Here is a 230,686-nt window from a genome sequence, read left to right as displayed (position 1 = left end):
TGCGCAACAGTATCTGGCCAAAAAAAATGTGGATAACGCGTGGAAAGTTCTACTCGCAAAACGATAGATATTCCTTAGATTTACACCTTTAAATTACGATACGATGGAAGTACAAGGAAAAGTAAAAATGATAGGCGAGACTCAAACTTTTGGGAGCAACGGTTTTAGAAAGAGAGAGATAGTCGTGACAACAGAAGAGCAATATCCTCAGCACATTATGGTGGAGTTTGTTCAGGATAAAACAGACCTTTTAAATAATTATCAAGTAGGTCAAAACGTAAAAATAAGCATCAACCTTAGAGGGAGAGAATGGGTAAATCCTCAGGGAGAGACAAAATACTTTAACTCGATCCAAGGATGGAGAATAGAAAATGTACAAGCGGCAAATGCTGGAGGTTCTCCAGACCTTCCGCCTATGCCTCCCGCAGATTCCTTTGAACCTGCGAGCAACTTAAATACAGAAGATCACGACGATTTACCGTTTTAAAACGATAAAGTGAACTAATTAATTTATTTAACCTTGAACAGATATTATTTGTTCAAGGTTTTTTATTTTCGGTGCGTCCATACTTTTTTGGCGTTTATGAGAATATTTGGTATTTGTAAAAGTTGTAAAAACTATCTCTACTTAGAGACCTCCTTTAAAACTAAAGAGCGTCTTTCAAGTAGTGTAAACACACCGATTTTTATAAAATGTCAACGCTGTGGAGTTTCTAATCACTTTGAAGTCCAAAAATTAAGAGCAAAGTACTCTCGCACTCCATTTAAGATTGCGAGAACAGCACTCCTCTCGCTCACACCATTAATTCTCGCTTCCTTTTTCTTTTTACCTTACGACCTTGCACTTGTAGGACTTTCTATATTCTTAACCGCTATAGGCTTCCTTTTTATCATCCTTAAAAAATTAGAACTCAACAGGATTTCCAAGTTCAACGGTTGATGCTTGCTGGCAATTGTAATGCTATTTACCTTTGAGGAGTGTTAGAACTTCCAGAAAATCATCCGTGGGATAATGGCCCTTGGTTCCCAGACCATCATCTAGCAGATGAGGAAGGGTTACTTATGGTAGGTGGCAGTCTTGATAAGGACTGGCTACTACTTGCGTATAACTCTGGCATCTTCCCGTGGTACAATGAAGGGCAACCCATACTGTGGTGGACACCAGACCCTAGGATGGTCGTAAAACCTCAGGATGTCTATGTTTCAAAATCTATGCGCAAGATCTTGAAAGACAACACCTTTAAGGTAACTTATAACCAGAATTTTCTTGAAGTCATTCTTGCCTGTAAACGTATAAAACGAGATGGTCAGAACGGTACTTGGATTACAAATTCGATAGTTAAGGCCTATCTCAATCTGCACGAGTTAGGACACGCCATTTCTGTAGAAGTCTGGTATGAAGATGAATTAGTAGGAGGATTATATGGTGTAGACTTAAAAGACAAAGGAGTTTTCTGTGGGGAAAGTATGTTTACTACTGTGAGCAATGCAAGTAAAGTGGGGTTTATTACGCTTTCGCGAAAGCTTACAAAACAAAATTACCATCTCATAGATTGCCAGATGTACACGGACCATCTCTCCAGCCTAGGCGCTGCCGAAATTCCTAGAGAAGAATTTTTAAAATATTTAGAATACCCTTCAATGTAGCTAGATTCGACCTACAAGGGGTTGTTAAAGACTACCTTATAGGTCTGCCGAAAAAAATGTAAAGTCATTTCTCAGGTAGCATCGAAAATTAGCTTTTAACCTGCTCGTATCTAAAACACCCCACCTCGTGATCATTTACCATCCCAATGGCTTGCATAAAAGCATAGATGACGGTACTACCCACAAACTTAAAACCCCGCTTTTTTAAATCTTTTGATATTTTATCACTTAAAGGCGTATTTGCAGGACAATTCTTATAGTGCGACCACGAATTCTGAATTGGTGTGTTATCTACATAGGCCCAAAGAAACTTAGAAAAAGAGCCAAATTCCCGCTGAATATCCATAAATAACTGGGCATTTATTACTGTACTACGCACTTTTAATTTATTCCGGATGATTCCGGCATCTTGGAGTAACTCCTGAATTTTATTCTCATCGTATTGCGCAATGCATTTATAATCAAAATGGTCAAATGCCACTCGAAAATTTTCTCGCTTCCTTAGGATTGTGATCCAGCTCAAACCCGCTTGAAAAGTCTCAAGTACCAGAAATTCAAATAGTAACCCGTCATCACGTAATGGTGTCCCCCACTCATTATCGTGGTACCTTTCATAGAGGGTATCTCCTACACACCAGCCGCATTTGTGTTTTGACATAATCCAAAGTTTGTTTAAGGAAAGATAGTAAGTTTGCACAAAACTCAGCGACATACGAGTTATGGAAGTTATGACAAAAACACAATTAATAGAAGAAGCACTATCTGATGCTATCTCATACCAGGACTACAGAGCACTTACCGAAAAGCACGCTTTAGAAGGCACTAATACGGGCCAGGAAATTACCGATGCGCTTGCAAACTACACCCTGCTTAACCATAAACGTATGAAACGGCTAGACAAGACGCTCAAGATTTCTCCAGAGATGAGGCAGCAGGTAGAAAACTATGATAGAAAAGTTACTTGGCTCGTTTTAACCGAAAGCTGGTGTGGCGATGCTGCTCAAACAATGCCTATGATGCAAAAGTTTGCAGACCTTAATAAAAGTATCGATTTTAAAGTGATTTTAAGGGATGAGCATCTGGAGCTTATGGATGAATTCCTTTACAACGGCGGTCGCTCCATTCCTAAATTAATTGCTATTGATACTACGACTAGGGAGGTCATAGGAAATTGGGGCCCTAGACCATCACAAGCAACGCAGCTGGTAGATGATTATAAAAGAACTCACGGAAGTCTTACGCCTGAGTTTAAAGAAGATTTACAAGTCTGGTATAATAAGGACAAAGGACAAAACACAGCTAGAGATTTAATTAAACTCTTGAAATAACTTAGAAAATCACTTTATTCTCAGGAGAAGTTTGGGGTCTTTTTACCCCTGAAAACTATAGATTACAGTTCCCTCTTGTTCAGCGAGGGATCCATTATCAAAATAAGCCCTATTGAGGTAATCTAGAGCTTGATCTATAAGACAACCGTTAGATGAGGAAGAGGCTTTTTTATTGTATTCCTTTTTTACAATCGTCCCTTTATCATTAACCGTGATATTAATTACAATTATACCAATCGCATCACAAGTATACACTGGATTCGGAATCCGGATAGCCTCGCGCCCCGGAAGATTGTAAGTTACCGTACTACTACTATTTCCCTTTTTAGTATTACGAGCGGCTTCCCGTGCTTCAATTTGCGCCTTTAACTGCTCTCTTTTCGAGGCAAGTTCTATTGCGCGTTCCTTTTGCTTTTCAGAAAGATAGGTGTCATTTTCTGCATTAAGTTCACTTATACTACCACGTTGCTGCTCTTCTATAGCCTTGCGCACATCGTCTTCTTCTTTAAACAGTTGCCTGCTCTCGTTGCGTAATGTGTTTGCATTATAAGCTTGATTAGAACGTGAAGTTTTCTTGGTAAGAGCAACTTCTTGGGTTTTCTCTTCTTTTTCTAGCTCTGGGCTTTCGGCTGCAAGAGGTATTTCTATAAATTCTTCGACGATTTCGCCTTGATAAGGTTTTACGCCTAAAAAGAAGAAAACGAGCACCAGAAAACAAGCACCAGTAACGGTGATCAACAATGCTTTATCTGAATGTGAAATCTTCATCTGTAACTAAAATAATAAAAAACTACAGTCTATATGATGTGGTTAGTGGTCTCTAACTATAGCCAAAACTTGCCTCAAAGCCTTCGATAGTCTGTGCTGTATCTACGGAAAAGTCACCTATTTTGGTTCTGCGTAGTTCAGTAAGGTGTGCCCCACTCTCTAGTCCTAGACCAAAATCATAAGCTAGAGAACGGATGTAGGTGCCTTTACTACAGCGCACCTTAAAGTCTACCTCTGGCATTGAGATGCGAGTAATTTCAAAAGACGAAATGTGGATTTCCCGTTTTGGAATTTCTACTTCCTCACCTGCTCTTGCAAATTCGTATAGGCGTTTTCCATCTTTCTTAAGGGCAGAAAATATGGGTGGACGTTGTTGTATTTTTCCTTGGTACGCTTTCGCGAAAGCGTAAATAGCCTCCTCAGTAATATGCTCCGTAGGAAATGTTTTGTCTACTTCAGACTCCAGATCGTAACTGGGCGTCGTTGCGCCCAAAACTATAGTCCCAGTATATTCCTTTTCCTGACCCATAAATTCACTGATGCGCTTAGTAAACTTTCCTGTGCAAATAATCATCAATCCAGTCGCTAGTGGATCCAGCGTTCCCGCGTGACCTACTTTTATCTTTTTGATATTCAGATTTTTACGGATGAGCCAGCGTACTTTATTCACGAGCTGGAACGAGGTCCATTCCAGTGGTTTGTCAAAGAGAAGCACTTGTCCATCTTTGTAATCTTGGTCTGTGAGCTTAATCATATAGCGCTATTTTTCGACAATTTTACACCAAAGTGCTGGATGTTGAGCTCCCAATAATTGATTGACACGAGTATTCCCATTAATATTAGCTGTAAAGGTTTTTAATGGTGGTAAAGATTTGCTCTGTTCTATGGCTTGTGCAGTCAAAATATCTCCTTTTTTAAAATCACCATCTTCACATCTTGCTAAAAAGGTTACTCTCTCAGGTAGATGCGACTTTAAAGGTTTTCCAATAAGAACACCATATGGCGTTCCTCCTTCTGTAAAACAATATATCTCCGTAGGATAATATTCTAATAATATAAACTTTACCTCAAAATCAACCGTCATAAATGAATACTCCATTGGAGTTGACCAGTATTCTTGCTTCTTGTCTGAATTATTGAGAGTAGAACAACTTACTAATAATAAAACAAGTACTCCAGACAAATGTTTCTTTAGTTTAACCATAAAGACAAACTCCTATAGCAATAATCCCAACCACCAAACAATACACGGCAAACCAAGACAATTTGCTATTCTTAACCAGCTTAATCATCCACGTACAGGCAAAAAGACCAGCAATAAATGCAGCAAAAAAACCTATCACCAGCACAGATACATTGCCAGATTGCGTCGTGAGATCACCACCCACTAGATCCTTAGCAATTTTTCCCAAAATAAGTGGGATAACCATTAAGAATGAAAAGCGCGCTGCCTTACTCTTATCATTACCTAATAAAACAGAGGTTGAAATAGTGGCGCCACTTCGCGAGATACCCGGTATCATTGCCACCGCTTGAGCAATCCCAATAACGAAGGCATTAGGAAAGGAAACTTTCTTCTGAGTGTCCTTAGCCTTATCTGCAAGCCATAATAGTACCGCGGTGACAATAAGCATACAACCTACGAGCAGTATATTCCCGCCAAAAAGCGCCTCAAGTTGCTCTTCAAAAAGTAATCCCACAATCACTGCAGGAAGCATAGACAGTAAAATCTTTGCAGAAAACTGTGTTTCTTCATTCCATTTAAAAGAAAGTAGTCCTTTGAAAATCGCGACTATATCTTTTCTAAATACAAAGATGGTAGAGAGTGCGGTTGCAAAGTGAACAACCACCGTAAACATTAAACTTTCTTCGGGGACAGAAGTATCACCCAATATCGCTTTACCTAATTCTAGATGTCCACTGGAGGAAACAGGCAAAAACTCTGTAAGTCCTTGGATGATTCCTAGGAGAAGTGCGTCGAGATTATTCATTACCGCAAGAGCGTTATAACATTAACGAGGAAGTGAAAGTTACTTCTTAGCATTTGGATTGAGTAAGATAGCATAGACCTCAATACCAAAACCTATAAGAATGACTGCTGGGGCAAGACGTATACGTCTCCAAGAATATATATCTGGATTAAACACATTAGGATCATCACTACCGCCACCAGACATTAATATGAACCCGAGTGCAATAACTCCAAGACCTATAAGCATCCACTTGTAGTTTTTCTTGCCAAAGATAAATTCGGTTTCTCGTGCGGCTTCTTTACGTTTTTGTTCTCCCATTGTAGTACCCGCAAATGCGGTAATTTTCAATAAATATCTTGAAAAGTGAATATCTAATTAATTCAATTCACTGTAAATTATATTGTCTCCTACTTGCATTTGATGAATGTGTTTAGACACTCCCGCAAGTTTTTTTGTAAGTCGCAAAGTTACCGATTTATTTAGAAGTTTCTCTTCAAGACCAGATAGCGTGAATCCTTGTTCAAGACCGCGATTTATATAGTAATAATCACCATTAGGTGTTTCAAAAACTATATCCTTCACTCCACCTTCATATATTTTTGAAATAATAATGTCCTGAGAGATGGCAGCTGTTGTTGCTCCCGAAGCGTTGATATTATGTGCAGCCAGAAAAGTCATTAAAAATAGACAGGCAACCCCAAAACAAATTCCAACAAGAGTGTATACTTTTCTCATACCCATAGGATTAATGCTCTTTCAACGTAAAATATAAGGTTTTTAGTATGGAAAGCGCAGGTCTAATAATATAACTCGTCTGTTCTTAAGTTTAAGAAACGTTGTGTCGCAAGAAAGGTGCTGAACCATGTAATTACGATTCCTAGTAAGAAAACCCCTAAAAATAATCCTCCGATAATTAGTGGATCATCTAACAAAGCGAGCTGTGGGAAGGTCTTATTTGCATAATATAAAACGCCTGCCATTCCAGCAAGAGCAATTACAGCCCCTATCATCCCCAATCGTACACTTTTCCAGACAAATGGTCTCCTAATAAAACGTTTTGTTGCACCCACCATCTGCATCGTTTTAATTGTAAATCGTTTTGCATAAACTGAAAGACGGATGCTACTATTTATAAGCAATACGGCAATAAATGTGAATATCCCAGAAATGATCAAAACCCATAAGCTTATTTTTTTAATATTATCATTAAGTAATGATATTAATGGTTTGTCATAAGTTACCTCCTCTACAAATTCTTTTGCGCTAATTTGAGTAGCGATCTCATCTACTTTTTCTGCCGAAACGAAGTCAGCGTTTAAATATAAATCAATACTATTTTGGAGCGGGTTCTCCCCTAGGTATTCTACAAAGTTTTCGCCTAACTCTGCGCTATGTGCCTCGGCAGCTTCTTCTTTGGACACAAATTTTATCGATTTTGTATAATCGGCAAGCGCAAGAGATTTTTCGAGTTGTTTCATCTCCACCTCTTTAGCCGTATCCTTAAAGTAAATACCAACAGCGACGGTTTCTTTAAAGTAATCTGCTACTTTCTTAGTATTAAGAACGAGTAGCCCTAATAGCCCTAATAAAAACAATACCAAAGCAATGCTTACCACCACAGAGAAGTAGGAAGTAATCAATCTACGTTTTTGATACTTTTCAAAAGAAGAACTCATTCGTCAGGTTTTGCGTAAAAATAATAAATAGTCTGTTCTCCGCTTATGAACGGTCGATTATGAATTGTATTTTTATGAACAAGATTTTTTACGCTTTATGTGAGATAAACTCAGGATAAATTAAAAAATAGGACAAAGTCGCGTAATCCTGGTATGAGCATTAAAACTTGACACTAACACGGCACGCTTCAGTCCTTATTTAATAATTAATATAAGCTACATATATGAATATTTTAATTTATGGCACTGGCGGTGTAGGCGGATTTTTTGGCGGTAAACTTGCACTCAGTAAACATAAAGTCACTATGATTGCTCGTGGGGCACATCTAGAAGCCATACAGAAAAAGGGGCTTCGAGTAAAAAGCATCACCGGAAACTTTACAGCATATCCTGAGCTAGCGACAGACGACTTATCAGAAATCGAGACTCCAGGCCTAGTCATCTTCGGAGTAAAATCTTGGCAGTTAGAAAATGCGATAAAAGATATATTGCAATATTGTAATGATAACACAATATATCTACCACTACAAAATGGAGCTAATAATTTAGAACATCTTAACACCGCCGTTCCAAAAGAACAAGTCCTCGCTGGGCTATGTAGGATGATAAGTTTTATAGAAAGTCCTGGCGTTATATCAAATCCAGATATTCCCCCTACACTGCTCTTTGGAGAACAAGACAATGCAGAGACAGAACGTGTTCAAAATATTCTTAAAATCTTCAAATCGGCCAAAATTGATGCGGCTATTCCTGATGATATTCAGCTTGCTATATGGGAGAAATTCTTGTTTATCACTACTGTTAGCGCCATAGGAGGCCTAACTAGAGTAGGCATAGGCACAATGAGAGAGAGTGATTATATAAATGAGCTCATGCTCAAAACAGCTCAAGAAGTTTGTGAGGTTGCTCTTGCCAAAGGGATAAAACTCCCTATAAATACAATAGAAAATACGTTTAAAGCAATTAACAGACAATCGTACGAAACCACAGCTTCCACCCAACGTGATATTATGCAGGGGAAACCCAGCGAGCTTGAGAATTTTAATGGTTACATAGTAAAGGAAGGGAAACAACTTGGCATAGCAACACCTGTAAATAAAATGATTTATGAGCTCTTACTCCCACAAGAGCGTAAGACTAGGCAGCAACAAGTAGTCTAATAGAGTACAATGATATTATGTTCCCTAGTCCTAGACGCTTTTGCAAAATACCCTGAGTTTATCAAACGAAAAGCGTTAAAACCCTGAACCCACTTCCGTCCTAGTAGAGAATTGCTTAATTTTCTTCTCAAGATAAAAACCAACAAAAAAATGAAAATCAATTTCCTCCTTTTATTCCTCGCTATATGGTCAGGAATCTCTTTAGAAAGTATTGCACAAACCCCAGATGAGTCTAATTATGAAGCACTCCAATACCGTCTCATCGGTCCTTTTAGAGGTGGACGTAGTGCAGCCGTGACTGGGGTACCTGGACAACCAGACTTGTTTTATATGGGAAGTACGGGCGGTGGCGTGTGGCGTACGATAAATGGAGGTAAGGAATGGGAAAATATCTCTGACGGATTTTTTGGTGGAAGTATAGGCGCGGTCGAGGTCTCAAAAAGTGACCCAAATGTCATTTACGTAGGAGGCGGAGAAAAAACCCTACGCGGTAATGTTTCATCAGGATATGGTATTTGGAAATCTGAAGATGCTGGAAAAACGTGGTTTGAATCAGGCTTAAAAGAAAGCCGTCACATCCCTAGAATACGAGTACATCCTACAAATTCTGACATCGTATATGCAGGTGTTTTAGGAAATATATATAAACCTACACAGGAGCGTGGAGTTTACAAGAGTACAGATGGAGGTAAAACTTGGAGAAGAACTCTATTTTCTAACGAAAATAGTGGAGTCGTAGATTTAATTATAGACCCAAATAATCACAGAGTTTTATATGCAACCACTTGGAACGCACGACGTACACCTTATAGTTTAAGTTCTGGAGGAGAAGGCTCTGCACTATGGAAGAGTACAGATAGCGGAGAAACGTGGAAAGAGATTTCTAAAAAAGAAGGCTTTGCAGAAGGCACTCTAGGTATTATGGGCATTACCGTATCCCCAGCAAACAGTAATCGTTTGTACGCTATGGTTGAGAATCAAAAAGAAGGTGGTCTTTACACCTCTACAGATGCAGGAAATACTTGGAAAAAAATAAACGATGAGCGTAAATTACGCCAGCGTGCTTGGTACTACACAAGGCTATATGCAGATACTAAGGATGAAAGTACAGTCTACGTGCTCAATGTGCGCTATCACAAATCTACAGATGGCGGAAAAACCTTTAGCACCTACAATGCTCCTCACGGTGACCATCACGATCTATGGATTGCTCCAGAAGATCCTAAGCGTATGATTATAGGTGATGATGGTGGAGCACAGGTTTCTTATGATGGTGGTCGTTCTTGGAGTACTTATATGAACCAGCCCACAGCACAATTTTATCGAGTGACCACAGATAATGCATTTCCTTATAGAATTTATGTCGCGCAGCAGGATAATAGCACGATCAGGATTCCCCACCGCACGGAGAACAGAAGTATAAGCGAAGATGATTGGGAAAGTACCGCAGGAGGAGAATCTGCACATATTGCTGTAGATCCAGAAAATAATGAGATCGTTTACGGAGGGAGCTACGACGGTTTTTTAACCCGGGTAAATCACGATAAAAACACGGTACGCTCGGTTTCTGTCTGGCCAGACAACCCTATGGGGCACGGTGTAGAGGATATGAAATACCGATTCCAATGGAATTTTCCTATTATTTTTTCAAAGCATAACCCTGACCGTCTGTACACTTTTTCTCAGAGCGTACACGTGAGTGAGAATGAGGGACAGAGTTGGAAGGTCATAAGTGGCGACCTAACAACAAATGACCCCGAAAAAATGAAATCTTCGGGTGGACCCATTACACAAGACAATACCTCGGTAGAGTATTACTGTACCATTTTTGCAGCAGCAGAGTCACCTCTTAAAGAAGGATTACTTTGGGTAGGAAGTGATGACGGTCTCGTACATATTACTCAAAATGGTGGAACGAGCTGGGAAAACGTAACACCTAAGGGTATGCCTGCAAATATGATGATAAACAGCGTGGAGCCGAGTGCCTTTGATGAAGGAACGGCCTATGTAGCAGGAACACGATATAAATTAGGTGATTTTACGCCCTATTTATATAAAACGACCGATTACGGAAAATCTTGGAAAAAGATTACAACCGGTATTCCTGCAGAACATTTTACGCGTGTTTTACGTGAAGACCCTAAACAAAAGGGGCTACTCTATGCTGGAACAGAAACGGGTATGTACATAAGCTTTGACGACGGCAAAAATTGGCGTTCATTTCAACTTAATTTACCTATCGTTCCCATTACAGACCTTACCATAAAGGATGATAATTTAATTGTAGCTACTCAGGGACGTAGTCTTTGGATTATAGATGACTTAGGGATGTTGCATCAGTCCGCTTTCGCGAAAGCAAAAACAAACAAACTCTTTAAGCCTAAACCCACCTACCGAATGGGAGGCTCTAGTAGTAAAAAAGCAAGCCTGACCGAAGGAACAAATCATCCTGCAGGAGTAATCACTTATTTTAACATCCCTAACTACGACAAGAAAAAAGACACCATAAGCTTGACTTACACGCGCAAAAGTGGAGACACATTAAGATCTTTTAGTACTGCTGCAAAGAAAAAAGAGGATTCTCTCGAAGTAAAAAAAGGAGGAAATATGTTTGCTTGGGATACTAGAATCAAAGGAGCAGAGGAACTCAAAAAAATGATTTTATGGTGGGCAGATCTTGATGGTCCTAAAGCCACACCAGGCAAGTACAATGTCTCTTTAAATATTAATGGGGAAGTACAAACCGAATCTTTTGAAATACTCGCAAATCCTAATGCCGAAGCTACCATTGCAGATATGCAAAAGCAATTTGACTTTATTGCAGATGTCAATAAATCTGTAAACCGCGCACACCAAAGTATTAAAAAGATCAGAAAAATTAATAGTCAACTTAAAGCTTTTACCACCCAATATAAGGACGATAGTCGTACGACAGATTTACGTAAAAAAGCAGAAACGATGCAGGAAGAATTTGGCAAGATTGAAAAAGAACTTTACCAAACCAAAAATCGCTCAGGTCAAGATCCACTCAATTTTCCAATCAGGCTTACCAACAAATTAGGACATTTAAACAGTCTCGTAGGGATGGGGGATTTTGGCCCTACAGACCAAGATGTCGCTGTAAAAAATCAGTTAACCGCCGAAATCAATACACAGTTAGAAGCTTTTGATAACATGCTGGACGGCGAGGTGGCAAAGTTTAATGATGAGTTTAATAGTTTGAAGCTGGATTATTTGTTTGTGGAGGGAGAGGAATAAAGTGAAATCTGATACTTAATAAGTGCTGTGTTATGCCGTACTTAAATTTTTACACTCCTTCGTATCTTTGATACTATGTCCGAATACTACCTATACTTCAAATCACTACACGTCATCTTTATCGTTACTTGGTTTGCGGGGCTTTTTTATATGCCAAGACTTTTTGTATACCAAATAGAGGCTTCAGAAAAACCTTCGCCAGATAAGGAAATCTTAGGGAAGCAACTAGGATTAATGGCAAAACGACTTTGGAAAATCATTACAGGTCCCTCTATGGTTCTAGCGACAATTTTTGGATTACTGATGTTTTATGTCAGCCCAGGATTATTAGAACAACCGTGGATGCAAATTAAATTAGGTTTTATCATTCTTTTATTCTTTTATCACGCACGGACTTGGAAAATTCACACACAATTACAAGCTGGTAATTTTAAATATACTTCTCAACAAATGCGCCTCTGGAACGAGGGTGCAACGCTCATACTCTTTGCTGTAGTTTTTCTCGCTGTGACAAAAAGTGCTACAAACTGGCTTTATGGATTTTTAGGTCTTATCGGTCTGGCAGTATTATTGATGCTAGGGATACGATTATATAGGAAAATCCAAAAGAATAATCCCGATGCCTGATATGTTTAAGTTCAGTCGTAAGTCTTTACGGTCTAATATTTTTACTTCGATGCTACTGCTTGTAGTCATAGCATTTGCCCTTATTGCAGGCGTTACTTACTTTCAGTATAAGGAGCAAATTAAAGACTACAATGAGGATAGGCTAGAGCGCAAAGAGTCTTCTATAAAAAAAACAATCAACTTTGTTTTGCGTAGCACAAGCTACGAGCTTAAAACAGACAAGCTAGAGTATATCTTTAGACAGGAAATTTTTGAAATTGCAAAAGTCCAGGGAGAAAACCTATCCATTTACGATTTAGATGGAAATCCATTAATCTCCTCTACCGAAACACTATCTAGCGGAAAGGTAGAACCGATGTCTCAAGAAATTTTAAATAAACTTGAAAAATCCCAAGAGAAACGCTACGTAGACCAAAGAGAGAACGAAAATATTTCTCAACAATTTTCCTATTCATATATAGACGACCCTCGATTTAAACCGTTGGGTATTCTCGAGATTCAGTATGAAGATAGCGATGCTTTTATCAATAAAGAGATGCGGGAAATCTTGTGGCGACTCGTGGCTGTAAATATCATTATGGTTATTATAGCCGTTATCCTAGCGTATTTCCTTGCTCGATACATTACAAGAGCTCTTAAAGCAGTAGAAAATAATATCAAAGAAACGCAGCTGGACAAGCGCAACGCAAAAGTCCAGACCCAAGAACTCCCGCTAGAATTACTTACCCTGGTAAATGCATACAACAGGATGATAGACGAGCTTGAGGATAGTGCCGCCCAGCTTGCTCAAAATGAACGTGAAGCTGCCTGGCGTGAGATGGCGAAGCAGGTTGCACACGAGATCAAAAATCCGCTTACGCCTATGCGACTTACGGTACAAAGTTTTGAACGCCGTTTTGACCCAGAAGATCCTGAAATACATTCTAAAATTAGGGAATACAGTAACACGCTCATCCAGCAAATTGATACCATGAGCAGCATTGCCAGCGCATTTTCAAACTTTGCAGATATGCCAGCCCAACAAACCGAAATACTTAATGTTCCTAAAATTGTAAAGCTCTCTATTGATATTTTTAATGAGCGATACATAGACTTTTACTGCGAGCAGGAAGAGATTATGGCAACCTTTGACCGGACGCAATTAATACGCGTGGTAACAAATCTTGTAAAAAATGCAGTCCAAGCCACAAAAGACATAGAACAACCCAAAATACTCGTTGAAGTAGCCCAAAATAGTGATAGCGTCATCATCTCCGTAAATGACAACGGACTGGGAATTACAGAAGAAAACAAGTCAAAAATTTTTGAACCTAAGTTTACAACAAAATCCAGCGGTATGGGCTTGGGTCTTGCAATGGTAAAAAATATTGTAGAAACCTATGGCGGAAACATTACTTTTACAGCATCTCCCGAGGACGGCACCACATTTACGGTGATATTCCCTAAGTAGTTGAGGAGACTTTTTACGCTTTCTGTGAGATAAACTCAGAATAAATCCCGAAAGCGGAAGAACCAATAGTATAATAAGCGATGAGCGGGATGAGATTTCCGCCCACGCAGAAATTAAATAAATATGTCATACAACAACATCCTATCCGAAACGGCAAACGGTATCACGACCATTACCATAAACCGTCCCTCTAAACTCAATGCCTTAAATAGAGAAACGATTGATGAGTTGCATAACGCTTTTGCAAAAGCAGACTCGGATACAGACACTAGAGTGATTATCATCACAGGTTCAGGCGAAAAAGCTTTTGTGGCGGGCGCAGATATCTCTGAGTTTGCCCACTTTGAAGTAGCCGAAGGTGCCGCGCTTGCTAGAATAGGGCAAGAACAACTTTTTGATTTTGTCGAAAATCTAGGAACTCCGGTAATTGCAGCTATAAACGGTTTTGCGTTAGGAGGTGGCTTAGAACTAGCGATGGCAGCTCATTTTAGAATTGCCAGCGACAATGCACGTATGGGACTACCAGAAGTGTCACTTGGGGTTATCCCAGGATATGGAGGAACGCAACGCCTACCACAACTGGTAGGAAAAGGCCGCGCAATGGAAATGATAATGACCGCAGGAATGATAGACGCAACCGTAGCATTAGATTATGGGCTTATAAATCATCTAGTACCACAAGATGAACTAATTACTCTTGCAGAAAAGCTTGCCAGTAAAATTATGCGTAATTCGCCAGTAGCCATTGCTGTGGCAATAGGCGCAGTAAATGCAGGGTTTAAAGACGGTGTAAACGGTTATGAAGCCGAAATCGAGGCTTTTGGAAACTGCTTTGGGACAGATGATTTTACCGAAGGAACAACAGCTTTTCTTGAAAAAAGGAAGGCAAATTTTAAAGGAGCTTAATCCTTGAGTTATAGAATAAATTCTAAAATGACTGACGGGCAAGATTCCCACCCCCTGAAGAAATAAAAATACATATTATGAAAACACAAGAATTCTTAAACCTACTAAAAGAATATCAAGGCAAATCCTTACTCTTTCAATATGCGCCAAACCTTCTTGTAGGAGCAAATTATCATATTACTGAAGTTAAGCATATTACAGTAGATTCCGTAGACTGTGGTGCAGGAGTAGATGCTTGGAAAGAAACAATTATCCAACTGTGGGAAGACCCTAATGAATTAGGAAAAACGGAATTTATGAGTGCTTATAAAGCAATGGCAATTCTCTCTAGAGTAGGCAAATTGAAACCGTATGTTATAGATGCAGAAGTGAAGATTGAGTACAGTAATGCAAACTTTCACACGGCGCAACTTTTTGTTAACGATTACGAAATACGTGGCACAAATTTGATGTTTAAATTAGCCAGTATCCCAACAGATTGTAAAGCAAAAGAAGCTTGCGGTATCCAGCCAGAGAATGTAATAAAAGCACAAGGCAGTTGCGCCCCAGGCAGCGGTTGTTGCTAGAGAATGAAAATGGATTATACGATACGAGAATTTGAGAAAAGGGATTTCCCTACTTGTGCTATAATTTATCAAGAAGGACTAGACACTGGAATAGCCACTTTTGAAACAAAAGTGCCGGACTACCAGCAGTGGAATACTAAATATTTAGAACAGTGCCGCTTTGTGATTTTGAGCAAGGACGAAGTCCTTGGCTGGATTGCATTGACACCTTTTTCCAATCGTAAAGTCTATAGTGGTGTTGCAGAAGTAAGTCTTTACATTTCTAAAACCGCTAGAGGAAATGGTTTAGGAACCGCATTACTTAAAACCTGTATCCTACAGAGCGAGAAAGAAGGTTTCTGGACCTTACAAGCAAAAATTTTCCTTCAGAATAAGGGAAGCTTACATTTATTTGAGACGTGTGGATTTAGAAAAGTAGGCGTGCGTGAAAAACTGGGAATGAGAAACGGTACTTGGTACGATAATATCTTACTAGAACGAAGAACTCAAACTGCTTAAATATAAATCGATGAAAAGAAACATACTAGTACTTTGCACAGGAAACAGCTGTCGTAGCCAGATGGCACACGGGTATTTACAGAAAGTTGCTGGTGATAAGCTTAATGTCTATTCTGCAGGAATTGAGACGCATGGTATTAATCCTGGAGCCGCTGCTACGATGAAAAAGGATGGCATAGATATCACAGGTCATACCTCAAATCACGTAGATGAATATCAGGGCGTTTCTTGGGATTTTATCATTACCGTATGTGACCACGCTTATGAAAACTGTCCATTTATCGCTGCGCCAGATGCCGTACGGTTACATCACAACTTTTACGACCCTTCAAAACTAGAAGGAACTGAAGATGAGAAGGAGGCCGCTTTCGCGAAAGCGAGAGAAGAAATAAAAGCATATTGCAAAAACTTTATTGCAGAGCACCTAAGTTAGGACTTGCGCGTAATTCCTAAACCTTTGTGAAACCGTCTATATTCTTGTGCGTTAGGTTGTAAATTGATAAACAACCAAAAACCAAGAAGATGAATTTAGATTGGAAATACTTTGTACAAGGAATAGATATGTTGCCGGAAATCTTTCTCGCGGCTATTGGAATTTATATTGTCATACTCACGTATACTCAAATCTTTGGGCTTAAGAGTTTCAGCAAGATGACTGGCTTTGACTTCCTTAATACCATTGCCATTGGTAATCTTCTTGCGATGAGTATTGCCACGGCAAAACCTGGTCCTGCGCTGGGCGCATTAATTATTGGAATTCTTTATCTATTTAATTATCTCATAACGATTGCTCGATTTAAAAGCAAGACTGTCGAACAGGCTATCGATAATTCACCTATACTCCTAATGCGTGACGGAGAAATCCTGCACGATAACCTCAAACAAACTAAAATCACCGAAGATGAACTGCGTGGAAAATTAAGGGAAGCAAACGCCTTCCGACTAAGTCACGTACGCGCTGTAATTCTGGAAACTACGGGAGACGTTAGTGTGATGCATACTAGCGAAAATCTAGAAATAGAAGATTATATTTTAGAAGGTGTACGCTCGTAATTTAAAACTAGTAAGCTATGTCACAAAAACCAGATTTTTCCAACCTTAAAGCATTATTTATAAACTGTACTCTTAAACAGTCTCCACGTATGAGCCATACACAGGCACTTATGGATGTTTCTCAAAACATTATGAGGTCGGAGGATGTTACCGTAGAGAACCTCCGCTTTGTTGATCACGATGTAGCCTTTGGCGTCTATCATGATATGACCGAACACGGAGCGGGAAAGGATGACTGGCCAGCAATATGGGAAAAAGTAGATGAAGCAGATATTCTGCTTATTGGTACGCCTATCTGGCTAGGTGAGAAATCATCGGTCGCCACTCAACTCATAGAAAGACTGTATGCGGAAAGTGGAAAGCGCAATGATAAAGGACAATACTATTTTTACGGCAAAGTGGGTGGCTGCATCATTACTGGAAATGAAGATGGGATAAAACACGTTGCGATGGGAACGCTTTATGCATTACAACACATAGGCTACAGCATCCCACCACAAGCAGATTGTGGATGGATAGGTGAGGCAGGCCCTGGGCCAAGTTATAATGACGAAGAAAGTGACGCAAAAAACAATGACTTTACAAATCGCAACACCACCTTTATGACATACAACTTATTACATCTAGCCGCAATGCTAAAAGCTCAAGGAGGTTATCCTGCCTATGGAAATTCTAGGGGAGATTGGGATGATGGAACTCGCTGGAATTTTGAAAATCCTGAGTATCGATAAGCTTAGTATGTTTTTTACGCTTTCGCGAAAATTCTAAATACATAAAAATCTGTTTCTAATCTAAAAAACTATTAATTCAGCGATTGTAATCGCATAATTAATACTAAATTTGCGATTACAATCGCTGAATTTATGATTTTAAGAAGTATTACCTCGTTGCTAGAGCGTAAAATTAATGACCGAAAGATTATTATTTTACTGGGACCGAGGCAGGTGGGCAAAACTACCTTGCTTAAAAATTATTTTACAACCCCAGATACTCTTTGGCTTAATGGCGATGAATCTGATGTACGCACTTTACTTACAGATGCGTCCAGTACGGCGCTCAAACGGATAGTTGGCACAAAAAAAAGACTAATAATAGATGAAGCCCAGCGTATTCCTAATATAGGTTTGTCCCTTAAATTAATATATGATGAGATACCACACGTCAAAGTAATTGCTACAGGGTCTTCATCTTTTGAATTATCAAACCAAGTTAATGAACCCCTCACGGGTCGTAAGTGGGAGTATCACTTATGGCCACTAAGTCATAACGAGATGGTTTCACACACTAGCTTTCTGGAAGAAAATAGACTTTTAGAGCAACGTTTGCTCTATGGCTTTTACCCAGATGTAATTACAAATAGTGGCGAAGAACAAAGCATTATAAAACAGCTTTCTGATAGTTATCTATACAAAGATATTCTAGCGTGGCAAGATATAAAAAAACCACAGAAACTAGAAGCATTATTGCAAGCTCTTGCCTATCAAATAGGTCAAGAAGTTTCCTACCAAGAATTGGGAAGACTTACAGGAATGGATAATCAGACAGTAGAGCGATATATAAATTTACTAGAAAAAGCTTTCGTAGTTTTTAGACTACCGTCTCTGGCTAGGAATTTACGCAACGAACTTAAAAAAAGTCGTAAAATCTATTTTTATGACTTAGGAATACGTAATGCAATTATAAATAATTGGAAACCGCTGGCATTACGACAAGATACAGGCGCGATGTGGGAGAATTTCTTAATTGTTGAACGCCTCAAGTTTAAAGCCTACAATAGTATTTTTACAAACGATTATTTCTGGCGTACACACGCCCAACAGGAAATTGACTTTATAGAAGATTATCAAGGAAAATTACACGCCTATGAATTTAAGTGGAATAATAAACGCTCAGTTAAATTTAGCAAATCATTTACAAGTGCGTATCCTGATAATAAACTAATGGTAGTAAACCAAGAAAACTACTTCGATTTCATAAGTCAGACTTAGCTAGTTCTAATTACTCCTCATCGTCCTGAGACCGCCCGTATTTTTTCTCAAGCTCTGCCTGAAATTCTTCCATAACGGGTTTTACGGTACTCTCGGGCAAGTCGGCGATTTTAATGTACATCAGGCCGTCTATGGCATTGTTAAATAGTGGGTCCACATTAAAGGCAATTACCTTTGCGTTTTGTTTAATGTATTTTTTAATGAGAACAGGCAGTCTTAGGGAACCTGGCTCCACTTCTTCTATAAGTTTATCAAACTTATTAAGATCTGCCTTACTCTCGTCAAAAACAAATTCCTTATCCTCATCTGTAAGTTTTACCTTAAACTCTTTTTTAGGTCTTATATACTGCGCGATGTACGGGTCGTAATAATGCGACTTCATAAACTCAATCATCAGGGACTTTGAAAAGTTTGAGAATTGGTTAGAAATACTCACACCTCCTATAAGGTATTTATGTTCTGGAAAACGTAGTGTTGTGTGCACGATTCCTTTCCAAAGCAAGAAAAGAGGCATCGGTTTTTGCTGGTATTCTTTAGTAATAAATGCGCGCCCCATCTCAATGCTCTCACTCATCATCTTATGCAGCTCCGGCTCAAATCGAAAGAGGTCTTGCAAGTAAAAACCATCAATACCGTATTCCTTATAAATTTTTGCACCTAATCCCATACGATAGGCACCTGCCATTTTTTTTGCATCTGCATCCCACAGAAACATATGGTAGTAATAGCGATCAAACTTGTCTATATCTGTAGCCTCGTTCGTCCCTTCCCCTATTGCGCGGAAGGTGATCTCCCGCAAGCGCCCTATCTCCTGTAGGGTACTGGGCATTTCTTCAGCTGGAGCGAGAAAGACTTCGTAATTTTTAGATTGTAGGAGGCGGCGGTCATTTTTGCGCAAGCGGTCTATTTCGCCCTCTATGAGCGCGTGACTAGTTTCTCTTACTATTTTTTTAGGCTCTTTTGGAACTTTTAAGGTTTGAGGGATGTTGCTTAACAGTCTCTTTTTCTCAAAGGTTTTTGCTAGCATATAGGTTTTCTTGCGCAGAAACTCTGTAAAATCTTCTAAGCTTTCGTGTTGCTTTTGAGCTTGCACCTTAATCGGATTTCCTATACGTACTTTAATTACTCTATGTTTTTGCGTGAGTAGCTCACTAGGAAGTTTTGCGGTACGCAGCGTATCGCTTAAGCGTGATAACTGGTAAAATAATCTGCTGTTTTTTGCGTGAAAATAAATAGGAACTACAGGGACTTCTGCTTTTTTGATAAGCTTCATCGCTGCCTCTTCCCAAGGCTTATCGATAATGAGTTTATCGTCTTTATAAGTTGACACCTCTCCCGCAGGAAAAACACCTAATGGATGACCGTCTCGTAAATGGGAAATAGCACTTTTAAAACCTGCAATACTAGACTTTGCATCTTTGTTATTTTCAAAAGGATTTACAGGCATTACGTACGGCTTAAGCGGCTCGATACGGTGTAGGAGAAAATTTGCTATAATTTTAAAATCAGGACGCTGCTCGAGCATAAGTTTGAGCAATAAAATGCCGTCTATACCTCCGAGAGGATGATTTGAAATCGTAATATAGGCCCCATCTTTAGGAAGTCGTTTAAGGTCTTCTTCTGGAATTTCAAATTTAATTTGAAACTCATCTAAGAGTGCGTTCAGAAAATCAAGGTCACTCAGGTGCTTGTTACGGTCGTAGATTTCATTAGCCTTAGAAATCTTGAGTACTTTCATTAAAGACCACCCCATAAAAGTGCCCAAAAAGCCGAATTTATCGACCTTTATGGCGCGGGCAACTTCTCGAGCAGTAACAAGACCCATATTGATTTATAAGTTAAGTAGGCAAATATAGCGATTATGCATTTTTTTGCGGTGGTGTCCTTACAAAGACCATCTATAATTAGTTTTGTGTCACAAGTTGCACGGTGTTTTGAGCAACTTGTTTGAGTAGGACTGTTCTATTTTTTTGAAAAATATCGAGCACCTTTGGCGTAAAGTGCCTTATGGTATAAAGGGATACTCCCTCTATTGTCTGTACCTTAAACTTCCCTTTGAGGTGATTTACTAACTCATCTAAATGTTTAAACTTATTATCTACACAGACTGAAAAGCTGATGGCAGAGTTCTGTATGAGATCTACTTTCATTTTATATTTTGCCAGTAATTTAAAAACCTCGCCTATATTATCTTCCATCATAAATGAAAAATCTAGTGAAGACAGCGATATTAAAACTTGACCCTTCTTAACGATATAACATGGCACGTGCGGAACAAGAGTTTGACCTTTACTTACTGCTGTTCCTCTTTCTGTAGGATTAATAAATGATTTTACAAATAATGGAATTTCCTTACGTTGTAGGGGTTGTAGCGTTTTGGGATGGATTACAGAGGCTCCGTAAAATGCAAGCTCAATAGCTTCCTCATAGGAAATCTGATGGAGGAGTTCTGTGTTTTCAAAAACTCTTGGGTCTCCGTTAAGAACACCAGGAACGTCCTTCCAAATGGTCAGACTCTCGGCATTAAGGCAATAAGCAAATATTCCTCCAGAATAATCTGATCCCTCCCGCCCTAACGTTGTAGTAAAATTATTACTGTCTGATCCTATAAACCCTTGTGTGATGGATAGTGCTTTAAGGTTTACCTTTTCTTTTATCGCTTTTTGTGTTGCATCCCAATCTACACGCGCATCACGATAACTATCGTCCGTTTGTATTAGATCTCTAGCATCAATCCAATTATTTTGCAGACCGTTTTCATTAAGGTATGTACTTACCATTGTTGTAGAAATGAGCTCCCCGTAACTTACAACTTGGTCATAAACAAAGTCGTATTTGGGTGATTTATTCCAAGCAAGAAACCCTTTAAGTTCGCCAAAAAGTTCTTTAACGCGGTCGTATACTGCGTGACCTTTAGGAAATAGGCCGTCTAAAATTTCTTGATGATAGGTTATAGATTTATGGATTTGAGCTGGCACCGTAGTTTTATCACCAAAATAAGCGTGAATTACGTCTTCCATTGCATTTGTCGTTTTTCCCATTGCAGAGATAACGACAAGTTTTTCTGTGGTTCCAGTGGTTAATAGAACCTGCAATACATTTTTTACTCCCTCGGCATCTTTTACTGATGCTCCTCCAAATTTGAATATTTGCATTTGATTTGATTAAGTTGCTTTTGCAAAATTTATTGTAGTATGACTTATAAATTAGGATGTACTATTATCTACTTTAATTTGAGTTGTTACGCTTTCGCGAAAGCGTAAACTAAAACCTTATAATTGTTTTACATACTTTTTTAAACGATCATCATCCATCTGCACGAGATACCAATCCTTGAGAAACTGAGCACCGCTACGATCATAAAAATCTATGGCCTCTTTATTCCAGTCTAGAACAACCCACTCTACACGTTTTACATCTTCCTGTGCTCCATACAACATCACTTGATCGTAAAGTCCTTTGCCTATTCCCTTACCGCGATGTTCCTGTTTTACAATAAGGTCTTCTAGGTGCAAAGATTTACCTGCCCAAGTAGAAAATCTAAAATATACCAATGCCATTCCCACAATTTTATCACCTAGCGTTGCCACAAAACAAGTAAAAAGCCGATTTTCTCCAAAACCTGAGTCTACAAGCGTTTGTGCATTAATCTTTACGGCATCGGGTTCTTTCTCAAAAACAGCGAGCTCTGTAATAAGCTCCAAAACTGCGGGCATATCTGCTGGTTGTGCTTTTCTAATTGTAAAACCCATAACTTAAATTTTATCGCTGTGCTAAATTATAGAAATATGCGGAGTATTAGTTTACGAAAACGTTGTAGTAACGCGGAATTAATCTATTTTTGCGCAAACAGCAAAAAAATAGCCTTGTGTCACGAAAAAATCAAACTTTAGGGGAGTTCATTATTGAAAATCAATCGGAATTTCAATATTCCTCTGGCGAACTTTCAAGACTTATCAATTCTATAAGGCTTGCAGCAAAAGTCGTTAACCACGAAGTAAACAAAGCGGGACTCGTAGACATTGTAGGGGCCGCAGGAGAAACAAACATTCAGGGTGAAGACCAGCAAAAACTAGATGTGATGGCAAACAACACCTTCATATCCACCCTTACAAATAGAAATATTGTATGTGGGATTGCTAGTGAGGAGAATGATGATTTTATTACCATTGAAGGGCAAGGAGAGGACCACAAGAATAAATATGTTGTCCTGATGGACCCACTAGACGGTTCTTCAAACATTGATGTAAATGTTTCTGTAGGTACTATATTTTCTATTTATAGACGTGTGACACCTCCTGGTTCTCCAGTTACTTTAGAAGATTTTTTGCAACCTGGACGCAATCAGGTCGCCGCGGGATATATTATTTATGGTACAAGCACAATGCTTGTATATACCACGGGGCACGGAGTAAATGGCTTTACACTCAATCCTGCAATAGGAACCTTTTATTTATCACATCCCAATATGCAGTTTCCCGATATGGGAAATATTTATTCTGTAAATGAAGGAAACTATAATCACTTTCCAAATGGTGTAAAAAAGTACATTAAGTATTGTCAAGAGGAAGCAGAAAATCGTCCATACACCTCGCGATATATAGGTTCCTTAGTTTCTGATATACACCGTAACATGATTAAAGGTGGAATTTATATCTATCCCAAAAGTTCTAAAGCGATGAACGGCAAATTGCGTTTACTTTATGAATGTAATCCTATGGCCTTTATTGCAGAACAAGCCGGAGGAAAAGCAAGTGATGGTTTTACTCCGATTCTAGACTTAAAACCTACAGAGCTACATGAGCGAGTTCCATTCTTTTGTGGCAGTAGACTTATGGTGGAGAAGGCAGAGTCCTTTATGAGTAATTCATAGTGTTTGAAACAGCTTTAAGGCTGTATTTTTTTTATATTTGAGAGTTGACAATCAAGCACCGACCAAATTATGGCTAAAAAGGCAAAAGGAGCAAGCGAACCAGTTCAAGACGCTGCTGCAAATTCTAAGATAGAGGCGATTAAAAATCTCATCTTTGGAGAAAATATTCAAGAATACAATCACGAGTTTGATACCCTAAAAACGGACATAGCAAATAAGCGTGAAGAGCTTATGGAGTATGTAGATGATGCCCGCAAGGAAATAATGACAGCAGTAGATAATTTAAGTACTGATGTAAATATACGTATTTCTGACCTTGAGCAAGCGCTGCACGATAAGGCACAAGACCTTGATAATCGTAAAGTAAGCAGAGACAGTCTAGGTGATATGCTGATTCGTCTAGGAGAGAATATCAAGGCATAATTACTTCTTGCAATCTGCCTATGACTACTGACGAACGTCTAGAAATCTTAAAGGAACTTTTACTCACAGATGAGCAAAAGCCAGAGAAAGACGTTTACAAAAAAATTAAAGCTCTCGAAGACAAACAAGAACATCTTTCAGAGAGAGTAAATCCTCTTATGGATGCTCGACTGAATGCGTTTGTTCAGGAAATCCCAAAAACACTAGGACCTACCATTACCGAAACTCTTAAAACGGAAATCAAAAAATCCCAAGATGCGGTTGCAGAGGCACTATATCCCGTTATGGGAAAAATGATCAAGAAGTACGTTCAAGCAGAAATTAAAAAACTAAACGATGACATAAACCAGAAATTAAATAAGACATTCTCGTTTAAAAACTGGTTTAACAGCAAAAATGACCATCAGAAAAATGCAGCAGCTCTCATGGCCGAGCTATATAGAGCTCGTATAGAACAGATAATGGTTATTGAGAAAGGCTCTGGATTGCTTAAGGCAAACTATTCTAAAACCCAGAGAATGGACGAGGATATGGTTGCAGGAATGCTCACAGCCATAAAGAGTTTTGTAGAGGATGCCTTTACTGGAGAGAAGGAAATGATGTTAGAGCGTATAGATTACGAATTATTCACAATTCATCTCCAAAACTTTTCAAAGTATTATATTGCGGTTGTACTTACGGGTATTTATGATGATGAGTATAAGAGCAAACTGGAGGATGTTCTTCTAGACTTTGCTCAATTTGTTATTAATGAGGATGATTTAATCCGACCCAATCAATTTAACAGAAAACTAAAGGAATATTTTACAGATGAGCGTATCTAAGAAAATTGTCTTATTAGGTCATTTTGGAGTAGGTAAATCTTCATTACTTCGGAGATTCGTAGAGGATACGTTTTCTGAAAACTATATTGTGACCATAGGGGTTCATATAATGAAAAAAGAAGTAAGTATTGCCGGTGAGCAGGTAACACTTATTATTTGGGATGTAGAGGGTACAGACGACTTTACAAAATACAGACCTTCTTATCTAATGGGAGCAGCTTCATTTATATACGTATTTGATGCTTCGAGAGAGGTTACTTATAGTGACCTTAAGTATAATTTAGAACACTTAAGTGAGAAGTATCCACACGTTCCTGTGCATATCATCGGCAATAAAGTGGATTTAGTCGATGCCAATATACTTCAGGAAAATCTTTTAAGTCAAAATATCAAGCCTGACTATCTTTCAAGTGCAAAAACTGGAGAGAATGTCGAACAGCTGTTTGAAAACGTAGCAGCGCAAGTGCTTAAGAATGATTGAAGAACTAAGAAAAGATTTTGTTAAAAATACCACGCAGATTATTGTTTCAGATACGGAAAGTAGAGTTTTACAATCTGACAATAATATCCTGAGCATTCCCACAGGAAATTACTTGACAAGCGTACACCCTTTCTTCTACACCATTTCAAACCTTTTGGAAGAACCCTTAGATGAAAACTATTTCTACTGTGTTCAGATAGAAAACTTAGGAAAAAATTACTTTTTTGATATAAAAACTAAGATTTATAGGAAATCAGGGCAGGTTGCACTTTTTTTAATTGATTTTACTGAACACTACAAGAGTGTACATAAAATTAAGCAAGCAAGAAATGAATCTATAATAGACTTTAACATTGCCCAGGAGCTTAATAACGAACTTCAAGTACAGCGGGGTTTCAAAAATAAATTTCTCGCAAATGTAAGCCACGAGATAAGAACTCCTTTAAATAGCATTGTAGGTTTTATTCAGGTGTTACAAAATACAGGGCTTAATAGAGAACAACTTGATCTTGTGAATATTGTAAAAAGTTCATCAGAGAATCTCAAGTCAATAGTGAATGATCTTTTAGATATTTCTAAAATAGAAGCGGGAAGGTTAGAAATAAAAAACAAACGCTTTAATCTTCACTTACTTCTAGACGAACTTGTAAAAGCACATCAAATTCAAGCTGAAGAAAAACGTATAACATTTCAATTTGAAAGAGGAGAATCACTTCCTCGATTTATCGTTTTAGACAGACTACGCCTCAATCAGGTTTTAGTTAATTTACTGGACAATGCCATAAAGTATACACAAGTAGGAAATATTACATTTAGTGTAACTACCCCATCAAAAAATAGACGTAAAATTCCTATAGTTTTTGAAGTTAAAGATACTGGAATAGGTATAGACGCAGAGAATGTTACGACTATATTTGAAAGTTTTACACAACTAGAAAAAAGAGGTCTTTTTGGAGGGACAGGTCTCGGGCTCAGCATCGTAAAACAGCTTTCTGAGCTAATGGAAGGTAAAATAGAGGTTGAAAGTGTAAAAGGAAAAGGAAGTATTTTTAGATTTACGGTAGAAGCAGGTGTCTCCCACGATCAAAAAGCAGAGAAAAAACTTAGGTCACGAACATCTAAAAGTAAGGAGTCTAAAAACTCTAAATATCGCGTACTTTTAGGCGAAGACATAGAAGTAAATCAGTTATTACTCATGCGCATTTTTGCAGACCACCCCGACTATAGCCTTGATATTGCAAAAAACGGAGAGCATGTTTTAAAATTACTGGACCACTACAAATATGATTTAATCCTGATGGACCTCACGATGCCTATAATGGACGGATTTGATGCAACCGCACGTATACGCAATCATAAAAATAAACACATAAGTAAAATTCCCATCATTGCTTTGAGCGCTAGATGCTCTGATGAAGATATAGAAGAGAGTAAAGAAGTAGGAATGAATGGATATCTTATAAAACCTATAGATGAGCGAGAGCTTTTTCAGACGATGGAAAAATTAATTCAACGCTATAAACGTAAGGGCCAAGGGGTGTCATAATTCCCAATATTGTTTACATTTGATCCTACCCTAAATTATAATCATGGACACTTTTTGGTTTTATTTTAAAGAAGGATTGTACCACGTTTTAGACTGGAAGGCTTACGATCACATTCTTTTTTTAATTGTACTCACGGTCCCGTACTTATTTTCTAACTGGAAACGGCTAGTTACACTTGTAACCATTTTTACGATAGGTCACACGCTGGCACTCGCACTCTCCGCGTACGGTGTAGTTTCTGTAAAAAGTAGCTGGATTGAACTATTGATCCCTATTACTATTCTCATCACAGCGCTATACAATATCTTTACGGCCGGCAAGAAAGCGCGTAAGGAAAGCGTGGGCATTTACCTTATTACGACCTTATTTTTTGGACTTATACACGGTCTAGGCTTCTCGACTTATTTTAAAATGATGACCGCAAGCACAGAAAATAAGTTGTTACCCTTACTTGAGTACACATTGGGTATTGAGGTTGCTCAATTAGTCATTGTTATCGTAGTGCTCATTTTTAGTTTTATAGGCCAATCTCTATTTCGATTTTCGCTACGCGATTGGGTGATGGTAATTTCGGCAATTGTTGTGGGTATGATAATTCCTATGTTATTCGGTGCCTTTGGTGTCATTTAGACCTTTTTTGGTTAAAAAAATTCAAATACATTGTTTTTAAAAGATGAGCCCCTTACATTCGTTTAGGAGTGGACCCTTGTTTTTATGCTTTCGCGAAAGCGTACCTAAAATCCATTCACATTATTCTATTTTCTAAAAGAATTTATGCCAGATAAACAAGCAAAATATGACAAAGCTTACCTCCGAATGGCACAGGAGTGGGGTAAACTCTCCTATTGTAAACGCAAGCAAGTAGGTGCTATTATTGTAAAAGGCAAAATGATAATCTCTGACGGTTACAATGGTACACCTACTGGATTTGAAAACTTTTGCGAGGATGGTGAAGGGTATACAAAATGGTATGTCCTGCACGCTGAGGCAAATGCAATACTTAAAGTAGCTGGATCTACACAGTCCTGTCAGGGAGCGACTTTGTATATTACACTCTCACCTTGCAAGGAATGCAGCAAACTAGTACATCAAGCAGGAATAAAGCGGGTAGTTTTTAAAGAATCATATAAAGATAATAGCGGAATAGAATTTTTACAAAAGGCCGGCGTTGAAGTAGTACATCTCCCTGAGATACACATATGAAAATAAAGAAAAAATACACTCCATTACTATTTGCCATAGGGATTGTCCTAGGGATAATGCTGGGCAGTAAGCTCAATTTTGGCCAGGCAGATGGAGGTCTTTTTTCTAGCAATGCAAAAAAAGAAAAACTCAATCGCCTTATAGATTATATAGACTACGAATACGTAGATGCTGTAGACACAGACAGTATTGTAGATGTTACTGTAAACGGGATTTTAGACAATTTAGACCCTCACTCGGTATATATTCCTAAAGATGAACTTCAAGATATTGAAGAGAGTATGAAAGGCGACTTTGTGGGAATAGGAATTAGTTTTTATCCTTATAAAGATTCTATTGCCGTTATTCAAGCCATAGAGGGAGGCCCTAGTCACCGCGCAGGCATAAAGGGAGGTGACCGTATTGTATATGCAGATAACATCCCGCTTTTTGGCGGATCTATTTCTGATGACTCCCTTTCCAGTATCTTAAAAGGAAAAATAAATACCCCAGTAACACTTAAGGTTAAGAGAGATGGAGTAGATGATCTCATAACTTTTGATGTAAAAAGAGGCCGCGTACCTCTTTCTAGTGTGGTTGCAGCTTATATGCTTACTGATAAAATGGGCTATGTTAAGATTAACCGTTTTGCAGAGTCTACACACGACGAGTTCATAATCGCAGTAAAAAAATTACAGCGTCTAGGGGCAACACAACTCACACTAGATCTACGTGATAATCCAGGAGGATACATTTCTTCTGCAGAAAAAATTGCAGATGAGTTTCTAGAAGAGGATAAACTAATCCTATTTACTAAAAATAAAACAGGTAAGATAAATAAAACCTATGCAGAGGACGATGGTATTTTTGAAGACGGGGAAGTATTTATTTTAATTAATGAAAACTCTGCATCTGCTAGTGAGATTGTGGCTGGAGCTCTCCAAGATAATGATAAGGGTCTTATTGTAGGTAGAAGATCCTTTGGAAAAGGTCTTGTACAAAGAGAAATGGCACTAGGAGATGGTAGCGCAGTACGACTTACCATTGCTAGATATTATACCCCTACAGGGCGTTCTATTCAGAAATCCTATGAGAACGGGAATGATGCCTATTTTCAAGATTATAAAAATCGCTATGAAAATGGCGAACTGCGAAGTATAGATAGTATAAAAGTAGCAGACTCATTGATGTTTAAAACTCCTTTAGGCAAAATAGTATACGGTGGCGGCGGTATCATACCAGATATTTTTGTTCCGAAGAACACAGACTATGAAATAGAACACCTCAATTATGTCCTACGACAGGGGCTTATGAGTCGTTTTGTTTTTGACGTACTAGAGAAAGATAGACCTTATTACAATAAGCTGACAGAGGAGCAATTTAAAAATGAGGTTGTTGTAACAGACAAAATTGTGCTAGATTTTATATCTTTCGCCCAGTATAGACAAATTAATTTGCGTGCTCGTGCATATATGGCTGAGTATAAAAGATACTTAAAAGCTACTATGGCGCAGCAACTTTTTGGCAATACTGCTTTTGAGCGTATGGTTAACGAAGACGATGCAATGCTCAATAAAATTAGAGAAATTACAAACTAGGAAGGGGGTCCTATGCTAATAATTGCTTCTGTATTTGTATTTATAATCGCTGTTATATTCCGACTTTTGGATAATAGTGCCGGATTACTCATATCTAATGGTATCTCCGTAAGCCCATTTTATCTTGCTCCCGAAGTTGTAAAAGATGAGATGGAAAAAATTAAAGACGAGCGCCTTAAGAGAAAACTACGCAGGACACTCCTGTTCCAAAAATTACATAAGATTTTTACCGTAGCTGCAATAATCACCCTTATAGTAGGTATCGCTTTTGAGATTTACGAACCACAGTTGATTTATCTTTTCTAAGAATTCCCCTTAGCTCTTTCGGCTATTTTTTTGCTGCTCCTTAAGATTAACAAAAGTACCACTACGCACGCACAACCTATTACTCCTATTGCCGCAACGGCATTATCACCTTTAAAAGACTGGTCTAAATTAATTTGAGTAGCATTAAAGACCCCTAATACTATCGCCAAAATTATCAATACAATAAGTGCCTTTTTCATCTATTTTCTATCTAAAAAGTTCCTGAATATTTGCCGTAAACAACTTTACTGCAATCGCTAGCAAAATTACACCAAAAACTTTGTGTATCACAGCAATCCCGTTCTTTCCTAGAAAGCGCTCTATATGTTTAGATGTCTTAAGAACCACATAAACAAGCAGGATATTGAGAGCTACAGCTACAAGAATATTCATCAGTTCATATTCGGCACGCAAGGCTAGCAACGACGTTAGCGTTCCTGGACCAGCAACCAGCGGGAAAGCAAGTGGGAACACAGATACTGTTTTCTTGCTCAACGTCTCATCATCTTTAAAAATACTCACCCCGAGAATCATCTCTAGTGCTATAAAGAAAAGGATAAACGACCCCGCCACAGCAAACTCATAAACATTAATCCCAATAAGACCTAGTATACTCTCTCCTACAAACACAAAAAGAATCATTACCACAAGCGCCACGAGTGCGGCTTTCTCGCTTTGGATGTGACCTGCTTTCTTGCGCAGTTTTAGGATTATAGGAATACTACCTATAATATCGATCACAGCAAAAAGAACCATTGTAGCTGTAAGAATTTCTTTTAAATTAAACATAGTCTAATGTGTATTTGAAAACGGCGGCAAAGGTACCTCTAATATGATGATCAGTCTTGTACATTATGTATGAATAAATTGTAAAATATAGGTTACGCTTTCGCGAAAGCATAACTAGGAAACTTGGCACTACTATAAGTTTTATCAATCATTCGTTTAATTAATTAAATGAAAAACTATGAATGCTACGTTTATAATTAAATACCTTTAAGAATTCTAAAAAGACAATAAATCCGAGATCGATGAAAAATACAGAAACCTTTGACCTAAATGATCCATCTAAAGTTGCCAAATGTCCTTTTATGGGTGGTGCAAACAAGCAATTTGCTGGCGGCGGAACTACAAACCGAGACTGGTGGCCCAATGAGTTAAGACTAAATATTTTAAGACAGAACGCTACAAAGTCCGATCCTTTGGGAGAAGATTTTGATTATGCAGCGGCCTTTAATAGTGTGGACTTTAAGGCTCTTAAGCAGGATACTTTAGACCTTATGACAGACTCACAAGATTGGTGGCCTGCAGATTATGGTCATTATGGAGGTTTTATGATTCGTCTTGCTTGGCACAGTGCAGGAACCTACCGTATAGGTGATGGGCGTGGTGGAGCTAGTTCTGGGACACAACGTTTTGCGCCTCTTAATAGCTGGCCAGATAACGGAAACTTAGATAAGGCTCGCTTACTGTTATGGCCTATTAAAAAGAAATATGGTAATAAAGTCTCTTGGGCAGACCTCATGATACTAGCAGGTAACTGTGCATTAGAGTCTATGGGCTTCCCAACATTTGGTTTTGCCGGAGGTCGTGAAGACACTTGGGAGCCAGAGCAGGACATATATTGGGGAAGTGAGACAGAATGGGGAGCAAACGATGAGCGTTACTCAGAAGGAGAATTAGAAGCACCTTTAGGAGCAGTAATGATGGGATGGATTTATGTAAATCCAGAAGGTCCTAACGGTGAGCCGGACCCTATGGGATCTGCCGCAAACGTGAGAGAAACCTTTGGACGTATGGCAATGAATGATGAGGAAACTGTTGCTCTTATTGCTGGTGGGCATACTTTTGGAAAAGCACATGGAGCTGCAGACCCAAATAAATATGTAGGTACAGAACCGGCTGGAGCATCTATAGAAGAAATGAGCACAGGATGGAAAAATAGTTTTGGCACAGGAAAAGGCGATGATACAATCACTTCGGGAATAGAAGGCGCTTGGACTCCGAACCCGACACGATGGGATGCAGACTATTTTGATGTATTATTAAACTACGATTGGGAACTTACAAAGAGTCCTGCTGGTGCTCACCAATGGACACCTACAGCAGCCTCTAATGCAAAAATGGCACCTACGGCCGGAGACGCATCAAAGACACAACGTCTTATGATGACTACAGCAGATATTGCATTAAAAACAGATCCAGAATATTTAAAAATATCTAAAAGATTCCACGAAGATCATAAGGCTTTTGAAGATGCCTTTGCTCGCGCCTGGTATAAACTCACACACAGAGATATGGGGCCGATCGAAAGATATTTGGGACCTGAGGTTCCTAGTGAAGAATTATTATGGCAGGACCCATTACCTAAAAGAAATGGATATACACTTAATGATGCACAGGTTGCCACACTTAAAAACGCAATTGCAGATAGCGATTTAACCGTTTCAGAAATGGTGTCTACAGCTTGGGCAAGCGCCTCGACTTTCAGAAATTCTGACAAACGTGGAGGAGCAAACGGAGCTCGTATTGCTCTTGCACCACAATCACATTGGGAAGTAAATAACCCAGAACAGCTTCATAAAGTGCTTGTCTTCTTGAGGGATATTAAAGAAAATTTTGACGGAGAAGTTTCTCTAGCAGACTTAATTGTACTTGCAGGATGCGTAGGTGTAGAGCTTGCAGCAATGGAAGCTGGCCACGACATCATAGTTCCATTTACACCAGGACGTACTGATGCTACTCAAGAGCAAACTGATATTGATAGCTTTGGCTATTTGGAACCAAAAGCTGACGGATTTAGAAACTACGTGAGCAAAAAACAAAAAGCAACTGCTGCAGAGCAGATGCTCATAGACCGTGCACAATTATTAAACCTTTCTATCCCAGAAATGACAGCCCTTATAGGGGGAATGCGCGTTCTAGGTACTAATTATAACGGATCAAAAGTAGGAGTCTTTACAGATAGAGTCGGTCAACTCACAAACGACTTTTTTGTAAATATTCTAGACTTTACATACACTTGGAAAGCGCTTTCATCTGACGATACGTTATTCTCGGGAACAGACCGTCGTACTGGTGAAATGAAATTTACAGGCTCTAGAGCAGATTTAATTTTTGGCTCAAACACAGAGCTAAGAGCCGTTGCAGAGGTGTATGGAGCCAGCGATGGTGAAGAACGCTTTGTACACGACTTTGTGAAGGCATTTGTAAAAGTGATGAATGCAGATCGTTTTGATGTGAAATAGATTTTTTACGCTTTCGCGAAAGCGTAATAACCTCAAAAACTGGTTCAACATTGAGCCAGTTTTTTTATGCCATTACTTAAAACGAATATAGATATAAACACTTAGTTTTTAAATAATTACATTTATTGAATGTAAATTTAAAATATTAAGATGGTTCATTTTCAACACAGTCTCGCCCGTATCGCTGTATGGAATCTAGCAGGGTATAATCCAAAAAATACAAGCTTAGGTATAGACCCGACCAGCAAAAGAGCGGCAAATCAAGCAGAAGGTCTTGCCCTTCTAGATGCAGAACTTGTTACCCTCGTCGAAGTAAGTCCTATAAGTCACATAAAAACGCTCGCAGATATGATTGCTAGCGAGTATGGCATCATTTATAACTATACAATTTTAGAACAACCAGATGGGCATATCCATATTGGTTTTTTACATAAAGAAGGTGTACAAGTTTCTAATGCACAACTCATCGAAGGTTCACAGGGTGATTACGGGCGTGGCCGTCGCGCTGTACGTGTAGACGTAAAAATTAATAAGTTTAAGGCAGTTCTCATAGGCGTTCATCTTAAATCTGGTCGCGACAGACCAGAGCAACAACTGCGGGATAGTCAATGTAAATTTATTGGAAACTATATCACAAAGCTGAGAAACACATCTGGTTTTAAACGACGTACGATATTACTTATGGGAGATTTTAATATGATTCCTGGGCAGGACGTGAGCAATTTTCATCATCTGGGCGGCGATGATCTTATGGATTTTGTTTCCTGCTGGGATTTACAGGATCGGTTTTCTCATATTTTAGAAAAAGGACGGGCAAATCTTTTGGATGGCTTTGCGGTATCGCGTACCTACGCAACAGATTATGTAAAGGGGAGCTTACGTCTTTTCCCAATGCATTGGACGATGAACCTAGGCCGTGAGGCTTTTAAGAAACAAGTTTCAGATCATTTACCCTTTGTTGCAAGTTTTAAGATATTTTAAAAAACTCAAATTACTAGAGCTTATGTTTTTAAAACGACGCTTCCCAATTCTTTCCAAATAGTATGCTCTAATGATTGTGTAGAAAACTGAATAATTATAAAGGTCTGCTCTGAATCCTTATCAAACTGCTGCCTCGCACGTATGTTGAGCTCTATAATTTTTCCCGTATGAAACCCATCAAAAACGACTAATTTACCCGTATAAGTTGTAGTAAAATCATCTTTGCTCAGCATATCAAGATAAACTATAGGATCTGGAAACTCGGTGGCCCAATGGTTAGGTTTCATTAATCCATCATAATAATATTTTAGGTTTTCTGAAATTAATCGTGTGTCTAGCGACTCCCTAGCCTCTAATTTCCACCCCATTACTAACGACCAAAAACAATCGCTTTTTGGGTCTGACCAGCCTGGGGCAAAAAGTAGTTCTTCATAACCCGTAACGGTCATCCCAGGAGCCCAATCTACGGGAAGTACGATAATTTCTGAACTCCAGTCATTATCTGCTTTTAGAAATGAAGGATGACTTTCTTCCTGACAAACTACTTGAGAGGAAACGGTCAGAGATACTAGGATAGTAAAAAATAGATAGTTCATTATTTAAAAGTCAATAGCACATCAAATTCAATAGCATCACTTATCGCTTGGTCTTTGAGTTTATGGTTATAAATGATTCCCCAGCGGGTTCGGTCTATTTTAAATTTTGTTTTAAAAGTATTGTTCTCTCCGCTTGCTGTAGCATAAAACTTTTGCGACTTTGTAATTCCCTTTATTGTAAGATCTGCAGTTACCTCGTGCAAGTTTTTTTCTTTGATGTAAATCACATCTGTAATTTTAAGCACGGCTTTTGGAAATTTTGAAACATGAAAGAAATCCTCGTCGCGCAAATGTTCTATGGGACTCTCGTGGTCTATATCTGGATCATTTGCAATAGTGGTCATATCGATGGTAAATTCGCCCCCTGTGATCATATTGTTCTGGGTCTTGAGCGTTCCCTTTTCAAATTGTACGATGCCCGGATGCTCGCCGAAGTTAAAAGAGTAACTCCCCTTCCACTTAATGATACTTTTATCTGTATCCAGCGTGTAATTAGTATCTAAAAATTGTGCGTTACATATAGCGCTACTTAAAATGATGATGGTGATAATGAGTTTTTGCATCTTGTTTTTATTTTCGAGTAAAACTAGATGCGGCTGGGACTTTCAAGTGTCAAAATAATGTAAAAGAAGTGTCAACAGTTGTAAAATCTCGGTTAGAAAGCGGTTATTTGCATCATAATGAGCACAAAAAAACTACAGATCATTACAGCAATCATTTGCTTGCTTACCATATCGTGGATGGTTCCCTTTCATGAAGAGCCTGACAATAAACTACCCGAACGTGTAAAAATTGCTTTACGTCAGGTTGGGAATGAACTTTTATTATCTAACCAGGACAGCACTTCGATTATATTACCTGTCATTCAGCTGGAGCCTCTTAAATACCAGCTCTCATTTGAGAAGGAACTCACGTTTTTTCCTGATAGCCTTGTTGCGATTCTTGATAAAAATTTTGCAAAAGCGGGATTACCAGAAAATTATATTGTCGAAGTTCTCAGGTGTGAAGATCGCGAGGTATCCTACAGTTACGAGATGAATATTGATATTGAGCAAACGATCGTACCTTGTTCCGGACGGCAGGTGCCGGACGCTTGCCATACCATCGAAATCCTTTTTATAGAAGAGGCTGCACCGCTTTCTACCACTAAGATCGCTATTACGTTATTTGCATTTGGAATTTTGGGACTTGTGGTTTTCCGCTCCCGAAATGAATTCGGAACAAGTTTTCGCGAAAGCAAAAAAGGGACACCTCTATCGCCTTTACCAAATGAAAATTATGAGAAACTAGGAAGCTTTCACTTTTATCCTGAACAGAACAAACTTGTAAAAGAAGCAAAAGAGTTGCCCCTATCGCGCAAAGAGTGCGAGCTCCTAGCCATATTTGTCGCCAGACCTAATGAGATTATCAAGCGAGAGGAGCTTACAAAAAGCGTTTGGGAAGACAACGGCGTCATTGTAGGCCGAAGTCTGGACACCTACATTTCAAAACTCCGCAAAAAGCTGAAAGAGGATGACTCTATCAAAATTGCAAATGTGCATGGGGTGGGCTACCGACTGGAAATCAACTAATTAATCATATTTATAGCTAGACTATGTTAAGGTTTTAACAAAACCCACTGACAATGTTTAATCTTTGTCTACTTTGGTTAAACATTTTAAAAATAGCTATGATGAAAGCAATTCTCTTAACCATAACATTATTCTTTGTCACGTTGCCTATGTCACTTCAGCCAGAGGCTCAAGAGTTTCAGGGCAAGGCCTATTATGCTTCTAAATCTAAAATGGAATTAGGAAGCTGGGGCGCGAGAATGAGCGAGGCTCAGAAAAAAGAGACCTATGCAAGACTCAAAAATCGCCTCGAAAAAACTTATATTCTAGATTTCAATAAAACGGAATCAGTTTTTAATGAAGAGGTTAAAATGGATGCGATGTCTGGAGCTACAGACACTTGGGGAGCAAATTTCGCCAGAGGTGAGCAATATAAAAATGTAAAGGAAAATCAACTTGTGCAGAGTCAGGAGTTTTACGGAAAGAAATTCCTCGTAAAAGACAAATTACAAGAAATAGACTGGCAAATGGGTTCCGAAACCAAGCAAGTTGGGAAGTACACTACCTTTAAAGCAACCGCTTCTGTTCCTACTGCAGATCTTACTTGGTACGATTTTTCTTGGGGAGACCTTAGAACTGCTCAGGCATCTGACACTGCAAGTGCAGACGGAGAAACCGCTGAACCAGAAGTACCAATGACAGAAGTAGAGGCGTGGTACACGTTACAAATACCCGTGAGTCACGGTCCAGGGGAGTACTGGGGCCTTCCTGGATTAATCTTGGAAGTAAGTGCAGGTAATATGACAATGTTATGTTCTAAAGTGGTAATTAATCCAGGAGAGAGCATCGTAATAGAAGCACCTGATAAAGGAAAAGAAATCACAAAAGCAGATTATCAAAGTACCGTACGCACAAAAATGCAGGAAATGAGAGATAATCGTGGACGAAGAAGAGGGTAATACGATCACTATTTTTCCTGAAATCACTAATCTTCAAGACACCTCTCAATGCGAAACATAATTACTATTACAGTATTATTTGTAACCCTAGCCTCAACTGCACAAATAAAACTTGAGGGCGTTGTAAAAGATAGCTTAAACAATGGATTAGAACTTGCAAATGTTGTAGCCTTTAATCAAGCTACAAATGCCTTAGAATCTTACGGCATAACAGATGAAAAGGGAAAGTATTTACTTAAACTCGCTGTTAATAGCACATATAAAATTCAAGCGAGTTATATAGGAATGTCTACCTATGAAGAAATCCTTGAGACTAAGGAATCCAATATTATAAAAGACTACACCTTAAAACCAGACAACTCCCTTAACGAGGTAGAGCTTGTATATGAGATGCCTGTCGTGGTGCGCGGAGACACGCTTATCTACAATGCAGAATCTTTTAATACTGGCTCTGAACGTAAGCTAGAAGACGTACTAGAAAACCTCCCCGGCGTAGAAATAAACGAGGACGGGCAAATAGAAGTAGAGGGAAAAGTCGTCAATAAACTAATGGTAAATGGTAAAGACTTTTTTGACGGAGACACAAAACTTGCTACAAAAAACATTCCGTCTAATGCCGTATCAAAAGTTCAGGTTTTACGCAATTATGCAGAGGTAGGTCAACTGAGTGGGGTACGCAATAATCAAGACAATGTTGCCATAAATATTAAGCTCAAAGAAGGGAAAGAAAATTTTTGGTTTGGAGATATCACTGCTGGTGGAGGTACATCGCCAGATAACGAGTTATATGTATTACAACCCAAGCTTTTTTACTACAGTCCTAAATACAGTATTAACTTTATAGGAGATCTTAATAATACTGGAGAAGTTGCACTTTCTAGAAGAGATATTAGAGGTTTTGGAGGAGGTTTTAGGTCTCCTAGCAGGAGTAGTGGTACAGACATTAACTTAGGTGATAACAGTCTCAGTTTTTTGACAAATCAAAACAATGCTTTAGAAATTGAAAACCAGCTGGCTACGGCAAACTTTAGTTACGCACCTAACCCTACCCTAGACCTGAGCGGTTTTGCTATTTTTAATAGCAGTCGTATTATTTCCAGAGAAACAAGCTTTATACAATACACAAATACGGATTTAGGAATTCCGGACGAAGTCACAGAGCAAAGTACAAGAGAACGATCTGATCAAGGACTTATGAAGCTAAGCGCTTCTTACCAACCTAATTTGAATAATCAAATGGATTATGATATCCTAGGTCGTATATCACAGGACTCTCAAGACCAGAACCGTTTTTCTTCTGTAATAGGTAATACAAATCAACTAGATGAAGTAACACCTTTTAGTCTTAATCAAAGTCTCAACTATTATTATACACTAGATGAGAATAATATATTTGCTTTTGAAGCACAACATTTATTTAAAAATGAGGATCCTTTTTATAATGCTTTTCTAGACAATGATCCAGAGGGAGAAGATGCATTTGATAATACGGCAATTGCGTTAGGACTGGACACTTCTCTTGATAATTACAACGTAGGGCAAGAACGTCGTATAAAATCAAATCAGCTAGACGCAAAGCTTGATTATTTTCATATTCTCAATAAGCGTAGTAATATAAATTTCACTTTTGGAACGATATTGAGTCGTCAGGAGTTTAACTCCAATATTTTCCAATTTCTTACAGGGGGTGAAATCTTAAATCCCACGCCTAATTTTAACGCCGGCCGTGCCTCTAATGATACCGAATATAATTTTCGGGATATTTACCTTGGAGCACACTATAGAGTAAAAACTGGAATTTTCACCTTTACTCCTGGCTTTTCTGTACACGCTTATGGCAATAAGAATATCCAGTTTGGAGAAACTTTTGAAGATAATTTTGTGCGCATCCTTCCAGATTTTGAGACGCGTATCCAGTTTAAAAAGAGTGAATCTCTTACGGCGCGTTATGAACTGCGTAACCAGTTTACAGATGTGACTAGGCTTGCTCAGGGTTTAGTGCTTAACGATATCAATAGCATACAATTTGGAGAACCAGACCTACAGAACGCACTCTCACATAACGTAAGCTTACTCTACAGTAGCTTTAATTTATTTAATTATACAAATGTCTTTGCGAGAGCTGCCTATTCCAGCAATGTAGACCAGATCCGTAGCTTGACCAGTTTTGACAATGTGATACGGACAAGTACTTTCTTTAATTCTAATTTTGCAGACGAAAATGTAAGTGTTTTTGGTCGTGTGCAGCGCACTTTTGGGAAGATAAGAGGAACGCTTAACGCAAGTTTTAATTACAGCAAGATAAACCAGTTTATTCAGGGCACGCAATCTCTTAATGAAGGATTTACGCAAACATACACCCCAGGAGTACGCACTAATTTTAAAATAGCACCTAACGTGAGCCTGCAATACCGCTATAGTGTGACAGATAATAATCAGGGTAATCGCAAAACAACGTTTGTGACAAATGCACCATCTATAGAGGTAGATGCGTATATCTTAAAAAAGTTTACTTTCCGTACAAATTACAGTTACACAAATCAAGACATAGGTAATGGCCAGTCACAATCCTTCCAGAATTGGGATGCAAATCTTTCATATCGTAAGGACCGCGATGCAAAATTTGAATATGAAATTAGAGCAACGAACTTATTAAATATCGACTCTCAGGTACGCAATAGTGCAAATAACATTTCGGTTTTTAACGCCGAAACGTTTATACAACCACGTTTCTTGACTTTTAGAGTGGTCTATAGTTTGTAGGGATTTTTTTACGCTTTCGCGAAAGCGTAACTATACAAAATGCCATTATAAAGAGAATGCTTAAACGCCCATATACTTTTAGTGTTGCTACTGCACCGTATACTTGCCACTCGCAAATGCCGAAACAATCCCGCTATTAGGTGTTTTACAGTTGTTGGGGTAGTCTGAAAAGTAGATACATTCGGGAATACCATTTTTGAAGGTGACACGCACATTGTTTTTTTGTGTTCCTAAAAATCCTTTGTATTGATAACTACCGCCCATAACGACAATCTTCCCAGTAGTGTCTTTACGTTCAAAGATACTAGAAATGCTACCCGGCACATACCGGTTCATTGCCCAAGTTCTGGATTGGTCTTTTATAAGGTCGTCTAGTAGTTTCTTTTTGTTCTGTGTCGCGGTGGGACCCCCGGCTTTTTTCATCTTAGTATACTTGCTTTCTGCGTTTATACGTACTGCAGGCTGGTTGAGGGCAAAGCGTTTTAGATTTTCTTCAAAGGCGAGGATCGCAGGACTATTACAGGGATTAAGTTTAAAAAAAGTAAGCATATCAACTTTAAGCCCTTGCATTTTATGTATCATATCGACCGAGTTTCCCATAGCATTAGGGTCTGTTAGGATTTCAAATGTGACTTGTAATCCTTTTTTTCTAAGCGCATTTTCTGAGGTTACTTTTGCATTATATAAGTCGGGTTTTGCGTACACCCCAGAGCCTATCCAAACATATTCCACACAATATCTATTTGTTTCTACTCCGTAACCATCTGTGGTAACACTTTCTGTCTTGCAGACCTGTTTCTGCATTTCTACTTTATTATCGGGTAGATATTGAGCACATTGACTACCGAAAGTATACAGATATTCACTAAAAATAGACAGAAACATAGGGTCTTCAGACGTCATTTTGATATGCTCAAAATGCCCTCGAAAGATGTAGTCATAAAACTCAGCATAATAAAGCCCATCGGTTACGATTTCTGTGGGTGCTGTTTTTGTTGAGGCCGTTGTTATATCGGGAGCAAACACCGTTATAAAACTTATAAGAAGCAAAATAGAGTGATATCTTTTCATAGCATAAGATTTTAAAGTGCTAATAGTCAGATAAATATACCAATTTTTTTAAACCTAATAAAGGCTAGTTTTAGAACTCCGTCTCCAGAAGCGCAAGACAAATCTTAATCCCTTGTCTGATATTGCCCACACGTATATTCTCGTTGGGATTATGCTGGTTATTATCCATATTTACCATAGGCAAAATAACCGTAGGAATATCCAGCGTATTTATCAAGGGTACAATAGGTACGGTGCCGCCCATAATGCGGATAGTCACGGGGTTTTCGCCAAAAGCTTCTACCAGACGTCCTCGGATGTTCTTACCAAATTCAGAATCAGTTGGCGTTCTAAAGGCATTTACAGATGTCTTTCCTGTAAACTTTGCAATTTTTGCGTAGGTCAGACGCTCCTCCTCGGTTGGGTCGCGGTCTATGACGTAGTATCCTTCGTCCTTGATATGTTTTTTGATTTTTTCTAGTTGGCTATCGCCGTCGGTTTCTGGGACGAGTCTCACATCTATGTTTGCAACAGCATATTCTGGCACGACGGTTTTAAGGCCTTCGCCGGTCCACGAAGTTCCAATCTGGCGAATGTTTAAGGAGGGGAATTGTAGCGCTTTTTGATAGGTATCCCCTACTTTTTCTGCGGAGTGAATCCCGAGAGCGGCATTAAATTGAGCTTTAGAATAAGGAACTGAAGAAAGAACTTCGGCAGCTTCTGGAGTGATTTTAATCCCTTCATAAAAACCATCTACAAGCACTCGTCCATCTTCATCCTTCATACTAGATAGTAAATGTGTCAGTCTAAAGACTGGATTTGGCGCATAGTTTCCGTAATGTCCGCTATGCTGCGGTAATCGTGCACCATAGGTGGTGATGGCACAGGTCGCTATCCCGCGACACCCAAAGGTGAGCGTAGGCTTATTAGAATCGTGCGCCGGACCGTCCATCACCACAAAATAATCTGCAGCGTAGCGTGCTTTATAAGTAGCTAAGGTAGAAAGTAACGCGCTAGACCCATACTCCTCTTCGGGGTCAAAAATGATTTTGACATTAAATTTTGGTGTTTTATTTTGCTGCTGTAATACTTCTAGTGCCGTAAGAAATATGGTTATTGGCGCCTTATCATCTGCCGCAGCACGGCCAAAGATGCGCCACTCATCATTAATGTTTCCATCCAGTTTACTCCAGTCTATCGCTTGCCAATTTCCAGCTGCATCTTGTTCTTTAAGCACGGGCGTAAACGGGTCCTCTTGATTCCACGTCATGGGATTTATGGGTTGACCGTCTATATGGACGTAAAAGAGCACCGTTTTGTATTCTGGATCGTAAACTTTTTCTGCAAGAAGGATAGTAAGTGTGCTTGATTCTAATAAGCTGGTTTTAAAACCCAGTGCTTTATATTTTTCTTGTACCCAAGAAATGTTTTTAAGCATCAAGTCAGGATCTGCTGGGAGGTTTGGGATACTTACCAGTTCGCGGTGTTGTTTTAGAGTTTTTGAGAGAACTTCGTTTATTTGAGTGTCGTAGTTGGTTTGGGCTATCGTTAGGAATGGTAGTGAGAGGAGGAGCGCAAGGAAGGTTTTCATCTAATCAAGTTTTGACAGGTTTCTTTTGCTTTCGCAAAAAAGAATTTTTAGTATCACATCAAGATACGGATTTTGAGGGTTTCCTTTTTTCTGAGATAAGATAATTTTTAGGAAGAAGCAGATTTGTTATGAGTGGATGGGTCTGAGGGTATGTTTTGTTTTATGCTGGTGTTGTAGGCAGTATTTTATGTCATTTGAAACGACATTTTAATATCGTTAAAGTTTTTATTTTCTAAATCTGTTTTTGATAGTCCAAAATAATAAGTTCCACTTCCACCAAATTTTGTCAAATCAGAATTTATATCATAACAGTCAAATTGTAAAAGCAATTCAAATGTTTTTGATAATTCTAATATATCATTCCATCTCTTTTTATATTCCGAACTATCAACTCCATAAAGTCCTAATTCTTTTGAAGCAAAATCATAAACAACGCTCGATTGAATTGACCTGTCATATCCAAGAATCTGATGCATATTATCTGAATCTTGATATAATTCCTCTGTTATAAACTCCTCTGTTGGTTGATAAAAATAGAAGTATAAATCATCGTACTTTTTATTGAGTTCAAAAAATCTGTAATTCTCGTCATCTGGAATTGTATAGAATTCAAAATACTCGATTAAAGCTGTATTGAAAGATTGATTTTCTTCAAGGTCTTCTGGGAATTGCGTTCTGGTGAGATTTTCAGATTCGCTGTAGATAAATTTAAATTCTTGATTTACTCCATTAAATTCTTTCCATTTCTCATCAAGACTTAAAAAGATATGAAAGAAACCTTTATTCGGCAAAATATTTTCTTTGTCAAATCTCTTCAGTTCAGACAAATTATATTGAGCACAAAATAACATTGGAATATTATTCGCTCTTGGCCATTCAAAGTCTTTTGGCAAATCAGGTTTTCCACCAATTTTAGATTTTCCAACTTTTAAGTTTTTGTCATCACTCGCTTTTGTTTTAATTCCAATAGTTGGTCTAATCATTTTGATTAGTTTTTCCTTGTCCGCTTTTTCAATTTCGATTTCTTCCGAATTCCGAATGAATGACTTTATTTTCTCTAAATTACTATTTTTTAAAACTAAACATTTATTTCAGCGTAATGTTTTTGGGATATTGCGTACAACTCGTTATATAATCAATTCTATTATTCTTATACCTTAAGAGAACACAGATTAACAACAGTTTTCTCTTATCGATACATCGTAAATATAACCATCCTACCTCCTAACTAAACACGGATTCCCGTAAAAGCCACTAAAAATTTACCCTCTTATTTTTCTTAGTTCTAATTCTCATACCCATTATCTTTGCAATCTATGTTTCAACTTAAGGACACCATCGTATCAGAAGACATTATCGAGAAGGATTTTGTTTGTAATCTTAATGCTTGTAAGGGCGAGTGCTGTATTGCAGGAGAAGCTGGTGCTCCTCTAGATGAGGACGAGACAGAAATTATGGCTGCTATTTATAAAGATGTAAAGCCATTTTTGAGACCTGAAGGAATCGCTGCGATTGAGGCACAAGGGACACACATTGAGACCGACCTTGGGGATTTAGAAACTCCACTTGTAAACGGGAAGGAATGTGCTTATGTAACCTTTAACGACAAAGGCTGGGCAAGTTGTGGAATAGAAGATGCGTATAATGCTGGCAAAGTAGACTGGCGCAAACCTATTTCTTGTCATTTATATCCAGTTCGCGTTCAGAAGTATAGTTCCTTTTCGGCTGTAAATTACCATCGCTGGCCTATATGTGATGATGCGTGTACACTTGGGCAAGAGCTCAAAGTGCCTGTGTATAAGTTTACGAAAGATGCTCTCATACGTAAGTTCGGAGAGGCGTGGTATGCCGAGTTAGAAAAGACTGCCGCAGAGATGCAGTAAACCGTTGGCTTCCATTTTAAACGAAATGCTAGCGATACATAGGTCGTACTTCCTTCCCAAAAAAATAAGATACCACAAGAAGAATCAAAGCAACTAATGTCTGCGTAATACTATCGCCTGCGTAATGATGTGCCGCTGCGGCAAGGACAATATCAAAAAAGAACCCTGCGTACGCCCACTCTGTAAGCCACGGAATGCCGCGCCACAGTAGCATCAAAACCCCGCAAATCTTAAGAATTGCTAGCGGTATCACGACATACGTAGGATGATTAAAACTCTGGAAGAAACTCTCAATCATTTCTGTATTCATAAAATACATACTTGCTGAGTATAACATTAAAGCACAGAAAAGTCCTGTGGCAATCCAGTAAATGATACGTTGTGCTTTCATATTTAGCTATTATTTAGATTGGAAAAATTGATCTAGTCTTACCGCAAACTCCTATTAAAATTATCAATTTCCCCTTTTAATCTTTTTGCTTCGTCGTAAGTAATTCTAAAAGCTTTTAATGAAAGCTGTGAGATTTTACCATCAGCATTAATTTTAAGACTTTCCTTTATACTATCGTAGTCTATAGATTTTATATGGACAAAAGTTTTATCAAAAACAATTTTGTTTTTTAATTTAAGACGAACCGTGTTTTTTGAAAAAATAATACTGTCAAATTTCTTGTTTCGTAGGTGCGTTATTAAAAATGGTAAAATACCAGATGAGTTTAATAATAGTGCCTCTCCTACAGAGGGCTCAGACCTTTTTTGAAAAATAATAACAGGGCGATCCATATAGCGTTATTCGATAAGCTAACGATTACAAGCTAAAGACTACACTGCCATTCAAGAATACCTCCCCTCCACAATCTCCATAAACCGCTCTTCCTGCACCTCTTTTCCTTCCCAGTTGTTATAATCTGGTTTTATCATTTGGATTATAAATTGTCTCGCTTCGGTGGCGGTTTGGAAAGTTTCTAGCTGGCTGAGCACTCGGTTGTAGTCTGAGGCGCTCCCATTAAATAGGTGCTTTATAAAAGACAATTTATCATTCAGACCAATTTTGAGTCCTGTTTTTAAGCGGTCATTTAGGTTTTTTGGTTTGTCATCTACCTCCTCTATCGTGGTGTCTTTACGTTCAAAAATGGGCATTTGGTATTCGTTGCCTATCTCAAAACTATCATTTTTTCCCACGGCGGGTTGCTGTGGTATGATGGACTCGATAACCTTGTCTATTTCGGCGGCCTCTGGAGTCATCTCTGGCCACATATCTTTTATCTTTTCGATAACAGGCTCGTGTAGGGGTTCTTCTTTGTTAAACTGCGTTCCGTCTGGACGATGCCTGTCTGCCTCGTCTGTACCTTTTGCCTTTTCGTACCGTGCTTGATTTTCGGCGCGGATTTCGGCTGGGGTTTTTGACTTCTTTTTGATAGCGGGAGCTTGCTCTTTTTTTGGCGCAACTTGCGTCGCGGGTTGCTCTTCTATTTCCGCAACCTCTTCTGGTATGGTATCGTTGTTATCACGCTTTCGCGAAAGCGTAATCTCCTCCTCTATCTCCTTTAATCCTATGGTGGGCATTCCCATTTTTTCCAGCTTCTCTGCATAGGCAAGAATGGTGAGTTTGTCCTGCAGTTCTCTGGCTTGGGTTGCCATCTGAGCATAGTCTGCAGTATCGCGCAGTTGGAGTATTTTGTGTGCTAGGCTTACGAGTTCGGCCTTGATTGTTTTCTTCATAACTTTGAGATTGTACGGCAGAGTAGTAGCTTTTTTTGATACTTTTACCGCTCCCGAATCGTCGGGGCTAAATAAAAACGGGAGATTGCCCGTTTTGGTGTAGAAAAGTACAAAATGTTTCTCGAAAAAAGCATTTGCCCCAGCCCTAAAGGGTGTACTTTTTTTATTGTTTAATTTTCGCTCCCTTTAGGGCCGGGAACTGAAAATTGAACCAATTACAGTTTAATGTTTCTCGAAAACACGGTAAATCATAAAGAGCAATTTGGCTGGATTGAGGTCATTTGTGGGTCGATGTTCTCTGGTAAAACAGAAGAGCTCATCCGCCGGCTCAAGCGCGCTCAGTTTGCAAAACAAAAGGTGGAAATCTTTAAACCTGCTGTAGACGTGCGTTATGACGAGGAAATGGTCGTCTCACACGACAGCAACGAGATACGCTCCACACCCGTTCCCGCGGCGGCAAATATTCCTATCCTGGCAGACGATTGTGATGTGGTGGGGATTGATGAGGCTCAATTTTTTGACGATGAGATCGTGCAGGTATGCAATGATCTGGCAAATCGTGGCATAAGAGTGATTGTAGCCGGTCTGGATATGGATTTTAAAGGAAATCCCTTTGGCCCGATGCCCGCACTTATGGCCACGGCCGAGTATGTGACTAAAGTACACGCCGTATGCACCCGCACAGGAAATCTAGCCCAATACAGCTACCGAAAGGCAAAAAATCAGGACATCGTGATGCTGGGAGAGACCGAAGAATACGAGCCACTTTCTCGAGGAGCCTACTACAAAGCAATGCTGCGTGACAGACTGAGAAAAATGGACGTAGCAGATGCCCAAGAAATCGCTCCAAAATCTGAAAAGGAGTCTAACAACTCATAAAATATGGCGATTACCCGCTTAGAAATAGACCTCGAGGCCCTGCGCCACAATTACCAATATTTACGTTCTAAACTTACCGATGGTGTACGAATGATGGCCGTGGTTAAGGCTTATGGATATGGTAGCGAGGCTCAAGCGGTCGCAATAGAACTTGAAAAACTGGGTGTCGATTATTTTGCCGTGGCCTATGTTTCTGAAGGAGTCGCACTGCGAGATGCAGGAGTCCAAACGCCCATTCTTGTATTGCATCCTCAGCCGGATAATTTTGAAGAAATGGTCGAGCGGTGCCTGGAGCCAAGTATTTATAGCGCGAGGATGATGGAGCTTTTTTCCGCTTTCGCGAAAGCGAAAAACCAAACCAACTACCCCATCCATTTAAAATTTAACACGGGCCTTAATCGGTTGGGATTCTGGGAGTCTGATGTGTCTTGGATTTTAGACCGCTTGCACGAAAAAAACAGCATAAAGGTAAAATCCATATTCTCACACCTAGTTGCCAGCGAAGACAAAGCCGAGGAGGAATTCACCCTCAATCAGATCCTGAGTTTTACAAACATTTCAAAAGAACTCTTGGAAGGATTGGATTACGTGCCATTCCTGCACCAGAGCAATACTTCGGCTATAATTAACTATCCTCGGGCGCAGTTTGATTGTGTACGTTCTGGCATCGGGTTATATGGTTATGGCAATTCTGAGGAAGAAACTGCACGATTAAAACCCGTGGCGCGATTAAAATCTGTCATTTCACAAATCCATAAGATTGCGCCAGGAGAAAGCGTGGGATACAACCGTGCCTTCAAGGCCTCGGACTATATGACCACCGCCACCATCCCGATAGGCCACGCAGATGGTATTTCAAGAATTTATGGAAATGGAGTTGGTTATATGACCGTACAAGGGGAAAAAGCACCCATCATAGGCAATGTCTGTATGGATATGACGATGATAGACATAACAGGCATAGATTGTAAAGAAGGTGATGAGGTAGAAATCTTTGGAGATATTACGGGTGCGGACACTTTGGCTCAAAACGCTGGGACCATTTCTTACGAATTACTCACCGCTGTTGGCCAACGGGTAAAGCGAGTTGTTTTAAAATGATTGCGTATTCTTAAATTTTTGTTAACCTGTTTTGGTTTTTTCAGTATCTTAGTTCATTACTAACTTAAAACCAAACATCAAAATGTTAAAAGAATTTAAGAATTTTATAATGACGGGGAACGTCATAGAGCTTTCGGTAGCCGTAATTCTGGGTGCCGCCCTTAATGAAGTTGTAAAAGGATTTACCACTAATATTATGATGCCCATCATAGGATACTTTACAGGCGGAGTCGATTTTTCAGACAAGAAAGTCGTTCTGGCCGAAGCAGTACTTGCCGCAGATGGGACAGTAGCTACTCCAGAAAACGCAATCATGTACGGAGCGTGGATTAATAGTATTATAAACCTTATCATAGTAGGTTTTGTATTATTTATGATCATAAAGGCATATAATAAGACTAAAAAACCAAAAGAAGAGGCGCCAGCTCCAGATCCAGGACCAAGCGAAATAGATCTTCTTAAGGAAATAAGAGACGAGCTCAAAAAGCAATAAAAAGAACGTAGCACCGCTATGCTACATATTTTAACCCTAAACCACCTTGTGTATCTAGCAAGGTGGTTTTTTTGTATTTGTAATTTATAATTGAAGAATAATCAAATATAGACCGAACTTTTGTCATTTCTGCAACAGTTTAATCCATTGTTCCTTGCTAACTTTGGGGCTTTTTGTAAGTGCGCTTTCGCGAAAGCGTACTAATCCTCTCATTATAATTTTATCTTATGAAAGTAGCAGTTGTAGGCGCCACCGGAATGGTAGGCCAAGTCATGTTAAAAGTCCTAGCCGAACGTAATTTCCCAATTACAGAATTAATCCCTGTAGCATCATCACGATCTGTTGGAAAAAAAATACTATTTAAGGAGGGGGAATACACCATTCACTCTATGGATGATGCTATTGCCGCGCGTCCGGCTATTGCCATCTTTTCAGCTGGAGGAGATACGTCGCTTGAGTTTGCTCCTAAGTTTGCTGCTGTCGGGACTACGGTTATAGACAACTCTTCTGCGTGGCGTATGGATGCAAATACGAAGCTGGTAGTTCCAGAAATAAACGCAACATCACTTACCAAAAAAGATAAAATTATTGCAAACCCTAACTGCTCCACGATCCAGATGGTACTTGCTATGTCCCCGCTCCACCGAGAGTATGGAATTAAGCGTCTGGTAATCTCAACCTATCAATCTATCACGGGAACTGGAGTAAAGGCTGTTCAGCAACTAGAAAACGAATATGCTGGAGAAAAAGGAGAAATGGCGTATCCATACCCAATACACCGTAACGCAATTCCTGCTTGTGATGTCTTTCAAGAGAATGGATATACTAAAGAAGAACTTAAACTTGTAAACGAAACACAAAAGATACTTGATGACCGCTCGATTGCCGTTACGGCAACTGCCGTGCGTATCCCAGTCGTAGGAGGTCATAGTGAGTCTGTAAATGTGGAGTTGCACAAAGAGTTTGACGAAAAAGACATTCGCAAGATTTTGAACGAAACCTCTGGAGTTACCGTTCAGGACAACCCAGATACAAACACTTATCCGATGCCTATTTATGCCGAGGGTAAAAATGATGTTTTTGTAGGGCGCATACGCCGAGATTATTCTCAAGAAAACACCTTAAACATGTGGATTGTTTCCGATAATTTAAGAAAAGGAGCCGCAACAAATGCAGTTCAGATTGCAGAGTATCTTGTTGGGAATGGGTTGGTTTGAGAACACGACTAGTTTTTATATATTGTGCGCCAATTTAAAGTTTACTAAAATGAGAAAAGTTATCTTTATGAGGCTTTTTTTGCTCTGTTTAGGGTTGTTAGTCTCAAGCTGTAACCTCAATAAAAAAAGCAATGACAAAGCTGAATTTAATCTTAAAGACCAACCACTAGGAGAAAATAACGTAGCCTACAAGTGGGGAGAAATAGCATTGCTTGCTCAGGCTAATGATACTGAACGATATAAGCCGCGACCTACAGTTACTTCAAGATACTTGGGGCTTATTTTTACTTCCGTCTTTGACGCTTGGTCACGATATGATGACAAAGCAATCCCCGTTTATTTACAAAATGTGGATCGAGTTGGAGAAAAAGAAAGGACACTAGAAAACAAACAAATAGCAATAAGTTATGCTGCCCTTAGAACTCTTATGGAGTACTATCCAGCAGACAGTCTTGTGTACAAAAAGAAGATGGTCGAGTTAGGGTATGATCCAGAAAACACATCTACAAACACCAGTACACCACAAGGTATAGGTAATCTAGCTGCAGCTACAATTATTGCAAAGCGCAAAAATGACGGTGCAAATCAATACGGAGAAGAAGAAGGATCTAATGGTGTAGCTTATTTTAATTACACGGGATATGAACCCGTAAACGATCCAGATACTAACATTGATCCTAATAAATGGCAACCCAAATACTTTTCTGACGGAGAAGGAGGATTTGTTGCTCCTTCCTGTCTCACTCCTTTTTGGGATAAAGTAACTCCTATAGCCATGGAGTCTGGAGATCAATTTAGACCAGGACCACCACCTATGATTGGGTCAGAACAACTTAAAAAAGAGGTTCAGGAAGTCATCGAGCTACAAGCAACTCTTACCGATGAGCAAAAGGCTCTCGTTGAGTTTATGAGGGATGGACCACAATCTGTACAGCAAGCCGGACATTGGCTTAAGTTTGCTCAAGAAGTATCTAGAAGAGACCAGAATGACCTAGATACGGACGTAAAAATGTACTTTTTAAATCAAGTTGTAGCCATGGATGCTTTTATAGCCTCTTGGGATTCAAAAATGTTTTATGACTTTGCAAGGCCGTATGCCCTTGTGCACGAATACTACGACAAGCAAAAAATTCAAGCGTGGGGTGGCCCTTATAAAGGCTTAGTTACTATGGACGGAAATAAGTGGCGACCTTATTCACCTGACACTTTTTTATGTCCCCCATTCCCGAGTTACGTTTCAGGGCATAGCACAATAAGCGGTGCCTGTGCAGAAGCATTGAGACTTTTTACGGGTAGTGATACATTTGGGTCTGAAGTTACTCTTGTAGCTGGAGCACTTACTGAGCCCAAAGCCTTGGGAGACACTATAACTCTTAAGTTCCCTACGTTTACAGAAACGGCTAATATGGCTGGAAAATCAAGAGTATTAGGAGGATATCATATCGAATCAGATAATAGTGCAGGACTCAAGTTAGGTCGTGATCTAGCGACGTATATTTACAATGATTTTTACCTAAAACATATCGGTACTCTTTAATTTTATTATTCATATTGAAACAAAAAATGCCCGGAACATCGTGTTGCGGGCATTTTTTTGAACGGCTAATTCATAGTTATACTTGTTTTAAGTGTCGTTTAAAACAAGCTAGCCGCTCTCTAACTTGCGCCAGCTCAGAATAAAAGAGCTTCTCAAAGGCGCACTTGGGAATACCAATACGTTCATAAAAATAAGATTCGGTTAATACTCCTTTAGGAGTAGATGTGGATTAGGCCATAAGGTTGCGTTGTTCGTGAGGTTATTTGACAATTTAATTTGTTAAAAAGTATTCCGCTTTCGCGAAAGCGTACTCCTATACTTGTTTTATTTTTACGTTCCACTTATAAAAAATGAAGAAGCTATGAGCAGCGAGAAAGATGCAAAACTAAAAGCACTAAAACTTACCCTGGACAAAATGGACAAGACTTACGGCAAAGGCGCCGTAATGAAGATGGGAGACCAGGCAATTGTCGATGTAGAGTCTATACCGACGGGTTCGCTCGGACTAGATGTTGCTTTAGGAGTAGGCGGTTATCCTCGTGGTCGCGTGATCGAAATATACGGACCAGAATCTTCTGGTAAAACCACCCTAACCCTACACGCAATTGCCGAGGCTCAAAAAGCAGGTGGAATCGCAGCATTTATTGATGCCGAGCACGCCTTTGATCGCTTTTATGCAGAAAAACTAGGAGTAGATATAGATAACCTCATTATCTCACAACCAGATAATGGTGAGCAGGCCTTAGAAATTACAGATAACTTAATACGCTCTGGCGCAATTGATATTGTCGTCATTGACTCGGTTGCCGCACTTACGCCTAAAAGTGAAATTGAAGGCGAGATGGGAGATTCAAAAATGGGATTGCACGCGAGATTAATGTCACAAGCGTTGCGTAAACTCACAGGGTCGATAAGTAAAACAAATTGTACCGTAATCTTCATTAACCAACTTCGTGAGAAGATTGGAGTTATGTTCGGGAATCCAGAAACTACTACTGGAGGAAATGCGCTTAAATTTTATGCCTCTGTGCGACTTGACATACGTCGCTCCACCCAGATAAAGGATAGCAATGCAAACGTAATGGGGAATAAAACCCGTGTAAAAGTTGTCAAAAATAAAGTTGCACCACCATTTAAAACGGCCGAGTTTGACATTATGTATGGCGAGGGTGTCTCAAAAGTAGGCGAGATTATAGACATAGGTGTAAACTATGAGATTGTTAAGAAAGCAGGGTCTTGGTTCAGCTATCAAGACACGAAGCTGGGACAAGGCAGGGACGCTGTAAAAGCACTCTTACTCGATAATCCAGATCTTATGGAAGAACTCGAGACTAAAATACACGCGGCAATTAAAAGCTCACAAGAATAATCTTGAATTCAAGATAAATTATATCAAAAACCTTCTGATTTTTTCAGGAGGTTTTTTCATTTAAGACGCAACCTTTTACTTTACAACGTATCTATAGTGTGTATTACCCTAGATACGTAAAAGATGAAAAAGATTTTAATAGTTTTAGTTTTGGCGTTTGTTGCTATGAGTTGTAGTGATGATGATGCCCAGATGTTTTTCTTTGAACTTGTACCTACCGCTAGTGTAGAAAACGTTCCTGAAAAATTTATTTTGAACCAAGCAGACACCCTTGTGGTAAGATTTGCACGCCCTTCCATTTGCCATAGCTTCCAAGGTTTCGAATTTGAAAGAGAAGGAAATACTCGCAAGATCGCAGTTGTAACACGTGTATTAGAGGGTGGAGATCAGTGTGTCGATCCAGATGAAGAAGATCGTGTCGTTCCCTTTATCTTTAGACCAGAAGCGACCGGAACAGTCGTTTTAAGATTTTTTCAAGGAGATGATGCTGATGGAGAGCAACAATTTTTAGATATTGAAGTGCCTATAGAAGAAGAATAGGCCTAACCTATAAAAGCCCTGTGTGAGTCAAGAAGAACTCATTACGAATTGTAAAAAGAAGAATGCAAAGGCTCAAGAAGAACTTTACAAGCGATATGCCAGTAAACTTTTTTCAGTTTGTCTTAAGTATTCTCCTAATTATGCAGACGCCGAGGACACGCTGCAGGATGCTTTTATTGTGATTTTTGACAAAATAGGTCAGTTCAAGGGAAAAGGTTCTTTTGAGGGTTGGCTCAAGAGAATTGCCATAAACACGGCTTTGCAACGCTATCGCAAGCAATCGGTTTTAGGTATCATAAATGAGGAAGCGATACAAGAAGTAGAGGTCGAAGTAGATGAAACTAACATCCCTCTCGATTTTTTACTTCGAATCATTCAAGAATTACCAGATCGGTACAGGTTGGTTTTTAATCTTTACGTGCTTGACGGTTATTCTCACAAGGAAGTAGCGAGTATGCTCAATATTTCAGATGGCACTTCTAAGTCTAACTTAGCACGTGCTAGAAACATATTAAAAGATAAAATAGAGGCAATGAACGTTCAGCCTCTGCGACAAATGCAGACACGATGAAGGAGAAAAAAAATATAGATCGTCTGTTTCAGGAGAAATTTAAAAACTTTGAAGCGCAACCTAGTGATGCGGTTTGGGAGAAAATTGCTCTTGCAAAAGCAGAAAAGGAAAATAGAAAAGTCGTTCCCTTATGGTGGCGCCTAGGTGGTATAGCCGCAGCCCTCGCACTCCTAATCGGACTAGGGAGCCTATTATTTAATCCTACCGAAGGTGAATCTACGATCGTAGACACGACTACCGAGAATGCTGCAAAGGAGAACGAAGATAAGAATTTCTCAAATACCGAAGAGCAAGTTGCGCAAGAACAAAGTAATGAGAAAGAAAAAAATGCCAATACGCAACAAAAAAACAACTTTGTAACAACTGATAACATTGCAGGTGTAAATACTGACACTAAAGCACAAAAATCTGAACAACGCAATAGGACTACAAGCAATAATAGTTCTCAAAACAATAGCATAGTTACAAGTCAATACGCAAGTAAGGTTAATAATGATTCCCCTGACCAAAAAAACAATACTAGAACGTCTGGTAATTTAAACTCAAATACCGCTGTTGTTTTTACCGATAATACATCTATAAATGAGGAAAATGTGCTCTCTAATAAGTCTGAAGATGCAAATAATAACCGCGTAACTAACCCCAACATCACAACACCTCAAAAAGGCGAGACAACTACAATCGCTCAAAACAATAGTGAGGAAGTAAAAGGCGACGAGGGAAAATCGTTGATTGACGTTGCCCAAGAAATAGAAGAAAACAAACTAGATGAAGCGATAACAATAAACGTTGACACTCCTAATAACAAACGTTGGGATGTAGGAGCTGTAGCTGCTCCTGTGTATTACGGAGATTTTGGGGGGTCGGGTATTGATCCTAAATTTAAGGATAATGGAAAGAGCGGCGATGTAAACTTAAGTTATGGTGTCCAAGTAAGTTATGCTGTGAATAAGAAGTTCAAAGTACGTACCGGAGTGAGTAACGTAGATTTAAGCTATGGGACAAACGATATTTCATTTACGCCAGACATAAGCGCCACCCTACTTTCTGGAGTAGATTATAATGATAATGCTCGTTTTCTAAGTGTTACTGATCGAGTTAACACTACTGACGAACTCTCAAGCATAGAAGCCGATAACTTTCAAGGAGGCACGAGCGTGTCCAATGGCTCGCTCCAGCAGTCTGTGGGCTATATTGAAGTACCCGTGGAAGCAGTTTATACTATTTCAGACAAGAGACTTGGCATAGAGGTCATAGGTGGGATGAGTACACTCTTTCTTAATGACAATGAAATTGCTATAGAGTCGCAAGAAGGATTACGCACGCCGATAGGAGAGTCAAACAGTCTTAATGATGTGAGTTTTACCACGAACGTAGGAGTGGGCGTAAATTACAAGGTTACAGATAAAGTAAAAGTAAATGTAGAACCCACGCTTAAATATCAGCTCAACGCATTTGAAGGTGCTGCGGCAGATTTTAAGCCTTACTATATAGGGCTATATACAGGAGTGAGTTATCGCTTCTAAACGATTTTAAGTTAGGTTAATTTTTTTAGTTGGTTAGGTTAGTTATTGCGCTTGCAATGATGACGAAAGGCTCTGGTGGTTCGGAGCCTTTTTTTTATGCCTGCGAATGCAAATATCTCTTTTTCAACAAATAGTGGCTCAGCAATTTATCTTTGCTTAGGAAAGACACTCGTCTATTGGGGTCTGTTTATTACGCTTTCGCGAAAGCGAACTCCCATAAATATTTTTTTTCTATCACTTTATAGCTAGAAAATCAATCCCTCTTCTCTAACTCCCCTAAAATAACCTCCCGGGTATTGTCTCTCAATGCTCTCTTATCATCCTGAGTTAGACCTAAAGTTTGGATAAAATTGTGCACTCGCGCACGCATCTTCCCAGGACTTCCTTTAAAAAAGAAATAAGGAAATCGCTCCTTATTATCGTAAAAGGTAATAGGAACTATAGGAATCTGATGGTCTATGGCAAGTCTAAAAGCACCATCTTTAAAGGTATCAAGCACTAGGGACAAATCATTAGGAACGCCACCCTCAGGAAATATACAGATGCTCATTCCCTGTGACAGCCTACGTTGCGCTTGGTCAAAAACCTCCTTGCGACTACGAGCGTTTCCTCTATCGACCAGAATACAAGTACGCTTATAGAAAAACCCAAACAATGGAAGTTTTGCAAGTTCCGCTTTACCTACAAATACAAATGGATTTTTAGCCACGTGCAACATCATCATTATATCCGTCATCGATGTGTGATTAGACACCAGCATGTAACTCTTGCCTCTCACAAATTTTTCATCGCGCACGACCTTAGGGTAAAAACCCATCCCAAGCATTATGACGCGTGCCCAGATTTGCGTACACCTAAAATACAGCGGGTACCAGGATTCCTTCAAAATCCCAATAACGAGAAACGGGAATAGTATGATAATCATCACAAAAATGAGGATGTAAAACCACACCTTCCACAAGGCAACCGCAACTTTCTTTAGAATACTCATCCCACCAAAAATAGGGAATTGTCTCAAGCCAATGCGCAGAAAACGGTAACTTTGCTTTTTACTTTTTTTTATGTCTAGAATACTTACAGGTGTACAAAGCACCGGAACACCACATTTAGGAAATTTACTAGGAGCCATAATTCCTGCAATACACATGGCAAATGACCCTGCAAACGAGTCGTTTCTTTTTATTGCAGATATGCATTCTCTTACCCAAATAAAAGATGGCGACCAGTTGCGCCACAATACATATAGCACGGCTGCAACGTGGCTCGCTTTTGGGCTAGATGTGAACAAAACGGTTTTCTACCGTCAGAGCGACATCCCCCAAGTGACGGAGTTGTCCTGGTATTTGAGCTGTTTCTTCCCGTATCAAAGGCTAACGCTAGCCCATAGTTTTAAAGACAAGGCAGATAGATTGGAAGATGTAAACGCAGGACTGTTCTCCTACCCGATGCTTATGGCTGCAGACATCTTATTATATGATGCTCAAATTGTTCCCGTAGGAAAAGACCAAGCGCAACATATAGAAATGACGCGCGATGTGGCCAGCCGTTTTCACGCGGCGACAAAAAGTGAGGTATTTGTACTTCCCGAAGCGAGTCATAACGAGGAGACCATGTATATTCCCGGAACGGACGGAGCCAAAATGTCCAAATCCAAAGGAAACATCATTGACATTTTCCTTCCAGATAAAAAATTGCGCAAACAGATTATGGGCATAAAAACGGACAGCACCCCAATGGAAGAACCTATGGAGACAGAAGGTTGCAACGTCTTTAACTTATATAAGCTACTAGCCACTCCAGAACAAGTATCCCGCTTACGCGAAAGCTACGCCCGCCCAGATTTTGGCTACGGCCACGCAAAGCAGGCGGTGTACGAAGTAATCATAGAAAAGTATGCCGTACAACGTGAGAAATACCAATACTATATGGAAAACCCCAACGAGATAGACGATGCGCTGGCAATAGGAGCTGGAAAAGCTACTGCAGTGGCTGACGAGATTTTGGGGAGAGTTAGGAAAGTTGTGGGGTATTAAGCGTAATGAAAGTTGTTTTTGGTATCGTCCTAATTACCTCAGGAATTTGGCTGTTTTTAGAAGAAGGCAAAAGATATAAGGCTCTACGAAAAGATCAGTATTTGCAAAAATCATTTTTTACAGAATCCTTCGTTCTAGCCAGTACACTTATAATTATCGGTTTTGGTTTTATTATCAAAGGACTAATTTCAATTTTTGATTAATTTAAAAAAGTAATAACTCTTATGGACATAATGAAATTCATCTCTGGCAACGGCCTTTTCCTTTTACTGGGAATCATACTGATTGTCGTAGTTTTGTATAAGAAGTTCAGAAAATAGTTATGGTTTAATGGGAACCTTTCGCGAAAGCGGAATTCATACAAAACCTCAACAAAGCATCAAACCAATGTCAAAAATTCGCATTACAAAACAGTTTACATTTGAGACCGGACACGCGCTGTACGGTTATGACGGGAAATGCCGTAATGTGCACGGGCATAGTTACAAACTCAACGTGACCGTAATTGGAACACCCATAAGTGATACAGATAATGTGAAATATGGGATGGTTATCGATTTTAGCGATTTGAAGAAAATTGTAAATCGAGAGATTGTAAACGTATTTGACCACGCGACTGTTTTTAATAAAAATACGCCACACGTAGAGCTGGCTAAAGAACTCTCAGACCGCGGTCACTCTGTCCTTCTGGTAGATTACCAGCCCACGAGTGAGATGATGGTCATAGACTTTGCGTCTAAAATTAAAGCGCTACTTCCAGAAAACATACAATTGCACTCCTTGCGCCTATCAGAAACGGCAACGAGCTATGCAGAGTGGTTTGCAAGTGATAATTCATAAATGAACGTTACGCTACCTAAAGGCAAGAAAATTTATTTCTCGAGTGACAATCACTTGGGCGCTCCCACGATTAATGAGAGCCGTCCTCGCGAGCGCAAGTTCCTGCGCTGGCTAGAAATGGCTCGCAAAGATGCGCAGGCCATTTTCTTGATGGGAGATCTTTTTGACTTTTGGTTTGAGTATCGCACCGTGGTACCAAAGGGTTTCGTACGCACCCTAGGCAAACTCGCCGAAATGCGTGACGAGGGCATTGAGATTTACTTTTTTGTAGGCAACCACGACCTGTGGATGAATGGCTATTTTGAAGATGAGCTGGGCATTCCCGTCTTTCACGACCCAGAAGTTTTTACCATAAATGACAAGAAGTTTTTCTTAGGTCACGGCGATGGTCTTGGTCCCGGAGACAAGGGATATAAGCGTATGAAAAAAGTATTCCGCGGAAGGTTTTTTCAATGGCTTTTCCGGTGGGGGCATCCAGATATTGGGATGAAAATCGCTCAGTATTTCTCCGTTAAGAACAAGCTCATTTCTGGGAATGATGACCATATTTTTCTAGGTGAGGAAAATGAATGGCTCGCTACGTATGCAAAGCGTAAGCTAGAAAAAGAACACTTTGACTATTTTGTCTTTGGCCACCGGCATCTTCCTATGACCATAAAAGTGGGCGAGAACTCAACCTACTACAATCTGGGTGACTGGATTACCCATTTTACTTATGGCGTTTATAATGAGGAATCTGGATTTGAGTTAAAGGAGTTTGAGAAGTAGGTTTTCCCATATTTCTCTTAAACTTACTGCACTAAGAAACGTTTCCTTTTATATTTAGTCAAAACCTTAAAAATGCGATTATTACTCTCCGCACTCTGTGCGCTCCTATTATTTTCCTGTAAACCGTATCAAAGCACCATTATGAAAGAAGGACAAGTGACGTATGACCGCTTTCGCGAAAGCCAAAAAATCTTCAACTCCACAGATGGTGACATTGCTTACATAGACCGAGGAACAAGTGACAAGGTAATCGTCCTAGTGCACGGTGTGCCCACATCGGGATGGCTCTACCGAAAAATGATAGACCCGCTCGTTGCCGAAGGATTTCGTGTTATTGTGCCAGATATGCTGGGTTTTGGGAGCAGTGCAAATCCAAAAGGCTACGACATATACTCCGAAGAAAATCACGGGAAACGATTACTCGCGCTTATGGATCATCTAGGTATCCAAAACTGGACACACGTGATGCACGATGCAGGAGGGTTATGGACGTGGGAACTTATAGAAAAAGATCCAACACGCATTGAAAATCTCGTCATCCTTAACACCATCATTTACGAAGAAGGTTTTGACCCGCCGGTGCGAATGAAAAAAGGCTTTTTTGCCCGCACGGCGATGTGGGGGTATCGTAATGGGATCACCACAAATATGTTACTCAAAGGACTCTTTAAATCTGGACTTAAAGAAAGCACCCTTAATAAAACAGATGTAGCTGGATACAAAACCCCATTAAGAGAAGGAAAAACACGCGGTATGTATTATTTCTTTACCCAAACCTGTAATGCATTACCCGACTACCAACCGATGATTCAAAAAGTCGATATTCCTACAACCGTAATCTGGGGTACACACGACGAGATGTTGCTTTGGGAACCCCAGAAAGAACAGGTAATAAATGACCTGAACGTAAAACCAGAAAATGTGCATCTTATTGATGCTAAACATTTCGTTCAGGAGGAAAAGGATAGCAAGATTATTACGCTAATCAGCTCTTTTTTAAAAGAATGAGTCACTAAGGGTTTGTACTGGCAAGCTGCCTATCCCAAGCATCTAGCGAACGAGCAAAAGATGCCTGCGCATCTTCGAAGCTCTCGATAGTGAAATATTCGTAACAAACTATGATTGCCGCAAGTAAGCAAATACCTAAAACAACAACTTCTAAAACGTCCTGAAATTGCTTATTGTCTTGTGAGTATCTCATAGTATTTAATTTTGTTAACATAAATTTAAGAAATCAAAATTAATTTCACAAATTTTTAACAAAACTAAGTATCTCACTTAATGTCTTTAAGCCTCAACTGTAAACTTACCTCACCATTCCATACATTCTCATCTATTGCATAAGCTGCCATAAACGGTTTTTGGTCTGTTATGAAATCAAATTTATCTCCCAAATTAAATCCTATACCACCTATGCGCTGTCCTTTTCCATTTTGGGTAACGGTAATTTTGAGATGCGTCTCATCTGCTCCTACTTTTTTACCATAGCCTGTATCTACCAAGTCTTTGGTCATAAACGTGGGCGACATATTGCGTGGCCCAAAGGGTGCAAATTGCTTGAGAATACGGTGAAACTTGGGTGTAATATCTTTTAAGTCTATCTGCGCATCTATCGTGATTTCTGGAACGAGCAAGCGTTCATCACAAGTTGCGGCGACTACCTCTTCAAATTTGGCTTTAAAAGCTTCATACTGCTCTGGCTTTAACGTAAGTCCGGCTGCATATTTATGTCCACCAAATTGCTCAATGTGCTCAGCGCATTCTTGTAGTGCGTTATACACATCAAATCCCTTTACAGACCGCGCCGATGCCGCGAGTTTGTCTCCACTTTTTGTAAAAACCAATGTTGGCCTATAATATGTTTCTATTAAGCGTGAGGCGACAATCCCGATCACACCCTTATGCCAATCCTCCTGAAAAACCACACTTGTTTTTCGCCCTTCTTCTTTATTTTCTTGAATCTGAGCTAGCGCTTCGACAGTAATGGATTTGTCTGCATCCTTTCGGTCTGCGTTGTACGTTTCTATCTCGATCGCGTACTTGCAGGCCGCGTCCCAATCTTCTTCTTTAAGTAACGTCACAGCGTGATTACCGTGCACCATTCTTCCCGCAGCATTTATACGTGGTGCGATGATAAAAACTACATCTGTAATCGTAAGGGTCTCTTTCTTTACTTGCTGAATGATCGCCTTAAATCCCGCTCTGGGTGCAGTATTAATTACTCGCAAACCGTGGTAGGCAAGGATTCTGTTCTCGCCTATGATGGGAACAATATCTGCGCCTATCGCTGTGGCGACAAGATCTAAATAGGGAATTAGGTTATTAAAATCAAAGTCTCGTCCTTCGGCGATGCTTAGGGTTTGTTCTAGGGCGGTGATAAGTTTAAATCCTACGCCACAACCACACAATTCGTCAAAGGGATACGAGCAGTCCTCCCGTTTTGGGTCTAAAATAGCAACGGCATCTGGTAAGGAATCGCCTGGTCTGTGGTGGTCACAGATGATAAAATCGACGCCTTTTTCTTTCGCGTAAGCTACCTTATCTACTGCTTTTACACCGCAATCCAAGGCAATAATGAGCGTCATATCATTGTCTACCGCATAATCTATTCCCATATAGGAAACGCCGTAACCCTCTGCATAACGGTCTGGTATGTAGGTGGCAACGTTGGGATGATAGGTCTCCAGATAGGAGCTCATAAGGGCAACACTCGTCGTCCCATCTACATCGTAATCGCCAAAAACCAATATGTTTTCCCCTTGCTCTATCGCTTCCTGTATGCGCCTCACAGCCTTGTCCATATCCTTCATCAAGAATGGATCGTGCAAATCCTCAAGAGATGGACGGAAGAATTTTTTTGCTTTCGCAAAAGTATCCACACCACGCTGTATCAAAAGTGAGGCTACAGGGTTTTCTACACCCAATTCCTGAGCAAGTTGCTTTACGGCTTCGGGGTCTGGTTTTGGCTTAAGTGTCCAGCGCATCTATTCCATATTGATTTTGAGCATCCAGGCTTTATCCAAGTCTTTCTCTAATCTTACTTGTTTGAGCTCTTCATAAAGTGCAGGCAAATCTGTCCCGCTGTTTAAGAAAACGTAAAAAAGTCCATTATCAGGTCGGAGCATCGTTTGTGGAGTAAATCCTCTTTCTGTCAAGGTTGTAGACCATTTTTCGGCATTCTCAAGTGTTGAGAACACGTTAGTCACAATGTAAAATCCCTTTCCTATTTCTGGAATAGAAACCGATGGTTTTTCAAGTATTCTTGTGACTTCTGGATCTTTTATAAATGGACTTGAGGGCTTGTCTACTTCTTCTTTTTCTTCGGCTTCTTCTGTGTTTTCATCAACACGATTTAAAACATCTATAGTGATGGGTGTGTTTTCCTTTGCTTTGACTGCGATTGCTATATCTTCTTCTACACTAGGTTCTACCTCAGTTTCATTTTCTTTCGCGCCAAGCGAACTAAAAAACGCCTCGCTTATCGTGGTTTGAAAAGCTGTGAAAAACAAAAAGTAACGGTCTGACCTTGTTTTGAATTGCATTTTTACTCCGCTGGAACTGTTTGCAATCACAGCATTTTCAGTATTTGGAATATTGAGCTTTGCTATGTCAAAACCTAGTGTGTTTCGACTGGCAGGATTTCGTTTTGTAAAAATGGTGTCGTTTATCGTTATCGTACTGTTAAAGAAGTTATCTGAAGCCCGTACCCGGTTGTCCAACGTGATAAATGCATCCTCTTTTGGGTTGTAAATCCCTATTTGATCGCGGGCAAGTGTAACGTCTCCCTCTAAAGCTCCTACCGTTACAGCGGTGCGCACCTCTCCTTTTTCATCTGATTTAAAATTTCCAAATTCCACCTCCACAGGTTGCTTATTTATAAATTCAAACCCGTGATAGGTCGTGATGTATTGTAAAGGTTCGGTTTCCTGCTCATAAACGACATATAACATCCAGCCTGCAGAGCTTCCGCCTAAGATAAGTCCTTCGGTAGCGCTTACGTTTGCGACGGTGTACATTCCCGTTTTCTTGTCTTGACTCTTAACAAGCGCTGTCACATCTGCCACACAGGCATAGGGCGATCTGGAACTAAGCATCTTGTTGCGAGATTGCTCACCGTCAAAAATGAGTGAACCCCGTACGTTTTCATAGCCACCCTGTGGTAAAGCAAACTTCACATCCTGAAAATCGTGAGCGCGCTCTTCTTTCTTTTTGTAAAAAGTGCGGTTATCCTTAAATTTTTTCACACCTTTCTCACCGTAGTATGTTGCTGTCCAATACAGCCCTGCATAAACAATGGTAGCATCATCGTCTATATCCAGATACGCACTACTCGAACTATATGTGCTCTCATCGTTATCGATATCTACATATTGCATTTTAAACTCGTCGTTTACCCTGTCATCTTCGTCAAATGGCTTAGTCGCATCCTTGCTCAAAATATTATTACCAATAACTTTTGTATTCCCGCGTATGTAAAATTCCTTATCGCGAGTAAAGGTTTTGGAATCCTGCGCAATAGCTAAAATGGGTAGTAATAGAATTAAAAAGAAATAGTTTTTCATATAATTTTTATGTTTCACTTTCGTGAAAATGGACTCCTATTTTCAAATCGCAAAACTGTCGAAACATTTCCATAACCCCACAATACTGCTCTGCCGAAAGGTCTACCGCTTTTTGGATTTTATCTTTCTTCAGGTCTTCTCCATAAAAGTGGTAATCCAGATGAACGGTGTGATATGTTTTAGGGTGTTCTTCGGTAAGTTCACCTTTTACGACCATTTCAAATTTTGGAATATCTGCTCGCATTTTATTTAGCACAAAGACAATGTCTAATCCCGTACAACCTGCAAGAGCCGAGAGCATCATACCCTTGGGACCCAGTCCTTCATTATTTCCTCCATTTTCTGGAGATGTATCTATTAATGCTTTATAACCCGTAGGGCTATCGGTTTCAAACTGCATTCCTTGTTTATAAACGGTGGTAACGATGTGTTGTGCCATTGTAAATTTGCTTTGTGTCGAAAAGTACGAAATACTATCGGAATGGATAGATTTTTTCATTGCTGGAGAGACCTATTATCCAGAGGTTCTCTGAAATTCAATGTTTTAATCTCTTTTTTGTATTTTACTATCACTCTTTTAAAAACGAGTGTTCTTATGAGAATTTTTACTTTACTTGTCATATTCATCTTTACCCAGTTTTCCTTTGCTCAGGATGGTCAGTTTGATGCGTCTTTTGGCAGCAACGGGGTTGTTGAGCTTGAAATTTCAAACGAACAGGAGGAAGTTTATGATTTTGCCATAAGTCCTGCAGGAACGATTTACGTTTTAGGAAAAGTAGGCCAAAATAGCGATAATCCTCTGAATTATATTACCGCCATAAGAGATGACGGTAGTGTAGAAACAGATTTTTCTACAGATGGACTGTATACCTCAGCAAGTACTAACTACAGACGTATTTATGTTCAAGAAACGAATAGGATACTCCTTTATGAATCTGATGGCACTATGGTTTCTTGGAATATTGACGGCTCATTAGACACCTCTTTTGGAAATCAGGGAACTCTTACCATAGTTCCCACAGATGAAGGTTTGAGTGATATCCAACTCCTAGATGACGATTCATTCTACGTTTTCACTATCAAAGATATCCAAGGGCAGATCACAGTTATGCAAAGAAAATATAGCGCAAATGGTGATTTAGATACCACTTTTGGAAATGATGGTGTAAAACTCTTTGAATTAGATGAGGCTGAAAATTTCGTCTTTTTACGACAAATTGTGCTAGACAATGACAGGCTTATCACACTTCACACAAATGGAGATTACGAAAATCGTGAACGGACTATCACACGCTTTCTGAGCGATGGTGGTCTAGACAGTTCCTTTGGCAACGACGGGAAAGTGAATATAGAGGATGGACCATACAATTTTTGCAGGCTAAGTGTTTTTTATGATGGTAGTATACTCGCAGGATGCAATTTTTATAGCAATGAGGATCTTACCACGATAAGGACTACCCGTAAATATAGTCCGAGTGGTGCATTTATGGACAATTTTGGTGATGACGGTATTGTAAGTAACAGTGCGGGAGCTCTCATTCAAGAAAATCAACGCTTTATTGGGAACAGCTCCTATTCAGATTTTGAAGGAGGATTTGTTTTGGGTTATCAACGATTTTTACCGGACGGGATGGTAGATGACACCTTTAGTTTTGACCCGTTTTATGAAGAATTAGGGACTGCCAGATTGAAATTAGATAGGCAGGGAAGAATGCTTTTTGCAGTTTCCACCATTTGGTATAATGGTACAGAAAGAGCACTACTATTGCGCTACAACAATGACCCGCTATCTGTTCCCGAAAATGAACGCGAACAATTCAAAGTTTTTCCTAATCCTAGTAGCGGTCTATACAATATCCAACGTATTCCGGACACTTCAAACTATTCATTGTTTAACTTACTGGGTAAGAAAGTAAAAGAAGGCTTGTTTAGACAGTCTGAAGATATTTTAGACATTAGTGACTTACCTCAAGGTATTTATGTTCTTCGCCTAGGTGCCACAGCGCAACGTTTGTTGAAGTTTTGAATTTAAGGACAGTTTTCTACACTTTTCAAATTGAGTCCCTCCTAAAAACGTTTTTATGGAAGCTTATCTTTGAATCATATTTGAGTATCTTGCTTTCGCGAAAGCGTAAAACCAATTAAAACAATTCCATATAGGAAGGACAAGATTCCGTCTATTTAATTTAAATCCCTTGCGCGCAAGCGGAAGACTCACTAAAATAACAACAATTGCGAGTGGCCTAGATGAGATTTCCAGGCCTTCGCCGAAATTTAATTAGAACTATGCCATTAGTAACACCTCTCTCTGCCGAACACGATGAAACCACAAAGGAACTCGCTTTGTTTTTTAATGAGACCTTGGGTTTCTGCCCAAATTCTGTACTTACGATGCAACGCCGTCCTGATATCTCACGTGCGTTTATCAATTTAAATAAAGCTGTAATGGCAAATCAAGGTCGCGTGACTTCTGCTTTAAAAAGAATGATTGCTTGGGTATCGAGTAACGCAACAGGATGTCGCTACTGTCAGGCTCACGCCATAAGAGCTGCAGAGCGTTATGGAGCAGAGCAAGAACAACTGGACAACATCTGGGAATACCGTACGCATCCCTCATTTTCAGATGCAGAGCGCGCAGCCCTAGATTTTTCACTCGCCGCCTCACAAGTCCCTAATGCTGTAGATGCAAAAATTAAAGAAGCATTGTACAAATATTGGGATGAAGGAGAAATTGTTGAAATGCTGGGCGTGATTTCACTTTTCGGCTACTTAAATCGCTGGAACGATTCTATGGGAACTACGCTAGAAGAAGATGCAATAGATTCTGGTAATCAGTATTTAGGTAAACACGGATTTGAGGTTGGGAAGCACGTTTGATTTTTAAGGAATTTGTAAAAAACCTAAAAGCCGAAAATAAATGAAGGTTAGTCTGCTTATTACTGCTTTACTATTTGGAACAGCTAGTCTATTTGCTCAATTAGACATCGAAGATGAAGATTTAAAGATTGAAATCCTCAGAGTTAAGAAAATGTCTAAAACTGTAAGCTGGGATCACTCTATGTCTACTGTGGGTAAAAATAATGACAGGATTCAAGTAAAAGTGGCCTTAGCGTTTGAAAATAAAAAAGGAGAAAATATTGATTTCAATAAAATATCTTTGATTGATCCAGAACATAGGTTACGATACAGAATATTGGATATGACTTTGAAAAATTCTTTTGGAGGAGCCAGTCCTGCAGATAAATTGGCAAAAAGGTCTAATATTAAAATGCCTAGTTTTTGGGTGTCTTATGACGAAAAAATTCCTGACACCTTTCCTGAATATAGCTTAGAGGGTTTTCAAAATGTTGAATTTGTAATTAAAACCTCAACGGGGAAGAATAACAAATCTGTTTTGTATCTCGCCCCCGTAAGCAGAAAAGGTTTAAAGAAGGCAAATCTTTATTTCGGAGTTTCAAAAACGAACAAGCCAACGTTATATAAACTTTATTACGAGAAAGAAGAAATTGGTAGTTTCACTTATTAAATCGATTATTTACCTGTTGTTGCGCTCCACGTCCTTTATAACTCATCTCCCTGCTGTAATGGCGGTCACCTTAGTTTCCTAAATTCTTTTTTGTTTTATTCCGCTTTCGCGAAAGCGGAATCTCATCTATAATTAGCATTTATTCCAAATATAAGTAATATTTCCATAATAATTTATATCAATTCCTTTTAATACCTTTAGAAAGCAATTAAAGCTTTAACTATGAAACGTCGTTCCTTTATTCAAAAATCAGCAGCTGCAGGGGCTGCATTTTCTATTGTTCCCAGTTTTGTTTTGGGTGGTGTGCATACTGCTCCTAGTGACACCTTGTATATAGCCGCGGTCGGCGTAGGGGGTCGCGGTGGTGGCGTAGTGCGAGATCTCACTCAGTACGGAAAGGTCAAATTTGTAGCTATGTGTGATGTTGATGACAAAATGGGAGCTACAAGTTATGCGATGCATCCCAAGGCAAAAACATACCGAGATTTTAGAAAATTATATGATAATCATATTAAAGATGTAGATGCCGTAATGGTAGGGACTCCCGACCATACACACGCCACGATTGCGTTACCGTTTATGCGAGAAAAAAAACACGCTTATGTAGAAAAGCCACTAACTCATAATATTTATGAAGCAAGACTTATGGCCGAAACTGCCGCAGCACAAGGCATCGTGACGCAAATGGGAAATCAAGGTGCTTCTGGAGATGGTATACGCATTGCTCAAGAATGGATAAATGCAGGAGTTATAGGTAAAGTGCACCGCGTAGATTGCTGGACAAATCGACCTGTATGGCCGCAAGGGTTTAAACATATTACAGAGGGACAACCAGTACCCGCACATTTAGACTGGGACCTATGGTTAGGGCCGGCAGCGTATCGCCCTTACAATGAGAATTACCTGCCTTTTAAGTGGAGAGGTTTTTGGGATTTTGGCACAGGGGCAATGGGAGATATGGGATGTCATATTATGGAAACACCATTTAAAGCACTACAACTAGGCTTCCCTTATGAGGCCGAAGCAAGTTGTACTTCCATCTGGTCTGGTGATTTTGTAGAGGCAGATTATAGTGAGGCCTGTCCGCCCAGTTCTATTGTCCGTCTAAAGTTTGATTCACCATCGCAAGGAGATGTTTCTTTAAACTGGTACGATGGTGGAATTATGCCTGATTTACCAAGTGAATTAGGAGAAGGAGAAAAACCAGGAGACGGTGGTGGCGGAAGCATTTTTCACGGGACAGATGGTATTATGATTACAGATACCTACTCTGCAAACCCGAGATTACTCCCGTCAGAAAGAATGAAAGATTTCAAGAAACCAAATGAAACCATTCCAAGAGTTAAAGTATCTCACGCAGGAGAATGGGTAGAGGCTTGCCTAAACGGAAAAGAAACGTCTTCTCCATTTTCATACGGCGGACCACTTACCGAAGCTGTCCTTATGGGTAATCTAGCCATTAAAGCCTTCCAATATAAAAAACTCAAAGAAGGGAAAAAACTGGGTGATTGGGATCCCTATAATTATCCCGGACGTCGCACAATAAAATGGGATGGCGACGCTATGAAAGTAACGAACTATGACGAGGCAAATGCTTGGGTAAAAAGAGAATATCGTGAGGGATGGGAGCTATAAAATAGTGTAATTTTAAAAGAACAAAAGCTACTCTGGAGGAGAACGATTAAGACTAGAAAAATCAAGACCTATGAAAAAGAGTATTGTTCTTCTTTCCATCATATGAATGGTATTTTCAAGTTGTGAGACAGATGATAATGATGACTCAAGCGGATGATTTGAATTTACTGGAATTGAGGTAGATGGTGGCACCTCTACCAAACAAGTTCGGAATGGCAGTTTCAGGGCTAGGTTTTAGTTTAAAAGTTAGTTTAATAGTCTAATTAAAAATACGCTTTGAGAGAAACCACATTTTTAGTCCTGCTCTTTTGTATACAAAGTTTTGGCCAGTCTGGGGATTTTGACAAAGGCATTCTGCATTTCAGGAACGGCGACTCTCTGAGTGGCTCCATAAAAATAGTGTGGCACTCCAATGATATTATTTTTAAGAAAAGTGAATCCAAAAAGCGCAAATCCTACAATTATAGAGCGGTAAAATATGTCCAAATGACGGGTTATGATTCTAATACTTATGTTTACAAGATTGTAGATGGAGCAGGAGGTGTCCCAAGGTTACTTCAGGAAATAATTCTCAATCCTAAATTGAGCTTGTATATGGATTCTAAACAGCGTTTCAAAGCGAAAACAAGAACTGGAAATCCTCTTAAAATAGGAAACGTAAAATTTGTTGCAAAAACGACAACAATTGAACCCACATTAGTCCCTATTTGGTTTTCTAATATAGGCGCGTCTGATTATGTTACGCCATTGCCCTCAGAAAGAGATGAGATCATTCAAATATTTAACGATTGTCAAGCTGTAGTTTTAAAGTATAGAAATTTAGAAGATGAGAATTTTTATGTCCCAGAATTTGTGAGATTTTATAATAAGGAGTGTTACTGACAAGGTCTGTTTAAATAACAGTTTCGAAAAAAAAATGGCCATTTTGTCTTCTGATGTTACTATCATTGATTGATACTCTAAGACATAAAAAAATTAACTCCCAGCTACCCCTCTTATTTTATCAAGCAGACCCACCATCTCCTTTTCCGAGGTAAATGGATGCATAAATGTCGTTCTCAAAAAATATTTACCTTGTAATGTAGTAGCGACAATGTAATACTCACCATCTTCCAGTAGGGTATTTCTTATCTTTTGATTTATCTCGTTTATATTTTCTTGTTTGCCTTTTGAGTATCTAAAACATACGATGTTTGAAATAGGTTGTAGGGCAAGTTCAAAGTCTTTTTGCTGATCAATCAGTTTGCCAAAACTCCTTCCGGCATCATATAATGTGGTCACAAAATCATCAAAAAACTTCAATCCATAGGCATTAATAATCGCATAAAACCTTATACTCATCATACTCTTAGTGCACTCAAAAGTACGCTTCGCTAGGTTGAACCAATCTGGGTCATCATTTTTTTCCCAGAGGTACTGTGCTTTTTGCTCAAAGGTGGCATAGCTCGCCACACTTTCTTTAAAAATAACCGCTGTGGTAATTGCACTTGTTCCCATCATTTTATGTCCATCTATTATGATAGAGTCTGCATTTTCAGCACCCTTGAGGAGGTGTTTATATTTAGACGAAAAGATGGCGGCTCCCCCGTGGGCTGCGTCTATGTGAAACCATAGGTTGTGCGCTTTTGCAAAAGCAGAAATCCCCTCCAGATCATCATAAACTCCAGTACTCGTACTCGGGGCACTTCCCACGATGGCGATCACTTCAAACCCATTCTCTACTGCCGAACGGTAGGAAGCCTCCAATACATCTAGGCGCATCTCAAACTTCTCGTTTGCTGGTACCTTAATGATCCCCGCCTCACCCAATCCCATAATGCGCGCACTACGATCCACGCAATAATGTGCTTCTTCTGAAACCAATATTGCAAGTTTCTGCCCGTGACCCTCATTCCAAACATCGGTAGAGGATTTAGCCCTACGTGCAGCAAGTAGCCCTGTGAGATTTGCAAGTGTCCCACCAGAAGTAAGGAATCCATCTCCATTCTCAAAGCCGAAAGCCGCAGTAAACTGCTCGATAACAATACGCTCCAGAGCCGTACTGGCAGCACCCATCTCGTATACTGCCATCCCGTTGTTGAGTTGTGCACTCAGTAAGGTCGCCAGAGCAGAAACAGGGACCGTAGGAGCTACTTGATGACCTATATATTTGGGATGGTGTGTGTGAATAGAGCGCGCAATAACTGTTCTAAAAAAATCCTCAGAAGAATGGGCTTGTTTGTTATAATTCTTCCAAAAAACATACTCCTCTTCTGGTTTTGTCCAGGATATAACCTGACTGGAAGTTCCAGATATTGTTTTTTCCAGATGCTCGCTTATTTGTTCAATAAGGTCGATCCCTTCCTTTCTGAAGGTCTCAAAATCGTAAGCTTTTCGTAAGAGCGGAGTACCCATAATTTTAAATACATTTTGCTTTTGTTGCGTCAAAAAAGTCCTGAAAGAGTTGTTGGGCTTGTTCCCATTTCCTTACATCAATACTGTAATATTGTGCCTTCCCTCGAAACTGACTTTTAAGAATCCCTGTCTTTTTAATCACTTGTAGGTGTTGGGAAGTTGTAGGTTGGGAGAGTCTTATCTTTTCAGATATGTCTTGACAGAGGCAACCGTCGCAATCTCCTATGTATTCTATGATTGCAACCCGAGCTGGGTTTGAAAGAACTTTTGCGAGATCTGCTATCTGGTTTGCTCGCATCGAGTGAATGTGTCTCTTTGTAACTCCCATATTTTTAATTATTTAGTCCTGTTGTATTGATAAGATAATGTAAAAATAATAAAATAATTGTAATATCGCAATATTGCGATATTATAGCCCATAAAAAACGCAAAGACTAGCTTTGCGTTTTTCTATTCTAGAACCAAGCTTTCTTATTCGCCTGGTAGGTCTGATAAAATTCTTCGTCTGTTTTTGTTAGGTAAATTATTCCCTCTATAAGTCCTATTATTCCTGTCGCGGATAATATGATGAATCCAAGTCCCAACAAACAGATGGTTAAATACCCAACAACACTAGCTACTAAGAGGATAATTCCCTCATTTTGATAACCTAGCACAAATTTATGAATACCTAATGAACCTAAAAAAATAGCTAGAATCCCTGCAAGCACCTTCTTATTATCCGTATTACTATTTGTCATTCTATTCCACTCTTCCTTCATTTCCTTTGCAGATTCCTTTGCTTCACTGGCAAACTCATTTGCTGTAGATTCGGCCTTATTTGCCATATCTTTTGCATCATTGCCTATTTTATCTCCTGGAATTTTTTCGTCGTCTGTACTCATATTATGATTGTTAGTGTTCGTGGTAATAAAACTACAAAAGTATTTCTTCCGTACTACGTTCTATTCTTCTTTTTCAAATACACTATCTATAGGCTCCCAAAGTTCAATCTTATTCCCCTCCGGATCCAGTATCCATCCAAATTTCCCGTAATCATATTCCTCTACTTCGCCCACAATAGTCACGCCTTCCTGTTTTAAAACTTTGAGCAACTCTAGCAAATTTTCAACCCTAAAATTGAACATAAATTGCTTTTTACTGGGCGAGAAATATGTTGTATCTGCATTCATCGGGCTCCATTGTGTTGAGCATTTATTCCCATTTTCATCGCGCCACCAGAAGGTCCATCCATACTGATCTGTAGGTATTCCCAGATGTTTTTTATACCATTCTTTTTGTGCGTCTGGATCTTCACTTTTAAAAAACATCCCGCCTATTCCTGTGACTCTTTTCATAATTTACTTTTCTTCAAAATGAATCCAGAGATTACCGTCACAATTGCTCCTAACACAAAGGTCATAAAGAACATCATTGCCCCTCCCAGAAATGACAGTGCTGTGGGATTTATCTCCTCATAAAGTTTATTGCTTTCTTTAGCTTGCTCTACGAGAGCGCTATTCCCGCTTTCTTCTGCCATCTGGATCTGATAGGCGCCATATTCTGCAAAGAAGTTTGGATTTATAAATGTGGTAAAGAAAATATCTATAAGCGCCATTCCCAGAGCTCCAAGACCTGCGATGAGTAATCCCGTTTTAAGTGCTTCCCCAAAGGTGAGTTTTCCTCCATTTACAGAATCACGATAGTATGCAATACCAAAATAGACCAGTGCCACCGTCATCCCCATCACTGCATATCCTATAAGTTCTTGGGTACTGTAATTCATCTTTTGTCCAAAAATAAGTGCAATACCAAAACCTATCGCACCTACTAAAAATGCAATCCAACCGAATTTACGTACTGCTATGTTCATAGTTTAAGGGTTTAAGGGATAATAAATTTCTTCTACCAACTCCTGAATTTAAGAAAATTTGTCTAAAATCTTATCGACAATAGTCTGTGCTAGCTTGCGCTTGCTCTCGACTGTCCATCCTGCGATATGTGGAGTTAGGAGGACGTTATCAGCCCGTATTAAATATTGTAGCGGCATAGGCATCTCATCTTCAGTAAAGAGGTTTTCGAAGGATAGTTTTTCGTATTCTAAAACATCAAGACCAGCGCCCAGTATTTTCTTTGATTTTAGTGCCTCGACAAGATCTGCCGTGACAACACTGTTTCCTCTTGCGGTGTTTATGAGGTAGAACGCTTTCGCGAAAGCGGAAATAAAATCTGCGTCCACCATCTTATCTGTCTCCGGTGTCCACGGGGTGTGCAAACTTAGTACATGGGCTTTCTCTTGCAGCTCCTTAAGGGAAACCTGTCTTGCATTTCCATCACCTACACCGTCCAAAATATCGTAGCACAGCACCTCACAATCAAATCCCTGTAGTTTCCTGGCAAATGCCTTTCCCATATTGCCGTACCCAATGATTCCAACTGTTTTCCCTTCCAGTTCGACCCCTCGATTTTCCTCGCGATTCCAGTGACCCGCTTTTACTTGAGCGTCTGCACGATTGAGGTTATTAAAAAGGCTAAGTAACATCCCCAGTGCTTGCTCACCTACGGCATTTCGGTTGCCCTCTGGTGCGCTTATGAGGTAGATGCCTTTACTTTCGGCATACGGAATATCAATACTTTCCAGTCCTGCGCCCACCCGTGCGATAAACTTAAGATTTGTTGCCGCATCAATGAATAGCCTATCAATTTTAAACCGACTCCGAATGACAATCCCGTCATACATCCCGATGATCTTCTCCGTATCTGACTTTGATATGGTGTAGTTTTCATCATTTTGGTGACCCGCATCTGCAAGTTGGTCGATTAAAAGCGGATGGTTTCTATCTAGATGGAGAATTTTCATTGTGAGAGATGTAATATATTAAGTTTGAAACGTTCGACTAAATCTTAGGGTATTCCGATTGTGTTTTCTCGTGCTTGACATCTCCCGTGTGAGCCGTGTTCAATTTTTCAAAAAGAAGCAAATGCACTTCCTCGCCTTCTTGAGTCGTAGGGCAATGTTCCACTCCCTTAGGGACGACGATAATTTCGCCTTCGTTTACGGTTTCAGACCATTGATTTTTGGGGTTTCCGCTTTCGCGAAAGCGTATTTCTAAAACTCCTTTTTGTACATAAAATAACTCGTCCTCATCTTTATGACTGTGCCAAACAAACTCGCCAGATATTTTGGCCAAAATCACCTGCATATCATCTACCGTAGCAATTTGATGTGGATGCCATTGCTTGTCAAATTTTGAAAACTTTTCTTTGATGTTGATGGGTTTCATAATGCTATTTTATGTCGTCTGTGAAATGTCCTTTATGAGTTCCTTGATCAAATTTTTTCTTGTTGAATGCTTGAGAATCCCCTTTTGGGATAGAAAGGCTTTTCCAGTGATCTCCCTTAGCCATCCTACCTATATAGACTATTTGTCCCACGTGATAGGCATAGTGCATCATTTGTCTATTTATAGCTTCTGGGATGGTGTGTTCTTGGTTTCGAATAAAAATCTTGCTGTTAAAATTCTCGGCATTAATGCTTCTAAGTGCGCTGAAAAGGATGTCCCAACCTTCATTCCATTTAGTTGAAATATCTTTTCTCGTATTTAAGATTTCCTCAAACTCCATATCTCGATTTCTCCAAGATTTTTCGCCATCGGCCGTAAGGAAATCTGTCCATCTCGATTTCATATTACCAGAAAGATGATTTACAATCACAGCAATGGAGTTACTCTCTTTATTATAATTCCAGAATAAATCCTCGTCAGACAGTTGTTCAAACGTTTTCTCACCGAGTGTTTTGTAATACTCAAATTGTTTCAGAACGCTTTGTAAATAGGACTCTTGCATTTTTTCTCAACAAGATACGAATTAGAACAAAGCGATAATCTCCTGAGGAACGCGCATCGGTCTTGCGTCTGGCATTTTCAGTAGGCACCAGTTTGTGACCGCGGTCACTAAGATTTTATCCTCTCCTTTTTTTCGAATTTGTGTATGACGTTCTGAAGTTGCGCCCGAAATATTCTTTACTGTAGTAGTCACAACGATTTCATCTCCTTCCATCGCTGGGGTCTTATATTCTATGTAGTGATTCATAACCACCCAAGCCATTTTTTCTATCCCGATGCGTTCTGCATTTTGGTCTGAGTCCTTAAAATACTCTTTGGTAGCGTGGTTCCAATGTTTTGAAGCAGCGATTTGTACCCAATCTAAATATACCACATTGTTTACGTGCCCCAACACATCAATAGCACCAGCTGGAACAGTAAGATAATATTCAAAAGATGAAGACATTATATTCCTAGAATAAGTTTTGCAATGTAGAGGTAAATCAAAATTCCAAAGATATCGTTGCTCGTCGTAATAAATGGTCCCGTAGCAATTGCTGGATCAATGCCTCGCTTATGAAGAAACAACGGAATAAAGGTTCCTATAATTCCTGCAACAATAATCACTACAAAAAGTGAGATGGAAATAGATGCGGCATAGTTTACAGCGCCTTCTGACACCCATACAAAAAAGAACAATACGATTGCCAGTGCCGCTCCATTGAGCATTGCAAGGAGCATTTCTTTGAGCAGCCTGTTCCCTATACTGCCTTTTACATCATCGTTTGCAAGTCCCTGTACAATGATTGCACTAGACTGTACGCCCACGTTTCCAGCCATTGCAGCGATAAGCGGTGTAAATAATAGGAGGATGACGTGATTTTGCAACACTTCTTCAAATCCACCCATTATTGCAGCGGCTCCTACTCCTCCTAAAAGCCCTAAAAACAACCACGGCAATCGTGCTCGAGTTAGTGTGAGAATACTGTCTTCTGTATCAACATCTTGCGAGATACCCGCTGCCATCTGGTAATCCTTATCTGCCTCATCCTTTATAAAATCTACGATGTCATCTATGGTAATTCTACCTAATAACCGTTTATTTTCATCGACCACGGGTACGGCCTCTAGGTCGTACTTCTGCATTAATTTTGCAACGTCTTCGGCCGGGTCATTTACGTTTACAAAGTCAACTTTAGGGATATAGATTTCGGATATTTTTGTGGTTGTTGTGGAGGTAAGAAGGTCCTTAAGGGAAAGTCTTCCTATAAGTTCGTCATTCTTATTTACAACATACACAGAGTGTACTCTTGTCACTTCTTCTGCCTGCCTGCGCATCTCGCGTACACATCCGGCTACCGTCCAGGTTTCCTTAACACGAACGAGTTCTTTTGCCATTAATCCTCCTGCACTATTTTCATCATACTGCAGCATCTCGCGGATGTCTGCCTTGTGTTCTTCATCTTCTATCTGATCGATTACAGCCCGCTGGATATCGTCGTCCAGCTCTGCAATCATATCTACCGCATCATCAGTATCCATCTCTTCGATTTCTCCAGCGATTTCCAGCGGTGTGAGTTGATCGAGAAGTTTCTCGCGCACATCCTCGTCCAGCTCCATAATAGCCTCAGACGTTTGCTCACTATCTAATAATCTTACGAGGTAAGTTGCCTCATCACCATTTACCTCATCTAAGATTTCGGCAATATCTGCGTGGTGCACATCGTGCAGTAACTCTTGCAATCCCTTATCATCTTTTACGTTTATAAGGGCTTTAATTTGGTCTATAAGTTCGCTGCTGAGTAAGAATTGCATAGAAGTGATTTTGTGCGTTGCACAAATATAGGAAAAGCGATGTGGCTCACCTTAATGACAATGCTCGTGATTTTATTCAATTAGACTATAATTATTAATCCTGTACTTTAATTTTAGAAGTAAAAACACCCATTTCCCCATTTTCATCTATTCCTTCTATTTCTAGGTTGTATGTAGATAAAACATCTGAGGTGTAAAAGTCCAGTTCAACCCATCCTTCTTCGTCTGGTATAACTAGAGGTGCCCATAGTAGCGTTTTGCGATAGTCAGGCACATAAAATTCATCGGGTTCATCATAATTAGGCATATAAAATAATTTGTTAGGATAAAATCCTCTGAGAGCAACAAATTCTTCACTAGGCTTAGAATCATCGATCTCTTCTGGAAATGGAGCCCTATACGTTACAGTTTGTCCCGAATTAGTTCTGTAAATATTACCTATAAGAGGTTTCGAACCGCTAGAGTGATTTACACAATTTAATATCTGATATAGACATACATAATCTGTTGTTTTAAACTCAAATTCGGCATTATAAGGATTTCCTGTATTACGTTTTTTAGTTTTATAGCCTGTTAGTACTACTTCCTGAAGGGCATTTACTCTATCAAAGCCGAAAGAATTATCTAAAAACTTGACTTTCTGATTACTTAGAAAACGCTTAGCGGCTGTATATTTAAACAACGATTCTGCTCTGACTTTGTTTATAAAGTCAAAAGAGTTTTGAAATTTTAATACCCCTTTTTTAGAAGGCTTTACTAAAAAAGTTTGTCCTTGATGTTGCTTTAAAACACCTTTAGAAAGAGTAAATGCTCCTCTTATATTAGTTGTTATTGGAATAATTCCATAGGTAGAGGCTACTTGAATCACCGTTCTTCCTCCTGGGTCAAGCAAACCTTCCTTTGATGGGAGATAAAAACTTCCGTATAGATCTTCTTGTAAGGACCCCACAACATCCAATTTTTTTATCTTAGAAAGATTTAATTTGTTCCAACGATATGACCTCCAACCCTGTGTCATCAAAAGTAGATCTAAATGCCTCTCTCTCAGCAAGTCCTGCTCTTTAAAATAATATGTAGGATGATGTATTTTTCCTTTGATATCCGTTTTCAAAAATTGATGCGTAATAATATTTTCTTTATGAATACTGTCGCTATATCTCTCGCTGTAAATCCGTACCCCTAAGTTAGGTCTGGCAACTTCATTCTTATAGCTACCAACCTTAAACTTTAAATTAATCTTTTCCCTGCGCCTAAAAGGGGCTAATTCCTTGTTTGCAAGTTCTATATTTAAATTTTGAGCATAATGTGCAAATATGAGACGTTCTACTATAGGATTATTACTGCCGTCAAAGACTGTAATCTCTGCGATTCCTTGAGGTAATCTATCCATAGGGATCGTAAAGTTCAATTTTAACTTATCAAATTTACCTTTTGCCAGCCAATGAACAACCCCTCTAGATTGAGCCCTCACATAGATATCTCTTATTTGAAAATCTTTAGACTTCTCTAGAGTAAAATGTGCTTTATTATCCCTGATTTCTTTCGCTCGTAAAACCATTCCTTTGGACTCAATATCGGGCAACACATAAATACTATCGCTCCCAGGAGTGTTCAATCTAGCAGTATAATTCATTCCCGGCCTTGGTTTAAAGCGCACCACTCCCATACCGTTGTGTTCACTATTAAATTCTAAGATTGATTTAGCACCCTCGTAGATAGCCCCTTGAACAGCAATAGGCAGACCAGCTTCATCTACCGCTTTAAAAGCTAAATTATTCTCCATATCCCCCACAAGATGGCCACCCTCTGGAAAGAAGCCTAATTGCAGGGTTCTATTACTTTCTCTAGGAATGATATATGAAAAACGCTCCTCAAAATCATTATGATTTACAATCACATCTAAACTGGAGTAGAGCCTTTTAGAAGTAGGTACAATTTCTAACGAAATCAATCCTTTATCATCTGTATTCTCTCTCCACACCTTATCCTTCCTATCTCCCTGCATACCAGAAATCTTAACACGAGCATTCTCTAGTGGCTCTCCGCGCGGACTGTATACCTCTAGTTTAAATCTTATGGTGTCTTGAGCTTGATAGTCATTCTTATCAAAATCTAAGTGAGAAATAATTTTAGGTACAATACTCTTCTTAAACTTAAGAGCTTTAAAAGATGTAATTTCCGCATTGTTATTAAGCAATGAGAATTTTGTATGACCCATCAGAGTATAACTACCCTCCTCCCATTCTTCCGGAATAAAGATATGACCTGTTGCTATTCCATTTTGGATCTCAAAACGCTCTTCTACTAAGACTTCTTTTGAAGTATTATCTAAAAGCTGTACAAATAAAACATACGCGCTGTCATCTAGCTTTTTAGTTTGTGCATCTATCACATAACTTTTAAACCACACGTCTTCTCCCAACTCGTAAATATCCTTATCTGTCTGTATATAAATATTCTGACTAGGCATTTTAAGTGCCTCCTCATTAAGGTTTTTAATAAGCGCTTTTTCCGTCTCTGGAGCTATCACTTTTTGAGCAATACAATTAGTTACAGTTCCAAATAAGAGGGTTAAAAAAAGAAGGGCATAAACTTTCATCTGTAGGTAGTAAATACTTACCTAAATATACAAGAAAGAACTAAGTCGGAAAAACTACGCAATATCCTGAGCGATAGCCCCAGTAAGTGTTATGAAATCTTGAACAGACAGCTGTTCTGGACGTTTGTTTAATATTTCGCTTTCGCGAAAGCGGTCACTCATCTCCATTCCTTTCAAGCTATTACGGAGCGTCTTTCTACGCTGTTGAAAAGCCATTTTTACCACTCTAAAGAGCATTTTTTCGTCACAACCTATGTCCGTATAATTCTCCTTGCGACGCAATCGAAGTACCCCGCTATCCACCTTAGGCGGTGGTATAAAAACTGTGGGAGGCACGGTAAACAAGTACTCTGCATCATAAAAAGCTTGCGCAAGCACCGAAAGTATGCCATAGGTTTTGCTCCCGTGAGAAGCACAAATACGCATCGCTACTTCTTTCTGGAACATACCTGTAAACTCCGGTATTCGTTCTTTATGTTCTAGAGTTTTAAAGACAATCTGTGTGGAAATATTATAAGGAAAATTCCCCGTAATTGTAAACTGCTCGCCTGGAAACAAAGTATCCATATCATACTTTAAGAAATCTGCTTCCAGCACTTTAAATTTCTCATCATTATTAACCTGATGTTCTAACTTAAACGTAGAGTTTAAGTGCTCAATAGACTCACGGTCTAAATCCATCACAACAAGATTTAAAGGCTTTTCAACAATATATTTTGTAAGTACGCCCGTCCCTGGACCAATCTCAAGAACATTCGTATATCCTTCCAGAGTGAGGGTATCACCTATATCCTGAGCTACAGACTCATCACCTAGAAAATGTTGTCCCAGATGCTTTTTTGCCGTAACTCCTTGATCGTGATGCCCATTCTTAGAATGAGGTTTATCGAATTTACGTTTTGAGTTCTTTTTGGTTTTTGACATATTTACCTCATCTCCTAACCCCTTCTCCCAAAAAGAGAAAGTGAATAAAGAAATATTTTATTAATGTTGCGAGATGACTTCCAACTCTGTTCTAAAAGCGACAAATTTTCCTGCAAAGCGATTACCTTGAGCTCTCAGACGGTCTGCATCATTGTCATAATAGGACTGTAAATGTTCTTGACTTGGACATCCATATTGCACAGAGTATGTCACCCCTCCCATTTCCTCATCTACACGAACTTTTGTCATTAGTGCTTTTTCAAATTTTCCCGTGGCAATCATCTCAGGGATATGTTCCTTCTGCATCCAGGCAAGCCATTCTTGCTCTACTGATTCTTCTATGTTTATGGTAACGTTGTATATGAGCATTCTGTTTAATTTATAGCATCCCCCCGCAATGCGCGGAATTTCTTCTGTGCTTCCACATAGTAAATACTGTCTTGAAAGTCAAAAATGATACGTTCGTAATGTTGTTTTGCTTTATCAGGTTCGGCGAGTGGTCCAGCATACAATTCGGCAAGGCGGTAGTGGGCGTCATCTGCCAGGATCCCGTCGCTAAAAAATGCAATGATGAGGTTGTAGTTTTTTTCCGCTTTCGCGAAAGCGGACTTCCCCTCAAACAACTTAGCCTGAGCCAGCAAAGCCTCGTCTTCCATACTCTCTCCTTTATGCAAGGTTACTATTTCTCCATAAAGACTAATTGCTTCATCATCTTTACCTTGGAACGCCAAAAGGTCTGCTCGTGCATACTTTTTAAGCGCAGTCTGTGTACTATCTTCCTGAGAATTGTCTCGTATCGTAAGTAATAGCTCAAGTGCATCGTTTGCAATGAGCTGGGTCGCTCCACCCTTGAGTACATCAAGTTGCGTCTCTGCCCAAGAAAAATCACCTTTATAATAACTTGTTTTTGCCACTTTAAAGCGCGCTTCTTGAGAGATCACGTTATTCTTTATACTATTCTGCACCTGACTAAAATAAATAAGCGCCTGATTAAACTTCTCCTGCGAAACCAAGATGTCTCCTAGTTCCATTTTGAGCCGTGCTTCTGGAAATCTTGATCTCTGGTTAGCAATCTCTTTCTTTAAATAGTCAACCGCCTGTGATGCCTCATTGTTTTGAAAAGCAAGAAAGTGGGCATAATCTATTTTTAAAGGGATTGCATAATCCCAATTCTTATATTTATCGACCAGGAACTCATATCGCTCCTTTACACTCTTCTTTTGTTCTGCTGTATTTGCTTCTTTAGATTCTAGAAGTAAAAGCTTTGTCTGAGCGTCCAGCTTTGTAGTATCATCTATCGCATTATCTATGATATACAGCAAAATCTCCTTTGATATTTCGATGTTACCTTCTTCTATAGTAATCCCTGCCAGATCTACGATGCCCTGAATCTCGCCGTCATTACGCTTAAAAATAGCCTTCTCCTGACGGAACGCTTTGTCGTACTCTTTCTGCTGGATAAATAGCCAACTGAGCAACTCATTGTACATTACATTTTGCTCTGTTTGGAGTTTTGTGAGCAGCAGTTTTCTGAAGATGATATTTGCCTCATTTGTACCATCGTCGGTTATATATTGGCTAAAGTTACGCTGAGCGACCCTGATATATCCCGCGTTCTTATTTACAAGCGCAAGATAGCTGTCAAACATTTTTTCTACCTCTCCCAGCTCTCCGTATAAACGGGCAAGTTGTGCGCTATAGTTTGCACGAGGATTGAGCTCCATTCCTGTCTCATACGTTGCGACGGCTTGTTCAAGAAGACTATGTTCCTGAAAAGCTTTACCTACACGGTATGCATTATTAGGATTTTCACGCACAAGATCTTGTGCTTTCTCATAATAAAGTTGTGTGAGAGAATCTTTTTGTTGCAATTGGTAATTATAACCCATTTCAACTAACAGCGTTCCTGTGTTCCGAGGATCTCTTAATCTATTTGCAATAAATTTTTCTACTTCATCGTAGGCTTCAAGTTGTTGCTGGGTTTGAATAAGACCCAATGTTGCATTTATGTTGCTGGGTTCTTTTTTTAGGATTTTCTCGTAAGATGAACGCGCTTTTTTAAACTCGCCCTGGTCGTAGTAATTTTGTGCGAGCTGGGAGGATTGCGCTACTGCAAAAGCGCAAAAATACAACACACATACAACCACCAAAACAATCTTCTTCTTCATAGGACTAAGATAACGAAAAGCGTGCCACAGGAATTGCCATAGCACGTTTCTTATTTAATTTGTGAAGTGATGAACTAATCTATCATCTCAAACCCGCAATAAGGCACAAGTGCTTTTGGGATTTTTATCCCTTCAGGCGTCTGGCAATTTTCTAAAATTCCTGCGAGCACTCTCGGTAGTGCAAGTGCACTTCCATTGAGGGTGTGGGCTAGTTTGTTAGAGCCATCCGTATCCTTAAAACGTAATTTTAAACGGTTTGCCTGAAACGTTTGAAAGTTAGAAACTGAGCTTATCTCCAGCCAGCGGTCTTGTGCTGTTGAGAACACCTCGAAGTCGTAGGTAAGATGTGCTGTAAAGCCTAAATCACCACCACAAAGTCGTAAGATTCTATATGGTAATTCCAGCTCATCAAGAATGGCTTTTACGTGCTCGACCATTCCATCCAGCGCAGCTGCGCTTTTATCTGGATGCTCGATACGCACGATTTCTACCTTGTCAAACTGGTGTAACCTATTTAAACCTCTCACGTGCGCCCCATAAGAACCAGCCTCACGACGGAAACAAGGGGTGTACCCTGTACACGTTATGGGTAGTTCACTATGCGCAATCAAATCACCACGGAACATATTAGTCACAGGAACCTCTGCCGTGGGGATGAGGTATAAATCGTCTGCCGTGACGTGGTACATCTGCCCTTCTTTGTCTGGAAGCTGTCCCGTACCGTAGCCCGACGCCTCGTTTACAAGATGTGGCACTTGATATTCTGTGTAGCCAGCGGCTGTATTCTTATCAAGAAAATAAGCGATGAGCGCTCGTTGTAATCTTGCACCTTTGCCTTTGTACACAGGGAAACCTGCTCCGGTAATTTTAGTTCCCAGTTCAAAATCTATGATGTCATATTTTTTGGCAAGTTCCCAGTGCGGTTGTGCATCGCCGTGCAGTACGGGGATGTCTCCTTTTCTGAAAACTTCCTCATTATCTTCATCACTGTTCCCCTCTGGAACACTCTCATTTGGGATATTGGGAATATTATAAAGTAGTGCTTGCAACTCCTCTGTAGCATTATTGAGTTGTTCCTGCAGTGTCTTGCTCTGTTCTTTGAGTCCTGCAGTCTTCTCCTTGAGGATATTAGCCTTTTGAGCCTCACCATTTTTGAAGAGTATCCCTATTTCTTTAGAAAATTTATTGCTGTCTGCTAGTACCTCGTCCAGTTGTGCCTGCGAACTGCGACGTAGCTCGTCTGCTGCGATGACTTTGTCCAGCATCTCGCTGGCGTCTATGTTTCTTTTTGATAACGCTTTCGCGAAAGCGTCCTTATGCTCACGTATTTGTGCTACTTCTAACATGGTGATTGTTTTGTGAAGGGCAAATTTAGCGAAATGGGAGCATTATCGCCGAATTACTCCAGCAAATAAACCCCACTATCCTCCAGCCAAGGATTATGCTTAAAAAATTCCCAGGGAACAGATGCCAGGTCAACATCCTTCTTAATGAACTGTCGCAACTTGCGACCGTTTACTTTGATCTTACAGTCTACATAGATGGCTACATCTTTGCCCTCTGCGGCATATTGCTTTTTTAGGCGTTGGGCAAATTGCCAAATCATATCTGGCTTAGATCGTATGTTGCGCTGTTGCTTTTTAGAAAGATAATCTCTGTATGGTATAATTTCTCTTTTACCAGTCGCTTTATCTTCTAAATAAAAAATGACGCTACCCGTTTTAGAACGTAGCATCATACGCCAACTTAGACGGTGACCTTCTTCCGTCCATAATACATTATCCTCTATGAACCAGTGGCGCAAGGGTAATCCTATTTGAAATATAAAATAGATTGCTAAAATTGCTGTCCAGAAGTTTTTATATTTTGGGATTATGACTTCCTCCACCCTGGCGGGTTGTAATGTGGTGTTTGTGGTTTGGGCGATTGAGGTTTCTATGTTTTGCGAAGCGGTCGTAGATTTTGGAGCCCCAGAGACTACTTCGCTGCGCTTGTAGAGAGGCTTCCATCGTTTAAGGAAAATGCTGTGTATGGTTTTAGCATCAAAAAAGAACAATGTGAATGCCAGAGACATATATGGAAAAATCCCAATCTGAAACACAATGGAATTAAAGAGATGAAAGAAAATGGATATAAAGAAGGCAAATTTCCTTGTGGGCCTCCACAGTAACATAGGAATAATTAATCCGTCAAATAAAATTCCTACATACGATATCGTATAATGTGCCCACCGCTGTTGCAAAACGTCACCTATAAGCCAGTAATCTGCCCTACTCTTCATCAATATTTGAGGTACTGTGGCATTGAGCCAATCTGGATACAGCTTTGCAATAGACCCGTAGGTGTAAACAATCCATAACTGGATGATGATTAGAACGACGACCCAGCGTGGCATACTGATGCGCTTTATAGCAGGATTTTTCCAAGCGTCTACAGAAATATTGCGAGCCGCAGGAAGCAAGGCCATCATCCCGCAGAGAAGCATTAGTAAATAGTAATGATTATTGTAAGAGGACTTCTGCATTAAGTATACAGCGCTCCACATTACTCCGTACCCTAAAATGGCAAATCGATATTTATATCCTACCATTACCATTACCCCAAAAACACCCATCAAGGCAAAATAAGCATACATATGAGGCCCTGTTCCCGGAAAAACTTGTAGAAAATCAAACCCTATGAAATTAAAGGTGAACTCTGGCTCCACAAAAACACGCCTTAACCATCCTGTAGCAATTGCACCCCACGCTTCTGCAGTTATTAAGAAACCAAAAATAATTCTAAACACCACGAGTGAACTATTGTCCACTCGAGCAAAAAGATATGTGTTTAACTTTTTGAGCATTATAAACTTTCAATATATGCTCTAGAGAATGACTCGTCTTTTTTCATCGCTACAATTAGCTCCTCTACAGAATTAAAATGCTTCTCTTCCCTTATTCTTTTGAGCACCTGTATTTCTATATCCCTACCATATAAGTCGGCATCAAAATCAAAGAAATAGGTTTCTACGGTTTGATCGTGACCTCCCACAGTGGGATTCGTACCTATATTCATCATTCCGTATATATTTATTCCTTCAATAAACGATTGAACAATATACACCCCTTGTGCAGGAATCAATTTATAGCTTTCTGCAATGGCGAGATTTGCGGTAGGATACCCTATGGTTTTTCCTATGCTCTTGCCTTTTACAACCGTTCCCGAAAGCATTATGGGCGCTCCTAAGTATTGATTTGCTTGTGCAATATCTCCAGCTTCAAGTGCTTTTCTAATTTTTGTGGAACTCACGGCAACATCTTCTAACTCTTGTTTTGAGATTTCCTCCACCTCAAATCCAAACTGCTCGCCAAAGCCTTTTAAATCCTCAATATTTGCATTACGATTACGACCAAAACGGTGGTCGTAGCCTATAATTACCTTTTTTGCATTGAGTGCTTTTACAAGAATATTTTCCACAAAAGCCTCCGCGCTCATTCTCGAAAATTCCATAGTGAAAGGATGAATGATCAAGTGATGAAGTCCTAATACGTCCAGCAGTTTTGCCCGCTCATCTATGGTGTTGATAAGCTTAATTTCTGAGTCCTTCTGCAGCACCATCCTAGGGTGTGGAAAAAAAGTAAGCACGGCAGATTCCCAGTCGTTTGCTTGAGCATTTTCGACGAGTTTCTTGATAATTTTTTGATGTCCTATATGCACCCCGTCAAAGGTCCCGATAGTAACCACCGTCCCTTTTTCTGTATTAAAATGTTGTGCACCTTTATGTATGATCACCTTACTTTCCGTTGTAGTTGTTCATTGTATTTGTAATTCCGCCACTTACAAATGAGGTGATTACCTCGCAGGCCATATCTAGTCGTTCGGGCAATGCTGCTTCTTCGTCAGTGCCCCATTCGCCTAAAACATAATCTACTTGTCGTCCTTTTGAGAACTGTGCGCTTATCCCAAAACGGAATCTATTGTATTTCGTTGTATTGAGTTGTGCTTGTATATCTTTTAAGCCGTTGTGACCACCGTCAGAGCCTTTCATTTTTACGCGTATAGTCCCAAAGTCTAAATTGAGATCATCTGTAATAACCAATAAATTTTCTAAAGGGACTTTCTCCTGTTGCAACCAGTATCTTACCGCCTTGCCACTTAGGTTCATGTACGTGTTCGGCTTTAGGAGGATGACTGTTTTTCCTTTAACCTTGATTTTGGCAATATCGCCTAATTTTTCGGTTGACCATTCACATTGCGCTCCTGCCTGCCTGCAGGCAAGGTTAGCAAAAGCGTCCACCACCTTAAAACCAATGTTATGGCGGGTGTTTTCATATTTGGGACCAATGTTGCCCAGACCGACGATGAGAAATTTTTTCATAGGATCTACTGCTGGCCCTTGTGGCTTCTTACGATTGAAAATACGTCCAAAGAATGCGAGCATATTGTTGTTATAAGATTTTGAGAAGTTTCATTATTAAATTAAATTTCCAAACTAGTTCGTCTGAAATTACTTAATGACTTGTACAGCTTTTCGGATTTCTAAAATGTCCTCCATACCAAATTCGCATTTTTGTTTGGCATCAGGCAGTTTGTCTGATATAAATGTATTGTAATCCTCGCAAGTTCTAAAAATATTAAACTCTCTATTCACAAAGTCCCATACAACTCCTTTTCCTTTGATCGTACTTATAGCATTATTAACTGTATTTTCACCAGTATTTAAGGCCACAGCGTAACCCCATTTATTTACAATAGGTGCTTCAGCATAGAGATAATTTTTACCACCTATAATAACTTTTGCAAATCCATTCTTCGAGTTTGAATCTTGAGCTCTATCTTCTTTATTTCTATTGTCTAGGATTGCTCTTATTTGAAAATAAAGATCACCTTCGTACGAAATAGCAAAGACTTTTTTGATCTTCTTATCCTTATTTGAATCATAAAAAAATGGAGGTATGATGAGACCGTCTGTGCGGTTTTGCCCAAAATCTTTTTTTACTATTTTCAAACTACTGTCGGGTGTTTTATTAAGGAAATCTTCTTTTGATTTATAAATCCCTTCTGGATAATCAATATCTAAGATTTTTCGTCCAATGTCTTCCCTTGAATTCTGTTGGCAAAGTAGCGAAGAAGTAAAAAATAAAATTAAGTATAAAAAGTTCAGTTTCATAACGCATCTTACTATTAAATGAGAGTCTTTAAGCTCTACATCAATATTGCATAAAAATAAAAAAAGCATCCCGAAGAACGGGATGCTTTGTGATATAATGTTTGTTTCAGATTTATTCTGCTACTGCTGCCGTATCATCGGTTTCAGTTGCTGGAACATCTCCTGCATCCTCATCATCATCATCTTCATCATCCACAACCGCGGTACGAGAAGTTCTTACTTGACACACCACAAAGTTGTCTGGGTGCATCACAGTATAATCATCACTTGCAAGAGCACTTACATATAACTTGCTTCCTATCTTAAGGTCAGTAATATCTGCTACAAGATAATCTGGAAGATTCCCTGGTAACGCTTTTACACGTAACACACGGTTCGTCTTACGTAAGACTCCACCATTACGAACACCTTTTGCAGTTCCTTCAAAGTGCACTGGGATATTCATAACTACTGGTTTATCCTCAAAGATTTGATAAAAATCTATGTGTAAAATACGATCTGTTACTGGGTGAAACTGGATGTCTTGAAGGATAGCGTGTATCGTCTGTCCATCTACATCAATCTCCACAGTATGCGCATTAGGAGTGTAAACCAAATCTTTAAACGCAAGTTCTGGTGCGTTAAAGTGTACTGGTTGATCCCCTCCGTATATTACGCAAGGTACCTGTCCAGCATTACGTAAGGCTTTTGTTGCTTTCTTGCCCACGCTTTCTCTTTTAGATCCGTTGATCGAAATTGACTTCATTTTAAATATATTAAATGTTAATTAATTACATAATAAACTTGGACGCGATACTCGTGTTACTGTTTACACGGTGCATTACATCTGCAAAAAGTGGTGCACAAGACACTACTTTAATTTTTTTACTTTCTTTCTTAAGCGGTATAGAATCTGTTACAATTAATTCCTCAAGCGCACTTGCTTCTAGACGTTCATAAGCATTACCACTTAAAATAGCGTGTGTACAAATTGCACGTACGCTCAACGCTCCTTTCTCCATCATCAGGTCTGCTGCCTTTGTCAAGGTTCCTGCAGTATCTACCATATCATCTGCAAGAACTACGTGGCGACCTTTTACGTCCCCTATGAGTTCCATATGAGATATCACATTTGCTTTTGCGCGTTGCTTATAACAGATCACAACCTCACTCTCTAGCGCCTTGCTATATGCGTAAGCTCGTTTACTTCCTCCCATATCTGGTGAGGCAATTGTCAAATTTTCAAGATTTAAAGACCTTAGGTGTGGCAAGAACAGCGTAGACGCAAATAAATGATCTACAGGACGTTCAAAAAATCCTTGAATTTGATCTGCGTGAAGGTCCATCGTAATGATACGTGTTGCACCTGCAGTTTCAAGAATACTTGCAATCATCTTTGCGGCAATAGGAACTCTAGGTTTATCCTTGCGGTCCTGTCTCGCCCACCCGAAATATGGTATTACAGCTGTTATATGTCTAGCAGATGCACGTTTTGCAGCATCCAGCATTAACAACATTTCCATAAGATTATCACTAGACGGCATCGTACTTCCAATGAGGAAAACACGTGAACCACGCACGGATTCTTCAAAAGACGGCTGGAACTCTCCATCACTATAGGTTGAAGTGATGATTTTTCCTAGTTCTTGACCATACGCTTTCGCAATTTTTTCGGCAAGTTCCTTACTCTGTGAACAGGCAAATAACTTGGGTTGCGGTACCGATTGTGACATCTTTAAACGGGTGTTAAATCGTTGATTTCTTTAACCTTCCTAAAAAGGAGGTGCAAAAATAGTGATTTAAAAGTGGATGTCTATATAAAAATGAGCGTTTTATAACTATCGTGTCTAATTATTCTTTAATTTTGTGCTCTATTAAAGCGACAATCGCTTTCCATTTGCCGAAATGGCTCCCGATAGTAATCGGGATGTTAGCATTAATTGCCGAAATGGCGGAATTGGTAGACGCGCGCGACTCAAACTCGCGTTCCTTTGGAGTGTGGGTTCGATTCCCACTTTCGGTACTAGAACCTCAGTCTTTATTAAGATTGGGGTTTTTCACTTTAAACGGTGGTTGTTTTTTTAAGTTTTGTAACTTTTCTACAAAACTTAAAAAACTTTGCGTTAACGTGACGTAATTCCCACTTTCGGTACGAGAACCTCAGTCTTTATTAAGATTGGGGTTTTTTCTATTTGCCCCCAAAGAGTCTTTCATTTATTTTATTATTACTTTAATTGTTTGCATACCTCTTTGCGACAATCCTAATACTTGCATAAAATACATTCCTGATTCTAAATTTGACACATTAACCTGATTCTTCTCTCCCTCAATTACAACTTGACCCAGCGTATTATATAGCTTATAACTTTTAAGAGACTCCGTGTCAATAAATATTGTCGAACTAGCTGGGTTAGGGTATAATTTAACACCTATCGGTTTAAGATCATTTATAGATAATGCTTCTTCGACTGTAAGATATGTTGTGACGATGCTGTCATTATATTGCTCTGAATCTAAGATTCGCTCATAAGTACCGTTAACCGTCCAGCCGTTGTACTCCTCCCCTTCTAAAATTGTAATGTGTTCTTCTGTAAAAATATCTCCAGTATACAATGTAGGGTTTGGAATATTCGCTGTGATAGTAGATCTTCCTTCTGTATTTTGATGGTACGTATTTACATTTGTTTCCTGTAATCTGTCTTCTGTGGTTGTCAAATCTTGACTTAAAATAGATAAGAACTTAATCTCATTATCAGATAATGTTGACTTGTTCCCCGTAAAGGTTAGGAAAAAATTATTTGGCTCTGCCGCATCTAGAAATGGCGCGTCTCCAGCGTCATCGAGCATATCACTTTTTGCCTGCTCTAATTGCTCACGATCAATTTCTATGAATGATTCATAATACCTTCTTTCCCCTACTAGAAAGTTAGTTTGAGGATCAATCACTTCCTCAACAGCATAAATATTGTTTAAATATGTTAGCGGAAGATCAACCTCATCTATAGTAATAAGCCCCATAAGATACTGCTCAAAATCGTTAAAGATTTGTTTGTCTTTACTTTGGTCTATCTCACCATTGCACAATTCATAGTTTGACGTATAGTCTAAATAAACAAAAGTACCTTGATCATCTTCTTGTAAATTATTAATAGAATTCTCACAATAAATACCATTTACCCGTGACCAAGATGAGTATAGAAATCCAGAAGTGTTTTTGAAAATATTAGGATGATGATTTGTATTATTATAAAGAGTCTCCTCACCAAAGCCTAAATAACCATTTATTCTAGGGATCCAAAGGTGTAAAATCTCGTGCGATTCAACCCCCGACAAAGAATTTACGTGAAGGGCTATATCTTGACCAATGAGAAACTGACCGTGAGGCTGAATAAAATCTACTTGCATATACAGATTTTTATCCATTTGACTATTTATAACCTCTTCACCCCAGTAATCATAGAGTAAGCTTTTGGATATCACGTATGATGGATCGAGAACTCCTCCTATTTGGTTACATAACAACTCACCCCAATTTTCATACTTATTTACAAAAATGAAATTTTCAGAAAACAGATAATCATCATTATTAAATCTGTGAATATTTGGAATTTCTATTGTATTTAAAAAACTGGTGTTTATTGAAGTATAATCAGGAGTAAATATATCATTGTGTACTTGGTTTCCACTGTCATTATATATTACATCTAAAGTTGAAAGGATTGGAGTATACGTATTTGTCTCTTCGTGCTGAATTAAAATTTCATCACTTGTAAATATTTTATCTCCAGCACTAATATCTCCGTGAGTACCATCATCAAACATTTGATATGTCGTGTACTGCCATCCTACACCGGCAATATTAAAAAATTGTCCAAAAACGATTTCTATGTCTGTAAAATCATATTCATCTTTAAGAACTAGCTGTATGGTTTCCATTCTATCTTCAGTAACTATAAAACTTGTAGTGATAGGAGGTCGTTTGAGGTAGTATTCTAAATTTGGATTAGCACAAGCCTGTGACCTTGTTTGATAGGAATGGACTTGATCATAAGAAACTTGACAATCGTGTTGTAAAGAGTTTACGCTTTGAGCTCGTATCATTAGAAAGGAAAACAAAGCTAAATAAGGCAATAAATGTTTCATAGTTATCTATTTAGAGTCGAAAATTAACATTTTTTTATAATAAAAAAAATACCCATTACTAGGTATAAATCGACTTATATATAAGCCATCATTAGCAATTTTAAATTCACAAACCGTTAAGAACCCCTCACAAACTATTATTAAAGAAAATTAAAAGAAGCTTAAGGCGCGCTATATTTATATAGAACAATAAAATTTGTTCATATATAAATCTAAAATCAACAGCTTATAGCACAAAAATACACCTACTATGAAAACTTTAATTTTAATCTTCAGCATCTTTACCTTGGGCTTTACCACCGAAGAATTATCAAGAAACGACGAAATCAATGTAGAAACCTTTATTTATGATGGTTTTGAAGGAGGCTATTACTTTTTTACAGACACGTCTAGAAAAGCTGTCATTCTCGAAGCAGATAATGAGACCACAATAAATAAAAATCTACTTCAACGCGATGACGCTATCGGAAAACGTTTTGAAGTACGGTATAAAAAGAATAAACAGCAAGATGATTCCAGCCAGGGCATCTTAGTCCATTTGGAACAAGCTTAAACTGCAAACAATCTCTCAAAACCTCTGCTACTTGCGGAGGTTTTCTTTTTTTATGCTTTCGCGAAAGCGTAATTCAAAACAACCCCGTCAGCCATAATTGGGTAACATATCATCCTAAATTGCATTCTCACTATATTTGACATTAAATAAGACGTCATACTTGTAACAATACAAGGACTTTAATGTCTTATCTACCGTAATTAAACAAAACCTTAATCAATGAAAATAATCAAAACTGTTGCACTCACAGCGAGTTGCGTCATTGCACTTGCGAGTTGTAAAGAAGAGGCAAAAGAAACAGCTTCAACCGAAGAAAAAATACCGGGAATCATCCTTGCAAATATGGACACGACCGTTAGCCCTAAAGATGATTTTTACAACTACGTAAATGGCTCGTGGCTTAAGAATAATGAAATCCCAGAAGACCGCTCTATTTGGGGAGGTTTTAGCGTACTGCGTAAATCTACAGATGCAGATGTGCTTAAGATTCTTGCAGATGCTAAGGAAAGCGGAAAATATAGTGCAGGGACAGACCAAGCTAAAGCGCTTGCAATATATGACACAAAGCTGGACACCGTTGCTAGAAATAAAGCTGGGCTGACCCCGTTGCAACCAGCTCTAGATGATATTGCGAGCATTAAAAACCTCAACGATCTACAAACTGTTGTCGCTACAAATCCTGCTATTTCTACACCTTTTTTAAGCATAGGTGCCGGAGCAGACTTAAATGACAGCTCTATGAATACCGTATATTTAGGAGCAAACGGTCTCGGACTTCCAGATCGTGATTTCTATATTCTAGACGACACCAAGTCTAAGGAAATACGTGAAGAATATAAGATGTACGTTTCTAAAATGTTACAAATGCTAGGAGATGATCCTGCAAAAGCTGTTGCTGATACAGAAAAAATCCTCGCAATGGAAACAGAACTTGCGAAACCTCGCCTGGATAAAGTAGAAAGCAGGGATGCTCGTAACTTTAACAATCCAAGGTCAGTGGCTCAGGCAGATGCAATGCTATCTAACATCGACCTCAAAAAGATGATATCCGATCTAGGAATCACTAAGAAATTTGATACGCTCACAGTAACACAGTTACGCTATACTGAGGCACTTGATAAATTTCTTGCAGATACTCCTATAGAAGATATTAAGACGCTTGTACGCTGGGATACTTTTAATAGCGCTGCAGGAAGACTAACTACCGAAACTGAAACTGCAAGCTGGGAATTTTACAGTAAATACCTCAATGGTGCAAAGAAGCAACGCCCAGCAGATGAGCGTGCGCTTGCAACTGTAAATGGTACTGTAGGAGAAGCGTTAGGTCAACTTTATGTAGATGCTAAGTTTCCGCCTGAGGCTAAAGCCAAAGCCGAAACAATGATTGCAAATGTCATCGCGGCATATCAAGATCGTATCCAGAAACTAGACTGGATGAGTGCAGAGACAAAAGATAAAGCGGTCGAAAAACTAAATAAGTTTACAGTGAAAATCGCATATCCAGATAAATGGGAAGACTACTCAGATATGGAAGTAGCGGCAGACAAGACATACTTTGAAAATATGACTGCTGTTTCTAAGTGGGCTCAAGATAAGAACTATGCAGACATTGGTGAGCCGGTAGACAAGACGGAGTGGGGAATGTCTCCACAGACGGTAAACGCATATTTTAATCCGCTTAATAACGAGATTGTATTTCCAGCGGCAATTTTACAACCACCTTTCTACAATTATACTGCAGATGAGGCAGTAAATTATGGAGGTATAGGAGCTGTGATCGGTCACGAGATTTCCCACGCATTTGATGATAGTGGTGCGCGTTTTGACGGTGACGGAAACCTTAAAAACTGGTGGACAGAAGAGGACCTCGCTGCATTTACAGAGCGCGGAAATCAACTTGCAGAGCAATACAGTAATGTAGAGGTTCTCGATAGTGTTTACATAGACGGGAAGTTTACTTTAGGTGAAAACATCGGAGATTTAGGTGGTGTCTTGGGCGCTTATGATGGTCTTCAGAAGTTCTATGCAGAAAATGGACGTCCAGAAAATATAGACGGATTTACACCAGAGCAACGTTTCTTTATGTCTTGGGCAACCGTATGGAGAACGCTAAGCCGTGATGAAGCCTTAAGAAATCAAGTAAAAACAGACCCGCACTCTCCAGGAATGGTACGTGCAACACAACCGCTTTTAAACATCGATGCATTTTACGAAGCGTTTGATATTAAAGAAGGAGATAAAATGTATCTCGCACCAGAAAAACGAGTGCGTATTTGGTAAATTTTTATAGTTACGCTTTCGCGAAAATTAATCCGAATTTATTTCGGTAGCGTAAAAAGCCTCAAAACCGTCTTCTCAACAGAAGGCGGTTTTTCTTTTACCCTGAACTCGTTTCAGGGTCGTGCTGAATTTATTTCAGCACCCATCCATATTTGTAATAGCATTAAACAGTCTACTTACAATATCTTTAATGTAAATTGAAAATTTTAAAGAGCAAGACCCAAAAAGCTAACGTATATTTATATAAACACAGTACTATGCGACTTCACCTCATACTTATAATATGTGCCCTCTCCGTGGCAATCTCCTGCAAGGACACAAAACAAGCTCCAAAAAAGGAAGCCATACCTCCAGTAGAATCAATGCCTACACCAGCAGAACCTAAAGAAATTCCAAAAACTAGCACCTTTGGAAAATTGCAAGGAAAATGGCAAAGCACTGAAGACCCTAAGTCTTTCCTGATTTTTGAAGGCACAAAACGTATAGCGTTATATCAAGGACGAGAACCAGATAGTCAGCCATTTAAACTCGCAGCAAACTGTGATGACGAAAAAGCTACTTACAGTAAAGTGAAGACGCTCTATATTCTATCAGATGGAATATGTTGGTCCATAGACGCGATTAACTCAGAACACTTAGAATTAACTTACGTTGATAGGGGAAATATTCTTACTTATAAAAAAGTGACTCAGTAAAACATTAATAAGGTAATGATTAGGATCATCACCAAAAATATAGGCCAAAAGGTCGCCTTCACAATGAGATTGTTTTTGTAACTAAAAATTTTATGGGGTCCTCTAGAATAGGCTATTAGATTGTAGGTAGAAATCAGAATCATAACATAAGTCACAAAGTAGAAGTACTCCATATAAATAAGTTCAGCCGTATCAATATTCTTACGTAGGTCTATGTGCGAGAAGATAAGCACAAAGAAAAATGCCGTCATCGCCGAGACGATATTTCCATCCACCTCTTTTTTCTTGTTCTTCTTTATAGTGTACAATAACATATACATCATAATAAGCACTACAAATATGGGGATGAGATAGGTTACAAATGCAGTAATTAATACTCGTTTGAGTTTGATATTAAAGTATAGCTCTGGAACCTCTGCACTTTTTCCTTTTACAGGTGCTCCAAAATTGGCATCATACGCATAGTAATTATAATTAAAATACGTTTCAAGAATGTTGCTCCCTGAAAGTTTTATTTTCTTACTCACTCCACTTTTTTGAGAAGGGTTTGTGTAGGTATAACTTTCAAGATCAGGTACAAACATCAACCTATCCTTAAAAGATAGTGGCTGAAAATACAAATGGATATTCCGTCTGTCAAAAGGATAATCCCCATATTCAAAATTGAGCCTAAACGTATTCCTAAAAGAATAGGTTATCAAGGTATAGTCATCATATAACTGCCTACCTATTTCTTCTATCAACTGAGCCTCAGCAAAGGGTGCCGTTTGCGGAAATGCAAATCCAGTCGTCACACTATCTATAATTGCGGTAGGATACTTTTGCCATACTTTACCACTGATGCTTACATTATAGGAATCTTCAAAATAAAGTCTATCCACGTAAACACCAGTTGGAATAATTGTTCGGGGGGATTGCTGTGATTTTTCGGCGAGTAGTGCTTGTTCGTTTATGATGCTGTTAAGTGTTGTAACATCTGCAATGGGTGGACTTTCGGATAAATCTTTTTCGGTGTGTACAGCTGTGTGCTGGAGGTAGCCTATGAGTACAATATTTGCAAGTAATACAAACCCAGCAAAAAATCCCAACTGCCATATCTCCTTTTCCGAAAGATAATCACGATTAAAAAATGCCGCCATTAAAAAGAACAGAAGCAAACTTACTACAAGTGCAATAATGATGTATTTCTGTCGCACTTCGTTTTCGCCCCCGAGCAAATCATTTTTAAAGAAAAGCACCCCTATACGCCAGTCTGCAGCAAGAACGTGATCATAAAAGAAGATAGTTTCTTGCTGTTTTATCGCATCTATATAATCTACGTTTCCCGTTTTGCCTTGCATTAATCCTACATAAGCCTTTTGTAGGGCTGGAATTTCAGTTTCTGCGCTTAGTTCTTGTATTGTTTTCTTTCCTACGTAACTTCCTACAGGATGTGCAAGAATAGTCCCTTTGCTCGAAGCCACAAATCCATATCCTGTTTTACCTAAACTTAGTGCGTGTATTAATTCTGTAAATCCATCTAAAGAAATCGTCATTGAGACTACTCCTCGTATTTGCCCCTTTTTGGGTCCTGAAGTGTAATAAAACGGAATCCCGTAATCAGAAATAAATGCTTGGGCTCCCTGTCCATAATAGGGTTCTACCCAGCCTTTCCCATTTTTGAGAACATTGGTATACCAGGAAGATGTTTCTAATTGCCCATCTGTATAGTTATAGATATTCTGGAGCGGGATTATCTCTTTTTGCTTCTTATCAAAATAGGGTGCATAAAGAGCGGTGTTTTCATCAAAGCCATAAGGTTGATATGCGACCGTAACACCAAGAATCTGGTCTAACGCTAGGGAACGCTCTTTTATAAGTGCAATAAGTTCCTCATTAGAAGGCGATGCGTTTTCTAGCTGTTGTGCAAGTGCTTCTCCTTGCTGCATCACCTCAGTAAGCAAGTCGTTTACGTCTCCCCTTAAATCATTTGTGGTCTTTGCCCCTAAAGTTACCGCAGTAGCTTGTCGGTTTTTATTGAAACTCACTAAGTCAAAAACGACATAACAACACGCCATAAAAAGAATTACGGTTATACCGTACAATACTTTCTTAACTACAGGCCGTGTTTGCATCCTTTAAAGATAATTATTTTAAAGACTTACTTGAAATGTGTAGCCCAGAACGTCCTTAATATGAACACTATGTACCTCCTTAAAATCTTCGTCTCCTTCGTCTGAATATTGTGGTGGTTCAAGCCCAAGCTCTTTTGCCTGTCGTGTGTAATAATCGCGCTTTGAAGGGTGTTGCGGTGCCACCGCATTAAATATATGCCCAAAAGCATCCTCCTTTATAATCCGAATCAGAATCCCGATACAATCATCACGATGTATCATATTCACACTTGCGTTTCCATTACTCAACCCTTTGCGGCCCGCAAGAAACTTTATAGGGTTCCGACTGCCTCCAAATAATCCTCCAAAACGGACAATCGTCGTTTGAAACGCTGGACTGTTAAAGAAAATCTGCTCAACATCATACAATTGTTTGCCAGCATCAGTTTCTGGCTGAGGCACATCTTTTTCAGTAACTACTCCTTGTTCATCTGAATATACGGAAGTACTACTCACAAGAATTACTTTCTTAATACCGCTCTCCTCAATAACGTGTAAAAAATGAGCCATTTTCAAAGCATAGTTTGCCCCGGTATTCTTGCGCAATCCCGGCGGAATCATAATAATTAACACATCAGTATCTGCAAGGAAAGTATCTACCATTCCGCCCACGCCACTCTCTGCGATGATTAGTGGGAATGTGGCGATACCGCCTTTGGTTTGATCCTTAGCTTTTTGTGCATCTGTGACACTTCCCTTAACGCGATATCCTAACAGTTGTAAATGTGTGGCGAGAGGCTTCCCTAGCCAGCCTAAACCTGCGATGGTAATGTTTTTATTCATAAATTATTCTGCAATTATTTGGGGTTCTTTTCTTCAGTCGTTTCCTAAATTGAAGCCTTAGTTAGAAATTAGATTAAGTTCTACCGAATCTTTTTCCGCTTTCGCGAAAGCGTACTCATCCACATTTATCTTTCTATCCACAATGATGGCATCATTTACTACAAATGGCTTAGGCATCGTGTACTCTGGCCTCGCCGCTACAGTAAACTTAGGGTTTTCCAGTAAGTCAAACGAGTATTCCCGTATTAACAGCTCGGGGTCTGCTCCATCTAAAACCGTATAACTGAGCGTTAGACTATCTCCTGGTGTAACATAATAACTTAAAAGGCTGTTTGTACGACGTTTTTTATAGATCGTTTCCGTGCTATCTGGCGTGTTGCGCTTTCCATTAAAACTAAGTTCAGAAAACACAACATCCTTATTTGCAAAAAGTCGAATACGATTCACATTGCGTTGTGGTTTTAGTGTTAGGGAAACTGCACGATCCCCCGAAATGACAGTATCCTTGTTAATGGCAATCTGACTTTGAGCAAGGTCAATCACAGGGGTCGCCTTTGCATATCGAAAATTCATATTGTATTTACTCCCAGAAGCATTAGAAATATAGTCGTTCGCAGGATCTGGATTTTTTCCCAAATAACTTTCTACCCAAGGGTCTAGATGATTATCATACGTTGCCCAATAGGCACTTTCTTTTCCCTCTTGATGATAATATACTAGACTATTAGGCTTTTGGCGCTCTGGAGAATAATCAGATTTAAAATGCGCGATAGCAAAAAAAAGGAGTGCAAGAACCAATCCTGCATATCCTAAAAATTTCTTGTTGCGATAATAGCCCAAGACAGGAATTAAAAGCCCAAAGAGCAACACAGCAAAGAGCATACTCATCCAGTAAGCTTCAGGACCAAGTCCTACGGGTAAGAATTGGATAAGCGGTGTAAATATGAAGATTGCCGGTGCACACAACAATACCATTAACAGCATGCTAGGTCGTGATTGTTTAAGCATCACATAAAAAGCAACAAGTCCAAACAGCAATGGAATTACAAAATACGCAGCCCCTTGTAATTTAATCGCTACAGTAATATTAATTACAATCCAAAAGAAAAGTGGCGCCACCATTAGACTTGGTGTCTTTTCTGCTTTGGAGAATTTGCTATACAGTCCGAAACATAGCGACAACATGAGCACTACAAAAGCAGCAGTGTACCAGTGCCCATTATACAAAAACACAGGAAGCATATCTTCGTATTGAGGATATAAAACAGGACTCAATCCTGCATATAAAAATCCAGTTCCTACAACTACAAGTAATAACACTAGTATTATGAGAAATCCTTTTCCTATAGACGCTCCGTGTAGTTTTTTATTTCGAAATCCTAAAATCAAAAGTCCTATAAAACCTAAAACCGCAATAATGACCATAGGCCATATCCACGTAAAGGGATAGGTTACAAACTTGAAAACTGCGGTGTCAAAATACACAGACTCTGCATCTGTTTTAATTTGCGATAAATCTATCTGTGCAAAATGCTTGAGCAACGGCATTAAATAACTTCCTTGATGCTCAAGCGTCTCTGGATTAAGGTTTTGCCACGTATCATTTGCCGTATGATAATTAAAATGATCATCTATAAACGCAAAGAAAAACCCATCTATGTCGCCTTCTTCTCGCAATACTGTAGAGTCTGTATCATTAGGAAGCATTTTGTAGATACTATACATTAAAGAGGATGCGACTGGATAGTCTGGAGAAGCATTTTTAAATTCTTTTATGAGATTGGCATTTCCGCCATTAGTTTCCACAATCATATTTGAAGGACCGCCACTTCCTCGTGCTTCAAAATTGAGCGCTACTCCTACGTCTTTTGCCCAACGGTGTTCTTTAGTAAAAAGCGTTGCTCCGTCGAGACCGAGTTCTTCAGAGTCTGTAAAAAGGACAATAATATCATTCTTTGGTTTTTCTGAGCCTGCAAGATAAGCGCGTAGACTTTCTAAAACAGTTACTACTCCAGAACCTGCATCACTCGCCCCGTAAGATTTGCTATGTGGTGCGCTATCATAATGCGACATAAGCAATAGCGATTTGGTGGGCGCGGTTCCCTTATATCTAGCTACTATATTTTGAGGTTTTACAAGTGTGCTGGAACCCCACCAACTATCAAGCACAAATCCTTCCTGAATTTCTGGCTCCAGACCCAGTTTACGCAACTCCATCATAATATAATCTCTCACCTCAGCGTGCGCCTCTGACCCTACATAATGTGGTTTTTCTGAAATTACCTTGAGTTGTTCTAAGGCTCTTTCGGTGGAGAATTCAGTAAGGGGAGCGTCTGCTTTAGTCACTTTCTTAGGCAATAGCGAGTAAAAGCTGAGCCAGGTGAGAAGTAATAGTAAAACAAATGAGACGATGTGGCGAAGGCGTTTCATAAACTAGTTGGTTTTGGTTGAATTTTAGTCAACGTAAAATACGATTTTTAGGATGGAGTACGCTTTCGCGAAAGCGGAAACATAAAATATCAACAAAATTCATTAACTTCAAGAATTCAAAACCAGACAGTTATGGCAATCAAAAGTTTTATGGGCAAGCGTGCAAAAGATACCAAAGGCACCACCTCAGAAATTAAAGTAAGTGATTATATGACTCGTAAACTCATCACCTTTAAGCCAGACCAGTCTGTTATGGAGGTAATGACCAGCCTCATTAAAAATAAAATTTCTGGTGGGCCCGTTGTGAATGACAAAAACGAGTTATTAGGTATTATCTCTGAAGGCGATTGTATGAAACAGATTTCAGAAAGTCGATATTACAATATGCCTATGGACAATATGAAAGTCGAAAAACATATGGTTTCTAACGTGGATACGATAGATGGAAATATGAACGTTTTTGATGCGGCAAATAAGTTTCTAGAGACCAAACGACGTCGTTTCCCCATCGTAGAAAATGGAAAACTAGTAGGTCAGATTAGCCAAAAAGATGTGCTCAAGGCTGCTTTAAAATTGAATGGACAGACGTGGAAGTAATTACTTCTCAAGCTCAAACCAAGCAATATCTACATCCTCTTTTTCATAGTAAAAATCATCCTTACGTTCGAGTCCTATTTTTTCAAGAACACGACAAGAAGCACCATTACCAATCTCTGCTAAACCGCAGAGTTTGTGGCCAGGAAAATGCCCAAAGAAGTAATCTTTCGCGGCAATAGAGGATTCTGTTGCATAGCCCTTACCCCAATATTCTGGCATAAAGCGGTAGCCTATATCATAGTAGTTTATATGACCGTTCATTTCCTCTTCAAAATTCATTTTAAGACCCGACCAGCCTATAAAATCCCCAGAACTTTTCTCAATGGTTGCCCAGCGTCCTATGCCATACTTCTCGTACTGCATAATAATGTAGTCAATATAGTGACGCGCTTTCCCCATACAGGAAATAGGTTTATTTCCTAAATATTTATGTACAACGGGATTACTATCTAGCCTATATAAATCTCCCGTATCTTCTATGCGTATCTCACGAAGGATGAGATGTTCTGTTTCTATGTGGTATTCCATATTCTTTTCATCCCCGTCCTTCGACTATCGCTCAGGATAAACTATGGCGGAAATCTCTTAATTAAATATTCTTATATATTATCTGACACTTACTTATTACGTTTCACCAGCGCGTAAAAATCCCCGTCCAGCGGTAAGTACCCCTGGTCGTATATAAAGTAATAGACCGTTCCCGCTTTTGTGGTGTAGATACTTGTAAAATAGTTAAAATCGAAACCAGCAGCGTCTAGTTTGGACTTAGGCACCCTAGTTTTATCCTCTGGGTTTAGGGTTTCTAGGATTCGGTAATTCTTGCGCAGTCTGTTATTTATATTGCGCATAATATTTTTAGTATCCTTATTCTGACTATTGTTATGCGCATTGCGACAAGAGTCACTACAGAATTTCTTATCTGCACGACCTATAATCTTATCGCCACATTCTGGGCAAGCTCTGTTCATATTTAATCAATTCCCGCCCTTCGACTGAGGCGATTTTTAAATTATTGCTTTTTAAATGTTATTTTAAAACCTGCAAACTGGAAAATTCTGTCAAAGCGCTCAGGATAAACTCCGGCGGGAATCTCCACCTATATTCGCTTTAAATTAGTTAATTATCATTCACTTTTTCTCCTGTAATTTCCTCACCTGCTTCATCACGAGCTTTTTCGGAGTAATCGCTAGCGTCTTCATCATCACTTTTTGACCAAAGGTAAGTCCAGCCATTACTTCTAGCTTTCCTTGTAGCATTGCATCATATCCTGCTTGCGCCACTTCCCTAGCACTAAAGGTATTTTGAAAAAGATCTGCATCTGCCATTCCTGCAGTTTCGGCAAAGTCTGTTTCGGTCGCTCCTGGCAGTAATGCGGTAACGGTAACTTTTGTATCGCTTAACTCTTCGGCAATGGCGTTGCTAAAGGAGGTTACATAAGCCTTAGTTGCAAAATAAACTGCTTGTAACGGCCCGGGCATCAAACTCGCTGTGGAGGATACATTTAGAATTCTTCCCGAATTTCGATTCACAAAATCGGGTAAAAACTTTCGCGAAAGCGCAGTAAGTGCCACCACATTTAGATGTATCATCGCTAGATCATCTTCCCAATCCCGCTCGTGAAATTTCCCATGACCTCCAAAGCCGGCGTTGTTTATAAGATAATCTACCGCAATTCCCTTATTCTTTGCTTCATTGTATATTTCTTGAGCAGCACTGGTAGTCGTCAAGTCCTTTACAATAACGTGAACCTCGACACCTTGGGTTCTTTCGAGTTCGCCTTGCAAGTCTTTAAGCTTGTCCTCGCTACGGGCGACTATAACTAGATTACCGCCGTTTTTTGCGTGAATTCTCGCTAGTTCCTTACCTATCCCGCTACTTGCTCCAGTGATCAGTGCTGTTTTTACCATTACTTCTTATAGATTCCTACGGTCAATTCACCATCTGCATTCATATGAGCACGGTACATCCCAGCAGTATTGAACTCCATTGCAATGTTTCCATCCTTGTCTATGGCTACAATTCCACCATCTCCGCCTAAAGCTGGGACCTTCTTTTGGATGACCTCGCTTGCTGCCTCTTGAAGTGAAACTCCTTTATATTCCATCATCGCACTAATGTCGTGGGCCACCTGAGCGCGTATAAAAAATTCGCCCCAACCTGTGCTGCTCACTGCGCAGGTCGCATTATTTGCATACGTCCCAGAACCTATAATGGGAGCATCACCTATGCGGTTGTAACGCTTATTTGTCATCCCACCGGTAGATGTTCCCGCAGCAAGATTTCCGTATTTGTCGAGTGCTGCACATCCTACGGTTCCAAATTTTGAATCCTTAATAAAAGGATCTACAAAACTAACTTTTTTGTCTCCATCGTGGTCCAACTCCGTTTTCTCTTTATCGATAATATGTTGCAGTGACTGGAATCTACGTTCTGTATAAAAATATTTTGGGTCTACGATTTCCAACCCTTGTTCGGCCGCAAACTGCTCAGCTCCTTTTGCACTTAGCATTACGTGCTCGCTTTTATCCATAACCGCAACGGCGAGGTTAATCGGATTTTTAACGGTAGTTACACCAGAGATTGCGCCAGCATTAAGGGTTTTTCCGTCCATCACACTTGCGTCGAGTTCATTTGTACCATCGTGTGTAAAAACAGCACCTTTACCAGCATTAAACAGCGGACTATCTTCCATAATATTTATCGTAGCAGTTACGGCTTCCATACTCGTGCCACCACTTGCAAGGATTTTATGTCCCACCTGGATAGCCTCTTCTAGCTTTGCTTTGTAAGCTGCTTCAAGAGAATCGCTCATATTCTTTTTAAGGATTGTCCCAGCTCCCCCGTGGATCACAATGCCAAATTTCTCCTCGGGTGCTCGATTGTCCGTTTGAGCAGTATCTGTAGATCTTTCTTTAACTGGCATATCACAGGAAGCAAACGCTACCAAAGCGACACACATATATATTAACTTTTTCATAGTGCAACTGTTTTGTTGAGTCTTTAAATATAAGGAGAAAATTGGTCGTGGTGCGTGGTGATAATTACGCTTTCGCGAAAGCGTAAAAAAGGAAAATTCCCACAAAAAAGTTATAAATCCATTATAAAATGGCACTAAAAGGGAGAAAAATTAAAAATTGTGCATTTCGTCGATCATAATCGACTCCATCTACCTTGAACAAGATTAATCCTATAGTCTAAATATAATTTACTATGCATTTCATCGATTAAATACATAATTATAACGTTTAAATGCAATAGTTTTATAAATTAGTCATCTATCATAACCCCAAATTATGAAATTGATTAACCGAAGTTTATGCCTAATGGGCCTTATTGGTCTATTGGCATCTTGCAGCCCAGAGCCTGTTTCTGAAATTAATGAAACGGCAAATTTAGAAACAAATGTAAACATTGTTCAAGACGATGACTTTGCGCTAGATGTTCTTGATGAGATCAATGCACATCGTGCGAGTATAGGTCTCGATGAGCTACGACTAGACACATCGTCTAAGGCAAAAGCAATCGAACATACCATTTATATGGTAGAGCAAAATAAGATGAGTCACGACAACTTTTTTAAACGTTCGGATTTTCTAAAAGCAAAGGGAGCTGAGGTGGTGAGCGAAAACGTAGCATACGGGCAACGCACTCCTGAGCTTGTTGTAGCCGCTTGGTTAAATAGTCCTTCACACAAAGAAGCTATAGAAAGCAACTACACTCATACAGGAATAGGAGTTGCTGCAAATGAATACGGAATTAATTATTACACCCAGATATTTATAAAGTAAGCCTCAACGATACCCCAAATCATAGGTATATGATTATCGACCCCACAAACTTAAGTATGTGGGGTTGTTTTTTGGTACGCTTTTGCGAAAGCGTACTCGGAGAAAATTGTATTTTTATAGAAAACAAACCATATGGCTATCCAAAAACCATTTAACCTCAACAAGTGGGTCGAAGAAAATAGAGATTTACTCAAGCCTCCTGTGGGAAATAAGAATTTATACAAAGACGCAGGCGACTATATCGTAATGATCGTAGCGGGGCCTAATGCCCGCAAAGATTATCACTATAATGAGACTGAAGAACTTTTTTACCAGCTGGAAGGCCACATCGAAGTCCACGTTCAAGACAATGGTAAGAAGCGCACGATGAAGCTTGGACCTGGCGATATGTATTTACACCCTGCAAAAGTACCGCACTCTCCCGTGCGTCACGAGGGATCTATAGGCCTTGTCATTGAGCGTAAACGCGATGACGTAGCGGGTAAGGATGGGCTTTTGTGGTTCTGTGATAATTGTAACAATAAATTGTATGACGTCTACTTCCCACTTACAGATATTGAGAAAGATTTCCTTAAACACTTTAAGGATTTTTACAACGATATACACAAAAGAACGTGCGATAATTGTGGTGAAGTGATGCAAGCAGACGAACGCTTTACTGCAGAATAATCAAAAAAGTAACTAAAAATACTAGGCGTGATGAAAATCACGCCCTTTTTTATGGATACCCTTGAATTATCCTTAAATTCGTGCGATCAAAAATTAAGAATTAAATTTCGGCTTTTTTGATAAAAAATCGCTAGTACATTTTTATTAATGATTTCGGTTTTTAGACGCTTTCGCGAAAGCGGAAAACTTTTTAATGAATAACTATTGCGATAGGTGAGATGAGTCACGCTTTCGTAATTTAATACGCTTCTGCACAGGCGGAAGGTTTTACGAATGAATAATCATTGCGACAGGCTGGATGAGATTTCCGCCCCTGCCTGCCAGTAGGCAGGTTCGCAGAAATTAAATGAAAATATGAGCACAGTAGCACAGGAATTTGGAATAGTAGAGGCACTTAAGCAATTGGGTGTAAAAGATGTTAATGAAGGAACATCAACGGGTCAGGAAAACTTTAGCAATGGAGAAGTAATTGAGTCTTACTCTCCTGTGGATGGTCAACTTATAGGAAAAGTAAAATCTACAACTAAGGAAGACTATGAGAAAGTGATGAGCGCAGCAACCGCTGCTTTTAAGGACTTTAGAACAATGCCTGCACCTTTACGTGGAGAGATTGTACGCCAGTTTGGAGAAAAACTACGCGAAAAAAAAGAAGCGCTAGGAAAACTCGTTTCTTATGAAATGGGGAAATCCTATCAAGAAGGATTAGGTGAAGTGCAAGAGATGATAGACATCTGTGATTTTGCAGTTGGTCTTTCACGTCAGTTACACGGACTTACCATGCACTCTGAGCGTCCAGGACACAGAATGTACGAGCAATATCACCCACTAGGAGTGGTAGGAATTATTTCTGCCTTTAACTTCCCAGTAGCGGTTTGGGCTTGGAATACGGCTCTCGCTTGGATTTGTGGAGATGTATGCGTCTGGAAGCCGTCAGAAAAAACACCACTTTGTGGTGTAGCTTGTCAAAATATCATTGCCGAAGTTTTAAAAGCAAATGACTTACCAGAAGGTATTTCTTGTCTTATCAATGGCGATTATAAGGTAGGAGAAATGATGACTACAGATCGAAGAATCCCTCTAGTTTCTGCAACAGGTTCTACACGTATGGGTAAAATCGTTGCTGCTACTGTGGGAGAACGCCTAGGGAAGTCATTACTTGAGCTAGGAGGAAATAATGCTATTATTGTTACTCCAGATGCAGATGTAAAAATGACTGTGATAGGTGGGGTGTTTGGTGCTGTAGGAACGGCTGGACAGCGTTGTACGTCCACCCGTCGTATTATCATACACGAATCTATATATGACAAAGTAAAAAATGCAATTGTAGATGCTTATGGACAACTACGCATAGGTAATCCACTAGATGAAAATAATCACGTGGGACCACTTATCGATAAAGATGCGGTAGCAAACTACAACAAAGCTCTAGAGCGCGTTGTTGCAGAGGGTGGAAAGATCATCGTAGAAGGCGGCGTACTCTCTGGAGAAGGCTACGAGAGCGGCTGCTATGTAAAACCAGCAATTGCAGAAGCTAGCAATGAGTTTGAGATCGTACAACACGAGACATTTGCTCCCGTTTTATATTTATTAAAATATAGTGGAGATGTTGAGAATGCTCTTGAACTTCAAAACGGAGTGGCACAAGGACTATCTTCTGCAATAATGACGAACAACCTTCGTGAGGCAGAACGCTTCTTAAGCGTTGCCGGTTCAGACTGTGGTATTGCAAACGTTAATATAGGAACTTCTGGAGCAGAGATAGGTGGTGCCTTCGGAGGAGAAAAAGATACTGGAGGAGGACGTGAGTCTGGATCAGACGCTTGGAAAGTATATATGCGCCGTCAGACAAATACTATAAACTATACTACTGAACTGCCACTCGCACAGGGAATCAAATTTGATTTGTAGGTTTCAGTATTTCTTAATTAATCTAAAACGCCACTTGAACTACACAAGTGGCGTTTTGCTTTTATAATTCCTCTCCCGTTTTTACGCTTTCGCGAAAGCAAAAAGAGCAAAGATTCTAGTTACCCAAAAAATCAGCTCCAGGCGCCCAAAGTTCACGTTTAACACAAAATTATATTGTTTAATACACCGACAAACGCATCAAATATTCCGTGCAACTGCCTAAATCATTAAATATGAGCCTGTAAGAAACTTTCGTGTTCGTTTTTTAACTAACTTTAAGACACATTAACCGTAAAAACGAACCACATGAGTAAGAAATCAGGATACCTACTAGGTATGTTGCTTACGATGATCATCTGTATGATTTTGGCCTGGTTTTTCTGCTGCGGAGCTCAAGAAGGAGCAACAGCTGCAGGAACTTCAACACAAAGCGATACAGACAATCGTAATGCCGTCGCTAGCGAGACCACCGCAGATACAGCGACAAGTTGGGGCTTTGATCTTAAAGACCCCGATGGAAGCTTTGCCATTAATAGCAATGACAATTTTAATTTTAACACGTCAGAATTTAGTATTCTTCAACCCGTTTCCGGACAAGTAGATGATGGCATAGGAAAACTTTATGCCTATCTCAATGCTGATGGGAATACTGGAAAATTTGTAGACATTACAGGTTACTATGATAGTGATGAAGAAAACACATCTGCACTTGCAAATCTTGGACTTGCACGAGCAAATGCTGTAAAAAACTACTTTGTAGGTAAAGGAATCCCATCTACACGTATCAATACGTATGGTGAACTCAACGCATCGCTCGTCCCAGATGGAAATGTGTATAGAGGACCTATAAAATATAGTATGACAACGCGCACAGATGATGCAGCTGCACAAGAAGCAGATGCGCTCGAGGCCATCGCTACAGATATTAAAGCAAATCCTCTCATTCTATATTTCGATACTGCAGAAGCATCCATACAACTCACCCCAGAACAGCGAGAAAAAGTAGGTGCAATGAGTCGTTATCTTGATAAAGTCGAAGGTGCAACTGTTGCAATTACAGGCCATACCGACAACACAGGCAGTAGAACCACAAATACAAGGCTTGGGTTAGAAAGAGCAAATTTTGCTAAAAATTACCTTGCTAGAAATGGTATTGCTCCTAACAAAATCAATACTACATCACAAGGTCCAGATGCTCCAATCGCTACAAATGATACAGAAGCTGGACGTGCAAAAAATAGACGCTGTGTCGTCACATTAAACTAACAACAAACTTAAAAAATATACATTATGGATTTTTCAAATATAGCTTGCTGGATATGGCCACTCATTGCAGGAATCATCTGCGGAATACTAGGATATCTTCTTGGACGTCTCGCAGGCGGGTCAAGTAATAGTGAAGGAGATATCGAGCTCTGGAAACGGAAGAACGCTTCCCTTCAAGCAGACTTAGACGCTTGTAATTCTAAACTCAAGGCTGCTCCAGTAGCTGCATCGAGTAGTGCAAGTATGGCTTCCTCATTTACTGCTGGCAACAAAACGGTTACTAGGATAGTCCCAATTTCTTTTGATGCAGCGGCTGCAGCGGCTGCGTTTGGCAAAAAAATTAAACAAGATGACTTAACCGTTGTTGAAGGAATTGGTCCTAAAATAGCAGAGCTCTTTCACAACCACGATATTAAAACGTGGGCAAATCTCGCCGAGACTTCTGTAGAGAAGTGTCAGGAAGTACTTAATTCTGGCGGAAAACGCTTCGAAATACACAGACCTGCAACCTGGCCTATGCAAGCAGAACTTGCTGCATTAGGAAAATGGGACCAACTTAAAAGATGGCAAGATGAACACGATTATGGCAAGGAGTAATACTCAAATTTGAATTAGCGCCATAAAGAAACCGCCAAAGTTCTCAAGAGCTTTGGCGGTTATCATTTGTATGAATATTTAAATGCTATTGAAGCGTCGCTTCTAAAGTGATTTCGGCTTTCAAGAGTTTAGAGAGTGGACAAACTTCTTTTGCCTTTTGAGCAATCTCTTCAAATTTGTCTTTACTAATTTCTGGCACTTCTCCCTTACAAACGAGTTTAATTTTAGTAATCTCTCCGTCTTCAAAGGTTACGTGAGCTTTTGTATCAAGATTAGTCGCTGTAAATTTATCTTCATTTAATAGAAAACTGAGTTGCATCGTGTAACACCCTGCGTGCGCCGCTCCGATAAGCTCCTCTGGGTTTGTCCCTTTTCCTTCCTCAAAACGTGTCCCAAAGGCATATTGTGCATTTTCTAGCACGGTACTCTCGGTAGATATTGAACCTTTTCCCTCTTTTCCAGTTCCTTTCCAGTTTGCACTAGCTGTTCTTGTAAATTTCATAATACGTAGTTTAAGTTGATTGATATAAAGTTACGAGGAGTACGCTTTCGCGAAAGCGTAATTAACAAAATCTAACACCACATTTAACAGCTATTTAAACAACAATAAGAACTACTGCAATTGCTCTGCCTGTTGTGCAAAAAGCACAATAATCCCGATAATGATGAGAACACCGAGAACCGCAAAGAAGATTTTCCAAAAGGAATAGGGCCTATTACCGGAGAGGGCTCCAGTTTCTCCATTTACGAAGAAATTATACTCCTTGCCATTGTAACGATAAGCGCTTACGTAAACAGGTAACAAAATATGTTTAAACGTCTCTCGCGATAGGTCAACACTTATCGAGCTTACGCGCTGCGTATCTCCACCTATGTCGCTCCTGGCCCAGCTCGTTGCTATTCCTTGGGCAACCTCTTCGGATTTTAAATGTCCATCTTTAAGAGGAATGGTGTACTTTTCGGTCACAAAACCTGCCAGAAAGCTACTGTGAAAAGGTTGCAACTTCTTTAAATTCCATCTTGCAATTTTTGACGGAACGCGACCTGCCCGCTGCCCAGAGGCTTTTACCAACGTATCGTCTACAAATCCCGAAACGTGACCAGATGCAGGGTACCATCGTGTTTTACGTACTTGCCTGCTCTTTGTGTTTCCTTTGCTATCTCTGTAGGTTTCAGTCACGTAGTAGTACTCGCCGCGCTGTCCAGTATAATCTGCATCTAGATGAGCGTCAAAAGTCCAATAGGGTAAATATAACCCCTTCGTAAATTGAGGATCTAGAGATGCTTTTTTAAGTTTATTGGGCGCCCACCAAAGACCCTTAACCCATTTTTGAAATATCAAAAATGACTTTTGTGTGTCTATTTGAAAAGGTAAAACTGCTCCAGGCAGAATCCAATCTTCCTTGTAAGCATCTTCCAGAATAAGCGGCATACTGCAATAAACGCAATGCAGAGACTTATAATTTTCCTCTACGTGTTGGTTTGCTCCGCAGTTCTTGCAATGCAGCATTGAGATTTCCTCACTATGGCGCTGATCTCCCATTTCCTTGAGATAAGGGTAGAGTTCCAACTCCTCAAAGGTGCTTGTTTCAATAGAAATTTTTTCCTGATGCCCGCAATAGTCACATGTTATGGATGTGGTCCCAGGCTTGTACTTAAGCTCTGCCCCACAGTTAATGCAAGCTTTTTTAAGTTCGGTTTTATGGACAGGTGTTTCTGTCATTGTATTTTGGGTTCGCTTTCGCGAAAATTTTAAATTTGAAAAGGATGCATTTTAAATGAGAGATTTCGATAGAATTATCAAAAAAGCTACAAGCTCTTTAAAAAATCTTAACCACCTTAGATTTTTAGTTTGAACAAACTAAAAATGAGCAACCATTATCTATTATGCAGGTAAGGGCGGTGGCGTATTCCCTCCTAAAAAAGCTTTGAGTTCTTCCACCTCTTGTAAAGCCATCCATCCAGACATTCCCTGTTTCCAAACCAAGCTTTCTTTATTGATAGTTCGGCTGGCAAAAAGAGCCCGTAATTGCTCAAAAGAAACCGGACCTTGCTGTGCTCCGTTAGAGGCGTAGAAATATTGAACTGCCGCTGGCATAGGTGGTGGCATAGATGCCCCTTGATTCATTTGAGTTTGCGCTTGTTGTTGCCCTCCCATATTAGGAGTCATCATACCGCCCATTTGTTGTGCTAGCACAAAGCCCATTCCCATTCCCATTCCTGCGCCAGCCGTTCCCCCTTCGTTTGCTGCGGCAGCCTCTATAGCTTTTGCAGTTTTGAACTTCGTTAGCTTATCCAAGTCCAGTTTGTCAATACGACTGTATTCGAAAATCTCCTTCTTAAGATCCTCTGGCATTGAGACATTCTCAATATAGAATTTCTCCAGCGAGATACCTACCGTCATAAACTCAGGCTTCATAACATCTTGACACGTTTCTGAAAGCTCTGAGGTATTTGCGGCATATAATTCTATAGGAAGGTTTGCTTCTCCTACTGTATCTGTAAATCGAGTCGCTATGAGACTTTTAAGGTGTTCATTAATCTCAAAATTTGTAAAGTTATTATCTGTCCCCACAATTTCCTTGATGAACATTCCTGCATCTGCTATTTTAAATGCATAAGTCCCAAACGCACGAATCTCTACGAGTCCAAAGCGCTCATCACTTAAAGTAATAGGGTTCTTCGTTCCCCATTTTTCATCAGTAAATAAATGCGTGTTTACAAAATAGACCTCGGCTTTGAAGGGACTATCAAAACCATATTTCCAACCTTTTAAAGTCGTCAGAATGGGTAAGTTTTGAGTGCTCAGCGTATATGTTCCCGGTTTAAAAACATCTGCTATCTGGCCTTCATTTACAAAGACAGCTGTTTGTCCTTCCCTTACTATGAGTTTTGCGTTGTTTTTTATCTCGTTCTGGTAGCGTTCAAAACGGTGGGCAATCGTATCATCTGTATAGTCAAGCCACTCGATGATGTCTATAAACTCGTTGCTCAGTTTTTCCTTTATTTTATCAAAAAGTCCCATAGGTTGTTATTTTAAATTTCTGTTCTAAAGCTACGAAAACTCTATAAAAAATCGGCTATGTGTTTTCTCAAACTCATAGCCGATGTCTCAAGCACACTCACGTGCTGGCTAATTCAAATCTTGGATAGTTATCTAAGCTTGATATTCATAAGAACTCCCATCTGGAAACTCTACCGAAAAGTAAGATACGTCAAACTCTTCGTCTTGAATAAACTGCTCCAGAAGCCCCAAATCTCCTTTTTGCGTTTTCATAATAAAATGTGGTTAAGTGATTAATACACTACAAATATGCGACCTATCATATCGTTATATGAGGTGGTATTGTCGCAATCGGATAGGGGTATTTACCCCTTAATTCAAAAGTTCATAAAAAAGAAACCGAATGTCATTTCTGAACATTCGGTTTTCAAATTTTCGAGGCTCAATAATAATTCTAAAGATTAAAGAATTCCTTAACAGATTCGTAATCATTAAAATCTACCCCTTGCATCTCGTAGTATTCTCGGGTACTTCCAGATTGACGTCCTAGTGGAGTTCCCTCTATAATTAGGAATCTAAAATCTAATGTCTGGTTAAAGGTTGATGTTAGCCTTACAGTTTCTAGAAAAATCCTGTCTATATCTAAGATTACCGAACCTCCAGTTACAACTGGAAGTGTTTCCCAAAAAGGATTTCCAGAAACAGTAGTATATCCTAGAACTAAACCATTATCTACAATATCCTGAGTGACTTCTGGAATTGTAATGTTATTAATCCCACTTACAATAGGAAATCCGTCTATGGTAATAGATACTACATTTGCATTACCATCTTCTCCATCCTGTCCATCTTCACCCGCAGGTCCTTGTGCTCCAGGAGCGCCATCCATACCGTCCATACCATCTTCTCCGTCTTCAGAACAAGCCGTGAGTGTAATGGCAAAGACCATAAATAAATACATAAAAAATCTTGAAGTTTTCATAATATTGAGTTTTTGTTAGGGTGCAAATATGATATCGTTATAAACGAAATACACCATTCAAAAAACTCAAAATATAACAGCTAATAACCTATTAATCAAAAGGTTATTTGTGAAATTAGACTAGGCATTTACCTTAATTATTTATAGGATTGCTCATTGCGACCACTCTCAGTTGCGTACAATTGCATTACAGGATCACTTTGCCAGAACTCCTTCGTATCTACATCCATCACCGTAAGGGTTCCTTTAAATGCGGCACCGGTATCTAGATTCCATACGTTTGCCTTATTCACAGGCTCCGTCCTATTTATTCTTGTTACAGGCGTGTGACCTATGAATATTTCGGTAAAAAGTTTTAATCGTTTGGGATAAAATAAATCTTCCGGATCGAGGTCTTCCCGCATCGCACACACCATTTCCCATAAGGTGCGATCCCAGTAAAATGCGGTGCTGTGCCACTCGTGCTCGGGGCCGTTGAGATTTTGGAAACCCGCGTGACAGAACATTCGGTTTTCCTTATCTATATAATAGTCTTTAAATGTCTTATAAAAAGCGATATGTTTATCTATCTCTTTAGACGACTTGGCATTATAAGAATCTATAGTGCTCTGACCGCCGTGTTGCAACCATTTGGGAGACAGCGCTCTTCCTTCCAGCCATTGCTGTACGAGGTCATCATGGTTACCGCGTATGAGGGTGGTTCTTTGCTTTCGCGAAAGCGTAATCAAGTAATCTATCACCCCCGCACTCTCACTCCATCCATCTACGTAATCACCTAAAAAAATAAGATGATCCTCTGCAGAAACTTTTGCGCGTTGCATAACTTGCTTTAGCGCCTTAAGACCACCGTGTATATCTCCAAAAACTAATGTTCTACCCATAAATACAATCACTTTTATTCATAACGCACTTTCCTTAAAATACGCATCGTTTCTTTATACCTGCCATAAATGCCACCACTAAATTTCTTTAAAAAGGGTTTTAATTCTACAAGCTTCTGAATGGCAGAGTCAAATCCGTTCAGATAGCAAATCAAATACGTGTTGGACAGATTATACAGGTCCTTCCACTCACCTTGATTAAGCTCGATACTACGTTTGAGCTTGTAAAAAATCACATTATTGTTATTAAAAATATGATACAAAGTCTTGCGGTCCACCTGGGGCGGTTCAAAAATGAGATGGGTATCGATGGTGTAGGTTCCGCTTTCGCGAAAGCGTATTACCACCTCTTCCAGCGGGTAATATTTAAATTGCTCTTGTACTCCTAAATGCACATATTCTAAAATCGTAAACGTGTCATTATCATAAGAAATAGAAACCTCATCCAGCGCCGAATAAAACAGTTTTACCTGCTCGTTTATAAGCTCAATATCCACGCGGGAATAGTAGGTATCCCCTTTAACCACCTTCTTTTTACCCGCCCAGCACACCACAAACTGCTCTTTGAACACCTTGTAGGTGCTCTCCATATCCTTGTGGCGGTTGTTTACAAAATCCATCACACCGTCCAAGGTAAGCTCGATGCTATTTTTGGCGTGGTTCTCAATGGCAGAAACAATGGCGCTGTTTACATCTACTATGTCACTTTTAAAAACCTTAGGCATAGACATACTCCCATCCCGAAAGAACACCGTTCCTCCCCAATATTTCCAAATATTACGCTTGAGCGCTGTGAGTTTGTCCTGCGCCCGGATGGTGACAAGTCCCACCACCAAATCTGTAGGAAGGTTAGGAAAAGGTATGTTTTCATAAGAAATAATAGGCGGATTCTCCAGATAGGCATTAATAAGATTTTGCAATTTACTATCGTCAAAAAATGGAACTCCTATGATTGCATTTTCACCATCGTCCACACCTATGACGATGTAGGAATTGTTTTTTGGATTACTGTTAGAGAGCGCGCAGATGTGCTTTAGGAATTTGGCTTTTCCTTCCTTGTTACCGATGTCAATCTTACGCTTCTTGTCATAAAAACTGTTCTCGTCATTGTGTGCGAGAAGATTTTTTACGAGAAGGCGTTTGTTGATCATTGTTTATTCTATTTCGGCAGTTTCGATACAATTTTTATCTCCGCTATCGCTCTGATAAAAATCACTCAACCCCCTTAATTTGCCCATATATTTTCAATGTATTTAACTATCTAAGGTGGTTGAGTTTTTTTATTGAAAGCTATTCGGTTTTCAATAAAAAAGTATCGAAACCTCCGGCAATATTAATTTCTATTCACAATAGTACTACTAGCCTGTGCCGTACTAAAAACCACTAAGTCTGCAATATTCACGTGGTATGGTCTTGAGACTACGAAGTGAATAATATCTGCGATATCTTCGGGTTGTAAACAGTCAAAACCTTGGTAGACTTTTTCTGCTCTTTCAGAATCTCCTTTAAAGCGCACTTTGCTAAAATCTGTTTCGACCATTGCGGGGTTAATGGCACCTACTCGTACGTTGTGCTTATTAAGGTCTAGTCTCATTCCTTGATTAATGGCATCTACGGCGTGTTTACTTGCGCAATACACATTACCATTAGGATATACTTCCTTCCCTGCAGTAGATCCTATGTTTATGATGTGGCCAGACTTTCGCTCTGTCATTTGTGGGATGATGGCTTTACTTACATACAGCAAACCTTTTACATTGATGTCTAGCATTGCGTCCCAATCGGCTACGCTTCCTGTTTGGATAGGGTCTAGACCGTGAGCGTTTCCTGCATTGTTTATAAGAATATCTATCTGCCGGAAGTCTTGAGGTAAACTAGCGAGTGCTTCTGTTACTTTTTCATTGCTACGTATGTCAAAATTGAGCGTGTGAACTTTTACAAGATTGCCTAACTCTTCTTGTAGTTTATCCAACTCTTCCTGACGTCTCCCACATAGTATAAGATTTATTCCTTCTCGAGCAAATCGTGTTGCGGTGGCTTTTCCTATTCCTGATGTTGCTCCTGTGATTAGTGCTGTTCTCATAGTTTATTTCATTTCGGTAGTTTCGATACAATTTTTGATAAAGCTCATCGCTTTTTCAAAAATCACTCAACCACCTTGGATTTTTAATTTTAATAGAATCTGTACTCACTGTTGCTGAACATCCATCTTTAAGACTTCCTCTCCCTCGTGCCTCGGTCGTCAGAGGCAATCTTCAAAGGAGGAAGCTTGAAACTCATAATCCTTTGAGGCTTCTTCGTTTCATTCCGGTAGTTTCGATACATTTTTTAAAAAAGCTAATCGCTTCTTCAAAAAACACTCAACCACCTTTATTTTTAAATAAATTTTAAATCAGCTTAACTATCTGAGGTGGTTGAGTGATTTACAATAGCGCGTTGCGCTATTGTAAATCGTATCGAAACCTCCGACATCATCTTCAACTTCGATTTCAGTTTCGAATTCGATTTAATCAAGCCACTTCCTCCCCTACACTCGCCTCTAGCAATTCAAACCAGTCTTTTAACTCCAGTTCAATGTCTGAAGCTGTGACGGCATTTGTAATCCGTTCTTTATTTGTGGTTCCTATTACTGGATGAATGCCAGATGGATGTTTAAGAAGCCAGGCCAGTAACAATTGGTCGTCTTTGGCATTGTATTTTTCACTCAGCGATTTCAGTTTCTTTTTGATACGCTGATTTTGCGGGGTGTCTTCTCTAAAAACACTCCCCAGCGGACTCCAACTCATAGGCGCTATGCCGTGTGTCATCATATAATCTAGGCTTCCATCCGTAAGCGATTCTCTAGTGGTGAGGGAAATTTCTATTTGGTTTGCCACCACTTCGGTTTTGGTTCTTACTAAATCCGTTTGCGCTGGAGTAAAGTTTGAAAGACCGAAGGCTTTAATTTTTCCTTGAGACTTCAATTGTTCCACCGCCTTACTTACTTCGTCAGGACGTAATAAAGGGCTCGGTCGGTGCAACAGGAATAGATCAAGATATTCCGTCTGCAACATTTTAAGCGATCGTTCGGCGCTGGAGATGACGTAGTTTGCGTCGTACTGGTAGTGTTTTATGGTGTTTTCTGGTCGCGCCTCTCCTTTCATCTGGATACCGCACTTGCTTATGAGCTGGATGGAGTCTCTTGGGATGTCCGCTTTCGCGAAAGCGTTACCAAAATCCTCCTCTGTCGTATAATCCCCATAAATATCTGCGTGGTCAAAGGTGGTGATGCCAGCTTCCAAACAATGGTGCATCGTCGCAATCATCTCTTGCTCATTGAATTGCTTACCCCAGGCACCCCACGTCATACAGCCCTGAATGATTCTTGAAAATTTCGTCATCATTTTTTAAATTGTGTTTCGATTAAAATTAGCCTTTTTAAAACTAGTCAAATCGATGTGAAGCCCTTTATTTTCAATAATTTTTAACCAAATGTTAACAAGATTTTTAGGAATAAAACAGGACTTTGCACCGTTATAGATTTTCCCTAAACAGAAACTGCAATTATGGAAGAAAATACTACAGGTATCGACCTGAATAAAAGCGCAAATCCTGGCGCGATAGACATACAGGCGATTAATGAAAAGATTGAAAGAGAGAGTGCCTTTGTAGACATTCTCGCGATGGAAATGAACAAAGTCATCGTGGGTCAAAAACATATGATCGAGAGACTGATGATTGGGCTTTTAGGTCAAGGGCACATCCTTCTAGAAGGTGTTCCTGGACTGGCAAAAACGCTAGCAATTAATACGCTAGCCCAAGCAGTACACGGTTCATTTTCCAGAATTCAGTTTACACCAGACTTACTTCCGGCAGATGTGGTGGGGACACTCATCTACAATATGAAGCTTAATGATTTCAGCATTAAGAAAGGACCCATTTTTGCCAACTTTGTCCTTGCAGATGAGATTAACCGTGCTCCGGCCAAAGTACAGTCTGCACTACTGGAGGCGATGCAGGAAAAGCAAGTAACCATAGGTGATGAGACGTTTGTGCTAGACAAGCCTTTCCTGGTAATGGCCACTCAAAACCCCGTAGAGCAAGAAGGGACATACCCACTTCCTGAAGCGCAAGTAGACCGTTTTATGCTCAAAACAGTCATAGACTACCCAAAACTGGCAGATGAGCAATTAATCATACGCCAAAACTTAAAGGGAAGCTATGAAAAAGTGAATCCTGTTGTTTCCGTAGACCAAATCCTTCGTGCACAAAGTGCCGTGAGAGAGGTGTATATGGACGAAAAGATTGAAAAATATATTCTCGATATCATTTTTGCTACAAGATATCCAGAAAATTATGGGCTTGCAGATTTAAAACCGTTAATCAACTTTGGCGCTTCCCCTCGTGGTAGTATCAACCTTGCAACAGCGGCCAAATGTTATGCCTTTATCAAACGTCGCGGATATGTTATTCCAGAAGATGTGCGCGCCGTGGTACACGATATCCTGCGCCACCGTATAGGTATCACGTATGAGGCCGAGGCAGAGAATATTACCTCTGTAGATATCATAAACAAAATTGTAAACCAAATCGAAGTGCCTTGATTTAGTGAGCACTTACAGTCGCAGTCAGCAGTCAGCAGTCAGCAATCAAAGTGTTGCTGGCGTTGCAAATTCTTAAAGATTTTAACTGTAAACTGGAATTGAATACTACAAACTGAAACAATTGGATACAAAAGAACTTCTCAAAAAAGTACGCAAGATTGAGATTAAGACACGTAGGTTGTCTGATCACATTTTTGGTGGCGAGTACCACTCGACCTTCAAGGGGCGTGGTATGACTTTTTCTGAGGTGCGACAATATCAGTTTGGGGATGATGTACGTAATATCGATTGGAATGTTACTGCTCGATATAGCGAGCCTTACATCAAAGTTTTTGAAGAAGAGCGTGAACTCACAATGATGCTCGTGGCAGATGTTTCTGGGTCAGAATTTTTTGGGACGGACGAGCAGTTTAAAAACGAGATTGTAACCGAAGTGGCTGCAACCTTAGCCTTTAGTGCGATGCAGAACAATGATAAAATAGGTCTCATTCTTTTTACAGACGAGATTGAATTATTTATTCCTCCTAAAAAAGGAAAATCGCACGTCCTACGCATTATACGAGAACTATTAGAATTTAAGCCAAAATCCAAGAAAACAGATCTTGCCCAAGCCATAAAGTTCTTGAGTAATGTGATGAAAAAGAAAGCTATCGTTTTTGTGCTTTCAGATTTTATGACAGATGGATACGAACAAACGATGAAAATCGCTGCAAATAAACACGATATCACTGGAATCAGGATATATGATCAGCGAGAAGAAAGTATTCCCAGTCTCGGAATCGTCCAGATGGAGGATGAAGAAACAGGAGAATTATTATTAGTGAACACGGGCTCAAAAAAAGTACGTAACAACTACGCTCAATATTACAATGACCGGGTAGATTATTTTAAAGAAACCTTCCGTCGTAGTGGTGCAGGAGTGATTGATGTTCGTACGGATGAGAGTTATGTAAAAAAGTTATTGGGGTATTTTAAGAGGAGAGGGTAATGTTTTCGCTTTCGCGAAAAATGACCTAAGACTTGGGTGTTGCACACCCTGACATAGGACGTAGGACTTTTTAGGACACGAGCAAAGCTCGTAACGAAAAAAGCTCCGCATTGCATTATGGAGCCAAAGGCTGACACTTAATGGCTCCCCACCCTGAAAGGGAGGGGTGGTTTCCGCAGGAAAGCGGGGCGGGTCACGGGCAAAGCCGAAGGCGAGCACGTAACCCATAAGAGTATGAAGACCATTACATAAATGAATAGAAAAAATAAAAATAGCATACAGTCCAAAAACGCAATCCTGCGCACGTTTTCCCTGTTCATTATTTTCTGCTTTCTATTCTCACAAGCAAACGCCCAAGAAAAAGAAGTCCTAGCAACCATAGACTCCACACAAATCCTTATAGGCCAACAAATTAATTATAAAGTTGAAGTCCTGGCAAACGAGGGAGAACCCGTTGTTTTTCCAGAGGGACAGACTTTTAGTCCGCTGGAGATGATTGAGAGTTATGCGGTAGATACGGCTAGTTCTGCCTCGGCAAAAGTGCGACTGATTAAAAAATACGGGCTGACTCAATTTGATAGCGGGTCTTATAAAATACCGAGACAAAAAATCTTGATCGGCACGCGTACGGTTGAGACAGACTCTTTCCGTGTTGAAGTGCGCAATGTTATTTTAGACACCGTAAACCAAGGCCTTTACGACATTAAACCGGTTATTGAATTACCAAAAGATTACAGCAACTGGTGGAAATATCTCTTGTGGATTCTACCCGTTGCGCTTGCCATAGGAGCATTTTTATGGTGGCTCCTACGCCGAAATAAAAAACAAAAAGAAGCCGAAAAATATGTGCCTCCTTTTGAAAAGGCGCTTGCAACCCTGCACGAACTGGACAGCAAAGACTTCATTGCAAATGCTAAGTACAAAGAATACTACTCCGTACTAACAGATGCCGTACGTCGCTACTATGATGAAAAAGTGTACGATCGCGCGATGGAAAGTACGACAGACGAACTGCTGGAGCGCCTAGAAATGGAACGTGAGAGTGGTCACATCCCTTTCAGCACACAGACCATTGCTAAGCTTAAGGACATTTTTAAACGTGCAGACCTTATCAAGTTTGCCCGTGTAAATCCGCCAGAGGGAAAAGCCCACGCAGACCGCCTGGTAGTTGAGGAGATTGTAAAGGAGACTAAAGAAGCGCTCCCCGCTCCTACTGTTGAGGAATTGATGAAGCAGGAGGATTACCGTGAGACGCTTTCGCGAAAGCGTAAAAGAAAACTTTGGCTTACAGGAATAGGCGGAGTATTGGCCATTTTACTTATAGCCACAGGAATCGGGATTGCTGTAAAAGGTTATGACGAAGTAAGAGATTTTATCCTCGGAAACGCCACCAGAGAGCTCGCCGAAGGAACCTGGATCACCAGCGAGTACGGATCACCGTCTATGGTCGTGAGCACGCCAAAGGTTTTAGTGCGACAAGATGTGCCACTCCCTCCAGAAGCACAAGGAAAAATGGAAGCTACGGCCTTTGCTTGGGCCACGGTGCCACCTAATGTTTCGGTAGCGGTTTATCAATTCAAGTTCCCGCAAGGCACAGAGGTTCAACTCGAGCAATTAATAAATAGCCAGCTGGCAGAGTTTGAGGCGCAAGGATTCACGGCAGATTTAGTTAAGAACGAAAAATACAAAACACCTAACGGCGCCGAAGGTTTAAAAACGTTCGGGACAGGGACTTTAAAAAATGAAAAGAAAGGCGTTGAAATTTCTGGTGAGTATGCGATGCTCACTTTTCAGGCAGAGAATATCGTGCAACAGCTTTTTATAAGCTGGCAGGAGGAAGATGAATACAGCAAGCAAATCGCAGAACGTGTATTACAGAGTGTTGAACTTCAAGCCCCAAAACAGGAAAAATAATGCTCTCAAATTTTGAATTTTCAAATCCTGAGTTTTTCTGGTTGCTTCTCGCACTACCAGTCGCTATCGCTTGGTACTTGTGGAAACGGAAGAAACAAACACCTGCTGTAAAAATATCGAGTCTAAAAGGATTTAAAACGGGAAGCAGTATTCTTCCAAAATTGCGCCCTATACTTTTTATCTTAAGATTGGCCACAATGGCGCTCATCATTACCGCCCTTGCTAGACCTAGAAATGTAGAAGTCTCGACCAAAACAAAGACAACACGAGGGATTGATATTGTTATTTCTATTGATGTTTCGGCGAGTATGCTGGCTAAGGATTTACGCCCCAACAGACTTACCGCTCTAAAAACAGTTGCGGCAAAGTTTATAAATGGTAGACCTAACGACCGTATCGGTATTGTAGAGTATGCCGGAGAAAGTTTTACAAAAACACCGATTACCAGCGACAAGAGCATTGTATTAAGCGCTTTAAAAAGTGTGGAGTACAATAATATCATAGAAGGAGGAACAGCCATAGGAATGGGACTTGCCACAGGTGTAAACAGACTAAAAGATAGTAAAGCGCTTAGTAAAGTCATTATATTAATGACAGATGGTGAGAACAATGCAGGGCAGATTGACCCTCGCATTGCCGCAGAGCTGGCCCAGGAATTTGGCATTAAGGTGTACACCATTGGGATGGGAACAAATGGGATGGCTTTATCACCCGTAGGTCTTAATGGAAATAGCTTTGTGTATGACAATGTAAAAGTTACTATAGACGAAGAGTTACTCAAAGAAATTGCTGCTACAACGGGTGGACAATACTTCCGAGCAACGAACAATGAGAAGCTCAAGGAGATTTACGACGAGATAGACAAACTCGAGAAGACAGATGTCGAGGAGTTTAAATACACAAATTACGAGGAGAAATACAGACCACTAGTATTGCTGGCAGGCTTATTATTGCTTATCGAGTTGTTATTAAAGTATACAGTGTTTAGGAGTTTTGTTTAAAGATTTATGACAATGTGAATTGAGATTTCTGCCTTCGCGGAAATGACAAAAGAAATACATTTTTAATGTACTTACTAGAAGAAAAAATATGGTTTTGGTTACTGCTGGCAATACCGCTGGTAATACTGCTTTACTTAGGTGTGGTGGTGTGGCAACGCAGTGCCCAGAAGAGATTTGCATCCCAACCGTTGCTCAAACAGCTAAGTCCTGACCGATCTTATTTTAAACCTACGCTCAAAATTCTGATCTTATGTATAGCGATTTTCTTCCTCGTTTTTGGGCTCGTAAACCTCAAAATGGGCACAAAGCTAGAAACCGTAAAACGTGAGGGTGTGGATGTTGTTTTTGCAATAGACGTATCAAAATCTATGCTCGCTGAAGATATCGCGCCTAATCGCATTGAGAAATCCAAGCAACTCGTCACGCAAATTATCAATAACCTAGGAAGCGACCGCATTGGGATCATTGCTTATGCGGGAAGTGCGTATCCACAATTACCCATAACTACAGACTATAGCAGTGCAAAGCTCTTCCTTAGCCAAATGAATACCGATATGCTATCCAGTCAGGGAACAGCAATCGCAGAGGCTATCGAACTAGCGAAAACCTATTATAACGACGAAGAACAGACCAATCGTGTCCTTTTTATCATTTCAGATGGAGAAGACCACGTGGGAGAGGCCTCAAATCTCGCCGAACAGGCAAACGAAGAGGGCATACGCATCTTCACCATAGGCGTAGGAAAACCTGAAGGTGGTCCTATTCCTTTAAAGCGCAACGGTGTTGTTCAAGCATACAAAAAGGACCAAAACGGAGAGACGGTCATCACCCGTCTGGATGCCCAAACTCTAAAAGACATCGCCGCCGAAGCAAACGGAGAATATCTAGATGGTAGCAATACGGCAGATGTGGTAGAAACGGTACAGAATTTGCTTAACAGTATGGATAAGAAAGAGTTTGAGGCTAAGCAGTTTGCAGACTTTAAAGACCAGTTTCAATGGTTTCTAGGGGTTGCACTTTTATTCCTGTTTCTCGATATCTTTTTACTGGATAAAAAAACAGGTTGGCTCAAAAAGTTGAATTTATTTAATGAAAACTAAGCAATGAGAAAGGTTTTACTTTTGGCGTTTGCCACACTTTCATTTACTGCCTGGGGTCAGGATAAAAAGACTGAAGCTCCAGAAAATCCATACGCTTCGGAGTCCCGCGACCTTATTATTGAAGGAACAGAAGCACTGACAAATCAAGATGGAGGTGTTGTTGATTTTGACGCTTTCGCGAAAGCGGAATCTAAACTACGCGCCGCCATATCACTCACACCAGAGAGCGTACCCGCAAAATATAATGCTGGGAACAACTACTATAAAAACAAAAAATGGGAAGAAAGCACTGATGCGCTAATCAAAGCGACAGCTGTTGCCAAAACCAAAAAAGAAAAGCACAAAGCTTACCACAATCTAGGCAATGCACTGTACCAGCAAAAACAATTTGAAGGCGCGGTAGAAGCTTATAAAAATGCTTTAAGAAACGATCCTACGGACGAGGAAACTCGTTATAACCTGCAACTTGCAAAAAAAGAGAAAGAGAAAAACGGCGGAGGCGGCGGAGGCGGCGACGATGAAAACGAAAACAAAGACAAAGAGCAAGAAAATAAAGACGAAAACCAGAAGGACCAAAACGGCGACGGTGATCAAAAAGAAGGTGACGACGGTAAGGAGAAAGAAACAGAAGATAAAGGCGACGAAAAGAAAGACGAAGGGGAGCAAAAAGAAGATGAAAATGGAAAGCCAGAAGATAAAAAACAAGATCAGCAAGGCGGCAAAGGTGATGAAGAAAAGAAACCCCAACAGCAACAACCGCAACAGGGACAATTATCTCCACAGCAAGTAAAAAACCTGCTAGAGGCGATGCAGGACCAGGAGAAGAAGACACAGGAAAAAATGAATGCTCAAAAGGTAAAAGGAGCAAAAGTTAAGACGGAGAAAGATTGGTAATGAAAAAAATAGCTTACATACTCGTTTTAATATTTTTTGCCAGCACTACGGTGTTTGCGCAGGATGTACAGTTTGATACAAAAGTGAGCAAGAAAAAACTGGGTATTAATGAACGCTTGCGCGTAGATTTTACGGTTAATCAAGACGGAGACGGCTTTCGCCCACCTAGTTTTGAAGGATTTGTAGTCGTAGGCGGCCCTAATCAAGCCATCAGCCGGGTGAGCAATAATGGGAAACTTACTTATTCAAAAACGTATGGTTACTTCTTACAACCTCAGGAACGGGGAACACTTACTATAGATCAGGCCGAAATCACGATAAATGGTGAGGTATATAAGACACCTCCTGTAAATGTTGTTGTAACTGCGGCCGTCGAGGTTCCTAAAGATCCGAACGACCCCACATTTCTTGCTAAAGAAAACATACACCTCGTTGCAGAGGTCTCTAAAACAAGCCCTTACATCAACGAGGCATTTAATGTCGTGTACAAACTGTATGTTGCTCCAGAAACAAGTGTGAGCAACTGGCGCGAGCTAGACTCTCCTAAGTTTGCCGATTTTTGGAGCCAGAATATAGACGAGAAACAATTTAAGATTTATGACGGTGAATATGACGGTGAGCCGTATCGCTATGTCATATTGCGACGCACGGTTTTATATCCCCAAAAAACTGGTAAACTCGAGATTGAACCGTTAAGCTTGAGCGTAGCAGTTAGTGTTCCTACAAATAGACGAGACATCTTTGGACGTCGCTTGACGAAAAACACAAACATCACCATAAGCGCTCCTACCAGGACAATAAATGTTAAGGCATTACCTACTGCTGGAAAACCAGATGATTTTACAGGTGCCGTAGGAGATTTTGACTTTGCGGTGCGCACAGATAAAAACTCTTTAGATGCAGGAGAGGCGTTTCAATTAAGTGTTGAAATTCAAGGCAAAGGAAACCTTAAACTTTTTCCGCTTCCTGAGCCCACATTACCAAGTTCTCTAGAAGTTTATGAGCCAGAAAGCGAAGACAGAATCAGGACCAATTTAGCCGGAATGAGCGGTTTAAAAAAAGAGACCTACACGGTAGTGCCACAGTATAAAGGTACGTATCCTATACCTCAGTTTTCGTTTACATTCTTCAATCCTAACACGGGAAAATACGAACGTCAAACCTCCGAAAATATAATAGTAACTGTTGAAAATGGCCCAACTGATAGTGCTGGGACTATTACTCAAGGTGGAGATCTACCCCAGCAACAAAGCGTTGTTGCGGCAGATACGCAGTTTGAATACATTAAACTTAAAACAAACTTGCAGCCCCAGAAAAAAGAACGCTTCTTTAAATCAAAGTCGTTCTGGGCACTTACATTCGGTCCGTTATTACTCATTCCTCTTGCGATGATAGTTAGGAAAAAACGTATGGCGTATGCAAATGATGTTACTGGAAACCGTATACGAAAAGCAGATAAGCTTGCCCGTAAATTCCTAAGTGCTGCAAAGAAAAATTTAGGCAACCAGAAAGAATTCTATATCGCAATGGAGCGAGCTTTGCATAATTATCTCAAAGCAAAGCTCAACATCACTACCAGCGAGATGTCTAAAGATCGTATCACAAAACTGCTCAACGAGCGCGATCTGGAAAATGCAACTACTATTGAGTTTATCAGTTTACTTGAAAGTTGCGAGTTTGCACGGTATACTCCAGCGAGTAGTGTGGCGATGCAGCAGGATTATGATAAAGCGGTGCGTGTTATTTCTACTATGGACAAACAATTATAGCGATGAAAAAAGCAATCCAACATATAGTGATGGCCGTTTTTATGATATCGGTTTTCCAACTTCAAGCTCAAAACCCAGAGCAATCATTTGAAACGGGAAACAAACATTATGCAGATGGACAATTTCAAGAAGCCATAGATGCCTATCAGAAAGTTTTGGATAGTGGCAAAGAAAGCGCCGCGGTTTACTATAATCTGGCTAATGCTCATTATAAATTAAATAATGTTGCGCCTAGTATTTACTATTATGAAAAAGCAAAATTGCTCGCTCCAGCAGATCCTGATATTAAAAATAATGCCGCTTTTGCTTCTAAAATGAAAATAGATGCCATTACACCACTTCCAGAAAATACGATAAAGAAATATTATAACAATATTCTTAACCTACTTACTACAGATGGATGGGCGTATACTACTGTAATTTTAGCTATGTTTTTTGTTGCATTTTTTCTCGCCTATTATTTTAGCTATGGGACGGGAAGAAAAAGGGTGTTTTTTGCAGCAACTTTTGTTGCTCTTCTTCTTGCTGGACTGAGTTTGATGTTTGCTTATAACGCTTTCGCGAAAGCAGAAAAAGACAACCCTGCTATCGTATTTGCAACAGAGTCTACTGTAAAGTCAGAACCAAATCTCGCAAGTACTGAAGCATTTATTCTACACGAAGGAACAAAAGTATTGATTCTAGAAACCGTTAAAAATTGGAAGCGCATCCAGATTGCAGACGGAAAATCTGGTTGGATTCCTACTACTGATATAAAGGAGTTGTAAAAACTCCTTTTTTTGTACCCTAAAATCAAAACATATCATAGAATTCTTAATTGCCAAGTCTATCTTAATATTGAACATTCAATATTAATTTTTTTTATCTTTGAGATAAGAATTTTTAATTTATGCTTAAAACGTTATTTTCTTGTGTGTTTGCAATCTTGATGTGCCTTTCAATTTCGGGGCCTTCTATCATCGCACTGTTGGAAAATGGTGTCAATATTGAAATTGTTAACGACTTTGAAGAAGAGTCTAACAATGAAATTAAGATAGACACAGAAGAGGGAGATAAATACTTTGAAAATTACAGCACCCCTATTGTGGCGCAATTTAAGGTTACTCATAATTCAAATTTCTTTTATCAAGATAAAATCTATACATACTCCCCTGATGTAAACTTCCCACCTCCCCGAGTTTAATTCTTCCTATTTCTATTATTTCGCCCTTAGCGATCCCTTTTTTAGTAGTCACTTTTTCCATCCGGATTTTTTGAGATGGAACTAATTATTATAGTATGTTTAAATATTTGAAAAATGATCTCCCCGCGAGTATTGTAGTATTTTTTGTAGCCCTACCATTATGTTTAGGGATTGCTCTCGCTAGTGGAGCCCCGCTTTTTTCTGGTCTTATTGCAGGTATCGTCGGAGGTATCGTTGTAGGAGCATTAAGTGGATCGAGTGTAGGTGTAAGTGGTCCAGCAGCAGGTCTTGCTGCCATTGTACTTGTAGCGATAGATCAATTAGGTTTTAAAGTCTTCCTATCTGCAGTAGTGATAGGTGGTGTTATCCAAATTCTTTTTGGAGTGGCAAGATTGGGAATTATAGGGTATTATTTCCCCAGCTCTGTAATACGAGGAATGCTTACAGGTATTGGGATTATCATTATTCTTAAACAAATCCCGCACTTTTTGGGGGATGATGATGATCCAGAAGGAGATTTTGCTTTCTTTCAGGTAGATGGAGAAAACACTTTTTCAGAAATTCTCAACGCAATAGGCGACCCGAGCTTAGGGCCTACTATCATCGGGTTAATCTCACTTGCTCTATTAATATTATGGAGTAATGTGCTTTCAAAAAAAGGGAAGTTTTTTGAGCTAGTACAAGGTCCTTTAGTGGTAGTAGTTGTAGGAATTATTTACTATGTATTCACACAAGGGACTGACTATGGTATTACAGAAGCGCATCTTGTTTCTTTGAGTGAAGACAGGAACACAGAGGGGCTACTTACAAATTTTGTTACCCCAGATTGGAGTCAGGCGTTTACGGCACCGGTGTTAATTACCGCGTTTACAATCGCTCTAGTGGCAAGCCTCGAAACACTTTTATGTGTGGAAGCGACAGATAAACTGGACCCAGCAAAAAGAGTAACCCCAACAAACAGAGAGCTTCTTGCTCAAGGAGCAGGTAACATCGTATCTGGTTTTATAGGAGGATTACCTATTACACAAGTAATCGTGCGCTCTTCGGCTAATATTCAGTCGGGCGGTAAGACAAAAGCCTCGGCAATCATACACGGATTTTTATTAATTGCATCTGTAGCTGCCATACCGTTTTTATTACAGAAAATTCCACTGTCCGTGCTTGCAGCTGTACTCTTTATTGTAGGATACAAGTTAGCAAAGCCATCAACATTTAAAGCAATGTACGATGGGGGATGGACGCAATTTGTGCCGTTTATGGTCACAGTAGTGGGTATTGTAATGCTTGATTTACTTAAGGGCCTTGCATTGGGACTAGTTGTTGGGATCGTTATCGTACTCTACAAGAGCTATAAAAACTCACACTTTTTACATAAAGAGAATGATGATCCTACAGATGGAAAGGTAAAAATGACGCTAGCAGAAGAAGTAACCTTCTTTAACAAGGGTGCAATTTTAAAAGAATTAGATGGACTACCAGAAAATTCTTTTTTAGAACTTGATGTACGTAAAACAAGATATCTGGATCCAGACATCATAGAGATTTTAGAAGATTTTGCATTTAAGGCAAAACAGCGTAACATAAATATAAAACTAGTCTCAGAACGTGGTATAGTAGAAAATCCTCCTAGTTATATTGAGTTTTTCAGGTTCCGGCCTAAGAAAGAGACTGCATAATTTAATAATTAATAAACTCCCAGGTGCTGATGACTTTGGGATTCAAAAAAATAAATGATATGAAGACATTTAACAAAGAAATACAAGACGCCACGAGCCCAGTAGATGCATTAAACCTTCTTAAAGAGGGAAATAAAAGATTTGTAGCTGCAAAAGTTGCGGACAGAGATTTACTTAATCAAGTTAAAGACACTACAGGAGGTCAATGGCCACATTCTGTTGTTTTAAGCTGTATAGACTCCAGAGTACCTGCTGAGATTGTTTTTGATCAAGGAATAGGTGATATTTTTAGTGCTCGTGTGGCAGGAAATATAGTAAATGAAGACGTTTTAGGAAGTATAGAATACGGCTGCAAAGTAGCTGGTTCTAAACTTGTAGTAGTTCTGGGGCACACCATGTGTGGTGCTGTAAAAGGTGCCTGCGACGACGTACAACTTGGTAATATCACAGCGCTGTTGTCTAAAATACGCCCAGCCGTACACGCTACTACTCATCCCGAAGAAGCATCAGAACGTACAAGTGCAAATAAGACATTTGTAAATGATGTGGTTACAAAAAATGTGCATATGACTATTGAAAAGATGCGCAATGACAGCCCACTTCTTAAAGAGATGGAAGAAGCTGGGGATATTAAAATAGTAGGCGGTGTTTATGATATCTCAAATGGGGAAGTACTCTTTATGTAAAAATTCCCCAAGATCAAACGTAAATAAAATATTCGCTCGTCTTAAACGGCAGTTTCAATGAGAATCTGCCGTTTTGTATGTAAATAGTTTACCTTCAAAAAAATTGTTATCTAGTATGAAAGACTTCTTTAAACATCTAAAGGGCGATGCCTTTGGAGGAATTACTGCAGGTATTGTAGCCCTGCCACTTGCTCTTGCCTTTGGTGTTTCTTCTGGACTAGGTCCAAGTGCAGGGCTCTATGGCGCGATTTTTATAGGTTTTGTTGCTGCGCTTTTTGGCGGAACGCCTACCCAAATATCTGGGCCTACAGCACCAATGACCGCAGTAAGTATGGTTGTTATTGCAGGGATTCTTGCAGCTAATGATGGTGATATGGAAAAGGCGCTTCCAGCTATTCTTACTGTATTTTTACTTGCTGGGGTTTTTCAGATTATACTTGGAGCCGCAGGAATAGGGAAATATATAAAGTACATTCCTTATCCTGTGATTTCTGGTTTTATGACTGCTATAGGTATTATGATACTTATCACACAAATTCTTCCCGCAGTGGGCTATTATCCTAATGATGATACAGAGTTTGTACAGAGTTTTACTCCTCAAGCACAAGAAGTGTTACTTGAGAAAACTTTAAGGGATGAGGCTGGAGAAGGGTTACTGGTTCTTGAAAATTTTGAAGAAACCATACGACTAGCGAGAGAAGGACAATCCGAAGACATAAACAAAGAGGCTATCATCCTTGCTAAGGCAGCTTCCTCTGGAGTGGTAGGAACTTTTAAGGTAATAGGAAGAGCTGTCCAAAACATAAACTGGATTGAGCTTGCCCTGGCGCTCGCAACGATATTCATTATTTATGGCTTTAAGAAAATCACTACAGCGGTGCCCAGCACACTGGTCGCACTGCTTGTGGTCTCAGGTATAGCGTATGTTGCACCATTTGAATATCGAGCGATACAGGAGATACCGGTTGGTTTCCCAAAGATAAATTTAGGTATTATCACTGAGTTTAGTTTTAGCACAATTTCACCGTATATTCTTACAGCACTTTCTCTCTCTTTTTTAGGTGCCATAGATTCTCTACTCACCTCCGTCATTGCAGATAATATGACAAAAACAAACCATAAACCCAACAAAGAACTTGTAGGTCAGGGGATAGGGAACGCTGTTGCTTCTATTTTCGGAGGGCTTCCAGGAGCTGGTGCGACAATAAGAACGGTAGTAAATATAAATTCAGGGGCAAAGACTAAACTTTCTGGGATGGTAGCAGCTGTGCTATTACTTATTATCCTTTTAGGACTAGGACCTGTTGCCTCTCAAATTCCGGCTGCTGTTCTTGCAGGTATACTAATCACCGTCGGTTTTGGGGTTATGGATTATAAGGGCCTGAAGGCTATTCCTAATTTACCAAAAGACATAAAAGTAGGGCCTCTAAAGCTAAGTTCTGAAGTCATTATCATGTTTACGGTTATGGTTCTAGCTGTGGTTTGGGATCTGGTAGCTGCTGTTGGAATAGGCTTAGTTCTATCCTGCCTAATGTTTATGAAAAAGATGGGAGATTTTACAGCAAGGCAATCTAGAATCGTAGACTTTAAAAGCCTCAACCCTAACGACAATAAATGGAGTGATGAAGTAAGCTTCCCCGAAAAACTGAAGGAAGAAATATTTATAAAACATCTTAGCGGTCCACTATTTTTCGGATATACTAGCGAGTTTTCTGCACTTACAAAGCAAATCCCAGCTACGGCATCAGACGTAATATTACGTATGGGACGCGTTCCATATGTAGATCAATCAGGAGTATACGCTATAGAAGATACGGTGCTACAATTAAAACAGGCGGGTATTAAACTACATATTGTGGGTCTTAAGAAACAACCTAAATATATGCTCGAACGCATTGGGATTATTCCAAACTTGATTCCTCAATCTGAGGTTTATGGCACTTTTGAGGAATGTATTTCTAGTTTACGCAAGAAGGTGGAAGATGTGATTGATAAATCTTAATAGGTACCGTTCTTTTTTGCTTTCGCGAAAGCGTACATACTCTACAAAACCCGTTAGTTCTCAGAAGCTGGCGGGTTTTCTTCTTCGTCGTTGTCGTCATTGCGATAAATTCCTTCCTCGTCGGCCTTTTTTAGGATAGACGGCAACAATGCTGGCGCTAGTGGCTGAACCAAGGGGTATAATACAGATTCATCCTTCTTGTCTTCGCCTATGATGGCTATCTGCCTGTCTGCAGCGTCTACAAACATAAGCACAACACTTAATAAGAATGCAAACTTAAGTACGGCAAACACGGCTCCTGCGAGTTTATTTACAATGCCGAGCATTGCAAAGTTTGCCACTTTGGTAAGGAGTTTTCCAGCTAGAGAAACCACCACGACAATGATAATAAATGTAATGGCAAATGCCGAAAGCTTAATCGCCTGCTCACTCCAAGAGGTTCTTTCAAAGAGCCAATCGCCTACGTAGTATGAAAAGTGGATGGCTCCATAAACCCCAGCCACCAGCCCAACGAGCGATGCAAGTTCTACAAAAAGCCCCTTGCGCAATCCTTGAATAAGTCCAAGTATCAATATTATTCCAAAAATGATGTCTATCGTGTTCATCCGTTAAAGATAGTAATTCTTTATAATGGTGGTATTTTTGTGGCTTAATCAAAATAAAACACAACCTTTTTAATGGCCAGAGACGAACAACTCAAGGAAAGATATAATGCCGTAGTAGAGAAACTTTCTGCTCGTTTTGCAGATGGGGATACCGGCGCGATGGATCTAGACAGTATCATTTATCTCATCGGTATTCAGGAATTGGGTCAGCTGGATAAAAAGTTCAAGAAGGATGAAAAAATGAACCTGATGCATATTGCTATATGCAGGCTGTTAGAACCCTTTGGCTATTATCAGTACGATTATGACGACCCAGATGGATGGCCTCATTACAAGGTGCTGGAGCCACTTCCGCCACTTAAAGCAGGGGAACAACAAATCTTGATGAAGGACGCAATTGTACAGTATTTTCTGGAAAAAGGATTGATTGAGTAACTCGATGGTATTTTTTACGCATTCGCGAAAGCGTAACCCACCCCATACCCACCTTTTTTCTTAAATTTGCGCTTCCGTTTTAAACGGTCAAAATGACGTTATGCTAGATAAAATCAAAGAACACATAGAAAAAGTAAAGGCCTTTAAAGCCGAAACTTTAGAGGAAGTAGAGGCTTTCAGAATCAAATATTCTGGAAAGAAGGGGCTGGTAAATGATTTTATGGCAGATTTTCGCAATGTGCCTAATGAGATGAAGAAGGAATACGGGCAGGTCATAAACAAGCTCAAGACAGAGGCTCTCGAAAAGGTAAATGCTCTTAAGGAAGCACTCGAAAGGGATGAGGAAGCTGGAGCGACAGGAGATTTGTCGCGTCCTGGCGAGCCTATAGAGATAGGTGCGCGTCATCCTATATCCATCGTAAAAAATCAAATCATAGATATTTTTTCTCGCATAGGATTCAACGTTTCTGAAGGGCCAGAGATTGAGGACGACTGGCATAACTTTACGGCGCTTAATCTTCCAGAATATCACCCTGCACGCGATATGCAGGATACATTTTTTATTCAGACAAATCCAGATGTACTATTACGCACACATACCTCATCTGTTCAAGTAAGGTATATGGAAAATAACAAACCTCCCATTCGTACCATAAGTCCGGGGCGTGTGTATAGGAATGAGGCCATAAGTGGGCGTTCCCATTGCTTTTTCCACCAAGTGGAAGGATTATATATCGATAAGGATGTTTCCTTTGCAGATTTAAAGCAGACGTTGCAATATTTTACAACCGAAATGTTCGGTAAGAGCAAGATACGCTTGCGTCCCTCCTATTTCCCATTTACCGAGCCTAGCGCAGAGGTAGATGTCTACTGGGGACTAGAAACCGAAACAGATTATAAAATGACCAAAGGAACCGGCTGGCTAGAGATTATGGGCTGTGGGATGGTAGATCCTAACGTTCTAGAAAATTGCGGTATCGACAGTAAAGAATATAGTGGTTTTGCCTTCGGTATGGGAATAGACCGTATTGCGCTTTTACTACACCAGATTTCTGATATTCGTATGCTCAGTGAGAACGATGTGCGCTTTTTAGAGCAGTTTAAGAGTGCTTTCTAGAAGCCTTCTGTCCCCCTCGAGCGCAGTCGAGAGGTTAATTACTTACCTTTTAGGGTCTCGACTGCGCTCGACCAGACATTATAATGAGAAAAGACATTGAAATTCCAGAAGTTAAGGATGTTTACATCGTTGCAGTTAAAGAACTACACGCAGATTATAAGACAGAAGACTGGAATGCATACATTATAAATGATGGCAACGAACCGTTAGAGATGGTACTTCTTGTTGTTCAAGGATACGACGACAAGGACATGACCACGCATATGCGCCATACCATCAAAATACTCCCTGCTAAAGGCTTTGCAAAAATTGAGTTTATGGAGGAAAGCATCTTCAGGCTCAATAACTTTTATTCTGTTACCTACTTCCTACATAATAAGATGTACGAAAAGCGCTTTGAATTTCCTGCGCATAGTATTATGGATGACAATGCTGTGAATGTTCCTGTGATGGGGAAGCTTGGGGTTATTGCAAAGTAGATGGTGGTTACGCTTTCGCGAAAGCATAATAAACGTTTTACAACATTTACTTCACCTTATCCTGCATATACGCTCTCGTTTGATAATTTGCCAGCATAAAAAATACAAATAGCAATACAAAACCAATAAGCGGTGCGTATTCCCAGTGCACAAACGTCAACCCTATGCAAATGACCAAAAGGACAAGCGCATAAATCCCGAGTTTAGTAGTGAGATATGAAAATGCGGTATTCCACGTTTTCTCATCTCTCGCCCACCACTCTGGAGCCTTAGAGAAAAATCCTCCGTTTGAAATTGATGGCGGAAAAAACCTATTTGCCACATAAAATATAAGAGCCATTAAAGCAGGAGCAAGTGTTGTAAGAAGCGGAGTTGTATTCATTTTCTATTGCCGTTTTTATCGAAGTGCTTGTCTAGATAATTAATGGTAGCAAAGATGGCAAAACCTAAACCTACTAACATAACAACAAGATGAATTATGATCCGGTGAGGTATACCCAGCAGCCAAGCTATAATTTGAACTCCTAAAAGCACAAGACTCCACTTAAACAAGTCCTGCGCATTGCGCTTGTTTGCCTCATCCCAAATATCTTGATTTGCCATTGTCCTACGTGTTCTAAAACCATAGAGTCCATTAATTTCCTTGGGTGGTCGTTTCAAATAATACCACGCCAAACCTATAAATAGAAAGCAATCAAAAAGAATGACAAGATCAATTTCTAAATCAGTTCCAGCGAGCATATTTATAATTTACGTACCCAGATATTTCTAAAACCTACACCACTTTTATCGCCGTGGTCCTGCAAGATAATCGGGCCATCGCCGTGAGGATCGTTTTTGGGGTATCCTATGTACTCTGTACTTCCCTCTAGTTCATAGTGATCTTGAACAAGAACTCCGTTAAGGAAGACGGTCATTGTTCCAGCTTTGGTACGTTTACCAGCAGCGTCAAACTCTGGCGCGTGAAAAACAATGTCATAGCTATTCCATTCACCCGTAGGATTAGCAGCATTTACAAGCGGAATGGACTGCTTGTAAATAGAACCTACCATTCCGTTCACGTAGGTGTCATTGTCATTATTATTTAAGATTTGTACCTCGTACAATCCTTGAAAAAAAACGCCACTATTACTGCGGTTTTGATTGGTCTGAGTATTATTAGGATCGCTTTTCCATTCTAAATGAAGTTGGACACTGCCAAAATCTTCTTTTGTCTGTATATCTCCCGTACGGTCGTTTACGGTCATACTACCGTCTCCATTTATAGTCCACTCTGGCGCTCGACCATCTGCGCGATGTTCCCAGTTTTCTAAGTTTGATCCATTAAACAAAATTATCGCATCGCTGGGTGCACCAGACTGCCCCGTGGGGAAAACTCTATCTGGCTTAGGACTCCAAACTTCTGTTTGCTCTGGTTTTGTGGGTTCACTGCTGTTCGTATTTCCCGCACCGCAGGAAGTAAGTAATACAGCAATGGCAACTGTAAAAATGGGACTGTATTTCATAGTTAATTTATTTCCTGAATTGTGATGTTACGATACCAAACTTTATCGCCGTGGTCTTGCAACCCTATGTGTCCTTCTGGATATTTACCGAAGCCTTTCCAGTCTGCAAATTTCGTTTTTGCAACCATAGCATCCCATTTTTCTCCGTTTACAGGAAACGTGTATGCCTCTTTTCCGTTGAGTTCAACTTTACCCATATTCTCATCGTGGTTAATGGTGAGAACTACTGCATTCCACTCACCAGCAGGGTTTATCATCCCATCTTCAGGTTTAATCATATCATAAAGAGAACCCGCTTTGTGCGTTCCGTTTGCCACTTTTGCATCTGGATGTCTCTCATCATCCAACACCTGAATTTCTGGACCTGTCTCATAAGCCTCTTTAAATTCTGGAGACTCTTTTACTCCCCAAAAGATACCGCTGTTCCCACCTTCGGAGATTTTCCATTCTAAGGATAGTATGAAATTTTTATAAACATCTTTAGTAATGATGTTCTTTCCGCCTTCTTTACTTGGCGTAAATAGCATTGCACCATCGTCTATGATCCAGGCATCGTGCATTCCCTCAATACCATATCCTTTCCAAGCGTCAAAATCTGACCCGTCAAAAAGAACTACTTCTTCAATAGGTGTTTTCATTGCAGTTTCTGTAACCTCAACAACACTATCTGTTGCCGATTTATCAGTTTCTTTTTCTTTACAGCTTAAAGCGAAAATTGCCACTGCCGCGATGTAGATAGTTTTTTTCATAGTTACCACTTTATAGCCCTAATATTTTCTTTAATTTCTCCTTATCAATAGTTTCACCAGCAAAATCATCAAAACGCTTCTCCGTAGCCTCAATAATATGGCTTGCAATAAATGGTGCTCCTTCTCTTGCACCCTGCTCAGGACTCTTTACACAGCATTCCCACTCCATCACTGCCCAAACGTCACAACCATATTCTGTAAGCTTGGTAAAAATGGTTTTAAAATCTACTTGTCCATCTCCCGGTGAGCGGTACCGTCCCGCACGATCTTTCCAATCGCTAAAACCACCAAAAGACCCTCGTTTGCCATCCGGTTTAAACTCAGAATCCTTCACGTGAAAGGCTTTAATAAATTCGTGATAATGGTCTATGTATTCTATATAATCTAACTGTTGCAATACAAAATGACTTGGGTCATAAAGTATGTTACAACGCTTGTGATTACCTGTTGCTTCCAGAAAACGCTCAAAGGTCACTCCGTCGTGCACATCTTCTCCTGGATGCACTTCGTAAGCCACATCTACACCGCATTCGTCAAAAACATTTAACAGCGGTGTCCATCGTTTTGCAAGTTCTTCAAAGCCCATCTCTACCAATCCATCTGGACGTTGTGGCCAGGGATGTGCCGTGTGCCATAGCAAACTTCCCGTAAAACTCGGACAAGCATTTAGTCCTAGATGTTTGCTGGCGTGCGCCGCGCTCATCATTTGCTGGCGCGCCCATTCAGTACGCTTCTTTGGGTTGTTCCTGCAGTCGTCTGGCGCAAAATTGTCAAACATTAGATCATACGCAGGATGCACGGCAACGAGTTGTCCTTGTAAATGCGTAGCAAGCTCTGTAATCTCTAACCCGTAGCTATTTATTTTTCCCTTGAGTTCGTCGCAATAGGTTTTGCTTTCTCCAGCAGTTTTTAGGTCTATTAATCGGCTTTCCCAGGTAGGGATTTGAATGCCTTTATACCCTAAATCTGCTGCCCACTTGCACATTCCATCCAGCGAATTGAACGGCTCCTTATCGTCCATAAACTGGGCTAGAAATACTGCTGGTCCTTTTATTGTTTTCATAGTTTTGTTGTCATTCCCGCGAAGGCGGGAATCTCATCCAGCCTAGCGCTTTGTTTATTGTTTTTCCTTAGTTACGCTTTCGCGAAAGCGTACTCTACTTACTCCAACCCCACCCAAACATTCCCATCGCGATGACTCTTTACCGCTTTCTCGATAAAATTCATGCCGCGTACACCATCAGTCATTCCTGGGAATTCTGATTTATGGAACTCTTGTCCTCGTACTGCTTTTGCTACTCCTTTGTAAATATTCCCCATCGCATCAAAAATACCTTCTGGGTGTCCTGGAGGTAATTTTGTACCATCGAGGGATACATCACTATTGTAGGCGTGTCCCGGCTTCAGAACACGCATAGGTTGTCCTTCTTCTAATAAGTAGAGATAGTTGGGGTTTTCTTGTTCCCATTTGAGCGCTGCTTTTTTACCGTAAATGGCAACGGTAAAGTTGTTTTCCTCGCCTGTGGCAATTTGGCTAGAGCGCAAGACGCCTTTTGTGAACTCTCCTAAGCGTAGTAAAACTGTCCCGTCGATATCCATTTCATTATCGGCGTAGAGATGGTTTAGGTCTGCAAGGACAGATTTTATTTTTTTGCCAGTTACAAACTCCAGCATCTGATATGCGTGCACGCCTATGTCGCCCAGACAACAGGAAATTCCTGATTTCTCTGGCATAAGACGCCACGTGGAATTGCGTTGTTCTTTATCATGTATGAGATTATTTATCCAGCCTTGATAGTACTGCGCGTCTACTTTTTGCACCTCGCCTATCTCGCCGTTTGCGATCATTTCCTTCATTTGGCGCACCATAGGGTAACCGGTGTAGGTATGTGTAAGTCCAAAGATGTTTCCATTCTTTTGCTGTATGGCTTGAAGAATTAATGCCTCCTCATACGTCATCGTCATAGGCTTCTCACAAATGACATTAAATCCAGATTCCAACAGTTTTTTTGCCATCGGGAAGTGCAGGAAATTAGGTGTTAGTATTGAAATGACCTGCATACGCTCATTTTCTGGCATCGAAAGCTCAGCATCTACTAGCGCATTTAAATCTTTGTAGATTCGGTTTGTTGGGATTCCTATTTCTTTCGCGAAAGCGGTACTCACCTCCACGTCTGGATTAAAGGATCCACCTACAAGTTGATATGCATCAAACATACTTGCTGCCACCCGGTGTAGCACGCCTATTAAACTATCACCACCGCCACCCAGGACGCCCCATCTTATTTTATTGCTCATTATATCCTATTTATTTTGAGTTATTCTAAAATTACAAAAAACAAATAGCCCAAAGAAGTTCTTGGGCTATTTGAGCGTACTCGCGTACAACGTTATTCTTGATATTCTATTTTTTCGCTCTTAAAAAGTACTGCAAATATTACGAAAACTGCAGCGGCAAATATCGCTGGAAATATCCATACGGAATTCCAGTCGTGTCCTTCACCCACAATATTTGCATCTGTTATTTTTCCTGCCACATAGAATCCTACGAGCATTCCTACTCCATAAGTAGCTAAAGTTATGAGGCCTTGAGCGGCACTCTTGATTTTTGGACCTGCCTTACTGTCTGTATAAATTTGCCCTGAAACAAAGAAGAAGTCATAACAGATTCCGTGGAGTACGATTCCTGTGATTACCATAAAGAATAAATCTCCCGTATTACCATATGCAAACAATAGGTAACGTACCGTCCAAGCTAGCATTCCTACTAAAATTGTCTTTTTGAATCCAAATTTTTTAAAGAAAAACGGGAGTAAAAGCATAAAAACAACTTCAGAAACTTGACCTATAGAAGCAAGTGCTGTAGACTTTTCTACGCCAGATTCCGTTAAAAACGGACTTAAATTCTGATAATAAAACGCCAGCGGAATACAAATTAAAACCGATGAAAGGAAGAATACCAGAAAGTTCCTATCCTTAAGTAATCCAAGCGCTTCTAATCCTAAAATATCGGATATACTCGCCTTTTCTCCTTTAGAACTAGGCGGTGTCGCAGGAAGTGCAAAACTAAAAAGACCCAATACTGCCGAAGCAATTGCTGTCATTATAAATGTGTTCTTTAATAATCCTCCTGCAATAGACTCCTGAGAATCCCATCCAAAAGCAAAGCTTATTAATAATCCAGCAACAATCCAGCCTACTGTGCCCCAAACTCTGATAAAAGGGAAATCCTTAGATGGATCTTTCATCTGATTAAATGCTACAGAATTTACTAATGCCAATGTGGGCATATAAGCAATCATATAACCTAGAACATATGGATAGAAAACAGCCGAGTCTGTCGCCTGAGACATCATATACATTAATCCTGCTCCTATTAAATGTAATACTCCCAGAATACGCTCCGCATTAAAAAATCTATCTGCAATTAAGCCTATAATGAAAGGTGCTATTATCGCTCCCCAAGATTGGGTAGAGAATGCTGCCGCAATCTCTGCGCCTTCGGCATTTAGGTTATTTCCCATAAATGTTCCTAAGGTTACAAACCACCCTCCCCAGATAAAAAACTCGAGGAACATCATAAAGGAAAGTTGGAATTTTGTAGTAGACTTCATATACTATTATTTAAGATTTTCAATTGATTTTTGAACTAGCGCCTTTGTAAGTGCAATACCTTTTTTTGGATCTTCTAAAGGGCCTTCGTACTCTGTCCCTACATATCCTTTAAAACCACTATCAGCTACAATTTGCATAATGCGTTGGTAATCTAGTTTTGTCTCATTCCCATAGCTATCAAAGTTGTAGGACTTTGCTGAAACCCCTTTTGCATAAGGCATCATTTCCTTTATTCCTTTATACGTGTCATACTCCTCTACACAAGGTGCTCCCCAGCGTTCTCCACCCTCACGTTTTACACAGAAGTTTCCAAAATCTGGGAGTACTCCTACGTTCTCCATTGCTACTTCTTTCATTACTGCCACAAGCTTTGCGGCGTCGCTTGACCATCCTCCGTGATTTTCTATTATAATGTTTACACCTATACTCTTTCCATAATCACCAAGCTCTTTGAGAGAGGCAACAGAAAGGTCGTGCCATTTTACAGGATCAAGTTCGCCAAAGAGATTTGCTCTTACAGAATGTGCTCCCATTACTTTTGCTGCATCTATCCAGATTTTATGGTTTTCTATAGCCTGCTTGAGTTTTGCAGGATCGGGATCTGCGAGTTCACCAGCATGATCTACCATAATGAGAACGTTATCCATTCCTGCAACTTGAGCCTTATTATTTAGAGCAGTAGCTAGTTCCATAACTCGCTCCTTATAATCAGCTCCTACTTCTTTTACAGAAGGGTAGAGTTGCGTTACATATTCGACACCTGTAAAGCCAAGATCTTTGGCTATTTGAGGAAATTCCATCGGATCCATTGTTCCGTCTTGAAACGGTTTGTGAAGGGACCATTGAGCAAGGGAATGTTTGTAATCATCATTGGGGACTGTAGTTGCTGTTGAGTCCGCTTTCGCGAAAGCGTTATCATCATCATTTTTAACCTCATTTTTACAAGAAAAAAGCGTTAAAACGCCTAACACAGTTAGAATAAGTTGTTTTTTCATATTGGATTGTTCAATTCTGAGCAAACTATAACGTTTTCGCTCGCGAGTTACTGTTAAATCTATTGTTGGTCTAAGGTAACCTTTTTTATAATTCCTCAAAAAACAACTTAAAATTTATATATTTGGTAATCTACATCATAAAAAAATCACTTTAATACATAGTCTAGTGAATACAGCTAACGAAAACGAAATGTACGACGCAATTGTCGTAGGCTCAGGTATCTCCGGAGGATGGGCAGCAAAAGAATTGTGTGAGAATGGTCTAAAAACCCTCGTTCTAGAGCGTGGACGTATGGTTAAGCATATAGAAGATTATCCTACAATGCACCAAGATCCTTGGGATCTCAAATTTAAAGGGGAAAACCCTCGAGATGTTGAGGCGCGATATGAAAAACAAGCACGTACTGGATATGTGCACAAAGCAGAAAATCGTCACTTTTTTGTAGATGATGTAGACCATCCCTATAATGAAACAAAACGTTTTGACTGGATACGCGGTTATCACGTAGGAGGCCGTTCTCTAATGTGGGGACGCCAGAGTTATCGCTGGAGCGACATAGATTTTGAAGCAAATAAAAAGGAAGGTATTGCTGTAGACTGGCCAGTACGTTATGCAGATATTGCACCTTGGTATGATAAAGTAGAAGAATATATATCTGTTTCTGGGGAGAACCTTGGACTGGAAGTTTTACCTGACGGAAAATTCTCTCCACCTATGGAGTTGAACTGCGTGGAGGAAACCCTAAAAAAGAACATCGCCGAAAATTATAAAGACGGTCGCCTACTTACCATAGGTCGTGTTGCTCATATCACAGGTAATAAAACATACGATGGGCGCTCTGCCTGCCAATTCAGAAATAGGTGTATGCGCGGGTGTCCATTTGGAGGATATTTCTCAAGTAACTCATCTACACTTCCTGCGGCCGAACGCACGGGAAACATGACATTGCGTCCTTACTCTATTGTTACTGAAGTAATGTATGATGACAAATCGGGCAAAGCAACTGGCGTACGCGTTGTAGACCAGGAAACTAACGAAAAGTTAGAGTTCAAAGCAAAAGTAGTTTTCCTTTGTGCCTCTGCCATAGGATCTACAAGTATCCTTATGCAATCTAAGAGCGAGCGTTTCCCTAACGGAATGGGGAATGACTCTGGAGAACTGGGACATAACTTAATGGATCATCACTTTAAAGCGGGAGCAACTGCAAAATGGGATGGAGACAAGGATAAATATTACAAAGGCCGTCGCCCTAATGGCATTTATATACCACGCTTTAGAAATATAGGTGGTGAGACAGAGCAAAAAAGCTTTAAAAGGGGTTATGGTTATCAAGGTGGCGCAGGTCGCGGTGATTATCAACCTCAAATTGCAGAAGCAGGATACGGAGCGGGACTTAAGAAAGCAATTCAAGAGCCCGGAGGATGGACGATAGGTCTTATGGGCTTTGGAGAATGTCTTCCTTATCACGAAAATAAAATGACGCTAGATTATAATGATTTAGACAAATGGGGATTACCTAAAGTGAACTTTGACGCAGAATGGAAAGAAAACGAGTGGGAAATGCGCAAAGATATGATTGCAAGCGCTAAGGATATGCTTAAAAATGCAGGCTTCACAGACATACAAACTATGGATGATCCTAGCGCCCCTGGAAATGGAATACACGAGATGGGAACTGCTCGTATGGGTCGTGACCCAAAGACTTCTGTATGTAATGGAAATAACCAGTTGCACGCAGTACCTAATGTTTACGTAACTGACGGAGCGTTTATGACCTCTGCCAGTTGTGTAAACCCATCACTTACCTATATGGCTTTTAGTGCGCGTGCAGCAAATCACGCGGCAGCTCAACTTAAAAAAGAAGCATAAGATGAAAAGAAGACAAGTATTAAAGAATCTAGGTTTAGGTGGCGTGGCACTTGTAGCTACACCCACAGTCTTAAGTCTCTTACAGAGTTGCAAGAACGACCCTATATTTGAAACCGTATTCATAAGTAAGCCACAAGGGCAAGCCTTAAGACATATTGTAGATCTCATCATCCCGTCAGACGACACGATTCCTGGAGCTGTAGATGTGGGCGTTCACCAGTTTATAGATAGTTATTGGAATGAGGTGGCAAGTGAAGAAAACCAAGCACAAATTAAAGCAGGATTTGATGCTCTGGCAAACCGTTTACAAGATGCTACACGCAAAACCTTTGAAAATGCAGGAGCAGAAGATTATGACAAACTGCTATCAAAGTATCTCAACGCCTCTATCGAGCAAGAGAGTGCTTTTAATAAAAGCTTAGGAGAGTATTACCAGGCATACCAACGTGATAAAACGGTAAAACCAGATCCAGATGCGGCCGCTTATAGTCTCTTAGGAAACATTCGTGGGATGACAATTTGGGGATGGAAAGCCTCAGAAGAGATAGGAGAAAATGTACTCGCTTATGAGCCAGTACCCGGACAGCAAGTTGGCTGTCTACCTGTGAGCGAAGCTACGGGAGGAAAGGCGTATTCGTTATAATTAAATTCCCTCGCAGATGGGAAACTTGTAGTATTAATAAAACTAGTGATAGATGGGATGAGATTCCCGTCTACGCGGGAATGACAAGATTATGAATAGAAGAAAATTTATACAAAAAGGAGCTCTTACGGGTTCCTTTTTGGGTTTAGGAGGATTAGGTATAAGTGCAATGGAAAATGCTTTGGATGATTCCGCTTTCGCGAAAACTCTGCTGAGCGGAGTCCAAATAGCAAACAATGCCAAACACACTTTTAACCTAAACTACGCACCCCACATCGGGATGTTTAAGGAAATGGCTGGTAACGACCCTATTGATCAGCTTAATTTTATGGCAGATCAAGGTTATACAGCCTTTGAAGACAACGAGATGCGCAATCGTCCCATCGCCGAACAGGAGGCAATGGCAAAAACAATGGTCGCCCGCAATATGACAATGGGTGTTTTTGTAGCCCATAAAATTTATTGGACAGAACCTAACCTCGCAAGCGGGAAGCAAGAATGGCGTGACGAATTTCTGGAGGACATCCGAAAATCTATAGCGGTGGCAAAGAGAGTAAATGCAAAATGGATGACCGTAGTTCCGGGGCACGTAGACTTGCGTCAAAATATAGCCTACCAAACCGCAAATGTTGTTGAAACACTAAAACAGGCAAGTGCCATTCTAGAACCTCACGGGATTGTAATGGTTTTAGAACCACTCAATTTTAGAAATCACCCTGGGCTATTCCTTTCGGAATCTCCTCAAGCTTATCAAATCTGTAAGGCGGTAAACAGTCCTTCCTGTAAAATTCTATTTGACATCTACCACCAGCAAATTCAAGAGGGAAATCTCATCCCTAACATTGAACAGACTTGGGATGAAATCGCTTATTTCCAAATAGGTGACAACCCCGGTCGCAACGAGCCTACTTCTGGTGAAATAAACTATAAGAACGTCTTTAAATACATACACAATCGAGGCTACGACGGTGTTTTAGGAATGGAGCACGGGAATTCTATAAAAGGCAAAGAAGGTGAGCAACGGGTGATAGATGCTTATGTGGAGAGTGATGATTTTTTGTAAGATTGTTATAAATTTCTATCAGGAGCCTGCCTCGTATCAAACACCCGAACAACATAAATGAACTCCTTCCCCTCCCTATAGGTTATCTTGCAATGATGGTGAATGAGTTTTCTATACTCGTACTCTAAATGGTCAAATTGTTGGTCTATTTCTCCAGATTCTTTAAAGTTGAAATTTGGTGATTCTAGTATAAGAATAGTCTTATCAAGCTCTTCTAGGATAGACCTGGTTTTTTTCTCACCGTATAGATGATTATAAAATTCTTTGAGTTTATGAAAATCTCTAGAGCCTCTTTTAGAGTAGGCAACTTTTTTCATCTCAAACCAAGACTTTTCATCACTTCCTCGTGAGATACTATTCGCCCCGCAGCAATATCCTCTTCCCCTTCCTCAATCATTTTATCAAGTATTTTCTGATGTTCATCATACTTGACAGCGGCTTCATTGAGATAATTGAGGGCGTTTTCGTCTGCATCTAGAATGTACTGAGCTAGTTTTTCTTTGAGATTTTTTTTGGACATAACACAAAGGTATTGAAAAGGACTAAAACAAGAAACCCGTACTAAATTTAATCAATACAGGTCTCAAAATATATTATAATGAATTACTCCACAATAAACTTACCCTTCATCAGTCCTGAATGCCCAGGAAAACTACAGATAAAATCGTAAGTTCCAGCTTCTGGAGCGGTAAAGGTTACAGAAGTGCTTTGACCTCCACCTATCATTTTTGTATGTGCAATAACATCATCTGTTCCTTCTGGAATCCAGTCATTGGCTTGTCCTGCTGAAGAAGCATTTGCAGAAAAGGCAGGCACATTTACGCCTTGCTTTAAAAGCACAAAGTTGTGTCCCATAACTTTAATATCTATTTTTCCGGTATGACGCAATGTTAGTGTTACTTCCTGTCCCGCTTTTACGGTAAACTCCTCCTTATCAAATTTCATCAAGTCATTTCCAGCAAGCGCTAGATTAACTGCATTGTCATCTTTCTTTTTGCTTTGTTTCTTAGCTCCTATGGTTACAGACTCCTTCTCATCTTTCTTCTTTTCGTCTCCACCACAACTTACAATCACTCCTGCAAAGGCTACTAAAGCCAGTATTTTTTTAATATTCATAATATCTATTGGATTACATTCTAATATATAAAGATAAGCAACTGCCCTTTTTTACTTCATATTTTCCTGAAAAAATTCCAGACTTCTTAGCTCACTATAATAAAAATCTCCAGTTTGATAAAAACCTACGTGACCGCCGTATTCTGGAGTTTCCAGGTGCAAATTTTTTGACGCTTTCGCTGTAGCATATGGAAAACAATCTCCGTGCAGGAAACTGTCGTTACGTGCATTGAGAACCAAAGTTGGAATTTCAACCTCAGGCAAATAATTAAAACTACTCGACTTTGCATAATAATCGAGGGCGTCTTCAAATCCGTGTGCAGGTGCAGTATATACATTATCAAAAGCCTGTAAAGACTTGATTTTCTTATATTCCTCCCAGCTCATTTTATCGGGAAAAAGTTTCATTTTCTTTTTGTATTTCCCCCGCAAATCCACTAGAAACGAAGTCCTATAAACGATATTTTCCTTTTTGTTGAGTTGTATGAGTGAAGCTTTTAAATCTGTGGGAACACCTACTGTCGCGACTGCTTTAAGAATGGTTGGTATTCCTCTCTTTTCTCCCAAATACTTTAAAACAGCATTCCCTCCTAGACTAACACCGTAAAGCGTCATCGTTTGGTATTCGTCTCTTTCGGCGATGGTTTTGGCGAGGTGTCTTATGTCTTCTGTTTCTCCGCTGTGATAGGAGCGGTAGCGTCGGTTTTGTATTCCGCTACAACCTCTAAAGTTTACGCTGGCCACGTCGTATCCATTTTGATTGAGGAGCTTTGCCATCCCGAGCATATAGGTGCGCTGGGCGTTTCCTTCTAGACCGTGAAAAAGTAATGCTACTTTCTTTGTCTGCTTTCGCGAAAGCGGAAAACTCCAGTCCACATCTATAAAATCCCCGTCTGGCAGTTCAAAACGTTCCCGCTCCTGAACGACACCCCGCACCCGACGCACCTTAGCCGAATAAATCGTTGAGAAATGCGGATTTTTCATCAGTCCGCGAGCGGTAAACGTTGAGGAAACTAGGGGCATTAATACAAGATGTTGTCTTTAGGCTCTATCCCGGCCGGCAGGTTTTCCTCGTCGAGCATATCGCGTAGGTCTATCTCGATGGTTCGACACAATGCAGTCATTGGGACGTCGTTTATGCGACCTTCAAAAGGGTCTTCACTATTATCCCCCACGATTTCCATCGTGGTGAAAATCCACGAAATCAAAACCGAAAACGGTATCATCAAGAAAACACTCACATCCCAGTTATCGCGCCACATTATCATCGTCCCTCCGTTAAAAAGATCTAAAAGCCCAAAAGGAAGGAGCAACACAAAAATCCACGTAAATACTTTTGAAAAATATCCGTATTGTCTCGGGAATGGCGTGTTCTTGATGCGCTCACATTTGCCTTGAAGATTATAGAATTCTTCCAGCACGGACTGCATCTGGTCTTCTTGGAAACCGTCCAGAATTCCTCTTTTCTTTAAATCTCGAATGACAAAGGCTTGATTTTTTACAAGGTGCGTAGCGGTATTTTTTCTAGGTTCTAAATCTTTAAATTCTTGGTCAGAAATGAGTCCGGTGGTCACTTCGCAAGAAATATTGCGTTCTGCGTGACGGTCAAAGACTTTTTCTATCATTCGATTTTCTTTGATTGCCCAGGATTTGGGCTGGCGCAACTGGATACGCAACGCATTTATCCACGCAATGTGGCGGTGTATCATCTGGGTGTGTAGTTCCTTGTCCAGTTTTTCATCGCCCGTTTGTACAAAACTTAGCACCTGTATCGCCCACGTACGGCTATAATTTACAATTCCGCCCCAAATCTTACGTCCTTCCCAAAACCGGTCATAACTCTGACTGTTCTTAAAACCGATATAAAACGCCACCGCAATCCCAATCACACTCAACGGCTGGAACGGAATCTTAAGAAACTCTAGCTCCAAAAAATTATAAGCACTAAAAACAACGGTCGCCCAGATGGTGAAAAGTATGAGATTCTTCCAAGCGTAGCGCAGGATAAGTCCCCAGCCTATATTTCTTTTGATGTACATTTTTGATTGGTTTTCTTAATGGAGTTTAAAAATAGGGAGAAAATGAGGAAAATCTTGGGGATTGTGATTTGAATTGAGGATGGTGGACTTTTTGCTTTCGCGAAAGCGGAATCATTTATAAAACTGAATAATATTCAGAAGAGGTATTATAGGTTTCTCGGGTGCAACCCTCGAGGAGATTCCCGTCTTCACGGGAATTCTTTTTTTGCCTTTGGCAAAAAAAGAAACCGCCCATTCAAATTAACACTTGATGAGCGGTTTCCAACTAAATAACCAACCAAAAATTCTTCATTTGTCACGTCTGGTTGCGACGGGACGCTTATTTCTTAAAGGCCTTGAGCTTTTTTGCTTTTAGCGCTTTGATTTCCTTTTTAATATCTGCAGTACGCTTTCTGTACTTAGGAAGGGTTGCAGTTTTTGCTCCTTCGGCGGTACGGTACTGGATGTATCCTTTTCCTCTGAACTGGTAGGTTGTGCCGGTATTAATTTGGTACAACTCTACGGTCTCGTCATCTATAACGGTCAATTCAAAAAATTCATTGTCTGGGAAATTATAATCTAGTGTTAAAGTTTTTTTGTAAAAATCTCCACTAATATTATCTACATCATAAATGCCGTCGTAATCCCAATATATATTATCAATAGATGTGCCATTATTGTCTTCTGAGCTTCTAAAGTTTCCGCTGTTTCCCGCTGGGAGAAACTGTAGGAAATTCTCGTTGTCAAATGGGTTTATATCGCCATCATCACTCGTGTAAATCTTCTCCCACGCTCTAAACTCCTGAAGGAAATAATGTATGTTGTCATAAAACACGCGGTCGTAATCAAAGTTACTGCGCTGATATCCAATTAATATGTACGACGAACGCGTCGCTGGATGATACAGCTCAATCTCGTTGCCAGATAAAACACTTACGTCAAAACTATAAGTACCATCCAGATCGTGGCTCACGTCCAGCTCATAATCAAAGGTGTCGTAAAAACCAACGTCTATACCAAATCCGCCACCATTCTGACCAAGGCCTGAAAGGTTGTTGTTTGCAAAGACATTACCTCCTCTAAAGGAAAGTGTAAACGCCTTTTGCACGAAGGGTACAATAGTTGACCCCGTGGAGCGGTCTATATCTACATACCAGATTTCGTAGTCCGTAAGCACCTCGTTTAAGGTAACCACAGGTACATCTACATAATCGTCGTCTATAATCACATCTGTATAACAGGATGTAAAGAATATTGCCACGAGGGCAAATAGGCTAAGGTGTTTCATCGCTTTCATAATCGTCCGTTTTTTGATTCCCTTAACAATAACCAAAGCGCGTGCCAAAATTATAAGTAATTGATAATGAGGGCTTTTACGCTTTCGCGAAACTTGTACTGAGCGTAATCGAAGTATCGTTATCCACAGCAAAACACTTTTACAAAAAGACAAATAATATCTCTGAGAGGTTATTTTTTGACTATAAATTTCGTCGAATGGAGCTAAAAATGGCTTTGAAAAACTTCGCGTAAAAAATGATGTGAGTGAAGGGTTAAGCAAAATAGCGCCAGCCTCATATGCTATATTAGTACTACAGATTTTAATTATATAAGAAAATTGTATTGAGATGACGACACCTTTATTTTGCGCCGAAACGAGGGAAATTTTTAGCGAAGTTTTACACGGCCTAGCGTTTTTTTGGTTCGTTTTTTTTGGCAATGCAAAAAAATGAACAATTGGATTGAAAATTAAAAAGATTGGAATATATAGTGAAATCTAAGTGAAAGAGCGCTTCCTTTTATCAACAATAAAAATTCACATTTGAACCCCTATCTTTGTGCCTATGATAAAATCGATGACAGGATTCGGGAAAAGTGTATTACAACTTCCTGGAAAAAAGATAACCATAGAAATCAAGTCGCTTAACAGCAAAAACTTAGACCTCAACGCACGCATCCCGTCGACGTATAGAGAAAAGGAGCTCGCGATGCGCAATATGGTGGCAAAAGAACTTGTAAGAGGCAAAATAGACGTAGGATTATATGTAGAAAGTACGGGTGAAAACACAAATACTGTCATTAACGAGACTGTGGTAAGCGCTTATATGAAGCAACTCTCCGACGTTCTCGACACCAATGCATCACCCACAGAGCTCCTAAAAATGGCCGTTCGTCTTCCAGACGCCCTTAAAACAGAACGTGAAGAATTGGACGAAAACGAATATCAGTCCATTGTAAAAAATCTGGAAGAAGCGCTAAAAGAAATAAACATCTACCGTGCAGATGAAGGTGCCTCGCTCAAAACAGAATTTGAACTGCGCATCTCAAACCTTCAAGATTTACTAAAGCAAGTCATCGAAATGGATGTAGACCGTCTAGACGATGTAAAAGTACGCTTAGAAAAGGCTGTGGCCGATGTAAAAGCTCAAGTAGATGAAAACCGCTTTGAACAAGAACTGGTGTACTACCTAGAAAAATACGACATCACCGAAGAAAAGGTACGTCTCAAAAACCACTTAGATTATTTTACAGAGGCACTAGACAGCGCAGACTCTAACGGAAAAAAACTAGGTTTCATAGGTCAGGAAATAGGTCGCGAGATCAACACCATAGGTTCTAAATCTAATTATGCCCCTATGCAACAACTCGTTGTACAGATGAAGGACGAGTTAGAAAAAATAAAGGAGCAAGTTTTAAACGTATTGTAATGAGTGAAACCGAAGCAAAAGGAACTCTTGTAGGTGAGGGAAAACTTATCGTGTTTTCGGCGCCATCTGGGAGTGGAAAAACTACCATTGTAAGACACCTACTGGAACAAGAAAAACTCAATCTCGAGTTTTCTATTTCCTGTACGAGTCGTGAACCTCGTGGGACAGAGGAATCGGGAAAGGACTATTATTTCATCTCTCTTGCCGAGTTTAAACAGCACATCAAACACGACGATTTCCTAGAGTGGGAAGAAGTGTATCGCGACAACTTTTACGGCACCCTAAAAGCCGAAGTGGAGCGCATCTGGGCAATGGGAAAGCACGTAATCTTTGACATAGACGTTGTAGGAGGACTGCGTATAAAGAAAAAATTTCCCAAAGAAACACTAGCCGTTTTCGTAAAACCGCCAAGTGTAGACGAGCTTAAAATCCGCTTAAAAAAGCGCAAGACCGAAACCGAAGAAAAAATCAATATGCGCATCGCCAAAGCTTCTGTAGAGCTTGCTACCGCACCTCAGTTTGACCACATTATTCTCAATGATGATCTAGAAAAAGCGCTGGATGAGGCTGTTGGGCTTGTGGATGAGTTTGTGAATGGTGGTGAGGGGAAGGTTTTGGAGGAGGAGTAAGAAATTTAACCAAGCTATTAAACAACAAGATTTCCGCCTTCGCGGAAATGACAAGGAATTTCTATCTATGAAAATCGGCTTATACTTCGGAACTTTTAATCCCATTCACATAGGGCATCTCGCTATTGCAAACCATATGGCAGAGCATAGCGATCTCGATAAAATATGGATGGTGATTACCCCGCATAATCCGTTTAAGAAGAAGAGTTCGCTTCTGGATAACCACCACCGCTACCAGATGGTAATGGAAGCTGTAGAGCATTATGACACTATTGAGCCCAGTAAAGCCGAGTTTGACTTACCTCAACCCAATTATACGGTAAACACGCTCGTTCATCTTACTGAGAAATATCCTAAACACGAATTTTGCTTGATTATGGGCGAGGACAATCTCAAGAGTCTGCATAAATGGAAAAACTACGAAGCCATTCTAGAACATCACGATATTTACGTGTACCCGCGAATTTCTGAAGGGAAGGTGGAAACGCGGTTTGACAACCACCCTAAAATTCATCGTGTAAACGCTCCTATTATGGAAATTTCCTCTACGATGATTCGCAACGGAATCAAGGAAGGCAAAAACATAAGACCTTTGCTCCCACCAGAAGTTTATACCTACGTGGACGAGATGAATTTTTATAAGTAGATTCTACAAAACATAAAGAGATTTCAGAGTGCCAAAACTTGACAAACAAAACCATTATATTAAACAAGCATATTATTTTGGAAATACAGCATTAGTTGCATTTCTCGTTCTAAATGCAACACTATGGGCTTATAAGTATACTGATGATGTATTGCCAAAAATCATTATAGGTCTCACACTTATTCTCTTTATAACTACTAACTTTTTGTGTATTAGAAATGGATTAAAAGCAAGTAAAGGGACCACCGCATTCTCCAAGTTTAAATTGATGAGTTACTTATCGATTAGCGTCTTACTTTGGGCTTTGATTCTAATTTTTCTAAGGGATGACTTACTACAAACTTTTGCTTGGTAAAACACACGCACAAAAAAAGCAGAGACCTAAATCTCTGCTTTCCAAAATAAATATTTCAAGTCTTATTTGTCTAAATGCGGAATACGCAATACTTGTCCAGGATAAATCTTATCTGGATCTGTAAGCATAGGCTTGTTTGCTTCAAAAATGACGTTGTATTTCATTGCATCACCATATACCTCTTTTGATATTTTGCTTAAGTAATCTCCCTTTTCTACTGTGTAAAAACGAGCTTCTGGCTCTGGATTTTCAACCGTAAGACGGTCATCTACCGTTGCAATTCCTGTTGAGTTTCCTACAACGAGGATTACTTTTTCACGCGTTGCCTGGTCATTAGCACTTCCAGTTACAACAGCTACATCTCCATCTATAGAGATATCAAGGTTGTCTACATCAAGACCTAGGTCGTGAATTGTTTCAGACATATTACTCGCAGCTTTTGCATTTGCCATTGCGATTTTTTCTTCGGCGGCAGCGGCCTTTTCGGCAGCTTCCTCAGCATCTGTTTTTCCTATTCCGAAAACTTTGGCTCCGGCATTTTTAATAAATGAAAATAATCCCATAATTCGTTATTTAAAGTTAGTTTATTATTTAAAGAGGAAAGTTACGAAATTCCGCTTTCGCGAAAGCGTACCCCTATCCTAAATATATCATAACATCTACCGTCCTTAATTATTTACTAAAAACTTGGATTGCACATCCTTATTCAAGAACTTGTATGAAATTTGACCAGCTATGGCATTCCGACCTAAAACCTGCCAACATCTCATTGCAATCAAGACTATATCTAAAGGCGACTCCTACGAGTGTGCCGAATGTGCAAAAACTGGCGATTCCTGGCTCCACTTAAGAACCTGTCAGGAATGTGGTACTACGTTATGCTGTGACAGCTCGCCAAACAAACACGCGAGTAAGCACGCTATAAATCATAATCATCCCGTCACAGCAAGCGCTGAACCCGGTGAAAGGTGGATGTGGTGCTATAAGGACAAAGAAATTCTAAAATACTAAAATGAAAGATCCAAGATTTCCAGAATTAACAGCCAAACAAATTCGTACGCTTAAAGAATACGGAGAGGTAAAAACTTATGATAAACGAACAAGAGTATTTGCTCTGGGCGACCTTCAATACGATTTTTTTATAATCTTGAAAGGTGAAGTGACCATAGAAGACCCTTATAATGATAACAACATTATTGTAAATCACGGTAAAAATGAGTTTACGGGAGATAGCGGGATGCTCAGTAATCGTGGTGCGCAGTTTCACGCGTATGCAAAAGAAGGAACTTCGCTTATAAAAATAAGCCCATCAAAACTCAAAGAAGCTATCACAAAACATTCTGATGTAAGTGACGTGCTCCTGAGTGCATTTTTATTGCGTCAAGAAACCGTATTGAATGAGTTTACGGGCGGTACTAAGCTCTTGGGCTCCGGAAACTCTAAGGCAACGTATGCCATTAGGGATTTTATGGATAAGAATCACATCTGGTATAATTTTCTGGATACGGACACCTCAGAAGAAGCAATGGAGCTCCTCGAGAATTTCCAACTTTCCGAGGATGATTTACCTATTATGATAAACAGCGAGAGCAAAGTGTGTCAAAATCCCTCGCTAGACGAAGTTGCGCGTTATGCAGGTGTTCTTATGGACTTTGAGGACAAGATTTTTGACGTACTCGTCATAGGAGCAGGTCCAGCCGGACTGGCAGCAAGTGTGTATGCTGCTTCAGAAGGACTATCTGTAGTGACCATAGATTCTAGTGCTCCAGGGGGGCAGGCGGGAAAGAGCTCTAAAATCGAAAACTACCTAGGTTTTCCTACGGGAATCTCTGGTAGCGATCTTGCAAATAGAGCCTATGTGCAGGCACAAAAATTTGGTTGTAACATTTCCATTCCCCATAAAGCCGAAAGTGTTACGCATAAAGGTGATCATTTTGAAGTATGTGCATCTAACGGTAAATTAATACGCACTAAAGCCGTGATGGCTGCAACCGGAGCAAACTATCGTCAGCTCCCCATAGAAAATATAGAAGATTATGAAGGAAGTGGCGTCTTTTATAGTGCCACGGGGATGAATGCTAAATCGTGCGCAAATGAACTTGTGGGGATCGTGGGTGGCGGTAATAGTGCGGGACAGGCAGCGCTCTTTATTGCAGACCACGCAAAGGATGTCTTTGTCATTCTACGCGGGGATAACATAGGTGCAAAAATGAGTGATTATCTCGTACAGCGCATAGAAGCTGCACCAAATATTCACGTACTGCTACATACTGAAGTCACACAACTGCACGGCAATGGTCATTTAGAGTCTGTAACACTTACACACGCTCAAGATGGTGATGAGCAAAAGAACATTACAAATCTATTTACCTTCATAGGTGCAAAACCTTGTACAGAGTGGATGGGAGATCTTGTCGCAATGGATGATAAAGGATTTATCTGCACAGGAAGTGCTATTCAAAAGAAGGATTACGCTGCCTGTGACATCTACGAGCGACGTCAGCCCCAAACTTTAGAAACAAGCATCCCAGGATTTTTTGCTGTGGGTGATGCACGCAAAGGCTCTGTAAAAAGAGTGGCCTCTGCTGTGGGAGAAGGATCTATGGCGGTGAGTCAGGTGCACCAGTTCTTATCAGAACTACAACCGGTGAAGTAATGTGTATATGGTAATTACGCTTTCGCGAAACTCTTTCTGAGCCAAGCCGAAGTAGTGAGCACGGCCACTTTAAGGTCATAAACAGGACAACACACAAATGTCAAAAAAATCACAAATTCTTTTTTTAAACCAATCGTTCCAATTATATTTGTACCGTTCATTTCAAAATAAGCAATGCCTAGAACCGAAGTTTTTGATAGACCACAAGTGCTCGAAAAAGTGAGAGATCTTTTTTGGGACAAGGGTTTTAATGGCACCTCTATGAACGACCTTGTAGAAGCAACGGGATTAAATCGGTCGAGCCTGTATAACTCTTTTGGCAACAAGATGGCGCTCTATAAAATGGTGCTTATTCAATATCAGGAAGAAAGTCAGGACATTTTTCAAGAAGCTTTGCACCGCGCTGAAAATCCGCTAGAGGCAATACATTTTATATTTGAGAATATTGTTGATGCTATTATAAAAGATGTGGAAGGTAAAGGTTGTTTTAGCCTCAATTGTAAGACAGAACTCAGTCGTAGCAACGCTTCCATAAAAGAATACCTTGAAAAAATGCAGGATCGAAGTATTGATTTTTTTCAAGGACTCGTGCAGGAAGGACAAGATGCAAGGCTCATAAATACAACAGAAACTGCCGAACATTATGCCTATTATCTATACAGCATTTTTCAAGGAATTAGAATGACAGGCATACTCACTCGTAATAGAATAAAACTGGAGCATATCGTAAAGAACTCGCTCCAAATATTAAGCTAAAATTTTTTTAATCAATTTTGGAACGATTGTTCCATAACTAAATATCTAACAATTAATACTATGAAAAAGTTTGAAAACAAAGTCGTTGTCATCACAGGAGGAAACTCTGGAATAGGAAACGCAACCGTAAAAGAATTTCTCGCCGAAGGTGCTAAAGTTGTCTTTTCTGGTAGACGTCAGGAAGCTCTGGATGAAGCTTCAAAAGAGTTGAGTGGAGATTTTAAAGCCGTCCTAGCTGACCAATCAAAACCAGCCGACAATGCAAAACTCATTAAAGAAGCCGTAGCTACTTATGGTAAAATAGATGTCGTTTTTGCAAACGCAGGAGTTGCACAGTTTGCACCCTCAGACCAAGTGACTGAAGATTTTTATGACAACCAGTTTAACATAAATATTAAGGGACCTGTATTTCTTGTAAAAGAAGCAATCCCTCATCTTAACGATGGGGCAAATATCGTGTTCAACACCTCTATTGTACACCAGAAAGGTTTTGAAGGTTCAAGCATTTATAGTGCAACTAAAGGTGCTTTACGTTCGTATGCCCGTGTGCTTACGACAGAACTCGCGCCTAGAAAAATAAGAGTAAACGCTGTAGCACCTGGACCTATAGGCACTCCTATTTATAGTAAAATGGATGGAATGACTGAGGAGCAAGTAAACGAGATGGGCGCTAGCTTTGCAGAAGGTGTTCCGCTAAAGCGTTTTGGCGAGTCTCACGAAGTTGCAAAGGCGGTCGCTTTCCTAGCGAGTGAAGATGCTTCCTATGTAAATGGTATTGAGCTAGAAATAGATGGCGGGATGAGTCAAATCTAATATATGGCAATTTACCAATGAAAAAAGCGCCCTGTGAAAGGCGCTTTTTTTGTGCTAAACTTCCTATAATACTATGCGCGCATAGTTTCGGTTTTTGTAATTTTACCATTATACATCCGCTTTCGCGAAAGCTTGTCTCGAACTTGTTTCGGGAGCGGGAAAATCTAATAAAAATGTACACCAAAGAATTTGACATACGATGGAGTGATATAGATGCAAACCGGCATCTGGCTAACAGTGCTTATGTAAACTTTATGTCACATACCCGTATGGGATTTATGATAGAAAATGGTCTGAGCCAAAAAGAAATGGTCATTCATAACATCGGGCCCGTCATTTTTCACGAGCAGTTATTCTTTTTTAAAGAAGCCTTTCAAGGTAAACCCATTACCGTAACCTTTGAGTTAGGTGGTGCAAGTGAAGATGGGATGTTCTTTAAGTTTGTCCATAACTTTTATGACCACAAAGGCAGAAACCTCGCTCGCGGAAGTATGCAAGGAGGCTGGATAGATCTCAAGACTAGAAAAATGATAGGTCTTCCAGAAAAGTTAATGCCTATGCTGGAAAATGCTCCTAAAACTTCAGATTATAAAATCCTGACTAAAGAGGATATGCGAGCGCACGGACAAGTTCCCAAGGATCGAGAACTTTAAACTTTTATGTAAACAAAAATCATAGGTGCGGAATTAATCCCGCACCTGTGATGATGATAAAATCCCCAAATTCCACAAGAACAACATCGTCTTATTGGAATTTAGAACTTGAGATTTTGATTCCGGAGGTTTCGATACAATTTTCTTTAAAACGCTCTGCGTTTTAAAGAAAATCACTCAACCACCTCAGGCTGTGCCTTTATTCTTGATCATAGAAAAATTGCTCTTGTACAATTTTTCCATCCTTAACTTGATAAACTCCTATTTCTTGCATACGACTACGCTGTCCACTAGGTTTATGAGTGGTATCCATATCAAAGCGTACGGAGAACCAATTATCTGCCACAGTAGGTTCACTAACGGTACTGCTATGTACTTCAAAGTTTTCTTCCCACCACTCTCCTTTTTTAGCAACGGCTTCCATTCCTTCGGCTCTTGGGTTTTCGGCCCACTCGGGTTCTATACTTACGATATTTGGGCTGTATAATTCTTGGTAGCAACGGCCATAATCGCCTTTATTACACCACTCCACTAGATTATTTGCAATTTCTTGTGTCTTCATATTACTGTGATTTTAAGTTGTTCTGTTTAAAGATAATTAAGAATATTGACGTTTCAAAGCGCTGATATTAAACAAATTGGAATATTCTTACGCTCAACTACCATATTTTTTTGATACTTTTAAAACTAACTAACCAATACAATCAATTTTTATGGACGGATTTAATCCTAATTGGCTCGCGATGCTCGTCGCGTCTGCCTCCTCACTTGTCGTGGGGTTTTTTTGGTACGGACCGCTGTTCGGAAAAGCGTGGATGCGCGAGTCTGGAATGACCGAAGAAAAAATCAAAACAGGAAATATGGCACTCATCTTTGGGATGAGTTTTGTGTTTGCCTTTGTACTCTCCTTTATGCTTTGGGGGCTAGTGATGTTTGGCGGCGGTAATGGCGAGATTCACGGGAAGGAACCGTATCTTACCTTTAAGCACGGTGCTTTTCACGGGGCGCTTATGGCACTACTTTTTGTCGCGCCTATTTTAGGAACTATTGCGCTATACGAGCGACGCTCGTTCAAGTACGTCATTATCGCTGTAGGTTATTGGACCATCACACTCGCAATTATGGGTGGAATTATTAACGCGTGGGTATAACTCACAAAACGTCTTTCACCCCTTTTTACATTGAAACCAGCTCATCGGGCTGGTTTTTCTCTTAAAATATTTAACGTTTTCTTAAATATAAGCTACAATTCACGTACTCGTGTTACATTTGAGGGGTTACGCTTTCGCGAAAGCGTACCTATAAAAACCACCTTCTTATGAGAAAACTAGCAGTACTCCTTTGCACCGTTACGCTTGTAACTGCCTGCAAAACTGAAACCGAAGAAAAAACCAACCAAATTGCTGTGAATTATACAGAAACAAAAAAAGTAGATACCGTAGATACGTATTTTGGCACCGAAGTTCCCGACCCTTATCGCTGGCTCGAGGACGACCGAAGCGAAGAAACAATGGATTGGGTAAAACGTGAGAATGAAACCACTTACGGATATCTGGATCAAATCCCTTTTAGAGACGAGTTAAAGTCTAGGCTCTCTGAGCTTTGGAACTACGAGAAAGTGGGCGCTCCATTCAAAGAAGGCGATTATACCTATTTTTATAAAAATGACGGATTGCAGAATCAGTATGTCATTTACCGTTATAAAACAGGCGATGACCCAAGCACCGCCGAAGTATTTTTAGACCCAAACACCTTTGCCGAAGATGGTACCATCTCCCTAGGAGGCGCAAGCTTCTCTGATGACGGAAGTATTCTGGCCTACGCAATCTCTGAAGGAGGAAGTGACTGGCGCAAGATTCTTGTGATGGATACGGAGAAAAAGGAAATTGTAGAAGACACGCTTATTGATGTGAAATTCTCTGGAATGTCTTGGTACAAAAATGAAGGTTTTTACTACTCAAGCTATGATAAACCGAAGGGGAGCGAACTTTCGGCAAAGACAGACCAGCATAAACTATACTATCATAAACTGGGGACACCGCAGTCTAGTGATAAGCTCATCTTTGGCGGGACTGCAGATCAAAAACACCGCTACGTAGGTGGTGGCGTGAGTGAGGATAATAGATATTTAACTGTTTCTGCCCGCAACTCGACTTCTGGTGGAAAGCTGTTTTTAAAAGATCTTACCAAACCAAATAGTGACTTTATCACCATTCTTGACCACGAAGACTCAGACACCTACCTCATCGAGAATGAGGGCAGTAAACTTTTTATGGTCACGAACTTAAACGCTCCTAATCAAAAAATAATCACCGTAGACGCAAGCAATCCAGCACCAGAAAACTGGAAAGATTTTATACCAGAAACTGAGTATGTTTTAAGTCCAAGTACTGGCGGAGGTTACTTCTTTGCAGAGTATATGGTAGACGCTGTGTCTAAAGTAAAGCAATATGATTACGATGGCAAGCTCGTGCGCGACATTGATTTGCCGGGTGTAGGAAGTGTAGGTGGTTTTGGTGGGAAGCGTGATTATACAGAATCGTATTACAGCTTCTCAAATTACAAAACCCCTGGAAGTATCTATAAATATGATTATGCGAGTGGTAAGTCTGAACTCTTTATCAAGCCAGATATCGACTTTAATCCTGATAATTTTGAAAGCAAGCAAGTTTTTTACAGTTCAAAAGACGGCACAAAAGTCCCGATGATTATTACCTACAAAAAAGGAACAGAGCTCAACGGAAAAAATCCAACCATACTCTATGGTTATGGAGGTTTCAACGTGAGCTTAACACCTGGTTTTAGTATTGCAAACGCAGTATGGATGGAGCAAGGCGGAATTTATGCTGTTCCTAACCTACGTGGTGGTGGAGAATATGGTAAAGAGTGGCACGATGCAGGAACCAAGATGAAAAAGCAAAATGTTTTTGACGATTTCATAGCTGCTGCGGAATATCTGATCGATAATAAATATACTTCAAAAGAATATCTCGCGATACGTGGAGGTTCTAACGGAGGACTGCTTGTGGGGGCAACAATGACCCAAAGACCAGATTTAGTCCAAGTAGCGCTTCCAGCAGTAGGTGTTATGGATATGCTACGTTATCACACTTTTACCGCAGGAGCAGGATGGGCATACGACTATGGAACAGCAGAGGACAATAAGGAAATGTTTGAATATCTTAAAGGATATTCTCCTGTGCACAATGTTAAAGAAGGGGTACCCTATCCAGCGACTATGGTTACAACAGGAGATCACGATGACCGTGTGGTGCCTGCACATTCCTTTAAGTTTGCTGCAGAACTTCAGGAAAAACAAGCTGGTGATGCTCCAGTATTAATCCGCATTGAGACAGACGCTGGTCACGGCGCTGGCACACCTGTTTCTAAAACCATTGAACAGTATGCAGATATCTTTGGGTTTACACTTTACAATATGGGATATAAAGAACTTCCTAAGACGTTTAAAAAATAATTATTTGTAAAAACTAATATCAAGTCGAGCAACTCCTGAAAGATTGCTCGACTTCTTTATTTTAAAGAATACGTTTTGAAAAGACTAGCCACTCCTCGCAATATTCCTAAAATGGTTACAATTGCTCTTGCAATTGCCATTTTCGTGTTACTCATACTTCACTTTTGGAGCTATTCATATACGCTTTCAAATAATTTGAGTACGGAAAACTGGTACTTCAGAAAACTAAACTTTGGAGAGGAAAAGAATGCCCCTTCCGTTTTTTCGACCTTGCTCTATGTGATTATAAGTGTACTTCTTTTTAAAATAGCTACTAGTAATTTAGCAATTAAGAAACACAACGTTTTCTGGATTTCACTAGGAGTTATCTTCCTGTTTTTAGGAGCAGATGAATTATTGCGCATTCACGAAAAAATAGGTGGCGCTTTTTCTGATAATGTGGAAACTTCTGGGATTTTTTATTACAGTTGGGTTATTCCTTATGGCATTGCCCTTATCATTTTGGGAATCTTTATCGTCAAACCTCTTTTTAGTCTTCCGCGACGGACGCTTATATCGTTCATAAGTGCCGGAACTATCTTCATCATTGGGGCCGTAGGGTTTGAGATGATGGGTGGGTGGTATATAGATAATCACATCATAGATCACAGCACAATGTACAAGTCACGGCCTGTTTTCATACTTTATACGATAGAAGAATTGCTAGAGATGATAGGATTGAGTGCTTTTATCTATGCGTTGCTCAGGTTCCAGGAAAAGTATATCATTCCGAGACCATAAGTTATTACTAGATAATCATACCAACTCAAACTGTTTTCCCGGTAAAGCTCTTATTACACCTTTCATTTCCATCTGCAAAAGCAGGGATGCTATTTTAAATGTAGGGAGCTTACAGTTTAAGGCGATAATATCCAGTTGCTCCTTCCCATTTTCATTGAGAAAGCGCCATATTATTTTTTCCTCTTCTGTAAGTTCTACAAAAAGTTGTTTTTGGATCACCTTGGGAGCGGCCTCGTCTATTTTCCAGTTTAAAATATATAGCAAGTCTGCTGCGCTGGTCATCAAGTGTGCCTTTTGCTGCTTAATAAGATTATTGCAACCCAGACTTTGTTTGTCATCTGCACGACCAGGAACGGCAAAGACGTCACGGTTGTACCCATTTGCAAATTCAGCGGTCACAAGAGAACCGCCCTTGGCAGCAGATTCTATGACAATTGTGGCTTCGCTCAGTCCCGCGATAATACGGTTGCGTTGCAAGAAGTTAGTATGCACAAAACTGTCACTACTCCAAAAATCTGTAACAAAACCGCCGTTTGCTTCTACGGCTTTGGTGTATTTTGAATGTACTTTGGGATAGATTTGATTCAGGCCGTGGGCAAGTACTCCTACGTTTTGAACTCCGTGCTCGACGCACGCTTTATGGGCTGTGATGTCCACACCATAAGCAAATCCAGAGATTATAAGCGGATTAAGCGGTGCGATGTCTGCAATGAGTTTTTCTAAAAATGCAGTTCCATAGGTGGTAATCTTACGCGTCCCCACGATACTAATGATACGCGGGTTGTTCCAGTCTATATTTCCACGAGAGAAGAGTAGTATCGGCCCATCTATGCAATGCTTTAGTTTCTGTGGGTAATGTGGATCTGTGTATGTGGCGTACTGGATGTTATTGTCGTGTATGTATTGTAATTCCGCTTTCGCGAAAGCGTAATACTCCTCCTTACCAAAAGCACTTAATTTATGCTCCCCTACGCCGTCAATTTTTAACAACGTACTTTTCTTTTGCCGAAGGACCTCTTCTGCACTCCCAAAAATATTAATGAACTTTTTAATGGTTCCGTCACCCAGATTAGGCGTATGTTGCAAAGTTAAGAGGGTTAAAAGTTCATTTTCTGACATAAGAATCCAAGATTGAGCGGTCTAAGTAACGATATTTCTGCGTGTTAATAAAATGTTGTAGAAAGTCTTGGCTCACTCGCGATTTTGGTTAATTTTGAGATATGCAGTTAGACCAGTACATAAGCGACCTTTTATACAGATATGAGTGTGTGATTTTACCAAATTTTGGTGCATTTCTCACCCAATATAAAAGTGCGCGCGTACACGAAAGTACTAATGCATTTTACCCACCGCAAAAGCGTTTATCGTTTAATGCACAACTCACCGACAATGACGGCCTGCTGGCTAATTATATTGCAAAAAGTGAGATGATTCCTCACGAGGAAGCAAACAATCGCATTGCGAGTTATGTGCGTTTTCTTTTTGACAGCTTGCACAGAGGAGAAACTCAAGTTCTAGAAAATATAGGGACGCTATCGCTCACGGCAGATAGTCACGTAATTTTTGAGCCTTCGTATCATCTCAATTACTTAACTGACTCCTTTGGACTTGCTTCATTTACTACACCACAAATTGCGCGTGAAGTATATAAGGAAGAAGTCGAAAAACTAGAAGAAAAAGCGCCTATTGCTTTTACACCAGAGCGTCGCTCTAGCAGCTGGATAAAATATGCCGTTGCCGGAATGGTTATTCTGGGCGGAATAGGTCTCGCTGGATTTAAGTATGTTCAGAATGTAGAAGAATACAACTACGCTTCACAGCAAGAGGCAGATGAGCAACTTGAAGGAAAGATTCAAGAAGCGACTTTTATCATTGAAAACCCGCTACCTGCAGTTACACTTTCGGTAATGAAGCCTGTGGGGAAATATCATATTGTTGCTGGTGCCTTCCGCCAGGCAGAAAATGCATCAAAAAAAGTTTCTGAACTCAGAGATAAAGGCTACAAAGCCCGTCAGATAGGAACTAACCGCTACGGACTACACCAAGTAGTGTATGGTAGTTTCTCAGATAGTAAAAATGCACTTTCAGAATTGCGTTCGATAAGAACTTCTGACAACAAGGCCGCTTGGTTGCTTGTTAAGGAGTTGGAAAAATAATAGGTAATCAAGCTAGCTACAAGAAGTATTAAACCTGCGTCTTATGACTTTCTTTTAAGTGCCTTATACTGCCGTATTATATGTTCAATGTTGTAACATATAGTAGTTGTTTGCATCAGTAAAGTACGTCACGCATTTTCCAACAAAAAACCCGTAAATTCGCGCACAAATAATAAAGACCGTAAAATGAGCGCTAAGTTCACTGAATATAAAGGATTAGACCTTCCTGGCCTTGCTAGCGAAGTGCTTACCTACTGGAAGGAAAATGACATTTTTGAAAAATCAATTTCTTCCAGAGATGGGGCAGAGCCCTATGTTTTTTTTGAAGGACCACCTAGTGCAAATGGACTACCTGGAGTACATCACGTGCTTGCTCGAGCGATTAAAGACATTTTCCCACGCTACAAAACGATGAAAGGCTTTCAAGTAAAGCGCAAGGCTGGCTGGGATACTCACGGACTTCCCGTAGAACTTGGGGTTGAGAAAGAACTTGGTATTACTAAAGAAGATATCGGTAAAAAGATCTCTGTAGAGGAGTATAACGAGGCTTGTAAAAAAGCCGTGATGCGCTACACAGACATCTGGAATGACCTTACTGAAAAGATGGGCTACTGGGTAGATATGGAAGATCCATATATCACCTATAAGTCTAAATATATGGAGACCGTATGGTGGCTCCTAAAACAGATTTACAATAAAGATTTGCTGTACAAAGGCTACACGATCCAGCCATATTCTCCAAAAGCCGGAACAGGATTGAGCTCACACGAGCTTAACCAACCTGGTGCGTATCGTGACGTTACAGACACAACGGTGGTGGCACAGTTTAAAGTAACCGCTCAAGGTGAAAACGCACTTGCAAAAGAGCTTGCAGACGGAAGGACTTATTTTCTAGCCTGGACGACCACGCCTTGGACATTGCCTTCTAATACCGCGCTTACTGTTGGAAAGAAGATTGATTATGTACTTGTAGAGACCTTTAATCAATATACTTTTGAGCCTACTCGCGTCATTCTTGCAAAGAACTTAGTTGCTAAGCAATTTGATAAAAAGTTTGTTTCCGCTTCCGCGAAAGAAGAACTGGATACCTACAAGGCTGGCGATAAAAAGATCCCCTATTACATAATCAAAGAATGTAAAGGCGCAGATTTATTAGAACTTCGCTATGAGCAGTTATTCGATTTCGTACAGCCTAATGACAATCCGCAGGATGCCTTTCGTGTGATTGCTGGAGACTTTGTAACGACTGAGGATGGAACAGGAATCGTACACACCGCACCTACCTTTGGTGCAGATGATGCGCTTGTTGCAAAACTAGCTTCACCAGAAGTGCCGCCACTTTTGATTAAAGATGGAGATGGAAACTTGGTTCCTCTTGTAGACCTTCAGGGAAAATTTCGCCCTGAGCTAAAAGAATTTGGAAATAAGTACATCAAAAACGAATATTATAACGATGGTGAAGCTCCAGAGAAATCGATGGACGTTGAGCTTGCCATTCGTTTAAAAGAAGAAAATAAAGCATTTAAGGTTGAGAAATACGTACACAGTTACCCACACTGCTGGCGTACAGATAAGCCTGTATTATATTATCCGCTAGATTCTTGGTTTATCAAAGTGACCGACTTTAAAGACCGTATGCACGAGTTAAACCTGGGCATCAATTGGAAACCGAAGTCTACAGGAGAAGGCCGTTTTGGTAACTGGCTAGCAAATGCAAATGACTGGAATTTATCACGTAGTCGTTTCTGGGGAATCCCATTACCTATCTGGCGTACCGAAGATGGAAAAGAAGAACTTTTGATAGGTTCTATTGCAGAACTAAAAGCCGAAATCCAAAAAGCATTAGACAAAGGTGTAATGACCACAGATCCTTTTGAAGGATTTAAAGTAGGTGATATGAGTGAGGAAAACTACGATCTGGTAGACCTTCACAAAAACGTAGTAGATAAAATCACGCTTGTTTCAGATAGCGGTAAACCTATGACCCGTGAGGCAGATTTGATCGATGTTTGGTTTGACTCTGGATCAATGCCTTATGCGCAATGGCACTACCCTTTTGAAAATAAAGAGCTTGTAGAAGATGTTTGGCGCAAAGCAGACTTCATCGCCGAAGGTGTAGATCAAACTCGTGGTTGGTTCTATACGCTACACGCCATTGCGACAATGATTTTTGACGATGTGGCCTACAAAAACGTTGTTTCTAACGGACTTGTACTTGACAAGAACGGACAAAAAATGTCTAAACGTCTCGGCAATGCTACAGATCCTTTTGAGACCCTTGAAACCTACGGGCCAGATGCGACGCGCTGGTACATGATTTCTAATGCAAATCCTTGGGACAATCTCAAGTTTGATTTAGATGGCATCGAGGAGGTAAAACGTAAGTTTTTCGGGACGCTTTACAATACGTATAACTTCTTTGCACTGTATGCAAATCTGGATAGTTTCGCTTTCGCGGAAGCGGAAATAGAACTTTCTAAACGTCCAGAAATAGACCGCTGGATCTTATCAGAACTACACTCGCTTATCGCCGAAGTAGACAAATTTTATGCGGAATACGAACCAACTAAGGCGACAAGAGCCATAGACAAGTTTGTACAAGAAAACTTATCTAACTGGTTTGTACGTTTGAGTAGAAGACGCTTCTGGAAAGGTGAGTATGCGACAGATAAAATCTCTGCCTATCAAACATTATACACGTGTCTAGAGACGGTTGCAAAGCTTAGTGCTCCTGTAGCTCCATTTTTTATGGAGAAGCTCTACAAAGACCTGAACGCTACAACTGGAAGAGAAGATTTTGAAAGCATTCACCTTGCACAATTTCCTGTGAGCGATACGAAATATATCGATACTGCGTTAGAACATAAGATGCAGAAGGCGCAGGTTATAAGTTCGTTAACGCTTTCGCTCAGGGCAAAAGAAAAAATCAAAGTACGCCAGCCCTTACAGCGTATTATGATTCCTGTACTGAATGAAGTGGATAAAAAAGAGATAAATGCGGTCGAAGATTTAATTAAATCTGAGGTAAACGTAAAAGAAATCGAGCTTATTTCTGATGATTCTGGCATCCTAGTGAAGCAAATCAAGCCTAATTTTAAGGTATTGGGCCCACGCTTCGGAAAAGATATGAAGCTGATTGCTAGCAAGATAAATTCACTTGAAGCAAAAGATATTGCTACAATCGAGCGCGAAGGACAATTAACTGTTGAAATTAAAGGAGAAAATGTTATTTTGGAGGCCTCAGACGTAGAGATAACATCTCAAGATATCGAGGGGTGGCTTGTTGCTAGTAATGCGGGAGTAACTGTTGCGTTAGATGTAACTATAAGTGACGAGTTACGTAAAGAAGGCGTGGCCCGGGAACTTGTAAACCGTATTCAAAACTTACGTAAGGATTCTGGCCTGGAAGTGACAGACCGTATCCATATTAAGTTACAAGAAGAAGCATCGATTAACGAGACAATTGCGACGAATGCAACATATATTAAAGCAGAAACACTAGCAGATAGTCTTGAGATCGTTCCGACTATAAATGACGGCCTCGAGATTGCTTTTGATGATATAAAAACAATTTTAACCATTTCAAAAAATTAAGTTATGGCGACAGACATACAAGAACGTTTTAGCGATGCACAGCTCGAGGAATTCAAGCAACTCATCCTAAAGAAAATAGAAAAAGCACAGCACGACCTTGAGCTTATTAAAAGTGCTTACCTAAACGATGGTAATAATGGTACAGATGATACCTCTCCACAGTTTAAATCTTTTGACGAAGGAAGTCAGGTAATGAGTAAGGAGTCTAACAGCGCACTTGCAATACGTCAGGAAAAGTTTATACGTGACCTTAAGAATGCCCTCACCCGTATTCAAAACAAAACGTACGGTATTTGCCGAGTTACTGGTAAGCTTATCAATCCCGAGCGGCTTAAACTTGTGCCTCACGCAACCTTGAGTATTGAGGCTAAGAATATGCAGGGGTAAGTCGTTAGGCGACATACATTGTCGTAAATCAAAATTCTTACAGATAAGAAAGACGCTCATTTTTTGCGTCTTTCTTATTTAATGGCCTAACCTATGGCTGTTTCACAGGAAATGAAAGAATTTTTATTGTTTTGTCATAATTTTTTAAAATCCGTCGAAAATCGCCTTTGGCGATTTTATTGCACCATCGCGTTGCGAATGGTATCTTTATGTCCCCAAATCATTTTAAATGAAAAATTACATTTTTACCTTAATTGCAATCGCTATGGTTGCCACGAGCGCAACTGCGCAGAACATTACATTTGAAGACCCTGACACTTTACAGGGTATGCTCGACCAAGAACCGAGTATTGACACCAACAACGACGGCCAGATATCCGAAGCGGAAGCTGCCGAAGTTACATTTTTAGACCTCGATAGAAAATTTATTGATGTCTTTCCAGAAGCATTTTATTTTACAGCTTTAGAGGAAATCATTCTAACGCGTAACTTTTTAGAAGGCACTTTGGACCTTTCTCAAAACCCTGAATTACGTATTGTTATTGCTGACAATGCAAATTTTATCGATGAATTAATTTTATACACGGACGGACCTTCTAAATATTAGGTGTTAGAGTTTACTTCTAATAATATAACTAGTCTCATTGTAGGGAATAATAGTGTGGAAATCGAAACTTTTAATTTTGGAGGCAATATGTTGACCTCAGTTGTTTTTGGTAATATCCCTAAAATTAATCGTCTTGATATTGCTGGAAATTTTATTGAAACTATTAATCTTTCCACTATTGGAGAATTAAACATCTATAGAAGTTTTGCAAATAGCTTTTTACAACAAAATTTTTGTGTTGTTGATTCCTTCTCTGAAGGTGCAATGTTAAATGTAGGTGGTCAGAATGTAAATGAAGGATCTTATATCTATCCTCCAGATGCTGGAATTACAATCGTTGGTGAGGATGGTCCAAATTATGTAAATATGTCTCCTTTTGATTGTGACGGCAATTCATTGGGCATCAACGAACAGGCGATTGCAACACTCTCCCTATATCCGAACCCGACCAATGATATCGTGAACATCAAGACCGATATGCCAATTGATTCTTATGAGGTGTACAATCTTGTGGGTCAAAAAGTATTAAACGGCAATCAAAACACCGTTGACCTTACTTCTTTAAAGGCTGGTGTCTATATGGTTAAGATCCTTATAGGTGAAGCTACGACGGTAAAACGTATCATCAAAAATTAATTCCTTAATCTTTATTAACTCGCTCCTGAACGACCCAAAGTAAGGGGCACTTTATGTAGGTTGAGCAAAGGGAATATCAGGATTTAAAATCTCGGCGATTAACTGATCCAATATTTCTGAAAAAGAAGACAAGGTCTCTTCTGTGATATCTGTACTCTTGTCTTTTTTAAATGGCATAAAGCCAGACTTTAAATTTTTAAAGGAGATAATCCCTGCGCTTATAGGTAATGCCAGCGGCGTTTTTTTATGCATCATATAAGCATACATTAAAACTTGGAATGCCTTCTCGTATTTACCGGTGTCGTCAAGTAAATCTTCCCAATTTGCAGGAGATAAGTGCCTTGATTCTACCTTTCCTGTTTTGTAATCTATAATGCGTATATCACCATTGCGCTCCTCTACTAAATCTACTTTTCCTTTGAAGTTAATTTCTTTTTTAAATGACACATTAAGATTTGATTCCAACCCTCTTACGACGATGGTATCTCCGCTTTTTAAACTGGACAACTGCAGCTGCAAATAGTTCTCCACGTAGCGACACACCACTTGATAAATAATGAGATTCTTCCCTTGGGCGATCTGTGTGAGCCCGTATTCGGTTGCAAATTGATTTCTTACCTCGGCATCAATTTTTAGAATCATGCCTTCGATGATTTGGGCTGTGAGTTTTACGTTTACATAAGGTTTATAGAGCTCTTCCAAGGTATTATGAACGATGGTTCCCATTGTATTTGCGGCTACGGTCTCTTCAACATCTTCTCGTTCCTTAATACGCAGCACGTATTTGTAATAAAAATCAATTGGATTTCTGATGTATGTTGTGAGTGATGATGGGGAAAGCCCGGATTGTACAATTTCGCGTAAGCGGGATATTATTTCTGGAGTCTTTAAGATTGTATTTTCAGTATACGGTGCAACTTGAAATGAAGATGTGGCAACACTACTGGCTAGATCATGTGGCCCTTCTATTTCCATCTGTAAAATAAAACGGCTCTTTTCTGTACTTCCTATTCCTTGTGACGAAGTTGTGTATATAAAATCGACATTGTTTGCACGATGCAATAATCTATAGAAGTGATAGGCGTAAACTGCATCTTTCTCCCGGAAGGTGGGCAGTTTGTATGTTAGTTTGAGGTCATATGGAATGTATGAGTTAGTGCTTTTTCCTGCAGGTATCACTCCCTCATTTACAGAGGTCATGATAATATTCTTAAAGTCCAGGAGTCTAGACTCGAGTACGCCCATAATCTGTAGTCCTTCATAGGGATCTCCTCTTAAATCTAAAGTATGTGAACCGATAACATCCATATAAAAACGTCTAAGCGTCGCCACATCCTCAATGAAGGCATAAGTGTCATTTAAGTTTTTGAGCTGATTAAAGACCTTGTAAAAACCAAATAAGTACTCAAGTGCAAGAGCTTCCTTATGATCACTATGAAGTAAGCTTTCTTTAAGCCCCTGAATGAATGTGAGGCATAATTTTATGGCATTGTTCGGGTTATCATCCCAACTTGTAAATAGGCTGGCCACAATATCACTCTCTGTGTTCTGGAGGATCATTGTTTTTATTTCCTTTTCAGAAAAGTAGACGTAGTTCTGGCTAGCTATTGTTTTTTTAATCCTTTCTAAATTTGACCCCAGTAATTTTCCAACGGCTTGATGTTGTAATATGGCAACCACTTGTTTATAATAGTAGCCACGTTGAGAAACATGAGTATGTAACAAAAAAAGTTGGTCAAAGAGTGCTGCTGTAGGCGTTTGGCCTAGAGGCACTCCCATTGTGATATTTACTTTTTTAATATGGTCAGGAAGCGCATTAAGAATAGGTATGAGTAACCGTTCGTCATTCAGAATAACGGCGGTATTGCGCAATTCTTTACTACTTGTATATTGTTGTAATAGTTGCCCTACGAGTTTAGCTTGCTCAATATCTTGAGTTACTGCGATGGATCGTATATTTTTTTGGACTGGATAATTATTTGAAACGGCTAAAAAAGGGTTCGTCTGGTAATACTTCCACTCCTTTTTATAAGCTCTTAAAAAATAGGAAGCCTCGTGCTTCTTATTCTTCATAAACCACTCCTCTGCATCCCAAAAAACTGAAGTATTTCCCGCAGATAATAATGCTTGAATAATGTGCTGCTCTGAGGTATTAAGAGCATTGAAGCCTATGAATATGTGTTGTTTGTCTTTATTATTTTCGATGTAAAACTCTACATCATCGGCGGCTTTTCTATAGATGATTCCTTGATGACCTTTACCTTGTTTTTCAAGTTTTGTACAAAATGCTTTGTAAAGTACTGGAAGTGTTTCCCAAAAATCGAGGTAACGTTTAATAATATCTGTTTGATTATTTTCTGATGACCAATGATTGATTTCTTGGACGGCACTTAGATAATCAAAAAACTCTTTATGACTAACAAGATACCTATCGATCTCGTTAAAATCGTGAAGTACAGTTTGTGCCCAACCATAGAAGACAGCAAATGATTCCTGATTAACTTTCGGTGTTTTTTCTTGATAGACTTTAAAAAGCGTAAATAATTGTTCGGTTGCATCTATAGCTCTTAAGCCAGAAATATGCGCAATGAACTCCTCGATACTGAATATTTCTGGAGCAAAAATTGTTTTATTAAGCTTTTGCGAAAGTGCACTACGCACCATGTTTCCAGCCCTTCTGCTAGGGACAATGAACAAGGTATTTGTAACATCGTCGTTCTGCTTTAATACCGTAGCGACAACTTCTTCAATAAATGATTCCATACATCACTAAAAATAAAAAACGCCTCGATGACTCGAGACGTTTTCCAGTATTTATTTTATTGTATTTCTAGTTATCTAGAAGAGATAACTGTACACGTCTGTTTTCTTGACGTCCTGCAGCAGTATTGTTACTTGCTACTGGCATAGTCTCTCCAAATCCTTTAGACTCTAAACGACTTGATGCTATTCCTTTCCCTGTAAGATAATTCATTACAGAGGCAGCACGACGGTTAGAAAGGTCTAAGTTATAAGAATCGCTACCTCTAGAATCTGTGTGACCTTCTACAAGGAAACGTGAGTTAGGATACTCGTTCATAATTCCAGCGATATTGTCTAGTGTACCGTAAGACTCTTGACGTATAGATGCTTTGTCATAATCAAATAAAACTGATTTGAACTGCACGTTAAGATCTGTAAGAACCTCAACAGACATTTCTGGACATCCATTGTTTGCTACAGTACCTGCAACATCTGGACACTCATCGTCTTTGTCTAATACTCCGTCACCATCTCTATCTGCATAAGGACAACCATTGTTCTCACGTGGGCCAGCCTCATTAGGACACTCATCTTCGCTATCTTTTATTCCGTCGCCATCTGCATCTGGACATCCACCTAACGCTGCAAGACCTGCAACTGTAGGACAAGCATCTTTAGGATCTGGGATTCCGTCACCATCCGTATCAGGACAACCATCAAATTCAGCAAGACCGAATACAGTTGGACAAGCATCTTTAGAATCTTGGATTCCATCACCGTCAGTATCAGGACAACCATTAAACTCAGGAAGACCTGGAGTTTCTGGACACTCATCTTCTCTATCGTAAATTCCGTCACCGTCAGTATCTTTACCTCCGAAAACAAAACCTATAGTTGCTTGATGTTGGAAGTGTTTTGTTCCTTCATCTTCAAAAGCGTGCTTATATTTAGACTGTACACCAAGATTTATTTGCTCTCCTAACCAGAAACGAACTCCTGCAGAAGCGTTTGCTGTTCCAAAACCAGGAACCCCTCCGGTTGCTACACTTTCTAACCAGGTGTAACCTGCTCCAACTCCTAAATATGGATCAAACCATCCACCTTCTCCATTGATAAGGTCTCTAAGGCTGTAAGAAACATCTGCGTCTGCAGCATAGTACTCAAGAGAACCAGAAGGTCTAGTGTCTCCAATTTTATCAATACGATTTAACGATCCTGTAACTCCAACTACAAACCCATCTCCGATATATCGAGACACGTTGATAACTGATACAGAAGGTAAAATACTCCAGTGATCGTTTACGTTAAAAAATTCTTGAAATACTTCTCCTCGAAGTCCTTCTACTGGATCACCTACTGGGTAAGTGTCAACGGCATTTACACCAATACTAATTGCCCAAGGATTATTTTCGTCCTGTGCATTTACCGATGTCAATCCGAAAATTAGTAGCGAAGCGGCTAAAAATCTGCTTAGATGTTTCATTGTCTGTTGTTAATTTTAAGTGTTAATTAATCGCAAAAGTAAGTTGTTAACATTTATCAACAAAGATAAAAGTACTAAATTTTTGTGAAATACGAAACGCTCGCTTCGCTTGTGACAAAGCTTATATCACTCCTAAGTTTTTTCCGACTTTAGTAAATGCGGCAATTGCTTTGTCTAGATGTTCTAATTTGTGAGCAGCACTTAATTGCACTCTTATACGCGCTTTATCTTTAGGAACGACTGGAAAGAAAAAACCAATAACATAAATCCCTTCTTCTAAAAGTAAATCTGCCATATTCTGGCTAAGCTTTGCGTCATACAGCATTACAGGTACAATAGCAGAATCTCCATCTATTATGTCGAACCCTGCCGCTTTCATTCCATTTTTAAAATATTCTGTATTCTTTTGAAGCTTATCTCTTAATGTGGTGTCGTTACTTAACATTTCAAAAACTTTTATGGACGCACCGACGATCGCAGGTGCCAAAGAGTTTGAAAACAAATAAGGTCTAGACCGTTGTCTCAAAATTTCTATAATCTCTTTTTTTCCTGTGGTATATCCTCCCATTGCTCCACCAAGAGCTTTTCCTAATGTACCTGTAATGATATCAATACGTCCCATTACATTTTTTTCCTCCAGAGTACCTCGACCTGTTTCACCTATAAAACCTGTAGCGTGACACTCATCTATCATAACTAAGGCATCATATTTTTCTGCTAAATCACATATTTTATCTAAAGGTGCCACCAGCCCGTCCATAGAAAATACGCCATCTGTTACAATAATTTTAAAACGTGCTCCGTCTTCTTGCGCCTTTTTAAGCTGGACTTCGAGATCATCCATATCGCTATTTTGATATCGGTATCTCCCAGCTTTACACAAACGAACACCATCTATAATAGAAGCGTGATTTAATGAATCTGAAATTATTGCATCTTCAGGACCTAGAAGTGGTTCGAAAACTCCACCGTTTGCGTCAAAAGCTGCAGCGTAAAGAATCGTATCCTCTGTGCCATAATAATCTGCAATGTTTTTTTCTAGCTCCTTGTGTATGTCTTGTGTACCACAAATAAAGCGCACAGAGCTCATTCCGAAACCGTGGGTATCCATAACATCCTTTGCTGCCTGTATAACTTCTTTATTAGAAGAAAGTCCTAGGTAATTATTTGCGCAGAAGTTAATTACTTCTTCTCCCGTAGATATTTTAATTATTGCATCTTGAGGGGATGTAATGATGCGTTCCTTTTTATACAGACCTGCTTCTTTAATTTCGGCAAGTTCTTTTTGTAGGTGTTGTTGTATTGCTCCGTACATAATATCTTAAAATTTTAAACAAAGATACTTTTTTAGACCGTAAGCACCGTGACGTCTTGGTTTATGTACACAAGTTTACGTTCTGAAGTTTCTAGCTCCATCTCCTTGAGTATAGCTGTATATCTATCGAGCTGGTACTCATGACTTTCCTGAGGAACTCCCGTTTTATAGTCTATTATGGTAAGTTTTCCGTCTGCGTTTATCTCTATACGGTCTGGAATATGGATGTTTCCATCACTATCGAGAATAGGTCTCTCGTTGTATATTGTATTCCCATTTATAAATAATTCTTGTAAATCAGGATGTAACATCACTTTATTAAGATGACTGGTAATTTCTGGGACTTGCTCACGGTTTATAAGACCTTCCTCTAAGGCCTGCTCAATGACGGCTTCTTGCTGGCCGCGATGTTTAATTTTTGCAAGTAACTCGTGTAGTAAGTTTCCATAAGATATAGCTTCTTGTCGTTGCTCATTCCACAAGGTGCTGGCTTTTGTAATTACTTGGATATTGTGTGCTTCTTTAGGCGACGAAAAAAATTCTATTTTTTGGGTAGTTTGAATTTTAGATTCCTTATTTATTAGTACTTCAGTAGTACCCCAATCATATCTTTTTTCAGGACCTTCCCAGAGGTCTTTACTCTGGATATATGATTGTAGCAAGTGACCGTAGTACATTTTTTTGTTTTTGCTTTCGCGAAAGCGGGATACCACATATAACCTTCTTACGGCCCGTGTAAGGGCAACGTATAGCACGTTTATGGCGTCAAATTGTTGCTGCGACTGCCTTTCTTCATAAAGCGCTGCTGGAAGTTCTCCATAATTTACCATCTCACTCCTGTGGCTTATGAGTAATTCTTCGAAACCTCCAAAAGTTTGCGCCTCTGTCTCTAACCAATGATATTCTTCTCTATGGGAATACAAATCTGCATCTGCATAAGGGAAAATTACTACAGGAAACTCAAGCCCCTTAGATTTATGGATGGTCATTAATTGTATAGCATCCTCCTGTCTGGGAATCTGAATACTGAGCTTATCTTTTTTGAGCTCGTAATATGCGAGAAAATCACTAAGTCCCCCATTTTTTGCTGTAAACTCATATATCTCATTGAGATATCCCACAAGAAATGCATCCCCTTTTTTGTCTAGGGATAAAGCTCGCAGAAGATACTCTGCTCCCTCATACAATGGAAGGGTGTTAAAAATGCTTGTTTCTATTAAAATTTGATACTCAGAAGAAAGTTTTTGCAATAATTGCTGTGTAGGAAGATGGATATGCTCTGCAATAAAATAATGCTTGTCCTCAATCTTAAGAACTTCTGTAAGGTACTCCAGCACTACTATTGTGATTTCTGCAGTATCTGGGTGAACCATTAAGGTAAGCATCGCATTGAGACAGTTTACCTCTGGAGAAGATGATAACAAAAGACTCTCGTTTGAAACGACCTTAATGTCATTTTCTGCAAGAAAACGGGCTACTGCGGCACCGTGCTTATTACTTCTAGTCAAGATACAAATGTCGTTTAGAGGGATGTTATCCTGCTGGATTTCTCTTACTATCTGTAATGTTTTTTTTAGATACAGGGGTTCTAGTTCTTCTACGGTTGCACCTTCTACAAAATTAAGGGCAACATACCCTCCCTTACGATGGTTGGTGTTTTGAGTATTTCCTGTCTTATAAATTTCTTCATAGTTTGGATTACTATATTCTTGAGCTAGATGTGTAAAAAAGGCGTTATTAAATTTTATAATTTCCTCGTGGCTTCTCCAATTGGTATCTAGATATTCTGTCTTAAAATTTTCTATAGCAAAGGGCTGCTTTCCATTGCTCAAATCGATAAATTGCTCGGCCTTCCCACCTCGCCAGCGATAAATAGCCTGCTTTGGGTCGCCCACGAGCAAAGCAGTATTAGGAACCTCATCTTCAGATTGAGAACTTAAGGCACTTTCCATAAGAGGAATAAGATTACTCCATTGCATTACAGAGGTGTCCTGAAACTCATCTACAAAATAATTTGTGTAGCGCTCTCCTAATCTCTCGTAGATAAATGCTGCGGGTTCGTTACGCAAGTATTTAAAGATATGCTCATTAAAATCTGAAATAAGCAACAAGTTTTGATCTTCTTTTATGCTCTGGATCTCATTGTAAATGAGCCTGAGCACAGAAAGTGGTACTAGTCTTTTCTTAAAATCTTCCAACTCGGTGATTTTGTAGTGAAGTGCCTTGGTCTCGTCAAAGAATGTAATGAGCTGTGGCTTTATGCTGTCAATTGTTGCTTTTATTTCTGACTTTTCAGTAGCTCGGTAAAAGTTATATACGGAGATGTCCTGAAGCCACTTTGTAGTTGCAGGATAACTAACAGTCTCCGGTTCTGAATCCAGTTTTTGAAGGTGTTTTGAGAAAGTACTTAAAAAATTATCTAAAGTAAGCCCATTATTATTTATTAGTTCAAGTGCAGTGTCTGTGTTTGTTTTTATTTTCGTTTTAAGAGAAAGGATCTTTTTGTTAAGGATTGTCTTAAGCTTCTTAAAATCGGCTAGATCGTGTTTGCTTATTCTCGTGATTGCATCTCTGTCATTTTCCTTATATAGCAACTTAGCGATAGTATTTAGGTCATAACTAATATCCCAACTTTTGTCATCGTCTGCTTTTTCTAAGGCAAAATTGATAAGTACTTCTGTGATTTCCTTATCCGTTCCTGCTTTATCTATAAGGAGATCTACAGCTTTTTCATAAATCTCGTTAACGTCTAATGATATTTCAAAATTACCAGAAAGCCCTAAATCTTTTGAGAAGGTCCTTAAAATACGATGCGTTAAAGTGTCTATTGTAAGTATGTCCAGCGAGGCATAGTCGTGTATGATGTTCTCTAAGATTATTTTAGATTTCTTGATTATCTCCTCTTGCGATAGTTTTAGTGAGTTAGAAAGATCTTCCATCATCGTAGGAATTTCTTTGTCGCCATTATAGTTTGAAAAATCAAGAAGCGTTGTAATAACTCGTTCTTTCATTTCCTCAACAGCTTTATTTGTAAAGGTAATTGCAAGCAGATTACGGTATTTGTAGGGACTGTTGCTTCTAAGTAAAATACTCACATACTGTTTCACTAGCGTATAAGTTTTACCAGATCCCGCAGAGGCATTATAAATTGTAAACGTATTGTGTTGTGACATCTTATAAAAATAGAAAAGCTACCCGAGATTGGGTAGCTTTTCTGTTTTTATAAATATGCCTTTATTTTTAATTTAAGTCTGCAACTAGAATGTTGTTAGGTGATGGAGTGTCCGGATTGTTATCATCATCAAGTCCATCGTCATATATGATGTAAAGTCTGTTGTTAAAAAGTCCCATCCCGTGAATACTCACAAAATCATCTTGTGTTCCTGTTAGGTTAGTTGTGAGCTCTGTCCAGCTGCCATCTCGAGTATCATAAACTCCAATAAACTCATCTCTACCCGTGTTGTTACCCTCATCATTACGCAGATCAATTCTTCCAGCTACGTATATTAAGTTCTGGAAACGTTCTACATAAGAGTAGTTAAGGCTAACTGGCATTGTTTCTGTAGTTATCTGTTGTGTTGCTATATCAATTATATAAAGTGTGTTCATCGCATCTGATCCACCAAACGTTGTTGTTCCTCCAAAAACATAAAGCTTATTATTTACAATAGTCCCCCTCGCTCCAAATCTAGGTTCTGGTAATGACACAAAATCACTAAGCTGCCCAGTCTCTAAGTTATATTGGAAGATTTTCTCGGGATCTACATTATCTAATCCGCCTCCTATAATGTATAAAATATCGCCTTGAACGGCTGTTCCAAATCTAGTTAATGCTTTACCATGAAGTTCAGAAGTAGGATTGTTTAAATCATCTAAATCATAACGGTTTACATATTGACCTCCTACGATGACAAGTTGATCATCGCGCACTAATAATTGTTTGGAAACAAAATCTGCCTGTGGAAACAGGAAAGACTCTTCTGTCCCTGTTTCTGCATTATATTTTACAACCAGTTCACTGTTATTATTATTTACCGCAGCTCTAGTAGAAACAAATAAACTATTATCTGCATAAGAACCCGCAAAACCAGGGGCGCAACTAGACACACAGTCATTAAACAAAACTGCAAAATTAGAAAACTGTAGATCTGTTTGTGGCGCTGCATAATCTTCAGATGTCTTTGTGGTAAGGTCAAAATCCAATGTTTCTCCAGCCCTACGTCCCTCAGTAAAAGAAAGCTGTCCCGTTATGGTATTCTCATCTATAACCTGAAAAGTCATATTGCCGTCTAGTCCAGAGAGGTTTGTACTGCTCTCTGCGTCAAAAGAAAAACTCGACATAACAGGGGCCTTATAAAAATCAAGAAGCGTTTCTTGGGAGCTCGTGCCATCTACACCAATGGCATTACCTTGCCTCCACTCAAGCGAGCCATTTGTTCTTGATCCAGAAAATATAAACTCATCATCTACAACGTTAAAATTGCTAGAAATATCTATAGCCCCAGACTCGTTATTCAGCGTAGCTTGCTCGATGCGCCAGACTTTGCCGCTACCGTCATTAGTTAAGTTTGCTGTGGTCATCTCTTGAGCAGCAAGAAGTTCTGACATACCATTGTCTCCGTCATCAGTCATTCCTCCGTCATCGTCTGTAGTAACTACCATCTCTTCTGGAGAATCATCGTCACCACAACTCATAATAGTAAAACTGGCAGCTAGTAAAAGCACCCATAATTTTGAAAATTTCATAGATATTTAATTTGGTTAATAGTATTGAGCTAAAATAAATTTGATAGCCGTTCTAGACAATACCCAATAATGGGTATTTTATATGAAAGGTAAGCCCTTAAAATCTGGATGTAAATTCTTAGTGAAAATAAATGCTTTATAAATGAAAATGTTGCTTTTTACGCTTTCGCGAAAGCGTATAATACCCAAGTAACAGCGTTATAAATTTGAGCACGCCATTTATCATCGTATGATTCTCATTTGGTTAAAGTCTTGTACAAACCTATGTCTGCTCAGTAAGCTTAAATTTACTTATTCTCCACTCAGCTAATTAGTTATTCAGATCAAAAGGGCAAAAACATCCACAAAAACTATAAGATTTCTATAACATAGAAGAAGAACTACATTGCTTAACTTTGTTTTTTAAGAAAGATTAATCAACAAAAACACAACATTATGCCATTCGAATTACCAGAATTACCATATGCAAAAGATGCTTTAGAGCCTAATATAGATGCTAAAACCATGGAGATACACCACGGAAAGCATCACGCAGGTTATACTTCTAAACTCAATAGCGCAATCGAAGGAACTGACCTTGATGGTAAAACTATAGAGAATATTTTAATTAATCTTGATATGAGTAATACCGCTGTTCGCAATAATGGTGGTGGATACTATAATCACCGTCTTTTTTGGGAAGTGATGTCTCCATCAGGAGGAGGAGAGCCTTCTGGAGAACTTGCAAATGCTATAAATGATGCCTACGGAAATTTCGAGTCTTTTAAAGATAAATTTTCTGCGGCAGCTGGAGGACAATTTGGTTCAGGTTGGGCATGGCTCTGCGTACACGAAGGCGGAAAAGTAGAAGTTTGTTCTACACCTAATCAAGATAACCCTATAATGCCAGGGGTAGGATGTGGAGGAACTCCAATATTAGGTCTTGATGTATGGGAGCACGCTTATTACCTCAACTATCAAAACAGACGCCCAGATTATGTAAACGCATTTTTTAATGTGATTAACTGGGAGAAGGTTGCTTCTCTATATGCTCAGAATAAATAGGCTATTACTTTTATAATAAATCTAACCCGCTCTTAGGAGCGGGTTTTTTTGCTTTCGGCAAAGCGTAAAAAGAAAATTCAATACGCCTCAAACCATTCAAATTTATCTTTAATAATCTGATCTTTAGAGGCCTCAAGATAATCCCGTAAAGCAGTAGCAACTGGAGACAGCTTCTTTGCCTTGAGCCAGACCAGATTCCACTCTGTAACCACAGGTAAATCCTTAGCAGGAATAATGTGCAGGTCACCCGAAAATAATTCGTTTTTTAGCCCTATAAGTGGTAATATAGAATACCCTAATCCTGAAATAACGGCTTGCTTTACGGCTTCGTTTGAGGTGAGGGCAATTTTTTTAGTAGCAGGAATTTCAATTTTATTTAAATAATTTTCCATCGCATTGCGCGTGGCAGATCCTTGCTCCCTAAAGATAAGCGGTAGCGATTTAAACTGTTTTCGTGTGATATTTCTTCCTGAAAGTTTGTGCTCTCGAGGTCCTACGAAGTACAACTTATTCTTCATAAGTGGGATGCTGTCCAACTTAAGGTTGGGCGGTATCGTAGAGACCATCGCAAAGTCTATCTCATTATTCTCAAGGCTCGTAATCACACTAGATTTATTGGTCACGTCCATCTGTAAGTCTACGCCCGTGTTCTGACGCATAAAATCTGTTAGAAAATAAGGTATCACATATTTTGCAGTAGAGACGATTGCAATGTTTAGCGTCCCCGAAAGTTCGCCTTGATAAGCAAGTGTTTTATGATTAATTGTCTTTACCTCTTCTAAAATATTTCTTGCAGCTTCGGCAATTTCTTTACCAAATTCTGTTACATATAACTGCCTTCCCACGACCTCCGTAAGCGGGATAGGAAACTGATTTTGAAAATTCTTTAATTGTATTGAAACCGCTGGCTGTGTAAGACACAGCTCTTCTGCAGCCTTTGTTATGCTTCGCAAGTCGGCGATTTTTATAAATACTTGAAGCTGGTGTAATGTATAATGCATAAATAATATTAATGTTTTTCATTATAAATATAAATAAAAATATATGAGTTATGTACTACATCTTTGCATCGTCAAAAAAAACAAGATATGTTACAACGCATTAAAATTGAAACTTTTTCTCAAGCGTACATCAACGCAGAGAAAACCGCCAGCAAGAGCGTAGATTGGTCAAAAGTATTTTATATCCTGCAATGTGTTTTACTTTTTGCATTTCCCATAGGTGCCATTGCACTTTCTATTGCAAATGATTACCTCTTCTTAAACGAGATTTTATCTGGCACTTTTTTACTAACTCTTATCCTCATTGTGAAAATCGCAGGAGGAAAATCCTAACAAATTAATCTACTAAAAAAATTAAAACAATGAACACGCAACTCACTACAGAAACAGCACAAATTACAGATCAAAAAATCAACCTTATCGACGGGCTTTTTACAGCTACTGAAGCTGGAGATGTCCTACACGCTATGCTCGATAAGAAAATCAATTTTCACAAACTACAACGTCTCACTCGCACTGAGGGTAATATGGATGATGCTTGCGAGTATGACAATGGTCGTATTTTAGAACTTATAGATGAGAAAGGAAAACTTAAAGACTTCTTAAGTAGCATACGTGCAGAGGGGTGTAAACTCGAAATTAACAGCACGATAAATATTAATGTAAGAAGGTAATCACTTTCTAAAAACTACCAAACCACTCCTACCTTATGGATTTACATCTATTGGTCGACAATCTGACCAATCCAGCTCTCTTGTTCTTTTTTCTAGGACTAATAGCCGTGCAAGTAAAAAGTGATCTAGCGATACCGCCTAGTTCTTCTAAGTTTATTTCCCTTTACTTATTATTTTCCATCGGCTTTAAGGGAGGGCAAGAATTAGCTCATTCGGAATGGGGCTATGAGATTGTATTTTCGTTGATTTTTGGGGTATTGCTGGCACTTATAGTGCCTGTATATACCTTTTTTATATTAAAAAAGAAACTTGGCGTCCAGAATGCCGCGGCCATTGCCGCGGCTTATGGATCTGTAAGCGCAGTAACCTTTGTAACGGCTGTCTCATTTTTGGATATGGAGGCAATCCCATACAATGGTTATATGGTTGCGGTTATGGCAATTATGGAAGCCCCATCTATTATAATAGGTGTGCTTTTGATGTCCTTATTTTCAGTCACAAAAGCCTCTAATCTAAATATGGGATCTATTGTAAAGCATTCTGTGACTAACGGCAGTGTGATGCTTATTTTAGGGAGTTTAGTCATCGGGTTTCTGGCTAATGATGCACAGGCAACTGGAATCGCTCCTTTTACAACAGATATTTTTAAAGGCTTTCTCGCAGTTTTCCTTTTGGATATGGGTATTGCTAGTGGCAAAAAAATAGGAAGTCTTAAAGATTACGGCGCTTTTCCCTACATATTTGCCATTGCAATCCCAATTATCAACGGGGTTATTGTTTGCTTTCTAAGTGCTCTAATTACTGACGAGATAGGAAACCGATTTCTCTTTGCCATTCTTGCCGCAAGTGCATCTTATATAGCCGTTCCCGCCGCTATGAAACTTGCTGCACCGGATGCAAATGAAGGGTTGTATCTTCCTATGGCGCTAGCGATTACATTCCCTTTTAATATCACATTCGGGATGCCATTATATATGTATTTGATACAAGTTTTTCCTTAAAGATGCGCTTTCGCGAAAGCTTAAAAAAGCAAAATTTAAGATAAAAATAACGCTCCTAGACCGCTCGATACTTTCCTAAAGAGAGATTTACCCGTATTTTTAAAAATACTAACCAATAAAGACTAGGGTATGCTTGCCAAATTTTACAATGCTCGATATTTTAAAGGAGATCTAACGGGAGGGTTAACGGCAGGAGTTGTTGCCTTACCGCTAGCGCTTGCTTTTGGGGTACAATCTGGATTAGGTGCAATTGCCGGTCTATACGGAGCGATTGCGGTAGGAATATTTGCAGCTATTTTTGGAGGAACGCCTACACAGGCAAGTGGACCTACAGGGCCTATGACTGTGGTAAGTGCTGCACTTGTGGTGAGTGCCATAGAACTAACTGGAACACTCAATGAGTCTGCAATGGCGATTATTGTGGCCACGTTCTTATTGGGAGGATTGTTGCAGATGCTTTTTGGCTTTATTAATATCGCTGGATATATAAAATACTTCCCCTATCCCGTAGTCTCCGGATTTATGAGTGGAGTAGGATTAATTATTGTTTTACTTCAGATATTCCCGTTATTTGGTCTTGCATCTTCTAAAAGTACGTGGGCTGTTATTACGGATATCCCAAGGCTCTTTCAGGAATTTAATATTTATGCACTGGCGCTGGGAGCGCTTACGATCTTGATTTATTTTGTGTTTCCTAAAATAACAAAAGCTATCCCGAGCGCGCTCGTTGCTTTGATCGTGGTCTCTATTGCGAGTTACTTTTTACAATGGGATGTTCCTATTATAGGAGATATCCCTTCTGGTATACCTGCATTGCAAGTAAGTGGTCTCCTTACCATTGACAGTGCAGCCTATCCCCTCATTATAGAGTACGCGGCCGTTCTTGCCGTTTTAGGGTCTATAGACTCATTACTTACCTCTGTAATCGCAGATAATATGACTAAAACCAAGCATAACAGCAATCGCGAACTTATAGGTCAAGGAATAGGGAATATGGTTGCGGCTATTTTTGGTGGTATTCCAGGAGCAGGAGCTACTAAAGGAACTGTAGTAAATATAAACGCTGGTGGAAGCACACGTCTTTCAGGAACCTTACACGGATTATTTTTACTTGCTGTATTATTAGGTTTGGGTAGTCTCGCAGCTCATATACCGCTGGCGGTGTTAGCAGGTATTTTAATTCCTATAGGTTTTAAAATTGTAGATTTTAAAGGTTTAAAACATCTGCGCATAATTCCTAAGGCAGACGGTGCTGTTCTTATTCTTGTATTGTTGATGACCACCTTTGGGAGCCTTATCCAAGCCGTTGGTTTTGGAGTGGTGCTTGCATCCCTCCTTTTTATGAAACGCTCCAGCGACCTTGCCGAAAAAGGGCTAGAGGTAGGAACTCTTGCGGGTGTGGATGGCGAGCCATTATGGTCTGACGAAAAGGAATTATACGAGACTTACAAAGATAAAATTTACATCAAGCACTTGTACGGCCCGCTATTTTTTGGCTTTACAGCGCATTTTCAAGATCAAATCAAAGCTGTTTCTAAAGATTTAAAAGGTCTTGTAATACGTATGGATCGAGTTCCTCATATTGACCAATCGGGATTGTATGCCTTAGAAACTGCTATTACAGACTTACAGAAGAGCGGTGTCATAGTAATTCTCACGGGGCTTACAGAGCAACCTAAAGACACACTAGAGGCAATAGACATTATTCCAGACCTTATCCCAAGAGAGCGTGTTTTTGATACTATAGACGATGCTTTTAAATATCTCAAGATATACTTAAAAGATGTAAAGTAGTGTTTGGGTACATAGGCTTTTAGTAAGGCCGCTTTCGCGAAAAATTTTTATCGGGAGCATAATTCAAACAATGAAAATTATGATATTATCCACTGCAAACACGCTGCTAGAAGACATTGTGGCTGCCAAAGAAGCAGGCTATACTTCTGACTTTATGTATCAGGATAATAAAATTCTCTGTAGAGAAAACAATATCTGGTACACGGCTCAAGAGTTGGTACTCGTTGAGTATTGTCGTCACGAAGGGATGAATGATCCTGGCGATAGCTCCATTCTATTTTTAATTGAGGCTAGTGATACTACAAAAGGATGCTTATCTAGTGCTTATGGTAAGGATGCAGATAGTGGGTTAATTGAATTTGTGCTTTCTTTACCAAAGAAAAAATAATTCCAACCCTCTCATATGAAAGATTTAAAAAACGCCATATCCGAATATTTCCAAATTGCATTTGGCGTGTGTTTAGGTAGTATAGGACTCAAAGCGTTTTTACTGCCCAACGGATTTTTAGATGGCGGTGCGACAGGTATTGCAATTCTTATATCGCGAGAGACAGGCATTAATATTTCTATTTTATTACTCTTCATAAGCTTACCTTTCCTTGTTTTAGGTCTATATAAACTGTCTCGAAGGATTTTGATTAAAAGTATTATTTCCATTATCGCATTATCAGTTTTAATAGGTTTAGAGTCGTTTCCTGTTATTACGGAGGATAAGTTGCTCATTGCGATTTTTGGTGGGATGCTCTTGGGTTCTGGTATAGGCATAGCCGTACGCAATGGAGCAGTTCTGGACGGATCAGAAATTTTAGGGATTTATATTTTTGATCAATTTGGTATTAGTATCGGGAAGACTATCCTTGCTTTTAATATTATTTTATTTGCCATTACCGCCGTTATTGTTTCTGTGGAGGTTGCTCTGTACTCTATACTCACGTATATCGTAACAGCTAAGTTTATAGACTTTTTTATTAAAGGTTTCGAAGATTTTATAGGTATTACCATCATTTCTCCACAATCTAAAGAAATTGAAGATCGAATAATGTATGAACTTGGTGCTGGCATCACAGTTTACAAGGCGGCTTCTGGCTTTGGGAGCACAGGTCAAAATCAGGATCGCAGGGTGATTCAAACCATAATAAACCGTATTCATCTTAGGAAAATACATAGACTCATAGACGACATAGATCCAGAAGCATTCATCGTAGAGTTTGATGTAAACAATGTAAAAGGAGGTGTGTTGCGCAGATACCTACAGCCAGAAAAAAGCAAAACGCTTGCGGTGTCTGAACCTGCTTAACAATTTTCATTTTTACAGCGATTTTAGGTAAGGCTTGTCAGCGGAAATTATCACAGACTTAAATAATAACCCACACTTAACCAAAACCGGTGACTTGCCGTCGCATTTAAAAAAGAGTCTATGCGATAATCCACACCAAGCTCTAGTTTATGTGCATCGTCAAAGTAGTACCCCAGCGATGGGACCACCCTAATCTCTAAGTCAGAATCTCCATCCTGCCAAGAGCCTATATACTCATTACCTAGTTTTATGTAAATCTCGCCTGGATCTATAAACTCGCCATTAAGAGAAATATCTGAAGATAGCCTGTACCTCGCTCTAAACTCAAACTTCTCATCGGGACGAAAGGTCTGATCTATCCTAAAACGGTGGCCTAAACGATAGCCATAATGAGGATTTGTAAATGAATACTGTTGTAAAAATCTATGTACTACACGCTCTCGCTCAAAACGGGCAAGATATCCCATTCCTGCTTTTGCATCTACACCTACAGTCCTATTTAATACGCTGGTGACATCCAGTAAATCAAAAAAGATATCTGTTTCTGAATTTCCATCAAAATCTCCAGAAAAAGCCTCAATGCGAGGAGCAAATTCCACGTCCATTTTCCAGACCTCAGACAGTTTTACCCCAAGATTAAATTCTGGAATGGCACCAACTTCGTACGTCCCTTGCGCACACATTCCAGCAATGGTAAAAACGCCAAAAATGAAAATAAATACATATCTATTCATCCTTAAAAGCGTAAAATATTATCATTACGTTTAATGATCTGCTCCTTTTTTATAAATATTCCTTCCTCGTCAAAAAGAAATTCAAACCGCTTCGCACTACTTCCTGAGTTGCGCGCTTTTAACACAATCTCATATTTAGGCCTTAGGCTACGCAATTTCTTATCTGTCGCTCGCCATTGTAAGATGCGTTCTGGGGTATCTATGTACTGTGCCTGTACTTTTTCGACTTTATAATAATCAAATGTTGTGTCTAGATAATTTTCTATATTCTTTCTAATGATTTTACCTATATCACCCATTTTTACAAGCACCTCTAGATCTTCCAGCATTCCACTTTCCGTAAACTCGATACTGTAGCGTGTTCCCGAACTTTTAAATTTTGCTTCTATTGATGTTCCCTCGTCACTCACTTCTTGTATCCATTTTATTTTTCGGGAGACATCAAAAGATGCGATAAAGTCTCGTGCAACCTGAGGCACGGCAACCTCGTCGATGCGGTACTCCTTTTCTACTTTTTGGGCGCGGGATAATTCCGCTTTCGCGAAAGCGGTAACCAAAACCATTAAAACGATAATCCTATTCATCTTTCTTCTTATTAAATAGAAAACCCAACGGCAACCAGATGGCAATAAACAAAAATTTACCTGTCACCAGTCCAATTATGGTAATAAGCGCAGCGACCACAGCTATTGCAATTTTCCAAGATTGGGTCATTTCTCAGCTTTTTCTAAAGTGCTCTCTGGCATAAGCGGGCGCAACAGGGCAACCACGTCATTTACCGTTTTTGCATCATCAGATTTGAGGAGCAGGCGTAGTCCTTTACCACTTTTCTTTTCTTTGAGTTGCACACGATACGCATTTTTCTGGACGAACTCCAGAACACGACCAAAGGCTGGACTTTGGTAAAAAGCACTCTGCTGGTCTGCGATAAAGAAACCTGTGAGCTTGCCATTTTTCATCACCACTTTTTCGAGCCCAATTTTTGTCGCCACCCATTTAATGCGCACCGAGTCCAGTAAATCTTCGGCTTCCTCGGGGAGCGGGCCAAAACGATCCACAAGTTTTGCTTCAAACGCATCTAGTTGTTCTTCGGTTTTTACGCTGTTTAGGTCTGTGTAAAGGTTTAGTCTTTCGGTAATATTGTTTACGTAATCGTCGGGGAATAGTAGACTAAAGTCAGTGTCTATAACAGTGTCTTTTACGTAATCTTTGTCCGCTTTCGCGAAAGCGTTATCATCCTTATAAAGCTCTGCAAACTCATCTTCCTTCAATTCTTCTATCGCTTCATTGAGAATTTTCTGGTAGGTGTCAAAACCTATTTCGTTTATAAATCCGCTTTGTTCTCCTCCTAGTAAATCTCCAGCGCCACGTATCTCAAGATCCTTCATCGCGATGTTAAAACCGCTACCTAATACTGAGAATTGCTCTAATGCCTGAATACGCTTGCGCGCATCATCTGTCATCGCGCTGTAGGGTGGCGTGATAAAATAACAAAAGGCTTTCTTGTTACTACGTCCCACACGACCACGCATCTGGTGCAGGTCAGAGAGGCCAAAGTTATTTGCGTTATTTATAAAAATGGTATTTGCATTAGGCACATCTAGCCCGCTCTCGATAATTGTGGTCGATACCAAAACATCAAACTCCCCATTCATAAAAGCAAGCATTTTTGTCTCCAGTGTTTTTCCTTCCATCTGGCCGTGACCTATGCCCACCTTTGCATCAGGAACGAGTCGCTGTATTAAACCTGCAACCTCTTGAATATTTGCAATGCGGTTATGGATAAAAAATACTTGCCCACCTCTCTGAATTTCATATTGCACCGCATCACGTATCACTTCTTCAGAAAAACGGATTACGTTGCTTTCGATAGGATATCGGTTAGGCGGAGCCGTAGTTATCGTACTCAGATCACGGGCCGCCATAAGTGAAAACTGTAAGGTCCTCGGGATAGGAGTTGCGGTTAGGGTAAGTGTATCTACCGTTTCAGAGATGGTCTTGAGCTTGTCTTTTACCGCAACACCAAATTTTTGCTCCTCATCTATAACTAATAGGCCTAGGTCTTTAAATTTTACATTCTTACTCGTAAGCTGGTGCGTGCCAATCACGATATCTATCGCTCCGCTCTCTATCCCAGCGAGCACTTCACGTTTTTCTTTTGCCGTGCGAAAACGATTCAAATAATCTACCGTCACAGGAAAACCTGCGAGACGTTCTTTAAAGGTACGAGAGTGCTGGTAGGCAAGAATTGTAGTGGGAACAAGAATTGCCACCTGCTTCCCGTTGTCTACTGCTTTAAATGCAGCACGTATCGCAACTTCGGTCTTGCCAAAACCTACATCTCCACAAACCAGCCTGTCCATAGGACGATCACTTTCCATATCCCGCTTTACGTCTTCGGTGGCACTGCTTTGGTCTGGAGTGTCTTCATATATAAAACTGGCCTCCAGCTCGTGTTGCATATGAGTATCTGGCCCAAAGGCGTAGCCTTTTTGCAGTCGTCGCTTTGCATATAATTTTATCAGGTTAAAGGCGATGTGCTTAACCTTTGTTTTTGTTTTGGCTTTAAGTTTTTTCCAAGCTTGGCTTCCTAATTTATAAATCTGTGGTGGCTTGCCGTCTTTACCTGTATACTTAGAAATTTTATGCAGTGAGTGTATGCTCAGGTATAGAATATCCCGCTCACCGTAAATTAATTTAATCGCTTCTTGCGGTTTTCCCTCGACATCTATTTTTTGAAGTCCGCCAAATTTCCCTATCCCGTGATCAATATGCGTCACATAATCACCCACAGAAAGATGACTCAATTCTTTAATAGTAATCGCCTGCTTTTTAGCATACCCATTCTTAAGGTTGAACTTATGATAACGCTCAAAAATCTGATGGTCTGTGTATACGGCAATTTTTAAATCGTTGTCTATAAAACCTTGATATAGTGATAAAACAACAGTTTCATATTCTTCAACAGTTGCCTCTGCATCGTCAAATATATCGTGAAAACGCTTTGCAGCCTGCTCGCTCACGCATGCAATATAATTTTTATAACCCTTATCTGTATTGTCATTTAAGTTCTCAATAAGCAGGTCAAACTGCTTGTTGAAAGATGGTTGCGGTTGTTGTGCAAAGGTTAATACTTCATTTGCCGTGGCACCATCTATCTCGTTTGTAAGATCTACCGTGGTAAAGGCATCTAACTGTGTTTTAAGCGCCTCACCGTGCACGAATAACTCCTCTGGCGAGTTGCGTTTTATTTCGGATTCTAAGGTCGAAAAGGCTTCTTCTGCTTTTGCAAAATTTTTATCGGTACGGTCAACAAGAAGTGAACGGTTTTTAATGAATACTACTGTTTTCGGTGAAATGTATTCCAGAAAACTCTCCCTAATTTCCATCAAGCCCTTGTTTTCTAAATTGGGCATTATGGTAATTTTCTTCACATTGCCTGTGGAGAGTTGTTCTTCTACATCAAAGGTGCGAATACTATCTACCTCATCGCCAAAAAACTCAATACGATACGGCTCATCGTGAGAGAAAGAAAACACATCTACAATTCCGCCACGCACTGAGAATTCTCCAGGTTCTGTTACAAAATCTACACGTTTAAACTTGTATTCAAACAACATCTCGTTTACAAAATCCAGCGACAATTTATCGTTTACCGAAACCTTGAGTGTTTGCCTGTCCAACTCTTTACGGGTTACGACCTTTTCAAATAGGGCATCTGGATAAGTGACGAGAAGCGCTGGCTTTTTTCGGGAGTTGATCCGGTTCAGAACTTCGGCGCGCAGTAAGATGTTCGCATTGTCTGTCTCCTCTATTTGATAGGGGCGGCGGTAGCTCCCAGGGTAAAAAAGCACGTTTTCTTCTTTGCGCAACTGTTCTAGGTCGTTGAGGTAATATGCAGCCTCTTCTTTGTCATTTAAAATCATCAATAGCGGATGCTCCTGACCTTTAAACAAGTCGCTAATCACAAAAGAAAGCGCCGATCCTACGAGCCCTTTTGCTTGAATATTTTGCTTGTTTTTTTGAGAATGGGCAATAGCTTCCCGCAGTTTCCCAAGTTCAGGAGACTGTGACAAGTGTTGCGAGAGTTCGGATTTACTCACGTAATTGTGTTTTGTGCAAAGATAGTTGTGGGTACGCTTTCGCGAAAGCGTAAAAAGAGAAAGGTTTCTTAAATGTAAGTTGTCACCTCGACGTTAGGAGAAATCCCATAATCAAGCTCAGGGGTATTACTCAAGATGATTTGCTCACTTTTATGCGGTTTCTCATCACTGCGCTTCCTCCAAAATACCGACCAAGTTTTACCATTTTCATAACACCCGAAAAACAACACGAAACCTACCTTTATAGAAAAGAAATAAAAATGGGATTTGAACACTACGACATATTTGTAATAGGAAGCGGGACTGCTGGACAGCAAGTTGCCAAGCGTTGCGCACGAGAAGGAATGAAAGTCGCCATTGCAGATAATCGTGAGTATGGTGGGACCTGCCCTAACCGTGGTTGTGATCCTAAAAAAGTGCTCATCAATGCCAGCGAACTCATAGCCTACACTACAGATATGGCTGAGGTCGGTATCACAGAGGTTGCCAAAATCAACTGGCAGGCACTTCAAAAATTTAAAGAGAAATTTGTCTCGGCGGTTCCTATTCGGACTGAGGAAGATCTAGAAAAATTAGGAATAAAAATGTACCATCAATCTCCGCAGTTTCTAGAAGATGGTCTCCTCATCGTAGAAGGTAAAAAGGTAACTTATGATAAGGCCGTTATAGCAACGGGATTAATTCCGCGTCCATTACATTTTAAGGGCGCAGCACTTTTAAAGACCTCGGACGATTTCCTGGAACTTCCTGCATTACCAGATAGTATGATTTTTATAGGAGGCGGCTATATCGCGATGGAGTTTGCGCATATCGCAGCACGTTGTGGTGTAGATGTCACGATTATAGAACGGGGCGAGCGTGTGCTTAGAATGTTTGACGAAAGTCTTACCGATCATCTACAAAAAGTCTCTGAAGATATTGGGATTAGGTTCATCTTTAATGCTACCGTTACTGGTGCAGAGGAATTGCGCAAAAATATACGAGTAGGTTATGAGAAGGAGGGAGAAACCGCTTTCGCGAAAGCAGAATTAATTTTTAACACTTCAGGGCGCGTAGCATCTGTAGAAATGCTGGACTTAGAAAAAGCAAACATAGAAGCATCACCTAAAGGAATTAAAGTAAATGAATATTTGCAGAGTGTTTCAAACCCAAACATCTATGCCTGTGGTGATGTGGCAGATAGTGGTGCTTTACCGCTTACGCCACTGTCTGGAATGGAAGGAAAGCACGTTGCAAATCAGCTCGTATCTGGAAAACATACTACATATACATTTCCAGCTATCCCAACTTCGGTATACACACAGCCACAACTCGCCATTGTGGGAATCTCAGAGGCCGAAGCTAAAAAGCAAGGCATTGAGCACACTATTTTAGAAGAACACGTACCAGACTGGTTTAGCGTAAAACGATTGAATTCTAGAAATTACTGCTATAAAACCATAAAAGGTCCCAAAGAAGAAATTCTAGGTGCCGAAATTCTAGCCCCAGAGGCGAGCGAAATGATAAATCTCTTTGCCATCGCTATCCAGCAAAAATTGACTTGCTCACAGTTTAGAGAAACCATTTTTGCCTATCCTACATTTGCAAGTGATGCACAAAGTATGGTCTAGTGAGACCACGGGTAATCCTTACCTTTGTACTGTGCAAAAACACTATGACTACATAATTCTGGGTGCGGGCCTATCGGGTTACACAATGGCTTTGAGAATGGCGCGGGATGCTTTTTTTGGCAACAAATCCATCGCTATTATTGATGCCGATTTTAATAAGGGAAACGATCGCACATGGTGTTTTTGGGAAACAGAGCCCGATATTTTTGAGGAAGTAGTTTCGTATCGCTGGTCTAAGATTTTGGTTCAGAACGATACTAAAGCCACTCCCATTGAGATAGCACCATATTTATATAAGAAGATTGAGGGAAAGGATTTTTACGCTTTCGCGAAAGCGGAATTATCGCAACATAGCAATATTACGTTTATAGAAGCAAAGGTAGAGGATTACCAAGAGAATGGAAACGAAGTCAAGATTCAAACCTCTGAAGGAAGCCTTACCGCAGGTAAGGTTTTAAATAGTATTTACAAACCAGAAATTCTCGAGCAACAAAACCAAAAAGTCGTCCTGCAACAACATTTTGTAGGTTGGTTTATTAGGACGGAAACCCCTGTTTTTTATCCTAACGTTGCTTCTTATATGGATTTTAATATTCCGCAAAATGGCAATTGCAGATTTATGTATGTGCTTCCGACTTCAAATAAAGAGGCGCTATTAGAGTACACATTATTTTCGAAAGATTTACTGCCCAAAGCCGAATACGAAGAAGCCATAAAGAGCTACCTAAAAAATCTAGGTGTTTCAACTTATGAAATTACTGCTAGAGAGCAAGGAAGTATCCCAATGACCACCTACGATTTTACCCAGCACAATACGGACAATGTACTGCATATCGGTACTGCAGGTGGATGGACAAAAGCGAGTACGGGATATACATTTAAGCACACGGTAAAGAAATCTAAAAAGCTGATAGAATTTTTAAAGTCGGCTAAACCGTTTACGGTATATTCACTAAAAAACCGCTGGACCTTTTACGATGCTGTATTACTGGAAGTTCTTGATAAACACAACGAGAAAGGAGCCGAAATCTTTACCAGAATGTTTAAAGATGGAAAAGCAAATCACATTTTTCGTTTTCTGGATGAGGATTCATCCTATTGGGACGAATTCAAAGTAATATGGAGCGCCCCGAAGGTTATATTTATAAAAGCAGCCCTGAGAGTACTCTTCAGAAAGTAAAATTTCTTATGATAACAGGTGAAATTTAAGCACTTTTACCGACTACCGACTACCGACTATTTACAACCCTCTTTCCTTCTGTATGGTCTCGTACGCCTCTTGAACGTTTTGGAATTTCTCCTCAGCACCTTTACGGTAAGCTTCATCCATGTCCATTAACTTATCTGGATGGTATTTTTTTGCCATCGTTCGGAAAGCTTTTTTAACTTCATCATCACTTGCTGTTTTGTCTATTTCAAGAATTTTATATGCGCTATCTGCCTTCTTGACAAACATATTTTTGATACTCTCAAAATCCTGATGATTGATACGAAAATACCCCGCAATTGTGCCCAAAACATTTACCTCTGGCTGGCTTACCTGTCCGTCTGCCTGCGCAATTCCAAAAAGGAAATGTAAAATCTGTAATCTAATCTCATATCGCGTTCGAGCGTTAAGATAGGTACAGATACGAGAAGCCGAAACTTCACGATTTTTTATCACTTCGTTAAAGGTTTTAAACGTAGCGTTTGCCCTGTCCTTTCCATAAGCACGTACAAAATATTGTCTTGCATAGTCCAGCTCCGTCTGGCTTACCTTTCCATCTGCCTTAATGACTATAGAGGCAAGCGATAGAAGATTGAGTTCAAAGTCACCCGGAGAGACATTTTCTCTGGTTGCATTTTCAAAAACATCTTTAAAGCTCCTGCGCTGTTGCCCTTTTGGCTTGTCTTTTTGCATTAGGGAATCTATGGCACTCCCTATGAAGTAGCCCACCACGGCACCTATAAAATGTCTCGAGACGTACCAGCCCAAGACCGCTGCTATATATTTAATCATTGTTCTTTTTCAATCTTTAGCCACAAATTTACGGCTTCTTAAATGTTTGACGGATTTTTAAGGGGTTTGTTACGCTTTTGCGGTTTATCCTGAGCTTGTCTCAAGGAAAGCGGCATAAGAAACAATGTAAACTCCTGCCAAAATTTCCGTCTTACTATCGAGGTACACTTTTTGTACATTTGCACTAAAATATTTTGATTATGTACCCAGCAGATTTAGTAAAACCGATGCGTGAAGACCTTTCAAAGAACGGCTTCACCGAATTACATACAACCGAAGACGTACAAGCAGCGATGAAAAAAGAAGGAACAACCCTTGTGGTCGTAAATTCTGTTTGTGGCTGCGCCGCACGTAACGCACGTCCTGCAGCAGTTCACGCTGTTGCAAACAGCAAGAAGAAGCCAGATAATATCTATACTGTATTTGCAGGAGTAGATGCTGCCGCGACTGATCTTGCACGATCGTTTATGGTTCCTTTTCCTCCCTCTAGTCCATCTATGGCACTTTTTAAAGACGGGGAATTAGTTCATATGATTGAGCGTCACCATATTGAAGGCCGCCCGGCAGAAATGATAGCAGAAAACCTTATGGATGCATTTGAAGAGCACGTGAGTTAGATTCTGAATGTGACATATTAGATATGAAACCACTCTTTACGGGGTGGTTTTTTTGTCTGCTTTCGCGAAAGCTTACATCTAAGAATCTTATTACCCACTTTTATTCGATTTTATAAAAGAAGCCTTTTATCGGGTTTCTCAATTACCGACCTGTGAGGTTTAGCCGTGTTCATAGAGCGTAGTTTAAATGTAGTAACCTTGTAAGTCTGAATGAAACTAACGAATTTTGAATTATGACTTTCACTATTAATCGCGGGACGACAATGAATAACCCACTAATCCAAAACACCATCACTTTCGTAAAGCAAGCCCTAGAAAATGCTGAAGGCGGTCACGACTGGTTTCATATAGAACGTGTTTATAAAAACGCCCTAAAAATAGCCAATAGTGAAAAAGTAAATGTTGAAATTGTCGCCCTAGGAGCACTCCTTCACGACATTGCAGATTCAAAATTTCATAACGGTGATGAAACCGTTGGGCCAAAACTCGCGACCAAATTTCTCTTGAGTGAGAACTGTGACAGCGCCATTATCGAGCACGTAGTTCAAATTATAAAGAACATTTCCTTTAAAGGAGGAAATAAAGAGCAAACATTCCGCTCATTAGAGTTAGATGTTGTGCAAGATGCGGACAGGTTGGATGCGCTAGGAGCCATCGGCATTGCCAGAACCTTTAATTATGGCGGATTTAAAAATAGGAAGATTTATGATCCATCTATACCTCCGGAACTTAATCTCACTCCAGTTCAGTACAAAGCTTCTACCGCTCCTACAATAAATCATTTTTATGAAAAATTATTACTTCTTAAGGACAGAATGAACACCAAGACGGGACATAAGATGGCAGAAAAGCGTCATCAATATATGAAAGCCTTTCTTGAGGAGTTCTATGCAGAGTGGGATGGCAAAAAATAATGAACGCTTAATATCAAAGAGATTACCTAGAACTTAATTCCTATCAAAGGTCGAATGGATGCCAAAACATAAGTTACAATTTTTACAAAGAAATTTCTTTAAGAAGAATGCTAAACTGGATGGAAGAATCTTAGTATGTTACGTCCAAGCAAGTCAAATTATCAGACTACATATTAAGCACCCAGTCTGATGGGTTGAGTTTTGCTTTATTTTTATAAACTACAAATTTGAGTACTGTTTTCCCTGTAAGATTAGATGCCGCAATCTCTCCAAGCTCCTGCTCACGTGAGATTTTGTCTCCTTTCTGTACGCTAATGTTGACAAGATTTTGATAAACCGTAATGTAGTTTCCGTGACGCACAGAGACTGCATTGTTTGCTCCTGGGATTTTTAGGATAGCAAGTACTTCTCCGTTAAAAACAGCTCTTGCTTGTGTTTTTGGTGCAGTTTCAATTTCTACACCGCTACTATAGGTGGTAATGTTAGGTAACGTAGGATGCTTAGATTTTCCAAAACGTTTTATCACGCGTCCTCTTTTTACTGGCCAAATCAACCGTCCTTTATTTGACTCAAAACTGGCACCTAGGATTTTTCCTTCTGGGGTGAGGGCAAACGTATTTGCCGTTCCCTTAGTCGTAGCTTTGGTTCCTGTTTTCTTATTTGCGGCCGCAATAGCTTCGGCGATGAGTTTGTCTATTTGACGGTCTATGCGGTCTGCCTCTTGTTGTTTCTTCTTTATTTGGGAAGCATACACACTAGATTTTTTTCGGATGGCTTTAACGAGTGCATCGTGTTGCTCTTTTTCCTTGTCTAGTTGTAGTTTTGCCTTACGATTTTCGGCAATGAGGGCGTCCTTATCTTTCTTTTGGCGTGCTAGATCCTTGTTAACCGTCTGCAATAGTTCTGTGCGTTCTTTTATTTGCTCACCCTGTTTCTTGCGGTAGTTTGCATATTGCTTCATATACTGTACACGCTTGTATGCTTGAGCAAAACTCTCACTAGATAATAAAAACATCACTTTACTTTGCCCGTCTTTACTTTTATAAGACCTGCGTATCATTTGCGCATAATCTTCCTTAAGCAATGTAAGTTCTTCTCGCAGATTTTCCATCTTATTGAGGTTCTCATTTATCTCGCGCGTCAATAAATTTGCCTGACGGTTTGTAACTTTTATAAGGTCCTCCCGAACATTTATTTGCTGATCAAGGTCTTCTACCTGACTAAGCTCCGAGATTTCTTTCTTTTTATTGCTTTCGCGCAAGCGTTGTAATTGTTGCATCTCAGTACGCAACGCTTCACGACGTTGCTCCAGTTCTCGTTGTTTTTTAGATTGAGCAAAGGTGCTCTGAACACTTCCTAAAAGAAAGCACCCCAATAGAGCAATATGTAAGAATTTATAAGACCTCACTAAAACTTGATTTCTTTATATCCACTAGGAATAGAGAACGGAAAACTCACGGTGGCATTGTAATCTACAGATCTATAATCAATACCGATTGTGGTGCGGTCATCTTTATCAAGCACTTCGATAAAAATGAATTGTGGAAATGGTTTTCCGCCTACTTCCTGATGTGAGCGATAATCTACATCTAGAAATAAACGATCTTTAGGCTGTGTCACCTTTTGATTTTTAAGTAAGAATTTCTCAGGTTCAAGGAAAAAAAACAGATTTAGAATATCGAGTTGTTTTTTGGGAGTAATTTGATATTCATTATTTACATCATTAACCACATACTTCCCTTTTTCAAGGTCATAAACCGTCTGCCCGACGAGCAGTCGTTGTAACTGATTGAAATCCATATCCACTCCAAAGTATTCACTCAAGAACTCAAAGTCCCCATCAAAATATGTCCCTCCTATCTTCTCGTAATAGGCAACGCGGTCTGGAGTGACCATTGCCTTAGCGAGTGAGATGCCTAAAAGGGAGGCACTCATCCAGATGGTTTTGTCTTTTTCCATACGAAGACTCACGGTGACGCTCTGTGCATTTTTCTTGTCCTCGTACCGTACTTTCATACGAGCAGCAAGGGTGTTGAAGTCAAAACGATTCTCGCTATAGTTTTTAAGTACTGTGGCGGTTGTAATATCTGCAACCTCAGCGTCTCCAGATGTTGCAATATTTTTTGTTCCTCCACAGGCGATTAATAAGAATACACTAGAAACTATTATGATATTTTTCATTAATCTATTTGAGCTTTAAGTTTTGAAGCTTTTTCTTGATACCGAGCCGCCTTAGTTGGATCCCCTTTTCCCGTAAAAGCATCTGCCAGTTGCAGGTAAAAATCTGCTTCCATTTTTGCGTCGTCTATGATGTAATCCAGGCCTGTTTCAAGATGCGCTACGGCCTCGTCATATTTACTTATCTTGTTAGATGCTACACCGTTTGTGAGATACAACAATGGTTGCGCAGGATATAAATCTAAGCCCGTGGATGCAGTTTTTATGGCTGCCTCATAAGCTCCAGCATCGAGTTGTAATAAGACTGTATTCTTAATAAGCTCTAGATTCTCAGGGTCTCTTGCAAGTGCTTTCTCAAGATAAGGGAGCGCTTTTGTTTTATCATTTCTCTTGATAAAATAGTTTGCGAGCTCTTCATAAACTTTTGCATCTTCAACTTGCTCGTCAAAAACAGCAATCGCTGCTTCCAGCTGTGGTTGATACTGTGGATTATTATTCACGTACATTAAAAAATCATTGATCACACGGTGCTTTACTTTTCCATCTATACGGGGACTCAATAAGGTTTTATTCATCGCGACAATTGCCTCATCTACCTTTCCATCTTCAAGGTAGAATTTATACAAGGCTAGTTGTACTTCTGCCGCTTCTGGATTTATTTTCTGTAGCTCTAGCGCGGTGTCGTATGCTTTTTGAGTCTCTCCTTGCTCACTATACAAGAAAATAAGTTTGAGATATTCTTTTTCGTTTTGAGGGTTTGCAGCAATGTTTGCCTCTACTTTAGCCGTTTGCTGTTGTGTGTTTCCCGTTTGTCTGTAAATATTTGCTTTGAGCTTCTCACGATAGGGATCCTGACCCTTTTCCTCGTCAAGCTCTTCTAGAAGAACGAGCGCTTCATCATATTTTTTTGTTCGAATATAGATACGAGCGAGATCCTCTTTGTATTGTGTATTAAACGCAACCAACTTAAGCGCCGTGCTTGCTGCCTTTTCATAATCTTGAGTCTCATAGTGTACATCGTACAACAATTCTAAAACAGGCGCTCTATTGGGCTTTAGCTCAAGTGCTTTCTCTAAATCTTCTTCGGCGCGGTCGTATTCTTTTCTTGCGCTAAAGTTTTTTGCACGTTCAAAGTATAAAAAATCACGATCTGGCTCCATCTGGATGCATTTGTTTAATGCAAGAATAGCGCGGTCATAATTTTGAATCCCTTTTTGTTTCAAAGCTTCAAAGAAACTTTCCTGAAAATCGTCAGATACATCTTCTAGATCGTCTACATTTTCATCTGCAAATGGGGTTTGATCCTGGGCATAGGTATGCTTTCGCGAAAGCATACTCAAACTCAAAAACAACACTAAGATGTACGTATTTCTTTTCATTTCTATTCCATTTTCGCCCAAAGGCAACCTATTCCAGCACCGTATAATCGCCCAAGCTCACTTGTGTAAACTTCCCATCATACTTTACGTGATTCCCGATCATTGCCTGATCCAGATTTACATTTTTAATCACAGAATCATTCTGAATCAAGCTATTTTTCACGATACTATTGACAATTTTTGTGCCACGTCCCACCGAAACATTAGGCCCAATGGTAACATCCTTAAGCACCACGTTCTCCCCAATATAGCACGGCGGAATGATACTCGCGTTTTCTAATTTGGCGCTTTCTGCAACCAGTTTTTCTTCTTTATCATCGTGCAGGAACTGGAGCATTCTGCCATTTGTTTCGACAGTCACTGCCTTGTTTCCACAGTCCATCCACTCGTCTACGGTTCCTGTTTTAAACACTTTTCCGTCGGCCATCATTTTCTTGATCCCGTCGTTTATCTGGTACTCGCCACCATTCATAATGTTCTCCTCCAGCACTTCTTGAAGCTTGTCTTTAAGAACGGCTACATCTTTAAAATAATATATTCCTATTACGGCTTGGTCAGAAACAAACTGCTCTGGCTTCTCAACAAGCTCTACGATTTCTTGTTTATCATTAAGTTTTACGACACCAAAAGCCTCTGGATTATCCACTTTTTTTGTCCAGATAACACTGTCTGCTTCCTGATCAAGATCAAATGTTGCCCGTATCAAAGTATCCGCATAAGCGATAACGGCTGGGCCAGAAAGAGACTCGGCCGCACACATAATGGCGTGGCCTGTTCCTAAGGGCCGGTCTTGTCTATAAATGGAAGGGTGTGCGCCTAGACCTTCGGCAAGGTCTACGAGTTGGCCCACTACTTCGTCATCAAACCAAGCGGGGTCACCCAGAACAAACGCTATTTCCTCTATAGGTTCATCCAGAACCTTTGCAATATCCTTAACAAGACGATGCACAATAGGCTGTCCAGCTACGGGAATTAGAGGTTTAGGAACTGTTAAACTATGTGGGCGGAGGCGACTGCCACGTCCTGCCATTGGGACTATTATTTTCATACTTTTATCTTCCTCTCCCTCGTTCCTCACTCGTCGGAGATAAGGCGTAGGCAGGGATCTCTTATTAGATTATCAAATATTTCTTAAATGTCTCAAACTTCATGAGAAAGCTATTTTATTCTACGTTTTTACTCTTGCGACTCATATTTACTAATTTCTGAGCTATTAAAAGGGCTTTGTCGCTAGAGTCGGAGGTTCCTGCCTTCGCAGGAATTAGGTTATGACCAATTCATACTCAAATCAAACCAATTTGGATTTAGTTCCTCAATTAACTTTATCTTCCATTCTCTTTTCCATTTCTTCATCTGCGATTCTCGCTTTACAGCGTCTACTCCTTTATAAATCGTTTCTAAATAAACTAGCTTATCACAATTATAGCGAGCCGTAAATGAATTTGGATAAAGCTTAAACTTATGTTCTTTTACTCATTTTTCAATATTGTCTGTCACGCCTATATATAAAACTTCGTGCGATTTGTTAGTCATAATATACACAAACCATTCGCTCATAACTACTTGTATGAGAATTGTGGGTACTTACTCCATCTCTTTTTACTCTTACGGCTCATATTTGCAACGTTCTGAGCTTTTCAAAATGCTTTTTTGTCCGAGTTAGAGATTCCTGCCTGCGCAGGAATTACTTTATCCCTGTCGACCCAAACCCACCTTCACCACGATCTGTACTCGATAGTTCAGTAACCGATTCCCAGTCTGCTCGTTCGTGTTTTGCAATGACCATCTGGGCGATGCGTTCTCCGTTTTCTACAACAAAAGTTTCCTTTGAAAGGTTTACTAAGATCACTCCTACTTCGCCACGGTAATCTGCATCTATTGTTCCTGGGGCATTTAGAACTGTGATTCCTTTTTTTGCAGCCAGGCCACTTCGAGGTCGCACTTGTGCTTCTACACCTATGGGAAGTTCCATATAGATTCCGGTGGGAACGATGGCTCTTTCCATTGGAGCAATTATGATGTTCTCTTGATTATTTGCTCTTAAGTCCATACCCGCACTGGCGATAGTCTCGTAATGAGGTAATGGGTGTTCGCTCTTGTTTATTACTTTTATTTTCATTGAAAATTTAAATATTTCATTTCCGCGAAGGCGGGAATCTTTTAATTGTATTAGGCTTACCACTTTAAACATTCATCTGATTCATATCCCGATGAGTATCTTAGTGATGTAGCACAAGTTTTTTAATACTTCGATTACTAATGCTCCTCATCCAGACCTATAAGGTTCCCTACGACAAAATCTCGAAGGTCAGATGTATTTTTTTCTGCTTTCACTGAAATAAATTCAGGATAAATCGCGAAAGCATACTCCTATTTTCTTCTTAATAATCGTAACAAGAGTGCTTTTTCGCGAAAGCTAATAAACCCTACTAAAATAAGCGTCATTCCTGCTCCTACAAGATACAATTGCCAACTCCCAATACCAAAATATTCCCGAAAACCGTAGAAAAATACTACCGTAAAGACGATGGACAAGGTGAGGTACAAAAGTATGTTTTTTAGATCATAAGGAACTGCTAAATGTTTACGGCCCATCACATAGGAAGCAACCATCATTAGTCCATAGGCCCCACAGGTGGCAATGGCACTGGCGAGGTATCCTATTTTTGGGATAAGCAGTACGTTTACAACAATCGTAAGTGTCGCTCCCGCTACCGAAATATAAGCACCATAACGCGTTTTATCCGTCACCTTATACCAGACGGATAAGGTTTGATAAATCCCGAAAAACAAGTAGGCTATAAGCACTAGTGGAACAACATTCATTGCTTCCCAGTATACTTCTTTAGTGAGTAGTAATGGTTTTATGAGGTCTACTAAGACAACATAGACGAAAAGCGCGATAGCTCCCAGGACCACAAACATTTTTGTTATCTGGGCATACATCTTTGTTGCATTCTCATTTTTTGATTCTGAAAAGAAAAATGGCTCTACTCCAAGTTTAAATGCTGTGGCAAATAAGGTCATCCCGACAGATAAACGATAACAGGCAGAGTAAATTCCCACTTGAGTTTCGGCAATGTCTTCTGGAAGAAGTTTCTGGAGTAATATTTTATCAAAAGTCTCATTTACAGCAAATGCAAGTCCCGCTATTAAAATAGGCGCTCCATATCTAACCATTTTCTTCCATAAAGCAACATCAAAATCCCATTTTGAAAAATAAGGTTTGGCTACAATTAGAAATGTTATGATGCTCGCTGCCAGGAAAGCTATGAAGTAAAGTTCAATCTTGTCAGACGGCAGATAGGAATTAATGGCGTTCATTTCTGGCAACCAAATTAAAAATACCGCCGCCGTACTCGTCGTTATCACCACATTGAGCAACTTAATCAAGGCATATTTTAACGATTTCTTTTGCGCCCTCATATACGCAAAGGGAATTACCATCAGTGTGTCAAAAGCAATGACCCCGATAACCCACTTCCAGTAAACTGCAGGAATTTCTGTAAAAGTTGCTATTTGATTTAATGCTAAGAAGGCAATTATTACAAAAACAGTGGTCGTTATGAGAATGGTAATAAGTCCAGTGCTAAGTGTTTTACCCTTATGAGCCCTGTCAGAAAAAAACCGAAAGAACGCCGTTTCCATCCCATACGTAAGGATAACGTTCAAGAGTAAAATATATGAGAATATGATAGACACTTCGCCAAATGCGTCTGCATCTGGAAGATACTCTGTCAATAAAGGGGTAAGTAACAATGTAAGCAATCGTGGCAGCACAGTCGCAAGACCGTACACAAACGTATGCTGAAAAAGACTTTTAAGTGAGCTCAAGAAGGCTGGTGTTTTCGCTTGCTAAAGTAACGAAAATAAGCACCTATTCTTGCCCTCTGTCCATTCCATTTTGAGGACGTTGTGAGGGAAGTGGTTTACTTTCTTTAAATGTGATGTTCGCTATTTTTGCGTACCGCAGTGCTCCATTTTGCATATACGTAATTCCAGCTTCATTTTCTTCCAGTGGAAACTTGAACATCTCTTTTGAAGAAGGGGTATTAACCATTTCTTCCACAGGATCCTTGCTCATAACAATATCTCTGGCATTGTTGAGCGCCGTTTTAAATCGCGCGACATACTGACCATTTTCTAAAGTGATGGTGGCTCTCATCTCCTGAAAATATGCTTCCTTGAGTATTACATCTTCTGGAACATTTTTAAAGTCTAAAAAAAGATTTACCCCAGAGCCTCCTCCTTGTACCCCAGCAATCCACGTTTCATAATACGAGTTACCGCCATTAAAGGGGACTTCTAGAGGTGCCTGCTGGCTTGAACCACATTGTGACATTGAAATAGATATAAAGAGGATGAAAATGAGTTTTAGGGTGTTCATAAAGTTTGTTTTGTAGTCACAGTTCAAAAGAAATGCCAGAGTAGGTAAAGTACAAAAAATGAATGTGGGAAAATGAAAAATTTTAATGATTGAGATAAGAATGCCGCTTTCGCGAAAGCGTACTTATACGAAACACTAAAAATTATATGCTACTCCGAAAAATGGAGCTGCTCCCTCAACTTCCGTAAAGTCATAAGAAATATTCTGCGCTTTGAAATATGGCACTTGCAGCTTTAAGTAGAATTTCTCACTGATTTTATAAGAGGCTCCAGCACCCAGACTCACAATTGATATAGCACTATTCTCCGCACCGCCAAAAGCGCGATCCGTAAACCCAAAACCATATCCCGCTAGTACATGTACATTCCACCTATCTTTGTTTACTACATAATATTGTAAAGAAGGTATGATCCCAAAAGCATTTAACCGGACGCCGCTGGCATTCTCAAAAGCCGTATTGCTAGAGTAAAAACCACTTGTCACAAAAGACAGCCTATTTGTAAGAAGAAACTCTGCGTCTGCCTTTACGATAATGCCAAAATCCTTTTCATCATTTGAAGTGGTGGGATACGGAGCAAAAGATATGCTTGCAAAACGGTCTCCCTTCTCAATCTGACAAATGGCATCTGTACTTAAGCTTAAAATTGCGATGAAGACTAGTGTGCATAATGTTTTCATTTTTTGATTGTATTGATGAGCTTCAAAAATAATATAGGATATGAGTTTTGCTATTGATTTAGCAAGAGATTATGACTGCTGGTTAAAGTTGTTTTAATGTAACGAAACCGCACGCAACGTTTTGATAGATCCATACTCTTATTGGGTCTCTTTTTAAAATACGCTAAAAAGAAAGCTATTATAAAATACTAGAATTTTTATTTCTAATAACATACAAGCATTGGAATAGATAATGTCGCTTTTATCGGGGGATAACTGCAGTTTAAAACAATTACAGAAATTTAATTGTAGTCTTTCAGCGCAAATAACTACCCGGGTTGAATTCACATAACAAAAAACAGACATTTAAGAGAAATCAAAAAGTGCGCTCGACAAATGTCCTTTATCAAGAGTGGTTATACGCGTCACCTCCGAAGATTTGGGGCATAAAAAAAGGCGGAAAGACAAAGAAAGAAAAAACGGCTCGTATGCCAAATGGCTCTTATATCATCATAAAATTTACTCGCCACCCCCGAAGATTTGGGGCATAAAAAAAGGCGGAAAGATCCACCTTTTTTTGCCCCAAATCTACCATGAACTTAACCTACTTATGCTATGGCTTTGCTAATATATGTGCTTATCCCACACAAAATCTAACTTTTAGACCAACAACACTATTTTTAGACGAAATACACAAATAATCAGCAAATTGACATTTTATTAAGACTTGCTTTAATAAGCCCTAGCACTATTTCCCTCCACGTAATTTATATAAGCTCTATTTACAACTCTATTTCCCCCGTATGTAGGGTAATCTCCTGTAAAGTACCAGTCTCCTAAGTTTTTAGGACAGGCCATATGTAAGTTTTCTACGGTCTGATAGATTATATCTACTTCTACAGTTACAGAATCGTCTATAAGAAGCTCAGCAATCTTTGCAGAAACTTGTTGATCTGTAAATGGAGCATAAATCTCTTTTACATAGTTCTTTACGTTCTTATCCTTAAACTCCGTCTGTTCTTTGCATTTTTGATATACATTATCAATTATATCTTCTTTACCGTGCTCTTTAAGCAGCGCTATCGCCGCTCTAAAAGCGATAAAGTCTTCCAGTCTGGCCATATCAATACCGTAACAATCTGGATAACGTATTTGAGGAGCAGAAGAGACAACAATAATCTTAGATGGATTTAATCTTGCAAGCATCTTTATGATACTTTTCTTTAAGGTCGTGCCTCGCACAATACTATCGTCTATTATTACGAGCTTATCTTCTGGTTTTACCACACCATAAGTCACATCATAAACGTGTGCAACGAGATCATCACGGCTACTATCTTCTGTAATAAAGGTACGCAGCTTTGCATCCTTTATAGCGATTTTTTCGGTTCTCAGCTTTCGCGAAAGTATTTTCTGGAGACCTGCCTCGTCCAAACTATCCTTAGCCGCAAGGATCTCCTGTCCCTTTTGTTTATTAAGTTCATCTTGTGCCGCCTCAACCATTCCATAAAAAGAGGTCTCTGCCGTGTTCGGTATGAAGCTGAAAACGGAGTTCACTGTGTCGTGGTCAATACTCTTTAAAACTTCAGGCATTAAGAGTCGCCCGAGCATTTTACGTTCTTGGTAAATTTCGGCGTCAGATCCTCTGGAGAAATATATACGCTCAAAGGAGCACGCCTTGCGTTCTAGAGGTTCTATAATTTGATGAATTTGTAACTCGCCATTTTTCTTAATAACGACTGCTGCTCCAGGATCAAGCTCCTTAACGTCTTCAAAAGGAATATTAAATGCCGTCTGAATCACAGGGCGCTCACTAGCAACGACCGCTATTTCTTCATTTTCATAATAATAAGCTGGTCTAATTCCCGCTGGGTCACGCAACACAAATGCATCTCCGTGACCTAACATTCCCGCCATTGCATATCCTCCATCCCAATCTTTAGATGCTCTTTTGAGAATTTTATTCACTTTTAGCCTTTGGGCAATTTTGGGAGAAGCCTGTTGCTTATTAAAACCTTCTTTCTTAAGTTTTTTGTACAGCTTTGCCACCTCATCATCTAGAAAGTGACCTATCTTTTCCATTACCGTAATCGTATCTGCCTGCTCTTTGGGATGTTGCCCTAATGAAACCAGTTTGTCAAACAGCTGGCTTACATTTGTCATATTAAAATTACCCGCTACTATAAGATTACGATGCATCCAGTTATTCTGACGTAAAAAAGGATGAACACTCTCAACACTATTTTTTCCAAAAGTTCCGTAACGCACGTGACCCAATAATAATTCTCCAATGTAAGGAACGTTATTTTTTTGCCAAGCAACATCTTCTTTCTTATCAGGATTTGCAGTCATCATCTCATTAATCCGTCCATTTATTTGAGCAAAAATATCTTGAATAGGTTGTTGGGCCGTAGATCTTTGCCTGCTTATATAACGCTGTCCGGGATCCATATCAAGTTTAATACTGGCAAAACCAGCTCCATCCTGACCACGATTGTGCTGTTTTTCCATCATGAGGTACATCTTGTTTACCCCGTAAAAAGCTGTACCATATTTGTCCTTGTAGAACTGGAGGGGCTTTTTTAATCTAATAAGTGCAATACCGCACTCATGTTTTATTGCGTCACTCATAATCGTTTGTAAACAAAAGCGCCCCTTAAAATAGGAGCGCGTTTATATTAGTTTAATGCTATATCAAATTGTGTTAGCTTCTCAAATTCTCTAAGCCGTTCCTTTATCTCCTCGTCTGTAACAGATTGTAATCGCTCTGTTCCAAACTTTTCTACCGTAAAAGATGCCAAGCATGAGCCGTAAATGAGAGCGTTTTTCATTGTCTTAAAAGAAACTGTCTCTATCTGGGCAAGATACCCTGCAAATCCTCCTGCAAAAGTATCTCCTGCTCCCGTAGGATCAAAAACCTCTTCTAGCGGTAATGCGGGCGAAAAGAAAATCTCGTCCTTATGAAAAAGTAAAGCGCCATGCTCTCCCTTTTTAATCACAACATATTTAGGTCCCATCTCGTGAATCTTACGGGCAGCAGTAACAAGCGAATACTCCCCGCTTAATTGTCTCGCCTCTTCATCATTTATGGTAATGACATCTACTTTTTTTAGTGTGGTTTTAAGCTCGTCAAGAGCGATATCCATCCAGAAATTCATCGTGTCTAGAATGACTAGCTTAGGCTTTACGATCATTTGATCTATAACTCCGAGTTGAACACTCGGTTGTAGATTTCCTAGCATTACTATTGGAGCATCCTTGTAAGTAGCTGGAACTTTGGGGTCAAAATCTGCTAGAGTATTAAGCTCTGTAACAAGCGTATCACGAGTATTCATATCGTTATGATACTTGCCGCTCCAGAAAAAAGTTTTACCTCCTTTAACCACTTCTATTCCGTCCGTATTTACACCTCGGTTTTTTAATAAATCTATATATTCCTGAGGAAAATCTTCTCCCACAACAGATACGACCGCTGGAGATACTCCAGAAAATTTTGAAGCAGAAAGCCCTATGTAAGTTGCTGCACCTCCCAAGATCTTATCCGTTTTTCCGAATGGAGTTTCAATCGCATCAAACGCACAAGAACCTACAATAACCAATTTACTCATTTAATTTTTTTTGCAAATATACGATTTTGAATGCTTGACAATACTAGCCTAATGAGACTGAAATTAGTCAATGTAAAAATACAGGCACGAGAGTATTACTTAAAATCTAAAGAGATGCCTCTTTAATAGTTCGCTTTCGCGAAAGCGCACGGAAACCAATGCTAAGAAATTGTCGTATTTATCATCCAGTCGTGCTGAAAATATCGACGAAGTGCAAAAAATTATCGCCATAAAACACAATATGCACATTTTCAACAAGTTACGGCTAAAATTGAAAATAAATTATATCTTTGACATCCCAAATCTATTGAATTATGAAATTACAACCACTAGCATTCGTGCTCCTATTTTCTTATACCTTATGGGGACAAGTCGGTATAGGAACTTCTACTCCTAACGCAGAATTAGAGATAAAATCACCCACAGACCAGCTTCCCGCATTAGAGCTTAATCCCCAAACAGCTCCAGACGGCACGGCTATGGGTCAAATTTCTGTGATCAACACTCCTGATTATGGCCCTGAGCTCTTTATGTTTGATACAACACGTACAGATAATACAGGTCAAGGCAAGTGGCTCACAATAGGATCAAGTTCTTTTAACTTTGGTCGTGAGGGCGGGCAGAATAATTCTACTCTGGAGTACGCCGGAGACATCACGTCCAGCGGCCCTAAGATGCCTAGAAAAGGGACAATCGTTTATGCCTCGTTAAACTCTTCTGGCGGGAACGCTACTAAGGAAATTAGAATTACCATTCACAACAGCGCAGGAGTAGAACAATCATCTACAAGCCTAAATCTTGTGGGCGGATCTCTTAAGAAAACTGATTTTAATCTAGACTTTGAAGCGGGAGATTATATAAGAGTACACGTGGGCAATGGTGGAGGAAATAATGTGAATGATCCTACAGCTGTCATTTGGGTAAAATGGCGCAAATAAAATTCTTTACATCTTCATCATAAATTGTTCTAAATGAAAAAATTCATACTTCTTATTAATTTAATATTTATAAGCTTTTGTAGCAATGCGCAAATTGGGTTTGGAGAGCGTAATCCCACGGCTGCGTTAGAAATTAAGACTACAGCGTCTGATCTTCCTGGTTTACGATTAAATCCGCAAGAAAATCCCAAAGGTGTAGATACTGGACAAATGGCAGTCATAGGAGATAAACTCTATATGTTTGATGCAAATCGCGATAAGTGGCTAAGTATAGAATATACAACAATTGAGTTTGGGAGGTTGGGGATTTCATCTGATGACAGCTCTTTAGAGTATGGTGGTGGTGACGTTCAGACTAGTGGGCCATTAATGCCTTTTGATGGTACTATAGTAGGTCTGAGTATGCGAGCAACAAGAGATGATAGTAATGTAGATATAAAATTATTTAAAAATAATGTTCAAGTTCCTAGAAATACGGCAGACATTACAAAAAGTGGTGTATTTAAGCTTGATAATGTGGGTAACTATAAGAACAACACCTATAACTTAGACTTTGATGCCGGAGACTGGTTTAGAATGGAAGTAGATGGTACAGGAACTATTATTGAAAATCTTTCTGTAGTGTTGCTCGTAAAATGGCGACAGGATAACCCGTAATTACTTCCTCCCAAAATCTGCTGGAATTTCTCCCCAGGCTTTGGTTTCCCACTTGACGATAGTAGTTGTGTAGGTATTAGATTTAAGCCATTGCTCTGCCCGCCTCACGAGGTCGATTACGTCTTTATTTCGGGTATTTTCTTGAAGTTTTGTATTGCACTTTTTCTTTTTCACCCAGCCTATGGCAATTCGTGAGTCGGAGTATATTATTCGGTCGCTTCCTATTTTTTTAAGATAAGCCAGGCCGTGTACGAGAGCGAGAAACTCTCCTATATTATTGGTCCCTTGCTTAAAAGGCCCTTGGTGAAAAAGTTGCTTGACCGTTTGCGTGTCTACCCCACGGTATTCCATAATACCGGGATTTCCAGAACTTGCGGCATCTACAGCAATGGAGTAGAGATTAGGTTCTCCGTATTTTGCTTTTTCATCAGCTGTTAGAACGCGTTTCTTTTTTGAAGTTCCTTTAAAGTCGTTATAGTCTCCGTTATAAGCCGTTTTTGCTTTGGCAAAGGTTTCAAAGCTCTTATACTTTGCCCCAGCATAGCCGTCTATCATTGCCTTGCAATCCTTCCACGAGAGATAGATGCCCGGCTTTTTACCTTCCCAGACCACGTAGAATTTTTCTTTTTTCTTACTCATTAATTTGTCATTTCCGCGAAGGCGGAAATCTCATCCACCCATTTTTAGATGCCTAAAAGTTTAGACATTATGGCGTTAATTATTTTTTTTCAAAAATGATGCTATCACTTCTGGAAAATGCGCATATTCTAATTGATGCACTTTTTCGGCAATAGTTTCGGGCGTGTCATTTTGAGTCACCTCTACTTTGGCTTGGAAAAGGTATTCGCCTTTGTCATACTCTGGCGTTACTTTGTGTATGGTGATTCCTGTGTAGTGTTTTTGTTCTGAGTGCGCTTTCGCGAAAGCGGAAACAGCCTCGTGAACATTCATCCCGTACATTCCCTTACCTCCAAAATCTGGAAGTAAGGCCGGGTGAATATTGATAACCTTATTAGGAAACGCATGAATGATTTTCTCTGGGAAGAGCCAAAGAAATCCAGCCAGTACAATCACATCTGGAGCAGTCGTTTTGAGCAGGTTGAGCACATCGTCTGTCTTATAGAAGGCCTGACGGTTAAAGCTTAAGGCACTGATGTCGAGGCCTCGAGCGCGTTCTAGCACTTTGGCACGGGGGTTGTTACTGAGCAACTGCACGACTCGGGCATCCGTACGGTCCTTAAAATACTCTACAATACGCTGGGCGTTTGTACCGTTACCCGAGGCAAAAATTACAATACGTTTCATCTTGAAGTGCTGTTGTGAGTGCAAAACAAAGGATTATTATTAACATTTTGAAGGTAATCTTACCTTTACTTATTACAGAAATACGTAAATTACCTTCACATTTTAAGCGCAAAGAATTGTATAACCGTAAAGTTTGCTATTTTTGCGACTTAATTAAAAATTAAATTTAAAGATTATGTCAGACATTGCATCAAGAGTAAAAGCGATTATCGTAGACAAATTAGGAGTAGACGAAAACGAAGTTGTAACAGAAGCTAGCTTCACAAACGACCTAGGCGCTGACTCACTAGACACAGTGGAACTTATAATGGAATTCGAAAAAGAATTTGATATTCAGATTCCAGATGACCAGGCAGAGAACATTGCTACTGTAGGTCAAGCAGTTTCATATATAGAGGACGCAAAGAAATAAATTGCGTACTATGGAGCTTAAGCGAGTAGTAGTTACCGGACTTGGTGCACTTACCCCAATAGGAAATAATATCCAGGAATACTGGGAAGGACTTTCTACAGGTAAAAGTGGGTGCGCACCTATCACATATTTTGATACGGAAAAGTTTAAAACAAAATTTGCTTGTGAGCTTAAAAACTTTGACGCTCTCGAGTTCTTTGATCGTAAGGAAGCTCGAAAGCTCGATAAATTTGCCCAATATGCATTGGTAGCCTCAGATGAGGCTATCAATGATGCGGGTATTGATCTTGATAAGGTTGACAAGTTTAGAGTAGGAGTGATTTGGGGTGCCGGAATAGGTGGTCTAGAAACTTTTCAAAACGAGGTTCTCAACTTTGGTGCTGGAGACGGCACACCAAGATTTAATCCCTTCTTTATCCCAAAAATGATTGCAGATATTGCCCCAGGTAATATCTCGATCAAACACGGATTTATGGGACCCAACTATACCACGGTTTCTGCTTGTGCGTCTAGCGCAAATGCAATGATTGATGCGCTTAACTACATTAGGCTAGGACATTGTGATATTATTGTAACTGGAGGAAGTGAAGCGGCGGTAACACCAGCTGGAATGGGTGGTTTTAACGCAATGCATGCATTATCTACAAGAAATGAAGATGCAGACACGGCTTCTAGACCCTTTGATGCGACTCGTGATGGATTTGTTCTAGGTGAGGGATCTGGAGCACTTATTCTTGAGGAATATGAGCACGCAAAAGCACGTGGTGCAAAAATCTATGCTGAGGTTGTAGGAGGAGGAATGTCTAGTGATGCGTATCATATGACCGCCCCCCATCCTGAAGGAATAGGTGTAGAACGTGTAATGCTCAATTGTTTAAATGATGCGGGCTTAAAGCCTGAAGATGTAGACCATATTAACACACATGGCACCTCGACCCCGTTAGGAGATGTTGCAGAGCTTAAAGCGATTTCTAAAGTATTTGGAGAACACGCAGCACATATAAATATCAATTCTACTAAATCAATGACAGGCCACTTGCTAGGTGCCGCTGGGGCAATAGAGTCTATTGCCGCAATACTGGCAATGCAACACAGCCTTGTCCCTCCCACAATAAATCACACGACTGTAGATGAGAATATAGATCCTTCTTTTAATCTTACGCTCAACAAGGCACAGAAGAAAGAAGTAAATGTAGCAATGAGCAATACCTTTGGTTTTGGAGGTCATAACGCTTGCGTGCTATTTAAAAAATTAGATGCTTAATTTGTAATGAGCGCTTTTAAAAAAATATTCAACTCTCGTGCTGAAAAGGACGGGAGTTTTTTTATGCGTATGCACTCCATTTTGGGATTTAAGCCTAAGGAATTATCTCATTATGAAAAGGCGTTTACACATCGTTCCTTAGGGCTTAAAAAAGAAGATGGGAACCCCCTTAATTATGAGCGACTCGAATTTTTAGGTGATGCTATGTTAGGATCTGTAATCGCAGCACATCTATTTGATGAAGTGCAAGGCGGAAACGAAGGCTATCTCACAAAAATGCGCTCAAAGGTCGTGAGCAGAAAGCACCTAAACGAACTTGGAAAGGACCTTAACCTTATACGTTATGTAAAGGCCAACATTCCTATTGAAAATTTTGGCGCAAACATTCACGGTAATCTTTTTGAAGCCTTAGTAGGGGCTATCTACTTGGACAGGGGTTATAGTTACTGTGAGAAATTCATCCAAAAACGTGTTATAGAACCCTATGTAGATATTGAAAAACTTGAGGGTCGCATTATAAGTTATAAAAGTGTTTTAATAGAGTGGTGTCAGAAAGAAAAGAAGACTTTCAAATTTGACACTTTTGAAGATACAGGACAAGACCTAGTTAAACATTTCGGAGTCAAGCTTTTAATTGATGGAGAAGTAAGTGCAAAGGCGCGTGCGACATCAAAGAAAAAAGCTGAAGAAATTGCTTCTAAACGAGCTTTTTATGCCTTTCAACGAGAAATTGAAGCTAAATAGTGTTTAATTTATCCGTTAATTTACTACTTTAGCATACTCTTTTACCCCTCCTAAATATTTGTTTAATAATCAACTACCTTTTGAAGGGGTTTGCTATGTCACTTCGATTTTCGAAAAATTATTATTTCCTGTTTGCTATAATTGCCATTATTACTGCAATTGCTGTAGTTTGGAGTACCTCAAGGATTATTGAAGAAGAACAGGCCACACGAAAACTCAGACTCAAACAAGCAAATAAAACTGCTGCTACAGAGCTACAGGAAGCTCTAGTAAGTTATGCCACATTGATATCTGGAGTAAAGACCTTTATTTCTTACAGGAACGATATTCCTAGAAAAGAAGACATTCAGTACTTTCTTAAAACTCAAATTTCTGATGTCAAGGCAGAGCCCCCTTTTAGCGTTTCTTACATAGACACAAATCATATATTTCAATTTGATTTTACAATGCAACCAGCAGGACCATTGCATCTTGAGGGAACATCTATAAAAGATATAATAGGAGAATCGGGTATACGCCGTATGGATACGCTTATGCTAAAGGATTCCTTTTATGCCTCAGACCCTACAAATCTGATAGAAGGGCGAGTGGGATTTCCGTTAGGTTTTGGGATTTTGGATAGTACTGGGGTTTCTAGGGGATACTTGACAAGCGTTGCAGAGTTTGCCCCTATTATTAACAGAGTATATGATCACGTAGACAAGTCACAGTTTGTATTCAGTTTTCAGAGTACGAACGGAAATTATTTTGACAGGACGAGGTCATATAACTACCAGAAATTAACGTCTGACGACTCTGATCCAGAGTATTTTAAAAATTTTGACATTGCTGAAAATCAATATGTATACACCACAATTCCGTTTTATAACAAGAGTTTTACCGTAGGAACAGCTTATAAAAGCCCATACAAATTTAGCACGAGTTTAATTATTTCCTCAGCATTATGGTACCTCCTCATTCTCGGGTTTATGCTATTTATTATAAGTCAACTGTATGTTTACAAGAAAAAAAACGCCACAATCGCTGCTCAAAAGGAACAACTCTCTGAACTTGTTGCTACAAAAAATAAATTTTTCTCAATTATAGCCCACGATTTAAGGAGTCCACTCTCATCTGTTATTAATTATTTAGATGTACTTAAAGGAGGAACTTACGAAAACAGTCAAACCAATAATATTTTTGGGCAATTAGAAGATTCTAGTAGAAATAGCATTACCCTTCTAGATAACCTTCTCAAATGGTCTAAAATACAAACAGGTCAAATTGCTTTTAATCCAGAAACCTTAGATCTTATGAGTATAACCAAAGATCAAATAAAAGTACAGAGTCAGCTCTTAGAAAAAAAAGGATTGCAAGTAAGACTAGAATCTAGTTACAGCGGCAAAGTAACCGCAGATAAAAATATGATTGCTACAGTAATAAGGAATCTACTTTCGAACGCAATCAAATTTTCTAGATTAAATGGTATCATCGTTATTGAAATCAATAAAGTTGAAAATAACGTATCCTTCAGTATAGAAGATAATGGGATTGGGATACCTGATGATTTTAAAGACAATCTCCTAGACATAACCACCTTGACACGTCAGGTGGGAACTAATAATGAAAAAGGGTCGGGACTAGGGCTCATTCTATGTAATCAATTTATCGAAGCGCATAAAGGAAAGCTAGCCATAGAAAGTGCGTTTGAAAAAGGGACGATTGTTAGCTTCTTACTTCCCTTATAGCAGCGCTCTATAGGTAATTTGGCGCAAACGATTTCGTTCTTTTATTCTTGTATTCATATAGCCTTTTAGCCATATTGCGTATCTTTAAAATTGGTTTAAAAAAGGTATGGGAACATATAAGCTTGTTTTAGAGAATGATATAAGCTATGATTTTACACTCATTGCCATTCATTGCTCACTGGAGCCGTACTACCTTGCTTTCCTACTCAATAAACACCTCAAAATAAAGCTTGAAAGAAGAAGAAAGGATGTTCTTTTAAACTTTGCTGGGCTGGAAGCGGGATTTCCACTTTTTCAATACGAGGATGATTATCGATATCTAACTTATCAACTTCTTCAGAATAGAGTGCGGATATCAGTAGCTCGAGAGGAAAAAGATGGATTGTTTGGCTTTGAGAATAACGGGACTAAACGCTATGTATTTATGCAAGAACTGCCCAAGGTAGATTTTATGCTTCGTATTGTAGATGATGGTAGCGCTTTCGCGAAAGCAAAAACAATCACAACCCTAAACCAAATTACGCAAATTGTAACCGCCTATAATGTTGAAGTAACAACATTAAAAGCCAAAGAAAACTTAATCATAGAGTAAATGCCACAAAGAAAAAAGACCAAGATAGTTGCAACTTTAGGACCAGCAACAAGCAAAAAAGAAGTTCTAAAAGCAATGATGGATGCAGGAGCAGATGTTTTTAGAATAAACTTCTCCCATGCAGATTACGAAGACGTCAGAGAGCGTGTTACTATGATACGCGAGCTATCAGAAGAATACGGACATAACATCTCCATACTTGGAGACTTACAAGGCCCCAAACTACGCGTAGGCCGAATGAAAGAAGAGGTGGTCGTAAATCCTGGCGACATTATTACATTCTCCACAAAAGAAGAATTTGAAGGCACAAAAGAACGTGTTTATATGAACTACCAACAGTTCCCAAGAGACGTAAAAAAAGGAGAAAAAATTCTTCTAGACGATGGGAAACTAATGTTTGAAGTTGTAAAAACAGACGGTAAAAGCGAGGTTGTAGCAAAGGTCATTCAGGGAGGTCCTCTTAAATCTAGAAAAGGCGTAAACCTGCCCAACACTAACATCTCACTTCCCGCGCTTACAGAAAAAGATGTTAAAGATGCGATTTTTGCAATAAGTCTCAAAGTAGACTGGATTGCGCTGTCCTTTGTTCGTCACGCAGAAGACTTACAAGAACTGCAAGCAATCATAAATGAACATTCAGATCATAAAATTCCTATAATAGCAAAAATTGAAAAACCAGAGGGCGTTGCAAACATCGATAAGATCGTCGCCTATTGCGACGGATTAATGGTAGCTCGTGGAGATCTAGGTGTAGAAATCCCTGCACATGAAGTGCCCCTTATACAAAAGAAATTAGTGCTTAGAGCAAAGAAAGCACGTATACCAGTAATCATTGCAACACAAATGATGGAAACGATGATTTCCTCACTTACCCCAACTAGAGCAGAGGTAAATGACGTTGCAAACTCTGTTATGGATGGTGCAGATGCAGTAATGCTTTCTGGAGAAACATCCGTAGGTCAGTATCCTGTGCAAGTAATTGAAAAAATGGCCTCTATTTGTAGAAATGTAGAAGACTCCGAGCTTATTAAAGTACCTCAAGACCCTCCACATATACGTACGAAGAGATTTATTACAAAGTCTATCTGTTACCACGCAGCACATATGGCAAATGAAATAAATGCTAAGGCAATCTCAACACTTACGAATAGTGGATATACCGCTTTCCAAATTTCTGCTTGGAGGCCCAAATCGCATATTCTAGTATTTACGAGCAACCGTCGCATTCTAACCCAACTCAACCTGTTATGGGGTGTGAAAGCCGTGTTTTACGATAAATTTGTCAGTACTGATGAAACAGTTGAAGATGTAAATAAAATTGCCCTTGAAAAAGGTTTTGTTCAGAAAGGAGATATGCTCATTAACCTCGCCGCTATGCCCATTGTAGAAAAAGGTATGGTAAATACCTTAAGGGTTTCAGAGGCTTAAGCAACTCATATAGAATTAAAAGGGGTTAAACTCGATGTCGAGTTTAACCCCTTTTTTATTAATTAAAGTTACTAGTTTGAAGATTCCACTTCTTCAAGAGTGAATCCTCCATTGTTTTTCTTAACGCTTACAGACCGTTTGTAATCCTTTAGTGCATACGTGTAAGTAACTCTTTCTATATTATTATCGTTGCCGCGGGAGATAGTAACTTCGTCTATAACTGTCTTACGACGCTTGTCTGTGTTTTCTAATTTTGACGGAATTGCGGTCTTGTTTAAATCTAGTTTTAAGCTTTTTGGCAATTCAAAGAGATGCTGAGCGATAGTATACGCTTCATTCCAGCTTTTGGCAGGAACAGAAACTGTTGTGGTCATCCCGTAGGCAGCTCCTTTTTCATTCTGCTTCTGGGCTACTGTAATAGGATATTCTACTGTAGAAACCCGTTGCGCATATGCTTTAAGAGATTCATTTTTTAATGGCGGTGCTAGTGCCGTAAGGTATCCGTTAAAGACAAATCCCGTCGCTCCTTGATAATCTACCTCAACCATATCCCCTGTGATTCCGTCTATTGTCATAGTAGTGTGTGCTGGAGCGCTTAATTGGGTTACTTGAGCTCCGTATGGAAGTGTAAGTTTTTTTGTGGAGCGTAATGTAATTCCTTCTCTTAGCGATAACCCACTCGGTGCATTTATGTAAAAAACCTTTGACTCTGGCTTTTCGAGTGTGCTTCCGTTTGCCGCATATAATGCTTTATCTGGATTACTAGGTTTTTTGGTGCTAGCTTCTTGAGAGTTGTTTTCTTTGCAGCCTACGATTACTAAGCAAACAATAGCGAGTGTTTTGATGATGATTTTCATAATGTTCGTTTTTTTGAATTATTGATATATAATCAAAACACACAAATCGAAGCAATATTTTTAATCATTCTGTTAATTAAATGATAAATATGAAATACTGTTTAAAGATTCTAAAATCTATACCCGAGACTCACAAACCATTCTCCAGACTTAATCTCAGGACTATAGCTATATTTTACTTCTAGCGGTCCTAAAAACGACTCCAGACCATAGCCTATTGCATAGCCCGTAAACGCCGGAGGTGGCAACCAATCTTCAGATGAGAAAAGATCATCGCCTGCATTTGCAAAATTTGCAGAAAGATTGATATGGTTCTTATTAAAAATTTCAAAATCTGCCGTGAGGCCAGCTTTTACAAAACCGTCACCCCCGAAACTTATAAAATCGTACCCCAGAAACGGAACCAGATTATTTATGCGCTGATTTCCATAACCTCCCAAAAAGAAGTCTAGCGATCGTGTCTCTGCTCCTCCTATTTTAAATCCTCCTGCTAGCTCTGTGATGAGTGTAAAATTAGAAGTGACGCTCTTTGCATACTTAAAACGTGCTTTAGCAATAGAAAACTCTGTAAAATTGTTATTAAAGTCTGACGAAAAGAGATAAAGGTCAAAATCTCCATCAAAATATACTCCAGAAGAAGGAAAATAAAGGTCATCCAGCGAGTCATAGCGCAGCTGAGCATAAACTCCCCCAAGATGACTTTTTTCAAAAATAAAACTCTCGTCAGGGGTTGCATCATTTACAATAGTTTCTGTCTCGACATCCAGAAATTTATGTTGAGCGCCTAAGTCTAGAGAAAATTCTTTTAGAAAAAGTGTCTGCAAAAACAGTTGATTTGTGACATCTTGGTATTCCAAATTTACACGATTTACACCGCCAAAATCCAGAGCACTCACATTCTCCACAAATCGCGCATCTACTCCTTTATCAAAAGTGTTATACGTGGACCGTACACCCACACTCCAGTAATAACCCTTATCTATATAATAATTAAAATTGTATCGCACATTATCCCCTATTATAAAATCGAGTGTTGCAATGTCATTTTTAAACAGCAAACGCTTCTTTGTAAAATTTACTAGTGCAGCACTTCTGTACAAATCATCATAATGCACGCCCAGCCTGATGCTCTGAGTACTCGAAGATTCTCTTAAATTTAACTGCAATACTTGCCCATCTGGAGTAGGTGTTAACCTGTGATTAATGCGCTCAAAGTTTTCTGTAGCAGCCAGATTGTTTAGGCCACTATTAAAGTCGCTGTAGCTTACTTTTTGAGGAGGATTCAGTTTAAGTTTCCCCAAAATATATGCTCTGGTATAGTTCTCATTTCCGGTAATGTTTACGGCATCTAATGTAATGCTATCCTTAGGTTTAGGTGGAGGAGTACGCTTTCGCGAAAGCGGTCTCTGCATCATCCCTATTTCCCGTAGAGCCTCATAATTCTCAAACGCCTTTACCCTTCCCTTCTCCACAATCTTTGCCCCTTCGTCAAAAGAAACAACCGAAAAATCATCGATGTCTGGTCGTATATATACATCGGTACGTTTCTTTTTTTCCTCCATCGCCTGGATCGTACGATAGTTATTAATTTGCATGAGTATCTCTGGTGCTGTTTGTAGGGATTCTCTATCTCTTAACCTATCCTGAACATCTATGCCTATCACATAATCTATTCCTTTTGTTTTAAGCTCATCTACCGGATAATTATTTATCACCCCTCCGTCTATAAGGACACGATCATTTAGTAATACTGGGCTAAACAACGAAGGTAAAGCACCACTGGCCGAAAGTGCCTCTGGTAAATAACCACTATCTAGAATAACCTGTTGTCCATTTTCGACATCTGTCGCAACACAGAAAAAAGGTATAGGCAATTGCTCAAAATCCTGAATTGTGTCTACGTGACCCAAAACTTGACTCAGCAAATTATAGGTGTTTTGACCCTTAGAAAGCGCTCTAGGAAAGGACAGCTTAAAATTATCAAAGGGCAATGTCACGGCATACCTTTCGGCATCATCTTTCTCATAAAAGGTCTTTGCACTACGGGGTAAATCATCCTGTATTAAACGGTCAAAGTCTACCGCTTTAAAAATAGAGTCTATCGCAGTTGCGTTATATCCAGAGGCATATAATCCCCCAACGATAGCTCCCATACTGGTCCCCGCAATATAGTCTATGCGAATTCCCGCTTCCTCTATCACTTTAAGTGCGCCTATATGCGCAAGCCCCTTAGCGCCGCCACCGCTTAAAACCAAACCTACTTTTACATCTTTTTGTACAGGCTCCTGAGCCTGTAGAATGCCTAAGGTAAAAATGGATAGTATGAAAAAGAGATGACGCACTTACTTCTTATGATAGTGATTATACAAAATGGTTGCTTTTGCATTGCCCACAACTTCTGTTAAACTTTTTTTGCTGGCTTCTTTTACTTTAGAAACTGAGCGGTAATGCTTGAGCAAGTCGATAACCGTTTTTTCACCTATTCCGGGAATGGTTTCTAGTTCAGTTCCTAAGGCCGCTGCAGATCGCTTATTCCGGTGGAAGGTAATACCAAAACGGTGTGCTTCATTCCGTAATTGCTGGATTATTTTGAGTGTTTCACTCTTTTTGTCCAGATACAAGGGAATACTATCTCCTGGATAATAAATTTCCTCCAGACGCTTTGCAATGCCCACAATGGCAATCTTGCCTCTCAATCCTAAATCTTCCAGTGCTTTTACCCCACTAGATAGCTGTCCTTTTCCCCCATCTACTATGATGAGCTGTGGTAAGGGTTCGTCTTCGTTAAGCAACCTTCTATACCTTCTAAAAACGACTTCCTCCATACTGGCAAAATCATCCGGACCTTCAACAGTTTTAATATTGAATTTCCGGTAGTCTTTCTTGCTGGCTTTCCCGTCCTTAAAAACCACACAGGCGGCCACGGGATTTGTTCCTTGAATATTTGAGTTGTCAAAACACTCTATGTGTCGGGGCTCTTCTGAAAGTCGTAAGTCTACCTTCATTTGCGCCATAATTCTATTTGTATGACGGTCTGGATCAACAATTTTTGTCTTTTTAAAGCGCTCCATACGATAGTACTTCGCATTGCGCTCTGAGAGTTCGAGAATACGCTTTTTGTCTCCTAGTTTAGGAACCGTCACCTTTACCTCGGTTCCTATTTCGATATCAAATGGAACATAGATTTCCTTGGACTGAGAAGAAAAACGCTGTCTAATCTCAATAATGCCCAACTCCAATAATTCCTTATCGGTCTCGTCCAGTTTTTTCTTGAGTTCAAGTGTGTGTGAACGTATAATCGCTCCGTGGGCAAGTTGTAGGAAATTCACGTATCCATAACCCTCATCACTTATGATGGAAAATACATCTACGTTTGAGATTTTTGGGTTTACGACCGTACTTTTAGATTGATAGTTTTCTAAAATATCGAGCTTTTCCTTTATGCGCTGTGCGTCTTCAAACTCCATAGCCTCGGCGTGCTTTTGCATCTGGTCGCGAAATTTATACAAAGACGTTTTGAAATCTCCTTTTACAATCTGCCTAATATGTTCTATGTGCTCATGATACTCTTTTTCTGATTGTTTGCCCTCACACGGCCCCTCGCAATTGCCTAGATGATATTCCAGGCACACTTTATATTTACCAGCATCCACTTTTTCTTGAGATAAATCATAATTACAGGTGCGCAGTTTGTACAGACTTTTAATGAGGTCTAGTAACGTTTTTACCGTCTTCATACTGGTGTACGGACCGTAATACTCACTACCGTCTTTTATCAATCTGCGTGTAGGGAAAACCCTCGGGAAACGTTCATTTTTTATACAAATCCAAGGATAGGTTTTATCATCCTTGAGCATTACGTTGTAGCGTGGCTGGTATTCTTTTATGAGACTGTTTTCCAGCAGTAATGCATCCGTTTCGGTCTCAACGACGATGTGTTTTATTTCGGCTATTTTTTTGACCATCGTTCGGATGCGGCCATTATCGTGGGACTTACTAAAATAAGAAAGAACACGTTTTTTAAGGTTCTTAGCCTTGCCCACATATAACAGTCGCCCTTCTTTATCATAATATTGATAAATTCCAGGGCTTGTGGGAAGCGTTTTAAGATGAAGTTCTACAGATGCACTAGCCATACTCAAAGATAGTATTTGTGGGGTAGTACGCTTTCGCGAAAGCGTATAAATTCCTCTTAAAATATCTTTATGAGATAGTAATATGCGTATCTTGCTCGTCCTAATATGAAAAAGACAATTGGTAGAATAGACAAGGCAGATTTTCCAGAGTTGGGCTTTAAGGATATCGATGTAAAAGTGGATACCGGAGCCTACACGTCCTCCATTCATTGTACAAACATAAGAGAGGAAAATGACATGCTTATCTGTACTTTTCTAGATCCATCGCACCCGCTGTATGATGGGAGAGAGCTCAAGTTTGAGTTTTATGATATTGCCGCTGTAAAGAGCAGTAACGGGGAGATCCAATACCGTTATGAGGTACAAACCAAGATTATACTCTTTAATAAACAATATAGTATTTCTTTAACCCTAAGCTCGCGGGAAGATATGCGCTTTCCCGTACTTTTGGGCCGTAAACTTTTAACTAAAAAATTCATCGTAGACACAGAACTTATAGACGTGTCTTACAACCTAAAAAACAATGAACTTAAAAATCCTATCTCGTAATGGTCATTTATATTCTACGAAAAGGCTGGTCGAGGCTGGACTCAAAAGAGGCCACAGCGTAGAGGTCATAGACCCACTGAAATGCGACCTCATTATTGAGAAAAAAAATCCGGTTGTATATTATAAAGGGCGTCATCTTGAAACAACAGACGCCATCATCCCTCGTATTGGGGCTTCTATAACGTTTTATGGAACGGCAGTGGTGCGACAGTTTGAAATGATGAATACCTTTACGACAACGACATCGCAAGCACTTGTGGTAAGTCGTGACAAGTTGCGTAGCCTCCAGATTTTATCAAAATCAAGGTTGGGGCTTCCTAAAACGATTTTTACAAATTACTCTCGTGACGTATCCGAAGTAATAGATCACGTAGGAGGAGCTCCGCTCATTATAAAATTGCTAGAAGGAACACAAGGGTTAGGGGTTGTCCTCGCCGAAACCAAAAATGCAGCAGAGTCTGTCATCGAAGCTTTTAATGGTCTTGAAGCACGTGTCATTATTCAAGAATATATAAAGGAAGCAAAAGGAGCAGACATTCGTGCCTTTGTTGTAGATGGGCAGATCGTAGGCGCTATGAAACGTCAGGGTAAAGAGGGGGAGTTTCGCTCTAACTTGCATCGTGGTGGTAGTGCAGAGATTATTCAGCTTTCTGATGAGGAAGAAAATGCGGCCATCAAAGCGGCAAAAGCTATGGGATTAGGTGTTGCAGGGGTAGATATGCTACAAAGTGAGCGCGGACCACTTATTCTGGAAGTCAACTCTTCTCCTGGGTTAGAAGGCATTGAGAAAGCAACAGGAAAAGATATCGCTAAAACAATTATACGCTACATAGAGCGTCATATTTAATACAATAGCCCTTGAAATTCATAGACGAAAATAACGTTCTGACCCTTCTTGGAGAAAAGGTGTTGCCAGGAAAGAGAGCGACGATTAATTTTAATCTTGCAAAGCTCTACACGACATCCTCGGTTGAGATTCCTATCATTATTGAACGTGCAAAAAAGCCTGGGCCAGTCATTTTAATTACATCTGGAATACACGGTGATGAAATCAATGGTGTAGAAATCGTGCGCCAGATTATTGCCAGAAAAATTAATAAACCCAAAAAAGGAACCATCATTTGTATACCGGTGGTTAACATTTTTGGCTTTCTGGATATGAAACGAGCTTTTCCAGATGGCAGAGACCTCAACAGAGTCTTTCCGGGAAATCCAAGAGGCTCTCTAGCCAGTAGATTTGCATATCAATTTGTAAAGAAAATTTTACCCGTTGCAGATCTGTGTCTGGATTTTCATACGGGAGGTGCTGCTCGTTTTAATGTGGCGCAGGTCCGTATAGATCCCCTTGATGTAGTATCCGCAGAGTATGCTCGGGTTTTTAATGCTCCATTCACCCTCACGTCTAAGATTATCCCTAAATCCTATCGTGCTACCTGTTCTAGGCTTAAGATTCCAGTATTACTGTTTGAAGGCGGGAAATCTAAAGTAAGTGACAAAGAAATTGCAAAAGCAGGCGTACAAGGAGCAATGCGGGTTTTTGCACATTTAGGAATGCTAGACCCTGCCATTGAAGTTCCAGAAGCAGATAGGCCGTCTAAATATATAGAAAGCACCCAATGGATACGCGCAAACTATAGCGGTCTCCTGCATACTAAAGTGCATTGCGGGCAACATCTAGAGATAGGACAACACATCGCAACGATTACAGATCCTTATGGGAAATTTAGACACGTAGTAAAGGCAAAATCCGAAGGTTATGTGATTAATGTTAATGAGGCATCACTAGTGTATCAAGGCGACGCCATTTTTAATGTCTCTGTAGAAAAATCAACAAGTGAACAAGGCGAGTCTGAGGAAGAAATATAAGGCCTTGCGCGCTTCCCTCTCTGCAGAGGAACGCGATAACCGCAGTCTTGCTATTGCAAATCAATTGCTTGGTCTTGATATTTGGGAATACGACTATTACCATATTTTCTTACCTATAGAACGCCTGCTAGAGGTAGACACGACCTACATTCTTAACATCCTTTCGGGAAAAGACAAGAACGTTCTCATCTCGAAGTCTGATTTTGAAAAGGGCACAATGCAACACTTCCTATTGCTGGATAACACCAAGCTTCAAGTAAACGAATACGGAATTCCAGAACCTGTAGATGGGATTGAAATCGCTTTCGCGAAAGCGCAAGTTGTTTTCCTACCACTTCTTGCTTATGACAGTAAGGGAAACAGAGTAGGCTACGGCAAAGGTTTTTACGACAAGCTCCTTGCCGAATCTAACAAGGAACTACTTACAATAGGCCTATCCTATTTTGAGCCAGAAGAAAAAGAAATAACGACAAACAGCTTAGATGTCTCGATGAAATACTGTGTAAGCCCATCAAATTCCTTTAAATTCTGTTAATTGTTTCTTATTTTTTTATACCTTGACTGCCTCAATTAAGTTCCATTGAAAGTAAATACATTGATAAGACGCAAACCTTCTATATCAAAGGATCAAAAAAAATTGGAGAGTCGGGAGCTATTTGCAATGGACAACTTCTATTATGAAGAAATCTCTAATCTTACGGAGGCCGGAGGGTGGATGGTCGATTTCCTGAATAAAAGGAGTTTTTTTGATGACCAGGCAAAACGTATACTTAAAGTCCCCGAAGATTTCATTCCCACTTTAAAAAATGGGTATAAATTCTATGCTGAGGAGCATACAGATAAAGCAACCGCACTTTTCTTTGGTTGTGCTCAAGGAATACCGTTTGATACAAAGATTAAAATGGTTACGTATGATGGGTCCGTCTTTTGGGCCAGAGCACACGGAAAACCTATGGAAAATGAAGAAGGAGAGATTATAGGGATCAGAGGTGTTTTTCAAAGTATTGACGAAGAGGAAAAAATCAAGTTGCAATTACAGGCCTCTTTAGACCTAATAGAAAAACATAACGAACGCTTGTACACCTTTTCACATATTGTGTCCCACAACTTACGATCACACGTAAGTAATATGCAACTCACAACTCAATTATTTGAGGCTAAGAATCTGTCCCAGGAGCAACAAGAACTTTTTGGGAACTTTACTCAGATTGCACAAAATTTAGACACAACCCTTAAGCACCTTAACGAGGTTATTACCATACAGATGGCTGGTGATACAGATCGTGAGTTTGTGCATATCGAAGATATTTTTAATACTGTAAGAACGAGCATAAAGCAACTCATTGTGCAGTCTGATGCAGAGATTTATACTGATTTCTCAGAGGTCGAAAAAGTGCAGTATGTGCCAGCATATCTAGAAAGTATCCTGTTAAACTTACTAACAAATTCGATTAAATACAGAAAAGCAGGAGTACGCCCAGAAATTCGTGTCTTTACTTTTGAAGAAAATGAAAAACAATATCTTGTCGTTCAAGATAACGGAATAGGAATAGACTTAAAAAGCCACGGTGATAAAATGTTTCAATTATATCAGACCTTTAATAATAATGACGATGCTGTAGGAATGGGGTTGTTTCTAACTCGAAATCAAGTGGAAGCTCTTGGTGGCAAGATTTCTGTAGAAAGCACCCTAGGGCGTGGTACAAAGTTTACAATTCGTTTATAACGATAATTAATCCCCTAAAAGAATGAAATATCCCATTGAACTCGCTTGTATAATAGACGATGATGATATGTACATAAGCCTTATAACTAGGTTGATAGATATTAAAAAACTGTCTAAAAACTTACTTATTTTTAAAAATGGTAAAGAGGCGTTAGATTACTTTGTGAGAACGTTACAGCATTTAGAAGAGCGGGGCTTACCCCAAGTGATTTTACTTGATCTCAATATGCCTGTTATGGATGGATGGCAGTTCCTGACTGAATTAGGAAAGTATGACTTTCCAGCCCTTAAAGAAACAACATTATATATCGTAAGCTCGTCTATAAACCCTGTAGACATAGAGCGTTCCAAAGCAATAAGTCTCGTAAAGGATTTCCTTATTAAACCCGTGAGACCAGAAGAACTTGCAAACGTCTTTATGACTTCAGAAGCCTCTTAAGCCTCAACTTCCTGTTCTGCTGGCTTTGTTTTAGGAAACACTTTTTTGTTAAAAACAAGCAGAATACCCACTCCTGTACTTATCGCCATATCTGCTATATTAAAAATAGCGTTAAAGAAAGTAAATGACTTTCCTCCCCAGACTGGAATCCAAGATGGAAGTATACCTTCCCATATAGGGAAATACAGCATATCTACCACGTTTCCATAAAGTGGAGAAGCATATCCTCCATTTTCTGGTAAAAATGTCGCTACTTGGCTCGGTGTGCTTTCATCAAAAAGAACCCCGTATAATAAAGAATCAATAATATTTCCTACCGCTCCTGCAAAAATGAGTGCAATCGCAACGATAAGTAACTTAGGTGCGTTTTCCTTTGCGCTCTTGTATAACCAATATCCAATAATAGGTGATATAGCAAGTCTGAACAATGACAAAATCAGTTTTCCATATTCTCCTGGAAGCCTTGTGCCCCAGGCCGCACCCTCATTTTCTACAAAACGAATCTCGAACCAGTCAAGTCCAAAAGCCTGAATGGACTCTCCTAATAAGAAGTTAGTTTTGATATACACCTTAGAGATTTGATCTACTAAGAGAATCAAGAAAACGATGATGGTTGCTTTTTTAAATGACATAGCGATTTGTAAAGGCGCAAAAATACGGTTTTCACTCTGATTTCCTCACAGTGATATCGCCGTCCACGCTTTGTAGCATCAGACCCTCTCCAGTAGGAAAGCTTTTAGGAATAACGACCGTACCATTGCGAGATTGTGCGGTAACAGTTGTCGTTTTAGTAGCTATGGTTATGGAGCCTGTAAGGGTATTGATTTTTCCGCTTTCGCGAAAGCGGAATTCCTCCAGCCTACACCCACCACGACCCAAGTTCATTTGTACTTGCCCGAACCTACCCGTTCCATCCACCCCGGCAAGGGTAGAATAAACATCAACATCCAGACCTTCTGGCAACGTGATTTCCAAAACAATAGAAAGCACCTTGTGCGCCGAAAGCTTATCGTTAAAAGGGATAAAATCAGGCGTGCGACCAGTTGTTATTTTGAGGATACCATCGTCAACAACGGTTTGCAGTAGCGAACTCTCAAAGGTCTCGCCCTCAATTAAAGTCGTTACCGTAATGTCTGAAACGGGCTTTGCCGTGAGTCGTATTTCAAAAATCTCGTTGCTGTTTATGTAGACTCCAGTGATTTCTGAATCGGCGTAAGACTGCATCATCTGTTTTTGAGCAGAAAGCTGTGCGGAAACTAAAGCTACCGCTAAATAAAGCGCTATTCTCATCATTACCGTCTACTTTTTAGGACGCTTTTTCTTGATGTAGGTCACGAGAATCTCCACACGTCTGTCCTGTTTTGCTTCTCCTCCCAAAGGGTATCTGCTCCCAAAGCCTTCGTGGCGCATCCGTTTTTTTGCCACACCATTGCGGGCGAGATAATCATATACAAACTTCGCTCTAGCCTCAGAGAGATTACGCTTTCCAGTCTTTAAATCTACCGCGTCGCGACCTTTAGGCGTACAACAGACGTGTCCCTGAATTTTAAAGATGATGTTGTCATTTTCTTTGAGAAAGTCTGCCAGCTTACGCAAGTCACGGTGAGACTTCCCTAAAATGTAGCTGTAGTTTGTCTTAAAAAGAATATTATTGAGTAGGATGCGGTCACCTTTTTCAATGGTGTCCGTCAGGGTTTTGTATTTTTTTTCTGTTTCGGCGAGTTCTTTTTCTGACTCTTCGGCCTCGGCGCTTACAACTCGGGGCTGTTTTATGCCTACGATGATTTCTACCTTGCGGTTAAGCTTACGCTGTATCTCGTTTGTGGCATCATCCAATCTTGTGAGGAGCAGTTCTCCCTTTCCATCTGCATTTGTGATGACGGAATCTGGGACACCTTGAGCTACAAAAATCTCTTTTATCGCATCTGCCCGTCTTTGAGATAAAGCCTCGTTATAAGCGTCGGTCCCACGATCGTCGCAGTAGCCGTAAATAGAGATATCGTCTATTTTTTCTAATGGCAAACTAGAAATAAACCGATTCAATTTTGCCGTTTCGACCTTAACAATATCGTGTTTATCCGTATCAAAAAAAGTCTCGTGTATGCGGTCTACTTGTCCAAACATTTGAATGGAAATTAGTACGCAGGCAATAATTAGAACGTGTTTTTTGATAACGGGTTATTTTAAAATTTTCTCATAACGACTAGCGTTTCTGAGTACGTCCAGCGCTTCGGCGATTTCTTTGTTGTTTGCGATTTGGTATTGGTAGAGTCCGTCGCGATAGAAATAGCGTTTTACCAGTTCGTCTTCTAGCAGGCCTTGTATTTCGGCACGTTTTGCGTCAAGTTCGGCGTCTTTGGCGCTGTCTATTTTGGCTTGGATTTGAGTGACTAGGCTGTTAACTTCGTCTTTGAAATCATCTTTTTCAGCTTGAGTAAGCGCTTTCGCGAAAGCGGTCTCCGTATCTGTCTCAAACTCAAAACCAGTGTTCTTCAGGAATTTCTTGAAGTCCGAATAGTCGCTGTCCGTAAATTTAAATTCGCTCAAATCACTAAACTGGTTCTCGTAGTAAAATTTGGTCGCGTATTCAAAAATCGCATTATCCTTAGCCAGCGCGGTGGTAATAGAGCTCATCTGAGCGCTCTCGACCTCGATGTCTGGAAACACTCCACCACCGTCAAAAACTTTTCGACCGTTCTTGGTTTTGAACTCGTTGTAGTCCTCTGTGTTTGTACGCACGGCATTACCTTTTTCATCACGGTTCCAGTAGTCTAGTGCCTGAATGCATCGCCCGCTAGGCGTATAATATCTGGAAATCGTCACCTTTAGCGAAGTCCCGTAGGTCAATGGTTTAGGACGTTGTACAAGGCCTTTTCCAAAACTACGCGCGCCCACAATCACGGCACGGTCATAATCCTGCAATCCTCCAGAAACAATCTCACTCGCCGAAGCGCTACGTCCATTAACCAGCACCACCAGCGGAATTTCTGTATCTACAGGCTCATTCTTTGTCACATAAGTTTTATTGTATTTTTTGACCACAGATTTTGTGGTGGTAATTACCTCGCCCTTCGGTAAAAACAGGTTACAGATGCTTATGGCTTCTCTTAAAAGTCCGCCACCGTTGCCTCTCAGGTCTAGGATGATTTTTGTCGCTCCGTCGGTTTTGAGACTCACGAGCGCTTCCTTCACTTGCGCTGAAGCTTTGCTATTAAATTTTGTAAGTACGATATAGCCCACATCATCCCCGATCAATTGGTAAAACGGTACGGCA

At 39.8% G+C, this 230,686-nt stretch carries 229 protein-coding genes and 1 tRNA gene (2 of these 230 only partly in view); 118 read left to right on the top strand and 112 right to left on the bottom strand.

What is annotated here, in order from left to right; translation table 11 throughout:
• The 4 genes from EAX61_RS03455 to aat form a co-directional block, all read left to right on the top strand.
• Window positions 1-67, top strand: partial view of a flavin reductase family protein gene (locus tag EAX61_RS03455; RefSeq protein ID WP_121916261.1) — the 3' end only. Its footprint begins 809 nt before the window's first position; the window shows 67 of its 876 coding nt (coding positions 810-876); the start codon falls outside the window, past its left edge; the stop codon is at window positions 65-67.
• A 36-nt stretch (window positions 68-103) separates the two neighbouring features.
• On the top strand, window positions 104-487 hold the full coding sequence (locus EAX61_RS03450; RefSeq protein WP_121916260.1) for a DUF3127 domain-containing protein: 384 nt from the start codon (window positions 104-106) through the stop codon (window positions 485-487).
• 96 nt (window positions 488-583) lie between these two features.
• Entirely contained in the window at window positions 584-940 is a 357-nt protein-coding gene (locus EAX61_RS03445; protein ID WP_147448330.1) for a DUF572 domain-containing protein, read from the top strand.
• Window positions 941-978: 38 nt separating this feature from the next.
• Entirely contained in the window at window positions 979-1,647 is a 669-nt protein-coding gene (gene aat / locus EAX61_RS03440) for a leucyl/phenylalanyl-tRNA--protein transferase (RefSeq protein WP_121916258.1), read from the top strand.
• Window positions 1,648-1,735: 88 nt separating this feature from the next.
• On the opposite strand, the gene EAX61_RS03435 is transcribed toward aat, so the two are convergent.
• Window positions 1,736-2,305, bottom strand: coding sequence for a DNA-3-methyladenine glycosylase I (locus EAX61_RS03435; RefSeq protein WP_121916345.1), 570 nt, complete (start codon window positions 2,303-2,305; stop codon window positions 1,736-1,738).
• Between the two features lie 61 nt (window positions 2,306-2,366).
• Between EAX61_RS03435 and EAX61_RS03430 the strand changes: the two genes are divergently transcribed.
• Window positions 2,367-2,975: a thioredoxin family protein gene (locus tag EAX61_RS03430; protein ID WP_121916257.1), complete on the top strand. Its 609-nt coding sequence runs from the start codon at window positions 2,367-2,369 to the stop codon at window positions 2,973-2,975.
• 42 nt (window positions 2,976-3,017) lie between these two features.
• Here the strand turns inward: EAX61_RS03430 and EAX61_RS03425 are convergent, their stop codons facing one another.
• The 7 genes from EAX61_RS03425 to EAX61_RS03395 all read right to left on the bottom strand — a co-directional run bounded on the left by EAX61_RS03425 (window position 3,018) and on the right by EAX61_RS03395 (window position 7,392).
• On the bottom strand, window positions 3,018-3,743 hold the full coding sequence (locus tag EAX61_RS03425; protein ID WP_121916256.1) for a hypothetical protein: 726 nt from the start codon (window positions 3,741-3,743) through the stop codon (window positions 3,018-3,020).
• A 52-nt stretch (window positions 3,744-3,795) separates the two neighbouring features.
• A complete protein-coding gene (gene truB / locus EAX61_RS03420) occupies window positions 3,796-4,497 on the bottom strand; it encodes a tRNA pseudouridine(55) synthase TruB (protein WP_121916255.1) in 702 nt (233 codons plus the stop codon).
• A 6-nt stretch (window positions 4,498-4,503) separates the two neighbouring features.
• Window positions 4,504-4,947, bottom strand: a complete 444-nt coding sequence (locus EAX61_RS03415; protein ID WP_161555179.1) for a hypothetical protein — start codon at window positions 4,945-4,947, stop codon at window positions 4,504-4,506.
• Complete coding sequence (locus EAX61_RS03410; protein WP_121916253.1) at window positions 4,940-5,734, bottom strand: undecaprenyl-diphosphate phosphatase; 795 nt, start codon at window positions 5,732-5,734, stop codon at window positions 4,940-4,942. Before EAX61_RS03410 ends, EAX61_RS03415 begins: the two co-directional genes overlap by 8 nt.
• A gap of 39 nt (window positions 5,735-5,773) precedes the next feature.
• Window positions 5,774-6,034, bottom strand: a complete 261-nt coding sequence (locus EAX61_RS03405) for a DUF3098 domain-containing protein (RefSeq protein ID WP_121916252.1) — start codon at window positions 6,032-6,034, stop codon at window positions 5,774-5,776.
• 57 nt (window positions 6,035-6,091) lie between these two features.
• A complete protein-coding gene (locus EAX61_RS03400) occupies window positions 6,092-6,451 on the bottom strand; it encodes a hypothetical protein (protein WP_147448328.1) in 360 nt (119 codons plus the stop codon).
• A 62-nt stretch (window positions 6,452-6,513) separates the two neighbouring features.
• The gene (locus tag EAX61_RS03395) at window positions 6,514-7,392 is read right to left on the bottom strand and encodes a cell division protein FtsX (RefSeq protein ID WP_121916250.1); all 879 of its coding nucleotides are present in this window, start codon (window positions 7,390-7,392) and stop codon (window positions 6,514-6,516) included.
• A 224-nt stretch (window positions 7,393-7,616) separates the two neighbouring features.
• On the opposite strand from EAX61_RS03395, the gene EAX61_RS03390 reads away from it, so the two are divergent.
• The 11 genes from EAX61_RS03390 to EAX61_RS03340 all read left to right on the top strand — a co-directional run bounded on the left by EAX61_RS03390 (window position 7,617) and on the right by EAX61_RS03340 (window position 18,898).
• A complete protein-coding gene (locus EAX61_RS03390) occupies window positions 7,617-8,552 on the top strand; it encodes a ketopantoate reductase family protein (RefSeq protein WP_121916249.1) in 936 nt (311 codons plus the stop codon).
• A gap of 150 nt (window positions 8,553-8,702) precedes the next feature.
• Window positions 8,703-11,810, top strand: a complete 3,108-nt coding sequence (locus EAX61_RS03385; protein ID WP_121916344.1) for a WD40/YVTN/BNR-like repeat-containing protein — start codon at window positions 8,703-8,705, stop codon at window positions 11,808-11,810.
• Window positions 11,811-11,885: 75 nt separating this feature from the next.
• The gene (locus EAX61_RS03380; RefSeq protein ID WP_121916248.1) at window positions 11,886-12,437 is read left to right on the top strand and encodes a CopD family protein; all 552 of its coding nucleotides are present in this window, start codon (window positions 11,886-11,888) and stop codon (window positions 12,435-12,437) included.
• Window positions 12,430-13,887, top strand: coding sequence for a sensor histidine kinase (locus EAX61_RS03375; RefSeq protein WP_347337919.1), 1,458 nt, complete (start codon window positions 12,430-12,432; stop codon window positions 13,885-13,887). The genes EAX61_RS03380 and EAX61_RS03375 overlap by 8 nt, the downstream gene beginning before the upstream one ends.
• Before the next feature lie 123 nt (window positions 13,888-14,010).
• Window positions 14,011-14,793 (top strand): enoyl-CoA hydratase/isomerase family protein, encoded by a 783-nt coding sequence (locus EAX61_RS03370; RefSeq protein ID WP_121916247.1) that lies wholly within the window; start codon window positions 14,011-14,013, stop codon window positions 14,791-14,793.
• Window positions 14,794-14,870: 77 nt separating this feature from the next.
• A complete protein-coding gene (locus EAX61_RS03365; protein WP_121916246.1) occupies window positions 14,871-15,359 on the top strand; it encodes a DUF6428 family protein in 489 nt (162 codons plus the stop codon).
• A 3-nt stretch (window positions 15,360-15,362) separates the two neighbouring features.
• A complete protein-coding gene (locus EAX61_RS03360; protein ID WP_236641973.1) occupies window positions 15,363-15,857 on the top strand; it encodes a GNAT family N-acetyltransferase in 495 nt (164 codons plus the stop codon).
• 10 nt (window positions 15,858-15,867) lie between these two features.
• Window positions 15,868-16,290, top strand: coding sequence for an arsenate reductase ArsC (locus tag EAX61_RS03355; protein ID WP_121916244.1), 423 nt, complete (start codon window positions 15,868-15,870; stop codon window positions 16,288-16,290).
• Window positions 16,291-16,379: 89 nt separating this feature from the next.
• Complete coding sequence (locus EAX61_RS03350) at window positions 16,380-16,910, top strand: DUF421 domain-containing protein (protein ID WP_121916243.1); 531 nt, start codon at window positions 16,380-16,382, stop codon at window positions 16,908-16,910.
• Between the two features lie 17 nt (window positions 16,911-16,927).
• Entirely contained in the window at window positions 16,928-17,641 is a 714-nt protein-coding gene (locus tag EAX61_RS03345) for a flavodoxin family protein (RefSeq protein ID WP_121916242.1), read from the top strand.
• Between the two features lie 132 nt (window positions 17,642-17,773).
• Window positions 17,774-18,898, top strand: a complete 1,125-nt coding sequence (locus tag EAX61_RS03340; RefSeq protein WP_121916241.1) for an ATP-binding protein — start codon at window positions 17,774-17,776, stop codon at window positions 18,896-18,898.
• A gap of 10 nt (window positions 18,899-18,908) precedes the next feature.
• Here the strand turns inward: EAX61_RS03340 and EAX61_RS03335 are convergent, their stop codons facing one another.
• The 3 genes from EAX61_RS03335 to EAX61_RS03325 all read right to left on the bottom strand — a co-directional run bounded on the left by EAX61_RS03335 (window position 18,909) and on the right by EAX61_RS03325 (window position 22,650).
• Entirely contained in the window at window positions 18,909-20,723 is a 1,815-nt protein-coding gene (locus EAX61_RS03335) for a GNAT family N-acyltransferase (protein ID WP_121916240.1), read from the bottom strand.
• A gap of 79 nt (window positions 20,724-20,802) precedes the next feature.
• Window positions 20,803-22,053 (bottom strand): aspartate kinase, encoded by a 1,251-nt coding sequence (locus tag EAX61_RS03330; protein WP_121916239.1) that lies wholly within the window; start codon window positions 22,051-22,053, stop codon window positions 20,803-20,805.
• Window positions 22,054-22,170: 117 nt separating this feature from the next.
• Complete coding sequence (locus tag EAX61_RS03325) at window positions 22,171-22,650, bottom strand: GNAT family N-acetyltransferase (protein ID WP_121916238.1); 480 nt, start codon at window positions 22,648-22,650, stop codon at window positions 22,171-22,173.
• Window positions 22,651-22,766: 116 nt separating this feature from the next.
• Between EAX61_RS03325 and fbp the strand changes: the two genes are divergently transcribed.
• The 9 genes from fbp to EAX61_RS03280 all read left to right on the top strand — a co-directional run bounded on the left by fbp (window position 22,767) and on the right by EAX61_RS03280 (window position 30,132).
• A complete protein-coding gene (gene fbp, locus EAX61_RS03320) occupies window positions 22,767-23,771 on the top strand; it encodes a class 1 fructose-bisphosphatase (protein WP_121916237.1) in 1,005 nt (334 codons plus the stop codon).
• Window positions 23,772-23,840: 69 nt separating this feature from the next.
• Window positions 23,841-24,194: a fructose 1,6-bisphosphatase gene (locus EAX61_RS03315; RefSeq protein WP_121916236.1), complete on the top strand. Its 354-nt coding sequence runs from the start codon at window positions 23,841-23,843 to the stop codon at window positions 24,192-24,194.
• Window positions 24,195-24,214: 20 nt separating this feature from the next.
• A complete protein-coding gene (locus tag EAX61_RS03310; protein WP_121916235.1) occupies window positions 24,215-25,018 on the top strand; it encodes a cell envelope biogenesis protein OmpA in 804 nt (267 codons plus the stop codon).
• Window positions 25,005-25,499 carry a Rab family GTPase gene (locus EAX61_RS03305; RefSeq protein WP_121916234.1) on the top strand — a complete coding sequence of 165 codons (495 nt, stop codon included), beginning with the start codon at window positions 25,005-25,007 and terminating at the stop codon, window positions 25,497-25,499. Before EAX61_RS03310 ends, EAX61_RS03305 begins: the two co-directional genes overlap by 14 nt.
• A complete protein-coding gene (locus EAX61_RS03300) occupies window positions 25,492-27,045 on the top strand; it encodes an ATP-binding protein (RefSeq protein ID WP_121916233.1) in 1,554 nt (517 codons plus the stop codon). Before EAX61_RS03305 ends, EAX61_RS03300 begins: the two co-directional genes overlap by 8 nt.
• A 43-nt stretch (window positions 27,046-27,088) precedes the next feature.
• Complete coding sequence (locus EAX61_RS03295; protein WP_121916232.1) at window positions 27,089-27,676, top strand: HupE/UreJ family protein; 588 nt, start codon at window positions 27,089-27,091, stop codon at window positions 27,674-27,676.
• A gap of 144 nt (window positions 27,677-27,820) precedes the next feature.
• Entirely contained in the window at window positions 27,821-28,249 is a 429-nt protein-coding gene (locus tag EAX61_RS03290; protein WP_121916231.1) for a deoxycytidylate deaminase, read from the top strand.
• Window positions 28,246-29,826 (top strand): S41 family peptidase, encoded by a 1,581-nt coding sequence (locus EAX61_RS03285; protein ID WP_121916230.1) that lies wholly within the window; start codon window positions 28,246-28,248, stop codon window positions 29,824-29,826. Before EAX61_RS03290 ends, EAX61_RS03285 begins: the two co-directional genes overlap by 4 nt.
• 12 nt (window positions 29,827-29,838) lie before the next feature.
• Window positions 29,839-30,132, top strand: a complete 294-nt coding sequence (locus EAX61_RS03280; protein ID WP_121916229.1) for a hypothetical protein — start codon at window positions 29,839-29,841, stop codon at window positions 30,130-30,132.
• Here EAX61_RS03280 and EAX61_RS03275 read toward each other — a convergent pair.
• Together EAX61_RS03275 and EAX61_RS03270 are read right to left on the bottom strand one after the other, a co-directional pair.
• Window positions 30,129-30,332 (bottom strand): hypothetical protein, encoded by a 204-nt coding sequence (locus tag EAX61_RS03275; RefSeq protein ID WP_121916228.1) that lies wholly within the window; start codon window positions 30,330-30,332, stop codon window positions 30,129-30,131. The genes EAX61_RS03280 and EAX61_RS03275 overlap by 4 nt on opposite strands.
• A 7-nt stretch (window positions 30,333-30,339) precedes the next feature.
• Complete coding sequence (locus EAX61_RS03270; RefSeq protein WP_121916227.1) at window positions 30,340-30,921, bottom strand: MarC family protein; 582 nt, start codon at window positions 30,919-30,921, stop codon at window positions 30,340-30,342.
• 242 nt (window positions 30,922-31,163) lie between these two features.
• On the opposite strand from EAX61_RS03270, the gene katG reads away from it, so the two are divergent.
• On the top strand, window positions 31,164-33,380 hold the full coding sequence (katG, locus tag EAX61_RS03265) for a catalase/peroxidase HPI (protein ID WP_121916226.1): 2,217 nt from the start codon (window positions 31,164-31,166) through the stop codon (window positions 33,378-33,380).
• A gap of 150 nt (window positions 33,381-33,530) precedes the next feature.
• Window positions 33,531-34,361, top strand: a complete 831-nt coding sequence (locus EAX61_RS03260; protein WP_121916225.1) for an exonuclease/endonuclease/phosphatase family protein — start codon at window positions 33,531-33,533, stop codon at window positions 34,359-34,361.
• A gap of 20 nt (window positions 34,362-34,381) precedes the next feature.
• Here EAX61_RS03260 and EAX61_RS03255 read toward each other — a convergent pair whose 3' ends face one another.
• Window positions 34,382-34,957 carry a hypothetical protein gene (locus EAX61_RS03255; RefSeq protein ID WP_121916224.1) on the bottom strand — a complete coding sequence of 192 codons (576 nt, stop codon included), beginning with the start codon at window positions 34,955-34,957 and terminating at the stop codon, window positions 34,382-34,384.
• Window positions 34,957-35,520 carry a YceI family protein gene (locus EAX61_RS03250; RefSeq protein ID WP_121916223.1) on the bottom strand — a complete coding sequence of 188 codons (564 nt, stop codon included), beginning with the start codon at window positions 35,518-35,520 and terminating at the stop codon, window positions 34,957-34,959. Before EAX61_RS03250 ends, EAX61_RS03255 begins: the two co-directional genes overlap by 1 nt.
• Before the next feature lie 117 nt (window positions 35,521-35,637).
• Here EAX61_RS03250 and EAX61_RS03245 point away from each other — a divergent pair, with 117 nt between their 5' ends.
• From EAX61_RS03245 to EAX61_RS03235, 3 genes are all read left to right on the top strand, one after another.
• A complete protein-coding gene (locus tag EAX61_RS03245; RefSeq protein ID WP_121916222.1) occupies window positions 35,638-36,528 on the top strand; it encodes a winged helix-turn-helix domain-containing protein in 891 nt (296 codons plus the stop codon).
• A gap of 101 nt (window positions 36,529-36,629) precedes the next feature.
• Window positions 36,630-37,466 (top strand): GLPGLI family protein, encoded by an 837-nt coding sequence (locus EAX61_RS03240; RefSeq protein ID WP_121916221.1) that lies wholly within the window; start codon window positions 36,630-36,632, stop codon window positions 37,464-37,466.
• A gap of 48 nt (window positions 37,467-37,514) precedes the next feature.
• Complete coding sequence (locus EAX61_RS03235; protein WP_121916220.1) at window positions 37,515-40,229, top strand: TonB-dependent receptor; 2,715 nt, start codon at window positions 37,515-37,517, stop codon at window positions 40,227-40,229.
• A gap of 87 nt (window positions 40,230-40,316) precedes the next feature.
• Here EAX61_RS03235 and EAX61_RS03230 read toward each other — a convergent pair whose 3' ends face one another.
• From EAX61_RS03230 to EAX61_RS03220, 3 genes are all read right to left on the bottom strand, one after another.
• Window positions 40,317-41,300: a hypothetical protein gene (locus tag EAX61_RS03230; protein ID WP_201739408.1), complete on the bottom strand. Its 984-nt coding sequence runs from the start codon at window positions 41,298-41,300 to the stop codon at window positions 40,317-40,319.
• Between the two features lie 70 nt (window positions 41,301-41,370).
• Window positions 41,371-42,870: a M20/M25/M40 family metallo-hydrolase gene (locus EAX61_RS03225; RefSeq protein WP_121916219.1), complete on the bottom strand. Its 1,500-nt coding sequence runs from the start codon at window positions 42,868-42,870 to the stop codon at window positions 41,371-41,373.
• Between the two features lie 185 nt (window positions 42,871-43,055).
• Window positions 43,056-43,853 carry a DUF1963 domain-containing protein gene (locus tag EAX61_RS03220; RefSeq protein ID WP_121916218.1) on the bottom strand — a complete coding sequence of 266 codons (798 nt, stop codon included), beginning with the start codon at window positions 43,851-43,853 and terminating at the stop codon, window positions 43,056-43,058.
• A gap of 333 nt (window positions 43,854-44,186) precedes the next feature.
• Here EAX61_RS03220 and EAX61_RS03215 point away from each other — a divergent pair, with 333 nt between their 5' ends.
• A complete protein-coding gene (locus EAX61_RS03215; RefSeq protein WP_121916217.1) occupies window positions 44,187-44,753 on the top strand; it encodes a DUF3109 family protein in 567 nt (188 codons plus the stop codon).
• A gap of 28 nt (window positions 44,754-44,781) precedes the next feature.
• Here EAX61_RS03215 and EAX61_RS03210 read toward each other — a convergent pair whose 3' ends face one another.
• Genes EAX61_RS03210 through EAX61_RS03200 form a run of 3 tightly spaced genes read right to left on the bottom strand, consistent with a single transcriptional unit; the run spans window position 44,782 to window position 46,475 of the window.
• On the bottom strand, window positions 44,782-45,144 hold the full coding sequence (locus tag EAX61_RS03210) for a DoxX family protein (RefSeq protein ID WP_121916216.1): 363 nt from the start codon (window positions 45,142-45,144) through the stop codon (window positions 44,782-44,784).
• A 38-nt stretch (window positions 45,145-45,182) separates the two neighbouring features.
• Window positions 45,183-45,536, bottom strand: a complete 354-nt coding sequence (locus tag EAX61_RS03205; protein ID WP_121916215.1) for a hypothetical protein — start codon at window positions 45,534-45,536, stop codon at window positions 45,183-45,185.
• A gap of 51 nt (window positions 45,537-45,587) precedes the next feature.
• Window positions 45,588-46,475 carry a hypothetical protein gene (locus EAX61_RS03200; protein ID WP_121916214.1) on the bottom strand — a complete coding sequence of 296 codons (888 nt, stop codon included), beginning with the start codon at window positions 46,473-46,475 and terminating at the stop codon, window positions 45,588-45,590.
• A 225-nt stretch (window positions 46,476-46,700) separates the two neighbouring features.
• Between EAX61_RS03200 and EAX61_RS03195 the strand changes: the two genes are divergently transcribed.
• The 9 genes from EAX61_RS03195 to EAX61_RS03155 all read left to right on the top strand — a co-directional run bounded on the left by EAX61_RS03195 (window position 46,701) and on the right by EAX61_RS03155 (window position 55,708).
• A complete protein-coding gene (locus EAX61_RS03195; protein WP_121916213.1) occupies window positions 46,701-47,354 on the top strand; it encodes a thymidine kinase in 654 nt (217 codons plus the stop codon).
• A gap of 3 nt (window positions 47,355-47,357) precedes the next feature.
• On the top strand, window positions 47,358-48,455 hold the full coding sequence (gene alr, locus EAX61_RS03190; RefSeq protein ID WP_121916212.1) for an alanine racemase: 1,098 nt from the start codon (window positions 47,358-47,360) through the stop codon (window positions 48,453-48,455).
• Window positions 48,456-48,537: 82 nt separating this feature from the next.
• A complete protein-coding gene (gene mscL, locus EAX61_RS03185; protein WP_121916211.1) occupies window positions 48,538-48,948 on the top strand; it encodes a large conductance mechanosensitive channel protein MscL in 411 nt (136 codons plus the stop codon).
• Window positions 48,949-49,175: 227 nt separating this feature from the next.
• Entirely contained in the window at window positions 49,176-50,165 is a 990-nt protein-coding gene (locus tag EAX61_RS03180) for an aspartate-semialdehyde dehydrogenase (RefSeq protein WP_121916210.1), read from the top strand.
• Window positions 50,166-50,214: 49 nt separating this feature from the next.
• Window positions 50,215-51,702, top strand: a complete 1,488-nt coding sequence (locus tag EAX61_RS03175; RefSeq protein ID WP_121916209.1) for a vanadium-dependent haloperoxidase — start codon at window positions 50,215-50,217, stop codon at window positions 51,700-51,702.
• A gap of 361 nt (window positions 51,703-52,063) precedes the next feature.
• Entirely contained in the window at window positions 52,064-53,071 is a 1,008-nt protein-coding gene (gene recA, locus EAX61_RS03170) for a recombinase RecA (RefSeq protein ID WP_121916341.1), read from the top strand.
• A 123-nt stretch (window positions 53,072-53,194) separates the two neighbouring features.
• Window positions 53,195-53,611, top strand: a complete 417-nt coding sequence (locus EAX61_RS03165; RefSeq protein WP_121916208.1) for a hypothetical protein — start codon at window positions 53,195-53,197, stop codon at window positions 53,609-53,611.
• Window positions 53,612-53,633: 22 nt separating this feature from the next.
• On the top strand, window positions 53,634-54,182 hold the full coding sequence (locus EAX61_RS03160; RefSeq protein WP_121916207.1) for an RNA polymerase sigma factor: 549 nt from the start codon (window positions 53,634-53,636) through the stop codon (window positions 54,180-54,182).
• Window positions 54,179-55,708, top strand: a complete 1,530-nt coding sequence (locus tag EAX61_RS03155; RefSeq protein ID WP_121916206.1) for a porin family protein — start codon at window positions 54,179-54,181, stop codon at window positions 55,706-55,708. The genes EAX61_RS03160 and EAX61_RS03155 overlap by 4 nt, the downstream gene beginning before the upstream one ends.
• A gap of 253 nt (window positions 55,709-55,961) precedes the next feature.
• On the opposite strand, the gene EAX61_RS03150 is transcribed toward EAX61_RS03155, so the two are convergent.
• Window positions 55,962-56,699 carry a lysophospholipid acyltransferase family protein gene (locus EAX61_RS03150; RefSeq protein ID WP_121916340.1) on the bottom strand — a complete coding sequence of 246 codons (738 nt, stop codon included), beginning with the start codon at window positions 56,697-56,699 and terminating at the stop codon, window positions 55,962-55,964.
• Between the two features lie 70 nt (window positions 56,700-56,769).
• Between EAX61_RS03150 and trpS the strand changes: the two genes are divergently transcribed.
• The 4 genes from trpS to EAX61_RS03125 all read left to right on the top strand — a co-directional run bounded on the left by trpS (window position 56,770) and on the right by EAX61_RS03125 (window position 60,357).
• Entirely contained in the window at window positions 56,770-57,741 is a 972-nt protein-coding gene (gene trpS / locus EAX61_RS03145; protein ID WP_121916205.1) for a tryptophan--tRNA ligase, read from the top strand.
• A 387-nt stretch (window positions 57,742-58,128) separates the two neighbouring features.
• Complete coding sequence (locus tag EAX61_RS03135; protein ID WP_121916339.1) at window positions 58,129-58,581, top strand: 6-pyruvoyl trahydropterin synthase family protein; 453 nt, start codon at window positions 58,129-58,131, stop codon at window positions 58,579-58,581.
• Window positions 58,582-59,349: a UDP-2,3-diacylglucosamine diphosphatase gene (locus EAX61_RS03130; protein WP_121916203.1), complete on the top strand. Its 768-nt coding sequence runs from the start codon at window positions 58,582-58,584 to the stop codon at window positions 59,347-59,349.
• 141 nt (window positions 59,350-59,490) lie between these two features.
• Entirely contained in the window at window positions 59,491-60,357 is an 867-nt protein-coding gene (locus EAX61_RS03125) for an alpha/beta fold hydrolase (protein WP_236641972.1), read from the top strand.
• 4 nt (window positions 60,358-60,361) lie between these two features.
• On the opposite strand, the gene EAX61_RS03120 is transcribed toward EAX61_RS03125, so the two are convergent.
• From EAX61_RS03120 to EAX61_RS03105, 4 genes are all read right to left on the bottom strand, one after another.
• A complete protein-coding gene (locus tag EAX61_RS03120; RefSeq protein WP_147448327.1) occupies window positions 60,362-60,550 on the bottom strand; it encodes a hypothetical protein in 189 nt (62 codons plus the stop codon).
• Between the two features lie 73 nt (window positions 60,551-60,623).
• A complete protein-coding gene (gene recJ, locus EAX61_RS03115; RefSeq protein WP_121916200.1) occupies window positions 60,624-62,333 on the bottom strand; it encodes a single-stranded-DNA-specific exonuclease RecJ in 1,710 nt (569 codons plus the stop codon).
• On the bottom strand, window positions 62,334-63,911 hold the full coding sequence (locus EAX61_RS03110; protein WP_121916199.1) for a hypothetical protein: 1,578 nt from the start codon (window positions 63,909-63,911) through the stop codon (window positions 62,334-62,336).
• 7 nt (window positions 63,912-63,918) lie between these two features.
• The gene (locus EAX61_RS03105; RefSeq protein ID WP_121916198.1) at window positions 63,919-64,350 is read right to left on the bottom strand and encodes an OsmC family protein; all 432 of its coding nucleotides are present in this window, start codon (window positions 64,348-64,350) and stop codon (window positions 63,919-63,921) included.
• Window positions 64,351-64,506: 156 nt separating this feature from the next.
• Here EAX61_RS03105 and EAX61_RS03100 point away from each other — a divergent pair, with 156 nt between their 5' ends.
• From EAX61_RS03100 to EAX61_RS03075, 5 genes are all read left to right on the top strand, one after another.
• A complete protein-coding gene (locus EAX61_RS03100; RefSeq protein WP_161555177.1) occupies window positions 64,507-65,937 on the top strand; it encodes a T9SS type A sorting domain-containing protein in 1,431 nt (476 codons plus the stop codon).
• 260 nt (window positions 65,938-66,197) lie between these two features.
• Window positions 66,198-66,788, top strand: coding sequence for a carboxymuconolactone decarboxylase family protein (locus EAX61_RS03095; RefSeq protein ID WP_121916196.1), 591 nt, complete (start codon window positions 66,198-66,200; stop codon window positions 66,786-66,788).
• A 40-nt stretch (window positions 66,789-66,828) separates the two neighbouring features.
• Window positions 66,829-67,437 carry a hypothetical protein gene (locus EAX61_RS03090; protein WP_121916195.1) on the top strand — a complete coding sequence of 203 codons (609 nt, stop codon included), beginning with the start codon at window positions 66,829-66,831 and terminating at the stop codon, window positions 67,435-67,437.
• A 222-nt stretch (window positions 67,438-67,659) separates the two neighbouring features.
• Window positions 67,660-69,072 carry a Gfo/Idh/MocA family protein gene (locus EAX61_RS03085; protein WP_121916194.1) on the top strand — a complete coding sequence of 471 codons (1,413 nt, stop codon included), beginning with the start codon at window positions 67,660-67,662 and terminating at the stop codon, window positions 69,070-69,072.
• A 276-nt stretch (window positions 69,073-69,348) separates the two neighbouring features.
• The gene (locus EAX61_RS03075) at window positions 69,349-69,954 is read left to right on the top strand and encodes a hypothetical protein (protein ID WP_147448326.1); all 606 of its coding nucleotides are present in this window, start codon (window positions 69,349-69,351) and stop codon (window positions 69,952-69,954) included.
• Between the two features lie 93 nt (window positions 69,955-70,047).
• On the opposite strand, the gene EAX61_RS03070 is transcribed toward EAX61_RS03075, so the two are convergent.
• From EAX61_RS03070 to EAX61_RS02970, 21 genes are all read right to left on the bottom strand, one after another.
• A complete protein-coding gene (locus EAX61_RS03070; protein ID WP_121916191.1) occupies window positions 70,048-71,466 on the bottom strand; it encodes a pyridoxal phosphate-dependent decarboxylase family protein in 1,419 nt (472 codons plus the stop codon).
• 4 nt (window positions 71,467-71,470) lie between these two features.
• Window positions 71,471-71,794 (bottom strand): ArsR/SmtB family transcription factor, encoded by a 324-nt coding sequence (locus EAX61_RS03065; RefSeq protein WP_121916190.1) that lies wholly within the window; start codon window positions 71,792-71,794, stop codon window positions 71,471-71,473.
• A gap of 127 nt (window positions 71,795-71,921) precedes the next feature.
• Window positions 71,922-72,350, bottom strand: a complete 429-nt coding sequence (locus tag EAX61_RS03060; protein ID WP_121916189.1) for a TM2 domain-containing protein — start codon at window positions 72,348-72,350, stop codon at window positions 71,922-71,924.
• A gap of 60 nt (window positions 72,351-72,410) precedes the next feature.
• On the bottom strand, window positions 72,411-72,806 hold the full coding sequence (locus EAX61_RS03055) for a VOC family protein (protein WP_121916188.1): 396 nt from the start codon (window positions 72,804-72,806) through the stop codon (window positions 72,411-72,413).
• Entirely contained in the window at window positions 72,800-73,318 is a 519-nt protein-coding gene (locus tag EAX61_RS03050; protein ID WP_121916187.1) for a DUF4199 domain-containing protein, read from the bottom strand. Before EAX61_RS03050 ends, EAX61_RS03055 begins: the two co-directional genes overlap by 7 nt.
• Before the next feature lie 48 nt (window positions 73,319-73,366).
• Window positions 73,367-74,305 carry a 2-hydroxyacid dehydrogenase gene (locus EAX61_RS03045; protein WP_121916186.1) on the bottom strand — a complete coding sequence of 313 codons (939 nt, stop codon included), beginning with the start codon at window positions 74,303-74,305 and terminating at the stop codon, window positions 73,367-73,369.
• Between the two features lie 37 nt (window positions 74,306-74,342).
• Window positions 74,343-74,729, bottom strand: coding sequence for a cupin domain-containing protein (locus EAX61_RS03040; RefSeq protein ID WP_121916185.1), 387 nt, complete (start codon window positions 74,727-74,729; stop codon window positions 74,343-74,345).
• Between the two features lie 4 nt (window positions 74,730-74,733).
• Complete coding sequence (locus EAX61_RS03035) at window positions 74,734-75,291, bottom strand: DUF1572 family protein (protein WP_121916184.1); 558 nt, start codon at window positions 75,289-75,291, stop codon at window positions 74,734-74,736.
• A gap of 21 nt (window positions 75,292-75,312) precedes the next feature.
• Window positions 75,313-75,735, bottom strand: coding sequence for an acyl-CoA thioesterase (locus EAX61_RS03030; protein WP_121916183.1), 423 nt, complete (start codon window positions 75,733-75,735; stop codon window positions 75,313-75,315).
• Window positions 75,735-77,084 (bottom strand): magnesium transporter, encoded by a 1,350-nt coding sequence (mgtE, locus tag EAX61_RS03025; protein ID WP_121916182.1) that lies wholly within the window; start codon window positions 77,082-77,084, stop codon window positions 75,735-75,737. The genes EAX61_RS03030 and mgtE overlap by 1 nt, the downstream gene beginning before the upstream one ends.
• A gap of 94 nt (window positions 77,085-77,178) precedes the next feature.
• On the bottom strand, window positions 77,179-79,683 hold the full coding sequence (locus EAX61_RS03020; protein WP_121916181.1) for a hypothetical protein: 2,505 nt from the start codon (window positions 79,681-79,683) through the stop codon (window positions 77,179-77,181).
• A gap of 54 nt (window positions 79,684-79,737) precedes the next feature.
• Window positions 79,738-80,607, bottom strand: a complete 870-nt coding sequence (gene rsmA, locus EAX61_RS03015) for a 16S rRNA (adenine(1518)-N(6)/adenine(1519)-N(6))-dimethyltransferase RsmA (protein WP_121916180.1) — start codon at window positions 80,605-80,607, stop codon at window positions 79,738-79,740.
• A 60-nt stretch (window positions 80,608-80,667) separates the two neighbouring features.
• Entirely contained in the window at window positions 80,668-80,976 is a 309-nt protein-coding gene (locus EAX61_RS03010) for a DUF4286 family protein (RefSeq protein WP_121916179.1), read from the bottom strand.
• A 5-nt stretch (window positions 80,977-80,981) separates the two neighbouring features.
• Window positions 80,982-82,775 (bottom strand): tetratricopeptide repeat protein, encoded by a 1,794-nt coding sequence (locus tag EAX61_RS03005; protein WP_121916338.1) that lies wholly within the window; start codon window positions 82,773-82,775, stop codon window positions 80,982-80,984.
• A gap of 74 nt (window positions 82,776-82,849) precedes the next feature.
• Window positions 82,850-84,121: a serine--tRNA ligase gene (gene serS / locus EAX61_RS03000; protein ID WP_121916178.1), complete on the bottom strand. Its 1,272-nt coding sequence runs from the start codon at window positions 84,119-84,121 to the stop codon at window positions 82,850-82,852.
• Window positions 84,122-84,174: 53 nt separating this feature from the next.
• On the bottom strand, window positions 84,175-85,620 hold the full coding sequence (locus EAX61_RS02995) for an HTTM domain-containing protein (protein WP_121916177.1): 1,446 nt from the start codon (window positions 85,618-85,620) through the stop codon (window positions 84,175-84,177).
• On the bottom strand, window positions 85,620-86,549 hold the full coding sequence (locus EAX61_RS02990) for a bifunctional riboflavin kinase/FAD synthetase (protein ID WP_121916176.1): 930 nt from the start codon (window positions 86,547-86,549) through the stop codon (window positions 85,620-85,622). Before EAX61_RS02990 ends, EAX61_RS02995 begins: the two co-directional genes overlap by 1 nt.
• Window position 86,550: 1 nt before the next feature.
• A complete protein-coding gene (gene pth / locus EAX61_RS02985) occupies window positions 86,551-87,198 on the bottom strand; it encodes an aminoacyl-tRNA hydrolase (protein ID WP_121916175.1) in 648 nt (215 codons plus the stop codon).
• Window positions 87,199-87,264: 66 nt separating this feature from the next.
• Window positions 87,265-87,927, bottom strand: a complete 663-nt coding sequence (locus EAX61_RS02980; protein WP_147448325.1) for a hypothetical protein — start codon at window positions 87,925-87,927, stop codon at window positions 87,265-87,267.
• Between the two features lie 112 nt (window positions 87,928-88,039).
• Entirely contained in the window at window positions 88,040-88,672 is a 633-nt protein-coding gene (locus tag EAX61_RS02975; RefSeq protein WP_121916173.1) for a 50S ribosomal protein L25/general stress protein Ctc, read from the bottom strand.
• Window positions 88,673-88,697: 25 nt separating this feature from the next.
• Window positions 88,698-89,639, bottom strand: a complete 942-nt coding sequence (locus EAX61_RS02970) for a ribose-phosphate pyrophosphokinase (protein ID WP_121916172.1) — start codon at window positions 89,637-89,639, stop codon at window positions 88,698-88,700.
• Between the two features lie 209 nt (window positions 89,640-89,848).
• Here EAX61_RS02970 and EAX61_RS02965 point away from each other — a divergent pair.
• Window positions 89,849-89,929, top strand: a tRNA-Leu gene (locus tag EAX61_RS02965).
• 191 nt (window positions 89,930-90,120) lie between these two features.
• Here the strand turns inward: EAX61_RS02965 and EAX61_RS02960 are convergent.
• Window positions 90,121-92,049, bottom strand: a complete 1,929-nt coding sequence (locus EAX61_RS02960) for a T9SS type A sorting domain-containing protein (RefSeq protein ID WP_121916171.1) — start codon at window positions 92,047-92,049, stop codon at window positions 90,121-90,123.
• Window positions 92,050-92,299: 250 nt separating this feature from the next.
• Here EAX61_RS02960 and EAX61_RS02955 point away from each other — a divergent pair, with 250 nt between their 5' ends.
• The 3 genes from EAX61_RS02955 to EAX61_RS02945 all read left to right on the top strand — a co-directional run bounded on the left by EAX61_RS02955 (window position 92,300) and on the right by EAX61_RS02945 (window position 95,577).
• Window positions 92,300-92,602, top strand: a complete 303-nt coding sequence (locus EAX61_RS02955; RefSeq protein WP_121916170.1) for a hypothetical protein — start codon at window positions 92,300-92,302, stop codon at window positions 92,600-92,602.
• A 219-nt stretch (window positions 92,603-92,821) separates the two neighbouring features.
• Window positions 92,822-94,882 (top strand): M13 family metallopeptidase, encoded by a 2,061-nt coding sequence (locus EAX61_RS02950; RefSeq protein WP_121916169.1) that lies wholly within the window; start codon window positions 92,822-92,824, stop codon window positions 94,880-94,882.
• Between the two features lie 257 nt (window positions 94,883-95,139).
• A complete protein-coding gene (locus tag EAX61_RS02945) occupies window positions 95,140-95,577 on the top strand; it encodes a hypothetical protein (RefSeq protein ID WP_121916168.1) in 438 nt (145 codons plus the stop codon).
• On the opposite strand, the gene EAX61_RS02940 is transcribed toward EAX61_RS02945, so the two are convergent.
• The 3 genes from EAX61_RS02940 to EAX61_RS02930 are packed head-to-tail and all read right to left on the bottom strand — an operon-like array spanning window position 95,571 to window position 100,943.
• Window positions 95,571-97,691, bottom strand: a complete 2,121-nt coding sequence (locus EAX61_RS02940; protein WP_121916167.1) for a PDC sensor domain-containing protein — start codon at window positions 97,689-97,691, stop codon at window positions 95,571-95,573. The genes EAX61_RS02945 and EAX61_RS02940 overlap by 7 nt on opposite strands.
• 18 nt (window positions 97,692-97,709) lie before the next feature.
• The gene (locus tag EAX61_RS02935; RefSeq protein ID WP_121916166.1) at window positions 97,710-98,513 is read right to left on the bottom strand and encodes a Rossmann-fold NAD(P)-binding domain-containing protein; all 804 of its coding nucleotides are present in this window, start codon (window positions 98,511-98,513) and stop codon (window positions 97,710-97,712) included.
• 57 nt (window positions 98,514-98,570) lie between these two features.
• The gene (locus tag EAX61_RS02930) at window positions 98,571-100,943 is read right to left on the bottom strand and encodes a M28 family peptidase (protein WP_121916165.1); all 2,373 of its coding nucleotides are present in this window, start codon (window positions 100,941-100,943) and stop codon (window positions 98,571-98,573) included.
• A gap of 132 nt (window positions 100,944-101,075) precedes the next feature.
• Here EAX61_RS02930 and EAX61_RS02925 point away from each other — a divergent pair, with 132 nt between their 5' ends.
• The gene (locus tag EAX61_RS02925) at window positions 101,076-101,540 is read left to right on the top strand and encodes a CBS domain-containing protein (RefSeq protein WP_121916164.1); all 465 of its coding nucleotides are present in this window, start codon (window positions 101,076-101,078) and stop codon (window positions 101,538-101,540) included.
• Here the strand turns inward: EAX61_RS02925 and EAX61_RS02920 are convergent, their stop codons facing one another.
• From EAX61_RS02920 to EAX61_RS02905, 4 genes are all read right to left on the bottom strand, one after another.
• Window positions 101,541-102,068 (bottom strand): GNAT family N-acetyltransferase, encoded by a 528-nt coding sequence (locus EAX61_RS02920; protein ID WP_121916163.1) that lies wholly within the window; start codon window positions 102,066-102,068, stop codon window positions 101,541-101,543.
• An 89-nt stretch (window positions 102,069-102,157) separates the two neighbouring features.
• Complete coding sequence (locus EAX61_RS02915; protein ID WP_121916162.1) at window positions 102,158-102,508, bottom strand: DNA gyrase inhibitor YacG; 351 nt, start codon at window positions 102,506-102,508, stop codon at window positions 102,158-102,160.
• Between the two features lie 159 nt (window positions 102,509-102,667).
• Window positions 102,668-103,447, bottom strand: coding sequence for an SDR family NAD(P)-dependent oxidoreductase (locus EAX61_RS02910; protein ID WP_121916161.1), 780 nt, complete (start codon window positions 103,445-103,447; stop codon window positions 102,668-102,670).
• Window positions 103,447-104,517, bottom strand: coding sequence for an isoaspartyl peptidase/L-asparaginase family protein (locus EAX61_RS02905; protein WP_121916160.1), 1,071 nt, complete (start codon window positions 104,515-104,517; stop codon window positions 103,447-103,449). Before EAX61_RS02905 ends, EAX61_RS02910 begins: the two co-directional genes overlap by 1 nt.
• A gap of 316 nt (window positions 104,518-104,833) precedes the next feature.
• Here EAX61_RS02905 and EAX61_RS02900 point away from each other — a divergent pair, with 316 nt between their 5' ends.
• From EAX61_RS02900 to EAX61_RS02880, 5 genes are all read left to right on the top strand, one after another.
• Window positions 104,834-105,328: a CAP domain-containing protein gene (locus EAX61_RS02900; protein WP_121916159.1), complete on the top strand. Its 495-nt coding sequence runs from the start codon at window positions 104,834-104,836 to the stop codon at window positions 105,326-105,328.
• A 132-nt stretch (window positions 105,329-105,460) separates the two neighbouring features.
• Window positions 105,461-105,997: a 3-hydroxyanthranilate 3,4-dioxygenase gene (locus EAX61_RS02895; protein WP_121916158.1), complete on the top strand. Its 537-nt coding sequence runs from the start codon at window positions 105,461-105,463 to the stop codon at window positions 105,995-105,997.
• Between the two features lie 354 nt (window positions 105,998-106,351).
• Window positions 106,352-107,905, top strand: a complete 1,554-nt coding sequence (amaB, locus tag EAX61_RS02890; RefSeq protein ID WP_121916157.1) for an L-piperidine-6-carboxylate dehydrogenase — start codon at window positions 106,352-106,354, stop codon at window positions 107,903-107,905.
• Between the two features lie 306 nt (window positions 107,906-108,211).
• On the top strand, window positions 108,212-109,171 hold the full coding sequence (locus tag EAX61_RS02885) for an OmpA family protein (protein WP_121916156.1): 960 nt from the start codon (window positions 108,212-108,214) through the stop codon (window positions 109,169-109,171).
• Window positions 109,172-109,195: 24 nt separating this feature from the next.
• The gene (locus EAX61_RS02880) at window positions 109,196-109,768 is read left to right on the top strand and encodes a hypothetical protein (protein WP_121916155.1); all 573 of its coding nucleotides are present in this window, start codon (window positions 109,196-109,198) and stop codon (window positions 109,766-109,768) included.
• Between the two features lie 85 nt (window positions 109,769-109,853).
• Here EAX61_RS02880 and EAX61_RS02875 read toward each other — a convergent pair whose 3' ends face one another.
• The 8 genes from EAX61_RS02875 to EAX61_RS02840 all read right to left on the bottom strand — a co-directional run bounded on the left by EAX61_RS02875 (window position 109,854) and on the right by EAX61_RS02840 (window position 118,018).
• Complete coding sequence (locus tag EAX61_RS02875; protein ID WP_121916154.1) at window positions 109,854-110,270, bottom strand: OsmC family protein; 417 nt, start codon at window positions 110,268-110,270, stop codon at window positions 109,854-109,856.
• A gap of 111 nt (window positions 110,271-110,381) precedes the next feature.
• On the bottom strand, window positions 110,382-111,491 hold the full coding sequence (locus EAX61_RS02870; protein WP_121916153.1) for a TFIIB-type zinc ribbon-containing protein: 1,110 nt from the start codon (window positions 111,489-111,491) through the stop codon (window positions 110,382-110,384).
• A 162-nt stretch (window positions 111,492-111,653) separates the two neighbouring features.
• Window positions 111,654-112,793: an SPFH domain-containing protein gene (locus tag EAX61_RS02865; RefSeq protein ID WP_121916152.1), complete on the bottom strand. Its 1,140-nt coding sequence runs from the start codon at window positions 112,791-112,793 to the stop codon at window positions 111,654-111,656.
• Between the two features lie 433 nt (window positions 112,794-113,226).
• Window positions 113,227-113,754 carry a collagen-like protein gene (locus EAX61_RS16525; RefSeq protein WP_201739407.1) on the bottom strand — a complete coding sequence of 176 codons (528 nt, stop codon included), beginning with the start codon at window positions 113,752-113,754 and terminating at the stop codon, window positions 113,227-113,229.
• A gap of 137 nt (window positions 113,755-113,891) precedes the next feature.
• Window positions 113,892-114,635: a metallophosphoesterase family protein gene (locus tag EAX61_RS02855; RefSeq protein ID WP_121916151.1), complete on the bottom strand. Its 744-nt coding sequence runs from the start codon at window positions 114,633-114,635 to the stop codon at window positions 113,892-113,894.
• Between the two features lie 14 nt (window positions 114,636-114,649).
• Window positions 114,650-115,786 carry an ATP-binding protein gene (locus tag EAX61_RS02850; RefSeq protein WP_121916150.1) on the bottom strand — a complete coding sequence of 379 codons (1,137 nt, stop codon included), beginning with the start codon at window positions 115,784-115,786 and terminating at the stop codon, window positions 114,650-114,652.
• 182 nt (window positions 115,787-115,968) lie between these two features.
• Window positions 115,969-116,718, bottom strand: coding sequence for an SDR family NAD(P)-dependent oxidoreductase (locus tag EAX61_RS02845; RefSeq protein ID WP_121916149.1), 750 nt, complete (start codon window positions 116,716-116,718; stop codon window positions 115,969-115,971).
• 427 nt (window positions 116,719-117,145) lie between these two features.
• Window positions 117,146-118,018, bottom strand: coding sequence for an aldo/keto reductase (locus EAX61_RS02840; RefSeq protein WP_430641062.1), 873 nt, complete (start codon window positions 118,016-118,018; stop codon window positions 117,146-117,148).
• 162 nt (window positions 118,019-118,180) lie between these two features.
• On the opposite strand from EAX61_RS02840, the gene EAX61_RS02835 reads away from it, so the two are divergent.
• The 12 genes from EAX61_RS02835 to EAX61_RS02780 all read left to right on the top strand — a co-directional run bounded on the left by EAX61_RS02835 (window position 118,181) and on the right by EAX61_RS02780 (window position 132,431).
• Window positions 118,181-119,218, top strand: coding sequence for an AAA family ATPase (locus EAX61_RS02835; RefSeq protein WP_121916147.1), 1,038 nt, complete (start codon window positions 118,181-118,183; stop codon window positions 119,216-119,218).
• Window positions 119,219-119,339: 121 nt separating this feature from the next.
• Window positions 119,340-120,206, top strand: coding sequence for a DUF58 domain-containing protein (locus EAX61_RS02830; RefSeq protein WP_121916146.1), 867 nt, complete (start codon window positions 119,340-119,342; stop codon window positions 120,204-120,206).
• A gap of 252 nt (window positions 120,207-120,458) precedes the next feature.
• The gene (locus EAX61_RS02825) at window positions 120,459-122,120 is read left to right on the top strand and encodes a hypothetical protein (protein WP_121916145.1); all 1,662 of its coding nucleotides are present in this window, start codon (window positions 120,459-120,461) and stop codon (window positions 122,118-122,120) included.
• Window positions 122,120-123,121, top strand: a complete 1,002-nt coding sequence (locus EAX61_RS02820; protein WP_121916144.1) for a vWA domain-containing protein — start codon at window positions 122,120-122,122, stop codon at window positions 123,119-123,121. Before EAX61_RS02825 ends, EAX61_RS02820 begins: the two co-directional genes overlap by 1 nt.
• A 65-nt stretch (window positions 123,122-123,186) precedes the next feature.
• Window positions 123,187-124,221 carry a vWA domain-containing protein gene (locus EAX61_RS02815; RefSeq protein WP_121916143.1) on the top strand — a complete coding sequence of 345 codons (1,035 nt, stop codon included), beginning with the start codon at window positions 123,187-123,189 and terminating at the stop codon, window positions 124,219-124,221.
• A 3-nt stretch (window positions 124,222-124,224) separates the two neighbouring features.
• Window positions 124,225-125,115 (top strand): tetratricopeptide repeat protein, encoded by an 891-nt coding sequence (locus EAX61_RS02810; RefSeq protein WP_121916142.1) that lies wholly within the window; start codon window positions 124,225-124,227, stop codon window positions 125,113-125,115.
• Window positions 125,115-126,884 (top strand): BatD family protein, encoded by a 1,770-nt coding sequence (locus tag EAX61_RS02805; RefSeq protein WP_121916141.1) that lies wholly within the window; start codon window positions 125,115-125,117, stop codon window positions 126,882-126,884. Before EAX61_RS02810 ends, EAX61_RS02805 begins: the two co-directional genes overlap by 1 nt.
• Before the next feature lie 2 nt (window positions 126,885-126,886).
• Window positions 126,887-127,651: a tetratricopeptide repeat protein gene (locus tag EAX61_RS02800; RefSeq protein ID WP_121916140.1), complete on the top strand. Its 765-nt coding sequence runs from the start codon at window positions 126,887-126,889 to the stop codon at window positions 127,649-127,651.
• 122 nt (window positions 127,652-127,773) lie between these two features.
• Window positions 127,774-128,067 carry a hypothetical protein gene (locus EAX61_RS02795; RefSeq protein ID WP_147448324.1) on the top strand — a complete coding sequence of 98 codons (294 nt, stop codon included), beginning with the start codon at window positions 127,774-127,776 and terminating at the stop codon, window positions 128,065-128,067.
• Window positions 128,068-128,162: 95 nt separating this feature from the next.
• Window positions 128,163-129,743, top strand: coding sequence for a SulP family inorganic anion transporter (locus EAX61_RS02790; protein ID WP_121916138.1), 1,581 nt, complete (start codon window positions 128,163-128,165; stop codon window positions 129,741-129,743).
• 29 nt (window positions 129,744-129,772) lie between these two features.
• On the top strand, window positions 129,773-130,429 hold the full coding sequence (locus EAX61_RS02785) for a carbonic anhydrase family protein (protein ID WP_121916137.1): 657 nt from the start codon (window positions 129,773-129,775) through the stop codon (window positions 130,427-130,429).
• 115 nt (window positions 130,430-130,544) lie between these two features.
• Window positions 130,545-132,431, top strand: coding sequence for a SulP family inorganic anion transporter (locus EAX61_RS02780; protein ID WP_121916136.1), 1,887 nt, complete (start codon window positions 130,545-130,547; stop codon window positions 132,429-132,431).
• Window positions 132,432-132,484: 53 nt separating this feature from the next.
• On the opposite strand, the gene EAX61_RS02775 is transcribed toward EAX61_RS02780, so the two are convergent.
• On the bottom strand, window positions 132,485-133,036 hold the full coding sequence (locus tag EAX61_RS02775; protein ID WP_121916135.1) for a CvpA family protein: 552 nt from the start codon (window positions 133,034-133,036) through the stop codon (window positions 132,485-132,487).
• Between the two features lie 72 nt (window positions 133,037-133,108).
• Between EAX61_RS02775 and EAX61_RS02770 the strand changes: the two genes are divergently transcribed.
• From EAX61_RS02770 to EAX61_RS02760, 3 genes are all read left to right on the top strand, one after another.
• A complete protein-coding gene (locus EAX61_RS02770; RefSeq protein WP_121916134.1) occupies window positions 133,109-133,471 on the top strand; it encodes a hypothetical protein in 363 nt (120 codons plus the stop codon).
• Between the two features lie 100 nt (window positions 133,472-133,571).
• The gene (gene pheS / locus EAX61_RS02765) at window positions 133,572-134,588 is read left to right on the top strand and encodes a phenylalanine--tRNA ligase subunit alpha (protein WP_121916133.1); all 1,017 of its coding nucleotides are present in this window, start codon (window positions 133,572-133,574) and stop codon (window positions 134,586-134,588) included.
• 83 nt (window positions 134,589-134,671) lie between these two features.
• Complete coding sequence (locus EAX61_RS02760) at window positions 134,672-135,067, top strand: hypothetical protein (RefSeq protein WP_121916132.1); 396 nt, start codon at window positions 134,672-134,674, stop codon at window positions 135,065-135,067.
• A gap of 46 nt (window positions 135,068-135,113) precedes the next feature.
• On the opposite strand, the gene EAX61_RS02755 is transcribed toward EAX61_RS02760, so the two are convergent.
• From EAX61_RS02755 to EAX61_RS02720, 8 genes are all read right to left on the bottom strand, one after another.
• Window positions 135,114-135,449 (bottom strand): hypothetical protein, encoded by a 336-nt coding sequence (locus EAX61_RS02755; protein ID WP_121916131.1) that lies wholly within the window; start codon window positions 135,447-135,449, stop codon window positions 135,114-135,116.
• Window positions 135,446-135,808, bottom strand: a complete 363-nt coding sequence (locus EAX61_RS02750) for an SdpI family protein (protein WP_121916130.1) — start codon at window positions 135,806-135,808, stop codon at window positions 135,446-135,448. The genes EAX61_RS02755 and EAX61_RS02750 overlap by 4 nt, the downstream gene beginning before the upstream one ends.
• A 2-nt stretch (window positions 135,809-135,810) precedes the next feature.
• Window positions 135,811-136,572, bottom strand: coding sequence for a 3-keto-disaccharide hydrolase (locus EAX61_RS02745; protein ID WP_121916129.1), 762 nt, complete (start codon window positions 136,570-136,572; stop codon window positions 135,811-135,813).
• Window positions 136,573-136,574: 2 nt separating this feature from the next.
• Window positions 136,575-137,321: a 3-keto-disaccharide hydrolase gene (locus tag EAX61_RS02740; RefSeq protein ID WP_121916128.1), complete on the bottom strand. Its 747-nt coding sequence runs from the start codon at window positions 137,319-137,321 to the stop codon at window positions 136,575-136,577.
• Between the two features lie 10 nt (window positions 137,322-137,331).
• A complete protein-coding gene (locus tag EAX61_RS02735; protein ID WP_121916127.1) occupies window positions 137,332-138,384 on the bottom strand; it encodes a sugar phosphate isomerase/epimerase family protein in 1,053 nt (350 codons plus the stop codon).
• Window positions 138,385-138,482: 98 nt separating this feature from the next.
• Complete coding sequence (locus tag EAX61_RS02730; protein WP_121916126.1) at window positions 138,483-139,619, bottom strand: Gfo/Idh/MocA family protein; 1,137 nt, start codon at window positions 139,617-139,619, stop codon at window positions 138,483-138,485.
• 92 nt (window positions 139,620-139,711) lie between these two features.
• Window positions 139,712-140,935 (bottom strand): nucleoside permease, encoded by a 1,224-nt coding sequence (locus tag EAX61_RS02725; RefSeq protein ID WP_121916125.1) that lies wholly within the window; start codon window positions 140,933-140,935, stop codon window positions 139,712-139,714.
• A 6-nt stretch (window positions 140,936-140,941) separates the two neighbouring features.
• Window positions 140,942-141,931, bottom strand: a complete 990-nt coding sequence (locus EAX61_RS02720) for a sugar phosphate isomerase/epimerase family protein (protein ID WP_121916124.1) — start codon at window positions 141,929-141,931, stop codon at window positions 140,942-140,944.
• A 190-nt stretch (window positions 141,932-142,121) separates the two neighbouring features.
• Here EAX61_RS02720 and EAX61_RS02715 point away from each other — a divergent pair, with 190 nt between their 5' ends.
• The 3 genes from EAX61_RS02715 to EAX61_RS02705 all read left to right on the top strand — a co-directional run bounded on the left by EAX61_RS02715 (window position 142,122) and on the right by EAX61_RS02705 (window position 145,507).
• The gene (locus EAX61_RS02715; protein WP_121916337.1) at window positions 142,122-143,801 is read left to right on the top strand and encodes a GMC oxidoreductase; all 1,680 of its coding nucleotides are present in this window, start codon (window positions 142,122-142,124) and stop codon (window positions 143,799-143,801) included.
• A gap of 1 nt (window position 143,802) precedes the next feature.
• A complete protein-coding gene (locus EAX61_RS02710; protein WP_121916123.1) occupies window positions 143,803-144,444 on the top strand; it encodes a gluconate 2-dehydrogenase subunit 3 family protein in 642 nt (213 codons plus the stop codon).
• 91 nt (window positions 144,445-144,535) lie between these two features.
• Window positions 144,536-145,507, top strand: coding sequence for a hydroxypyruvate isomerase family protein (locus tag EAX61_RS02705; protein ID WP_121916122.1), 972 nt, complete (start codon window positions 144,536-144,538; stop codon window positions 145,505-145,507).
• A gap of 5 nt (window positions 145,508-145,512) precedes the next feature.
• Here the strand turns inward: EAX61_RS02705 and EAX61_RS02700 are convergent, their stop codons facing one another.
• From EAX61_RS02700 to EAX61_RS02675, 6 genes are all read right to left on the bottom strand, one after another.
• Entirely contained in the window at window positions 145,513-145,824 is a 312-nt protein-coding gene (locus tag EAX61_RS02700) for a type II toxin-antitoxin system RelE/ParE family toxin (RefSeq protein ID WP_121916121.1), read from the bottom strand.
• A complete protein-coding gene (locus tag EAX61_RS02695; protein WP_121916120.1) occupies window positions 145,821-146,027 on the bottom strand; it encodes a hypothetical protein in 207 nt (68 codons plus the stop codon). Before EAX61_RS02695 ends, EAX61_RS02700 begins: the two co-directional genes overlap by 4 nt.
• A gap of 83 nt (window positions 146,028-146,110) precedes the next feature.
• Window positions 146,111-146,623: an azurin gene (gene azu / locus EAX61_RS02690; RefSeq protein WP_121916119.1), complete on the bottom strand. Its 513-nt coding sequence runs from the start codon at window positions 146,621-146,623 to the stop codon at window positions 146,111-146,113.
• A gap of 51 nt (window positions 146,624-146,674) precedes the next feature.
• Entirely contained in the window at window positions 146,675-147,646 is a 972-nt protein-coding gene (locus tag EAX61_RS02685; protein WP_121916118.1) for a YheT family hydrolase, read from the bottom strand.
• Window positions 147,646-148,662: a bestrophin family protein gene (locus tag EAX61_RS02680; protein WP_121916117.1), complete on the bottom strand. Its 1,017-nt coding sequence runs from the start codon at window positions 148,660-148,662 to the stop codon at window positions 147,646-147,648. Before EAX61_RS02680 ends, EAX61_RS02685 begins: the two co-directional genes overlap by 1 nt.
• A 319-nt stretch (window positions 148,663-148,981) precedes the next feature.
• Window positions 148,982-149,938, bottom strand: coding sequence for a nicotinic acid mononucleotide adenyltransferase (locus tag EAX61_RS02675; RefSeq protein WP_121916116.1), 957 nt, complete (start codon window positions 149,936-149,938; stop codon window positions 148,982-148,984).
• A gap of 544 nt (window positions 149,939-150,482) precedes the next feature.
• Here EAX61_RS02675 and EAX61_RS02670 point away from each other — a divergent pair.
• The 3 genes from EAX61_RS02670 to nadD all read left to right on the top strand — a co-directional run bounded on the left by EAX61_RS02670 (window position 150,483) and on the right by nadD (window position 152,621).
• A complete protein-coding gene (locus EAX61_RS02670) occupies window positions 150,483-151,346 on the top strand; it encodes a YicC/YloC family endoribonuclease (RefSeq protein WP_201739406.1) in 864 nt (287 codons plus the stop codon).
• Window positions 151,346-151,975, top strand: coding sequence for a guanylate kinase (gene gmk / locus EAX61_RS02665; protein ID WP_121916115.1), 630 nt, complete (start codon window positions 151,346-151,348; stop codon window positions 151,973-151,975). The genes EAX61_RS02670 and gmk overlap by 1 nt, the downstream gene beginning before the upstream one ends.
• 67 nt (window positions 151,976-152,042) lie before the next feature.
• Entirely contained in the window at window positions 152,043-152,621 is a 579-nt protein-coding gene (nadD, locus tag EAX61_RS02660) for a nicotinate (nicotinamide) nucleotide adenylyltransferase (protein WP_121916114.1), read from the top strand.
• 417 nt (window positions 152,622-153,038) lie between these two features.
• Here the strand turns inward: nadD and lysM are convergent, their stop codons facing one another.
• A complete protein-coding gene (lysM, locus tag EAX61_RS02650) occupies window positions 153,039-153,539 on the bottom strand; it encodes a peptidoglycan-binding protein LysM (protein WP_121916112.1) in 501 nt (166 codons plus the stop codon).
• Window positions 153,540-153,711: 172 nt separating this feature from the next.
• Between lysM and EAX61_RS02645 the strand changes: the two genes are divergently transcribed.
• The 5 genes from EAX61_RS02645 (at window position 153,712) to EAX61_RS02625 (ending at window position 157,854) form a co-directional block, all read left to right on the top strand.
• Window positions 153,712-153,987, top strand: a complete 276-nt coding sequence (locus tag EAX61_RS02645; protein WP_121916111.1) for a UBP-type zinc finger domain-containing protein — start codon at window positions 153,712-153,714, stop codon at window positions 153,985-153,987.
• Window position 153,988: 1 nt separating this feature from the next.
• The gene (locus EAX61_RS02640; RefSeq protein ID WP_121916110.1) at window positions 153,989-155,632 is read left to right on the top strand and encodes an FAD-dependent oxidoreductase; all 1,644 of its coding nucleotides are present in this window, start codon (window positions 153,989-153,991) and stop codon (window positions 155,630-155,632) included.
• Window positions 155,633-155,806: 174 nt separating this feature from the next.
• Entirely contained in the window at window positions 155,807-156,388 is a 582-nt protein-coding gene (locus tag EAX61_RS02635) for a TetR/AcrR family transcriptional regulator (protein ID WP_121916109.1), read from the top strand.
• A gap of 60 nt (window positions 156,389-156,448) precedes the next feature.
• Window positions 156,449-157,201: an SDR family oxidoreductase gene (locus EAX61_RS02630; RefSeq protein WP_121916108.1), complete on the top strand. Its 753-nt coding sequence runs from the start codon at window positions 156,449-156,451 to the stop codon at window positions 157,199-157,201.
• Window positions 157,202-157,374: 173 nt separating this feature from the next.
• Window positions 157,375-157,854, top strand: a complete 480-nt coding sequence (locus tag EAX61_RS02625; protein ID WP_121916107.1) for an acyl-CoA thioesterase — start codon at window positions 157,375-157,377, stop codon at window positions 157,852-157,854.
• Between the two features lie 199 nt (window positions 157,855-158,053).
• On the opposite strand, the gene EAX61_RS02620 is transcribed toward EAX61_RS02625, so the two are convergent.
• Window positions 158,054-158,416, bottom strand: a complete 363-nt coding sequence (locus EAX61_RS02620) for a nuclear transport factor 2 family protein (RefSeq protein WP_121916106.1) — start codon at window positions 158,414-158,416, stop codon at window positions 158,054-158,056.
• 151 nt (window positions 158,417-158,567) lie between these two features.
• Here EAX61_RS02620 and EAX61_RS02615 point away from each other — a divergent pair, with 151 nt between their 5' ends.
• From EAX61_RS02615 to EAX61_RS02605, 3 genes are all read left to right on the top strand, one after another.
• The gene (locus tag EAX61_RS02615) at window positions 158,568-159,005 is read left to right on the top strand and encodes a DUF1761 domain-containing protein (RefSeq protein ID WP_121916105.1); all 438 of its coding nucleotides are present in this window, start codon (window positions 158,568-158,570) and stop codon (window positions 159,003-159,005) included.
• Between the two features lie 167 nt (window positions 159,006-159,172).
• Window positions 159,173-161,329, top strand: a complete 2,157-nt coding sequence (locus tag EAX61_RS02610; RefSeq protein WP_121916104.1) for a prolyl oligopeptidase family serine peptidase — start codon at window positions 159,173-159,175, stop codon at window positions 161,327-161,329.
• Window positions 161,330-161,404: 75 nt separating this feature from the next.
• Window positions 161,405-162,109 (top strand): hypothetical protein, encoded by a 705-nt coding sequence (locus EAX61_RS02605; RefSeq protein WP_147448323.1) that lies wholly within the window; start codon window positions 161,405-161,407, stop codon window positions 162,107-162,109.
• A gap of 15 nt (window positions 162,110-162,124) precedes the next feature.
• On the opposite strand, the gene dprA is transcribed toward EAX61_RS02605, so the two are convergent.
• Window positions 162,125-163,228 carry a DNA-processing protein DprA gene (gene dprA, locus EAX61_RS02600; protein ID WP_121916102.1) on the bottom strand — a complete coding sequence of 368 codons (1,104 nt, stop codon included), beginning with the start codon at window positions 163,226-163,228 and terminating at the stop codon, window positions 162,125-162,127.
• 101 nt (window positions 163,229-163,329) lie between these two features.
• On the opposite strand from dprA, the gene EAX61_RS02595 reads away from it, so the two are divergent.
• The 5 genes from EAX61_RS02595 to EAX61_RS02575 all read left to right on the top strand — a co-directional run bounded on the left by EAX61_RS02595 (window position 163,330) and on the right by EAX61_RS02575 (window position 169,489).
• Entirely contained in the window at window positions 163,330-164,265 is a 936-nt protein-coding gene (locus tag EAX61_RS02595; RefSeq protein ID WP_121916101.1) for an HU domain-containing protein, read from the top strand.
• A 186-nt stretch (window positions 164,266-164,451) separates the two neighbouring features.
• Complete coding sequence (gene ileS / locus EAX61_RS02590) at window positions 164,452-167,859, top strand: isoleucine--tRNA ligase (RefSeq protein ID WP_121916100.1); 3,408 nt, start codon at window positions 164,452-164,454, stop codon at window positions 167,857-167,859.
• Window positions 167,860-167,862: 3 nt separating this feature from the next.
• The gene (locus EAX61_RS02585) at window positions 167,863-168,246 is read left to right on the top strand and encodes a TraR/DksA family transcriptional regulator (protein WP_121916099.1); all 384 of its coding nucleotides are present in this window, start codon (window positions 167,863-167,865) and stop codon (window positions 168,244-168,246) included.
• 229 nt (window positions 168,247-168,475) lie between these two features.
• Entirely contained in the window at window positions 168,476-168,853 is a 378-nt protein-coding gene (locus EAX61_RS02580) for a hypothetical protein (RefSeq protein ID WP_121916098.1), read from the top strand.
• A complete protein-coding gene (locus tag EAX61_RS02575; RefSeq protein ID WP_121916097.1) occupies window positions 168,854-169,489 on the top strand; it encodes a T9SS type A sorting domain-containing protein in 636 nt (211 codons plus the stop codon). It abuts the gene before it with no gap.
• 51 nt (window positions 169,490-169,540) lie between these two features.
• On the opposite strand, the gene EAX61_RS02570 is transcribed toward EAX61_RS02575, so the two are convergent.
• From EAX61_RS02570 to EAX61_RS02550, 5 genes are all read right to left on the bottom strand, one after another.
• Complete coding sequence (locus EAX61_RS02570) at window positions 169,541-172,252, bottom strand: PD-(D/E)XK nuclease family protein (protein WP_121916096.1); 2,712 nt, start codon at window positions 172,250-172,252, stop codon at window positions 169,541-169,543.
• 67 nt (window positions 172,253-172,319) lie between these two features.
• A complete protein-coding gene (locus EAX61_RS02565; RefSeq protein ID WP_121916095.1) occupies window positions 172,320-173,714 on the bottom strand; it encodes an OmpA family protein in 1,395 nt (464 codons plus the stop codon).
• A 121-nt stretch (window positions 173,715-173,835) separates the two neighbouring features.
• A complete protein-coding gene (gene kbl, locus EAX61_RS02560) occupies window positions 173,836-175,029 on the bottom strand; it encodes a glycine C-acetyltransferase (protein ID WP_121916094.1) in 1,194 nt (397 codons plus the stop codon).
• A gap of 32 nt (window positions 175,030-175,061) precedes the next feature.
• Window positions 175,062-178,202: a UvrD-helicase domain-containing protein gene (locus EAX61_RS02555; RefSeq protein WP_121916093.1), complete on the bottom strand. Its 3,141-nt coding sequence runs from the start codon at window positions 178,200-178,202 to the stop codon at window positions 175,062-175,064.
• A gap of 67 nt (window positions 178,203-178,269) precedes the next feature.
• Complete coding sequence (locus tag EAX61_RS02550) at window positions 178,270-179,775, bottom strand: Kelch repeat-containing protein (protein WP_121916092.1); 1,506 nt, start codon at window positions 179,773-179,775, stop codon at window positions 178,270-178,272.
• 435 nt (window positions 179,776-180,210) lie between these two features.
• Between EAX61_RS02550 and EAX61_RS02545 the strand changes: the two genes are divergently transcribed.
• Window positions 180,211-180,819, top strand: coding sequence for a superoxide dismutase (locus tag EAX61_RS02545; RefSeq protein ID WP_121916091.1), 609 nt, complete (start codon window positions 180,211-180,213; stop codon window positions 180,817-180,819).
• Between the two features lie 77 nt (window positions 180,820-180,896).
• On the opposite strand, the gene EAX61_RS02540 is transcribed toward EAX61_RS02545, so the two are convergent.
• Window positions 180,897-181,820, bottom strand: a complete 924-nt coding sequence (locus tag EAX61_RS02540) for a LysR family transcriptional regulator (protein WP_121916090.1) — start codon at window positions 181,818-181,820, stop codon at window positions 180,897-180,899.
• Window positions 181,821-181,907: 87 nt separating this feature from the next.
• Here EAX61_RS02540 and EAX61_RS02535 point away from each other — a divergent pair, with 87 nt between their 5' ends.
• From EAX61_RS02535 to EAX61_RS02510, 6 genes are all read left to right on the top strand, one after another.
• The gene (locus tag EAX61_RS02535) at window positions 181,908-182,153 is read left to right on the top strand and encodes a hypothetical protein (RefSeq protein ID WP_121916089.1); all 246 of its coding nucleotides are present in this window, start codon (window positions 181,908-181,910) and stop codon (window positions 182,151-182,153) included.
• 29 nt (window positions 182,154-182,182) lie between these two features.
• Window positions 182,183-182,494: a hypothetical protein gene (locus tag EAX61_RS02530; RefSeq protein WP_121916088.1), complete on the top strand. Its 312-nt coding sequence runs from the start codon at window positions 182,183-182,185 to the stop codon at window positions 182,492-182,494.
• A 35-nt stretch (window positions 182,495-182,529) separates the two neighbouring features.
• Complete coding sequence (locus tag EAX61_RS02525; protein ID WP_121916087.1) at window positions 182,530-183,495, top strand: sodium-dependent bicarbonate transport family permease; 966 nt, start codon at window positions 182,530-182,532, stop codon at window positions 183,493-183,495.
• Between the two features lie 129 nt (window positions 183,496-183,624).
• A complete protein-coding gene (locus EAX61_RS02520) occupies window positions 183,625-185,289 on the top strand; it encodes a SulP family inorganic anion transporter (RefSeq protein ID WP_121916086.1) in 1,665 nt (554 codons plus the stop codon).
• Between the two features lie 79 nt (window positions 185,290-185,368).
• The gene (locus EAX61_RS02515; protein WP_147448321.1) at window positions 185,369-185,677 is read left to right on the top strand and encodes a phosphoribosylpyrophosphate synthetase; all 309 of its coding nucleotides are present in this window, start codon (window positions 185,369-185,371) and stop codon (window positions 185,675-185,677) included.
• Between the two features lie 15 nt (window positions 185,678-185,692).
• The gene (locus EAX61_RS02510) at window positions 185,693-186,586 is read left to right on the top strand and encodes a YitT family protein (RefSeq protein WP_121916084.1); all 894 of its coding nucleotides are present in this window, start codon (window positions 185,693-185,695) and stop codon (window positions 186,584-186,586) included.
• A 50-nt stretch (window positions 186,587-186,636) separates the two neighbouring features.
• On the opposite strand, the gene EAX61_RS02505 is transcribed toward EAX61_RS02510, so the two are convergent.
• The 4 genes from EAX61_RS02505 to mfd are packed head-to-tail and all read right to left on the bottom strand — an operon-like array spanning window position 186,637 to window position 191,423.
• A complete protein-coding gene (locus EAX61_RS02505) occupies window positions 186,637-187,320 on the bottom strand; it encodes a DUF2490 domain-containing protein (RefSeq protein WP_121916083.1) in 684 nt (227 codons plus the stop codon).
• Window positions 187,321-187,322: 2 nt separating this feature from the next.
• The gene (locus EAX61_RS02500) at window positions 187,323-187,904 is read right to left on the bottom strand and encodes a hypothetical protein (protein ID WP_121916082.1); all 582 of its coding nucleotides are present in this window, start codon (window positions 187,902-187,904) and stop codon (window positions 187,323-187,325) included.
• The gene (locus EAX61_RS16520) at window positions 187,897-188,034 is read right to left on the bottom strand and encodes a hypothetical protein (RefSeq protein ID WP_201739405.1); all 138 of its coding nucleotides are present in this window, start codon (window positions 188,032-188,034) and stop codon (window positions 187,897-187,899) included. The genes EAX61_RS02500 and EAX61_RS16520 overlap by 8 nt, the downstream gene beginning before the upstream one ends.
• The gene (gene mfd / locus EAX61_RS02495; protein ID WP_121916081.1) at window positions 188,031-191,423 is read right to left on the bottom strand and encodes a transcription-repair coupling factor; all 3,393 of its coding nucleotides are present in this window, start codon (window positions 191,421-191,423) and stop codon (window positions 188,031-188,033) included. The genes EAX61_RS16520 and mfd overlap by 4 nt, the downstream gene beginning before the upstream one ends.
• 260 nt (window positions 191,424-191,683) lie before the next feature.
• Here mfd and EAX61_RS02490 point away from each other — a divergent pair, with 260 nt between their 5' ends.
• Together EAX61_RS02490 and EAX61_RS02485 are read left to right on the top strand one after the other, a co-directional pair.
• Window positions 191,684-193,033, top strand: a complete 1,350-nt coding sequence (locus EAX61_RS02490) for a dihydrolipoyl dehydrogenase family protein (protein WP_121916335.1) — start codon at window positions 191,684-191,686, stop codon at window positions 193,031-193,033.
• A complete protein-coding gene (locus EAX61_RS02485) occupies window positions 193,014-194,213 on the top strand; it encodes a lycopene cyclase family protein (protein WP_236641970.1) in 1,200 nt (399 codons plus the stop codon). The genes EAX61_RS02490 and EAX61_RS02485 overlap by 20 nt, the downstream gene beginning before the upstream one ends.
• Window positions 194,214-194,273: 60 nt before the next feature.
• Here EAX61_RS02485 and EAX61_RS02480 read toward each other — a convergent pair whose 3' ends face one another.
• A complete protein-coding gene (locus EAX61_RS02480) occupies window positions 194,274-195,032 on the bottom strand; it encodes a tellurite resistance TerB family protein (protein WP_121916080.1) in 759 nt (252 codons plus the stop codon).
• 200 nt (window positions 195,033-195,232) lie between these two features.
• On the opposite strand from EAX61_RS02480, the gene EAX61_RS02475 reads away from it, so the two are divergent.
• Entirely contained in the window at window positions 195,233-195,649 is a 417-nt protein-coding gene (locus EAX61_RS02475; protein ID WP_121916079.1) for a BrxA/BrxB family bacilliredoxin, read from the top strand.
• Between the two features lie 233 nt (window positions 195,650-195,882).
• Entirely contained in the window at window positions 195,883-196,563 is a 681-nt protein-coding gene (locus tag EAX61_RS02470) for an HD domain-containing protein (protein ID WP_236641969.1), read from the top strand.
• Window positions 196,564-196,729: 166 nt separating this feature from the next.
• Here the strand turns inward: EAX61_RS02470 and EAX61_RS02465 are convergent, their stop codons facing one another.
• The 11 genes from EAX61_RS02465 to EAX61_RS02410 form a co-directional block, all read right to left on the bottom strand.
• Entirely contained in the window at window positions 196,730-197,971 is a 1,242-nt protein-coding gene (locus tag EAX61_RS02465) for a murein hydrolase activator EnvC family protein (RefSeq protein WP_121916078.1), read from the bottom strand.
• Window positions 197,971-198,744 (bottom strand): lipoprotein insertase outer membrane protein LolB1, encoded by a 774-nt coding sequence (gene lolB1, locus EAX61_RS02460; protein ID WP_121916077.1) that lies wholly within the window; start codon window positions 198,742-198,744, stop codon window positions 197,971-197,973. The genes EAX61_RS02465 and lolB1 overlap by 1 nt, the downstream gene beginning before the upstream one ends.
• On the bottom strand, window positions 198,744-200,120 hold the full coding sequence (locus EAX61_RS02455) for a tetratricopeptide repeat protein (RefSeq protein ID WP_121916076.1): 1,377 nt from the start codon (window positions 200,118-200,120) through the stop codon (window positions 198,744-198,746). The genes lolB1 and EAX61_RS02455 overlap by 1 nt, the downstream gene beginning before the upstream one ends.
• Window positions 200,121-200,148: 28 nt before the next feature.
• Complete coding sequence (locus EAX61_RS02450; RefSeq protein ID WP_121916075.1) at window positions 200,149-201,168, bottom strand: sugar nucleotidyltransferase; 1,020 nt, start codon at window positions 201,166-201,168, stop codon at window positions 200,149-200,151.
• A 425-nt stretch (window positions 201,169-201,593) separates the two neighbouring features.
• Entirely contained in the window at window positions 201,594-201,677 is an 84-nt protein-coding gene (locus tag EAX61_RS16720) for a GIY-YIG nuclease family protein (RefSeq protein ID WP_347337920.1), read from the bottom strand.
• Window positions 201,678-201,804: 127 nt separating this feature from the next.
• Window positions 201,805-202,239, bottom strand: coding sequence for a dUTP diphosphatase (gene dut, locus EAX61_RS02440; RefSeq protein ID WP_121916332.1), 435 nt, complete (start codon window positions 202,237-202,239; stop codon window positions 201,805-201,807).
• 251 nt (window positions 202,240-202,490) lie between these two features.
• The gene (locus EAX61_RS02435; RefSeq protein ID WP_236641968.1) at window positions 202,491-203,954 is read right to left on the bottom strand and encodes a lipopolysaccharide biosynthesis protein; all 1,464 of its coding nucleotides are present in this window, start codon (window positions 203,952-203,954) and stop codon (window positions 202,491-202,493) included.
• A gap of 43 nt (window positions 203,955-203,997) precedes the next feature.
• The gene (locus EAX61_RS02430; protein ID WP_121916074.1) at window positions 203,998-204,507 is read right to left on the bottom strand and encodes a hypothetical protein; all 510 of its coding nucleotides are present in this window, start codon (window positions 204,505-204,507) and stop codon (window positions 203,998-204,000) included.
• Between the two features lie 135 nt (window positions 204,508-204,642).
• Window positions 204,643-205,185: an outer membrane beta-barrel protein gene (locus EAX61_RS02425; protein WP_121916073.1), complete on the bottom strand. Its 543-nt coding sequence runs from the start codon at window positions 205,183-205,185 to the stop codon at window positions 204,643-204,645.
• A 711-nt stretch (window positions 205,186-205,896) separates the two neighbouring features.
• Window positions 205,897-207,795, bottom strand: coding sequence for an amidophosphoribosyltransferase (locus tag EAX61_RS02415; protein WP_121916071.1), 1,899 nt, complete (start codon window positions 207,793-207,795; stop codon window positions 205,897-205,899).
• 47 nt (window positions 207,796-207,842) lie between these two features.
• Window positions 207,843-208,772, bottom strand: coding sequence for a PfkB family carbohydrate kinase (locus EAX61_RS02410; protein ID WP_121916070.1), 930 nt, complete (start codon window positions 208,770-208,772; stop codon window positions 207,843-207,845).
• Between the two features lie 314 nt (window positions 208,773-209,086).
• Between EAX61_RS02410 and EAX61_RS02405 the strand changes: the two genes are divergently transcribed.
• Both EAX61_RS02405 and EAX61_RS02400 read left to right on the top strand, forming a co-directional pair.
• Window positions 209,087-209,710, top strand: a complete 624-nt coding sequence (locus EAX61_RS02405) for a hypothetical protein (RefSeq protein ID WP_147448320.1) — start codon at window positions 209,087-209,089, stop codon at window positions 209,708-209,710.
• A 33-nt stretch (window positions 209,711-209,743) separates the two neighbouring features.
• On the top strand, window positions 209,744-210,367 hold the full coding sequence (locus EAX61_RS02400) for a hypothetical protein (protein WP_121916068.1): 624 nt from the start codon (window positions 209,744-209,746) through the stop codon (window positions 210,365-210,367).
• Here EAX61_RS02400 and EAX61_RS02395 read toward each other — a convergent pair whose 3' ends face one another.
• Both EAX61_RS02395 and purN read right to left on the bottom strand, forming a co-directional pair.
• On the bottom strand, window positions 210,368-211,006 hold the full coding sequence (locus tag EAX61_RS02395; protein WP_121916067.1) for a ribonuclease H1 domain-containing protein: 639 nt from the start codon (window positions 211,004-211,006) through the stop codon (window positions 210,368-210,370). It abuts the gene before it with no gap.
• A 75-nt stretch (window positions 211,007-211,081) separates the two neighbouring features.
• The gene (gene purN / locus EAX61_RS02390; protein ID WP_121916066.1) at window positions 211,082-211,672 is read right to left on the bottom strand and encodes a phosphoribosylglycinamide formyltransferase; all 591 of its coding nucleotides are present in this window, start codon (window positions 211,670-211,672) and stop codon (window positions 211,082-211,084) included.
• Window positions 211,673-211,847: 175 nt separating this feature from the next.
• Between purN and EAX61_RS02385 the strand changes: the two genes are divergently transcribed.
• From EAX61_RS02385 to pyk, 6 genes are all read left to right on the top strand, one after another.
• Entirely contained in the window at window positions 211,848-212,084 is a 237-nt protein-coding gene (locus EAX61_RS02385) for an acyl carrier protein (protein ID WP_121916065.1), read from the top strand.
• A gap of 10 nt (window positions 212,085-212,094) precedes the next feature.
• Window positions 212,095-213,348, top strand: a complete 1,254-nt coding sequence (gene fabF / locus EAX61_RS02380) for a beta-ketoacyl-ACP synthase II (RefSeq protein WP_121916064.1) — start codon at window positions 212,095-212,097, stop codon at window positions 213,346-213,348.
• Window positions 213,349-213,354: 6 nt separating this feature from the next.
• On the top strand, window positions 213,355-214,092 hold the full coding sequence (rnc, locus tag EAX61_RS02375; RefSeq protein WP_121916063.1) for a ribonuclease III: 738 nt from the start codon (window positions 213,355-213,357) through the stop codon (window positions 214,090-214,092).
• 95 nt (window positions 214,093-214,187) lie between these two features.
• Window positions 214,188-215,819 (top strand): sensor histidine kinase, encoded by a 1,632-nt coding sequence (locus EAX61_RS02370; RefSeq protein ID WP_121916062.1) that lies wholly within the window; start codon window positions 214,188-214,190, stop codon window positions 215,817-215,819.
• A gap of 106 nt (window positions 215,820-215,925) precedes the next feature.
• Window positions 215,926-216,411 carry an IPExxxVDY family protein gene (locus EAX61_RS02365; RefSeq protein WP_121916061.1) on the top strand — a complete coding sequence of 162 codons (486 nt, stop codon included), beginning with the start codon at window positions 215,926-215,928 and terminating at the stop codon, window positions 216,409-216,411.
• Window positions 216,412-217,839 (top strand): pyruvate kinase, encoded by a 1,428-nt coding sequence (gene pyk, locus EAX61_RS02360; RefSeq protein WP_121916060.1) that lies wholly within the window; start codon window positions 216,412-216,414, stop codon window positions 217,837-217,839.
• A 71-nt stretch (window positions 217,840-217,910) separates the two neighbouring features.
• On the opposite strand, the gene EAX61_RS02355 is transcribed toward pyk, so the two are convergent.
• From EAX61_RS02355 to uvrC, 3 genes are all read right to left on the bottom strand, one after another.
• Window positions 217,911-218,696, bottom strand: coding sequence for a hypothetical protein (locus EAX61_RS02355; RefSeq protein ID WP_121916059.1), 786 nt, complete (start codon window positions 218,694-218,696; stop codon window positions 217,911-217,913).
• A gap of 110 nt (window positions 218,697-218,806) precedes the next feature.
• Entirely contained in the window at window positions 218,807-221,038 is a 2,232-nt protein-coding gene (locus EAX61_RS02350) for a patatin-like phospholipase family protein (RefSeq protein WP_121916058.1), read from the bottom strand.
• Entirely contained in the window at window positions 221,039-222,832 is a 1,794-nt protein-coding gene (gene uvrC / locus EAX61_RS02345; RefSeq protein ID WP_121916057.1) for an excinuclease ABC subunit UvrC, read from the bottom strand.
• Window positions 222,833-222,937: 105 nt separating this feature from the next.
• Between uvrC and EAX61_RS02340 the strand changes: the two genes are divergently transcribed.
• The 6 genes from EAX61_RS02340 to EAX61_RS02315 all read left to right on the top strand — a co-directional run bounded on the left by EAX61_RS02340 (window position 222,938) and on the right by EAX61_RS02315 (window position 227,412).
• Window positions 222,938-223,381, top strand: coding sequence for an ATP-dependent zinc protease family protein (locus tag EAX61_RS02340; RefSeq protein WP_121916056.1), 444 nt, complete (start codon window positions 222,938-222,940; stop codon window positions 223,379-223,381).
• A complete protein-coding gene (rimK, locus tag EAX61_RS02335) occupies window positions 223,356-224,228 on the top strand; it encodes a 30S ribosomal protein S6--L-glutamate ligase (RefSeq protein WP_121916055.1) in 873 nt (290 codons plus the stop codon). The genes EAX61_RS02340 and rimK overlap by 26 nt, the downstream gene beginning before the upstream one ends.
• An 11-nt stretch (window positions 224,229-224,239) precedes the next feature.
• Window positions 224,240-225,247: a succinylglutamate desuccinylase/aspartoacylase family protein gene (locus tag EAX61_RS02330; RefSeq protein ID WP_121916054.1), complete on the top strand. Its 1,008-nt coding sequence runs from the start codon at window positions 224,240-224,242 to the stop codon at window positions 225,245-225,247.
• Window positions 225,216-225,782, top strand: a complete 567-nt coding sequence (locus tag EAX61_RS02325; RefSeq protein ID WP_121916053.1) for a 5-formyltetrahydrofolate cyclo-ligase — start codon at window positions 225,216-225,218, stop codon at window positions 225,780-225,782. The genes EAX61_RS02330 and EAX61_RS02325 overlap by 32 nt, the downstream gene beginning before the upstream one ends.
• Before the next feature lie 126 nt (window positions 225,783-225,908).
• Window positions 225,909-226,973, top strand: coding sequence for a sensor histidine kinase (locus EAX61_RS02320; RefSeq protein WP_121916052.1), 1,065 nt, complete (start codon window positions 225,909-225,911; stop codon window positions 226,971-226,973).
• A 22-nt stretch (window positions 226,974-226,995) separates the two neighbouring features.
• Window positions 226,996-227,412 carry a response regulator gene (locus tag EAX61_RS02315; RefSeq protein WP_121916051.1) on the top strand — a complete coding sequence of 139 codons (417 nt, stop codon included), beginning with the start codon at window positions 226,996-226,998 and terminating at the stop codon, window positions 227,410-227,412.
• On the opposite strand, the gene EAX61_RS02310 is transcribed toward EAX61_RS02315, so the two are convergent.
• The 4 genes in view from EAX61_RS02310 to EAX61_RS02295 are tightly spaced (at most 54 nt apart) and all read right to left on the bottom strand, a layout consistent with a single transcriptional unit that may run on beyond the window.
• Window positions 227,409-228,044, bottom strand: a complete 636-nt coding sequence (locus EAX61_RS02310) for a lipoprotein signal peptidase (RefSeq protein ID WP_121916050.1) — start codon at window positions 228,042-228,044, stop codon at window positions 227,409-227,411. The two genes, EAX61_RS02315 and EAX61_RS02310, sit on opposite strands and share 4 nt — an antisense overlap.
• Before the next feature lie 31 nt (window positions 228,045-228,075).
• Window positions 228,076-228,705: a hypothetical protein gene (locus EAX61_RS02305; protein WP_121916049.1), complete on the bottom strand. Its 630-nt coding sequence runs from the start codon at window positions 228,703-228,705 to the stop codon at window positions 228,076-228,078.
• 6 nt (window positions 228,706-228,711) lie between these two features.
• Window positions 228,712-229,536: an OmpA family protein gene (locus EAX61_RS02300; protein ID WP_121916048.1), complete on the bottom strand. Its 825-nt coding sequence runs from the start codon at window positions 229,534-229,536 to the stop codon at window positions 228,712-228,714.
• Window positions 229,537-229,590: 54 nt separating this feature from the next.
• Window positions 229,591-230,686, bottom strand: the 3' portion of a protein-coding gene (locus EAX61_RS02295; protein WP_121916047.1) for a S41 family peptidase. It continues 527 nt past the right edge of the window; 1,096 of the gene's 1,623 nt are visible here — the last part of the coding sequence; the start codon falls outside the window, past its right edge — the gene reads right to left on this strand; its stop codon occupies window positions 229,591-229,593.

Source organism: Dokdonia sinensis (genome assembly GCF_003688895.1).
Classification (GTDB): domain Bacteria; phylum Bacteroidota; class Bacteroidia; order Flavobacteriales; family Flavobacteriaceae; genus Dokdonia; species Dokdonia sinensis.
Note: the sequence above shows the minus strand (reverse complement) of the source record. Positions and strands in the feature narration are given on the sequence as shown.

What these genes read in the sequence shown, in the direction of transcription:
- EAX61_RS02870 (WP_121916153.1), bottom strand. Translation starts at nt 111,491, where the DNA reads ATGACAGAAACACCTGTCCATAAAACCGAACTTAAAAAAGCTTGCATT.
- EAX61_RS02785 (WP_121916137.1), top strand. Translation starts at nt 129,773, where the DNA reads ATGACTTTGGGATTCAAAAAAATAAATGATATGAAGACATTTAACAAA.
- mgtE (WP_121916182.1), bottom strand. Translation starts at nt 77,084, where the DNA reads ATGCAATTCTTACTCAGCAGCGAACTTATAGACCAAATTAAAGCCCTT.
- EAX61_RS02620 (WP_121916106.1), bottom strand. Translation starts at nt 158,416, where the DNA reads ATGAAGACACAAGAAATTGCAAATAATCTAGTGGAGTGGTGTAATAAA.
- EAX61_RS03325 (WP_121916238.1), bottom strand. Translation starts at nt 22,650, where the DNA reads ATGGGTTTTACAATTAGAAAAGCACAACCAGCAGATATGCCCGCAGTT.
- EAX61_RS03245 (WP_121916222.1), top strand. Translation starts at nt 35,638, where the DNA reads ATGAGCACAAAAAAACTACAGATCATTACAGCAATCATTTGCTTGCTT.
- EAX61_RS02310 (WP_121916050.1), bottom strand. Translation starts at nt 228,044, where the DNA reads ATGTCATTTAAAAAAGCAACCATCATCGTTTTCTTGATTCTCTTAGTA.
- EAX61_RS02500 (WP_121916082.1), bottom strand. Translation starts at nt 187,904, where the DNA reads ATGAATAGGATTATCGTTTTAATGGTTTTGGTTACCGCTTTCGCGAAA.
- EAX61_RS03395 (WP_121916250.1), bottom strand. Translation starts at nt 7,392, where the DNA reads ATGAGTTCTTCTTTTGAAAAGTATCAAAAACGTAGATTGATTACTTCC.
- EAX61_RS03340 (WP_121916241.1), top strand. Translation starts at nt 17,774, where the DNA reads ATGATTTTAAGAAGTATTACCTCGTTGCTAGAGCGTAAAATTAATGAC.
- EAX61_RS02320 (WP_121916052.1), top strand. Translation starts at nt 225,909, where the DNA reads ATGGACAACTTCTATTATGAAGAAATCTCTAATCTTACGGAGGCCGGA.
- EAX61_RS16525 (WP_201739407.1), bottom strand. Translation starts at nt 113,754, where the DNA reads ATGAAAACTTCAAGATTTTTTATGTATTTATTTATGGTCTTTGCCATT.
- EAX61_RS02945 (WP_121916168.1), top strand. Translation starts at nt 95,140, where the DNA reads ATGCGACTTCACCTCATACTTATAATATGTGCCCTCTCCGTGGCAATC.
- EAX61_RS03100 (WP_161555177.1), top strand. Translation starts at nt 64,507, where the DNA reads ATGAGAATTTTTACTTTACTTGTCATATTCATCTTTACCCAGTTTTCC.
- EAX61_RS02635 (WP_121916109.1), top strand. Translation starts at nt 155,807, where the DNA reads ATGCCTAGAACCGAAGTTTTTGATAGACCACAAGTGCTCGAAAAAGTG.
- EAX61_RS02820 (WP_121916144.1), top strand. Translation starts at nt 122,120, where the DNA reads ATGCTCTCAAATTTTGAATTTTCAAATCCTGAGTTTTTCTGGTTGCTT.
- uvrC (WP_121916057.1), bottom strand. Translation starts at nt 222,832, where the DNA reads ATGGCTAGTGCATCTGTAGAACTTCATCTTAAAACGCTTCCCACAAGC.
- EAX61_RS03155 (WP_121916206.1), top strand. Translation starts at nt 54,179, where the DNA reads ATGAAGGAGAAAAAAAATATAGATCGTCTGTTTCAGGAGAAATTTAAA.
- EAX61_RS03410 (WP_121916253.1), bottom strand. Translation starts at nt 5,734, where the DNA reads ATGAATAATCTCGACGCACTTCTCCTAGGAATCATCCAAGGACTTACA.
- EAX61_RS02475 (WP_121916079.1), top strand. Translation starts at nt 195,233, where the DNA reads ATGTACCCAGCAGATTTAGTAAAACCGATGCGTGAAGACCTTTCAAAG.
- rnc (WP_121916063.1), top strand. Translation starts at nt 213,355, where the DNA reads ATGAGCGCTTTTAAAAAAATATTCAACTCTCGTGCTGAAAAGGACGGG.
- EAX61_RS03260 (WP_121916225.1), top strand. Translation starts at nt 33,531, where the DNA reads ATGGTTCATTTTCAACACAGTCTCGCCCGTATCGCTGTATGGAATCTA.
- EAX61_RS03270 (WP_121916227.1), bottom strand. Translation starts at nt 30,921, where the DNA reads ATGTTTAATTTAAAAGAAATTCTTACAGCTACAATGGTTCTTTTTGCT.
- EAX61_RS03065 (WP_121916190.1), bottom strand. Translation starts at nt 71,794, where the DNA reads ATGGGAGTTACAAAGAGACACATTCACTCGATGCGAGCAAACCAGATA.
- EAX61_RS02595 (WP_121916101.1), top strand. Translation starts at nt 163,330, where the DNA reads ATGCAGTTAGACCAGTACATAAGCGACCTTTTATACAGATATGAGTGT.
- EAX61_RS02875 (WP_121916154.1), bottom strand. Translation starts at nt 110,270, where the DNA reads ATGAAATTTACAAGAACAGCTAGTGCAAACTGGAAAGGAACTGGAAAA.
- dprA (WP_121916102.1), bottom strand. Translation starts at nt 163,228, where the DNA reads ATGTCAGAAAATGAACTTTTAACCCTCTTAACTTTGCAACATACGCCT.
- trpS (WP_121916205.1), top strand. Translation starts at nt 56,770, where the DNA reads ATGTCTAGAATACTTACAGGTGTACAAAGCACCGGAACACCACATTTA.
- EAX61_RS02950 (WP_121916169.1), top strand. Translation starts at nt 92,822, where the DNA reads ATGAAAATAATCAAAACTGTTGCACTCACAGCGAGTTGCGTCATTGCA.
- EAX61_RS02625 (WP_121916107.1), top strand. Translation starts at nt 157,375, where the DNA reads ATGTACACCAAAGAATTTGACATACGATGGAGTGATATAGATGCAAAC.
- EAX61_RS02630 (WP_121916108.1), top strand. Translation starts at nt 156,449, where the DNA reads ATGAAAAAGTTTGAAAACAAAGTCGTTGTCATCACAGGAGGAAACTCT.
- ileS (WP_121916100.1), top strand. Translation starts at nt 164,452, where the DNA reads ATGAGCGCTAAGTTCACTGAATATAAAGGATTAGACCTTCCTGGCCTT.
- EAX61_RS03345 (WP_121916242.1), top strand. Translation starts at nt 16,928, where the DNA reads ATGTCACAAAAACCAGATTTTTCCAACCTTAAAGCATTATTTATAAAC.
- EAX61_RS02780 (WP_121916136.1), top strand. Translation starts at nt 130,545, where the DNA reads ATGAAAGACTTCTTTAAACATCTAAAGGGCGATGCCTTTGGAGGAATT.
- EAX61_RS02545 (WP_121916091.1), top strand. Translation starts at nt 180,211, where the DNA reads ATGCCATTCGAATTACCAGAATTACCATATGCAAAAGATGCTTTAGAG.
- amaB (WP_121916157.1), top strand. Translation starts at nt 106,352, where the DNA reads ATGAGCACAGTAGCACAGGAATTTGGAATAGTAGAGGCACTTAAGCAA.
- EAX61_RS02865 (WP_121916152.1), bottom strand. Translation starts at nt 112,793, where the DNA reads ATGGGACTTTTTGATAAAATAAAGGAAAAACTGAGCAACGAGTTTATA.
- katG (WP_121916226.1), top strand. Translation starts at nt 31,164, where the DNA reads ATGAAAAATACAGAAACCTTTGACCTAAATGATCCATCTAAAGTTGCC.
- EAX61_RS02750 (WP_121916130.1), bottom strand. Translation starts at nt 135,808, where the DNA reads ATGCTCGCTGGAACTGATTTAGAAATTGATCTTGTCATTCTTTTTGAT.
- EAX61_RS03180 (WP_121916210.1), top strand. Translation starts at nt 49,176, where the DNA reads ATGAAAGTAGCAGTTGTAGGCGCCACCGGAATGGTAGGCCAAGTCATG.
- EAX61_RS02490 (WP_121916335.1), top strand. Translation starts at nt 191,684, where the DNA reads ATGGGATTTGAACACTACGACATATTTGTAATAGGAAGCGGGACTGCT.
- EAX61_RS02455 (WP_121916076.1), bottom strand. Translation starts at nt 200,120, where the DNA reads ATGAAAAGAAATACGTACATCTTAGTGTTGTTTTTGAGTTTGAGTATG.
- EAX61_RS02340 (WP_121916056.1), top strand. Translation starts at nt 222,938, where the DNA reads ATGAAAAAGACAATTGGTAGAATAGACAAGGCAGATTTTCCAGAGTTG.
- EAX61_RS03110 (WP_121916199.1), bottom strand. Translation starts at nt 63,911, where the DNA reads ATGAAAAACTATTTCTTTTTAATTCTATTACTACCCATTTTAGCTATT.
- EAX61_RS02300 (WP_121916048.1), bottom strand. Translation starts at nt 229,536, where the DNA reads ATGTTTGGACAAGTAGACCGCATACACGAGACTTTTTTTGATACGGAT.
- EAX61_RS02940 (WP_121916167.1), bottom strand. Translation starts at nt 97,691, where the DNA reads ATGCAAACACGGCCTGTAGTTAAGAAAGTATTGTACGGTATAACCGTA.
- EAX61_RS03205 (WP_121916215.1), bottom strand. Translation starts at nt 45,536, where the DNA reads ATGGATCGCCCTGTTATTATTTTTCAAAAAAGGTCTGAGCCCTCTGTA.
- alr (WP_121916212.1), top strand. Translation starts at nt 47,358, where the DNA reads ATGGCGATTACCCGCTTAGAAATAGACCTCGAGGCCCTGCGCCACAAT.
- EAX61_RS03450 (WP_121916260.1), top strand. Translation starts at nt 104, where the DNA reads ATGGAAGTACAAGGAAAAGTAAAAATGATAGGCGAGACTCAAACTTTT.
- EAX61_RS02910 (WP_121916161.1), bottom strand. Translation starts at nt 103,447, where the DNA reads ATGGTAAAAACAGCACTGATCACTGGAGCAAGTAGCGGGATAGGTAAG.
- EAX61_RS03335 (WP_121916240.1), bottom strand. Translation starts at nt 20,723, where the DNA reads ATGGGTCTTGTTACTGCTCGAGAAGTTGCCCGCGCCATAAAGGTCGAT.
- nadD (WP_121916114.1), top strand. Translation starts at nt 152,043, where the DNA reads ATGAAAATCGGCTTATACTTCGGAACTTTTAATCCCATTCACATAGGG.
- EAX61_RS02585 (WP_121916099.1), top strand. Translation starts at nt 167,863, where the DNA reads ATGGCGACAGACATACAAGAACGTTTTAGCGATGCACAGCTCGAGGAA.
- EAX61_RS03430 (WP_121916257.1), top strand. Translation starts at nt 2,367, where the DNA reads ATGGAAGTTATGACAAAAACACAATTAATAGAAGAAGCACTATCTGAT.
- EAX61_RS02825 (WP_121916145.1), top strand. Translation starts at nt 120,459, where the DNA reads ATGAATAGAAAAAATAAAAATAGCATACAGTCCAAAAACGCAATCCTG.
- EAX61_RS02505 (WP_121916083.1), bottom strand. Translation starts at nt 187,320, where the DNA reads ATGAATAGATATGTATTTATTTTCATTTTTGGCGTTTTTACCATTGCT.
- EAX61_RS02760 (WP_121916132.1), top strand. Translation starts at nt 134,672, where the DNA reads ATGAGAAAAGACATTGAAATTCCAGAAGTTAAGGATGTTTACATCGTT.
- EAX61_RS02935 (WP_121916166.1), bottom strand. Translation starts at nt 98,513, where the DNA reads ATGAATAAAAACATTACCATCGCAGGTTTAGGCTGGCTAGGGAAGCCT.
- EAX61_RS03310 (WP_121916235.1), top strand. Translation starts at nt 24,215, where the DNA reads ATGACTACTGACGAACGTCTAGAAATCTTAAAGGAACTTTTACTCACA.
- EAX61_RS03010 (WP_121916179.1), bottom strand. Translation starts at nt 80,976, where the DNA reads ATGCTCATATACAACGTTACCATAAACATAGAAGAATCAGTAGAGCAA.
- EAX61_RS02840 (WP_430641062.1), bottom strand. Translation starts at nt 118,018, where the DNA reads ATGATGACGAAATTTTCAAGAATCATTCAGGGCTGTATGACGTGGGGT.
- EAX61_RS02845 (WP_121916149.1), bottom strand. Translation starts at nt 116,718, where the DNA reads ATGAGAACAGCACTAATCACAGGAGCAACATCAGGAATAGGAAAAGCC.
- EAX61_RS03090 (WP_121916195.1), top strand. Translation starts at nt 66,829, where the DNA reads ATGAAGGTTAGTCTGCTTATTACTGCTTTACTATTTGGAACAGCTAGT.
- EAX61_RS02880 (WP_121916155.1), top strand. Translation starts at nt 109,196, where the DNA reads ATGGATTTTTCAAATATAGCTTGCTGGATATGGCCACTCATTGCAGGA.
- recA (WP_121916341.1), top strand. Translation starts at nt 52,064, where the DNA reads ATGAGCAGCGAGAAAGATGCAAAACTAAAAGCACTAAAACTTACCCTG.
- EAX61_RS03330 (WP_121916239.1), bottom strand. Translation starts at nt 22,053, where the DNA reads ATGCAAATATTCAAATTTGGAGGAGCATCAGTAAAAGATGCCGAGGGA.
- EAX61_RS03085 (WP_121916194.1), top strand. Translation starts at nt 67,660, where the DNA reads ATGAAACGTCGTTCCTTTATTCAAAAATCAGCAGCTGCAGGGGCTGCA.
- EAX61_RS03235 (WP_121916220.1), top strand. Translation starts at nt 37,515, where the DNA reads ATGCGAAACATAATTACTATTACAGTATTATTTGTAACCCTAGCCTCA.
- EAX61_RS03295 (WP_121916232.1), top strand. Translation starts at nt 27,089, where the DNA reads ATGGACACTTTTTGGTTTTATTTTAAAGAAGGATTGTACCACGTTTTA.
- EAX61_RS03060 (WP_121916189.1), bottom strand. Translation starts at nt 72,350, where the DNA reads ATGAGTACAGACGACGAAAAAATTCCAGGAGATAAAATAGGCAATGAT.
- pheS (WP_121916133.1), top strand. Translation starts at nt 133,572, where the DNA reads ATGCTAGATAAAATCAAAGAACACATAGAAAAAGTAAAGGCCTTTAAA.
- EAX61_RS03215 (WP_121916217.1), top strand. Translation starts at nt 44,187, where the DNA reads ATGTTTCAACTTAAGGACACCATCGTATCAGAAGACATTATCGAGAAG.
- EAX61_RS02405 (WP_147448320.1), top strand. Translation starts at nt 209,087, where the DNA reads ATGAAATTACAACCACTAGCATTCGTGCTCCTATTTTCTTATACCTTA.
- EAX61_RS02745 (WP_121916129.1), bottom strand. Translation starts at nt 136,572, where the DNA reads ATGAAATACAGTCCCATTTTTACAGTTGCCATTGCTGTATTACTTACT.
- EAX61_RS02510 (WP_121916084.1), top strand. Translation starts at nt 185,693, where the DNA reads ATGAAAGATTTAAAAAACGCCATATCCGAATATTTCCAAATTGCATTT.
- EAX61_RS02315 (WP_121916051.1), top strand. Translation starts at nt 226,996, where the DNA reads ATGAAATATCCCATTGAACTCGCTTGTATAATAGACGATGATGATATG.
- EAX61_RS02755 (WP_121916131.1), bottom strand. Translation starts at nt 135,449, where the DNA reads ATGAATACAACTCCGCTTCTTACAACACTTGCTCCTGCTTTAATGGCT.
- EAX61_RS03375 (WP_347337919.1), top strand. Translation starts at nt 12,430, where the DNA reads ATGCCTGATATGTTTAAGTTCAGTCGTAAGTCTTTACGGTCTAATATT.
- EAX61_RS02530 (WP_121916088.1), top strand. Translation starts at nt 182,183, where the DNA reads ATGAACACGCAACTCACTACAGAAACAGCACAAATTACAGATCAAAAA.
- EAX61_RS02540 (WP_121916090.1), bottom strand. Translation starts at nt 181,820, where the DNA reads ATGCATTATACATTACACCAGCTTCAAGTATTTATAAAAATCGCCGAC.
- EAX61_RS03305 (WP_121916234.1), top strand. Translation starts at nt 25,005, where the DNA reads ATGAGCGTATCTAAGAAAATTGTCTTATTAGGTCATTTTGGAGTAGGT.
- EAX61_RS03285 (WP_121916230.1), top strand. Translation starts at nt 28,246, where the DNA reads ATGAAAATAAAGAAAAAATACACTCCATTACTATTTGCCATAGGGATT.
- EAX61_RS02770 (WP_121916134.1), top strand. Translation starts at nt 133,109, where the DNA reads ATGGCCAGAGACGAACAACTCAAGGAAAGATATAATGCCGTAGTAGAG.
- EAX61_RS03020 (WP_121916181.1), bottom strand. Translation starts at nt 79,683, where the DNA reads ATGAAAGTTTATGCCCTTCTTTTTTTAACCCTCTTATTTGGAACTGTA.
- EAX61_RS03005 (WP_121916338.1), bottom strand. Translation starts at nt 82,775, where the DNA reads ATGAAGAAGAAGATTGTTTTGGTGGTTGTATGTGTGTTGTATTTTTGC.
- EAX61_RS02305 (WP_121916049.1), bottom strand. Translation starts at nt 228,705, where the DNA reads ATGATGAGAATAGCGCTTTATTTAGCGGTAGCTTTAGTTTCCGCACAG.
- EAX61_RS02975 (WP_121916173.1), bottom strand. Translation starts at nt 88,672, where the DNA reads ATGAAGTCAATTTCGATCAACGGATCTAAAAGAGAAAGCGTGGGCAAG.
- EAX61_RS03125 (WP_236641972.1), top strand. Translation starts at nt 59,491, where the DNA reads ATGAAAGAAGGACAAGTGACGTATGACCGCTTTCGCGAAAGCCAAAAA.
- EAX61_RS03280 (WP_121916229.1), top strand. Translation starts at nt 29,839, where the DNA reads ATGCTAATAATTGCTTCTGTATTTGTATTTATAATCGCTGTTATATTC.
- EAX61_RS03230 (WP_201739408.1), bottom strand. Translation starts at nt 41,300, where the DNA reads ATGAAAAGATATCACTCTATTTTGCTTCTTATAAGTTTTATAACGGTG.
- EAX61_RS02735 (WP_121916127.1), bottom strand. Translation starts at nt 138,384, where the DNA reads ATGAAAACAATAAAAGGACCAGCAGTATTTCTAGCCCAGTTTATGGAC.
- EAX61_RS02850 (WP_121916150.1), bottom strand. Translation starts at nt 115,786, where the DNA reads ATGATCAACAAACGCCTTCTCGTAAAAAATCTTCTCGCACACAATGAC.
- EAX61_RS02395 (WP_121916067.1), bottom strand. Translation starts at nt 211,006, where the DNA reads ATGAGTAAGAAAAAAGAAAAATTCTACGTGGTCTGGGAAGGTAAAAAG.
- gmk (WP_121916115.1), top strand. Translation starts at nt 151,346, where the DNA reads ATGAGTGAAACCGAAGCAAAAGGAACTCTTGTAGGTGAGGGAAAACTT.
- EAX61_RS02525 (WP_121916087.1), top strand. Translation starts at nt 182,530, where the DNA reads ATGGATTTACATCTATTGGTCGACAATCTGACCAATCCAGCTCTCTTG.
- lysM (WP_121916112.1), bottom strand. Translation starts at nt 153,539, where the DNA reads ATGGGATTATTTTCATTTATTAAAAATGCCGGAGCCAAAGTTTTCGGA.
- mscL (WP_121916211.1), top strand. Translation starts at nt 48,538, where the DNA reads ATGTTAAAAGAATTTAAGAATTTTATAATGACGGGGAACGTCATAGAG.
- purN (WP_121916066.1), bottom strand. Translation starts at nt 211,672, where the DNA reads ATGAAACGTATTGTAATTTTTGCCTCGGGTAACGGTACAAACGCCCAG.
- EAX61_RS02580 (WP_121916098.1), top strand. Translation starts at nt 168,476, where the DNA reads ATGAAAAATTACATTTTTACCTTAATTGCAATCGCTATGGTTGCCACG.
- EAX61_RS03415 (WP_161555179.1), bottom strand. Translation starts at nt 4,947, where the DNA reads ATGGTTAAACTAAAGAAACATTTGTCTGGAGTACTTGTTTTATTATTA.
- EAX61_RS03210 (WP_121916216.1), bottom strand. Translation starts at nt 45,144, where the DNA reads ATGAAAGCACAACGTATCATTTACTGGATTGCCACAGGACTTTTCTGT.
- serS (WP_121916178.1), bottom strand. Translation starts at nt 84,121, where the DNA reads ATGTTAGAAGTAGCACAAATACGTGAGCATAAGGACGCTTTCGCGAAA.
- EAX61_RS02430 (WP_121916074.1), bottom strand. Translation starts at nt 204,507, where the DNA reads ATGAACACCCTAAAACTCATTTTCATCCTCTTTATATCTATTTCAATG.
- EAX61_RS02905 (WP_121916160.1), bottom strand. Translation starts at nt 104,517, where the DNA reads ATGAAAAAGTTAATATATATGTGTGTCGCTTTGGTAGCGTTTGCTTCC.
- EAX61_RS02640 (WP_121916110.1), top strand. Translation starts at nt 153,989, where the DNA reads ATGAAAGATCCAAGATTTCCAGAATTAACAGCCAAACAAATTCGTACG.
- pyk (WP_121916060.1), top strand. Translation starts at nt 216,412, where the DNA reads ATGCCACAAAGAAAAAAGACCAAGATAGTTGCAACTTTAGGACCAGCA.
- EAX61_RS02425 (WP_121916073.1), bottom strand. Translation starts at nt 205,185, where the DNA reads ATGAAAACATTATGCACACTAGTCTTCATCGCAATTTTAAGCTTAAGT.
- EAX61_RS02450 (WP_121916075.1), bottom strand. Translation starts at nt 201,168, where the DNA reads ATGAAAATAATAGTCCCAATGGCAGGACGTGGCAGTCGCCTCCGCCCA.
- EAX61_RS02550 (WP_121916092.1), bottom strand. Translation starts at nt 179,775, where the DNA reads ATGAAATTTTCAAAATTATGGGTGCTTTTACTAGCTGCCAGTTTTACT.
- EAX61_RS02795 (WP_147448324.1), top strand. Translation starts at nt 127,774, where the DNA reads ATGCTTAAAACGTTATTTTCTTGTGTGTTTGCAATCTTGATGTGCCTT.
- EAX61_RS02515 (WP_147448321.1), top strand. Translation starts at nt 185,369, where the DNA reads ATGATATTATCCACTGCAAACACGCTGCTAGAAGACATTGTGGCTGCC.
- lolB1 (WP_121916077.1), bottom strand. Translation starts at nt 198,744, where the DNA reads ATGAAAAATATCATAATAGTTTCTAGTGTATTCTTATTAATCGCCTGT.
- EAX61_RS02930 (WP_121916165.1), bottom strand. Translation starts at nt 100,943, where the DNA reads ATGAAACGCCTTCGCCACATCGTCTCATTTGTTTTACTATTACTTCTC.
- kbl (WP_121916094.1), bottom strand. Translation starts at nt 175,029, where the DNA reads ATGTACGGAGCAATACAACAACACCTACAAAAAGAACTTGCCGAAATT.
- EAX61_RS03120 (WP_147448327.1), bottom strand. Translation starts at nt 60,550, where the DNA reads ATGAGATACTCACAAGACAATAAGCAATTTCAGGACGTTTTAGAAGTT.
- EAX61_RS02885 (WP_121916156.1), top strand. Translation starts at nt 108,212, where the DNA reads ATGAGTAAGAAATCAGGATACCTACTAGGTATGTTGCTTACGATGATC.
- EAX61_RS03365 (WP_121916246.1), top strand. Translation starts at nt 14,871, where the DNA reads ATGAAAACACAAGAATTCTTAAACCTACTAAAAGAATATCAAGGCAAA.
- EAX61_RS02610 (WP_121916104.1), top strand. Translation starts at nt 159,173, where the DNA reads ATGAGAAAACTAGCAGTACTCCTTTGCACCGTTACGCTTGTAACTGCC.
- EAX61_RS02730 (WP_121916126.1), bottom strand. Translation starts at nt 139,619, where the DNA reads ATGAGCAATAAAATAAGATGGGGCGTCCTGGGTGGCGGTGGTGATAGT.
- EAX61_RS02415 (WP_121916071.1), bottom strand. Translation starts at nt 207,795, where the DNA reads ATGAGTGACGCAATAAAACATGAGTGCGGTATTGCACTTATTAGATTA.
- EAX61_RS02700 (WP_121916121.1), bottom strand. Translation starts at nt 145,824, where the DNA reads ATGAAAAAAGTTGCCTACTCTAAAAGAGGCTCTAGAGATTTTCATAAA.
- EAX61_RS03250 (WP_121916223.1), bottom strand. Translation starts at nt 35,520, where the DNA reads ATGCAAAAACTCATTATCACCATCATCATTTTAAGTAGCGCTATATGT.
- EAX61_RS03385 (WP_121916344.1), top strand. Translation starts at nt 8,703, where the DNA reads ATGAAAATCAATTTCCTCCTTTTATTCCTCGCTATATGGTCAGGAATC.
- EAX61_RS03030 (WP_121916183.1), bottom strand. Translation starts at nt 75,735, where the DNA reads ATGTCTTCATCTTTTGAATATTATCTTACTGTTCCAGCTGGTGCTATT.
- EAX61_RS02615 (WP_121916105.1), top strand. Translation starts at nt 158,568, where the DNA reads ATGGACGGATTTAATCCTAATTGGCTCGCGATGCTCGTCGCGTCTGCC.
- EAX61_RS02855 (WP_121916151.1), bottom strand. Translation starts at nt 114,635, where the DNA reads ATGGGTAGAACATTAGTTTTTGGAGATATACACGGTGGTCTTAAGGCG.
- EAX61_RS02800 (WP_121916140.1), top strand. Translation starts at nt 126,887, where the DNA reads ATGAAAAAAGCAATCCAACATATAGTGATGGCCGTTTTTATGATATCG.
- rimK (WP_121916055.1), top strand. Translation starts at nt 223,356, where the DNA reads ATGAACTTAAAAATCCTATCTCGTAATGGTCATTTATATTCTACGAAA.
- EAX61_RS03070 (WP_121916191.1), bottom strand. Translation starts at nt 71,466, where the DNA reads ATGGGTACTCCGCTCTTACGAAAAGCTTACGATTTTGAGACCTTCAGA.
- fabF (WP_121916064.1), top strand. Translation starts at nt 212,095, where the DNA reads ATGGAGCTTAAGCGAGTAGTAGTTACCGGACTTGGTGCACTTACCCCA.
- truB (WP_121916255.1), bottom strand. Translation starts at nt 4,497, where the DNA reads ATGATTAAGCTCACAGACCAAGATTACAAAGATGGACAAGTGCTTCTC.
- EAX61_RS02555 (WP_121916093.1), bottom strand. Translation starts at nt 178,202, where the DNA reads ATGTCACAACACAATACGTTTACAATTTATAATGCCTCTGCGGGATCT.
- EAX61_RS02925 (WP_121916164.1), top strand. Translation starts at nt 101,076, where the DNA reads ATGGCAATCAAAAGTTTTATGGGCAAGCGTGCAAAAGATACCAAAGGC.
- EAX61_RS02685 (WP_121916118.1), bottom strand. Translation starts at nt 147,646, where the DNA reads ATGCCCCTAGTTTCCTCAACGTTTACCGCTCGCGGACTGATGAAAAAT.
- EAX61_RS02815 (WP_121916143.1), top strand. Translation starts at nt 123,187, where the DNA reads ATGTACTTACTAGAAGAAAAAATATGGTTTTGGTTACTGCTGGCAATA.
- EAX61_RS02480 (WP_121916080.1), bottom strand. Translation starts at nt 195,032, where the DNA reads ATGATTAAATATATAGCAGCGGTCTTGGGCTGGTACGTCTCGAGACAT.
- EAX61_RS03175 (WP_121916209.1), top strand. Translation starts at nt 50,215, where the DNA reads ATGAGAAAAGTTATCTTTATGAGGCTTTTTTTGCTCTGTTTAGGGTTG.
- EAX61_RS03130 (WP_121916203.1), top strand. Translation starts at nt 58,582, where the DNA reads ATGAACGTTACGCTACCTAAAGGCAAGAAAATTTATTTCTCGAGTGAC.
- EAX61_RS03150 (WP_121916340.1), bottom strand. Translation starts at nt 56,699, where the DNA reads ATGAGTATTCTAAAGAAAGTTGCGGTTGCCTTGTGGAAGGTGTGGTTT.
- EAX61_RS03095 (WP_121916196.1), top strand. Translation starts at nt 66,198, where the DNA reads ATGCCATTAGTAACACCTCTCTCTGCCGAACACGATGAAACCACAAAG.
- EAX61_RS02895 (WP_121916158.1), top strand. Translation starts at nt 105,461, where the DNA reads ATGGCTATCCAAAAACCATTTAACCTCAACAAGTGGGTCGAAGAAAAT.
- EAX61_RS03135 (WP_121916339.1), top strand. Translation starts at nt 58,129, where the DNA reads ATGTCAAAAATTCGCATTACAAAACAGTTTACATTTGAGACCGGACAC.
- EAX61_RS02955 (WP_121916170.1), top strand. Translation starts at nt 92,300, where the DNA reads ATGAAAACTTTAATTTTAATCTTCAGCATCTTTACCTTGGGCTTTACC.
- EAX61_RS02485 (WP_236641970.1), top strand. Translation starts at nt 193,014, where the DNA reads ATGCACAAAGTATGGTCTAGTGAGACCACGGGTAATCCTTACCTTTGT.
- EAX61_RS02710 (WP_121916123.1), top strand. Translation starts at nt 143,803, where the DNA reads ATGAAAAGAAGACAAGTATTAAAGAATCTAGGTTTAGGTGGCGTGGCA.
- EAX61_RS02995 (WP_121916177.1), bottom strand. Translation starts at nt 85,620, where the DNA reads ATGCTCAAAAAGTTAAACACATATCTTTTTGCTCGAGTGGACAATAGT.
- EAX61_RS16720 (WP_347337920.1), bottom strand. Translation starts at nt 201,677, where the DNA reads ATGAGCGAATGGTTTGTGTATATTATGACTAACAAATCGCACGAAGTT.
- EAX61_RS02675 (WP_121916116.1), bottom strand. Translation starts at nt 149,938, where the DNA reads ATGAAAGCGATGAAACACCTTAGCCTATTTGCCCTCGTGGCAATATTC.
- EAX61_RS02410 (WP_121916070.1), bottom strand. Translation starts at nt 208,772, where the DNA reads ATGAGTAAATTGGTTATTGTAGGTTCTTGTGCGTTTGATGCGATTGAA.
- EAX61_RS02470 (WP_236641969.1), top strand. Translation starts at nt 195,883, where the DNA reads ATGACTTTCACTATTAATCGCGGGACGACAATGAATAACCCACTAATC.
- EAX61_RS03225 (WP_121916219.1), bottom strand. Translation starts at nt 42,870, where the DNA reads ATGAAAACCTTCCTTGCGCTCCTCCTCTCACTACCATTCCTAACGATA.
- EAX61_RS03165 (WP_121916208.1), top strand. Translation starts at nt 53,195, where the DNA reads ATGAAAAAGATTTTAATAGTTTTAGTTTTGGCGTTTGTTGCTATGAGT.
- pth (WP_121916175.1), bottom strand. Translation starts at nt 87,198, where the DNA reads ATGCTCGCATTCTTTGGACGTATTTTCAATCGTAAGAAGCCACAAGGG.
- EAX61_RS03425 (WP_121916256.1), bottom strand. Translation starts at nt 3,743, where the DNA reads ATGAAGATTTCACATTCAGATAAAGCATTGTTGATCACCGTTACTGGT.
- EAX61_RS02355 (WP_121916059.1), bottom strand. Translation starts at nt 218,696, where the DNA reads ATGAAAATCATCATCAAAACACTCGCTATTGTTTGCTTAGTAATCGTA.
- EAX61_RS03255 (WP_121916224.1), bottom strand. Translation starts at nt 34,957, where the DNA reads ATGAACTATCTATTTTTTACTATCCTAGTATCTCTGACCGTTTCCTCT.
- EAX61_RS03445 (WP_147448330.1), top strand. Translation starts at nt 584, where the DNA reads ATGAGAATATTTGGTATTTGTAAAAGTTGTAAAAACTATCTCTACTTA.
- EAX61_RS02725 (WP_121916125.1), bottom strand. Translation starts at nt 140,935, where the DNA reads ATGAAGTCTACTACAAAATTCCAACTTTCCTTTATGATGTTCCTCGAG.
- EAX61_RS16520 (WP_201739405.1), bottom strand. Translation starts at nt 188,034, where the DNA reads ATGACCCAATCTTGGAAAATTGCAATAGCTGTGGTCGCTGCGCTTATT.
- EAX61_RS02805 (WP_121916141.1), top strand. Translation starts at nt 125,115, where the DNA reads ATGAAAAAAATAGCTTACATACTCGTTTTAATATTTTTTGCCAGCACT.
- EAX61_RS02790 (WP_121916138.1), top strand. Translation starts at nt 128,163, where the DNA reads ATGTTTAAATATTTGAAAAATGATCTCCCCGCGAGTATTGTAGTATTT.
- EAX61_RS03220 (WP_121916218.1), bottom strand. Translation starts at nt 43,853, where the DNA reads ATGATTAGACCAACTATTGGAATTAAAACAAAAGCGAGTGATGACAAA.
- EAX61_RS02370 (WP_121916062.1), top strand. Translation starts at nt 214,188, where the DNA reads ATGTCACTTCGATTTTCGAAAAATTATTATTTCCTGTTTGCTATAATT.
- EAX61_RS02365 (WP_121916061.1), top strand. Translation starts at nt 215,926, where the DNA reads ATGGGAACATATAAGCTTGTTTTAGAGAATGATATAAGCTATGATTTT.
- EAX61_RS02900 (WP_121916159.1), top strand. Translation starts at nt 104,834, where the DNA reads ATGAAATTGATTAACCGAAGTTTATGCCTAATGGGCCTTATTGGTCTA.
- EAX61_RS02695 (WP_121916120.1), bottom strand. Translation starts at nt 146,027, where the DNA reads ATGTCCAAAAAAAATCTCAAAGAAAAACTAGCTCAGTACATTCTAGAT.
- EAX61_RS02670 (WP_201739406.1), top strand. Translation starts at nt 150,483, where the DNA reads ATGATAAAATCGATGACAGGATTCGGGAAAAGTGTATTACAACTTCCT.
- EAX61_RS02400 (WP_121916068.1), top strand. Translation starts at nt 209,744, where the DNA reads ATGAAAAAATTCATACTTCTTATTAATTTAATATTTATAAGCTTTTGT.
- EAX61_RS02705 (WP_121916122.1), top strand. Translation starts at nt 144,536, where the DNA reads ATGAATAGAAGAAAATTTATACAAAAAGGAGCTCTTACGGGTTCCTTT.
- EAX61_RS03350 (WP_121916243.1), top strand. Translation starts at nt 16,380, where the DNA reads ATGAATTTAGATTGGAAATACTTTGTACAAGGAATAGATATGTTGCCG.
- EAX61_RS03040 (WP_121916185.1), bottom strand. Translation starts at nt 74,729, where the DNA reads ATGAAACCCATCAACATCAAAGAAAAGTTTTCAAAATTTGACAAGCAA.
- EAX61_RS03045 (WP_121916186.1), bottom strand. Translation starts at nt 74,305, where the DNA reads ATGAAAATTCTCCATCTAGATAGAAACCATCCGCTTTTAATCGACCAA.
- EAX61_RS03360 (WP_236641973.1), top strand. Translation starts at nt 15,363, where the DNA reads ATGAAAATGGATTATACGATACGAGAATTTGAGAAAAGGGATTTCCCT.
- EAX61_RS03355 (WP_121916244.1), top strand. Translation starts at nt 15,868, where the DNA reads ATGAAAAGAAACATACTAGTACTTTGCACAGGAAACAGCTGTCGTAGC.
- EAX61_RS03195 (WP_121916213.1), top strand. Translation starts at nt 46,701, where the DNA reads ATGTTTCTCGAAAACACGGTAAATCATAAAGAGCAATTTGGCTGGATT.
- EAX61_RS02520 (WP_121916086.1), top strand. Translation starts at nt 183,625, where the DNA reads ATGCTTGCCAAATTTTACAATGCTCGATATTTTAAAGGAGATCTAACG.
- EAX61_RS03435 (WP_121916345.1), bottom strand. Translation starts at nt 2,305, where the DNA reads ATGTCAAAACACAAATGCGGCTGGTGTGTAGGAGATACCCTCTATGAA.
- EAX61_RS02535 (WP_121916089.1), top strand. Translation starts at nt 181,908, where the DNA reads ATGTTACAACGCATTAAAATTGAAACTTTTTCTCAAGCGTACATCAAC.
- EAX61_RS02715 (WP_121916337.1), top strand. Translation starts at nt 142,122, where the DNA reads ATGTACGACGCAATTGTCGTAGGCTCAGGTATCTCCGGAGGATGGGCA.
- EAX61_RS02570 (WP_121916096.1), bottom strand. Translation starts at nt 172,252, where the DNA reads ATGGAATCATTTATTGAAGAAGTTGTCGCTACGGTATTAAAGCAGAAC.
- EAX61_RS03400 (WP_147448328.1), bottom strand. Translation starts at nt 6,451, where the DNA reads ATGAGAAAAGTATACACTCTTGTTGGAATTTGTTTTGGGGTTGCCTGT.
- EAX61_RS02740 (WP_121916128.1), bottom strand. Translation starts at nt 137,321, where the DNA reads ATGAAAAAAACTATCTACATCGCGGCAGTGGCAATTTTCGCTTTAAGC.
- EAX61_RS03105 (WP_121916198.1), bottom strand. Translation starts at nt 64,350, where the DNA reads ATGGCACAACACATCGTTACCACCGTTTATAAACAAGGAATGCAGTTT.
- EAX61_RS03380 (WP_121916248.1), top strand. Translation starts at nt 11,886, where the DNA reads ATGTCCGAATACTACCTATACTTCAAATCACTACACGTCATCTTTATC.
- rsmA (WP_121916180.1), bottom strand. Translation starts at nt 80,607, where the DNA reads ATGTCAAAAACCAAAAAGAACTCAAAACGTAAATTCGATAAACCTCAT.
- EAX61_RS02920 (WP_121916163.1), bottom strand. Translation starts at nt 102,068, where the DNA reads ATGGAATACCACATAGAAACAGAACATCTCATCCTTCGTGAGATACGC.
- EAX61_RS03050 (WP_121916187.1), bottom strand. Translation starts at nt 73,318, where the DNA reads ATGAACATAGCAGTACGTAAATTCGGTTGGATTGCATTTTTAGTAGGT.
- EAX61_RS02810 (WP_121916142.1), top strand. Translation starts at nt 124,225, where the DNA reads ATGAGAAAGGTTTTACTTTTGGCGTTTGCCACACTTTCATTTACTGCC.
- EAX61_RS03405 (WP_121916252.1), bottom strand. Translation starts at nt 6,034, where the DNA reads ATGGGAGAACAAAAACGTAAAGAAGCCGCACGAGAAACCGAATTTATC.
- EAX61_RS02565 (WP_121916095.1), bottom strand. Translation starts at nt 173,714, where the DNA reads ATGAAACATCTAAGCAGATTTTTAGCCGCTTCGCTACTAATTTTCGGA.
- EAX61_RS02915 (WP_121916162.1), bottom strand. Translation starts at nt 102,508, where the DNA reads ATGAACAGAGCTTGCCCAGAATGTGGCGATAAGATTATAGGTCGTGCA.
- EAX61_RS03240 (WP_121916221.1), top strand. Translation starts at nt 36,630, where the DNA reads ATGAAAGCAATTCTCTTAACCATAACATTATTCTTTGTCACGTTGCCT.
- EAX61_RS03370 (WP_121916247.1), top strand. Translation starts at nt 14,011, where the DNA reads ATGTCATACAACAACATCCTATCCGAAACGGCAAACGGTATCACGACC.
- EAX61_RS03035 (WP_121916184.1), bottom strand. Translation starts at nt 75,291, where the DNA reads ATGCAAGAGTCCTATTTACAAAGCGTTCTGAAACAATTTGAGTATTAC.
- EAX61_RS03315 (WP_121916236.1), top strand. Translation starts at nt 23,841, where the DNA reads ATGGCTAAAAAGGCAAAAGGAGCAAGCGAACCAGTTCAAGACGCTGCT.
- dut (WP_121916332.1), bottom strand. Translation starts at nt 202,239, where the DNA reads ATGAAAATAAAAGTAATAAACAAGAGCGAACACCCATTACCTCATTAC.
- EAX61_RS02980 (WP_147448325.1), bottom strand. Translation starts at nt 87,927, where the DNA reads ATGAAACTGAACTTTTTATACTTAATTTTATTTTTTACTTCTTCGCTA.
- azu (WP_121916119.1), bottom strand. Translation starts at nt 146,623, where the DNA reads ATGAATATTAAAAAAATACTGGCTTTAGTAGCCTTTGCAGGAGTGATT.
- EAX61_RS03390 (WP_121916249.1), top strand. Translation starts at nt 7,617, where the DNA reads ATGAATATTTTAATTTATGGCACTGGCGGTGTAGGCGGATTTTTTGGC.
- recJ (WP_121916200.1), bottom strand. Translation starts at nt 62,333, where the DNA reads ATGCGCTGGACACTTAAGCCAAAACCAGACCCCGAAGCCGTAAAGCAA.
- EAX61_RS02645 (WP_121916111.1), top strand. Translation starts at nt 153,712, where the DNA reads ATGGCATTCCGACCTAAAACCTGCCAACATCTCATTGCAATCAAGACT.
- EAX61_RS03200 (WP_121916214.1), bottom strand. Translation starts at nt 46,475, where the DNA reads ATGAAGAAAACAATCAAGGCCGAACTCGTAAGCCTAGCACACAAAATA.
- EAX61_RS02960 (WP_121916171.1), bottom strand. Translation starts at nt 92,049, where the DNA reads ATGAAACATTTATTGCCTTATTTAGCTTTGTTTTCCTTTCTAATGATA.
- EAX61_RS02970 (WP_121916172.1), bottom strand. Translation starts at nt 89,639, where the DNA reads ATGTCACAATCGGTACCGCAACCCAAGTTATTTGCCTGTTCACAGAGT.
- EAX61_RS02775 (WP_121916135.1), bottom strand. Translation starts at nt 133,036, where the DNA reads ATGAACACGATAGACATCATTTTTGGAATAATATTGATACTTGGACTT.
- EAX61_RS02720 (WP_121916124.1), bottom strand. Translation starts at nt 141,931, where the DNA reads ATGAAAAAACAACTTATTCTAACTGTGTTAGGCGTTTTAACGCTTTTT.
- EAX61_RS02835 (WP_121916147.1), top strand. Translation starts at nt 118,181, where the DNA reads ATGGAAGAAAATACTACAGGTATCGACCTGAATAAAAGCGCAAATCCT.
- EAX61_RS02680 (WP_121916117.1), bottom strand. Translation starts at nt 148,662, where the DNA reads ATGTACATCAAAAGAAATATAGGCTGGGGACTTATCCTGCGCTACGCT.
- EAX61_RS03275 (WP_121916228.1), bottom strand. Translation starts at nt 30,332, where the DNA reads ATGAAAAAGGCACTTATTGTATTGATAATTTTGGCGATAGTATTAGGG.
- EAX61_RS03300 (WP_121916233.1), top strand. Translation starts at nt 25,492, where the DNA reads ATGATTGAAGAACTAAGAAAAGATTTTGTTAAAAATACCACGCAGATT.
- EAX61_RS02385 (WP_121916065.1), top strand. Translation starts at nt 211,848, where the DNA reads ATGTCAGACATTGCATCAAGAGTAAAAGCGATTATCGTAGACAAATTA.
- EAX61_RS03290 (WP_121916231.1), top strand. Translation starts at nt 27,821, where the DNA reads ATGCCAGATAAACAAGCAAAATATGACAAAGCTTACCTCCGAATGGCA.